This is a genomic window from Micromonospora halotolerans (genome assembly GCF_032108445.1).
Lineage (GTDB): Bacteria > Actinomycetota > Actinomycetes > Mycobacteriales > Micromonosporaceae > Micromonospora > Micromonospora halotolerans.
The window spans coordinates 3,282,483-3,508,633 of sequence record NZ_CP134876.1; the positions used below are offsets into that span (position 1 = coordinate 3,282,483).

Genomic DNA, 226,151 nt, shown 5'->3' on the forward strand with positions numbered 1-226,151 from the left:
TGGTCGAGGACGCCGTGCTGGCGCGCGATCTCCGCGCCGATCTCCCGTACCCGCTTCGACTGGCCCTTCTCGGCGGCCATCTGCCCGGCCGGCATCTCCCAGAGCCCGGCCAGCCGTACCCCGTTGAGCAGCGTCATGTCGGCGGCGTTGAGCTGCACGACGGGGTTGGGCGCGGCCTGTGCCGCGCCGGGAAGAACGCCGATCCCCGCGGTGAGCGCGACGAGCAGCAGGATCACCCGGTGCGCCAGCCGGCGGCGTGCGGATTCCAGCGGTGCCATCGTGGGGGTGCCTCCTCGGTCCGGACCGGTACGCGGATGTCGCGGGCGGGCCGCACCCGCCGGCCGCCCGTCCGCACACTGGTACGGATCACGAGCCCGATCAGTTCAGCCGACGTCGAGCGGGTCGGCGAGGAGGCGTTCGAAGGCCAGCTCGGCGGCGCCGATCAGCGCCGCGTCGTCACCGAGCTTCGGGGTGCGCAGCCGCACGTGCTCCAGGCAGGCGGGCAGCCCGTTGGAGTTGAGCCGGCTGCGGACCTGGGCGGCGGCAGCCAGGTAGAGGTCGCGCATGGTGCCGCCGAAGATGACCATCTCCGGGTTGAAGATGTTGACCAGGTTGGCCACGCCGAAGCCGAGCCAGTCGCCGGCCTGGCGCACGGCGGTCTGGGCCCGCGCGTCGCCCCGGTCGGCGGCGTCGAAGACCGCCAGCAGCGCCTCCCGGCCCCGGGCGTCGGAGCGGCCGGCGGCGCGGAGCAGCCCGTGCTCGCCGATCTCGGTCTCCCAGCAGCCGCGCCGCCCGCAGTCGCAGCGCATCCCGTCGCGGACCACCACCATGTGGCCGACCTCGCCGCTGTAGCCGCCGTGCCCGGTGAGCCGCCGGCCGCCGGCGATGATGCCGGCGCCGACGCCGACGTCCCCGTAGAGGTAGATGACGTTGTCGCAGCCGGCGGCGACGCCCCGGGCGTGCTCGGCGAAGGCGGCCACGTCGGCCACGTTGCCCACCGTGATGGGCACGTCGACACCCAGCTCGGCGGCGAGCGCCGCGCCGAGCGGCTCGTCCACCCAGCCGGTGGTCGGGCTGAGCCGGACCAGCCCGTCCTCGCGGCGGACCATGCCGCAGACCGCCACGCCGGCCCCGACGCAGATCGAGTCGGGCGGCACCGCCCGGTGCATCTCCCGGACCGCGTCGGCCAGCAGCGGCGCGGCGTCCCCGGCGACCAGGTTCCGCGGCCGGTCCAGCTCCCGGCGGTCGAGCACCTCACCGCCGAGCCCGACCCGCGCGGCCCGCAGCCGGTCCACCTCGACGCTGTACGCGTACGCGTAGACCCGGGCCGACTCGGGCCGGACGACCAGCGAGGGTCGTCCGGCCCGGCCGGTCTCCTTCGGCGTCCCCTCGCTGACCAGACCGGCGCCGGCCAGGTCGGCGGTCAGCGCGCCGATGGTGCTGCGGTTGAGGCCGAGCGCGGTGGTCAGTTCCGCGCGGCTGGTGGCGCCCCGGACGTGCACGTACCGGAGCAGTGCGCCCAGGTTCTGCCGACGGATCTCGTCCTGGCTCGGTCCCGCGCGCATCGCCACCGTCATGTTCCGTGCCGGGTTCAGCGGGTGCCGGTCGCGGCGGCCCGCCGGCGGGACAGCGCGTCGATGGTGGCGGCGGCGAGCAGGACCACGCCGGTGACCACGTACTTCACGCCCGAGCTGTAACCCATCAGTCCCATACCGTTGTCGATGACCGCGACCACCGCGCCACCGAGCACGGCGTCGAGGATCCGCCCCTTGCCGCCGAAGAGGCTGGTGCCGCCGATCACCGCCGCGCCGACGGCGTAGAGCAGTACGTTACTGCCACCGGTGTTGGGGTCCACGGAGTTGGCCCGGCTGGCCGCCACGATGCCGCCGATCGCCGCCATCGTGGAGCAGATGACGAAGACGGAGATGCGGATCCGGTCGACGTTGATGCCGGCCCGGCGGGCCGCCTCGGCGTTGCCGCCGACCGCGTAGACGTGCCGGCCGTAGCTGGTGCGCTGGAGCACGAACGTCCAGACGACCAGCAGCACCGCGATGATCGGCACCACGATCGGCACGCCCTTGAGCGAGACGACCAGCACGTTGCGGCTGCGCTCCAGGTTGAGCACGTAGACCGCCGCGCCGAGGATGACCGCGAGGCCGGCGATCCGGGCGGCCACCACGGCGATCGGGTCGGTGAGCAGGCCGCGGGCGGCCCGGTTGCGGTGGCGCAGCAGCTGCACGGCCGCGTACCCGGCGACGGCCACCGCGGCCAGCGCCCAGCCGAGCGTGGGGGAGAGGTTGCGGTTGGCGATGGCGAGGATGGTGTCGTCCCGCACCGAGATGTTGGAGCCCTCCTTCATGAGCATCAGCACGATGCCCTGGAAGGCGAGGAAGCCGGCGAGGGTGACCACGAAGGACGGAATGCCGACCTTCGCCACCAGCAGGCCGAGCATGGTGCCGATCACCACGCCGGTGATCACGGCGGCGAGCATCGCCACGTACCACGGGTAGCCGCGCTCGGTGACCGCGTTGGCCAGGATGGCGGCGCAGACGCCGCTGGCGAAGCCGGCGGAAAGGTCGATCTCGCCGAGCAGCAGGACGAAGATCAGACCCATCGCGATCAGCGTGGTCGCGGCGCCCTGGGTGAACAGGTTGGCGAAGTTGCCGGCCGTGAAGAAGGTCGGCCGGGCGATCGAGAAGCCGATCACCAGCGCGAAGAGCATGAACACGGCCGGCAGCGCGCCGATGTCGCCGCCGCGTACCCGGCGCCAGTAGTTGTTGACATGGGTGCCGAGGGTGGGCGCCGGTGTGACCGCGGCGGGGCCCTCCCTCTTGACGGCGGTGGTGGTCATCGGACGGCTCCTGGAGTCGTGTCGGCGGGCGCGGCGCCGGTGCCGTTGGTGCCCGAATCGGCGAGGCCGAGGTTGCCGGAGCGACCGGCGGTGATCAGCTCGACCACCTGCGCGTGCGTGATGTCGCTGGTCTTCACCTGGGCGACCATCTGGCCGAGGTAGAGCGCGGCGATGCGGTCGGAGACCGCGAAGACGTCGTTCATGTTGTGCGAGATGAGCACCACGGCCAGGCCGTTGTCGGCGAGCCGGCGGACCAGCTCCAGCACCTGCGCGGTCTGCGCGACGCCGAGGGCGGCGGTGGGCTCGTCCAGGATGACGAGCTTGCTGTTCCAGAGCACGGCCTTGGCGATGGCCACGGTCTGCCGCTGCCCGCCGGAGAGGCTGGACACGTGCTGGCGCAGCGACTTGACGGTCCGCACGCTCAGCCCGGCCAGGGTCTCGGCGGCCATCTGCTCCATGGTCGGCTCGTCGAGCACGATGCCGCTGCGCTTCTCCCGGCCGAGGAACATGTTCTGCACGATGTCGAGGTTGTCGCAGAGCGCGAGGTCCTGGTAGACGACCTCGATGCCCAGCGCGGCGGCGTCGCGGGGGCTGTTGATGCTCACCGGCCGGCCGTCGAAGCGGAACTCCCCGCCGTCGGTGGGGTGGATGCCGCTGATGCACTTGACCAGGGTCGACTTGCCGGCGCCGTTGTCGCCGACAAGCGCGGTCACCTCGCCGGGGTACGCGGTGAAGGCCACATCGCGCAGCACCTGGACGGGACCGAAGCTCTTGTCGATCCCGCGTAGCTCCAGCAGGGGGGTTGCGGACACGGGGGTTCTCCTTCGGAACGGAGGGGAGGTCTCGGATCCCGTCCGGCGCGGGCGCCGCCCGGCACGGGTGTCCGTGCCGGGCGGCGCCGCCTGGTGCGGGGGCTGGGGTCAGCTGATGCCGGCGTCGGTGCAGAGCTTGGCGAAGGTGCCGGTGCAGAGCTCGTCCTTGGTGACGTAGCCGTCCGTCACGACGTCCTTCACGTTGTCCTTGTAGATCGCCTTGGGCTCCAGCAGCACGGCCGGGACGTCCCGTCCGCCCTCGGGGTCCTTGACCGTCTGGCCGGTGTCCTTCTTCTGGCCCTTGGCCAGCCCGATGGCCAGCTCGGCGGCGGCGTCCGCCTCCTTCTTGACCGCCTTGTAGACCGTCATGCACTGGTCGCCGACGAGGATGTTCTGCAGGCCTTCCTTGGTGGCGTCCTGACCGGTCACCGGGACCTTGCCGTTGAGCTTGTTCTTCTTCAGCACGGAGATGGCCGCGTTGCCGAGGCCGTCGTTGGCGGCCAGCACCCCGTCGATCTTGCCGCGGGCCTTGGTGAGCTGCTGCTCGAAGATCGTGGCGGCCTGCGCGTTGTCCCAGGCGGGCACCGAGTCGTCGGCGACCTTGGTGTATTCCTTCGAGTCGAACTTCGGCTTGAGCACCGAGTCGTACCCGTTCTTGAACAGGGTCGCGTTGTTGTCGGTCGGCGAGCCGTTGAGGTAGGCGATCGACGGGTTCTTGACGCCCTTGTCGGTCAGGCACTTGCTCAGGCCCTCGCCCTGGAGCTTGCCGACCGCCTCGTTGTCGAAGCTGACGTAGTACTGGGCCGAGCCGCCCAGGGTCAGCCGGTCGTAGTCGATGGTGGCGACGCCCTGCGACTTGGCCTTGTCGAGCACGGCCTTGCCGGTGCCGGAGTCCAGGTTGACGATCATCAGCACGTTGACGCCGTTGGTGATCATCTGGTCGGCGATGGTCTGGAAGGCGTTCTTGTCGTTCTGGGCGTTCTGGATGTCCGACTCGACACCGGCCGCGTCGAACGCTTCCTTGAGGTACTTGCGGTCGGCGCCCTCCCAGCGGGCGGAGGACTTGCTGTCGGGGAGGATCACGCCGATCTTCGGCTTCTTGTCGGTCGAGCCGCCGGCCTGGTCGGAACCGCCGTTGTCACCGCAGGCGGCCATGCTGCCGGTCGCGAGAAGACCGACGGCCGCGAAGGTGAGGAAGCCCTTGCGCATATGCATGGGTCCTTTCGGGGGTTGGGGGAGTTGTGTCGGTGTTTTGTTGTGCCCGGCAACGTATTCCTCCCCCGAGGAGGCGCGCAAGGGAGCCGAGGTCAGAAGTTTGTTGGCGGCAGTAACAATTCAGCAACGCAAGTGAGACCCCGCCGTCACCCGCCGAGAGGGCTCCACCGGGGTGGCGTGCGGAAACGCTCCCAGGGCTTGCGCTCAGCGGGTGGCGATCGATGCCGTGACGGCCCCGGTCAGCGCGACCAGGTCGGCCGGGGCGAGCTGGAGTTGCAGGCCGCGGCGCCCCGCCGAGACGTAGACCGTCGGATGCTCCAGCGCCGAGGCGTCGACGACCGTGGGCAGCCGCTTGCGCTGGCCGAGCGGGCTGATCCCGCCGCGGACGTACCCGGTGGCGCGCTCGGCCACCGTCCGGTCCGCCATGGCCGCCCGCTTCCCGCCGGCCGCGGCGGCGAGGGCCTTGAGGTCCAGCTCGCCGGTGACCGGCACGACCGCAACGGTCAGCCCGCCGTCGACCTCGGTGACCAGCGACTTGAACACCCGGGCCGGGGGCACCCCGAGGGCCGCCGCGACCAGGGCGCCGTAGTTCGGCGCGTCCGGCGAGACGTCGTACGGGTGGGTGCTGTGCGCGATCTTCCGCTTGGTCAGCAGTGCCGTCGCCGGAGTGCCCTGTCCCGCCATGAGCGACAAGTTAACCCGGCTCCCGCAGGGTGGCCGAGCCGAAAACCGCCGGCCGGGAAGAGACCGGCTTGCTCCGGCCGTGCGCCGCGCCGAAGGGGCGCTCGTCAGGCCGACGCGGCCGACTGCCCGCTGCGGTTGCCCGGTCTCGTGTCGTGCCCGGGCCGACGGGTCAGCACCCGGGGGCCGGCCTCGGTGATCGCGACGGTGTGCTCGGAGTGGGCGGCGCGCGAGCCGTCGGCTGACCGGATCGTCCACCCGTCCCCGTCGAACCTGATCTTGTCGGTGCCCCGGCAGAGCCACGGTTCGATCGCGATCGTCAGGCCGGGCCTCAGCCGCATGCCCCGGCCGGGGCGGCCGCTGTTGGGCACGTGTGGGGCCTCGTGCATGGTGCGGCCGATGCCGTGCCCGCCGAACTCGTTGTTCACCTGGTACCCGTAGCGGCGGGCCACCTCGCCGATGGCGGCGGAGACGTCGCCGAGCTGACTGCCGACCCGCGCGGCGTCGATTCCGGCCTCCAGCGCGACCTCGGTGGCCTCGATCAGCTTCAGGTCGTCTGGCGCGGGGGTGCCGACCACGACGGACAGTGCGGAGTCGGCGACCCAGCCGTCGATCCCGAGCGCCATGTCGATGCTCAGCAGGTCACCGTCGCGCAGGACGTAGGGGTGCGGCAGGCCGTGCAGCACGGCGTCGTTGACCGAGAGGCACAGGACGTTGCGGAACGGGCCGCGGCCGAACGACGGCGAGTAGTCCCAGTAGCAGGACTCCGCGCCACGTTCCCGGATCCGGCGGCGGGCATGGTGCTCGAGGTCCATCAGGTTGACCCCGACGGCGGCGACCTCGCGCAGCTCCGCCAGCAGCTCGCCGACGAACTGGCCGGTCGCGGCCATCCGGTCGATCTCCTCGGCCGACTTCAGTTCGATCACGATCAACCCTTCCTCCCGTGCGGTATATTTATACCACCCCGGCCGGGGCGCCCGCCGCGTCGGCTTCGCCGATCCGAGAAGACGGATATCCTGCTGACATGGTTCGCCCACCGCTCACGCCGGAACAGATCGCCGCGGGGCAACGTCTCGGGGCGGCGCTCCGGGTCGCGCGAGGTGGCCGCAGCCTCGTCGAGGTGGCCCTGGCGGCCGGCATCTCGCCGGAGACGCTGCGCAAGATCGAGGTGGGCCGGCTTCCGGCACCCGCGTTCGGCACCGTGGTCTGCCTCAGCGAGGTCCTCGACATCGCGCTCAGCGACCTGGCCGAGGTGTGGCTGGCCGACCTGCGCGTCCGCGAAGCCTCCTGACCCCGCCGCGAGGTCCGCTCAGCCGAGCGCCGGGCGGCAGAGCAGCACGGTCGGCGCGCCGGCCACCCGGGTCAGCACCAAGCTGGCCGCCGCGTCGCCGGCCAGCTTCAGATCCCGGCGCAGCTTCTCCGGCTCCAGCGCGGAGCCGCGCTTGAGGATCTCCACCCGGCCGACCCGGCGCTCCCGGAGCAGGGCGCGCAGCCGCTTCAGCGAGAACGGCAGGACGTCGGTGACCTCCAGGCAGCGGGCGAACGGCGTCGGCCGGGCCTCGTCGCCGTACAGGTAGGCGATGCTCGGGTCGGCCAGCGTCGCGTCGAGGTCGCCGGCCAGCTCGGCGACCAGGTGCGCGCGCACCACCGCCGGGTCCGGGTCGTACAGGAAGCGGCGGGGCCGGTCCACCGGCGCCTCGGCGTCGCCGCCGCCGGTGAGCTGCTGGGCGTTGAGCTGTCCCTCCCTCTCCCGGAGCACGGTGGCGCGGCGGGGCACCCCGGCCAGCGCGCCGCACCAGAGCGCCGCCTCGACCAGGTCGCCGTCGACGCTCACCCACTCCGCCTCGGCGCCCGCCGGGATCAGCGCGTGGTCCAACCCCGGGGCCACCTTCACCACCGTGCGCGGCACCCGCTCGGCCAGCCCGGTGACGAAGTCCCAGGGCGGCGAGTAGGCGTTCGGGTCGAAGATCCGCCGGCCGGTGCCGGCCTTCCGGCGGGCCGGGTCGCAGAAGACCCCGTCGACCCGGCGCACGTCGAACGCCGTGGCATCACCACATTCCACGGTGAACCGGTCGGCCGGCCCGGCCGCCTCGGCGTTCGCGGCGGCCATCGCGGCGGTCACCGGATCGGCCTCCACGCCGTACACCCGGATGCCGGCGCGGGCCGCGGCGAGCGCGTCCGCACCGAGGCCGCACCCCAGGTCGGCCAGCGTGGCGACGCCCGCGGCGCGCAGGCGTTCCGCCCGGCGCCGCGCCACGACACCCCGGGTGGCCTGCTCCAGGCCCGCCCGGGTGAGGAACATGCCGTGCGCCGCCGGGCCGAACTTGCCCACCGCGCGCCGGCGCAGCTCGGCCTGGGTCAGCGCCGCCGCCGCGAGGCCGGCCGGCACCCCGGCGGTGCGGAGCGCCGCCGCCGCCGTCAGCGGGTCGCCGCCGGCCACCCGCGCCGCCGCGGCGAGCGCGGCCGACCCCTCGGGGGTACGCAGGGCGGCGAACTGTTCCAGGTCCACCCGGGCATTCTCCCGGCTCCGTGCAGGCGGCCGGCCCGGACCCCTGGCGCGCGCCGTCGTCGACCCCGGTACGGCCCGAGGCCGGCGACACGAGGCGCGGCTCGTTGGCACTCTCCTTGACGGAGTGCTAGCCGAGGAATAACCTGCGATTAGCACTCTCACCCTGAGGGTGCCAACGCCCGGGCCCTGGTGTCCGGGGGTTGAGCGCCAGGCGGACCGGCACCCGCGACGACGGCCCCGCCCGGTGGCATGTGGCAGATTGACGCCGGTCGGCGTGCCGACCGGCAACGACACCAAGTACCCCAGGAGGGTATGCCCGTGACTACCGCGACCAAGGTTGCGATCAAGCCGCTCGAGGACCGCATCGTGGTCCAGGCGAACGAGGCCGAGACCACCACCGCCTCGGGCATCGTGATCCCCGACACCGCCAAGGAGAAGCCGCAGGAGGGCACCGTCCTCGCTGTCGGCCCGGGCCGGATCGACGACAAGGGCAACCGCGTGCCGATCGACGTCAAGGTCGGCGACACCGTCCTCTACTCGAAGTACGGCGGCACCGAGGTCAAGTACGCCGGCGAGGAGTACCTGGTGCTCTCCGCCCGCGACGTCCTCGCGGTCATCGAGAAGTAAGCAACCGATCAGTGTCGTTGCCCCGGTCCGGCTCGCCGGGCCGGGGCAGCGTCGCTTCGAAGGGATACAGATGGCGAAGATCCTGAGTTTCTCGGACGACGCCCGGCACCTGCTGGAGCACGGTGTCAACGCCCTCGCGGACGCGGTCAAGGTCACTCTCGGCCCGCGCGGGCGCAACGTCGTCCTGGACAAGAAGTTCGGTGCGCCCACGATCACCAACGACGGCGTGACCATCGCCAAGGAGATCGAGCTCACCAACCCGTACGAGAACCTCGGCGCGCAGCTGGTCAAGGAGGTGGCGACCAAGACCAACGACGTCGCCGGCGACGGGACCACCACCGCGACCGTGCTGGCCCAGGCCATGGTTCGCGAGGGCCTGCGGAACGTGGCCGCCGGCACCAACCCGATCGGCCTCAAGCGGGGCGTCGACGCGGCGGCCGCCAAGGTCTCCGAGGCGCTGCTCGGCCGGGCCGTCGAGGTGGCCGACAAGGAGTCGATCGCGCACGTCGCGACGATCTCCGCGCAGGACGCCACGATCGGCGAGCTGATCGCCGAGGCGATGGAGCGGGTCGGCCGCGACGGTGTCATCACCGTCGAGGAGGGCTCCGCCCTCACCACCGAGCTGGAGGTCACCGAGGGCCTCCAGTTCGACAAGGGCTTCATCTCGCCGAACTTCGTGACCGACGTGGAGGGGCAGGAGGCGGTCCTCGAGGACCCGTACATCCTGATCACCACGCAGAAGATCTCGGCGATCGAGGAGCTGCTGCCGCTGCTGGAGAAGGTCCTCCAGAACAGCAAGCCGCTGCTCATCATCGCCGAGGACGTCGAGGGCCAGGCCCTGTCCACGCTGGTGGTCAACGCGATCCGCAAGACCATCAAGGTCTGCGCCGTGAAGGCCCCCGGCTTCGGTGACCGCCGCAAGGCGATGCTCCAGGACATGGCGATCCTGACCGGCGCCGAGCTGGTCGCCCCGGAGCTGGGCTACAAGCTCGACCAGGTCGGCCTGGAGGTGCTCGGCACCGCCCGGCGCGTCGTGGTCGACAAGGAGAACACCACCGTCGTCGACGGTGGCGGCCAGGCCGCCGAGGTCGCCGACCGGGTCGCCCAGATCCGCAAGGAGATCGAGGCCTCGGACTCCGAGTGGGACCGGGAGAAGCTGGCCGAGCGGCTGGCGAAGCTCTCCGGCGGCATCGCGGTGATCAAGGTCGGCGCGGCCACCGAGGTCGAGATGAAGGAGCGCAAGCACCGCATCGAGGACGCCATCGCCGCGACCAAGGCCGCGGTCGAGGAGGGCACGGTCCCGGGTGGCGGCGCCGCCCTGGTCCAGATCCTGCCGGTGCTCGACGACGACCTGGGCTTCACCGGTGACGAGAAGGTCGGCGTCTCGATCGTGCGCAAGGCGCTGGTCGAGCCGCTGCGCTGGATCGCCCAGAACGCCGGCCACGACGGCTACGTGGTGGTGCAGAAGGTCGCCGCCAAGGAGTGGGGCAACGGCCTCGACGCCGCCACCGGCGAGTACGTCGACCTGGTCAAGTCCGGCATCCTCGACCCGGTGAAGGTGACCCGCAACGCGGTCACCAACGCCGCGTCGATCGCCGGCCTGCTGCTCACCACCGAGAGCCTCGTGGTGGAGAAGCCGGAGAAGGCCGAGCCGGGCGACGCCGGTCACGGCCACGGCCACGGGCACGGCCACCAGCACGGCCCGGGCTTCTGATCCCGAGCCGTACGGCCTGACGTCAGGGCACACCGCCGGCCGGCGGTGTGCCCTGACCCGTATCTGCTTACGGAACGCTGACGAGGTTGGCGGTCGGCCGCTCCGACCGACGACACTGGTCGCCGTGAGCAACATGTCGCGCGGTCAGGCCGCGCTGGCCGGGGTCACGGCCGCGGCCGTCGCGATCGGCGTGGCCGAACCGGTGGCCGTCCTCACCGGCCCCCGGTCCGCCCCGATCATCGCGGTCGGCGGGCTGGTCGTCGACGTCGTGCCGGAGCCGCTCAAGCAGTTCGCCATCGCGGTCTTCGGCCGGTACGACAAGATCGCTCTCCTGGTCGGCACGGCGGTGCTGCTGGCGGCGATCGCGGCGCTGGTCGGCGTGCTGGCGGCCCGGCGGCTCCGGATCGGCCTGGCCGGCATCGCGGCGTTCGCCGCCCTCGGGGTGGCCGCCGCGGTGACCCGGGCCGGCGCGGACGCCTTCGACGCGCTGCCCTCCCTGGTCGGCGGCCTGCTGGGGGCGCTGACGCTCTGGGCCTTCGTGGCGGGTCCGCTGGGAGCGGACGCCGGGCCGCGGACGGCGCCGGCCACGCCGGAGCCGGACGGGACCACGCCGTCCACGGTCGCGCCGTCCGCGCCCGCCCCGCCGCCGGCCGTGGCCGCGCTCGCACGGGACGAGACTCCGGCCGGGTGGGAACCGCTCGACGGCGGCGACCAGGAGTCGCGCCGCCGGTTCCTGCGCGGTGTCGGCCTGCTCGCCGGCACGGCGGCGGTCGCCGGGCTCGGCGGGCACTGGCTGGCCGGGCGGCGGGGCGTCTCGGCGGCCCGCGAGGCGGTGCGGCTGCCCGCCCCGGCGGCGCCCGCCCCGCCGGTGCCGGCCGGCGCCGACCTGTCGGTGAGCCGGCTCGCCCCCTTCGTCACCCCGAACCGGGAGTTCTACCGGATCGACACCGCCCTGGTGGTGCCGCAGGTCGACCCGGCCACCTGGCGGCTGCGCATCCACGGCCGGGTGCGCAAACCGATCGAGCTGAGCTTCGACGAGCTGCTCGCCCGGCCGATGGTCGAGCGCTACGTCACCCTGGCCTGCGTCTCCAACGAGGTGGGCGGCGACCTCATCGGCAACGCCCGCTGGCTGGGCGTGCCGATCAGGGAGCTGCTGGACGAGGTCGAGCCGGAGGAGGGGGCGGACCAGGTGGTCGGCCGCTCGGTCGACGGCTGGACCTGCGGCACCCCCACGGCGGTCCTTCGGGACGGGCGGGACGCGCTGCTCGCGGTCGGGATGAACGGCGAGCCGCTGCCGGTCGAGCACGGCTTCCCGGTGCGGATGGTGGTGCCCGGCCTCTACGGGTACGTCTCGGCCTGCAAGTGGGTGACCGAGCTGGAGCTGACCAGCTTCGCGGACTTCGACGCGTACTGGGTGCCGCGCGGGTGGTCGGCGCAGGGGCCGATCAGGACGCAGTCCCGGATCGACACGCCGCGCCCGCGCAACCGGCTCACCGCCGGCCCGGTCACGGTGGCCGGCGTGGCCTGGGCCCAGCACCGGGGCATCCGCACGGTCGAGGTACGCGTCGACGGCGGCCCCTGGCAGGAGGCGACGCTGGCCCCGACGGTCTCGGTGGACACCTGGGTGCAGTGGTCGTGGCGCTGGGACGCCACCCCGGGCGACCACACCCTCCAGGTCCGCGCCACGGACTCCACCGGGGAGACGCAGCCCGAGCAGCGGCGCCCGGTCGCGCCCGACGGCGCGACCGGCTGGCACACCGTCAAGGTCACCGTCGGCTGACCCGGCCGCCTTTCGGGCAATCCGGAGATAGCGGTCCGATCCTCGCTAATCTCGTCCGGTGGAGGCGGGGAAGGGGCGCAGGCGCTCACTGATCCACGGCTACGGCGCGGCCCGGCGGGCGAGCTGGCTGGAACTCTTCTTCGACCTGGTCTTCGTGGTCGCGGTGTTCCGGCTCGGCCAGCGTCTGGTGAACGATCCGTCGGCGCGCGGAGTGCTGGTCTTCGCCGGCCTGATCGGCGCGGTCTGGTGGCTGTGGTTCAGCTTCTCCTACTTCGCCGACCTCTTCGACGACGACCGCCCGCCGAGCCGGCTGATGCAGATGACCGCGATGCTGGGGGTGCTGGCGCTGTCCGCCTCCCTGCCCGGCGCGAGCGCCGCCGACGCGAACCGCTTCGCGGTGACCTACGGGCTGCTGCTGGTGCTGCTCGCCGCCTCGTACGGCCTCGTGGGGTGGATCGACGTCGAGGCCAGGGACTTCTGCGCGTGGAACGCCGCCGGCTTCCTGATCGCCGCCGCGCTCTGGTCCGGCTCGCTGCTGCTCTCCCCACCGGGCCGGTACGGAGTCTGGGCGGTCGCGCTGGTCGTCAACGCCGCGATGTCCGGACCCCTCGCGTACGCCCTGGCAAGCTCGGCGCCTACCCAGACGTCGCACATGCCGGAGCGCTTCGGGCTGTTCACCATCGTCGTGCTCGGGGAGGCGGTTCTGGCGGTGGCGAACGGCATCGACGCCGGCGGCTGGCGACCGGTGTCGGTGGCGATCGGGGTGGCCGGGTTCGTCATCGCCTGCGGAGTGTGGTGGGTGTACTTCCTCGCCACGTACGACAGTGAGGCGGGCAACCGGGCGCTGCGGGCCGGGCGGCAGGCCATCGTGCGCAGCTACCTCTACGTCTACGGGCACCTGGTGGTCTACGCCGCCATCGTGACCGCGGGGGTCGCCGTCGAACTGGCCGCGGAGGCGGCGGCCGGTCACGGCCCGGGAGCGGTCGTGGCCGGTCGGCTGCTGGGCGGCAGTCAGGTCGCGATGATGGCGGGTTGCGTCGTCATCTACCGCGGTATCAGCCTGTCGGTCAGCCGTCCGGTGGGGCTGGCCCAGGGCGGGCTGGCCCTGGTGGCGCTGGTGATCGCGCTGGCGGGGCTGCCGCCGCTGGTGGCGGTCTCGCTCGGCGCGGCGGCCTGGGTGGTGCTGGCGATCGTCGAGCAGTGGTCCGCGCCGGATCGGCCGGGCTGAACCCGAAGGGGGCCGCGACCCGTGAAGCGGGCCGCGGCCCGCTCCGGGTGTGGAGCGGGCCGCGGCGGTGTGACCGACGGGCTCAGACCGCGATACGGCCACCGTCGACCGGCAGGACCGCGCCGTGCACGAAGCTCGCCCGGTCGCTGGCCAGGAAGGTGACCGCCTCGGCGATCTCCTCGGCCGAGCCGGGACGCCCGGCGGGGGACACGGCCGCCAGCTGGTCGAGGTCCTCGCCCATGCCGGCGGTGCCCTCGGTGCGGGTCGGGCCGGGGCTGACCGCGTTCACCCGTACCCCCTGCGGTCCGTACTCCGCCGCCCAGGACTTGGTGAGCAGCACGAGGGCGGCCTTGCTCGCCCCGTACAGGCTCATCCCCGCCATGCCGAACTCGGCGACCATGGTCGTCAGGTTGATGACGGCCCCGTGGCCCCGCTTCGCCATCTCCGGCGCCAGTTCGGCAACCAGGAAGTACGGCACCTTCACGTTCAGCGCGAACACCGCGTCGAAGGTCTGCTCGGTCGTCTGCTCGGTGGGCCCGAACGGGTAGATGCCCGCGTTGTTGACGAGAATGTCGACCGGACCGGCCAGCTCCCGGGCCCGGGCGGCGAGTTCCCGGGCCGACGCCTCGTCCCGCAGGTCGACGGCCACGAAGTCCGCCCGGCCGCCGCTCGCCCGGATGTCCCGGACCACCTGGTCGCCGCGCTCGGCGTCCCGACCGGAGATCACCACGTGCGCGCCGAGCCCGGCCAGCGCCCGGGCTGCCGCCCGGCCGATACCGCTGTTGCCGCCGGTCACCAGCGCCGACCTGCCCTGCAGTTCCCTGCTCATGCTTCACCCACTCCTGTTCCGCAACTCCGCGGCTCTGGTCGGGCCTGTCCCGACCAGTGGGTGCAAGTCGGTGGGCGGCCGGGATTTTCCCCACTTGCTGATCGAGGAACTTATGGCCGCCATAAGCCGCCGCGGGCTACTCCGGCCCGCGCAGCTCCAGGGCGGCGACCAACCGGCCGAGGTCGCGGCGGTGGGAACTGGCCGGCCACACCGCCCAGGTGCGCCGGACCAGCGGATGCCCGACCAGCGGCGCCCAGGTGACCGAGTCCGGAAGCGGCTGTGGCCAGCGGGGCGGCGCGAGCGCGAAGGCCGTGCCCGCGGCCACGGCGGCGAGCTTGACCTCGGCGATCAGCTCCTGCCCCTCGGGTGCGGCGGGCCCGAGATCCAGGCCGTGGCTGCGCAGGATCGCGGTGAGCTCGTCGTACCAGGCGGGGCTCCCGGAGCGGGGGAAGCCGACCCAGTCCAGTCCGGCGAGCGCGTCCAGCCGGATCCCGTCCGGCCCGGCGATCGCGGCGGCCTGAGCGGTGGCCAGCAGGACGCCCAGCCGTTCCTCGACGACCGGCACGGCGTCCAGGTCGGGGCCGATCGGATGTTCCCGCACCAGCCCCACGTCGAGCTCGTCGGCGCGCAACGCGGCGAACTGTGCCGCGGTGGACAGGTGGCGGACCTGGACCCGGGTGTCGGGACACGCCACGGCCAGCTCGGCGAGCGGTCGGGTCAGCAGGTCGGCGGGGAGCTCCAGCGGGACGCCGAGCCGGAGCGCGCCGCCGCCGGTCGCGCCGTGCCGGTTGACCGCGGCCACGGCCTGGTCGTACCGCGCGAGCACCGCCCGAGCCTCGGTCAGCAACGTCATGCCCGCCTCGGTGGCCCGCACGCCGGTGCTGCCGCGGACCAGCAGCGGCACGCCGAGCTGGCGCTCCAGCCCGTTCATGGTCTGGGTCAGCGCCGGCTGGCTCAGGTGCAGCCGGCGAGCGGCGGCGGAGAGGCTGCCCTCCTCGACGACCACCACGAACGCCCGCATCTCCCGCAGTTCCACCGGCCCATCCCACCACGCGCACCGGTGCCCTCGGCCGAGGAAGCCGGTCGTCGCGCGGTCTCGGCGGACCGGGTAACGAACGCCGACGCCGCGCCCGGGCGGGCGCGGCGTCGGATGGTCTCTGCGGATCCGGTCAGGCGATCTTGCGCTGGTCCGGGACGGCGGACTTGTGCGGCCGGCCGAGGCGGGCCTCCAGGCGGGCGACGTCCACCCGGGATTGCCGGCGGTCGGCCAGGTCCTCCCAGCCGAGGGCCAGCAGCCGCAGCCGCTCCGACTCGCTGAAGCCGCCCCACACCCCGTAGGGCTCGCGGACCGAGAGGGCGTGCGCGGCGCACTCGGCTCGCACCGGGCAGGCGCGGCAGACGGCCTTGGCGCCGGACTCGCGGCGCAGCCGCGAGGAGCCCCGCTCGCCGTCCGGGTGGAAGAACTGCGCACTGTCCCGCCCGCGGCAGGCACCGAGCCGCTGCCAGTCCCAGAGGTCGACAATGGGTCCGGGCAGCCTGCGTACGTTCGACATCAGCACCCCTCCTCCCGCGCGGCACCGCGGAGAATCATCGTGGCCAGCTCCTACCGGTGCGGTGGTCCGCGCGGGACACCGTTTCCGGAGTGACCCCTCGGTACCCGGGCTTTCCCGCCCTCACACATCTGTGATCGAAAACCTCGGACACTCGGCGGCATATGCCCCATCTGCCGGAAAAGTTCGGATGATTGCCCGGAACCTCCTCCCGAGCACACGCCGTCGTGGTCTGCTCTGAGGCGGAGAGGAGACCACTGTGCGTAGCGTTCTCGTGTGCGTTCGGACACCACTCGCAGCCCAGCACCTGACCTCCGCGGCGGCGCGGCTCGGGCTGTCGGGCGTGCTCCGCACGGCCGTCTCCGATCCCGAGGTGATGCTGCGGCTCGCCGAGCGTCAGGTCGACGTGGTGCTGGCCGACACCGCCCTCACCCGGCCGGACAGCGCCGGCTTCGTCCGTCGGGTGCTCGCCCGCGCCCCGCAGGCCGCCGTGCTGCTGCTCGGCGCCGAGGAGTCGGAGGCCGCGGCGGCCACCATCAGCGCCGGAGCGCGGGGCCTCATCCAGAACGCCGACCACGACCTGACCAGCGCGGTAGCCAAGGCACTGCTGCTGCTCTCCGCCCCCGGGCGCACGAACCGGCACCGGGTCAGCGACCCGGCCCGGGACGCCGCGGCGGTCGGGGGGCCGGCCCGGTCGGCCGCGCCGGGGCGTACCCCCGCCGGGGCCGCGTGGCCGGCGGGGTCGGCGGAGGGTCCCGGTGGGGGGCCCACGGTGGTCCCGGTGCAGCGTGGCGAGGACCCGGCCGACCCGGCGGCGGCCGAGGCGGAGGCCGCGCCGGCGGGTGGCCCGCAGCGGCCGGCGCGTACCCCGCGCAGCGCGATCGGCCTCACGGAGCGTGAGCTTCAGGTGCTGCTCGGCATGGCCGAGGGGAAGAGCAACGCGGAGATCGGGCGGGAGCTGTTCGTCTCGGAGGACACCGTCAAGACGCACGCCCGCCGGCTGTTCCGCAAGCTCGGCGCGCGCGACCGGGCGCACGCCGTGGCCGCCGGCTTCCGCGCCGGCCTGGTCGCCTGAGCCGGCCCCTCACTCCTCGGCGGAGTCGTCGGTGCCCTCGGTGAGGGTGTCGTGCACGCCGTCGGCGTAGCCGCGCGCGTAGTCCCAGCTCACGTAGTGGTCCGGATCCGGGTCGTAGGCCGGCTCGTGCACCCGGGGCCGCCCCGAGTCGAGCAGGTGGCGCAGGTTGCCGCGGAGGAGGTCCCAGTCGAAGTAGTGCGGCTCGCGGCAGTCCTCGCACTCGATGACCAGGCCGCGGACGCCGATCGGCTGCAGCAGGGCCTGGTAGATCTCCAGGTCGGCAAGATCCTCGAGGACGTCCTGCCGCTCGATCTCGGTCAGCGGGTCGAGCGCGTCGTCCTCGCGCGGGTCGTGCAGACCGGCAGCCGGATCGGCCGGGTCGCCGTTGAACGGGTCGATGGGCTCCTCGTGCACCCCCTCACCGTAGTCCCCGTCGCGCCGGAAAGTCCGCCCCGGCGACTCCCTGTGGCGCCGCCGACCCGGGCCCGCCGCTGCCGGGGGCCGCCCAGGTCAATGGGTACGATGAAGCGACGCGCCGTCTTGCCGGCGTGCGCCGGTGCCCGCGCGCGCCGCCTCGCTGCAGCCCGTCCGACCAGCTCAGGGGAGCAATCGTGGAGAATTCGCCCAGCACCGAGATCCCGGCCGGCCGCGACGGCGGTGAGCTGGGCGGCCATCTGCCGGAGCTGCCCGCCGGCTCGGCCCGGGTGGTGCCGCTCGGGCTGACCTTCGACGACGTGCTTCTCCAGCCGGGCGAGTCGGACGTGGTGCCGAGCCGGGTGAACACCCGCACCCAGCTCACGCGCAACGTCGAGCTGACCATCCCGCTGCTCTCCAGCGCGATGGACACCGTCACCGAGGCGCGGATGGCGATCGCCATGGCCCGCCAGGGCGGCATCGGCGTGCTGCACCGCAACCTCTCCGTCGAGGACCAGGCCCTCCAGGTCGACCTGGTCAAGCGCTCCGAGTCCGGCATGATCACCAACCCGGTGACCGCCAGCCCGGACGACACCCTCCGCGAGGTCGACGCGCTCTGCGGGCGCTACCGCATCTCGGGCGTCCCGGTGGTCGACGGGCAGGGCCAGCTGGTCGGCATCGTCACCAACCGCGACATGCGCTTCGTCTCCGACCCGGCCACCCCGGTCCGCGAGATCATGACCCGGACCCCGCTGATCACCGCCCGCGTCGGGGTCGGCAAGGACGAGGCGCTGGCCCTGTTGCGCCAGCACAAGGTCGAGAAGCTGCCGATCGTCGACGAGTCCGGGAAGCTGCGCGGGCTGATCACGGTCAAGGACTTCACCAAGAGCGAGCAGTACCCGGAGGCCACCAAGGACGAGGCCGGCCGGCTCCGGGTGGCCGCCGCCATCGGTGTGGGCGAGGACGCGTACAAGCGGGCCCGCACCCTCGTCGACGCGGGCGTCGACGTGGTGATCGTGGACACCGCGCACGGCCACCAGCGGGCCGTGCTGGAGATGGTCGCCCGGCTCAAGAAGGACGTCGCCATCGACATCGTCGGCGGCAACGTCGCCACCTACGCGGGCGCCAAGGCCCTGGTCGACGCGGGCGCGGACGGCGTCAAGGTGGGCGTCGGCCCGGGTGCCATCTGCACCACCCGGATCGTCGCCGGGGTCGGCGTACCGCAGATCACGGCGATCATGGAGGCCGCCCGGGCCGCCCGTCCGGCCGGCGTGCCGGTGATCGGCGACGGCGGCATCCAGTACTCCGGCGACATCGCCAAGGCCCTGGTGGCCGGCGCCGACACCGTGATGCTGGGCGGCCTGCTCGCCGGCTGCGAGGAGAGCCCGGGCGAGCTGCTCTTCATCAACGGCAAGCAGTACAAGGCCTACCGGGGGATGGGCTCGCTCGGCGCCATGCAGTCCCGCGGCCAGGCCAAGTCGTACTCCAAGGACCGCTACTTCCAGCAGGATGTGACCAGCGACGAGAAGCTGGTCCCCGAGGGCGTCGAGGGCCAGGTGCCGTACCGGGGTCCGCTCGCCCAGGTCGCCCACCAGCTCGTCGGCGGGTTGCGGCTGGCGATGGGATATTCCGGCGCCGAGAGCATCCCCGAGCTCCACCGGCGCGGCCAGCTCATCCGGATCACCGCGGCCGGGCTCAAGGAGAGCCACCCGCACGACATCCAGATGACCGTCGAGGCGCCCAACTACCACACCCGCTGACCCACCACCCCCAACCACCTGGAGTCCCCATGCGTGACGTGGTCGAGATCGGGCTGGGCAAGACCGCGCAGCGCGGCTACCACCTTGACGAGATCGCCATCGTGCCGAGCCGCCGCACCCGGGACGTCGACGACGTCTCCACGGCGTGGCAGCTCGACGCCTACCAGTTCGGCATCCCCTGCGTCGGGCACCCCTCCGACGCGACCATGAGTCCGGCCTCGGCGGTGCGGCTCGGCCAGCTCGGCGGCCTCGGCGTGCTCAACGTCGAGGGCCTCTGGACCCGCTACGAGAACCCGGCCAAGGTGCTGGAGGAGCTGGCCGGCCTGGACGAGGACGCCCGGGCCACCAAGCGGCTCCAGGAGGTCTACGCGGAGCCGATCCGCCCCGACCTGATCGCCGAGCGGGTCCGCGAGCTGCGCGACGGCGGCGGCACGGTGGCCGTCCGGGTCTCCCCGCAGCACACCCTGGCGCTCGCCCCGGTGATCCTCGACGCCGGCGTGGACATCCTGGTCATCCAGGGCACCATCGTCTCCGCCGAGCACGTCTCCACCACCGACGAGCCGCTGAACCTCAAGGAGTTCATCGCCGACCTCGACCTGCCGGTCATCGTGGGCGGCTGCACCGACTACAAGACGGCGCTGCACCTGATGCGCACCGGCGCGGCCGGCGTCATCGTCGGCATCGGCGGCGACGACTGGTCCACCACCGAGTCGGTGCTCGGCATCCGGGTGCCGATGGCCACCGCGATCGCCGACGCCGCCGCGGCCCGCCGCGACTACCTCGACGAGACCGGCGGCCGGTACGTGCACCTCATCGCCGACGGCGACATGCAGACCTCCGGCGACATCGCCAAGGCGCTCGGCTGCGGCGCGGACGCCGTGATGCTCGGCGAGCCGCTGTCGCTCTGCGAGGAGGCCCCGGCCGGCGGCGCCTGGTGGCACTCGGCCGCCAGCCACCCGTCCCTGCCGCGCGGCGCGTTCGAGGTGGCCGGCGAGCCGCTCGGCTCGATGGAGAAGCTGCTGTTCGGCCCGGCCGACGAGCCGGACGGCCAGCTCAACCTCTTCGGCGGGCTGCGCCGCGCGATGGCCAAGTGCGGCTACCGCGACCTCAAGGAGTTCCAGAAGGTCGGCCTGGTCCTCGACCGCTGACCCGGGTGGGCGACCGACGGCGCGGGTGCGGATTCCGGTCCCACCCGCGCCGTCGCGCATCTAGGCTCGGCGGATGACGCGCGGCCGGCGGTGGGGCGCGGCGGTGCTCGCCGCCGCCCTGCTGGCCGGCGGCTGCACGGGGGACGACGACGGGCGGTTCTGTCCGGGCGCGGCGGACGCGGGCGACCCGTACGTGCCGGGCTCCGGCAACGGCGGGTACGACGTCGGGCACTACGCGCTGAAGGTCCGCTACGACCCGGCCGACGACCGGCTCGCCGGCGAGGCCGTCCTGACCGCCACCGCCACCATGGCGCTGTCCCGGTTCCAGCTCGACCTGGCCGGCCTCACCGTCGACCGGGTACGCGTCGACGGCGCCCCGGCGAAGCACCGGCGCGACGGGGCCGAGCTGGTCGTCACCCCGCCGCACGGCCTGCCGGCCGGGCAGCGGTTCACCGTCGAGGTGACGTACGGCGGGGTGCCGGAGCCGCTGCCCAGCACGGAGCTGGGCGACGGCGGCTTCCAGGCCACCGGGGACGGGGCGATCGCGCTGGGCCAGCCGGAGTCGGCGAGCACCTGGTACCCGGTCAACGACCACCCCTCCGACAAGGCCACCTACGAGATCGAGGTGACCGTCCCGGCCGGGCTCGCCGCGCTGAGCAACGGGGTGCCGAAGGGGACGGCGAGCAGCGGCGGCTGGACCACCTGGCGCTGGTCCGAGGGCGCGCCGATGGCCAGTTACCTGTCCACCCTGGTGATCGGCGACTACCGGGTCCGGACCGGCACGCACGCCGGGAAGCCGATCGTCACCGCCGTCGCCGGCAAGCTGCCCGCCGACGGGCCGGCCGCCGCCTCGGTGGCCCGCACCGGCGAGATCGCCGACTTCCTGGCCGGCCGCTTCGGGCCGTACCCGTTCGACGCGTACGGCGGGATCGTGGTGGCCGACGACCGGATCCGGTACGCGCTGGAGACCCAGTCCCGGCCGGTCTACGGGCCCGGCTTCTTCCGGGGCGCCGGCCCGAACACCGAGGTCGTCGCGCACGAGCTGGCCCACCAGTGGTTCGGCGACAGCGTCTCGGTGGCCCGGTGGAGCGACCTCTGGCTCAACGAGGGCTTCGCCACGTACGCGGAATGGCTGTGGGCGGAGCACGACGGCGGGCGCACCGTCGAGCGGGCCTTCGCCGACCGCTACGCGGTCACCGACTGGAGCAGGCCCTCGGTGGACCCGGGCCGCGCCGCCATGTTCGGCGACGGGGTCTACCAGCGCGGCGCGCTGGCCGTGCACGCGCTGCGCCGCGCGGTCGGCGACGCCACGTTCTTCCGCGTCCTGCGCGGCTGGCTGGCCGAACGCCGCAACGGCACGGCCACCACCGCCGACTTCATCGGGTACGCCGAGCGGACCGCCGGGAAGCCCCTGCGGCCCCTCTTCGACGCCTGGCTGATCGGTGCGAGCCCGCCGGCCCTGCCGTGACGCGGACGTGATCGATCCTGGGTAGGCTGCCGCGGGCGGAGCGGCCCCGGGCAGGGCCGCGACGGTTCTGCTCCGGGAGGGATCGAGGCGATGGCGCGGCGCGGCGGACGACGACGGCTCGGGCTGCTGCTCTGTGGAGGGTTGCTGCTCGCCGGCTGCGGTGCGACCGAACCGGACCGGGCGGTGCCGGACCCCACCTCGCCCAGCCCGACGGCCGAGCGCAGCTTCGCGCCCGGCGCGCCGGGCGCCGGCGACCCCTACTTCCCGAGCTACGGCAACGGCGGCTACGACGTGGCCCACTACACCGTGCGGGTGCGCTACGACCCGGCGACCGACAAGCTCACCGGCACCACCACGCTGCGGGCCACGGCGACCGCCGACCTGTCGGCGTTCAACCTGGACCTGGCCGGGCTGACGGTGCGGTCGGTCACCGTGGACGGGGCGAAGGCCGGCCACAGCCGCACCGCCGACGAGCTGGTCGTCACCCCGGCCACCGGCCTCACCTCGGGCAACGGCTTCGTCGCCGAGGTCCGGTACGACGGCCAGCCGGCCGCGCTGGACAACGACGTGCTCGGCGAGGGCGGCTGGCTGCACACCGCCGACGGGGCGATCGCGCTCGGCCAGCCGGAGTCGGCGAGCACCTGGTACCCGGTCAACGACCACCCGTCCGACAAGGCCACCTACGACTTCGAGATCACCGTGCCGAAGGGGCTCACCGCGGTCAGCAACGGGGTCCCGAAGGGGCGGAGCACCACGGGCGACTGGACCACCTGGCGCTGGTCCGAGGGCGCCCCGATGGCCAGCTACCTGACCACGGTGGCGATCGGGAAGTTCCGGATCACCACCGGCGAGCACAAGGGACGGCCGGTGTACAGCGCGGTCACCAGGCAGGTGGCCGAGGGCGCGCCCGACCGGTCGATCGCGCGGACCGTCGAGGTGGCCGACTACCTGGAGAGCACCTTCGGGCCGTACCCGTTCGACGCGTACGGCGGGGTGGTGGTCGCCGACGACCGGATCCGGTACGCGCTGGAGACGCAGGGCCGGCCGGTCTACTCGGCCGGGTTCTTCCGGCAGGGCGACAACACCGGCGTGGTCGCGCACGAGCTGGCCCACCAGTGGTACGGCGACAGCGTCTCCGTCCAGCGCTGGCAGGACATCTGGCTCAACGAGGGCATGGCCACGTACGCCGAGTGGCTGTGGGCGGAGCACGCCGGGGAGTCCACCGTCCAGCACACCTTCGAACAGAAGTACGCGACCGCGTCGAGCCAGGTCTGGCGTACGCCGCCGGGCCGGCCGGGGGTGGCGAACCTGTTCGGCCGGTCGGTCTACGAGCGGGGCGGGATGGCCATGCACGCGCTGCGGGTGGCGATCGGCGACAGCGCCTTCTTCACCGTCCTGCGCACCTGGGCGGCGGAGAAGAAGCACGGCAACGCCACCACCGACGAGTTCGTGGCGCTCGCCGAGCGGGTCTCCGGCAAGAAGCTCGGCAAGCTCTTCGACGCCTGGCTCTACGGCACCGAGCGCCCGCCGGCCCCGAAGCCGCTCTGAGTCAGTTCTTCACCCGCAGCGAGGGGTGCGCGGCCAGGTAGGCGTCGGCGCTGCCGCCGCGCAGGGCGGTGAGGAACTGGCGGCCCACCGGGCGCAGCTGCTCGCCCCGGTAGGACGCGCCGCTGCCCACCCCTTCGCCGGGGAGGCCGACCAGGACGAACTTCTCCGCCGGCAGGCCACCCAGGGCGTACGCGAAGTCGACCAGCCGGCGGCCGCCGCCCACGTACACCAGGGTCTTGCCCAGCGCGGCGACCACCTGCTCGACCCGGTCCGGGTCGCGGGCCAGCCCCTGGTCGAGGATCTTCCGGGCCAGCGCCCGGATGAGCTGCTGCTGGTGCCGCTGCCGGGTGTAGTCGCCGCCGGCCGTGTAGCGCTGGCGCGCGTAGTCGAGCGCCTGCCAGCCGGTCAGGTGCCGGTTGCCCGGCTGGTAGACCATCTGCGGCCCGGTGTAGGTGCTGCCGGCCCGGTCCCGGTAGCGCCCGTCCGGCCGGCGGTGGATGGAGGCGACCCGCTGGTCGACGTAGAGGTCCACGCCGCCGAGGGTGTCGACCAGCTTGTCGAACCCGCCGAAGGTGATCACCGCGCCGGCGTCGATGCGCAGCCCGGTGTACCGGCTGACCGTGGTGCGCAGCAGCTCGTACCCCTGGGCCGTGCTCGGGTGCAACTTGTCGCCGGCGACCCGGCTGCCGTAGCTCATCGCGTGGGTGAGCTTGGTCCGGCCGCCCGGGTAGCCGGCCTTCGGGTAGGCCGGGATGTCGACCACCAGGTCGCGGGGGAGCGAGAAGAGGTACGCGCGGCCCAGCCCGGCCGGCACGTGCAGCACCAGCACGGCGTCGGCGTGCGGTTCCCAGCCCGGCACGCTGATCCGGGTGTCCACGCCGACCAGCAGCAGGTTGAGCGGCCCCTTGAGGTCGGCGCCGGGCGGCGGGGTGGGGCTGGAGGTCACCGGGGCCGGGGTGGCCGGGGCGGCGGTGGACGGGCTCGGCGTGCCCGGCCCGGCGACCGGGCCGGGCGACGGGCGGGAGACCAGCCGGGTGGTCACCACCGCGCCGGCGACGACCAGCACCACGGCCACCAGTGCGGCCAGCCCCAGCAGCAACCGTCGACGCGTCATCGTGGTCTCCTTCCCCCGTCTTCCACTCGACGCGCGACGGAGGGCCGTCGGTTGCCCGGGCGGGAATCCCGTGTAATCGGGCGCTCTGCATGATCTGCGAAAAACTCTCGCTGGCGCTATAGCTACCGGTCGGTAATGATGCGTGCATGCGGTACGACGTGGTCGTCATCGGGTCGGGATTCGGCGGCAGCGTCACCGCGCTGCGGCTGGCCGAGAAGGGTTACACCGTCGGGGTCCTGGAGGCCGGCCGGCGCTTCGCCGACGACGAGTTCCCCCGCACCTCCTGGCGGGCCAGCCGCTTCCTGTGGGCCCCCAAACTCGGCTGCTACGGCCTCCAGCGGATCACCCTGCTCCGCTCCGCCGACCGGAAGGCCGGCGGCGGGGTGCTGGTGCTCGCCGGCGCCGGCGTGGGTGGCGGCTCGCTGGTCTACGCGAACACGCTCTACGAGCCGCTCGACGCCTTCTACGCCGACCCGCAGTGGCGGGACATCACCGACTGGCGCGACGAACTGGCCCGCCACTACGACCAGGCGAAGCGGATGCTCGGCGTCACCACGTACCCGCTGCACACCGGGGCGGACCGGGCCATGCGGGCGGTGGCCGAGCGGATGGGGGTGGGGCACACGTTCCACTCGACGCCGGTGGGCGTGCACATCGGCCGCCCCGGCGAGCGCGTGCCCGACCCGTACTTCGGCGGGGTGGGGCCGGACCGGACGGGATGCAGCCACTGCGGCTCGTGCATGACCGGCTGTCGGCACGGCGCGAAGAACACCCTGGTCAAGAACTACCTCTGGCTGGCCGAGCGGCTCGGCGCGCAGGTCCACCCGCTGACCACCGTGACGGCGGTACGTCCCGCCGCGGAGGGCGGCTACACCGTGCACACCGAGCGCACCGGCGCCTGGGTGCGCAAGCGCCGCCAGGTGATCCACGCCGACCAGGTGGTCTTCGCGGCCGGCGCGCTGGGCACCCAGCGGCTGCTGCACGAGATGAAGGCGACCGGGGCGCTGCCCCACCTGTCACCCCGGCTCGGCGAGCTGACCCGCACCAACTCGGAGGCCATCCTCGGTGCGTCGGTCGGGCCCGGCCAGGCCCGGCGGCGCGGCCTCGACTTCACCGAGGGGGTGGCGATCACCAGCTCGTTCCACCCCGACCCGCAGACCCACATCGAGCCGGTCCGCTACGGCAAGGGCTCCAACGCCATGGGGCTGCTCCAGTCGCTGCTGGTCGACGGCGGCCCGCACCGGATCCGGCGCTGGCTGGGCAGCATCGTCCGGCAGCCCGGCCTGGCCGCCCGGATGCTCTCGGTGCGCGGCTGGTCCGAGCGCACCGTGATCGCCCTGGTCATGCGGTCGGCCGACAACTCGCTCACCACCCGCTACCGGCGCGGGTGGTTCGGCCGCCGGCTGGTCTCCGGCCCGGGGCACGGCGCGCCCAACCCGACCTGGATCCCCGCCGGCAACGAGGCGGTCCGGCTGCTCGCCGAGGAGATCGACGGGACGCCCGGCGGGGCGGTCACCGAGCCGTTCAACATCCCGATGACCGCGCACATCCTGGGCGGCGCGGTGATCGGCGACAGCCCGGAGCGCGGGGTGATCGACCCGTACCACCGGATGCACGGCCACCCGGGGCTGCACGTGGTGGACGGCGCGGCCGTCTCGGCGAATCTCGGCGTGAACCCGTCGCTGACCATCACGGCGCAGGCCGAGCGGGCCATGTCGTTCTGGCCCAACAAGGGGGACGAGGACCCCCGCCCGCCGCTCGGTGCGCCCTACCGCCGGCTCGCCCCGGTGGCCCCGAAGCAGCCCGCCGTCCCGGCGCACGCCCCCGCCGCGCTGCGTCCCTGAGCGACGCGGCGCGCGACACACCGGGGCGCGGCCCGCGCCGGGGGTGACTGTCGGTAGGGTTGCTGCACATGAGCACGCCTCGCCCCGTCCTCGTGGTGGACTTCGGAGCCCAGTACGCCCAGCTCATCGCGCGCCGCGTCCGCGAGGCGAAGGTCTACTCGGAGATCGTCCCGCACTCCATGCCGGTGTCCGAGATGCTGGCGAAGGATCCGGCCGCGATCATCCTGTCCGGCGGCCCGTCCAGCGTCTACGCGCCGGACGCCCCGCAGATCGACGCCGGGATGTTCGACGCCGGCGTCCCGGTGTTCGGCATCTGCTACGGCTTCCAGGCCATGGCGCAGGCGCTCGGCGGCACCGTGACGCGCACCGGCAACCGCGAGTACGGCGGCACCCCGCTGCACGCCCGCCCGGAGGCCGGCGTGCTGCTCCGCGACCTCCCCGACGACCTGCCGGTGTGGATGAGCCACGGCGACTGCGTCACCGAGGCCCCGGCCGGCTTCGCGGTCACCGCCGAGTCGGCGGGCGCGCCGGTCGCCGCGTTCGAGGACCTGGCCGGGCGCCGGGCCGGAGTGCAGTTCCACCCGGAGGTCGGGCACACCGCGCACGGCCAGGAGATGCTGGCCCGCTTCCTGCACGACATCGCCGGCATCGCGCCGACCTGGACGCCCGAGAACATCATCGACGAGCAGGTCGCCCGGATCCGGGCGCAGGTCGGCGACAAGGAGGTCATCTGCGGCCTGTCCGGCGGCGTCGACTCGGCGGTCGCCGCGGCGCTGGTGCACAAGGCCGTCGGCGACCAGCTCACCTGCGTCTTCGTCGACCACGGCCTGCTCCGCGCCGGCGAGGCCGAGCAGGTGGAGAAGGACTACGTGGCCGCTACCGGCATCAAGCTCAAGGTGGTCGACGCCCGCGAGCGGTTCCTCGGCGCCCTCGCCGGGGTGACCGACCCCGAGCAGAAGCGCAAGATCATCGGTCGGGAGTTCATCCGGGTCTTCGAGGCCGCCGCCCGGGAGATCGCCGCGCACGGCGACGTCGAGTTCCTGGTGCAGGGCACCCTCTACCCCGACGTGGTGGAGTCCGGCGGCGGCACCGGCACCGCCAACATCAAGAGCCACCACAACGTCGGCGGGCTGCCGGAGGACCTGAAGTTCGCCCTGGTCGAGCCGCTGCGCACGCTGTTCAAGGACGAGGTCCGGGCGCTCGGCCTGGAGTTGGGGCTGCCCGAGGCGATGGTCTGGCGGCACCCGTTCCCCGGCCCGGGTCTCGCCATCCGGATCATCGGCGCGGTCGACGAGGAGCGCCTCGCCGTGCTCCGCAAGGCCGACCTGATCGCCCGGCAGGAGCTCACCGCCGCCGGCCTGGACCGGGGCGTCTGGCAGTTCCCGGTGGTGCTCCTGGCCGACGTGCGCAGCGTCGGCGTCCAGGGCGACGGGCGCAGCTACGGGCATCCCGTGGTGCTGCGCCCGGTCTCCAGCGAGGACGCGATGACCGCCGACTGGTCCCGGCTGCCCTACGAGGTGGTGGCCCGGATCTCCACCCGGATCACCAACGAGGTCGCCGAGGTCAACCGGGTGGTCCTGGACGTGACCAGCAAGCCGCCGGGCACCATCGAGTGGGAGTGACGCCGGCTCAGGCCGCGGGCGGCGTCGGCGGCTGAGGCGCCGGCCGGGGCGCCGGCTCGGGCGTGGTCGGCGCCGCGTACGGGCCCGGGGTCGTCGGCGGGACCGGCGGCCAGCCGGGTGCGGTGCCCGGGGGGTGCGGCCAGGCGGGCGCGCCCGCCGGCTCCTCGGGCATCAGGAACCACATGATCGGGTACGCCAGCGCGGCGATCCCGCCGGTGAGCAGGGTGGCGACCGCGAAGGCCACCCGCACGAGGGTGGGGTCGACGGCGAAGTAGCGGCCGAGGCCGCTGGCCACGCCGGCGAGCATCCGGTCGGTGACCGGCCGGCGGAGCTGCTTGTACGGGGCCTGCGAGGGGTTCGTGGAGGTCATGTCTCCACGGTCCCCCGCGGTCCGGCGGGCGACCTCGGTGACCGCCCGGACTCCTACCCTGACGCGTCCCTGAGGCGCCAGCGAAGAGTCAGGAATCTGACTCTTTTCGATGCGGGTAACCGCAGCCGGGGAGAATTCGCTCCCGTGACCACCTTGCTGGAGCCGCTCCGCAGGATCGCGGCATACGCAGTTTGTGCAGATTCAGACGCCCGAGTGTTGCTGGTCCGCGCATCGGAGCGCTCCGGCACCCCCGGCACGTGGTCGCTGCCCGGCGGGGCGGTCGACCACGGTGAGGACCCCAAGCACACCGTCGTCCGCGAGACCGCCGCCGAGACCGGCCTCTCGGTCGCCGTCGCCGCCCTCCAGGACGTCCTCGCCGACATGCGGGCGCTGCCCGAGCGCGGCATCACGATCCACACCGACCGGCTGCTCTACACCGTCTCGGTGCGGGGCGGGACGCTCGCCGACCGGGTCGACCGCCCCACCGACCTGGCCCGCTGGTTCACCCTCGACGAGGCCCGCGGGCTGCCGCTGCGCTCGTTCGCGGCGCGCGCCCTGGGCCTGCCCACCTCCACCGACGACATCGTGCCGGAGGAGGTGCCCGAGTTCCCGTCGTTCTACGCCGTCCCCGGCCCCGACGGGCTGCACCGGGCGCAGCGCTTCGCCGCATACGCCGTGGTGACCGACCCGGAGGAGCGGGTGCTGCTCACCCGGGTCTCCGACGGCTACCCGGGCGCCGGCTGCTGGCACCTGCCCGGCGGCGGCACCGACTACGGCGAGCAGCCGGGCGCCGCGCTGATCCGGGAGCTGGTGGAGGAGACCGGGCAGACCGGTCGCCTGGTCGAGCTGCTCGGGGTTGCCAGCCACCGGGACGCCGCCTCGCTCGGCCCGGAGGGCTACCCGATCGACTGGCACGGCGTCCGCGCCTTCTACCGGGTGGTCGTCGACCAGCCCGCCCCGCCCACCGTGGCCGACGTCGGCGGCTCCACCTGCGAGGCCCGCTGGTTCCGCCGCGAGGAACTGGGCGCCCTCCCGACGGACCGCCTCACCGAGGTGACAGCCGAAGCAGTCCACGCCGCCCACCTGATCTGACCCCCTGCCCCAACCCACCCCACCCAGCACCGCCCGCCCGCACGCCCGCCCCGCGCCGCTGATCATGAGGTTGACGGTGTGAAATGTCCGTCCCGGTGCCGCTAACCTCATGATCGACGGAGTTGGCGGGTGGGAAGTGGGTGCGGAAGCGGTGGAGAAGCGGCGGCGGATCGGGGCGTACGGGGTGCTGCGGGACCCGGGCGGGCGGATATTGCTGGCGCGGGGGTCCGAGGCCTGTCCCTGTCCGGGGGTGTGGCAGCTGCCGGGGGGTGGGATCGAGCACGCCGAGCATCCGGCGCGGGCCGTCGAGCGCGAGTTCGCCGAGGAGACCGGGCTGATCGTCGCGGCGGACGCGGTCCGGGCCGCGGTCGCCGACGTGGCCGCCTTCCCGACCGACGGCATCGCCGTGCACACCGACCGGCTGATCTTCGACGTCGAGGCGCGCGGTGGTGAACTGCGCCCGGAGCCGGCCGGCGGCAGCGACGCGGTGGGCTGGTTCACCCCGGACGAGGCGGCGGCCGTGCCCCTGATGCCGTTCACCGCCGAGCTGCTCGGAGTGCCGGTGTCGCCCCTGCCGGCGGGCCTGCCCCGGGCCCTGCCACCCGCGCCGGCCGCCCCGGCCGCCGACCGGCGGCAGCGCTTCGCCGCGTACGGGCTGGTCACCGACCCGGCCGGGCGCGTGCTGCTCACCATGATCGCCGACGGCTACCCGGGCGCCGGGAGGTGGCACCTTCCCGGCGGCGGCACCGACCACGGCGAGCAGCCCGCCGCCGGCCTGCTCCGCGAACTGGTCGAGGAGGCCGGCCAGCTCGGCCGGGTGGTCGACCTGCTGGCCGTGGACAACATGCACAACCCGGCCGCGCTCGGCCCGGAGAGGCGGCCGTTGGACTGGCACGGCGTACGGGTCATCTACCGCGTCCGGGTGGACGCCCCGACCGAGGCCGTGGTGACCGAGCTCGCGGGAGGCTCCACCGCGCGCGCTGCCTGGTTCGCGCCGGACCAGGTCAGGGGCCTGCGGATGACCGAGGTGGCGGCCCGGGCAACCGGACAGCGGGGTAGCTGACGCCCGCTCACCGAGCCGCCATGGGTCTCCTCCGGTACAGTCGATGGCAGGGATTGGCCGACGAAACGGGCGATGAAGCCCGAGATGGGAATAACTGAGCGGTTCGTGCGGTTAAGAGAGTTATAAGTACCGCCGGCAGCTATCGCCAACCCCCTATCCCCTGTGCAATGGTGTACTCCGCAAATGGGCTGCCGGGCCCGAAAGGTCCGGCACGAGACAGCCGGACACCCGCCCGCGTGGCGGTCACCCGATCCGGTGATGGAGGAAACGTGCCGAGAGCCCCATGGCGCCGGCGTCGTACGACTGACAGTCCGCGCCCCGCAGGGCGTCGCTGGGCGGGCCGGTTGCGCCGCAGCAGCACGTTCGCCCGCCAGGTGCTGCTGGTCCGGGTGGGCCGCCGGGACGGCGCCGCCGTCACCGGGACCGACCTGGTCACCCCCGACCACCGCTGGTCCGACCGCCAGCGCCGCCGCTACGGGCGGTACGAAGCCGAGGTCGAGGCCGTGATGCCGGTCAGCCCGGCGCTCGGCCCGGCCACGCCGGTCGACGAGTCGCCGGCCATGTCGATCCCGCTGCTGCCGGGCGAGCGCACTGCCGCCCGGCGGGTGAAGTTCGCGCTGGTCAACGCCTGCACCCTGAGCAGCCTCGTGCTCGGCATGCTGGCGATCTTCCTGGCCATGCAGAACGAGGTCCGGGTCGCGGCGCTCTGCCTGATCGCCTGCGTGGCGTTCGACGGCCTCGACGGAGCGCTGGCCCGCAAGCTCAACGTGGCCAGCCCGTTCGGCGCGCAGATGGACTCGCTGGCCGACATGTGCTCGTTCGGCCTCGCCGCGCCGGTCGTGGTCTACGCCTCGCTGGCCGGCTCGGTGCCGCCGGCGGCCGCGGCGGTCGCCTGCGCCCTGGTCGCGGCCTGCGCCGCCATCCGGCTCGCCCGGTTCAACGTCTCGCCCAAGGACGGCCGCTTCTTCTGCGGCGTGCCGACCACCATGGCGGCCGCCGTGCTGGCCCTGACCGTGGCGATCGGGGTGCCGGTCTCCGGGCTGGTCATGGTCACCGGCGTGGCGCTGCTCGCCTTCGCCATGGTCTCCAGCTTCCCCTACGCGAAGCTCGCCCGGCTGGTGAAGCTGCCGCCGTGGCTCTGGCTGGCCCCGGTGGTCGGCGCGCTGGTCGACATCCGGCTCACCTTTGCCCTCGTGGTGGTGGGCTACCTGGTCAGCGGCCCGGTGCTCTGGCTGCGCCAGCGCCGCACCGCCTGACTCACAGCACGCAAAAGGGGCGCCGCTACCGCGGCGCCCCTTTTCGCGTTCCTGGGATCAGCTCCAGCGGGCGATGACCGTCGACCCGCCGACCACCTTGTCGCCCGGGCCGACCAGCGGCTCGGCGGCCTCGGCCGGCAGGTAGACGTCGGTGCGCGAGCCGAACCGGATCAGGCCGAAGCGCTCGCCCCGGGCCAGCAGCGCGCCGACCGGCGCCCGCTGCACGATCCGGCGGGCGATCAGCCCGGTCCGCTGCGCCACCACCACCGTGCCGTGGTCGGTGTCCAGCACCGTGTACGCGGCCACGTTGTGCTCGGCGTCCGGCTTCATGGCGTTGACGAAGCCGCCGTCGGCGACGAAGTAGTCCACCACCTTGCCGGCCACCGGCGAGCGGTTGACGTGCACGTCCAGCACGGACAGGAAGACCGCGATCCGCAGCCACTCGCCCTCGCCGAAGCGCTCGTCGTACAGCCGCTGCACCGAGAGGACCTGACCGTCCGCCGAGGCGACCACGGCCGACGGGTCCTCCGGCACGTCCCGCTCCGGGTCGCGGAAGAACGCGGCCACCGGGGCGGCGGCCAGTGCCGGCAGCAGCCAGAGCTTGGACTTCGGCCGGGCGGCCCGGGCCAGCGCGGCCAGACCGAGGGTGATGCCGGCCGCGGCCACGCCGTTGGAGTCGATGTGCATGCTCCGGGTCAGCGGCACGCTCGACGGCCGGTACGCCGGGGACAGCGACGCGGCCAGCGCGGCCGGCGCCGGGGTGGAGCGCAGGTGGTGCACGCGTACCGGCGGGGAGTTGCGCAGCACCAGGTCGGTGCGGACGCCGTGCAGCACCCCCTGCCGGTCCAGCTCGGCCCCGGCGCCCTCGGTGCGGAACAGGGGCGCGGCAACGCTCAGCACGGCCCCCTCGGCGAGGTACTTCGTCAGCCCGTCCACGGCGGTGCGGGCCTCCTCGGCCGTGCCGGTGAACGCCTCGGCCGCGATCACCACCGCGGCGGCGTCCGCCTCGGCGAGGGTGTCGACCACGCGTACCCGGTCGGCCACCCAGCGGCCCTGGGCCGTCACGTGCGCGCGGAGCGCCGCCGCGGAGGCGCCCTCCGCCGGCACGACCGTGAGCCGGTCGCCGGGGAGCAGCGCCTCGATCGCCGCGGCCAGCACCGCGGACTCCGGGGTCGCGCCGACCAGCAGGCCGGCCTTCGCGTCATTACGCCTGGCGAACTCACTGACGAGGGTGCGGGCGGCGCGCTCGCCGACGCGGACCGCACCGGCGGGACCGGTGACGCGCACGGCGGGGGACTGGGTCATCTCGGACGGGCTCCTGACGAGGTAGAGACGGAAGGCGGCGGCGCCGACCCGGGCGACCCGGCCGACCGGGCGCCCCGGCCGCTACCGGGGCGCCACGGGTGGGCCGGCCGGCGGAGGCGAGATCTCCACCAGCCAGCATAGGCGGCGCCGCCGGCCACCCGCACCGCCGCGGTCAGCCCGGCCCGTCCCCACCGGTACGCGGGCCGCCCCCCGGCCGGTCCGCCGCGTCGTCGACCGCCGGCAGTTCGCGGGTGGCCGGTCCGGCCGTGCCGTCCCGCTCGTCGCCGACGGCGGGTAGCTCGCGGGTGGCGGGCCCGGTCGTGCCGTCCGGCCCCTCGTCGACGGCCGGCAGTTCGCGGGTGGCCGGCCCGGTTCCGCCGTCCGGCTCGCCCCCGGCGGCCGGCAGCTCGCGGGTCACGGGCTCGGCCGGCTCGACCGGGGACAGTTCGCGGGTGGCCGGCTCGTCCGGAATCCCCGGCGTGGTCGGTGACCAGCGTGGTTCCTCGTCGAACGGGCGGTCCTCCCGGGCCGCGAGCGGCGCGTCGGTCACCGCGTCGGTGGCCCACTCGTCTGCCTCCGCACCGGCCGGAGTGGAGGCGGCCGGCGTGTCCGTCTCGTACGGGGCCGACAGGCTCGCCTCCGCCGGCGCCGGCTCGGTGTGCCGGCCCGAGCGCAGCGCGCCGACCAACCCGAGCAGTCCGATGAGGATCAGCGCGCCGGCCAGGAACCAGCCCACCGGCGGTAGCGCCAGCCCGAGGATCCGGGCCAGCAGCCACCAGGCGGACAGCCCGAGAAAGGCCAGCCCGAAGGCGAACGACACGATGTCGGTGCGGTGAGCCTTCACCGGGTCACCTCCAGGTTTCCGGCGTTCACGTGGACCAGCAGACGCAGCGTGCCGCCGCCGCGGCCGTCCGGCCCGAGGTCGGTGTTCTCCCACTGGCGGCCGTTCAGCCCGCCGGTCCGCCGGCCGAAGACGGTGGCGTCACCTGCGTTCACGTCGGCCACGGTGGTGACGTCGACGTTCGGCGGCACGACCACCGTCGCCTTGCCGAAGTTGACCTCGACGGTCACCTGGGTGTCCTTCTTGTCGAAGTCGACCGCCCGCAGGTCGAGGACGGCGTCGCCGAAGTTGTTCTCGTACCGGTCGGCCAGGTCCCGGTAGTCCGCCGGGGCCCAGGTGACGTTCCCGTCGATCCCGCGGACCCGGTCGTAGGAGTCGGCGACGGTGGCGATGCCCAGCGCCGCCGCGGTCACCAGACCGAGTGCGATCAGCCAGCGGGCCCGGCCGAACCAGGTGCCCACGAGCAGCCCGAGCCCGATGGTGGCCAGCACCGCGGCGAAGTAGCCGGCCGCACCGACCGGGAACACGTCGAGCAGGTCGAGCATCGCCACCACGCCCAGCGCCAGGAAGATCAGCGAGAACGTGACCGCGCCGAGCGCGGAGCGCTCCTTCGGCCGCTTCGGCGGCCGGGCCGGGCGGGCCGGCGCGGGCGGGGCGGGCGGGGCCGACCCGGCGTACGGGCCGTGCGGGGCGAACGGCGGCCGGTAGCCGCCGGGCGGCAGTGGCGCGCCCACCGGGGCGGGCGGCGGCACGGCGACGGGCTCGGCGTAGGGACGGCCGCTCGTCGGCGCGGCGGACCACGCCGCCGTCGCCTCCGTGCCGGGCCACGCCTCGCCGGCCCGGCTGACCGGGACGGCCGGCGGCCGCGCCACGGTGGGCTCCGGCTCCGACCAGGCGGGCTGGGCGACGCTCGGCGCCGGCCAGCCGGCGGCGGGCACCGGCGCGGGCGGGTATCCCGGCTCGGGCCGGGCGGCCGGCGGGGCGGTGACCGGCTGTTCGTCGGACCACGGTGCCGGCGCGGCCTCGGCCGGCTCGTTCGACCACGGCGGCGCGGCCGCGGCCGGCGTGCCGGGCCAGGGCGCCGACGGGGTGGCCGGCGGGACCGGTCCGGCGGCGGCCGAGACGTCGGGAGCGGGCGCGGCGGCCGGCGGCGCCGGCCAGGCCACCGGGGGCACCGGACCCGGCGGCGGGCCGGGGGGCGCGCCGGGCGCCGCCGTCCGGGTGGCCGGGCCGCGCTGGTCGCGGTTGAGCAGCAGCGCGCCGCCGATCAGGATCACCGCGCCGAGCAGGATCGCCCGGAAACCGTTGGTGACGACGTAGCCGAAGCCGACCGCGACCACGATGCTGAGCACGATCACGGTGATCGGGGACATGCTGGACCGGCCGCGGCCGAGCATCGACTCCACCGGCGAGGCGGTGTCTCCCTCGCCGGGGATGATCAGCCACGCGGTGACGTAGACCAGGAGGCCGATGCCGCCGAAGAAGCCCAGCACGGCCAGGAGCACCCGCCACAGCACCGGGTCGGTGTTGGTGGCCCGGCCGATCGCCGCGCAGACGCCGGCCAGGTAGCGGCCCTCCCGGGGGCGGACCAGCCCGTACCGGGAGGTGAAGCCGGCGGCGCCGGGCGGTGGGGCGTACCCGGTGGGCGGCGGGTCGGCGAACGGCGTGCCGCCGGCGGGCGGTGGGCCCGGCGGCGGGGTGGATCCGAACGGCGGGGGCGCCGTGGCGTCGGCGGCGGTGGGCGCCGCTCCCGGCGGGGGTGGCGGTGGCCCGTCCTGTGCTGCCGCCCCGGGGCGGGGCGGACGGGCAGCGTCCTCGGTCATGACTCCGATCCTGCTGCCCGGGCCGCCCGATCGTCCTCAGGACCCGACCCTGACCCCACCCTGAGATCCCGGGGCCGAGGATGTCCGGGGCGTCCCCGTGGTCCGGGGCGGTCCGGACGTGTGACGATCGGTTCGTCGGCCGCCGCCGGCACACCGTCCGCGACCCGGGAGCCTCCGATCAGCAGCACCGCGACCCCGCACCCACCGCGCCTCTACCGGGCCACCGAGCACCGGCTGGCCGCGGGGGTCGCCGCCGGTCTCGCCGAACACCTGGGCATCTCGGTGCTCCGGGTCCGGGTGGCGTTCATGGTGCTGCTCGGGCTGAGCGGGCTGGGGCTGCTGCTCTACGCGGCCTTCTGGGCGGTCGTCCCGCCCCGGCCCGGCGACACCGCCGTCCCGCCCCGCCGCGACGTCGCCCAGCTGCTGCCCTTCGTGGCGATCGGGCTGGGCGTGCTGCTGCTCCAGGTCGTCGCCTTCGACTCGGTCGGCGCGGCCGGCACCGCCGGCTGGCTGGTCGCCATCATCGCGGTCGGCGCCGGCGTGATCTGGCACCAGTCCGCGCCGGAGCGCCGCCGGCAGTGGGGCGGCTCGATGGCGGTGCCCTGGCTGGGCGCGGTGGTGGAGGAGAGCGACCGGCGCGCGTTCGTGCTGCGCTTCATCGGCGGCGGGGTGCTCGTCGCGGTCGGCATCATCGGCGTGGCGGCGGTCTACTCGCCGGCGCAGAACTTCGACGCGGTGCTCAACGGCATCATCTTCGCGCTCGTCGGGCTGGCCGGCGTGGGCGTGGTGACCGGCCCGGTGCTCTGGCGCACCTGGAACCAGCTCCGCTCGGAGCGCGAGGCGCGGATCCGGGAGCAGGAGCGGGCCGAGCTGGCCGCCATGGTGCACGACCAGGTGCTGCACACCCTCGCCCTGATCCAGCGCAACGCCGCCGACGTCAAGACGGTGCAGCGGCTGGCCCGGGGCCAGGAGCGGTCGCTGCGGAACTGGCTCTACAAGCCGGCCGCCTCGCCGACCGAGCGCTTCGCGGCCGCCCTGGAGCAGGCCGCCGCCGAGGTGGAGGACACCTTCGCGATCACGGTGGAGACTGTGGTGGTCGGCGACCGGGAGACCGACGAACGGGTCGGGGCGCTGGTCGCCGCGGCCCGGGAGGCGCTGGTCAACGCGGCGCGGCACGCCGAGGTCCGCACCGTCTCGCTCTACGCCGAGGTGGAGCCGGAGCAGGTGAGCGCCTTCATCCGGGACCGGGGCAAGGGCTTCGACCCGGATACCGTGGAGGATCACCGGCACGGGGTCCGGGGTTCGATCATCGGACGGATGAAGCGGCACGGCGGCCGGGCGGAGATCAGGTCCGAGCCGGGAGAGGGGACCGAGGTCCGGCTGATCCTGCCGATCAGCGGCTCGGGCTCCACGGCGGAAAGGGACAGATGACCATGGTCGAGCAGGGACCGGTCGAGGGCGCGGCGCCCCGGGACGGGCGGCTGCGGGTGTTCCTCGTGGACGACCACGCGATGTTCCGGGCCGGCGTCCGCGCCGAGCTCGGCGCGCGCGTCGAGGTGGTGGGCGAGGCCAGCACGGTGGCGGAGGCGGTCAGCCGGATCGCGGCGATGCAGCCGGACGTGGTGCTGCTCGACGTGCACATGCCCGACGGCGGCGGCCGGGCGGTGCTGGAGGCGATGCGGCGTACGCACCCGCAGGTGCGGTTCCTCGCGCTGAGCGTGTCCGACGCCGCCGAGGACGTGATCGGGCTGATCCGGGCGGGTGCCCGGGGCTACGTCACGAAGACCATCTCGCCGGAGGAGCTGACCGACGCCATCCGGCGGGTGGCCGACGGGGACGCGGTGTTCAGCCCCCGGCTGGCCGGGTTCGTGCTGGACGCCTTCGCGGCCCGGCCGGACGCGCCGGTGGCCGACCCCGAGCTGGACCAGCTGACCAACCGGGAGCGCGAGGTGCTCCGGCTGCTCGCCCGGGGATACGCGTACAAGGAGATCGCCCGGGAGCTGTACATCTCGATCAAGACGGTCGAGACGCACGTCTCCAACGTGCTGCGCAAGCTGCAGATGTCCAACCGGTACGAGCTGTCGCGCTGGGCCGCCGACCGCCGCCTGGTCTGACCGTTCCGCCGGGGCCGGCCCGGGGCGTCACTCCGTGCGCAGCACGGTGAACGCCTCGGCCAGCCGCCCGGACGGGAGGCCGGCGTTGTCGGCCACCGTGGTGAGCCGGTCCCGGATCCAGGTCGGCACGTCCAGGTGGGCGGTCTGCGACCGGTGCGCCTCCATCGCGGCGATCTTGCGGTCGATCTGGTCGGTCACGTCGACGGCGTGGTCCGGGCCGGGCCCGCCGGCGTACCAGATCTCCCGGACCACCCACGGCTCCAGCCCCTCGTCGAGCAGTTCGGGGAAGGCGAAGGGGTTGCGGGAGTCGGGGTAGACGGCGCAGGTGGCCGCCTCGCCGACGGCCAGGTGGTCGGGGTGGCTCGGGCCGGTCAGGTGCTCCCAGCGCCGCAAGCGGCGAGCTGGTGAGCACGCGATCGGGCCGGAACCGGCGGATCGCGACGCTGATCTGCCGGCGCAGCGCCAGGCTGGCGGTGAGGATGCCGTCGGTGTGGCCGTCGAGGAAGTCGACCCGGTGCACGCCGACCGCGGCGGCCGCGGCCCGCTGCTCCGCCTCCCGCCGGGCCGGCATCTCCGCGCGTGGTGTGTCATCGAAGCCGCCGGAGTCTCCCCGGGTGGCGATGAGGTAGGCCACCTCGATACCCTCATCCACCCAGCCGGCTATGGTGCCCGCACAGCCGAAGTCGACATCATCCGGATGGGCAAAAACTGCGAGGGCTCGACGGACGTCGGGCAGGGCTGGAGCGGACGCAGGGAAGCTCACAGCGCCGAGCCTACGCGGGTGACCTCGCCCCATCTGGCCGTGTCGTACCTGTTCAGAGCGGTCCGATCCACGCCTTTCATGATCTTTTCTCAAGTATCGGCAACGTGGCGACCAACTAACGTCTTGATAACGGCACCTTCACGCAAAGGGCCGGTGGGTGTCACAGTGGCAACACCTCACCCCCCGGTGTGAGGCACCCCGTCGGGCACGCCGACCACGTGACGCCGCCTCCGAGCGCCGGCGCGTGGCTGACGACCCTGCGCGGTGTCCTCGTCGAAGGGTGTGGCGCCCGGCGGATCGGTACCCCTGGGGGTGTCCCGAATTCCTCTGCGGTAACCGGCGACCTGTGGTTCGGGTCGTCGGCGGTGTCACCCCCCACACGTGCGTGAAACCCACGACGGAACCAGGTTAGAAAGAGGAGGCCCCTCGGAATGAGAGTCTCGAAGCGGGCGAGCGGCGCGCTCGCGGTGGGCGCGGCACTCGCGCTCATCGCGTCCGGCTGCTCCAGCGGCAACGACGACGGTGGCGACGCCGGCGCCAGCAAGGACGGCGCGATCGTCATCGACGGCACCCAGCCGGAGAACCCCCTGGTTCCGGCGAACACCACCGAGACCGGTGGCGGCAAGATCATCGACTGGGTCTGGAGCGGCCTGGTCGAGTACCCCAACAACGGTGGGGCGCCGCAGAACCTGCTGGCCGAGTCGATCGAGACGAGCGACTCGAAGGTGTTCAAGATCAAGATCAAGCAGAACACCAAGTTCCACGACGGCACCACCGTCAAGGCCGAGAGCTTCGTCAAGGCCTGGAACTGGGCGGCGTACGGCCCGAACGGCGCGCAGAACGCCTCGTTCTTCTCCGACATCCAGGGCTTCGCCGACACCTACACCGAGGACCCGGACGGCCCGGACGGCCCGAAGAAGGCTCCCGAGCCGAAGGCCAAGGAGCTCTCCGGCCTCAAGGTCATCGACGACTGGAACTTCGAGGTCACGCTCTCCGCGCCGACCGCCGTGTTCCCGACCAAGCTCGGCTACAGCGCCTTCATGCCGCTGCCGGACGCCTTCTTCTCCACCACCCCGGCGGAGTTCGGCAAGAAGCCGATCGGTAACGGCCCGGTCAAGCTCGTCTCCTGGCAGGACGATGTCGAGCTGAAGCTCACCCGCTTCGACGACTACAGCCTGCGCGACAAGATGAAGATCAAGGACGTCACCGTCAAGATCTACCAGGACGACACGGCGGCCTACAACGACCTGCTCGCCGGCAACCTGGACTTCCAGCAGCAGGTCCCGGTCTCGTCGCTGGCCGGTGACAAGTGGAAGACCGACCTGGGCGAGCGGGCCATCCAGACGACGATCCCGTCGAACGGCATCATCGCCTTCCCGATCTACGACAAGCGGTTCCAGAACAAGGACCTGCGTCGCGCCATCTCCCTGTCGATCAACCGGCAGGAGGTCACCGACAAGATCTTCTTCGGTAACCGCAAGCCGGCCGACAGCTGGGCCAACCCGCTGACCCCGGGCTCGACGCCGGGCGACTGCACCGCCTGCAAGTTCGACCCGACCGAGGCCAAGCGGCTGCTCCAGCAGGCCGGTGGCTTCCAGGGCAAGCTGACCCTGTCGTACAACGCGGACGCCAGCCACAAGGAGTGGATGGAGGCCGTCGCCCAGCAGATCAAGACCAACCTGAACATCGACGCGGTCGCCGTCGGTGTGCCGACCTTCGCGGTCTTCCGGGCCAACATCAACGCCTACAAGATGACCGGCATGTACCGCGCCGGCTGGCAGCAGGACTACCCGGACGTGGAGAACTGGATCAACCCGCTCTACGTCACCGGTGGTTCCTCGAACGACGGCAAGTACAGCAACCCGCAGGTGGACGCCCTCGCCAAGGAGGCCTCCGCGGCCCCCAGCCTCGAGGAGGCCCACAAGAAGTTCGCCGAGGCCGTCAAGCTGATCGACCAGGACGTCCCGGCAATTCCGATCTACTTCAGCGGCGAGCAGTCCGGCCACTCGGAGAAGATCAAGAAGATTGAGCTGACCAACGTCGGCGAGCTCGACATCACCTCGGTCGAGCTCTGATCCGAACGGTCTGACCCCGGGTCGGGCTCGCCTACCGGTGAGCCCGACCCGGGGCCGTTCCGCGAGGGGGTGTACAACAAACCCCTCGCACGTTGTCACCATCCGTGTCGGCCGTCCGACGCGCCCTCTTGTCAGGAGGACCACCCCATGGGCCGTTATCTGTTGAGACGGCTGCTGCAACTCGTGCCGGTGTTCATCGGCACGACGTTCCTGATCTACTGGCTCGTCTGGTCGGTGCCGGGCGACCCCTTCGCCGGCAAGTGCGGCGACCGCGGTTGCCCGCCGAACTACCGGGCCATGATGACCGAGAAGTACCATCTCGACGATTCGATCTGGGTGCAGTACGCCAGCTACATGAAGAACCTCTTCCAGGGCGACTTCGGTATCACGTTCGGCGGTCGCGAGATCAGCGACATCATCACCACGTCGTACCCGAACACCCTGAAGCTGGCGGTCGTCGCGCTCGCCATCGAGGCCGTCATCGGTCTCGGCGCGGGCGTCCTGACCGGTCTCCGGCGCAACGGCTTCCTGGACAACCTGGTCCTCGTCTCGTCGCTCTTCCTGATCGCGCTGCCGGTCTTCGTCATCGGCTTCGTGCTCCAGTGGTTCCTCGGCGTCAAGTGGGGCATCATCACCCCGACCGTGTCCAACGAGATGCGGTTCAGCGAGCTGATCGTGCCGGGCTTCGTGCTGGGCAGCGCCTCGACGGCGTACATCGCGCGGGTGGCGCGGACCAGCATCGCGGAGAACCGGCGCGCCGACTACGTCCGCACCGCCATCGCCAAGGGCCTGCCCATGCGCCGGGTCGTCGGCGTGCACCTGCTGCGCAACTCGCTCATCCCGGTGGTCACCCTGCTGGGCACCGACCTCGGCGCCCTCATGGGTGGCGCCATCATCACCGAGGGCATCTTCGGCATCAACGGCATCGGCCGGCAGGTGCTCCGGGCGATCGTCACCAAGGAAAGCGCTACCGTTGTCGGCATCGTGGTGGTGCTGGTGGTCGTCTATCTCGTGATGAACCTGCTGGTGGACCTGCTCTACGCCGCCCTGGACCCGAGGATCCGCTATGAGTGACCCGAGTACCGCGTCGATCGTCTCGACGCCGCCCGCGACCATGCCGACCGAGGCCGGTTCCGGCGCGCCCGCCAACGCCGGCCTCCCGGAGAGCGCGCAGAAGCAGCAGAAGCCGCGCGGCCTGCTCGGTGACGCCTGGCGGGACCTGCGCCGCAAGCCGCTGTTCTGGATCTCGGCGGCCTTCATCCTGCTGTTCGTCGTGATGGCCGCGTTCCCGCAGCTGTTCACCTCCGATGACCCGGTCAACGGCGCGCTGTCGCGCAGCCGGGTCGATCCGTCGGCCGACGCCTGGTTCGGCTACGACGTGCAGGGCCGGGACGTCTACGCCCGGACCATCTACGGCGCCCGCGCCTCCATCGTGGTGGCGCTGCTCTCCGTGATCGGCACGCTGCTGATCGGCGGCACCATGGGCATCATCGCCGGCTACCGCGGTGGTTGGGTGGACGCGCTGCTCTCCCGGATCGCGGACATCTTCTTCGGCCTGCCGTTCGTGCTCGGCGCGATCGTCATCCTGACCACGTTCAACGGGTCGGGCGCCGACAACGGTGAGTGGACGATCATGGGCCTGGTGATCATGTCGCTGACCGTGCTGAGCTGGCCGGTCGTGATGCGGCTGATGCGTTCCTCGGTGCTCGCCACCAAGGAGGCGGACTACATCGTGGCGGCTCGGGCGCTGGGTGCCGGCACCGGCCGGATCATCCTCAAGCACCTGCTGCCGAACTGCCTGGCTCCGCTGCTGGTCTACGGCACGATCATGGTCGGCTCGTTCATCGGCGCCGAGGCCACCCTGTCCTTCCTGGGCATCGGCCTGAAGAGCCCGGTGGTCTCCTGGGGCATCATGATCAGCGAGTCGCAGAACTACATCCGCGTCTCGCCGTTCCTGCTGTTCTTCCCCTCCGCGTTCCTCGTCGCCGCCGTGCTGAGCTTCGTCATGCTCGGCGAGGCGGTCCGCGAGGCCCTCGACCCGAAGCTCCGATAGGGGAACTGAGTTGTCCGACATTCTCGTGTCCGAGCAGTCCGCACCGGGCGCCGACGGATCCGGCCGCCCCTCGGGCCGCCTGCTCGAGGTCGACGGCCTGCGGGTGGAGTTCCGCACCCGGGACGGTGTCGCCAAGGTCATCAACGGGGTGACGTACCACGTCAACGCGGGGGAGACCCTCGCCGTGCTCGGCGAGTCCGGCTCCGGCAAGAGCGTCACCGCGCAGACCATCATGGGCATCCTCGATACCCCGCCCGGCTTCGTCACCGGGGGTGAGGTCCGCTTCCACGGCAAGGACATGCTCAAGATGTCCGCCGAGCAGCGGCGCCGGATCCGGGGCGAAGGCATTGCGATGATCTTCCAGGATTCGCTCTCCGCCCTCAACCCGGTTTTCACCGTCGGCTTCCAGATCGCCGAGCAGTTCCGCATCCGGCGCGGCATGAGCCGCTCGGATGCCAAGAAGCGCGCGATCGAGATGCTCGACCAGGTCAAGATTCCGAACGCCAAGGGCCGGTACAGCAACTACCCGCACCAGTTCTCGGGTGGTATGCGGCAGCGCGCCATGATCGCCATGTCGCTGGCGCTCGACCCCGAGGTGCTGATCGCCGACGAGCCCACCACCGCGCTGGACGTGACCGTGCAGGCCCAGATCATGGACCTGCTCGGCGAGCTCCAGCGGGAGCGGCAGATGGGCATGATCCTGATCACCCACGACCTCGGCGTGGTCGCCGACGTCGCGGACCGGATCGCGGTCATGTACGCCGGCCGGATCGTCGAGGAAGCCGACGTGTACGACCTGTACGCCAAGCCGGCGCACCCGTACACCCTCGGCCTGCTCAACTCGATCCCGCGGATGGACGAGAAGGGGCAGGAGCTCCGGACCATCAAGGGCCTCCCGCCGAACCTGATGAACATCCCGCCGGGCTGCGCCTTCAACCCGCGCTGCCCCATGGCGCAGCCGGTGTGCCGGGAGAAGGTTCCCCCGCTGCTGCAGTTGGGTCGAGGCCGGGCCAGCGCCTGCCACTTCGCCGAGGAGCTCGTGAACCGTGACTGAGAACATCATCGAGGTCCGTGACCTGGTCAAGCACTACCCGGTCACCCGGGGCGTCGTGTTCAAGAAGACCATCGGTCAGGTCAAGGCAGTCGACGGCGTCTCCTTCGACCTGAAGGCCGGCGAGACCCTCGGCGTGGTCGGCGAGTCCGGCTGCGGCAAGTCGACGCTGGCCCGGGTGCTCATGAACCTGGAGAAGCCGACCGCGGGTCAGGTGCTCTACAAGGGCCAGGACATCTCCAAGCTCTCCGGCGGCGCGCTGCGGCGCCTGCGCCGGCAGATCCAGCTGGTGATGCAGGACCCGTACACCTCGCTGAACCCGCGCATGACGGTCGGCGACCTGATCGGCGAGCCCTTCGAGATCCACCCCGAGGTGGCTCCGCGGCGGTCCCGCCGGGACAAGGTCAAGGAACTGCTCGACCTGGTCGGCCTCAACCCGGAGCACATCAACCGCTACCCGCACCAGTTCTCCGGCGGTCAGCGGCAGCGCATCGGCATCGCCCGGGCGCTCGCCCTGCGGCCCGAGGTCATCGTCTGCGACGAGCCGGTGTCGGCCCTGGACGTGTCGATCCAGGCGCAGGTCATGAACCTGCTGGAGAAGCTCCAGGCCGAGTTCGGCCTCTCGTACGTCTTCATCGCCCACGACCTGTCGGTCGTGCGTCACCTCTCCGACCGGGTCGCCGTGATGTACCTGGGCAAGATGGTGGAGGTCGGCACCGAGGACGAGATCTACGAGCGGCCCACCCACCCGTACACCCAGGCGCTGCTGTCGGCGGTGCCGGTGCCCGACCCGACCGTGCGGGAGAGCAAGGCGATCATCCGGCTCCAGGGTGACGTCCCCTCGCCGGTCAGCCCGCCCTCGGGCTGCCGGTTCCGCACCCGGTGCTGGAAGGCGCAGGACGTCTGCGCCCAGGAGGTGCCGCTGCTCCAGATCCGGCAGGGCTCGGACCACCCGAGCGCCTGCCACTTCGCGGAGAAGCGGGAGATCGTCGTCACCCACGAGGTGGCCTGATCCACCCCGGACCGCCTGCCGGCGTCAGCCCGACGCCGGCAGGCGGTTCGTCGTATCCGGCGACTTCGCGCCGCCGGGACCCCTCACAGCGGGCCGCGGCCGGCGCGCAGCAGGAGGAGCGCGAGCTGGGTGCCGTCCGCGCCGAGCGCCTCGCGGAACCGCTCCAGGATCTCCCGCTCGCGGGAGAGCACGAGCCGGGTGCCGCCGGAGGCCATCCGGGTGGCCCCGACCTCCTGGGAGAGCGCGGCCCGCTCCTGCCAGAGCGCGATGATGGTGCGGTCGATCTCGTCGATCCGCTTCCGGATCTCGCTGATCCGCTCGGCCGCCGCCGAGTCGTCGGTGCCGGTCCGGGCCGCCGCGGCCCCGGTCGGGTCACCGCCGGCGGGCCGGTCGTGCGGCGCCAGGCTGCCGCTGGACTCCACCACGTCAGTCATCATCGTCGTACCCCTCGGGGTCTCGGGCCCGGTACCCGGATCCCGGGACGGAAAAGCCCCGGGCTCCAGGAGCCCGGGGCTTTTCGTAGGTCTGTGATCAGGCGCGACCTACGGCTGCCGGACTCCCGGTGCCGTAGTAAAAGTAGAAGCGCTGACCGAACACGCCGTCGAGTATGCCGACCCGCGGGCCGCACGCGCAAGGAAACCCGCCAACAGGTGGGACGTGACGCCGCCGTCCCGTCGACGGCGCGCGGGCGGGAAGTGTCCGGCGGTCGGCATAGACTTCCCGTGCGATGCATCCTCTCTTCGACATCCCCGTGTCCCCGCCCGCGCCGGAGCCCGGCGCGACCCCGCCGCACCCCGGGTCCGACGACTCCAGTGCCGCGCGCCGGTCGCCGCGCCGCGACCTGAAGCCGTCGGTCCGGCCGGACCCGCAGGCCCTCCTCGCCGGCCTGAACGGGCCCCAGCGGGACGCGGTCACCCACGCGGGGTCCCCGCTGCTCATCGTGGCCGGTGCCGGCTCCGGCAAGACCCGGGTGCTGACCAACCGGATCGCCTACCTGCTCGCCGCGCGGGACGTGCACCCCGGCGAGATCATCGCGATCACCTTCACCAACAAGGCCGCCGGTGAGATGAAGGAGCGGGTGGCCGCGCTGGTCGGCCCGCGCGCCCGGTTGATGTGGGTGTCGACCTTCCACTCGGCCTGCGTCCGGATCCTCCGCGCCGAGCACGAGCACGCCGGCCTCAAGTCCACCTTCTCGATCTACGACGCCGACGACTCCCGCCGGCTCATGCAGATGGTCGCCCGCGAGCTGGACCTGGACCCGAAGCGCCACCCGGCGCGCGGCCTGGCCGCCCAGGTCTCCAACCTGAAGAACGAGCTGGTCGACCCGGAGGAGTTCGCCGGCCGGGCCAAGGGCCCCAACGAGCGGGCGCTGGCCGAGGCCTACACGCTCTACCAGCGGCGGCTGCGCGAGGCGCACGCGCTGGACTTCGACGATCTGATCATGACGACGGTGCACCTGCTCCAGTCGCACCCGCACGTCGCGGAGAGCTACCGGCGCCGGTTCCGGCACGTGCTGGTCGACGAGTACCAGGACACCAACCACGCCCAGTACGTGCTGATCAAGGAGCTGGTCTCCGGCACCGAGGGCATCCCGCCGGCCGAACTCTGCGTGGTCGGTGACGCCGACCAGTCGATCTACGCGTTCCGCGGCGCCACCATCCGCAACATCCTGGAGTTCGAGCGCGACTTCACCGACGCCCGCACGATCCTGCTGGAGCAGAACTACCGCTCCACCCAGACCATCCTCAACGCCGCCAACGCCGTGATCGACCGGAACACCTCCCGCAAGCCCAAGCGGCTGTGGAGCGACGCCGGGGCCGGCGAGCAGATCGTCGGCTACGTGGCCGACACCGAGCACGCCGAGGCCGACTGGGTGGCGCGGGAGATCGACCGGCTGGTCGACGCCGGCGACACCCGCCCGGGCGACGTGGCCGTCTTCTACCGCACCAACGCCATGTCCCGCGTCTTCGAGGAGGTGTTCATCCGGGTCGGCCTGCCCTACAAGGTGGTCGGCGGGGTGCGCTTCTACGAGCGCAAGGAGGTCCGCGACGCGCTGGCCTACCTGCGCGCGGTGGTCAACGACGACGACACGGTCAGCCTGCGCCGGATCCTGAACACCCCGCGGCGTGGCATCGGTGAGCGCGCCGAGGCGTGCGTGGAGGCGCTGGCCAGCCGGGACCGGATCTCCTTCGGCGCCGCGCTGCGCCGGGCCAAGGACGCGCCGGGTATCTCCACCCGGGCCGCCAACGGCATCGCCGAGTTCGTCGCGCTGCTCGACGAGGCACGTGAGCTGGCCGCCGCCGGCACCCCGGAGGAGGTGCTGGAGGCCCTGCTGACCCGCTCGGGCTACCTGGCCGAGCTGGAGGAGAGCCTCGACCCGCAGGACGCCGGCCGGGTGGACAACCTCCAGGAACTGGTCAGCGTCGCCCGGGAGTACACCGAGCGGATCGAGGCGCTGGGCGGGGAGGACGAGCGGGCCACCCTGGCCGGTTTCCTGGAGCAGGTGGCGCTCGTCGCCGACGCCGACCAGATCCCCTCCGACGACCCGGACCACCAGGGCGTGGTGACCCTGATGACGCTGCACACCGCCAAGGGGCTGGAGTTCCCGGTGGTGTTCCTGAGCGGCCTGGAGGACGGCGTCTTCCCGCACCTGCGCTCGCTGGGCGACACCCGCGAGCTGGAGGAGGAGCGGCGGCTGGCCTACGTGGGCATCACCCGCGCCCGGCAGCGCCTCTACCTGTCCCGGGCGGTCACCCGATCGGCCTGGGGCGCGCCCGCCTACAACCCGCCGTCGCGCTTCCTCGAGGAGCTGCCGACCGAGCTGGTCCGCTGGGAGCGCACCGAGGGGTCGTACACCTCGTGGGCCGGTGGGGGCGGCGGCGTGGGCGGCCGGGCGGACCGTGTGCCCGGCGGGCGGGGCGGCTTCACCGGTGGGACGCCCAAGGCCACCGAGCTCGCCAAGCGGCTCGGGGTGGACGCCACCCGGTTGGCCACCGCGAGCGAGCTGAAGCAGGCACCCAAGGTCTCGGTGGGCGACCGGGTCAACCACCAGCGCTACGGCCTCGGCCGGGTGCTGGCGGTGGAGGGACACGGTCCGGGCGCACGGGCGCAGATCGACTTCGGCGACCAGACCCTCTGGCTGGTCCTCCGGCACGCCCCCATCGACAAGCTCTGAGCCGAGTGGGGCCCGGCCCGGCGACGTGCCGGACCGGGCCCCTCCCTCGTGCCGTGGCCGTCAGCAGGCCACGTCGATGCCCCGGGCACGCAGGAACGGCGCCGGGTCGATCTGGTTCCACATGGCACCCTTGTGCACCTCGAAGTGCAGGTGCGGGCCGGTGGCGTCACCGGTGGCGCCCTCGTATCCGATGACCTGGCCGGCCTTCACCTTGTCGCCCACGCCGACGATCAGCCGGCTCTGGTGCGCGTAGTGGGTCAGGTAGCCGTTGGCGTGGTCGATGAAGACCGAGTTGCCGTAGCCGTCCCCGGCGTCGCCGGCCTTGACCACGGTGCCCGCCGCGGCAGCGTGGATCGGTGTGCCCGACGGCATGGCGAAGTCGATGCCGGCGTGCAGGGTGCCCCACCGCTGCCCGTAGCAGGAGGTGATCTCGGCGCCCTTCATGGGGATGACCCAGGCCGGCGTCGGCTTGGTGGTCTTCTTCGGCTTCGGCTTCGGCGTCGGCGTGGCCGGGGCGGGCTTCGTCGGCTGCGGGCTGGCCGCGCTCGCGCTGGGCGACGCGGTGGCGGAGGGGGTGACCGGCGCGGTGGACTCGCGGACCGAGCGATCGGCACGGGCGGCAGCCTCAGCGCGCGCCTGGGCGTCGAAGTCGACCGCCGCAGGGGTGGGGGCGCCGTGGCCGGAGGTGGCGACGGAGACACCCCCGACGCCGAGGCCCAGCAGGGCCACCGCGCCGACGACGAAATATGCGGTACGCCGGACCGGGCGCTGGCGCCGGTGCCGGGCGGGAGCGATGTCCGGGGTGTTCTCGTTCTGGATGGAGCTGTCTTCCTGCACGGAAACCTTCATCAGTCGAGGGGCACGTGACCTCGAAATACTGGTGTCGGCCGGGGTGGCGACGGGTACGGGGTTCCGGAGGGCCGGTGAGGCGGGTGTGACCACCTGCCCGGGTTTGCGCCAGACTGGGCGGTTTCCTGCCGAAGAGGATCATGCACCGCTGTGGTGCCGATCACATTCGTCGGTGTGATCCAGCAGACTTTGACACAGACGAAACCGCCCGGATCGGCTGATCCGGGCGGTCAACGGGCGATACGGAGCGTCAGGACGCGGCTACCTCGGCGTAGATTGCCTCGGTTTCGAGCTGGATGTTCACACCGCGCTCGTCGAGCCACGGCACCGGGTCCCGCGGCTGGCCGTTGACATGGATCTCGAGATGCAGGTGCGAACCGTAGGAGTGGCCGGTGTTGCCGACCAGACCGAGCTGGTCGCCCGCCTTCACCTGCTGGCCCTCCTTGACGGTCACCGCCGAGGAGTGACCGTAGATGGCCTCGCTGCCGTCCGCGTGCTTGACGATCACCGCGTAGCCGTAGCCGCCGAACCAGCCGGCCTTGGTGACCTGGCCGTCGTGGATCGCCCGGTAGGGCGTGCCCTCCGGCGCGACCAGGTCGATGCCGGTGTGCAGCTTGCCCCAGCGCATGCCGTAGGGCGACTGGAAGTCGTAGCCGTGCAGGGGGAGCAGCCAGGTGTCCTGCTCGGCGGCGGTCTTGCCGCCGCGGTCGTCACGGGTGGCGCGGTCCGCGCTGTCGGCCCGGGCCGCGGCGTCCTGGCTGGTGATCGAGGCCTGCTTGAGCTCGTCGAGGACCGACGGGCTGACGCTCTTGGCGTCGGGGAGGGCGTTCGCGCCGAGGGCGACGATGCCGGCTCCCACGAAGGCGGTGGTGACGACCGCGGCGTAGCGGCTCCGCGGGGGGGTGGGTACGCGGCGGCGGCCGCGATATCTATCGGGCTCAGACGACAGGCGCTGGCGCACGCACACCCTCCGTTGTCGGGGATCCGATGCGACCTCGGACCGTTCGGTGAAGCTCGGTCGAACCTCCGGTGTCGCGTCGTCACCCGTCCGTGGACTTGATGACAACCGTGGACACGTTAGCCAACTGCCACTCCTGTCACAAGCTGAAGCGCCGAACTGGCGTTTCGTTCTGTCCGTTTCCATCCCCTCTTGTCACAGCTCGTGCCGCCGGTCGGGTGGCCCGACAACCGCCCGTTCGTCGCGGACAGTGACCGTTCGGCGGAGGTGTCCGGCTTCCCGCGCGCGAGCCCGGGCGGTAAGGCGCAGCCCGGGTTTCCGGCCCCGGGCAGGGCGGGTTACCGTTCGTTCAGGTCAGGACTGCCGGAGCCGGTGAAAGGTGTGCGCTGATGAGCTCTCGTATCCGGGTCGTCGTCGCGAAGCCCGGCCTGGACGGCCACGACCGGGGCGCGAAGGTGGTCGCCCGTGCCCTGCGGGACGCGGGCATGGAGGTCATCTACACCGGCCTGCACCAGACCCCGGAGCAGATCGTCGAGACCGCGATCCAGGAGGACGCCGACGCGGTCGGCCTCTCGGTGCTCTCCGGCGCGCACATGACCCTCTTCAAGCGTGTCCTCGAACTGCTCGGCGAGCGCGACGCGGCCGACATCGTCGTCTTCGGCGGCGGCATCATCCCGGACGCCGACATCCCGGAGCTTCAGCGGCTCGGCGTCGCCAAGATCTTCACCCCCGGCGCCACCACCCAGTCGATCGTGGAGTGGGTCCGGGAGAACGTCGCCCAGCCGGTCGCCTGACCCTGTCCCGTGATGAGCGGGTCTGTGCTGGCCTCATCGGCTCAGCGCGGTCGACGGGCTCAGCCAACCGTGAGTCGTTCACGACATCAGGTCGGTAGCGGGGCGAGGAATTGATCCGGGGCCGCCGGGTCGGGGCCGCCGTTGTGCGGGCAGGGGGAGGGGCCGGACGCACCCCTCACACGCCCGGCCCCTCTATGCACGATGCCCCGCCGCCACCCCTCGACCGACAGGGCATCGGCCGCTCCCGCCGTCGCGCCTTACCAGCGCTCCGACATCAGACTCAACGACGCCCCCAACAGGGGGTTACGCCCCTTCCCCAACATCCCCCGGACGGCTGACGGCCCGCGTCCGGGCCCACCGGACGGGCCGGATCCCAGGGGCCCTCGCGGCGCGGGAGTCGGCCGTATGGTGTGCCTGCCGGACCGCGTCCCCGCGGTCGACGACCCCTGCCGGGAGCCCGCCGTGACCCAGCCGCCGTACCCGCAGCCCGACCCCGCGGGCGGCCAGCCCTCGCCGCCCCCGCCTCCCGGCGGGTGGCCGGCGCCGCAGCAGCACGGTCAGCCGGGACCGGGAGCGCCGGCGCCGCAGCAACCGGGTCCGGGCGGCTGGGGTACGCCGCACCAGCAGCCCGCGCCCGGCTGGCCCGCCCAGCACCAGCCGTACGGGGCGCCGCATCAGCAGCCCGCGCCGAGTTGGCCCGGCCCTCAGCAGCCGTACGGCGCGCCGCACCAGCAGCCCGCGCCCGGCTGGCCGGGTGCGCACCAGCAGTACGGCGCGCCGCACCAGCAGCCCGCGCCGGGCTGGCCGGGTGCGCAGCAGGCGTATCACCCGGGTGGCGTCGGTCCGGGGCAGCCGCCGGCCGTGCCGACCGCGAAGCGGATCCCGGAGGACCAGCCGTTCGTGGTCCGGCCGAGCCTGCGCAAGCGGGCGCTGACCCTCGGCCTGGTGACCCTGGCGATCGGCCTCGTGATCGCGTGCCCGATCGGGCTCGCCGCGTCGTCGGAGGGCGGCGGCGTCGGGCTGCTCGCCATCATTCCGGTGGTCATGCTCGTCTTCGCCGTGCCGGTCGGCCTCCAGCTCTGGCTGGTCTCCTCCGGCGGACCGGTGCTGGCGCTCGGGCCCGCCGGGCTGTGGATCAAGACGCGGCCGACCCGGGGGCAGGCGATCTGGCTGCCGTGGGAACTGGTCGAGCGGATCTACGTGCGGCGCTGGAGCCTGGAGAAGATGCTCTGCGTGAAGCCCCGGGACCCGCGGGTCGGCAGCGGCCTGGGCGCCTTCACCGCGCTCGACTCCGGGATGCAGCAGGCCTTCTTCGGCACCGGCTTCACCGCCACCGTCAACCACGCCGACCGGAGCGAGGACGAGATCATGCGAGCCGTGGTCGGGTACGCGGCCGGTCGCTGCCGGGTGGGCTGAACCGGGCGCGACGCAGAGGTGGCTGTGCATTACCGCACACCGTGCACCCGCTCGGTTGCCGCCGGTTCCCATCTCGTTAGGCTGCGGCAAATGGCCTGTCTCATCTGATGACAGGCGTCAAACTGATTTTCCAACGCTGGTGGCGGCGCGACGGCGCGCCGCGGAGACGGGACGGGACGCGCAATCGTGGACCTGTACGAGTACCAGGGGCGGGACCTGTTCGAGCGGCACGGGTTGCCCGTGCTCGCCGGCGGCGTCGCCACTACCCCGGAGGAGGCCCGCGCGATCGCCGAGCGCCTCGGCGGCCGGGTTGTCGTCAAGGCGCAGGTGAAGGTCGGCGGCCGCGGCAAGGCCGGCGGCGTGAAGCTGGCCGAGGGCGCGGAGGAGACGGTGGCCCGCGCCACCGACATCCTGGGCATGGACATCAAGGGTCACACGGTCCACAAGGTCATGATCACGGTGACCGCGGACGTGGCCGAGGAGTACTACTTCTCGTACCTGCTGGACCGGGCGAACCGCACCTTCCTCTGCATCGCCAGCGTGGCCGGCGGCATGGACATCGAGCAGGTCGCCGCCGAGACCCCCGAGAAGGTCGTCAAGGCCCCGATCGACGCCAACACCGGCGTGGACGAGGCCAAGGCGCGGGAGATCGTCAGCGCGGCCGGCTTCCCGGCCGAGGTCGCCGACCAGGTGGTCGAGGTCGCGGTCAAGCTGTGGCAGGCGTTCGTCGCCGAGGACGCCACGCTGGTCGAGGTGAACCCGCTGGCCACGACCAAGGACGGCAAGCTGCTGCTGCTGGACGCCAAGATCACCCTCGACGAGAACGCCGCGTTCCGGCACCCGGACCACGAGGCCCTGGTCGACCAGGCGTCGGTGGACCCGCTGGAGCAGGCCGCCAAGGCCAAGGACCTCAACTACGTCAAGCTCGACGGCGAGGTCGGCATCATCGGCAACGGCGCGGGCCTGGTCATGTCCACCCTCGACGTGGTCGCGTACGCCGGTGAGCGGCACGGCGGCGTCAAGCCGGCCAACTTCCTCGACATCGGCGGTGGCGCGAGCGCCGAGGTGATGGCGAACGGCCTGGAGATCGTCCTTTCCGACCCGTCGGTGAAGAGCGTCTTCGTCAACGTCTTCGGCGGCATCACCGCCTGCGACGCGGTCGCCAACGGCATCGTGCAGGCGCTGGCGCTGCTCGAGCAGCGCGGCGAGAAGGCCACCAAGCCGCTCGTCGTCCGCCTCGACGGCAACAACGCCGAGGCCGGCCGGGCGATTCTCGACGGCGCGAACAACCCGCTGATCCAGCGGGTCGACACCATGGACGGCGCGGCCGAGCGGGCCGCCGAGCTGGCAGCTGCGGGGGTCTGACAATGGCTATCTGGCTGACCAAGGACTCCAAGGTCATCGTGCAGGGGATGACCGGTTCCGAGGGTTCGAAGCACACCCGGCGGATGCTCGCCGCCGGCACCAACGTCGTCGGCGGCGTCAACCCGCGCAAGGCGGGCCAGAAGGTCGACTTCGACGGCACCGAGCTGCCGGTGTTCGCGTCCGTCGCGGACGCCATGAAGGAGACCGGGGCGGACGTCACGGTCATCTTCGTGCCGCCGCAGTTCACCAAGGCCGCGGTCGTCGAGGCGATCGACGCCGGCATCGACCTGGCCGTGGTGATCACCGAGGGCGTGCCGGTGCACGACACCGCCGCGTTCTGGGCGTACAACGTGGCCCAGGGTGAGCGGACCCGGATCATCGGGCCGAACTGCCCGGGCATCGCCTCGCCGGGCGCGTCCAACGCCGGCATCATCCCGGCCGACATCACCGGCTCCGGCCGGATCGGCCTGGTCAGCAAGAGCGGCACGCTGACCTACCAGATGATGTACGAGCTGCGGGACATCGGCTTCTCCACCTGCGTCGGCATCGGCGGTGACCCGATCATCGGCACCACCCACATCGACGCGCTGGCCGCCTTCGAGGCGGACCCGGAGACCGACGCGATCGTCATGATCGGCGAGATCGGCGGCGACGCCGAGGAGCGGGCGGCCGAGTTCATCAAGGCCAACGTGACCAAGCCGGTTGTCGGCTACATCGCCGGCTTCACCGCCCCGCCCGGCAAGACCATGGGCCACGCCGGCGCCATCATCTCCGGCTCGGCGGGCACCGCCGACGCCAAGAAGGCGGCGCTGGAGGCGGTCGGCGTGAAGGTCGGCAAGACCCCGACCGAGACCGCCAAGCTGATGCGGGAGATCATGTCCGGCCGCTGAGCGGTCCCGTGACGTGCCGAGGGGGTCGACCGGTTCCGGTCGGCCCCCTCGCCCGTCCTACCGGTACCAGTACGGGGAGTAGTAGTTGCCCCGGGACCGGATGATGGCGCTGGCGATGAGGTTGATGACGCCGAACGCGATGGCCAGCCAGCCGAGCACCGGGGACTTGCCGAAGCGCTTCGCGTCCCGGATCGACAGGTAGCCGAAGACGATGCCCAGGATGCCGCAGCAGAGCAGGCCGGTGATGATCCCCAGGACGCCCCAGAGGGTGGTCCGGTCCCGGCCGGCGGCCGGTGGCGGCGTGGGCGGCGGATACGGAGCGTTCACGGCTTCCTCCGAGCGGTCGGTGCCGCGACAGGAAAGGTCGCGTCCTGGGCCGAGGCTAAACCGGATCCGCGCCGCCGAGCCGATGGATCAGGGAACTCGCCGCGGTCCCGGGGCGGTATCGGACTGCCGTCGCCCGCGCGGCATGCCAGAGTAGAGCCGATGTCACGCGTCACCCCTGACCAGCCCCGCCACCCCGCGGCCGAGGCCGCCGCCGACGCCCGGCCGAGCGGCCGTGCCCGGCCGGCGCCGCGGGTGCCCGCGCCCCGGTCGGGGGAACCGCCGCGCGGCCGGGCCCCGCTGCCCGTCGCCGCCGGGGTGGCGGCCCTGTGGGCCGCCGTGACGTCGTGGCTGCCGGTCTCCGTGGTGCTCGGCCTGGCCCAGCTCAGCGAGGACGCCGGCTCGGTGCCCGGCGCGCTGCGCGCCGGCCTCGTCGGCTGGCTGCTCGGGCACGGCGTGCCGGTCGAGACCTCCGCCGGGCCGCTCGGCCTGACGCCGCTCGCCCTGACCGCGCTCGCCGTCTGGCGGCTCACCCGCGCCGGCGTGCACGTCAGCCGGGCCGTCGGCGCCCGGGGCAACCGCTCGCCCGGGCGGGCGCTCACCGCCGCGGTCGCGGTGGCCATCGCGTACGGGCTGCTCGGTTCCCTTGCGGCCCTCGCGGTCGGCGCGGGCGGGTTGCGGGTGTCCCCGGTCCGGGCCGGGCTGACCTTCGCGGTCCTCGGTGGGCTCGCCGCCCTGGTCGGCGCGCTGCGGACCACCGGCGTGTGGGTCCTGCTGGCCCGCCGTGCCCCGGCGGCGCTGCGCGACGGTGTGCGTACCGGGCTGGTCGCCGGCCTGCTGCTGTTCGGCGCGGGCGCCGGGGCGGCCGGGCTGGCCGTGGCCACCGGGGGCGGCGACGCGGCCGACATGATCGGGGCGTACCGGACCGGGGTGGCCGGTCAGGCGGGCATCACGCTGGTCAGCCTCGCCTATGCGCCCAATGCCACCGTCTGGTCCGTCAGTTACCTGCTCGGTCCCGGGTTCGCCGTCGGCACCGACACCGCGGTGCGGACCAGCGAGGTCTCCGTCGGCGCGCTGCCGGCCGTACCGTTGCTGGCCGGCCTGCCGCGCGGCCCGGTGGACGGGCTGGGCGCCGCGCTGCTCGCGGTGCCGGTGCTGGCCGCCATGGCGGCCGGCTGGCTGCTGGCCCGGCGGCTGCTGCGGCTCGCGGCCGAGGACCGCGCGCCGGTCGGGTGGTCCACCCTGCTGGTCCCGGCGGCGCTCGCCGGCCCGGTCGCCGGGCTGCTGCTCGGCCTGGCCGCGGCGGCCTCCGGCGGTCCGCTCGGCGGCGGCCGGCTGGCCGACATCGGCCCCGCTGCCTGGCCGGTGGCGGGCGTGGCCACCCTGGTGATCGCCGTCGGCGCGCTCCTCGGCGCCGCGGCCGGCCGCAGCCTCACCCGCACCCCGACCCGCTGACTCCGCACCGGGCCCGCAGACATGAAGGGGCGCCCCGCCGATCGCGGGACGCCCCTTTCCGCCAGCGGAGATGATCAGGGCTCGGTCGGCAGGTTCACGTTGGCGACGATGCCGAGGATGAGCACCAGGATGCCCAGACCGGCACCGACCGCGCCGCAGATGAGGCCGGCCTTGGCCTGGCCGGCGTTGCTGGCCAGCCCCTGGTCCGCCTTCTGCTTGGCCAGGTAACCGGTGATCACACCGGCGATGCCGATCGGGATCCCCAGGTAGAGGCAGCAGACCATCGGGATCGACACGATGCCGAGGATCATCGACACCAGGCCCAGCGTGTTGTTCTGGCCGCCCTGGCCGGTGGGGTAGCCGGCCTGCGGGTACTGCGGCGCGGCGCCGTACGGCTGCTGCTGCTGCGCGTACGGGTCCTGCCCGTAGGGCTGGCCGGAGGTGGGCTGCTGGCCGTAGGGCTGGCCGGAGGTGGGCTGCCCGTACTGGGGGGCCTGCGGCGGCTGCCCGTACTGCGGGGCCTGCGGCGGCTGCCCGTACTGCGGGGCCTGCGGCTGGCCGTACGGGTCGTACTGCGGGGAGGTCGGGTCCTGGTTCGGCTGCTGGCCGTGCGGGTCCTGACCGGGGTAACCGGGCTGCATGTGCGGGGCGCTCCTCAAACTGGGGGGTCAACGGTCCATGGTCGGGTTGTCGCCGCTCATCATTCCGCCCGGACACGGGACGCCGCGGCACACGGGCCCGGGACCCAGGTCAGTCACGATGCCGACGCCGGGGCCGGGCGTACGCATCGCCCCGGGCGACGGCAGCGTATCGTGCCGGCGCCACGGGGGAGATCACCAACGGCGGCGCGGCCCGAGCGTCGGACGCCCCCGCAGGCCCGATAGGGTTGCCGCGTGACCGAGCCCGCGTCCGTCGCCCGCCTCGTCGTCCTCGTCTCCGGCTCCGGCAGCAACCTCCAGGCTCTGCTGGACGCCGCCGCCGACCCCGCGTACGGGGCCCGGGTGGTGGCCGTGGGCGCGGACCGCGACGGGATCGCCGGCCTGGACCGGGCCGCCGCGGCCGGCGTGCCGACCTTCGTGGAGCGGGTGAAGGACCACCCGACGCGGGCGGACTGGGACAAGGCGCTGACCGCCCGGGTCGCCGAGCACCGGCCGGACCTGGTCATCAGCGCCGGTTTCCTCAAGCTCGTCGGCCCGCAGTTCCTGGCCGCGTTCGGGGACCGCTACCTGAACACGCACAACACCCTGCTGCCGGCGTTCCCCGGCATCCACGGCCCGCGGGACGCGCTCGCGTACGGGGTGAAGGTCACCGGGGCCACCCTGTTCTTCGTCGACGCCGGAATGGACACCGGGCCGATCGTCGCCCAGGTCGCCGTGCCGGTGCGGGACGACGACGACGAGGAGACGCTCACCGAGCGCATCAAGTCCGCCGAGCGGCGCCAGCTCGTCGAGCAGGTCGGTCGGCTGGTCCGTGAAGGTTGGACGATCACCGGCAGAAAGGTCACCGTTCCATGAGCGCCACTGGGGACGTCCGTCGCCCGATCAAGCGGGCGCTGGTCAGCGTCTACGACAAGACCGGGCTGGTCGAGCTGGCCCGGGCCCTGCACGAGGCGGGGGTGGAGATCGTCTCGACCGGCAGCACCGCCTCGACGATCTCCGGCGCGGGCGTGCCGGTGACCCCGGTCGAGCAGGTGACCGGTTTCCCGGAGATCCTCGACGGCCGGGTGAAGACGCTGCACCCGAAGATCCACGGCGGCCTCCTGGCCGACCTGCGCAAGGACGCGCACGCCGCCCAGCTCGACGAGCACGGCATCGCCGGCATCGACCTGCTGGTGTCCAACCTCTACCCGTTCCAGGCCACGGTCGCCTCCGGCGCCAGCCAGGACGAGTGCGTCGAGCAGATCGACATCGGCGGTCCGGCGATGGTCCGGGCCGCGGCCAAGAACCACGCCTCGGTGGCCGTGGTGACCGACCCGGCGGCGTACCCGGCGCTGCGGGACGCGCTCGCCGAGGGCGGCTTCACCCTGGCCCAGCGCCGGGCCCTCGCAGCCCGCGCGTTCGCGGACATCGCCGACTACGACGTGGCCGTCGCCGAGTGGTTCGCCGGGGAGCTGGCGCCGGCCGCCGACGGCTGGCCGGCGTTCGCCGGGCTGGCGTTGCGCCGCCAGGCGGTGCTGCGCTACGGCGAGAACCCGCACCAGGCGGCCGCCCTCTACGCCGACCCGGCCAGCCCGGCCGGCCTCGCGCAGGCCGAGCAGCTGCACGGCAAGGAGATGTCCTACAACAACTACGTCGACGCCGACGCCGCCTGGCGGGCCGCGAACGACTTCCCGGAGCAGCCGGCGGTCGCGATCATCAAGCACGCCAACCCGTGCGGCATCGCGGTGGGCGCGGACGTGGCCGAGGCGCACCGCCGGGCGCACGCCTGCGACCCGGTGTCCGCGTACGGCGGGGTGATCGCGGTCAACCGGCCGGTCTCGGTGGAGCTGGCCCGGCAGGTCGCGGAGATCTTCACCGAGGTGCTGGTGGCGCCCGGCTTCGACGAGGGCGCCCTGGAGGTCCTCCGGGCGAAGAAGAACATCCGCCTGCTGCGGGCCCCCGACTTCGACCCGCTGCCGGCCGAGTGGCGGCAGGTCACCGGCGGCGTGCTGGTGCAGCTGCGGGACCGGATCGACGCCGCCGGTGACGACCCGGCGAACTGGACGCTGGCCACCGGCGAGGCGGCTGACGAGGCCACCCTCCGCGACCTGGCGTTCGCCTGGCGGGCGGTCCGGGCGGTGAAGAGCAACGCGATCCTGCTGGCCCGGGAGGGCGCCACCGTCGGCGTCGGGATGGGCCAGGTCAACCGGGTCGACTCGGCGCAGCTCGCGGTGAGCCGGGCCGGCGCCGAGCGCGCCCGCGGCTCGGTCTGCGCCTCGGACGCGTTCTTCCCGTTCGCCGACGGCCCGAAGATCCTCATCGAGGCCGGCATCCGGGCGATCGTCCAGCCCGGCGGCTCGATCCGCGACGAGGAGACCATCGCCGCCTGCAAGGAGGCCGGGGTGACCATGTACCTCACCGGCACCCGGCACTTCTTCCACTGATCTCGACGAACCCGACAGGGGCGCGGCCGACCGGCCGCGCCCCTGTTTCATGTGTTGCCTGCCGCGGCCCGAGCGATGTCACGAGTGGACGGCTGACCAGCCGAAAGGACGACTGTCCACCATTGCCGGGTTGTGAAAGTTGTTGCTAGCGTTGTCCGGCAGCAAGCGATCGACCCTCCCCGTTCTCTGCTCGATTCGCTCCCGCCCCGCGGCCGTCGCGCCGCCCGCTCGAGCGGCCACCCCCTCGGACAGGTTTGCCCATGCGCGCAGTCGACCGGTTGAGCACCGTCGTCGCCGCGGTGGCGTTCGTCCTGGCCGGCCTGGGCGCGCCCGCCTGCACGGAGAACCATCAGCCCGGCGCGGCGGTCACCGCCGTACAGCGGTCGATCGACCACGGCGGCCACGCCGTCCTCCCACCGGACGGACGGGCGGCCGTCGATACACCGGTCCCTACGCCGGGCCGTGCCGCCCCGCCCTCCGGCGACCCCCGGGCCGCCGCCGCGCCTCGCGCGCCCGGCGACGCTCCGTCGGAGCTGCGGACCGAGTTCTCCGGCGGACCCTGCGGTGACCACCGCGCCGGCGTCACCGCCGGCGACGGACCGGACGACGTCCTCCCGGCCGCGTACCAGCAGGTCGGCGGCAGGCCCGAGTGGGTGGCCGCCGCGATCGCCCGCCCGCAGCCGGCCCTCCCGCTGCCGCCACGCGGCACCCTGGCCACCCGCGGCCCACCGGCCTCCGCCTGACCCGCCCGCCTCGCCGGACGTGACCCGAGGTCCGTCCGGGCGTTCCGCCGGCCCAGGGTCCCTCGCGGACGGTGACCGTCCGACAGCGGTAGGCGCCCCCGCGCGCCGTCCGTCCATCGTCTTCCATCCCGGGCCGCAGGCTCGGTACCCCCACGAATCCGGGAGGATTCACATGTCCCAGTCACGCTGGCGCAGGCCGGCGACAATAGCGGGCGCGCTGGTACTCACCGCCGCCCTCGGTGGCGTGGTCGCCACCAACCACGAGGTGCAGGAGAAACTGGGCCTGGCCGACGAGCCGGGCGCCAACATGCCCTGGCACCCCAGGGAATTCATGGAGATGGCCGCCGGCGAGTCGTCGGAGGAGGCCGGCGAGGAGGCCTTCGAGGCCCGCACCATCGCCGAGCAGTTCGCTCAGGCCCGCTACGCGCCGGGCATCGTCGCGCCGGGCGCGTATTCCCACGCGCTGAGCCAGCTCAACGCGTTGCCGGTGACGAAGGGCACCTGGCGCGAGGTCACGAAGATCAAGTACGACGGCGACGACCCGCGCTACCGCGACTACGCGTCCAACTCGTCCGGCGGCGCCGGCCTGGTCACCGGCCGGATCACGGGTCTCGCGTCGGACAACAGCGGCCACGTGTACGCGGCCGGCGCGGACGGCGGCGTGTGGCGTTCCTCGATCGGCGGCGGGAGCTGGACGCCGATCACGGATGCGCTGCCCACCCTGTCCAGCGGCGACGTCGTGCTGGCCGGCGACGGTTCGCTCTGGTACGCGACCGGCGAGGGCAACACGGGCGGCACCTCGTACGTCGGCGCCGGCGTCTACCGGCTGGCCAACCCGACGTCCGGCGCGTTCAAGACGACCGACCGGGTCGGCGGGACCGAGCTGGAGAGCACGGTCATCAACAAGCTGCGCTTCTTCGACGGCAAGGTCTGGGTCGCCACCAACCGGGGCCTGTTCTCGCACGCGATGGGCAGCACCACGGGCGCCTGGAAGCTGGAGTTCACGCCGAACCCGAGCTACCTGCCGGGCGGGGCGAACGCGGGTGACGCGAACGCCGCGTACAAGAACATCGTCAACGACGTGGCCCAGGACCCGCGCAACCCGAAGCACGTGGTGGTCGCCTCGGCCTGGCGCTCCGGCGACACCTACAACGGCTTCTACGAGACCGTCGACTACACGGCCGGCGGCTGGACGAAGGTCAACCCGACCGGCGCCATGCCGGCCGACGACATCGGCTACGTGACCTTCGCCTTCTCCGCCGACGGCGGCAAGCTGTACGCGATCAACCAGTCGCCACGACTGCTCAACAAGCCGGCCGGCAACGTGAACAGCTACCTGGACGGCATCTACGTCTCCAACACCGGCAACCCGGCCGGCCCCTGGAACAAGATCGCCGACTCGTCGAAGCTGGGCAACTCCGGCTCGGCGCTCAAGCAGACCGTGATGGGGAAGGGCTACGGTCCGGGCATCCAGGCCTGGTACAACCAGTTCCTGGCGGTGGACCCGGCCAACCCGAACCACGTCTGGGCGGGCCTGGAGGAGGTCTACGAGTCGACCGACGCCGGTGCCAACTGGAGGACCGTCGGCCCGTACTGGAACTTCAACTTCTCCTGCTGGAACATCCACGACGCTCAGAACACCTGCAACAAGACCACCCACTCCGACCAGCACTCGGTGGCCGTGGGCAACGGCTTCGTCTACGTCGGCAACGACGGCGGCGTCTACCGGCGGCCGATCAACGGAAAGACCGACAGGGACGGGCACGCCACCGACTGGCAGAGCCTCAACGACGGGACCATCGACGCGCTCCAGTACTACTCGGTGGCGCTGGGCCAGGACCCGGCCAGGGCCGGCACCGTCGTCTCCGGCGGTCTGCAGGACAACGGCACCTCGATCCTGCGCCCCGGCGACACCCGGATGGGCTCGCACTTCGGCGGTGACGGCGGCGACTCCCAGGCCGACCCGGCGAACGGCTGCCGGCAGGTCCAGGAGTACACCAACCTGGCCATGCGGGTGACCGAGAACTGCAACGCCAACACCGGCTCGGGCACCCAGGCGGACTCCACGTCGCGGGACATCCAGCCGTACACCGGCGCGCCCGGCGACGAGCTGGCCCGGTTCATCGCGCCGTTCGCGCCCGACGACCACGACGCGAACGTCTGGGTCGCCGGTGGCCAGCACGTCTGGGTCAACACGAAGGGCTACTCGATCCAGAACGGCAAGGGCTGGACCAACGTGTTCGACCTGGGCGCCGGTCGCACCGCCACCTCGGTGGCGGTCTCCGGTGGCACGGCGTACGTCGGCTGGTGCGGCCCGTGCAACAACGCCGGCTTCGCCCGGGGCCTCGCGGTCGGCAAGGTCACCGACCCGTCGAGCTGGCACCAGGTCGCCCTGCCGGGTGACTTCCCCAACCGGTTCCTCCAGGGCGTCGGGATCGACCCGGCGAACCCGTCGCACGCCTACCTCGCGGTCAACGGCTTCTCCCGCCGGTTCACCGAGGGGCCGGGCGCCGGCTTCGGTCACGTCTTCGAGACCAGCGACGCGGGCGCGACCTGGAAGGACGTCTCGGCGAACCTGCCGGACGTGCCGGCCAGCTCGATCAAGGAGCTGTCCAACGGCGGTCTGGTGCTCGCCACCGACCTGGCCACGTTCTACCGCGCCCCCGGCGCCACCGACTGGCAGCGGCTCGGCGCCGGCCTGCCGCTGACCGTCGGCATGGACGTCGAGTACAACGCGGCCGACAACTCGGTCTACGTCGCGACCCACGGCCGCGGCATCTGGGCGTTCAACCTCGCCCAGCTCTGACCGGCCACCCGTGTGGAGGCCCCGTCCCCCCTTCCTCCGGGGGACGGGGCCTCCGTCGTTGCTCGCGTCAGGCGCCGGGACGTACCTCGGCGAAGTGGCAGGCCGAGGGGTGCGGGTCGGCCGCGCGCAGCACCGTGAGCGGCTCCTGGGTGGCGCAGACCTCCTGCGCCTTCCAGCAGCGCGTGCGGAACCGGCAGCCCGAGGGCGGGTCGGCCGGGCTGGGCACGTCACCGGTGAGCCGGATGATGGTCCGATCCTCGCGGGCGTCCGGGTCGGGCACCGGCACCGCGGAGAGCAGCGCCTGGGTGTACGGGTGGGTGGCCCGCTCGTAGATCTCCTCCTCGGTGCCGACCTCCACGATCTTGCCGAGGTACATGACCGCCACGCGGTCCGAGATGTGCCGGACCACCGACAGGTCGTGCGCGATGAAGATGTACGACAGCCCGAACTCGTCCTGGAGCTGCTCCAGCAGGTTGATCACCTGGGCCTGGATGGAGACGTCCAGGGCGGACACCGGCTCGTCGCAGACGATGATCTCGGGGCGCAGGGCCAGCGCCCGGGCGATCCCGATGCGCTGCCGCTGGCCGCCGGAGAACTGGTGCGGGTAGCGGTTGATGTGCTCGGGGTTGAGCCCGACCACCTCCAGCAGCTCCTGCACGCGCCGCTGCCGGCTGCCCTTCGGCGCCGCCTCCGGGTGGATCTGGAACGGCTCCCCGATGATGTCGCCGACCGTCATCCGCGGGTTCAGCGAGGTGTACGGGTCCTGCATCACCATCTGCATGTTGCGGCGCAGCCGGCGCAGCTCCGAGCCGGACGCCTTGAACAGGTCCCGACCCTCCAGGGTGGCCCGGCCGGAGGTCGGCGTCTCCAGGCGCATGAGCAGCCGGGCGAGCGTCGACTTGCCGCAGCCGGACTCGCCGACCACGCCGAGGGTCTCGCCGCGGCGCAGCTCGAAGCTGACCCCGTCGACGGCCTTGACCGCGCCGATCTGCTTCTTGAACAGCACCCCCTGGCTGATCGGGAAGTGCTTGACCACGTTGTCGACGGAGAGGATGGTCTCGCCGCGGACCTTGGTCGAACTAGCGGGCGCTGTCATCACGGACCTCCTGCGCGAAGTGGCACGCGCTGGTCCGGCCGTCGCCGAGGACCAGGTCGTGCGGCACCACGTCCACGCAGACCTGCTGCACGTACGGGCACCGGGGGTGGAACGGGCAGCCGGACGGGATCCGCATGAGGTTCGGCGGCAACCCCTTGATCGTCGACAGCGCCTGGCCGCGGACGTCCAGGCGCGGGATCGACTCCAGCAACCCCTTGGTGTACGGGTGGGCCGGAGCCCGGTACAGCGAGCGCACGTCGGCGTGCTCGACGATCCGGCCGGCGTACATGACGGCGATGCGGTCCGCGACGCCGGCGACCACGCCGAGGTCGTGGGTGATCAGGATCATCGCCATGTTCAGGTCGCGGCGCAGGTCGGCCAGCAGGTCCATGATCTGGGCCTGCACGGTGACGTCGAGCGCCGTGGTCGGCTCGTCGGCGATGAGCACCTTCGGGTCCAGGGCGAGCGCCATGGCGATCATGACGCGCTGCCGCATGCCCCCGGAGAACTGGTGCGGGTAGTCGCCGAGCCGCTTCGCCGCGGCCGGGATCTTCACGAGGTCCATGAGCTCGACGGCCCGCCGGCGGGCGTCGCCCCGGGACATCCCCTCCCGCTGGCGCAGCGTCTCGCCGATCTGCCAGCCGACCGGGAAGACCGGGTTCAACGCGGAGAGCGCGTCCTGGAAGATCATCGCGATCTCCTTGCCGCGCACCTGCCGGCGCTGCTCCTCCGACTGGGTCAGCAGGTCCCGGCCCTGATAGAGGATCTGGCCGGAGCGGACGTGCGCCGGGGGCGTGTCCAGGATGCCCATGATGGCCTGGGCGGTGACCGACTTGCCGGAGCCGGACTCGCCGAGCACGGCCAGGGTCTCGCCCGCGTCGAGGTGGTAGGTCACCCCGTTGATCACCTTGGCCACGCCCTCGTTCGTGCGGAACTCGACGTGCAGGTCCCGTACCTCGAGCAGGTGGCCACCGGGCGGGGTGGGGGAGGCCGGCGTGGGCCGGACCGCGGACTGGGTCATGAGGTTCTCACCGCAGCTTCGGGTCGAAGGCGTCGCGGATCGCGTCGCCCAGCATGATGAAGGCGAGGACGGTCAGCGCCAGGAAGGCGGAGGGCGCGATCAGCGGGGTCGCCGCCTCGCGCATGTGGATCCGGCCCGTGTCGATGTCCTGGCCCCAGGAGATGGTCGGGGCCTTCAGGCCGATGCCGAGGAAGCTCAGCGTCGCCTCGGCGGCGATGAACGAGCCGAGCGCGATGGTGAGCACCACGATCGCCGGGGCGAGCGCGTTCGGCAGGATGTGCCGCCACATGATCCGGCCGTTGCGGGCGCCGAGCATCCGGGCCGCGGCGACGTAGTCCTGCTCCTTGGCGGTGATCACCGAGGAGCGGACCACCCGCGCCGCGGTGGTCCAGCCGAGCACCGCCAGCACGAAGATCACCGCGAACAGCCGGACGTTGTCGCTGCTGGTGCTCAGCCGCTTGAGCAGCACGATCGCGGCGAGCAGCAGCGGGATGCCGAGCACGATGTCGATCACGCGGGAGAGCACCGCGTCGACCCAGCCGCCGAAGTAGCCGGCGAGCATGCCGACGATCAGCGCGATCACGCCGGTGGCCAGCGCGGCGAGGGCACCCACCAGCAGCGAGGCGCGTGTGCCGTAGACCGCCCGGGCGTAGACGTCGCAGCCCTGGAAGTCGTACCCGAAGATGGCCCCGCCGGACGGCCCGGCGTGCTGCCGGGAGAGCAGGCAGTCACGCGGGTCGTTGGCGGTGAACAGCGACGGCACCGCGGCCATCGCGGTGATGAGCACGACCAGGCCCAGGCTGACCCAGAAGATCGGGTTGCGGCGCAGGTCCCGCCAGGCGTCGCCGGCCAGGCTGCGCGGCTTGTGCGCCTCGGCGACCTTGTTGGGCGCGCCCGGCTCGCCGGAGACACCCCGCCGCGCGGCCTGGTTCTCCGTGGCCGCCACGGTTTCGAAGTCACTCATAGCGGATCCTCGGGTCGAGTACGGCGTACAGGACGTCCACCACCAGGTTGGAGATCAGGTAGACCACGACGAGCACGCTGACGATGCCCACCACCAGGGGGCCGTCCTCGGTGCGGATGCCGCGGAACAGGTTGAAGCCGACACCGGGGATGTTGAACACGCCCTCGGTGATGATCGCGCCGCTCATCAGGTTGCCCAGCTCGACGCCGAGGAAGGTGACCACCGGGATGAGCGAGTTGCGCAGCACGTGCACGCTGACGATCCGGCGCTTGACCAGGCCCTTGGACCGGGCGGTCCGGACGTAGTCGGCGCGCAGGTTCTCCGCCACCGAGGTGCGGGTCAGCCGCAGGGCGGTGGCCAGCGACAGCGAGCCGAGCACGATGCCGGGCAGCAGCAGCGCGTAGAAGCTGGGTTGGGTGCCGGCGGTGGGCGGGAAGAGCTGCCACTTGACGCCGAGGAAGTACTGCGCGAGCGGCGCCAGGACGATGGTCGGGATGCCCAGCACCAGCAGGGTGAGCACCAGCGTCGAGTTGTCGAAGATGCCGGCCCGGCGGATGCCGGCGATCACGCCGGCGGTGACGCCGAAGACGATGGCCACGGCGAGCGCGATGAGCGCGAGCCGCACCGTGACCGGCCAGGCCTGCTGGAGGATGTCGCCGATCTGCCGGCCGGTGAGCGACTGGCCGAGGTCGCCCTGGAGCAGGTTCTTGACGTAGTCGAGGTAGCGGTAGAAGAAGCCGCCCACGCCGGTCTGGTCGAGGTGGTACTTCTGCGTCAGGTATGCCCGCTGGGCCGCCGTCACCGGCCGCTCCCCGGCGAGGGCCTGGATCGGGTCGCCCTGCCCGGCGAACATCAGCGCGTAGACGATCAGCGTGGTCCCGAAGAACGCGAGGACCATCTGCAGGAGGCGCCGCAGGATGAAGCGGAACATGCTTGCCAGTCTCTCCGGAAAAGCGCGAAAGGGGCGCGGGATGACATCTCTGGCGTACCGGAAGTTGGCCACCGGTGCCCTCCGGCCCGGTGGAGCCGGCGCCGGGACTACCGGCCCGCGGGGTGCCGGCGGCCTGGGCCGCCACGTGCGCCGGGCCACCCGGGTCGCCCCGGGTGGCCCGTCCCACGGTCAGCTCAGCTGGCCGCCTCGATCTTGACGAGGTTGACCCGCTGGAACAGGTCCATCTGGACGTTCTTGACCTTGCTGGAGTGCCCGTACACGTTCTCGCCGAAGCGGAGCGGGATCACCGGCATGTCCTTGGCCAGGATGTCCTCGGCCTGCTGGTACTTCTTGATCGCCTCTTCCTCGGTGGGCGCGGCCGAGCCCTCCTTGACCAGGCGGTCGAACTCCGGGTTGCTGTAGCCGTAGTAGTTCGACGAACCGTTGGTGCTGTACAGCGGGCCGAGGTAGTCCTCCATGGACGGGTAGTCCATGACCCAGCCCATGCGGAACAGGCCCACCGGCTGCTTCTTCTCGACCTTGGTCAGCAGGTCGGCGAACTTCGGCTCGGCCGAGCCGACGCAGTCGACGCCCAGGTTGGCCTTGAGCTGGTTGCAGGTCGCGTCGACCCAGTCCTTGTGACCGCCGTCCCCGTTGTAGGAGATGGTGATCTTCGACGGGCCGCCGGCGGCCTGGTAGAGCTTCTTGGCCTCGGCCGGGTTGAACTGACCCGCGGCACCCGTGGTGTTGTCCCGGTAGCCCGGCAGGACCGGCGAGACGAACGAGCGGGCCGACTGCTGCGAACCCTTGAAGATCGACTTGGTGATCTCGTCACGGTCGATCGCCATCGAGATCGCCTTGCGCACGTCCGGCTTGCTGTAGTCCTTCTCGAAGGTCGGGAAGGCCAGGAACTGGAACGACGACATCGGGCTGGTCTGGTAGTTGTCGCCCAGGTCGGTCGGCGCGGTGCTCAGGTTCTCGGTCGGGATGGTCGGCAGCACGTCGAGGTTGTCCGACTGCAGGTCCGAGTACGCCGCGGTGAGCTGCTGGTAGACGCGGAACTCGACGGCCTTCACCTTGGGCTTCTCGCCCGGGTACGCGTCGTAGCGCTCGACGTCGAGCTTGCTGTCGTGCTGCCAGGTGCCCTTCATCTTGAACGGGCCCTGGCCGATCGGCGCCTGCTCGTACGAGTCGTTGAGCACGCCCGGCGCGGAGAACGCGGCCTTCGGCAGCGGGTAGAACGCGGTGTAGCCGAGCATCGACTTGAAGTCGATGTACGGCTCGGAGAGCGTCACCTGGAAGGTCGAGTCGTCGACCTTCTTCAGGCCGGACATCGTCGTGGCCTTCGGCTTCTCGCCCTGCAGGTCCTGGTAGCCCGCGATCTTCTCGAAGAAGTAGCTGCCGCCCTGGCCGTTGGGCGCGTACGCGCCGTAGTTCCAGGCGTTGATGTAGTCGTCGGACGTGACCTTCTCACCGTTGTGGAAGGTGAACCCGTCCTTGAGCTGGATCGTCCAGACCTTGTTGCCCTCCGACGGCGTCACCGACTTGGCGGCGACCTCGTACGGCTTGTTCTGCGCGTCGTAGTCGACGAGCGGGCTGAACAGGCCGGCGAGCACCTGCGAGCCGGACGTTTCGGTGGTGTTGGTGGGAACCAGGTGCTGCGGCTCGGCGATCTGGATACTGACCGCCGCATCCTGGCCGCTGCCGCTCGATCCGCCGTTCCCCCCGCTGCCGCAGGCCGCCAGGCCCAGCGTCACCACGAGCGGGAGGGCGGTCCAGGCGGCGAGTCTACGAACTCGCATGAACTCTCCTCATCTCCTCACGCTGCGCAGTCGGGCCCGGCGCTGGGTGACACTGCGCAACGAGCGGTAACGGTAGGTCGCGCTCGACCCGATCGACAACGGAGCCGTTGCGAACCGATAACGGAACGTGCCGCCCGGGGTTGTCGTCGCCCGACCGGCCTGCTACGCGATACCTCGCAGATGGGTCAGCCAGGGATTTCGCGTCGCCCGGGCGCGCCGTGTGGTGCGCTCTCGACGTCCTTGGGCGGATGGGAAGACGCTGTCCGGGCCGTCCCGTCAGGTGCCGGGCGTCCGTTCCCGCGTGTGGTGCGATCCACAGTTAGTGACTGTCCGTGACTTAACCCACGTCACGGTTCGTCACCCTTTACCGACGTCGGCCGGCCGGGCGCGGGGCGTGAGACGATCCAGTCGTGACGGCGACGATCCTGGACGGCAAGGCGACCGCGGCGGAGATCAAGGACGAGCTGCGGACACGGGTCAAGGCGCTGGCGGAGCGCGGCATCACCCCGGGGCTCGGCACGGTCCTGGTGGGCGAGGACCCCGGCTCCCAGGCGTACGTCAACGGCAAGCACCGCGACTGCGCCGAGGTGGGCATCGCCTCGATCCGTCGCGAGCTGCCCGCCGAGGCCACCCAGGAGCAGCTCGACGCGGTGCTGACCGAGCTGAACGCCGACCCGGGCTGCCACGGCTACATCGTCCAGCTGCCGCTCCCGGCCCACCTGGACACCCAGCGGGCGCTGGAGATGATCGACCCGGACAAGGACGCCGACGGCCTGCACCCGGTCAACCTGGGCCGGCTCGTGCTCGGCTACGACGCCCCGCTGCCCTGCACCCCGCGCGGCATCGTCGAGCTGCTCCGCCGGCACGACGTGCCGCTGCGCGGCGCGAAGGTCGCGCTGGTCGGCCGGGGCAACACCGTGGGCCGGCCGCTCGGCCTGCTGCTCACCAGGCGCAGCGAGAACGCCACCGTGACCCTCTGCCACACCGGCACCCTGGACCTCGCGGCGCAGACCCGTGAGGCCGACATCGTCATCGTCGCGGCCGGCGTGCCGGGGCTGCTCACGGTCGACATGGTCAACCCGGGCGCGACCGTGGTCGACGTGGGTATCACCCGGGTGATCGGGACCGACGGCAAGGGCCGCTACACCGGCGACGTCGACCCGGAGGTGGCCCAGGTGGCCGGCAAGCTGGTGCCGATGCCCGGCGGGGTCGGTCCGATGACCCGGGCCATGCTGCTGACCAACGTCGTGGAGCGGGCGGAGCGGCCGGATTGAGCCGCCCAGGCATGTCATAACCGTCCGCCCCTGGCCCGATCGGTGCCAGGATGGCTGATACGGTCCGGAAAACCGACTGGTATCAGGGAGTGGGACGACCATGGGTAAGAAGGTCACTGTCGTCGGGGCCGGCTTCTACGGCTCCACCACCGCACAGCGCCTGGCCGAGTACGACGTCTTCGACACCGTCGTGATCACCGACATCGTGGAGGGCAAGCCGGCGGGTCTCGCGCTGGACCTCAACCAGTCGCGCGCCGTCGAGGGCTTCGAGACCAAGGTCGTCGGCGTCACCACCGGGCCGAACGGCGAGGGCTACGAGGCCATCGAGGGTTCCGACGTCGTCGTCATCACCGCCGGCCTGCCCCGTAAGCCGGGCATGAGCCGGATGGACCTGCTGGAGACCAACGCCAAGATCGTCCGGCAGGTCGCCGAGAACGTGGCCAAGTACGCCCCGAACGCCGTCGTCATCGTCGTCTCCAACCCGCTCGACGAGATGACCGCGCTGGCCCAGCTCGCCACCCAGTTCCCGAAGAACCGGGTGCTCGGCCAGGCCGGCATGCTGGACACCGCCCGGTTCACCAACTTCGTGGCCGAGGCGCTGAACGTACCGGTGAAGTCGGTGAAGACCCTGACCCTGGGCTCGCACGGCGACACCATGGTGCCGGTCCCGTCGAAGAGCACCGTGAACGGCAAGCCGCTGCGTGAGGCCATGCCGGCCGAGCAGATCGAGGAGCTGGTCGTCAAGACCCGCAACGGTGGCGCCGAGGTCGTCGCGCTGCTGAAGACCGGCTCGGCGTACTACGCCCCGTCGGCTGCCGCCGCCCGGATGGCCAAGGCCGTCGCCGAGGACTCCGGCGAGGTCATGCCGGTCTGCGCCTGGGTCGACGGGCAGTACGGCATCTCCGGCGTCTACCTGGGTGTCGAGGCCGAGATCGGCGCCGAGGGCGTCAAGCGGGTCGTCGAGACCGACCTGGACGCCGACGAGCTGGCCGCCCTCAAGGAAGCCGCCGAGGCCGTCCGCGCGAAGCAGGCCGACGTCGCCAACATGTGACCCGAGAACCACCGCCGAAGGGGCGGGCCGGCTTCGCCGGCCCGCCCCTTCACGCATCCCCACCCCGCGGCGCAGGCCGGGGGAGAGGGGTGAAGGGACGGCCCAGGTGGGGGGTGGCCAGGGTGGTCGGGCCTCGGTGGGCGAGGGAGGTCAGGAGGGCGGTGCGGGAGGTGGCCGCCGTCCTGGGGTCTTCCTCGTGGGCGTAGGGCAGGGTGGGGTCGACCAGTTGGAGGGGGTGGACCAGGAGGTCACCCGTCACCAGGAGCCGGTCGGCGCCGTCGTCGACCAGCACCGACTGGTGGCCGGGGGTGTGTCCGGGGGTGCTCAGCACGCGTACCCCGGGGGTGAGGTCGGTGTCGCCGTCGACCACCCGGAGCTGGCCGGCGGCGCGCAGCGGCCCCAGGAGCCGGGCCGGCAGCTCGGGGTGGAACAGCTTCAGCGCGGCCAGCTCGGCGCGCTGCACCAGGTGGTCCGCGTTCGGGAAGAGCGGGCCCGCCCAGCCGATGTGGTCGGTGTGCAGGTGGGTGAGCACCACGGTGCGGACGTCGGCCGGGTCGATGCCGGCGGCGGCCAGCTCGGCCGGCAGGTGGCCGGGCACCGGCGCCCAGCTCGCGGCGAGCGCGTCGGCCGGGCCGATCCCCGCGTCGACCAGGGTGACCGGCCCGTCCCCGGTACGCAGCGCGAACGCCCGGAACGGCAGCCACCAGCGACCGTCGGGGGTGACCGTGTCCGGGTCCCGCCGGTCGGCCTCCTCCCACTGCGCGGGGGTGGCGTCCGGGAACGCCTCGGCGCGCGGTTGGAAGAAGGGACCCGCTCCGTCGAGCAGGGCGGTGACCGTGATAGACCCGACCGTGTGAGTCAGCGGCATCCGGGAAGGATGCCACCGCGGCCCGTCCCGGGCGACCCCGTTCTCCGGCGGGGTGAGGCCGGCTGGGGAGCCCCGGTCAGTTTGCAGTACGCTCGTACTGCTTGAGCACGTGTCCCCCGAGAGGAGCGCCGGCCGATGGCGAAGATCAAGGTAAACAACCCGGTCGTGGAAATCGACGGCGATGAGATGACCCGGATCATCTGGAAGCAGATCCGGGAGCAGCTGATCCTGCCCTACCTCGACGTCGACCTGCACTACTACGACCTGTCGATCCAGCACCGCGACGAGACCGACGACCAGGTCACCGTCGACGCCGCCAACGCCATCAAGGAGCACGGCGTCGGCGTCAAGTGCGCCACCATCACCCCCGACGAGGCCCGGGTGGAGGAGTTCGGCCTCAAGAAGATGTGGCGGTCGCCGAACGGCACCATCCGCAACATCCTCGGCGGCGTGGTCTTCCGCGAGCCGATCATCATGTCGAACGTGCCGCGGCTCGTTCCCGGTTGGACCAAGCCGATCATCATCGGCCGGCACGCGCACGGCGACCAGTACAAGGCCACCGACTTCGTCGTCCCCGGCCCCGGCAAGGTGACCGTCACCTACACCCCGGCCGACGGCGGCGCGCCGATGGAGATGGAGGTCGCCAACTTCTCCGGCGGCGGCATCGCCATGGGCATGTACAACTTCGACGAGTCGATCCGGGACTTCGCCCGGGCCTCGTTCCGGTACGGCCTGGACCGCGGCTACCCGGTCTACCTGTCCACCAAGAACACCATCCTCAAGGCGTACGACGGCCGGTTCAAGGACATCTTCGCCGAGGTGTTCGAGAACGAGTTCAAGGCCGAGTTCGACGCCGCCGGCATCACCTACGAGCACCGGCTGATCGACGACATGGTCGCCGCCGCGCTCAAGTGGGAGGGTGGCTACGTCTGGGCCTGCAAGAACTACGACGGTGACGTCCAGTCCGACACCGTCGCGCAGGGCTTCGGCTCGCTGGGTCTGATGACCTCCGTCCTGCTCTCCCCGGACGGCCGCACCGTCGAGGCCGAGGCCGCGCACGGCACGGTCACCCGGCACTACCGGCAGTGGCAGAAGGGCGAGAAGACCTCGACCAACCCGATCGCCTCGATCTACGCCTGGACCCGGGGCCTGGCCCACCGGGGCAAGCTGGACGGCACCCCGGCGGTCACCGAGTTCGCCAACACCCTGGAGCAGGTCATCGTGGAGACCGTCGAGGGCGGCCAGATGACCAAGGACCTCGCGCTGCTCATCTCGCGGGACGCCCCGTGGCTGACCACCGACGAGTTCATGAACGCGCTCGACGAGAACCTGGCCCGCAAGCTGTCGGCCTGACCGTCACCGTTCGCCCCGGAGCCCGCCGGCCACTGGCCGGCGGGCTCCGGGGCGTCCGTGGGGCGTCACCCGTGGCGGGCGCGCCTCGTTGAGCAGGGTGGACGTGATGCCAGTCCCGTCCAAGGAAGGTTGACCGCGGTCGCCTCGCGGCTTGAGCGCCGATCAGCCAACCTTCCCGGCTGTCACGCACAGCCAGCCGTCCCTTCCCACGCGGGGGGCCCTGTCCCGGGCCCCCCGCGCCCTGTTTGGGTTCCCCGGTGTTAAGAGGGGGCCCCTCCTCTACCGCAGGAGTTAACAGGGGGCCCTTCCTTTCAGGCGGCCCGGAGCAGTTCCGCGGCCCGCTCGGGGGCGATGTCGTTGATGAACACGCCCATCCCCGACTCGGAGCCGGCCAGATACTTCAGCTTGTCCTTGGCGCGCCGGATGCTGAACAGCTGCAGGTGCAGGTGCCCCAGCTCCCGGTCGACGTGCACCGGGGCCTGGTGCCAGGCGGCGATGTAGGGCATCGGCAGGTCGAACAGCCCGTCGAAGCGGCGCAGCACGTCCAGGTAGAGCGGCCCGAAGGCGTCGCGCTCGGCGTCGTCCAGCGCCGGGATGTCGGGCACCGCGCGGTGCGGGGCCACGTGCACCTCGAACGGCCAGCGGGCCGCCGCCGGCACGTACGCCGTCCAGTGCTCGTTGCTCGCCACGACCCGGTCGCCGGCGGCGCGTTCGGCGGCGAGCACGTCGGCGTAGAGGTTGCCCCCGGTGCGGTCGGCGTGCCGCCGGGCGGCGGCCAGCATGGTCCGGGTCCGCGGCGTGACGAACGGGTAGGCGTAGATCTGGCCGTGCGGGTGGTGCAGGGTCACCCCGATCTCCACGCCCCGGTTCTCGAACGGGAAGACCTGCTCCACCCCGGGCAGCTCGCTCAGCGCGGTGGTGCGGTCGGCGAGGGCGTCGAGCACGGTCCGCACCCGGCCGGGGGAGAGGCTGGCGAACGAGGCGTTGTGGTCGTCGGTGAAGCAGACCACCTCGCACTTGCCGCGCCCGGGGCGGACCGGGGTGAACGGCGTGATCTCGGCCGGCTCCTCGGCGACCCGCTGGCTCAGCGACGGGAACCGGTTCTCGAAGACGACCACGTCGTAGTCGGGGGCGGGGATCTCGCTGAGCCGGTCGCCCCGGGAGGGGCAGAGCGGGCACTGGTCGGCCGGGGGGAGGAAGGTCCGGGTCTGCCGGTGCACCGCGACGGCCACCCACTCGTCGGTCAGCGGGTCGTAGCGAAGCTGCGACGCGTGCGGGGGCGGCGGCAGCTCCCGCCGGTCCGGCTGGTCGCGGACCGCGTCGTCCCGCTCGTCGAAGTAGATCAACTCGCGGCCGTCCGCCAGCTCGATCTGCGTACGCTTCACTCCGCCCCCTCCGGGCCCGGCACGATCACCAGTTCGCCAACCCTGTCCTCGAGTACCCGTCGCGCATCCGGCCCCAACCGTTCGTCGGTGACCAGCACGTCCGCCGCGTCCAAGCCGACGATCGACGAGATGCCGACCGTGCCCCACTTGGTGTGGTCGGCGAGCACCACCAGCCGGTCGGCGGCCGCCACCAGGGCCCGGTCCGTGTCCGCCTCCATGAGGTTGGGGGTGGTGAACCCGGCCCGCTCGCTGATGCCGTGCACGCCGAGGAAGAGCAGGTCCAGGTGGAGCGCGCCGATCGCGGCCACGGCCAGCGGGCCGACCAGCGCGTCCGAGGGGGTGCGCACCCCGCCGGTGAGCACCACGGTCTGGTCCGGCCGGCCGCCGACGTGCAGGATCTCGGCCACCGGCAGGGAGTTCGTCACCACGGTGAGGCCCGGCACATCGGTCAGGCGGCGGGCCAGCTCGGCGGTGGTGGTGCCGGCGGAGAGCGCGATCGCGGCGCCGGGGCGGACCAGCTGCGCGGCCCGGCCGGCGATGGCCGCCTTCTCGACGGACTGGCGGACCGACTTGGCGTGGAAGCCGGGCTCGTCGGTCGAGCCGGGCCCGGCCAGTGTCGCGCCGCCGTGCACCTTGGCGAGCAGGCCCTGGTCGTGCAGCGTCTCCAGGTCGCGCCGGATGGTCATGTCGGAGACGCCGAATTCGGTGGCCAGCTCGGTGACCCGGACGCCACCGGCGGCGCGGACCCGTTCCAGGATGACCGCCTGCCGCTGTCGCGCCAGCACCCCGCCGCCACCTCCCGACTGTCGACCCGTCTCCACGTGGTCGAACGTGTTCCAACAAAGATAAACACTACCGCGCAGCGGAGGGCAACGGAAGCGAACGCGGAACCGCCGCCGACCCCGGGGCGGGGCGGCGGCGGTCCGGACGTGCCGGGATCAGGCCGGCTGGAGGCGGGGCTCCACCCAACCGGTCTCGGTGAGGTGCTCCATGACCCGCTGGACCGCCTCCTCGACGGTCATGTCGGTGGTGTCCACCACCAGGTCGGCGTCGGTCGGCTCCTCGTACGGGTCGTCGATCCCGGTCATCCCGGTGATCAGGCCGGCCCGGGCCCGCGCGTACAGGCCCTTGCGGTCGCGCTGCTCGCAGACCTCCAGCGGGGTGGCCACGTGCACCAGCAGGAAGCCGGCCCCGGCGGCGTGCGCCATCTCCCGGGCGGTGGCCCGGGCGGCCGCGTACGGGGCGATCGGGCAGCAGATGCCCACACCCCGGTGCCGGGCGATCTCGGCGGCCACCCAGCCGATCCGGCGCACGTTGAGATCCCGGTCCGCCTTGCTGAAGCCCAGCCCCGCCGAGAGCTCCCGGCGCACGATGTCCCCGTCGAGCAGGGTGATGGTGCGGTCGCCGCCCTCGCGCAGATGGTCGGCCAGGCCACGGGCGATTGTCGACTTGCCGGAGCCGGAGAGACCGGTCAGGAAGATCACCAGACCGCGGTGCCGGCGCGGCGGGCGGGCCCGGGCCAGCTCCTTGGCCACCGCCGGCGGGGTGTGCCACTCGGGCAGCGGGAAGCCCCGGTCCAGCAGGTCGTCGATCTCCTCCTGGCTGAGCGCCAGCTTCCGGTTGCGGGGCGGGATGTCCTCCCGCCACCGCCACTGCCCGTCGCGGCTGTCGTAGGCCAGCTCGCGGGGCACCAGCACGCGCAGGCCCGCCCCGGAGAGCATGCCCTCGGTGGAGAGCAGGTGGGTGACCCCGTAGGCGGCGGCGACCCGGGCCCGGAGCAGCGCGTCACTGATCTCGTCGCGCCGCCTCGCCAGCGGCACCGCCACGAGGGTGGCCGGGGGCATCCGGTCCCGCGCGGCGAACACGCTGCGTACCAGCGCCTCGGCCGGCAGCCCGCCGGTCGCGTCCTCACCCACCGGGATCAGCACCAGCAGGTGCGCGCCGAGCGTCCGCGCGGCGTGCGCGATCTGCGCGAGCTGCGGCCGGTGCAGCGGACGGTCGGCGAACACGCCGAGCACCCGCCCCGGGGGCAGCAGCCCCCGCACCTCCTCCGGGCTGCGCCGCAGCCGCTGGAAGGGGCCGTGACCGCCGTCGCCCAACCGGCGCACCGGGCCACCCACGCCGGCCGTGCCGTCGCGGACCGGCCAGACGTCGGTGACGTCCATCGCGGCCACCGGGGCGCCCTCGCCGTCGGTCAGCACCAGCGCCCGGCGCAGCGGGTCGTCCAGCGCCAGCCCGTCGGCGAGCGCGGCCGGCACCTGCAGCGTCACCGGCACCGGCCACGGCGTGCCGTCGGCGAGCCGGCCGCGCCGGCTCAGCGAGGCCAGGTCGGCCCGGGTCATGAAGCCGGTCAGCGGGGCGTACGCCCCGGTCAGCAGCAATCCGAGATCGGCCAGCTCACCGGGCCTTGGCGCGTACGCCGGCGCATCCCGCAGAACGTCCTCGGGCAGCACCCACCCGTTGCTCATGAAACCCCCAACTCACCGGCCGGCACACAGTTTCTCAGTCCACCGGCGATCGGTCGAGAGCGCCACTCCACCTCCCGGTCACCGGCCGGCAAACCGGCCGTACCGGGGCGTCCCGGCCGCCGTCCTGGGAGGTTCGGCGGCCGGACGGACCGGTCGGACCGTCCGGTCGGTCAGCGTCCGGGCGGAATCAGGGGCAACCCCGAGCGTTTCCCGATACCCGGAGCGGCCCGGGCTCCCTACGCTTGCCGCGTGACACTGCTCGCGACCGAGTCGCTGACCAAGACGTACGGAGGCCGGGTCACCGCGTTGGCCGACCTCACCGTGTCGGTCGAGCCGGGGATCATCGGGCTGGTGGGCGCCAACGGCGCCGGCAAGTCCACCCTGATCAAGATCCTCCTGGGCCTGCTCGCCCCGACCAGCGGTCGGGTCTCCGTGCTCGGCCTCGACCCGACCACCGACCCGGCGGCCGTCCGCGCCCGGGTCGGCTACATGCCCGAGCACGACGCCCTCCCGCCCGACCTGTCCGCCGCCGAGCTGGTCACCCACCTCGGCCGGATCAGCGGGCTGCCCCGCACGGTCGCTCGGGAGCGGGCCTCCGAGGCGCTGCGCCACGTCGGCCTGCACGAGGAGCGGCACCGGGCCGTCGGTGGCTACTCCACCGGCATGAAGCAGCGGGTGAAACTCGCCCAGGCCCTGGTGCACGACCCGGACCTGCTGCTGCTCGACGAGCCGACGAACGGTCTCGACCCGGCCGGCCGGGACGCCATGCTCAACCTGATCCACCGGATCGGCACCGAGTTCGGCATCTCGGTGGTGGTCTGCTCGCACCTGCTCGGTGAGGTCGAGCGGATCTGCGACACCCTGGTCGCCATCGACGGCGGCAAGCTGCTGCGCGCCGATCGGATCTCCGCGATGACCTCCGCCATCGACGTGCTCGCCGTCGAGGTGAGCGAGGGTACGGACGACCTGGCGGCCCGGCTCGCCGCGCTCGACCTGCCGGTGTCCCGGGAGGGGCGGCTGCTTCTCGTCCCGCTCGCCGACGACGCCACCTACGACCAGATCATCGGCGCGGTCGCCGAGCTGGACCTGCCGCTGCACCGGCTCGACCAGCGGCGGCACCGGGTGGCCGAACTCTTCGCCACGAGGGAGCCCAGCCATGTCTGAGCCGACCGGCGTCATCCACGACATCGGCTATCAGCGCTACACCGGCCCGCGGCTCGGCCGCCGGCACGTCTTCGGCGCGCTCTACCTGCACGGCGTGCGCACCGCCTTCGGCCTGGGCCGGTCCGCCAAGGCGAAGATCTTCCCCTGGCTGGTGATGGGCATCGTGCTGATCGTCGCCGCCGGGCTGACCGCGGTACGCACCCAGACCGGCCAGGTCGTCATGACGTACGCCCAGTTCGCCGACGCGATGAGCTGGCTGGTCATCTTCTTCGTCGCGGTGGTCGGGCCGGAGCTGGTCTCCCGCGACCTGCACAGCGGCGTGCTGCCGCTCTACTTCTCCCGCCCGCTGCCGCGCGGCGACTACGCGCTGGCCAAGCTCGGGTCGCTGGGCACCGCGCTCTGGCTGCTGCTCGGGGCGCCGCAGCTGGTGATGTTCCTGGGTGCCGCGTTCACCACCGACGACGGCATGCACGGGGTCTGGAACGAGCTGCTCGACCTGCTGCCCGGCCTGCTCTACGCGGCGCTCTGGGCGGTGGTCTTCGCCTCGGTCGGGCTGCTCATCGCCTCGCTCACCGGCAAGCGGGCCTTCGCGGCCGGCGGCATCGTGGCGGTGTTCCTGATGACCGCCCCGATCGTCGGCATCCTGTCGATCATGCCGTCCCGCACGGTCAACGAGTTGGCGATGCTCGGCTCGCCCACCGCCCTGGTCCATGCTGTTGGCCAGTACACCCTCGGCGACCTGCTGGTACCCGGCGGGCAGACGGAGGACCAGATCGGCGGCTTCGGGCCGGTCTACGTGGCCGTCGCCGCGCTGCTGGTGGCCGGCTGCGTCGCCCTGCTGTTGCTGCGATACCGGAAGGTGGCCGCCCGATGACCACGATCAGCGCGGAGCCGGCGGCCCCGGCCACCCCCGCCTCCACCCTCGACCTGGCCGGCGTCTCCCGCTGGTACGGCAACGTGGTGGCGGTCAACGACGTCACCATGCGGCTGGGCCCGGGCGTGACCGGCCTGCTCGGCCCGAACGGCGCCGGCAAGACCACCCTGCTGCACATGATGGCCGGCTTCCTCTCCCCGTCCCGGGGCGAGGTCACCCTCGACGGCATGCCGACCTGGCGCCACCCCGACGTCTACCGGCGGCTGGGCCTGGTCAGCGAGCGGGAGGCCGTGCACACCTTCCTCAGCGCGTACGAGTTCGTGCTGGCCAGCGCCAAGCTGCACCGGCTGCCCGACCCGGAGGCGGCGGCCCGCCGGGCCATCGCCCTGGTGGAGATGGAGTCGGCGCAGGACCGCAAGATCGGCACCTACTCGAAGGGCATGCGGCAGCGCACCCGGGTGGCCGCCGCCCTGGTGCACGACCCGCAGGTGCTGCTGCTCGACGAGCCGTTCAACGGGATGGACCCGCGGCAGCGGCTGCACATGATGGCCCTGCTGCACCGGCTCGGCGACGCCGGCCGGACCATCCTGTTCAGCTCCCACATCCTGGAGGAGGTCGAGCAGGTCTCCGGCACCGTGCAGGTGATGGTCGCCGGCCGGCTGGCCGCCTCCGGCGACTACCGCACGATCCGCCGGCTGATGACCAACCGGCCGCACGTCTTCCGGGTCCGCTCCACCGACGACCGGGCCCTCGCCGTCGCGTTGATCGCCGAGGAGTCGGTGACCGGGGTGGAACTGGGCCGGGACGGGCTGACCGTGCGGGCCGGCGACTACGGCGCCTTCACCCGCGCGCTGCCGAAGATCGCGCTGGCCCGGCACCTCCGGGTCCGGTCGCTGACGCCCGAGGACGAATCGCTGGAGAGCGTCTTCTCCTACCTGGTGGGGAGCTGAACGATGTCGACCGTTTCCTGGATCACCGCGCGCGGCCTGTTCGGCCGGCGCCGGTTCCTGCTGCTGCTCCCGCTGCCCGTGCTGCTGCTGGTGCTGGCCATCCTCTCCCGCTCGCTGGGCGTCGACCCGGGCGAGTGGGGGCCGGCCGTGCTGGTCGGGCTCGGCCTGGCCGTCGTGCTGCCGGTGGTCGCGCTGATCGTCGGCACGGGCGTGCTCGGCGCGGAGATCGACGACGGCACGGTGGTGCACATCCTCACCAAGCCGCTGCCGCGCTGGCAGATCGTCCTGCCGAAGCTGGCCGTGGGCGCCGGCGTCACGGCGGTCACCGTCGCCGTGCCGCTCTACGTCGCGGGCGTGCTCGCCGACTCGGTACGCCTCGGCCTGGCGCTCGCCGCCGCCGCGTCGATCGGGGCGCTGGCGTACTGCGCGTTCTTCGTGGCGCTCAGCCTGCTCACCCGGCGGCCGGTCCTGCTCGGCCTCGTCTACGTGCTGATCTGGGAGGGGCTGCTCGGCAACTTCGTGAGCGGCACGAAGGTGCTCTCCATCCAGCAGTACGTGATCGCGATCGCCGACCGGATCGCGCCGACCGAACTGCTCGCCACGGACGTGTCGGTGCCGGTCGCCTCGGTGATGAGCGCGCTCATCGCGGTCGGCTTCACCGCCCTCGCGATCGACCGCCTCCGCTCGTTCAGCGTGGCCGGCGAAACCAGCTGACCCGGACCACGAGGCCCCGCCCGGCGCCGCCGACCAGGCGCGTCGAGCGGGGCCGGCCCGTGCCCGAGGAGGTGTCCCACGTGGAGCGGTGGGCCCCCCGCCGCCGGCCTCACCCACTCCGGACGACGCGCACCTCTGGTAGCTTCCGGCGGGCGACAGCACGAGACAACGGGGAGAAACGATGCGCTCAACTCGGCTCGCACTGCTGATTCCGGCCACCGTGGCGGTGCTCGTCATGGCCGGCTGTGACGACGGCGACAAGCCGGCCGCATCCGGTGGCACCGGCACGCCGACCACGACGCCGGCCGCCGTACCGAGCGCCACGGCGACCGCCGCCCCGGGCATGGACGCGGCCACGAAGTCCGCCTGCGCCACCATCGACAAGGACATCCAGACCGCGCTCAAGAAGGTCGCCTCGGCGGAGAAGATCGGGCCGCCGGCCGGGCACTCCGCGGTCAGCGCCCAGTACTCCGCCGGCGCCGCCTCGCTCTACGCGAACGCCTTCACCACCAGCACCGCCGTCAACGACGCCGTGAAGGACGTGGCGACGGAGATGTCGGAGCTGGCCGACACGTGGGCGACGGCGCCCAAGAAGGCGCCGAGCAAGACCGCGCTCACCAAGGCCGTGAAGCAGCTCGAAACCGCCTGCTCGGCCACCTGAGCCCGGATCGCGCCGAGAAGGAGTGGCTGTTCGCGAGGCGACAGCCACTCCTTCTCGTCGGGCCGGTCGGCGCGCGGCTCAGAACGCGCAGGCGATGACGAGTTCGGTGGTGCGGTCGGGGAGCAGGTCGAGCTTGGCGATCCGCCCCGCCGCCCGGACGTCGTCGGCCACCAGGGTGAGCCGGTCGAGCAGGGCGGCCGGCCCGAGCGCCTCGGCCAGCGGCACCTCCGCCTTCATCGACAGCTTCCGTTCCGACTTGGCCCGGCGCACCTGGCCCAGCGCGTCGGCGGCCAGCCGCAGCAGCTCGGGGTCACCCGGCCCCTGGACCGCCCGGCCCACCTCGTAGGTGGTCGGCCAGGGTGCCCGGTGCACCGACCCGTAGCGCCACCACGACCAGACCTCCTCGGTGACGAAGGGCAGCACCGGGGCGAACAGCCGCAACTGCACCGAGAGCGCGGTGGCCAGCGCCGCCCGGGCCGAGTCCGCCCCCGGGCCGGTGCCGTAGGCGCGCTCCTTCACCAGCTCGATGTAGTCGTCGCAGAACCGCCAGAAGAACGCCTCCGTGGCGATCAGCGCGGCCGTGTGGTCGTACCCGTCGAAGGCGGTGGTCGCGGTGGCGACCACGCCGGACAGTTCGGCGAGCATGGCGGTGTCCAGCGGCGCGGTCGCCGGGGCCCGCAGCGCGTCCGCGGCGCCCAGCCCGAGGGCGAACTTCGACGCGTTGAGCAGCTTCGTGGCGAGCCGGCGCCCCACCTTGATCTGCGCCGGGTCGAAGGCCAGGTCCATGCCGGGCTTGCCGCTGGCCGCCCAGTAGCGGACCGCGTCCGAACCGTGCTGCACCAGCAGGTCCAACGGGGTGACCACGTTCCCCTTGGACTTGGACATCTTCTTCCGGTCGGGGTCGAGGATCCAGCCGGAGAGCACCGCGTCCCGCCAGGGCAGCACGCCCTGCTCCAGGTGCGCCCGGATCACCGAGTCGAAGAGCCAGGTCCGGATGATCTCCTGCCCCTGCGGGCGCAGGTCCATGGGGAAGACCCGCCGGAACAGGTCCTCGTCGGTCTCCCAGCCACCGACGATCTGCGGCGTCAGCGACGACGTGGCCCAGGTGTCCAGCACGTCCGGGTCGCCGACGAAGCCGCCCGGCACCCCGCGCTGCGCCTCCTCGAAGCCCGGCGGCGCATCGCTGGACGGGTCGACCGGGAGCACCGACTCGTCCGGTATGAGAGGCTGGGACCAGTCCGGCTCGCCAGCGTCGTCGAGCCGGTACCACACCGGCACCGGCACGCCGAAGAAGCGCTGCCGACTGACCAGCCAGTCACCGGTCAGGCCGCTCACCCAGTTCTCGTAGCGGTGCCGCATGTGCTCCGGCACCCAGCGCAGCTCGCGGCCGCGGGCCAGCAACTCCTCACGCAGGTCGAGATCCCGGCCGCCGTTGCGCAGGTACCACTGCCGGGTCGAGACGATCTCCAACGGCCGGTCGCCGCGCTCGTAGAACTTCACCGGGTGGGTGATCGGGCGCGGTTCGCCCACCAGGTCACCCGCGTCGGCGAGCAGCTCGACGATCGTGCGCCGGGCGCCGTTCACGGTCTGCCCCGCCAGCGCCGCGTAGGGCTCGGCCGGCACGCCCGCCGGCGGCTCCGGCAGCAGCCGCCCGTCCCGGCCGATCACCACCCGCGTGTCCAGCTGGAGCTCCCGCCACCAGGTCACGTCGGCCAGGTCGCCGAAGGTGCAGACCATCGCGATGCCGGTGCCCTTGGCCGGGTCGGCCAGCGGATGCGCGCGCACCGGCACCTCGACCCCGAAGATCGGGCTACGCACAACGCTGCCCACCAGGCCCGCGTAGCGCTCGTCGTCCGGGTGGCAGACCAGCGCCACGCAGGCCGGCAGCAGCTCCGGCCGGGTGGTGTCGATCAGCACCTCGCGCCCGCCCGGCCCGTGGAAGCGCAGCCGGTGGTAGGCGCCGGGCCGCTCCCGGTCCTCCAGCTCGGCCTGGGCCACCGCGGTGGCGAAGCCGACGTCCCAGAGCGTCGGCGCCTCGGCCTGGTAGGCCTCGCCCCGGGCCAGGTTGCGCAGGAACGCCCGCTGGCTGGTCGCCCGGGCCACCCGCCCGATCGTCGTGTAGGTCAGCGACCAGTCCACCGACAGCCCGAGCCGCCGCCACAGCGCCTCGAAGACCTTCTCGTCCTCCGCGGTGAGGACCTCGCACAGCTCGATGAAGTTGCGCCGGGAGATCGTCGCCGGGTCCTTCCGGGCCGCCTCGCTCACCGGCGGGGTCGGCGGTCGCCAGCCCGGGTCGTAGGGCAGGGCCGGGTCGGGACGCACCCCGTAGACATTCTGCACCCGCCGCTCGGTGGGCAGGCCGTTGTCGTCCCAGCCCATCGGATAGAAGACGGTGCGGCCGCGCATCCGCTGGAACCGGGCCACCGTGTCGGTGTGCGTGTAGGAGAAGACGTGCCCCATGTGCAGCTCGCCCGATACGGTCGGCGGCGGGGTGTCGATCGCGTAGACGTCCGACCGCTCCTTGCTGCGGTCGAACGCGTACGTCCCGTCCTCCTGCCAGCGGCGCGCCCAGGTCTCCTCGATGCCGTCCAGGGTCGGACGCTCGGGGACGCCGGCGCGGGCCGTCCTCGCCGTATCGGTCATCAACCGATCGTAGGCACCCGACCCCTGCCACTCCACGACATTCGGCCTCGTGGCGGTATCGGGCGCCCCGCCCCGAGGGGACAGCGAGCCGGCGCGGCGTGTGACAGCATCTGCCCCGTCCACGGACGCGGGGGAGGCATCGCCATGGACGGCATCGCGCGCACACCGTCGGTCGCCCGGTCCACAGTGGCCGGCACGGTCGCGGCGGTCGCCGTAGGGGCCTTCTTCGGGGCACGCGGGCTCGCGGTGGCCCGGCAGACCGGCTTCGCCGACCTGACCCAGGGCTTTCCGTTCGGGCCGTCGCAGTTCACCGTCACGCTGGTCGCACTGACCGGCGGAGCGCTGCTCGCCGTCGTGCTGGCCGGCGTCCCCGCGTTCGGCCGGCTCCCCGGCTGGCCGGTCGCCGCGGTCGGCCTGGCGCTCAACTATTTGACCGGAGAGCTGGCCTCCGACCACGGCATCGGGGTCGTGCCCCGCCAGCCGCCCACCACCGGGCAGGTGCTCACCGTGCTGGCCAGCGCCCTCGGCGCGGGGCTGGTGCTGGGCGGAGCGCTGCTGGCGTTGTCCCGGTCCGCCCGGTCGCTGCGCTGGCCGCTCGCCGCCGGGCTGGCCACCGGACTGGTGCTGCACTCCGCCATCGAGGACCTGCTCCGCCTGGAAGCGGGGGCGGGCTACCCGGACGTCGGGCGCGCCTGGCCGGTCCAGGTCGGGGTCACCATGCTGGTCGTGGTCGTCGCCGCGGTCCTCGCCCACCTCGACCGGCCCGGCCCGGGCGCACCCGCCGCCCGGCCCCGGATCGGCCCGCTGGTGGCGACCGCTGTGGCGGCGCTGGTCACCCTCGGCGGGCTGGTGATCCGCTGGTGGGTGGTCGACGTGTTCCGGATCAGCCAGGACGGCCTCGTCGGGCCGCGCCGGGAGCGGTTCGTGGAAGCCTTCGCCTACTTCTCGCCGGTGGCCGTGGCCACCGTGGCCGCGCTGGTCCTGCTCGGCTACGCGTACCGGGCCGGTCGGGCGCCGGCCGCCCGCTGGGTGGTGCTCGGCTTCGCCGCGGGGCCGCTCCTGCTCTTCGGGCTGCGCCTCAGCTCCGTCGGCGACCGGGCGCAGGCCTACCTGGTCGTGCTGGTCGGCCTGGTGGCGGTCGCCGCGGGCGCGGCGCTGGCCCGCTTCACGCCGGGCCTGCTGCCCTGGGACGCGGCCGGCCTGCTGCTGGCCGCGCTGGCGATGCCGCTCGCCGCACCGGTCGTCCGTGCCGAACTGCCGGCCGCCGCGCAGGTGCCGTCGCTGCTCTCGGCGCTCGGGCTCGGCCTGGCCGTCGGCTTCGGCCTGGTGCTCGCCGCCACCGCACCGGCTGGAGGTGTGCCGTCCGACGTGCCGGCTGCTGGCCCGGCGGCCCGTGGCGCCGCGGCCGGTGGTTCTGAGGCCGGAGGCGTGGAGGCCGGTGGCGTGGAAGCCGGTGGTGTGGAGGAGTCGGGGCGGGTGGCAGGGGTGTTGGCGCTCGGGATGGCCGCGCTGGTGCTCTCCGCCCTGGCGCTGGCTCCCTCCCTGCTCCGCGGCCTGAGCACCGACCGGTTGGGCGAGCCGGCGCTGACCGTCCCGGTGCTCACCGGGGTGGCCGCGCTGGTCCTCGTGCTGCTCTTCGGCTTCGGTCGAGCGGTCGACCGCATCCGCCGCGACCTGCGCGCCGAGGCCGCCCTGGTCACCGCCCACGCCCCGCTTCCGCCGCCGGCTGCCCCGGCTCCGGCCGGCGCGCAGCTCTCGTCCGGCCCGGACGCCGCAGCTCCGGCGCGGCCAGGTGCCGACGCTGCCGGTCTTCCCACACCGGGTTCGGATGCTGCCCGACCCCCCGTCCCAGGTGCCGATGCCGGGGGCCAGGGCGCTCCGGGTACGGATGCTGTCGGACCGGACGCTCCGGGTACGGATGCCGTCGGGCCGTCCGCGCCGAGTTCGGGCACTGCCGGGCCGGACGCTCCGGGTTCGGGCGCCGTCGGACCGTCCGCGCCGAGTTCGGGCGCTGCGCGATCGGCGGAGCGGAAAGATCCCCGCACCGACTGACGCTCTGAACCGGACCCGTCAGCGAACCCGGCGGAACCCGTCGAGATCTTGGACGCAAGTGGCCCCTCCGGGCGCCCTTTGCTTCCAAGATCTCTCTGAACGGCGCGATCGGGGAGGCGGGGATTGCTCCCGCAGCGGACGCGGCGGGGCGGGCGGCCTTGCTTCATCGGGAGGTCCGTTGGTCAGATCAGGGAGTCGCGCCACTGGCGGTGCAGGGCGGCGTACCGGCCGCCGGCGGCCGCCAGTTCGGCCGGGGACCCGTCCTCCACGATCCGCCCGCCGTCGAGGACCAGCACCCGGTCGGCGATCTCCACGGTCGAGAGGCGGTGCGCGATCACCAGCGCGGTGCGGTCCCGCAGGACGCTGCGCAGCGCCCGCTGCACCAGGCGCTCGGTCGGCACGTCCAGCGACGAGGTGGCTTCGTCGAGGATCAGCACCCGGGGGTCGGCCAGGAACGCCCGGGCGAACGCGACGAGCTGTCGCTGCCCGGCGGAGAGCCGGCCGCCGCGCCGGTGCACGTCGGTGGCGTACCCGTCGGGGAGCGCGGCGATGAAGTCGTGCGCGCCGATGGCCCGGGCGGCGGCCTCCACGATCGCGTCGTCGGCGTCCGGGCGGCCGAGCCGGATGTTCTCGGCGACCGAGCCGCTGAACAGGTGGTTCTCCTGGGTGACCAGCACCACGGCCCGGCGCAGCTCGGCGTCGGCGAGGTTCCGCAGGTCCACCCCGTCCAGGCTGACGGTACCGGACGCCGGGTCGTGGAACCGCGCCAGCAGCTTCGCGACGGTGGACTTGCCGGCGCCGGTCGGCCCGATCAGCGCGACGGTCTGCCCGGCCGGCACGGTCAGCTCCAGCCCGGACAGGATCGGCGCGTCGGCCCGGTAGCCGAAGTGGACGTGGCGGAACACCACCGCCCCGCGTCCCGGGCCGGCGGGCAGCGGCACCGGCCGCTCCGGCTCGGCCACGGCCGGCCGCTCGTCGAGCACCCCGGCCAGCTTCTCCAGCGCGGCGGTGGCCGACTGCAACGCGTTGTAGAACTGGCTCAGCTCCTCCATCGGCTCGAAGAACCGGCGCAGGTAGAGAAGGAACGCGGCGAGCACCCCGACCTCGGTCCGCCCGCCCAGCACCCGCCAGCCGCCGTAGCCGAGCACCGCCGCGGCGGTCAGGTTGCCGATCAGCCGGATGCCCGGCGAGTAGACCGCGATGAGCCGGAACGCGCGGAGGCTGGCCTGCCGGTAGTCGTCGTTGACCGCCGCGAAGATGCGCTGGTTGCGGGGCTCCCGCCGGTAGGCCTGCACCGCCCGGATCCCGCGCAGCGACTCGACGAAGTGCACGATGACCAGCGCCACCGCCTCCCGGGTTCGCCGGTACGCCCCGGCGGACGCGCGGGCGAACCACCGGGACAGCCCGAACAGGAACGGGAACGCGAGCAGGGTGACCGCGGCCAGCGGCAGGTCCAGCCAGAGCAGGATGCCCGCCACCGACAGCACCGACAGCGCGGCCATCACCAGCTTGTCGATCCCGCCGTCGACCAGTTCGGCGATCGAGTCCAGGTCGCTGGTCAGCCGGGACACCATCCGGCCCGAGGTGTAGCGCTCGTGGAAGCCGACGTCGAGGTGGAGGAAGTGGCCGTACACCCGTTTGCGAAGGTCGAGCAGGACGGCCTGGCCGATCCGGGCGGCGAGGGCGAGGAAGGCGCGCCGGGTCGCGTACTCGGTGGCGGTGGCGACGACGAACGCGGCGGCGACGGCGACCAGTGGGCCGGAGTCGCCGGCCCGCAGCGGCCCGATGCCCCGGTCGATGCCGAGCATCACGAGGTACGGGCCGGCCATCGCGGCGGCGTTCTGGGCCAGCAGCAGGGACACCGCGAGGCCGAGTCGGGCCCGGTGCGGGCGGAGCAGGTCGCGGAGCAGGGCCCGGCTGCGGGCCCGGAGCCGGGCCATCGCCTCCGGCGACGAGTCCTCGGCCCGGCTGCGGTCCGCGTCGGGGTCGGTGGCCCGCCCGCGCCACCGGGACAGGTCGGGGTCGGGGTCGCCGCGCTGCCGGGGCGGGTCGGGATCGCCGCGTTGCTGGGAAGAGGGCTCCGGGTCGCCGCGCTGCCGGGGTATGCGGCCTCGCCCGGCGGCCCCGGTCACGACCGCACCAGGCCGACGCCGTCCGCCCGTCGATCCGGCTCGGCGGAGAGCACCGCCCGGTAGGCCGGGACCCCGGCCAGCAGCTCGCTGTGGGTGCCGACCGCGACGATCCGGCCGCCGTCGAGCAGCGCCACCCGGTCGGCGAGCGCCACCGTGGACGGCCGGTGCACCACCAGCAGCGCCGTGGTGTCCCGCAGCACCCGGCGCAGGGCCGCCTCGACCAGGGCCTCGGTGTGCACGTCGAGCGCGGAGAGCGGGTCGTCGAGCACGAGCAGCGGGGGCCGGCCGAGCACCGCCCGGGCCAGCGCCAGCCGCTGGCGTTGCCCGCCGGAGAGTGAGAGCCCCTGCTCGCCGACGCGGGTGCCCAGGCCCCAGGGCAGGTCGTACGCGAATTCGGCCTGGGCCAGCGCGAGCGCGGCCCGGACCTCCTCCTCGCCGGCCTCCGGCCGGCCGAGCGTCAGGTTCTCCCAGACCGACATGGAGAACAGGGTCGGCTCCTCGAAGGCCACCCCGACCAGCCGGCGCAGCGAGCCGAGCCGCAGGTCGCGCAGGTCGTGCCCGTCCAGGGTGACCCGGCCGCCGGTCGCGTCGTGCAGCCGGGGAACCAGGGACAACAGCGTGCTCTTGCCGCAGCCGGTCGCACCGACCAGGGCCAGCGTCTCGCCCGGCTCCACGGTCAGCTCGATCTCGCGGAGCACCGGCGCCGGGCTGCCGGGGTAGCGGAAGCTCACCCGCTCGAAGCGGAGCCGGCCGCGCATCTCGGTGCGGTCCAGCGCGCGGGCGTGCGGGGCGTCGACGATGGACGGCCGGGTGTCCAGCACCTCCTGGATCCGGTCGGCGGCGGTGGCCGCCTCCTGCGCGTTAGCGATGATCCAGCCGAGCGACTGCACCGGCCACACCAGCATGAGCTGGAGGCTGACGAACGCGACCAGCTCGCCGATGCTGAGCCCGCCCCGGGCGACGGCGGCGGCGCCGGCCACCAGCACCAGCGCGAGGGTCAGGTTGGGCACCAGGTCGAACAGGGCGGAGGTGCGGGCCAGCAGGCGGGCCTTGCCGATCCCGGTGTCGTGCAGCCGGCGCGCGCCGGTGGCGAACCGGGTGCCCAGTTCGGGGCCCCGCCCGTACGCCCGCATGGTGCGCAGGCCCTGCGCGGTCTCCTCGACCAGCGTGGCCACGTCGCCCTGCTGGTCCTGCATCCGCCGGGACGCCGCGTGGTAGTGCCGGGCGAAGCGGCGGCTGATCAGGAACAGCGGGACGGCACTGGCCCCCACCAGCAAACCGAGCCAGGGGTGCAGCCGGATCAGCAGCACCACCACGGCGGCGTAGGTGATCAGGTTGAGCACCAGGAACAGCAGGCCGAACGAGAGGAACCGGCGGATCACCGACAGGTCGCTGGTGATCCGGGACAGCAGCTGACCGGACTGCCACCGGTCGTGGAAGTCGGTCGGGAGGCGTTGCAGGTGGGCGTAGATGTCGGCCCGGATGGCCGCCTCCATGCCGACCGAGGAGGAGGACTGGGTCCACCGCCGGATGAAGATCAGCACCGCCTCGGCCAGGCCGAGCAGCAGGGCCAGGGCGCCGAGCCGGAGCAGCCCGGCCACGTCGTGCCGGGCCACCGGCCCGTCCACCACCCGCTGCACCACCAGCGGCACGGCGAGGCTCGCCGCCGTGGCGGTCAGCGCGGCGAGCAGCAGCCAGGCGAACTCGGCCGCATGGGGGCGCAGGTAGGGCCGCAGTCGCCAGAGGTTGTGCAGCGGGTGGGGGCGGGCGTCGGAACACGCCACGCGGTTGCCGTCGCTCTGCGCAGGCACTACCCGACGGTAGCGGCAGGGTGCGACAACATCGCTGTCAGCTAGCCGTCACCCGTCCCTCATGCCCGAGAAGCCACTTCTTCACGTCGAGCCCCCAGCGGTAGCCGCCGAGCGCGCCGTCGGTGCGCAGCACCCGGTGGCAGGGCACGAAGAGCGCGGCGGCGTTGCGGGCACAGGCCGCCGCGGCGGCGCGGACCGCCGCCGGCCGCCCGGCCAGCGCGGCGAAACCGGTGTACGTCACCGGGTCGCCCGGCTTCACGTCGCGCAGCACCTCCCAGGCGTGTGCCATGAAGGCGCCGCCGGTCCGCTGCTCGACCGGGACCCTGTCGATGGCGGTGAGGTCTCCGGCCAGGTAGGCGCGGACGGCCGCGGTCACCGGGCCGAGGTCGGCCCGCTCGCGCAGCGCGCCGCGCAGTCCGGAATGGACCAGGGGCACGAGGGTCGCCGGGTCGGCGGTGAAGCCGGCCGCGCGTACCGCCCCGTCGGGGCCGGCGAGCACGCTCAGCGGGCCGGCGGGGGTGCCGATGACGGTGCTGTCCAGTGTGGTCATGCCGCTCTCCAGAGTCGGATCACCGCGTAGGACCGCCAGGGGCGCCAGCGGTCCGCGTACGCGTTCAGGGTCTTCGGGTCGTCGGGCAGGCCGAGCGCGGCGGCGCCCCGGCGTACGCCCAGGTCGGTGGGAAGGAGGACGTCGGGGTCGCCGAGCGCGCGCATGGCCACGTAGCCCGCGGTCCACGGCCCGACCCCGGGCAGCGCGACCAGCCGCCGCACCGCCTCCTCCCGGTCCCCACCGGGTGCCAGGTCCAGCTCCCTGTCGGCGACGGCGCGCGCCACGGCCCGGATCGTCTCCCGCCGCGCCGCCGGCATCCGGAAAGCCGTGTCCCCCACGGCGAGCACCTCCTCCGCGGCCGGGAACGCCCGCAACCTCGGCGGTCGATCATGAAGTTGACCGCTGTTTTGGAGATCGGCTTCGCCGTCAACCTCATGATCGACGGGCGGGGTGGTGGTGGCCGCCAGGAGGTGGGTCAGGGTTGTTCTCGCCGATCGGAGGGAGATCTGCTGGGTGGTGATGGCGCGGACGGCCATCTCGAAGCCGTCCACGGCATGCGGGAGGCGGACGCCGGGTTCGGCGGCCACCGCGGGGGCCAGGACCGGGTCCGCCGCCAGGGTGGCGTCGACCGCGGCCGGGTCGGCGTCCAGGTCCAGCAGCCGCCGGCAGCGGGCCACCGCCGGTGCCAGGTCGCGCATGTCGGCCAGCCGCAGGGTGGCGGCCACGTGCCCGTCGGCCGGGGCCAGCGACACGGTGCCGGGCCCGTGCGGCAACCGCAACCCCCGGTGGTACGCCCCGTCGCGGACCTCCTCGACGCCGGGCAGCGCGCGCAGCGCCAGGAAGTCCAGCAGCGCTCCCGCGTGCAACGGCGGCCGGTACGCCAACCGCAGCGTGATGGTGCCCGCCCCGCCCGCCGCCCGCCGGCCGCCCCGGCTCACCCGCAGCTCGGACGGGGTGGTTCCGTACACCTCGCGGACGGTGTCGTTGAACTGCCGGACGCTGCCGAACCCGGCGGCGAACGCCACCTCGGCCAGGCCGAGCCCGGTGGTCTCGATGAGGATGCGGGCGGTCTGCGCCCGTTGCGCGCGGGCCAGCGCCAGCGGCCCCGCGCCCAGTTCGGCCCGGAGCATCCGGTGCAGGTGCCGCTCGGTGTAGCCGAGCCGGGCCGCCAACCCCGGTACGCCGTCGCGGTCGACCACCCCGTCGGCGATGAGCCGCATCGCCCGCCCGACCACGTCGGCCCGGACGTCCCACTGGGGCGAGCCCGGTGCGGCGTCGGGGCGGCAGCGGCGGCAGGCCCGCAGCCCGGCGCCCTGCGCGGCGGCGGCCGACGGGAAGAACCGGACGTTCTGCCGCTTCGGCGTCGTCGCCGGGCAGGACGGCCGGCAGTAGATCCCGGTCGACGTCACGCCGGTGTAGAACCAGCCGTCGAACCGCTGGTCGCGGCTGTCGACGGCCCGGTAGCACCGCTCGAAGTCGAGTTCCATGACACCGATCCTGCCTCGCAGGTGGGGCCCTCGGCTGGCGGGATTCGGACGCGGCCGTGCGCGAGCCCTACCGGCCCTCCGAACCGGGCCCGGAGAGCCCTGCCCGGCTGCCTCCCGCCGCGGCCGCAACCGTCGGCGGAACGCCATGGAGGTCACCGGGGCCGGGATACCTCCATGGCATTCCACTCACCGCCGGCAGGGCGCCGGACGGAGCCAGCGGGACCGTCCCCCCGAGACTTGTGACACGCGTCCGGCCGGTTCGTGGGTCAGCGGCTGGGGCTGGGGGACGGGGTGGGCCAGGGGCCGGGTACGCCCGGGCCGCCGCCGGGGCCGGAGGGAGAGGGGACCACGGTGGGTTCGCCCGGCCGGCTCGGGCTCGGCACGGGTCGACCCGGCGGCGAGGCGCTCGGCACGGGCCCGGCCGTCGGGTCGCCGGGCGGGCCCGGCACGGCCGTGGGCGGGCCGCTGGGCGACGGGACCGCCGTGGGCTCGGCGGGGGACGGGGACCCCGGGGGGCCTGCCGGGGTCGGGGGCGCCGACGGTGCGGCCGGGCGGGGAGCGTCCCCGCCGCCGGCCGCCAGCGCGATCGGTGCGCCGATCAGCACGGCGGCCACCACCCCCGCCGCGCCGAGCGTCACCGTGGTCCGCCGGCGGTTCCGGAACCGGCGCTCCGCCGGGGTCAACTGGTCCTGCACTCTGGGTGCCTCCTCGGCAAGGTCGGAGAGGGTGGCGCGGAGGAGGTCCTCGAAGGGCGTGGTCACCGCCGTACCTCCAGCAGTTCGACGTCCGGCATGAGCTGGCGCAGCCGGGTCACCGCACGGTGGGTCCGGCTGCGTACCGTGCCGACCGAGCAGCCCAGCGCTTCGGCGACCTGGGTCTCGGTGAGGTCCTCGTAGTAGCGCAGGACCAGCACCGTGCGCTGGGCCGGCGGCAGCAGCCGCAGCGCCGCGCGCATCGCCAGGCGTACGTCGGTGCCGCCGCTGGTGTCCGGCTGGACCGCCTCGTCGGCCCCGGTGAGCGCCGTCTCCCGGCGTCGCCGCCGCCGCCGCCACCAGCTCACCTGCTCCCGGTACATGACCGCGCGCAGGTAGCCCTCCGGGTCGGCGTGCCGCAGCGTCCGCCACTTCGGGATGGTCCTGGCCAGTGCCGACTGGAACAGGTCCTCGGCCGCGTGCCGGTCGCCGGTGAGCAGGTACGCGACCCGCATCAGCGCCGGCGTGCGGCTGGTCACGAACTCGGCCAGCCGGGCCCGGTCGTCCTCGTCCACCCACCCTCCCGCTCGTCGTCGTCACCAATACAGACGCCCCAGCTCACGCCGGCTATCCCTGCCGTGGCAACGGATTCCGGCGACGAAAGTGTCGGTAGTGGTCGGTACCGTCGCCCCACCAACTCAAGAAAAGGTGCGGGGCATGGCGAGCGTGGCCGGGCGGGGTGTCCGCTGATGCGGTCGGGGCGGGCACGGCTGGACGCGGCGGTGGTGCAGGGCTTCTACGACCGGATGCGGGTGGTGGCCCCGGCCGCGTACGGGGCGATCGAGCGGGACCGGGCCGACGACCCGGGGCAGGCCTTCGCCGACACCGCGTGCGGCCGGCTGGTCGGCTCCCTCGATGCGCCGGGGCTGCGTGCGCTCGGCATGTGGGCCCACCACTGGTGCATGCGCTTCTACGACGACGACACCCGGGTCGGCCTGCGGCTGGTCCGGGAGCTCGCCGGCCGGGCCGGGCTGGGCTGGACGGTCGACGAGGTGCGCTGGCTGCTCGACCAGTCGCACGCGGCCGCGCCGTCCGCGGCGCACCGGTTCACCCTGCCGCTCGCGGCGGCGGCGGACCTGCCGCCCGGCGCGCTGCCCGAGGGCGTGGCCGCCGACGTCCCGGTCGACGACTGGCGCCGGCTGCGTGCCGGCTGACGACCGCCGCCACCGGCTCCGGCTGCCCGGGGGAGCGGGCCGGCCAACGGCCCGGCTGCCGGGGCGAGCGGGCCGGCCAACGCCGGCTGACCGCTCCCAACGCCCGGCGCACTCCGTCCGGCCGGCTGGCCGCTCCCGACGCCCGGCGCACTCCGTTCGGCCAGCTGGCCGGTCGGCTTGCCCGGCGCGCTCCGTCCGGGCAGCTGGCCGAGGATCATGGCGGCGACCGCCACCGCGAAGCCGGCGAGCTGGATCGGGCTGAGGGCCTGGCCGAGCACCAGCCAGCCGAGGGTGGCGGCGGTCAGCGGGCTGAGCGCGCCGAGCACCGACACCCGGGTGACCGGCAGCCGGGCCGCGCCCCGGAACCACAGCGCGTACGCCAGCGCGGTGCCGACCAGCCCGAGCCACGCGTACCCGAGCAGGGCCGGCCCGTCGGGCGCGGGCGGCGCGCCCTCGACGGCGGCGGCGACCGGCACGATCAGCAGGCCGCCGGCGACGAGCTGCCAGCTGGTCGCGGCGAGGGTGCCGACGCCGGGCGGCCGGCCCCAGCGGCGGGTGAGCACCAGGCCGGCGGCCATCGCCGCGGTGCCGGCCAGGCCGGCCGCGACGCCCAGCGGGTCGAGGCCGGCGCCCGGCCGGAGCACCACGAGGGCGACCCCGGCCGGGGCGGCGAGCGCGGCGAGCAGCGCCGGCCGGCCGGGCCGGTCGCGGAGCAGGGCGACGGTGAGCGCGGCGACCAGCAGCGGCTGGGCGGCTCCGAGGACGGCCGCGGTGCCGCCGGGCAGCCGGTACGCGGCGACGAAGAGCAGCGGGAAGAACGCCCCGATGTTGAGCGCGCCGAGCAGGGCGGCCCGTCCCCACCAGACGCCGCGGGGCCGCCGGCGGGTCAGCGCGAGCAGCAGGAGGCCGGCCGGCAGGGCGCGGATCGCGCCGGACCAGAGCGGCCGGCCGGCGGGCAGCAGCTCGGCCGTGACCAGATAGGTGGTGCCCCAGACGGTGGGGGCGACGGCGGTGAGCGCGATGTCGGTCCAGCGACGGGCCACGACGACCTCTTTCCTCGATGCTAAGTAGCTTAGTACTAAGCTAATCAGTGCCGAGTGAAAGTGGAAGTGCGAGGTGGGGCACAATCGACAGCCGTGGCAACCGACGACGTGGACCTGATCGTCGAGCAGTGGCGCCGGGAGCGGGCCGGCATGCGACCCGAGCCGATGGCCGTCTTCGGCCGCATCTACCGGCTGGCCCGGCTCGTCGGTGACCGGCAGGAGAAGGTGTACGCCGGCTGGGGCATCGGCCGGGGCGACTTCGACGTGCTGGCCGCGCTGCGCCGGTCCGGCGCGCCGTACACCCTGGCGCCGAAGGCCCTCGCCGCCTCGCTGATGCTCACCTCCGGCGGGATGACCGGCCGGCTCGACCGGCTGGAGCGGGCCGGGCTGGTCCGGCGCTCACCCGATCCGGCCGACCGGCGGGCGCTGCGGGTCACCCTGACCGACGCCGGCCGGCGGGTGATCGAGGAGTCGGCCGAGGCCGGGCTGGAGGTGCAGCGGCGGATCCTCGACGCGCTGCCCCCCGCCGACCAGGACCGGCTGGCCGATCTGCTGCGCACGCTTCTGGCCGCGGTCGAGACGGAGCCGCCGGATCGGGCAGGATGATCTCCATCAGCACCGACCGGAAGGACGGCCATGCCCGCCAGTGAACCGACCATCGTCGCCACCAGCATGGGTTTCTTCAGCCGGCACCGGGGCCCGTGGGACGCCCGGCCCAGCCAGCTCTTCGACCTGATGGCCGAGCTGGCGCAGGCCGGCGACGCACCCCGCGTCTGCTACCTCAACCAGGCGGTCGGTGACCAGCCCACCTCGTTCACCGTCTTCTACGGTGCGTTCGCCGGCACCCGGTTCCGCCCCTCCCACCTGGCGCTCTACCCGATGCCCAACGTCGAGGACATCCGCGCCCACCTCCTCGCCCAGGACATCATCTGGGTGGGCGGCGGCAGCGTGGCGAATCTCTGCGCGGTTTGGCGGGTGCACGGCCTGCCGGACATCCTGCACGAGTGCTGGCAGGCCGGCGTGGTGCTCGGCGGGGTCTCCGCCGGCTCGATCTGCTGGCACCTCGGCGGCGCCACCGACAGCTACGGCCCCACCCTGCGCCCGTTCACCGACGGCCTGGGCTGGCTCCCGTACGGCAACGGCGTGCACTACGACAGCGAGGACCAGCGCCGGCCGCTCATGCACCGGCTGGTCGCCGACGGCACGCTGCCGACCAGCCACTGCACCGACGACGGGGTCGGGCTGATCTACCGGGGCACCCGGCTGGCCGAGGCCGTCGCCGACCGGGAGGGCGTGGCCGCGTACGAGCTGGCGCGCGCCGAGGACGGCACCGTGCGGGAGACCCGGATCGAACCCCGGCTGCTGCCCGCCCGGCCCGCCTGACCGGTCCCGGCGGCGAAGCGCGTAAGCTGGCTCGTCGTGAGTCTCACCATCGGCATCGTCGGCCTGCCCAACGTGGGCAAGAGCACCCTGTTCAACGCGTTGACCAAGAACGACGTGCTCGCGGCGAACTACCCGTTCGCCACCATCGAGCCGAACGTCGGCGTGGTCGGGCTCCCCGACGAGCGGCTGGCCAAGCTCGCCGAGATCTTCTCCTCGCAGAAGGTGCTGCCGGCGCCGGTCTCGTTCGTCGACATCGCCGGCCTGGTCCGGGGTGCCTCCAAGGGGCAGGGCCGGGGCAACGCGTTCCTGGCCAACATCCGGGACGCCTCCGCGATCTGCCAGGTGGTGCGGGCCTTCTCCGACCCGAACGTGGTGCACGTCGACGGCAAGGTCTCCCCGGCCGACGACATCGAGACGATCAACACCGAGCTGATCCTGGCCGACATCCAGACCCTGGAGAAGGCGCTGCCCCGGCTGGAGAAGGAGGCCAAGCTCCGCAAGGACCGGGCCGCCGCCGTCGAGGCGGCCAAGAAGGCCGTCGAGGTCCTCGACGGGGGCACCACCCTGTACGCGGGCGCCGCCGCCGCCAAGATCGAGCTGGAGCACCTGCGCGAGCTGCACCTGCTCACCACGAAGCCGTTCCTCTACGTCTTCAACGTCGACGAGGCCGAGCTGGGCAACGCCGAGTTCCTCGACGAACTGCGCGGCCTGGTCGCCCCGGCCGAGGCGGTCTTCATGGACGCCAAGATCGAATCCGAGCTGGTGGACCTGCCCGAGGAGGAGGCCCGCGAGCTGCTGGAGTCGATCGGGCAGTCCGAGCCGGGGCTGGACCAGCTCGTCCGGGTGGGCTTCCGCACGCTGGGGCTCCAGACGTACCTGACGGCCGGCCCCAAGGAGGCGCGGGCCTGGACCGTCCCGGTCGGCGCCACCGCGCCGGAGGCCGCCGGGGTCATCCACAGCGACTTCCAGCGCGGCTTCATCAAGGCCGAGGTGGTCTCCTACACCGACCTGGTCGAGGCCGGATCGATGGCGGCGGCGAAGGCCGCCGGCAAGGTCCGGATCGAGGGCAAGGAGTACGTCATGCAGGACGGCGACGTGGTGGAGTTCCGCTTCAACGTCTGAAACCGGCCGGTTTCCGCAGGTCAGGAGGGTGCGCCCGCACTCCGGGGCGCACCGGGGGCACAACCCCACGCCTCATCGACCGCGGAGTTTCAGGACGGCGCCGGCGCTCCGCCCGGCTGTCGACGCGTTCGTCCGACAAATTCGCTGTCCGGCGGCCGGAGCGCAGTGATACACAATCGCGGTGCAAAACACTCTGGAGTTCCCCGAGGTCCTGCGGCTGATCGAAGACCGCTCGGCCGCGTTCCGCGCCGCGATCGCGTCCGCCCCCGACCTCGACGTCCAGGTCCCGACCTGCCCGGACTGGACGCTGCGCGAACTGGCGCAGCACCTCGGCGACGGCCGCCGCCGCCAGGCCGCCATCATCGCGGCGGGCCCGGGCGCTGAGCCTCCGGCGCGGACGGACCCGAAGGGCGCCCCGACCGCGCCCCGCGACCGCGAAGCCCTGGACGCCTGGCTCGCCGAGTCGACCGAGCTCATGCTCGACGCGATGCGCGAGGCCGGCCCGGACCGCGGCTGCTGGACCTGGTGGGGCCGCTCGCAGGCCCCGGAGACCAGCGGAGCCGTGGCCCGGCACCAGATCCAGGAGTTCGCCGTCCACACCTACGACGCCCAGCTCACCCAGGGGGCCGCACAGCCGCTGCCGACGGACGTCGCGGTCGAGGGCGTCGACGAGTTCCTGACGACCGTCGCGGCGACGACCGTCCCCTGGCCGTTCAAGCCGGCGACCATCGACCTGCACACGACCGAGGGCCGCTCCTGGCGCCTGACCCTCAACGCCGATGGCGTCCGCTGCGACGACCTCGCCGCCGACGCGGAGCCGGGCGACATGGCGATGCGAGGCGCAGCGAGCGAACTGGTCCTCTACTTCTACGACCGGGTCCCGCTCGACGGCATGGAGACCACCGGCGACACCGAGCCGATGGAGCAGCTCGCAGACTGGGACCCGAACGCGTAAAACGCGCACTTGTGGCGCATCTGTCGATCGTCTGCGGGCGCCACTGGGCCCGGGGTTGGCGCAGGGCCTCGCGGCCGATGCGGATCACCCGGCGTTGCACCTTGCGCGCGCAGGTAGGCGAGCAGTTGCGGATGGACCAGCGGGTGAAGGGCTGGCTGAGCTTGGTCGGGCGGGTGCTGGCCGTCTGGACGACGAAGTCCTCGTCGTCAGGGCTGAGCAGGCGGGGACGGCCTCCTGGTCTTGGGAGGTGCGAGCGTCGGCTGGTCGAGTGCGCCGTTCAGCAGCTGTGGCAGCCCGGCTATGGAGCTACGTGTCGTACTCCGGCTCACACGTAACGGTAGAAGGCGCGCAGACCGCCACGTAGCTCGGAATAACCACCTTGTGTTGGGCACCTTCATATTCGTAAACAAGCTCTATGCCGCGGCGTGCGGAGCGACCCGACGCGACGACTTCGTACCCGATCTGGAGCTCGATCCAGCGAGACTCGCCTCGCTTCGGCGGTTGAACGATGAGGCCTTCGACGGGAACTGCGCCGGCCGCGTGGGTCAGCGTAGGCGGAAACCCCGGTGCCTCCTGGAACGATCCGACTTTGGAACCCGGTGGCAACATGGCGGGGTTGATTCGCGCCAGAATTCCAATCACACGTACGCTCCCGCCACCCTCCATGAGTGGCCTCGCCGAGATGAGGCGCAACGGCCCGCGCGCCTGTGGCGTCACTGTGATGAGGTTGAGCCCATCGGTGAATGTCGAACCGACGTCTTTAGAGGTCTGCCAGCCGTAAGGCGCTTGGTCCTTGAGTTCGTCACCCGGAGGCTTTGCTCCCGCGCCGTAGTACAACGAGGCGAGAATTGCGATCACACCAAGCACTACAAATGCGACAACGAGCCGGATTGTGTGGCGTGCCCGCCTCGATCGGGCATCAACGGTCGAAGTGCTCGTTTCGTTCAGGGGGTATACCAATCTGATCCCACGAAGGCCATCAGGGGCGGCTTCGTACGCAACGCATCATGGCTGAATCCTTGTGCTTCCAGAAGACTGTGAGGACGGCAAGGAGGAAGAGGAAGCTAGGGCCGGCGAAGACGACCAGACCAAACTCGACGACCGCGCCGCTATTCACCGGCCGAATGTAGATGACTCGCGAGTTCTGGTCCACAGCGTCGAGAGACGCCGGCCGCGTGGGGCACACGGGGGCACAAGACACGGTCAAAGGTTGTCGACCAGCGAGCAATGATGGCAGCCTCAGACGCCCTGTGACCAGCTATGAGACAACGTCTCCGCTGGTGGGCCGAGCGCGGCCCTTAAGTTCCGCTTCAACGTCTGAACGCACTCACGCTGCCGGAGCGGAATCGCGCGCGGTGGTGTCCGGTGTCGGGTCGCCCTCCGGCTTCCGCCGCTTCAACCGGGCCACGCCGACGATGTTCGGACCGACACCCCAGATCAGGAGCACGACGAGCCACTGGGCCCAGTTCGCCGCGCTCATCCGGCCCGAGAGCAGGTGCCGGACCGTGGCGTAGGGGGTGAAGGCCTGCGCGGGCTGGAGGACGTCGACCGCGCCCAGCACGGCCCACGTGCCCAGCGGCAGCACGATGGTGGCGAGGCACGCGACGACAGCGGGCCGCAGCAGCAGGCCCAGCCCGGTCCCCACCAGCTGGGCGACGATCTGCACGAGCACGCCGCCCAGCGTGATGGTGGCGGCGTGCCGCCAGGGGTCCGGGGCGGTGCCCGACGGCGCGAGCGCAAGAGCGGCGGCACACACCAGGACTCCGAAGAGCCCGACAGCGGCCGCCAGGAGCGTCGCCGCCAGCAGGGTCGGGGCGAACCGGCTGGTGCGGGATGCCCGGCGCAGGTCCTGGGCCAGCAGGACGCCGAGGAACGGCACCGTCACGGACATGAGGCTCTGCACCGGATCCGAGAGGGTGGCGAAGGTCAGATCGCCGGGCTGCTCCGCGGCGGCCATCGCCAGGGCGGCCAGCGGGCCCAGCAGCAGAGTGATCGCGATCAGCCACCGCCGGGGCCGCGTCCCGACCGAACGCCGGATCGCATGGAGCGTCGCCCCAGCCAGCTCGGCGGGTTGCTCGTCGATGTCCACGGTGTGCTTCGTCAAGTCCGTGCCCCCGTTCTGCCCTTTCCGTCAGGTTCCCCGGTCCGGACCGATCGGCGCTGTCCCGACCGCGGGATCGTGCTCGAACTGTGGCTGACCCTCGCGGCGTCAGGCCGCGCAGCCGGGGTCGGCGACGGTCTCGGCGATGCGGGTCAGCCAGTGCAGGTCGTTGGCGCGGGATTCCGGACTGGCGCCGGAGTGGAGGATGCTCCGCAGGAAGACGGCGGCGTCGTCGAGGTGCCGTTCGCTGCGGTAGTAGGCCAGCGTGGTCTGGTCCGGTTCCAGCGGCCCGTAGCCCCGGCGGAAGAGTTCGGCGCGACGCGCGTTGATCGGGTGGTCGCCGAAGTCCTGGCTGAAAACGAACATCAGGTCCCGCTCGCGGGGTGCGAGGATCGGCGCGTCCCAGTCCACGACGTGCAGTGGACCGTCGCCGTCGGCGATGAGGTTGCCGGGGTGGATGTCGGCGTGGCACACGACGTGCCGACCGTGCGTCACGCGGGAGGCGAGGTCGTCGACCGTTTCCGACAACCGGTGCAGCGCGGTGCCGTACCGGTCCCAGAAGGCGCCGAGAACCTCGCTCGCGGCGGCCTGCTCGCCGAGGGCACGCAGCCGCTCGCCGGCGCTCGACCGCCAGGCCTCGGCCGGCAGGACCGCGGCGATGTCGGCGCTCGGCGTGACCGCGTGCAGCCGGCCGAGGAACTCGCCGTACTCGATCCACTGGCGGTCGGTGAGGCCGCGGCCCCACAGGCTGCCGCCGTCGTGGAACGGGTAGAGCAGCAGCCGGTGTTCGCCGAACCCCCGACTGATCCCGCCGTCCGGCCGTTCGATCGGCGCGACGACCTGCCGGATGCCCTGGGCGCGGAGGAAACCGGGCAGCAGGACGGCGGCCCGCGTGTACTCGCCGCGGCGCATCTTCAGGAAGTAGCGTTCGCCGTCGGACGTGTCCACCCGGTACGCCCAGGCCTCCCCGTCGAGTCCGACGGGCATGAAGACGAGCTCGGCGATGTCCACGCCCCAGGCGGCGGCCACCTCGGCCGCCAGCAACCGCTCGTCGACATCCGGCTTGTCGATCACAGTCGGAGCGTCGCAGCCGGCCGACCGGCCGGCAAGGCCATTCCTCCGGGCGCCAAGTGTCGGGCGTCGCGGTTAGCCTGCCCGGGTGGCTGAATTCACCGCCGCCGATCTGCGCGGCTCCCGGTTCGAGCACGTCGACCTCAGCGGCTCCGAGCTTCGCGACGTCGACCTGTCCGGCGCCCGGTTCCGTGGCGTCGACCTGCGCGGGGCCACCATGCGCGGCGTCGAGCTGGTCGGCGTCGACATCCACGGTGAGATCGAGAACCTGACGATCAACGGCGTTGACGTCGGGCCGCTGGTCCAGGCCGAGCTGGACCGGCGGCACCCGGACCGGGCCCGGATGCGCCCGACCGACCCGGCCGGCTTCCGCGAGGCGTGGGACGTCCTGGAGCGGCTCTGGGGCGGGACCGTCGAACGCGCCGGCCGGCTGCGGCCCGAGCTGTTGCACGAGTCGGTCGACGGTGAGTGGTCCTTCATCGAGACGCTGCGGCACCTGGTCTTCGCCACCGACGCGTGGATCGGGCGGGCCGTGCTCGGCGACCCGTCGCCGTGGGATCCCCTCGACCTGCCGTGGGACGAGATGCCGGACACCCCGGGTGTGCCGCGCGACCGGGAGGCGCGGCCCGCGCTCGACGCGGTGCTCGCGCTGCGCCGCGACCGGATGTCCACGGTGCGCCAGGTCATCGAGGGGCTGACCCCCGAGTCGCTCGACGGCCACACCGAGCCGGTGGAGGGCCCCGGCTGGCCGCGACCTCGCAGCTACCCGATCCGGGAGTGCCTGCTGGTCGTCCTCAACGAGGAGTGGGAGCACCGGCTCTACGCGGAGCGCGATCTGGCCGTGCTGGAGGCACGCGGGGCGGGTTCAGGCTGAGCCGTTGACCAGCTTGCGGAGTGCGGCGACGGCGGCCCGGTCGCTGACCTCGGCGTAGATCTTCTTGTCCGGGCCGGCCAGGACGACGTACGGGCATGCCTGGTCGTCGCCCGTCATGGCCTTCTCGAGCAGCTTGCGGCCGGTCGACACCTCGTACACCCGAAGGCGCCAGCTCGCCCGCAGCAGCGTCAACGTCAGTGGCTTCGGGTCGTCGTACTTGCAGCGGCGGATCGTCGCGCCGCTGCTGACCCGGTCGAGGCAGGCGACCATCTGCACCCTCCTGGGCGACTCCGGCGCCCAGGTCTGCTCCACCTTCTTCGACAGGCCCTGGGAGAAGTAGTAGGTGCCGTTCTGGTAGCGCAGGCCGGAACCGTCCCCGATGAGCAGCACCAGCGGGTGCGGCGCCTTGCCGGCGCGTTTCGGCGACTGCCGGTAGAAGACGCCGTCGTCGCACACCCGGTTCAGGTCGGAGATCTCCTCGGCCGGGTACTCGCTGGCCTGCGGCCCCTGCTGCACGGGCTCCTCACTGGCCTCGGGTGCGGCGGTCGCGCCGGGGCTGTGACGGGTGGTGGGCGCCGGGGGCGCCTCCCGCGCCGGTGCGGATGCGGTGGTCGTCGCGGAGCGCAGCAGGAGCGCACCGCCGGTCAGGCCGAGGCAGCCCACCAGCAGCACCACGCCCACGATCACGGCGGCGACGACGAAGGTGCGGTTGCGCGGACCGGGCGGCGGCGTCCACGGCGCCGGCGGCTGCGGCCCGAACGGAACCGCCGACGGCGGGTACGGCGGTGGCCCGTGGCCCGAGGGCGGCGGCCCGAGCGGGTGAGCTGCGGAAGGATCGGCTGGTCCGGTGCCCGGCACCGGCTCCATCGCCGGTCCCGCGCCCGATTCGGCCCCCGTGCCGGTCATGCGCAGTTCCTCTTTCGATCGAGGCGAAGCGCGAATGTACCAGGACCGTCAGCCCGGGTGGGGGCGCGTGAGCGGCGCCCGGAGTGCGATCCAGTAACGCCGGGCGGCGCCCAGTTCGGTGTCCCGGATGGCCTCGAGGACCCCACCCTGGCGCTCGATGGTGCGCGCCGAGGCGGTGTTGCCCTCGGCGCAGACGAGCAGCACCCGCTCCAGGCCGAGCCCGCGCGCCTCGTCGAGCATCCGGCCCAGCGCCCAGGTGGCCAGGCCCCGCCGCCGCGCCGACGGCCGGATGCCGTAGCCGATGTGGCCGGCGACCCGCAGCAGGAAGTCGTCGAGTTCGTGCCGCAGCGCGATCCCGCCGAGCACCGTCTCACCTTCGACGATCCACCGGTACGTGCACCGCACCCCGCCCGGTTCCGGCGTCCGGTCCGCCTCGTCGGTCAACCGGCCGACCCAGGCCGCGAACCCGCCCGGGGTGACCACCTCGTCGGCCGGGCGCAGCCCGAAACCGTCCTCGTGGCGGCCGGGACCCCACTCCCGGTGAGCCGCCAGCCAGGCGGAGTGCAGGCGAACGGTGGGCGCGATCAGCGCGGGCATCCGGGAACGATAGCGCCGCCCCGCGACGACCGCCGTGAGCCTGACGCCCGTCTAGTCGGTCCCCTGTGGCGCGAGGATCCGGTCGTGCAGGACGTCCCGGCAGCGCAGCAGCCGCGCGGTGATCTCGTCGAACAGCGCCGGATCGCTCCGGCCCCCGCGCCACACGGCCCGCAGCGCGGCCTGGCCCACGGCCAGCTGGGTCGCGGCCCCCTCGACCAGACTGGCGTAGTCCGCGCGGATCGCCGGCGGGGCGGACCGCGCCGCCGCACGGGCCGCGAGCAGCGGCGCCCCGGCCCGCGCGAAGATCTCGTCGGGGTCCGCCTCACCCGCGCCGAGCCGGGACAGCACATGCTCCAGTTCGGTCGCCGCGACGGTCATCCGACCGACCGCCGCCAGCGTCTCCTCGGCCAGCTTCACCACGCCGCGACCCTACCCCCGACGGCCGGGCCGCGCCTCAGCCCGCGCGCAGGGCGTCGTCCACCCCGGTCTCCCGGCGCCCCAGGTGCACCGGATCCCGGCCGGAGAGGACGTCCACCGTGGCCTTGACGCAGGCCCCGTACTCCCGGGTGGCGCTGACCCGCCAGCGTTGCGCGTACCGCCGGGCGGTGTCGTCGCCCACGCCGTTGGCGGCCACACCGAGGTGCCGGCAGACCGACACGGCCCGGGCCAGGTGGAAGGACTGGGTCACCACGGTCGCCCGCTCCACGCCGAAGACGCGCCGGGCCCGGGCGCAGGAGTCGTAGGTGTCGAAGCCGGCGTGGTCGAGCACCACCTTCTCGGCCGGCACGCCCCGGTCGACGAGCCAGCGCCGCATGGCGTCGGGCTCGTCGTAGTCGTCGTTCATGTGGTCGCCGGAGACCAGGATGACCCGGACCTTACCGGCGGCGAGGAGCCGCTGCGCGATCTCCAGCCGGGCGGCGAGGAACGGCGACGGGGTGCCGTCGGCCTCCACCTTGGTGCCCAGGACCAGGGCGACCGGGGCTTCCGGCACGTCGGCCTCGGTGAACAGGTGGCCCTTCGCGCCGCTGCGGACCCACGCCACGCTGGCCGCGGTGCCGGCGGCCACCAGCGCCGCGCCCGCCACGACCACCACCACGGTACGGCGGATCCGGCGTACCGTCGGTCTGCGGTCGGTGCACCATCCCCTGACCCTCGCGAACAGCCCCCGCATGCGGGCGATTCTGTCAGGCGGCGGCGCCCACCGGGTTCCCGGCGGCAGGAGGAGGACGGCGATGGGGAAGCGGCATCCGGCGCTCGCGCGGCTCGACGTGCTGGTCGGCCGGTGGACGGTGCATCCGGAGGTCGAGGGTCTCGGCGCCGGCTGGACGGAGTTCAGCTGGGTGGAGGAGGGCCGGTTCCTCCGCCAGCACAGCGACGCCGGTCCGCTGCCGGAGACGGCGCCGCTCGCCTGGCGGGAGAACAACCCGCTCCCGACCACCCAGCTGATCGGCCTGGACGACTCGGACCAGGAGTTCGCGGTGCTGTACGCCGACGCCCGCGGCGTGCACCGGGTCTACCGGATGACGTTCGCCGACGGCGTCTGGCGGATGTGGCGGGAGGCGCCCGGCTTCCACCAGCGGTTCATCGGGACGCTGCGGGAGGACGGCACCGCCATCGACGGCCGCTGGGAGCGGTCCGCCGACGGCGCCGACTGGGCGCTCGACTTCAAGCTGTCGTACCGGCGCTGACCCCCCGGTCACCCGGCCGCGCGGGCGAGCACGATCAGCTCTCCGTCGTCGCCGGCGCCGACCGGCTCCCCGGCCCAGCCGCCGAGCACCCGCTCGACGGTGAAGCCGGCCCCGGCGAGGGCGGTCCGCAGCTCCGTCTCGGTGCGGAAGCGCAGCGTGCCCGGGTTGCGCAGCTCCGCGCCGTCGGGCAGCAGGTAGTGGTGCAGGAAGCTCACCAGGCCGTCGCGCACGGCGGTCAGCTCGGTCCAGGCGTCCACCGTCGTGCCGTCCGCCAGGGTGAGCCGGCGGAGCGAGTCGGTGGGGTTCCAGCGTTCCCAGCGCCGGGCGGCCGGGTCGCGGGAGTCGAACGCCAGCCGGCCGCCCTCGACCAGGGCCCGGCGCAGGTGGCGGAGGGTGTCCGCCCACGTCGCATCGTCACGGATCTCCTGCGCCACGTGGCTGGTCAGCACGGCCACGTCGTACGCCGCGTCGGGCAGGTCGGCGGCGGTGCCGGGGACCCAGGTGACCCGGTCGCCGCCGGGTCTGGCCCGGGCGGCGGCGAGCGACGCGACCTCCGGGTCGACGCCGGTGACGCGGTGGCCGGCGGCGGCCAGGGCCAGGGTGAGGCGTCCGGTGCCGCAGCCCAGGTCGAGGACCCGGGCCGGCGTCCGCCCGACGAAGCTCAGGAAGAACTCGTCGTCGCGCCCCCACGCGTTGTCCGCGTCGTAGAGCGCCGGCAGGTCGACGGGCACGTCAGGAGATGTGGTGGAGGATGACGTTGTGCACGTGGTGGCTCTTCTGCGCGCCCCGGAACTCCACCTCGTAGGTGTGCGTGCCGACGTGGATGGCGATGGCCCCGGTGGAGAAGAACGAGCCGCCCCAGGACTTGTTGCTCACCACGCTCACGCTGGTGATCTTCGCATACGGGATGCTGGTGATCGCGTACCGCTTCCCCACGAAGGAGCGGTCCTGGATGACGACCCGCCGGTCGGTCAGGCCGATGAACCCGGTGCCCGCGCCGACCGCGTCGTAGACGGCGATGATCTGCTCGCCGGGCAGGAGCCCGCTCTGGATCTGCTGGAACTGTTCCTTGCGGTCGTACGTCGGATCGGCCATGCCCTCGACGGTAGGTGGGGCTCGCCAGCCGGCCGGCGCTGCGGTGGCCGACGGCGGCAGCCCCCGTCCTCCTGGACGGGGCTGCCGGGGTTCGGGGTCAGTGGTCGACGCGGGGGTCGTGGTCGCGGCTGCGGCTGCCGGCCTTGGCCAGGCCCCGGCTGATCAGGTAACCGACGGTCAGCAGGGTGATGTACCACCAGGCCTTGTCGGCGGCGAAGTAGTCGCCGCCGTTGTTCGCGGCGCCGTCGCCGACGGCGTTCGAGGCGATCAGGACGCCGATGACGGCGAGCAGGTAGACCGCCAGCTCGGTGGTCTTCCACGCCGGCTTGGTCTCCTCACCGTGCCGGTGCGGGTGCCGGACGTCGCGTTCGACGTGGTCGGTGGCCCGGTTGGTGGCGGTGGGGGTCGTCATGGTCAGCTCCTCAAGAGGTTTGGCACGTTCCGTCGCATTCGGGAGCCTTTGCGGTTCCCTGGTGCCGGAAGTCCTACCCTGGAGGATTTAGTTGCTAACAAGAAACTTTCAGGGATCTTTCAGGAGGACGCTCAGAGATCGGTGACCGCGCGGACCGCGTCCTCGATGCGCGCGGCCAGCAGCACCTCGCCCTCGGTGAGCGGTTCGCCGTCGCCGTGACCCACCCTGATCTGGGTGCGGTCGGCCCGGCGGCTGATCTCCGGACGCAGGCGCAGCGCGTCGGCGACCACCGCGACGCGCTCGGTGAGCGCGGCGTGCTGCGTGTCGTCGATGACGAGCGTGCGGCGGATCTGTTCGCCCTCCCGGGTCCAGCCGGACAGCAGGGCGAGCGCGTCGCTGAGGTAGTCGTGCTTCGCCCGGCCGTTGAACAGCACGCGCATCACCGCACCTCCAGGGCGTCGTTCCCGGCTTGTGGCCAAATCGTCGCCATCCCGTGTCCCAGTCGACGCCCTCTAGTCTGTCGTCGCACAGATGGTGTGTCCACGCCCACACTTCCGTGTTCTGCTGACCTGACGGTCGACTCAGCTACCCAAACCGCCGATTGATCTGGCACGCTGGACGCCCGTGCGGACCGAACGGGTTAGCGGGAACGGGCAGGACCGGCGGGAGCCCAGGGTGGTCGTCGGGGCGGCGATCATCGCGGACGGCAGAGTCCTGGCCTGCGCGCGCTCCGCGCCACCGGAGGTGGCCGGGCGCTGGGAGTTCCCCGGCGGCAAGGTGGAGCCGGGGGAGACCGAGACCGAGGCGCTGGCCCGCGAGTGCGCCGAGGAACTCGGCGTCCGGGTGGAGATCGGCGCGCGGGTCGGCCGCGACGTGCGGATGGCCCACGGCCGGTCCGTCCTCCGGGTGTACGTGGCCCGCCTCCTCCACGACGACCAGCCGAAGGCCCTGGAGCACCTGGAGCTGCGCTGGCTCGCGGCCGGCGAGCTCGACACCGTCCCCTGGCTGCCGGCCGACGTGCCGATCGTGGCCGCCCTGCCCCCGCTGCTCGCCGACTCCTGATCGACAGACTCGGACACCGGGCCGGAAACGGGACGGGGGCCGGCGGCATGTGCCGCGGCCCCCGTCGTCGTTGTCAGCGTGCTGCTCAGTGCTTCGGCTCGTCCTGCTGCGGATGGGCGAAGTTCAGGTGCTCCGGGGGCAGCGGGAAGGTCACGTCGTCACCGAACGGCGACGGCGCGGCGGCCCGGTCGAAGGTCAGTTCGGTCAGCGGCAGCTTGCCGTTGACGTCGACCGCGGGAGCGGTCGGGTGCGGCACCTCGCGGTGCCAGTTGACACCCTGCTGCGCCTGCCGTTCGGCCGCCGTGTCGTGCGAGCCGCCCGCGTGCGAGTGCACCCCGCCGTGCGCCGCACCGGCGGTCACGGCGCCACTCGAATGCCCGCTGGTCACGCTGGTCTGAGGCACCTGACCCCTCCGGAAGATCTTGCTACCAAGCCACACAAGGGGATCGTACCTGCGGTCGACGACCCGCTCCTTCATGGGGATGATCCCGTTGTCAGTGATCTTGATGTGCTCGGGGCAGACCTCGGTGCAGCACTTGGTGATGTTGCAGAAGCCGAGGCCCATCTCGGACTGCGCGTACTTCTTGCGGTCGGTCTTCGCGTCGAGCGGGTGCATGTCCAGCTCGGCGGCCCGGATGAAGAACCGGGGACCGGAGAAGGCCGGCTTGTTCTCCTCGTGGTCGCGGATCACGTGGCAGACGTTCTGGCAGAGGAAGCACTCGATGCACTTGCGGAACTCCTGCGAGCGCTCGACGTCGACCTGCTGCATCCGGTAGTCGCCCGGAGCCACGTCGGCCGGCGGCGCGAACGCCGGGGTCTCCCGCGCCTTCTCGTAGTTGAACGAGACGTCGGTGACCAGGTCCCGGATGACCGGGAAGGTGCGCAGCGGGGTGACCGTGACGGTCTCCCCCTCCTCGAAGGTCGACATCCGGGTCATGCAGCTCAGCCGGGGCTTGCCGTTGATCTCCATGGAGCAGGAGCCGCACTTGCCCGCCTTGCAGTTCCACCGGCAGGCCAGGTCCGGCGCGTCGGTGGCCTGGAGGCGGTGGATCACGTCGAGGACGACCTCGCCCTCGTTCACCTCGACGGTGTAGTCGCGCAGTTCGCCGCCGTTCTCGTCGCCCCGCCAGATGCGGAAGGGCCGCTTCGTGCCCGACTTGCCGGTCGCCGGCGTGTTGTCAGTTCCCATTCCTCAGCGCTCCTCCTCGGTGAGGGCGTCGAACTCGGCGAGTTCCTCGTCGGTCAGGTACTTCTCCAGCTCGGCCCGGTCGAACAGGGAGATCAGCTCCGCCCGCATCTTCGGCAGCGGCTTCCGGGTCAGCCGGACCGCGTCGCCGTCCAGCGAGCAGACCAGGTTCACCCGCCGCCACTTCGGGTCCATGGCGGGGTGGTCCTCCCGGGTGTGCCCGCCGCGCGACTCCTGCCGCTCCAGGGCGGCCTTCGCGGTGCACTCCGAGACGACCAGCATGTTGCGCAGGTCGAGAGCCAGGTGCCAGCCCGGGTTGTAGCGCCGGCCGCCGGCCGCGCTCACCTTGGCCACCCGCTCCCGCAGCTCGGCCAGCCGGCTCAGCGCGTCGACCAGCTCACCCTCCCGGCGGATGATCCCGACCAGGTCGCCCATCACCGCCTGAAGGTCCTGCTGGAGGACGTACGGGCTCTCGCCGGTGTCCCGCTGGAGCGGGGCCAGCGCCGTCTCCACCGCGGCCTCCACCGCCGCCACCGCCACCGCGGGGCGGGAGGTGAGCTGGTCGGCGTACGAGGCGGCGTGGCCGCCCGCCCGCTTGCCGAAGACCAGCAGGTCCGACAGTGAGTTGCCGCCGAGCCGGTTGGAGCCGTGCATGCCGCCGGAGACCTCACCGGCGGCGAAGAGCCCGCGCACCGTGCCGTACGCCGCACCGGAGTCCGGGTCCACCTCGACGCCACCCATCACGTAGTGGCAGGTCGGGCCGACCTCCATGGGCTCCTTGGTGATGTCGACGTCGGCCAGCTCCTTGAACTGGTGGTACATCGAGGGCAGCCGGCGGCGGATCTCCTCGGCCGGCAGCCGGGAGGCGATGTCCAGGAAGACGCCCCCGGCCGGCGTGCCCCGACCGGCCTTGACCTCGCTGTTGATGGCGCGGGCGACCTCGTCGCGGGGGAGCAGCTCCGGCGGGCGCCGGTTGTTGTCCGGGTCCTTGTACCAGCGGTCCGCCTCGGCCTCGTTGTCCGCGTACTGCTTGCGGAACACGTCCGGGACGTAGTCGAACATGAACCGCTTGCCCTCGGAGTTCTTGAGGACGCCGCCGTCGCCGCGGACCGACTCGGTGACCAGGATGCCCTTCACCGAGGGCGGCCAGACCATGCCGGTCGGGTGGAACTGGAGGAACTCCATGTTGATCAGCGTCGCCCCGGCGCGCAGCGCGAGGGCGTGACCGTCCCCGGTGTACTCCCAGGAGTTCGAGGTGACCTTGTAGGAGCGACCGACGCCACCGGTGGCCAGGACCACGGCCGGGGCCTCGAAGAGGATGAACTCGCCGGACTCGCGGTAGTAGCCGAACGCGCCGGCGACCCGGTCGCCGTCGAGCAGCAGCTCGGTGATGGTGGTCTCGGAGAAGACCCGGATCCGGGCCTCGTAGTCGCCGTGCTCCCGCTTGTCCTCCTGCTGGAGGGACACGATCTTCTGCTGGAGGGTGCGGATCAGCTCCAGGCCGGTCCGGTCGCCGACGTGCGCCAACCGCGGGTACTCGTGGCCGCCGAAGTTGCGCTGGGAGATCTTCCCGTCCTTGGTCCGGTCGAAGAGCGCCCCGTACGTCTCCAGCTCCCAGATCCGCTGCGGCGACTCCTTCGCGTGCAGCTCGGCCATCCGGAAGTTGTTGAGGAACTTGCCGCCGCGCATGGTGTCCCGGAAGTGCACCTGCCAGTTGTCCCGGGAGTTCACGTTGCCCATGGCGGCCGCGGCGCCGCCCTCGGCCATCACCGTGTGCGCCTTGCCGAACAGCGACTTCGAGATGATCGCGGTCTTCTTGCCGGCCAGTCGGGCCTCGATCGCCGCGCGCAGGCCGGCGCCGCCGGCCCCGATCACGACGACGTCGTAGTGGTGTCGTTCGATTCGCGTCTCAGTCATGTCAGGGGCCTTCAGTTGATGAACCGCAGATCAGGGAACCACTCGGCCGCGACCGCCATGACGTAGAAGTCGGTCAGCGCCAGGGTGCCGAGGGTGATCCAGGCGAGCTGCATGTGCCGGACGTTCAGCCAGGACACCCCGGTCCACGCCCGGTAGCGCAGCGGGTGCTTGGAGAAGTGCTTGAGCCGCCCGCCGATGATGTGCCGGCAGGAGTGGCAGGAGATGGTGTACGCCCAGAGCATCACGACGTTGAGCAGCAGGACGATGTTCCCCAGGCCGAAGCCGAAGCCCTTGGGCGAGTGGAACGCGTAGATCGCGTCGTAGGTGTTGATCAGCGAGATGATCGCGGCGGCGTAGAAGAAGTAGCGGTGCAGGTTCTGGCCGAGCAGCGGGAACCGGGTCTCACCGCCGTACGCCTGGTGCCCGTCCGGCACGGCGCAGGCCGGCGGCGACAGCCAGAACGACCGGTAGTAGGCCTTGCGGTAGTAGTAGCAGGTGAGCCGGAACAGCAGCAGGAACGGCAGGGTCAGCGCCGCGTCCGGGATGATCCACCAGCCGGGCAGGAAGCTGCCGAAGTGCGAGGACCCCTCGACGCACCGCTCGGTGACGCAGGGGGAGTAGAACGGCGTCAGGTAGTGGTACTGGTCCACCCAGTACCACTTGTGCATGAAGACCCGGACCGTCGCGTAGATGACCCAGGCGCTGAGCCCGACGACGGTGATCAGTGGCGCGAGCCACCAGCGGTCCGTTCGCAACGTCTTCGCCGCGATGGCGGCGCGCGCCCGCGCTCCCCGCGGCCTCGTTGCCGTTGATGTCATTCGAGTCGTCTCCCTGACGGCGCCCTCGCGGGGGCGGCGGATCACACCTTCCGTACCGGTCAGCGGACCGGCGAGACCGCGTCCACTGCCACGTCTTGCGCACGCACAGACCGCACCGGCGAACCGGTGCAGCTAAATGACACACGTTACGCCGATCTTCGCGGCCCGGCCGCGCAACGCAGTGTCCCGTGTGTCCGGGAGGTTGGAAAGACCCGCACCAAGATCAATATCTTGGACCGTCAGCCGGACGCGCCGCCGGTGAAGTTCCAGGACGCCAGCCGCAGCGCCGGGGCCTCCCACCAGAAGCCGTCCATCCGGTCCGGCTGGCGGACCGGCACGCGGCCCAGGCCGAGCACCCGGCCCGGGCCCATCGCCCGCGGGTAGGACTCGGTGAACCGGAAGTCGCGCACGGCCCGGGTGGGCACTCCGTCCTCCACCAGCCAGACGCCGTTGCGGGTCAACCCGGTGACCACCAGTTGCTTCGGGTCGAGCACTCGCGTGTACCAGAAGTCGCTGACCAGCAGGCCCCGCGCCATCCCGGCGACCAGGCCGGCGGTGTCCGGGTCGGCCACCGCACCGGTCACCCCGGCGCTGAGCTGCCCGGCGGCCACCTCCGCCGCGCCGCCCGTGGGCAGCAGGCGGAGATTGCGCGGGAGCGGACCGAACGTGGACGCGCCGACCATCCCGTGCCCGGTGGACCCGGTGCCCGCCTCGGCGCCGCTGCGCCGGTCGTGCGCCACCGCCGCCGTGGTGCCCGCCTCGACCAGGGTCAGCGGCCGCCGGGGCGTGCCCTCCAGGTCGTACGGCAGCCCGGAGGCGTGCAGCGGATCGTCCACGAGGGTCACCGCCGGGTCGAACTGGGCCCTGCCCGGCTCGGCGAACGACTGCCGCTCGGCGTGCCGCTTGCCGTTGAAGCCGTACCAGGAGAGGTTCTGCAGGAGGTCGGCCACGGCGGCCGGTTCGAGCACCACCTCGTAGCGCCCCGGAGGCAGCTCGACGGGGTCCGCCGCGGCCCGCGCCTTCGCCGCCGCCCGTGCGCCCAGGGCCGCGCCGTCGAGGTCGGCCAGGCGGTCGGCGGCGTGCCGGGCCACCCCGTCGGCGCCGCCGGTGCGGGCGATGCCGTCCATGGCCGCCTCGACCGACCGCCCCACCGCCGACTGCCCGGCCGAGTTGGCGAACGCGCCGGACCGGTGCGCCGTCCGGCAGTAGCCGGCGGCCTCCAGCCCCTCGACCGCGTCCACGAAGGCGCGTACCCGGGCGGCCCGCTCGTCGGGTGACGCCGCCGCGGTGGCCTCGTCGACGGGCGCGCCGGACGGGACCGGCACCGGCGGGGTGAGCCCCGGCCAGGCCGGGTCGTGCGGCGCGAGCCGGGTCGCGGCCAGGGTCCGCTCGACCAGCGCGGTCAACCCGTCGGGGTCGACCAGACTGCCGCTGCCCGCGGCCGTCCGCCCGTCGGCGTGCAGCCGCAGCCGGACCGCGGTGGCCGACTCGGCGACGTTCTGGTGGATGAACGAGTTGGCGAACCGGGTCAGCGCCAGGTCGGCCCGGGTCACCACCACCTCGGCCTGGGCGTCCGGCCCGGCCAGCCGCCGGACCAGCTCCACGACCCGGCCGGCGAGGTCCAGCTCGCTCATGCCCGCACCCCCACCCGGACGTTGCGGAAGCGGGCCGGTGCGGCCGGATGGCCGGTGTGCCCGGTCTGGCCCGGCTGCCCCTTGCCGCAGTTCGGCGTGCCCCACGGCACGATCTCCGACGAGAGCATGTCCATCGACCGCCAGAAGACCGGCCCGATCCCGGTGTAGGTGGGGTTGCGCAGCATCCGCCCCCGGCGGCCCTTCTTCACCTCCCAGCCGACCTCGCAGCCGAACTGGAAGTTGAGCCGCTTGTCGTCGATGGACCAGGAGCGGTTGAGGTCCATGAGCACTCCGTCGTCGGTGGCCGCGATGATTTCGTCGAGCGTGTGCGGGCCCGGCTCCAGACCCACGTTGGTCATCCGCACCATCGGCAGCCGCGCCCAGCCGTCCGCCCGTACGCTGCCGCCGTAGTCCAGGCCCGCGACGGCGGCCGAGTCCCGGCCGGCGAGCACCCCCACCCAGCGCCCCTCACGGACCGCGTCGCGCTTGACCGCCGGGGAGCCCTCGTCGTCGAAGCCGAAGCTGCCCAACGCGCCGGGGATGGTCGGGTCGATGGTGACGTTCATGAGCTCGGAGCCGTATCGCAGCGCGCCCAGCCGGGTCAGGTCCAGCCAGGACGTGCCGGCGAAGGCGGCCTCCCAGCCGAGGATCCGGTCCAGCTCGATGGCGTGCCCGACCGACTCGTGGATCTGCAGGGCGAGCTGCTCGCCGCCGAGGATCAGGTCGGTCTCGCCGGACGGGCACTCCGGGGCGGTGAGCAGCTCCCGGGACTCCTCGGCGATCCGGGCGGCGTGCGCGGCCAGGTCCAGCGAGGTGACCAGCTCCCACCCCGTGGTGCCGTACTGGCCCCGGTAGCTCGGATAGGAACGACGCTGGGTCTCGCCGTCCCCGATCGAGGTGGCCGAGATGCCGCCGCCGCACTCGCGGATGCGCTGGTCGATGCGGTGCCCCTCGCTGGAGACGAACCACTTGGCGGTGTCCCAGATCTGGTAGAGCCCCTCGGCCAGGTCGGCGCCGTGCTCCCGCATCGTCGCGGTGGCGCGGGCCAGCAGGTCGCCCTTGTCGGACAGCGGCACGCCGAGCGGGTCGACGTCGCAGGCGGAGGCCCAGCTCGCCACCGTCGCCTCGACCGGGACCAGCTCGATGGGCGGCCCCGGGACCCGCGCGCTCGCGGTGGCGATCGCCGCGGCGCGCCGGCCGGCGTCGCGGGCCGCGGCGTCGGACAGCTCGGGTACGGCGTGGAAGCCCCAACTCGACCCGACCAGGGCGCGCACGCCCAGCCCGATGCTCTCGTCCTGGGTGAGCTCCTCGATGTCGCCGTTGCGGGCCGACATCGACTCGTAGCGGCGGTGCATCACCCGGGCGTCCGCGTACCGCGCTCCCGCGTCGAGGGCGGCCTGGACAGCGGCGGTGGCCGCGTCGAACTCGGTCATGCGCCCGACCCTAGGCGACCGGACAGACATCCGTCAGGGGACGAGATCCTCTGGCCGGATCGTCGCCCGGCGGTCATGGTCATCTCCACCTCGTGCCGGCGGGAATCTTCCCCTTGGTCGCCACGGCCATGGTCGCACCTCACGTGCGGCGACGAGGCGGCGTTGCCCAGTCGCAACCATGAATGTCCAGGTGAGGGCTGTTCAGGTTGGAAACTGAGTCGTTACGCTCGGGCCGCTGACAGGCCGCGTTCTGTAGCTTATTTTCGCCTCCAGAAGTTTGTTGTAAGTTCTCTTCGTCACAGAGGGAGGCGGTCATGGGCAGGTCGGAGACAATGCCGTCCGGGGAGCCGGACCGCCCCGAGGTGCCGGAGCAGCGCACCGGCGAGGGTCCCTACCTACAGGTCAAGGACCTGCGGGTGCGGTTCGAGACCGAGGACGGCGTGGTGAAGGCCGTCGACGGGGTCTCGTTCGCCGTCGAGCGCGGTCGCACGCTGGGCATCGTGGGCGAGTCCGGTTCGGGAAAGAGCGTCACGTCGCTGGCGGTCCTCGGCCTGCACAACGCGAAGCGGACCACCATCACCGGGGAGATCTCGGTCGGTGGTCGTCAGCTGGTCGGGCTGCCGGAGGAGGAGGTGCGGCGGCTCCGGGGCCGGGACATGGCGATGATCTTCCAGGACCCGCTGTCGGCGCTGCACCCCTACTACACGGTCGGCAGGCAGATCGCCGAGGCGTACCGGGTGCACCATCCGCGGGCCGGGAAGCGGGAGGCGCGCACCCGGGCCGTGGACATGCTGGGCCGGGTCGGCATCCCGCAGCCGGCGAAGCGGTTCGACCAGTACCCGCACGAGTTCTCCGGTGGCATGCGGCAGCGGGCGATGATCGCCATGGCCCTGGTCAACGACCCGGACCTGCTGATCGCCGACGAGCCCACCACCGCGCTGGACGTGACGGTGCAGGCACAGATCCTGGACCTGCTCAGCGACCTCCAGGACGAGTTCCGGTCGGCGATCATCCTGATCACCCACGACCTGGGCGTGGTCAGCCAGGTGGCCGACGACGTCCTCGTCATGTACGGGGGCCGGGCCGTCGAGCACGGCAGCGTGGAGCAGGTGCTGCGGCGGCCGCAGCATCCGTACACCTGGGGGTTGTTGTCGAGCGTGCCCTCGCTGCACGGTGACGCGGACGCGGACCTCGTGCCGATCAAGGGCAACCCGCCCTCGTTGATCAACCTGCCGTCGGGGTGCGCGTTCCACCCGCGCTGCCGTTACGCGGACCGCAACGGCGACCGCTCCCGCACGGAGGTGCCCGAGCTCCGGGCGGCCGGGGAGGCGGGCCACCTGGTCGCCTGCCACCTGCCGGCCGAGGAGCGCACCCGGCTCTACCAGCAGGACATCGCCCAGGTGGGAGTGGCCCGATGAGCACCGAGACCGAGCCGCTGCTGCGCGTGCGGGGGCTGACCAAGCACTTCCCGGTGCGCGAGGGCTTCCGCGCCAGGGGCGCCGTCCGGGCGGTCGACGGACTGGACTTCGACGTGCGGCCGGGGGAGACCCTGGGCCTGGTCGGGGAGTCCGGGTGCGGGAAGACCACGACCGGGCGGATGCTGGTGCGGCTGCTGGAGCCCACCTCCGGCACCATCGAGTTCGCGGGGCGGGACATCACCCACGCCCGTCGTGGCGCGCTGCGGCCGCTGCGGCAGGACCTCCAGATCATCTTCCAGGACCCCTACGCGTCGCTGAACCCCCGGCACACCGTCGGGCGGATCGTGGCCATGCCGTTGCAGGTCAACGGCATCAACCCGCCGGGCGGCATCCGGAAGCGCGTGCAGGAGCTGCTGGAACTGGTCGGGTTGAACCCGGAGCACTACAACCGCTACCCGCACGAGTTCTCCGGCGGGCAGCGCCAGCGCATCGGCATCGCCCGCGCCCTCGCGCTGCGCCCGAAGCTCATCGTCGCCGACGAACCCGTCTCGGCTCTGGACGTCTCGATCCAGGCCCAGGTCATCAACCTGCTGCGGGACCTGCAACGCGACCTGGACCTGGCGTTCGTCTTCATCGCCCACGACCTCGCCGTGGTGCGGCACTTCTGCCACCGGGTCGCCGTCATGTACCTCGGCAAGATCGTCGAGATCGGTGACCGGGACGAGATCTACCAACGGCCGCAGCACCCGTACACCCGGGCCCTGCTGTCGGCCATCCCCGACGTCACGGCGCTCGGGCCGGCCGGGCGGATCCGGCTCACCGGCGACGTGCCCACCCCGCTCAACCCGCCCTCGGGCTGCCGCTTCCGCACCCGCTGCTGGAAGGCGCAGGAGCGGTGCGCCACCGAGGAGCCGGCGCTGGTCCCCCGGGACGGCGGCAACCAGGCCACCGCCTGCCACTTCCCGGAGACGGGAACGATCAGCCAGGGCGCCGGACCGGCCGCCGTGACCGCCGAGGAGGTGTCGAAATGAGCCTGTCCCCGGTCGAGGGCGTGGCGCTTGCCGAGATCGAGTCCACCGGTGAGGGCCCCGAGGAGAAGGGTCTCGTCGGGCGCTCACCCGGCCAACTGGTCTGGAGCCGGCTGCGCCGGGACCGCACCGCCCTGGTCAGCGGCATCGTGCTGGCCGTGTTCATCGTGGCGGCGATCGCGGCGCCGCTGCTGCAGCGGCTCTACGGCATGTCGCCGAGCCAGCAGTTCGGTGACCTGCTGGACTCCACCGGCATGCCGCTCGGCTACGTGGGCGGGGTGAGCGGCGACCACTGGTTCGGGCTGGAACCCGGCCTGGGCCGGGACATCTTCATCCGGATGATCTACGGCATCCGCACCTCGCTGCTGATCGCGCTGGGAGCCGCGGTCGTCACCACGGCGATCGGGGTGGTCCTGGGCATCGTCGCGGGTTACCTGGGCGGCGTGGTCGACTCGGTGATCATGTGGGTCACCGACGTCGCGCTGGCCATGCCGTTCCTCATCTTCGCGCTGGCCGTGGTCCCGACGTTCTCCCTGCGGTTCTACGGCCCCCGGGACGCGGTGCCCACCTGGTTCGCGGTGACCACGTTGATCGTGGTGTTCGCCGCGTTCGGCTGGACCGGCACGGCGCGGCTCGTCCGTGGACAGGTGGTGTCGCTGCGCGAGCGGGAGTTCGTCGAGGCGGCCCGGGCCAGCGGCGCCGGACTCGGCCACATGCTCTTCCGGCAGCTGCTGCCGAACATCTGGGCGCCCATCCTGGTCGCGTTCTCCCTGGCGGTGCCGTCGTACGTCACCGGTGAGGCGGCGCTGTCCTTCCTCGGCGTCGGGCTGCCCGAGTCGGTCCCGAGCTTCGGCCGGATGATCTACCGCAGCATCGACTACCTGCAGACCGACCCGGCGTACGTCTTCTTCCCGGGCATCACCATCTTCGCGCTCGTGCTGGCGTTCAACCTCTTCGGTGACGCACTGCGCGACGCGCTCGATCCGAAGTCGTCACGGTAAGGGGTTCGGCGCCATGGTCCGGTTCCTGCTGAAGCGGTTGCTGCTGGCGGTCTCGGTGCTGCTCGCGGTGAGCATCGTCAGCTTCCTCATGTTCTTCGCGCTGCCCCGCGACCCGGTCACCGGCATGTGCCCGAAGAACTGCAACGCCGAGCGCCTGGAGCGGGTGCGGACGGAGCTGGGTCTCAACGACCCGAAGCCGACGCAGTACGCCAACTACATGAAGGGCATCTTCGTCGGCCGCGACCTGGGCAGCGCGCAGGGCGGCAAGTGCGAGGCGCCCTGCCTCGGCTACTCGTACGTCAACAGCGAGGCGGTGCGCGACACCTTCGCCCGGGTGCTGCCGGTGACGTTGAACATCGTGCTCCCGGCGGCGGTGCTCTGGCTCGCCCTCGGGGTGGGGCTCGGGATGATATCGGCGCTGCGGCGGGGCTCGCTGCTCGACCGCGTCTCGATCGGGCTCACGCTCACCTTCGCCTCGTTGCAGCTCTACTTCGTCGGCGCCGTGCTGTTGCTGATCTTCGTGTACTCGTTGAAGATCCTGCCGACGCCGCGGTACGTGCCCTTCCTCGACAACCCGGTCGAGTGGGCGCGCGGGCTGGTGCTGGCCTGGGTGACGCTGGCCCTGCTGTTCTCCGCGATCTACGCCCGGCTGTCCCGGGCGCAGATGCTGGAGACGCTCTCCGAGGACTTCGTCCGGACCGCCCGGGCCAAGGGCGTGGCGAAGCGGAAGGTCTACGGGCGGCACGCGTTGCGGGCGGCGATCACGCCGATCGTGACGATCGCCGGTCTGGACGTGGGCGCGGCGCTCGGTGGCACGGTCATCACCGAGACGACGTTCGGCATCCACGGGCTGGGGCGTACCGCCGTGGAGGCGGTCCGCCAGGGCGACCTGCCGACCATCATGGCCACCGTGCTGGTCTCCGCGCTCTTCGTGGTCGTCGCGAACATCGTGGTCGACCTGCTCTACGCGTTCATCGATCCGCGGGTGCGCCTCGGCTGAGCTCCGTGTCGCAGTCGATTCGTTATCTGCTCGAAATTTACCGCGGATGAAAGCTAAGCGAAGCTTTCCTTCATCGGACCCGGAGGAGTGAGTATGCGAGCAAGACTCGCCACCGCCATGGGCGGTGCGATGGCACTGGTGGTCGCACTCAGTGCATGCAGCAAGAACACCGGCGACAACAGCGACAGCGTGGACACCAACAAGCCGCGTAGCGGCGCCATCGCGACCGACCCCAAGGACTCGCTCGGCCCGGCGGCGGAGGTGCCCGGCGCGGCCAAGGGCGGGACCTTCTACATCCTGCGCGAGAACAAGATCTCCCACCTGGACCCGCAGCGGGTCTACTCGTTTGCCGGCCTCATGGGGAGCCAGCTCTACGCCCGCTTCCTCACCACCTTCAAGGACGACGGCAAGGGCAACGTGACCCTGGTCGGCGACCTGGCCGAGACCCCCGGCAAGAACGTCAACAACGACTGCAAGGTCTGGGAATTCAAGATCAAGCAGGGCGTCAAGTTCGAGGACGGCCGTCCGATCACCTCCAAGGAGATCGCGTACGGCATCGCCCGCTCGTTCGACCCCGACCTGACCGGTGGCCCGACCTACCTGCAGGAGTGGCTGGCCGACAGCCCGCAGTACGACACCAAGTGGAACTTCAAGGCCAACAAGACCTCGCTGCCGCCGGGCCTGAGCACCCCGGACGCGCAGACGCTGCGCTTCGAGTTCAACAAGCCGCGCTGTGACCTGCCGTTCGCCGTGTCGCTGCCGGCCACCGCGCCGCTGCCGCCGGACAAGGACACCGGCGTCAACCTGGACAACCAGCCGTTCTCGTCCGGGCCCTACAAGTTCACCAAGCACACGCCCGGCGTGGAGATGGTGCTCGAGCGCAACGAGAACTGGGACCCGACGACCGACCCGGTGCGGCACGCGTACCCGGACAAGTTCGTCTGGACCCTCGGCGCGGACAACGCCACCCAGACCAACCGGGTGCTCGCCGGCACCGGCAACGACGCCGCCGCGGTGGCGACCGGCGGCGTGCCGTCGGAGCTGATCGCGAAGGTCACCGGCGACGCCAAGCTCAAGGAGCGGATGATCGTCGCCGCCACGCCGAACGCCTACCGGCTGAGCATCAACACGACGCGGGTCACCGACCTGTCCGTGCGGCAGGCGATCAACTACGCGATCGACCGCAGCAGCATCACCAAGAACCTCGGCGGCCCCTACGGCGCCGTGCCGCTGACCACGCTGCTGCCGCCCACCACGCTCGGCTACAAGCAGTTCGACGCGTACCCGGCGGGCGAGAGCGGCAACCCGGACAAGGCGAAGGAGCTGCTCGCCGGCAAGTCGGTGAACCTGGTGCTCGGCACCTCCGACGACACCCCGTCGCAGGAGACCGCCACCCAGGTCAAGAACGCCCTGGAGAAGGCCGGCTTCACCGTCACCATCAAGCCGATCCCCGAGGACGGTTACCTCGACTTCGTGAAGAAGAAGAGCAACCCGTGGGACATCTGGGTCGACTCGTGGGCGGCGGACTGGCCCAGCGGGGCGTCGATCCTGCCGGTGCTCTTCGACGGCCGCAACATCAAGGCCGAGGGCAACAGCAACACCTCGCAGCTGAACAACCAGGCCATCAACGCCGAGTTCGACCGGGTGCTCGCCGAGGACCCGGCCAAGCAGGCCGAGGAGTGGAGCGCCCTGGACGAGAAGCTCATGAAGGAGTCGGCGCCGGCGGTGCCGCTGTACAACGAGGTCGTCTCCGTCGCGCACGGTGAGAAGGCCGGCGGCCTCTTCATCGGCAGCATCTTCGGCTGGCCCAGCTTCGTGAACGCCTACGTGAAGCAGTAACCCCAAGCTCGCAAGCAGGGGCCCCTTCTTAACGCCTGGCGTTAAGAAGGGGCCCCTGCTCTACCCCAGGCGTTAACAGGGGGCCCTTCCTTACAGGTGCCGGCGAAGGAAGTCCAGCTCCAGCCGGAGCAGGCGTTCGGCCACGCCGCCGGCGGCCATGTGGCTGGCCCCGGTGAGCGGCAGCACCGCGTGCGGCCGGCCGGCGCCCAGCAGCGCCGCCGAGAGCCGCAGCGTGTGCGCGGCCAGCACGTTGTCGTCGACCAGGCCGTGCACCAGCAGCATGGGCCGGGCCTGCGCCGGGTCGCCGACCGGCTCGGCGGCCAGCTCGACCAGCGAGTGGTGGGCGTAGACATCCATCCCGTCGTCCGGCATCCCCAGGTAGCGCTCGGTGTACGCGGTGTCGTACAGCGTCCAGTCGGTGACCGGGGCGCCGACGATCGCGCACCGGAACAGCTCCGGGTGGCGCAGCACCGCCAGCCCGGCCAGCCAGCCGCCGAACGACCAGCCACGCACCGCCACCCGTTCCAGGTCCAGGTCCGGGTGCTTGCCGGCCAGCGCGGTCAGCGCGTCCACCTGGTCGGTCAGGATCACGTCGGCCACCCGCCGGTGGATCGCCTTCTCGAAGGAGGGGGCGATGCCGGGCGTGCCCCGGTTGTCGATGGTCACCACGGCGAAGCCCTGCTCGGCCCACCACTGCCGTTCCAGCCAGGCCCCCCGCGCCGCGATCACCTCCTGGTGGCCCGGGCCGCCGTAGATGTCCAGCAGCACCGGCAGCTTCGTGCCCTTCACGTGCTCGCCCGGGTAGAGCACCGCGCTCGGCAGCCGCCGGTCGGTCACCCGGACCAGCGTCGGCCGCGGCGCGTACGGCGGGGTCGCGGCCCGCGACGCCAGCTCACCCACCTCGCGGTCGCCGTGCCAGACCCGCCAGCGGGTGCCCGGGTGTTCCAGCGAGGCCACCCCCACGGCCAGGGTGTTGCCGCCGATCGCGGCGGTGTGCCAGCCGGGGTCGCTGCCCATCCGGCGGGCGTCCACCCCACCCCCGATCGCCGTGCGCACGCGGTAGAGGTGGCGCTGGCTCGGCTCGCCCTCGCTCGCCTCGACCAGCAGGTCCGCCGCCGAGTTCGGCCCGGCCGGCAGCCGGCCCACCACCCGCCGCACGTAGAGCGAGGGCGGCGTGAGCAGGGTGCCGTCGGCGAACAGGCAGCGGGCGTCGTACCCGTCGTGGGCCAGCTCGCCGCCGACCAGCACCCGCCCGTCGGGCAGGTGCGCCGGGGTGCCCGGGATCGGCTCCACCCAGCGCGGGTCGGCCAGCTCGGCGTGCACCTGCGTCTCGCCGGTGCGCGGGTCGACCGCCAGCACCAGCCCGTGCTGCTGGGACCGGCGCAGCACGGTGATCAGCGGGCCGCCGTCCGCCCAGTCGACCGAGGTCAGGTACGGGTAGGTCTCCCGGTCCCAGTGCACGTCGACCCAGCCGCCGTCGAGGTCCAGCAGGTGCAGGCTGACCTCCGCGTTCGGCCCACCGGCCCGGGGGTACGCCACGGACGTCGGCGGGCTCGCCGGGTCGGACGGGTCGTGCAGGTGCCAGCGGTCCAGCCGGGACTCGTCGACCCGCGCGGCCAGCACCGAGCGCCCGTCCGGGGACCACCAGTAGCCCCGGAACCGGCCGAACTCCTCCGCCGCGATGTGCTCGGCCAGCCCCCAGGTCACCCCGCTGTCCTCGCCGGCCAGCAGGTTGTCGGTGCCGTCCGGCTCGACCACCCGCAACTGGCCGCGGCGCACCCCCTCGGCCGCGTCGGTGACGTAGGCCAGCCGTTCGCCGGTCGGGTCCGGACGCGGGTCGATCACCGGGCCGACGGCGGCCACCTCGACCACGTCGCCGTGCACCAGGTCGGCCCGGAACAGCCGGCCGGCCAGCGCGAACGCGGCCACCCGGCCGGCGCCGTCCAGGGCGTACGAGCCGATGCCGGCGGCGCTGAGGCGTAGCCGCTCGCGCAGTGCCCGTTCGCCCGGCGCCAGCGCGGCCGGTTCGCCGTCCGCGCCGAGCAGCACCGCCGGGTCGGCGACGAGGTGCTCCTCGCCGGTGGCGACGTCGAGCAGCCAGAGCGCGTCGGCCGGGTCCTCCGGTCCCGACGAGCGCAGGAAGACGACCCGGGAGCCGTCGTCGGCGACGGAAACGGAGCGCGGCGCCCCGTGGCTGAACCGACGGGTGCGGGCGGCCAGCTCGGGAAAGTCCACGCCTGTAGAGAGTAGGCGCGGGCCGGGCGTGATGTGGCCGACCTGGGCGGACGCGTAAGCCTCGGGCGGGCAGGACCGCCGGTTAGAGTGACGGGCGTGACGACGCTGCCCGACCGACGCCTGCTGCTGGTCCACGCGCACCCCGACGACGAGTCCATCGGCACCGGCGCGACGATGGCGCACTACGCCGCCGCCGGCGCCCACGTCACCCTGGTGACCTGCACGCTGGGCGAGGAGGGCGAGATCCACGTGCCGGCGCTGGCCCAGCTCGCCGCGAGCGAGGCCGACCAGCTCGGCGGCTACCGGATCGGCGAGCTGGCGGCCGCCTGCGCCGCGCTCGGCGTCACCGACCACCGCTTCCTCGGTGGCGCGGGCCGCTACCGCGACTCCGGGATGATGGGCCTGGCCACCAACGAGCACCCCCGCGCGTTCTGGCAGGCCGACCTCGACGAGGCCGCCGGGCACCTGCTGGAGATCATCCGGGAGGTCCGCCCGCAGGTGATGATCACGTACGACCCGAACGGCTTCTACGGCCACCCGGACCACATCCAGGCGCACCGGGTCGCCATGCGGGGTGTGGAGCTGGCCGCCGCCGAGGGGATCGCCCCGGCGAAGGTCTACTGGACGGCGATGCCGCGCGGTGTGCTGGAGGCCGGCCTGGACGCGTTCACCGAGTCGTCGGACAACCCCTTCGCCGGCATCGACAGCATCGACGAGCTGCCCTTCGGCACCCCCGACGAGGGGATCGCCGCGCGCATCGACGCCACCGACCAGCACGCCGCCAAGGAGGCGGCCATGCGGGCCCACGCCACCCAGATCCCGGCCACCTCCTGGCTCTACTCGATCGCCGGCAACTTCGGCGCCGAGTTCATGGGGGTCGAGTACTTCACGCTCGCGGTCGGCGAGAAGGGGCCGGGCAGCGGCCCGTACGGCTGGGAGGACGACCTGTTCGCCGGGTTGGCGCCGGATCGGCCGGACCGGTCCCCGGTCGCGGCGGCGGCCGGCCTCCGGTGACGCTGCCCGCCGCACCCATGTCGGTCGCCCCCGAGCAGGAGCCCGCCGCGCCGCCCGAGCCGTCGGGCCGGGCGGTCGACCTCGCGCTGCGCGTCGTCGGCGGGGTCGTGGCGGTCTGGGCCGGCGTGCTCGTCGCGGTGCTCGACCTGCTCTACGCCACGTGGGCCTGGGAGGTGGTCAAGGGGCGTCCCGGGGGTGCCGGCAAGGCCCTGGTCGGCACCGCGCTCGCGCTGGGCGGGGTCGCCGCGGCGGTGGTGCTGACGGTGCTGGTGAGCGGGTTCGCCCACCGGGCGGTGGGCACCCGCTGGGCGGCGGCGCTGGCCGCCCTGCCCTGGTTCGTGGTGATCGTCGCGGGCGGCTTCCGCACGGTCGAGGGCGATCTCGCGCTCAGCGGCGACAACGTGCTCGGCCTCGGGTTGATCGTCGCCGGCGCGATCACCTTCGCGGTGCTGGGCTTCCGGCAGCTCGTGGTGCCGCCGGCCGTCCGCTGAGGGTGCAGCCGCCGCACAGGTTGCGGTGGTAAGTATTCCTGCCAGGAGCCCACCCGGTGGGGGCGGGCGGTACGGCGGGAGGCGTGCGATGTTCCAGCGGTGGCGTGCGGTCGGCGTGCTGGCGGCCGCGCTGTTCGTGGTCAACGTGGCGGCCCGGGTGGTCATCAAGCTGGCCTACCCGGACGACGACACCGCCGCGGGCCGGGTCTCGCTGGTGATGTTCCTGGTCATCGGGCTGATCCTGGCCGCCACGGCGTTCCGCTGGGGCGCGGACCGGCCGGCCGGCCACTGGACCGGCGACCTGGCCGTCGCGGTGGTCGTGGCGTTGGCGCTGACCGTCTTCGTGGGCCCGCTGCTGGTCGGCGAGAACCCGTTCGAGGGCGGCGCCGGCCTCTTCTTCGCCCAGATCTGGCTCTACCTCGCGGCCACCGTGGCCGGCGCGCTGGCCGGCTACCTGGTCCTCACCGCGCTGGGCCGCGACCACCGCTCCCGCCAGCTCAAGCGCTACGCCGAGCTGAAGGCCGCGAAGCCCCGCAAGGTCGTCCGCCGCTGAGGCGGCTCGCCAGCCCGGGGCGTACCAAGGGCGGGTGATCCCGCCGGGGCGCCGTCCCTCGGGGAACGGCGCCCGGGCGGGGCCGGGGCCGCGCCCGCGGTGGGCGCGGCCCGTCGCGCTCAGTTCCGGCCGGCCGGCGAGCCGGGCCGCCCGGTGGCGGGCAGGGCCGGCGTGTCGACCGACTCGGCGAGCGAGCCGGCGCCTCCGGTGATCATGGTGCCCTCCGGGGTGACCACCTCGTCCACGGCGTCCACCTCGGGCGGCACCATGGCGGCCACCACCCGGTCCGCCCGGTCGATGGTCAGCGTCCTGCCCGCGCGGGGTTCGTCGGCGATCCGGACGGGCTGCGGGCTTCCGCCGCCCCGGGCACCGGCGTGGGCGCCGGACCGCTGCCGCGGGACCGTCCCGCCGTCCGCCTCGGCCCCCGACGCCGCCGGCAGGGCAGGCAACCTGGTCGCCTCCGTACCCGGCGCCTCCAGCTCGGCGGCCCGGCGCTCGACCTCCTCGACCTCCGGGGCCTGCGGTGCGACGTCGGCCAGTTCCGCGGCCCGTCGCTCCAGGTCCGCCAGCTCCGTCGCCGCGGGCCGCCGGCGCGTCGCCGATCGCGAGCCGCCGAGCCGACCACGCTCGTCGGAGCCGGAGCGCTTCGTGCCGTCGCGCAGCGCGCGGATCAGGGCGTCGACCAGTTCGGGCTTGCGCATGTCGGCGGTGCCGGTGACGCCGCGCCGGCGGAGCCGGTCGCGCAGCTGGTCGACCTTCAGGCGGGCGATCTCGCTCTCGTTGACGTCGGGGGTGTCCGGGGTCTGGTTGCCGGGCTGCTCCCCGCCATTGCCGCGACCGCGGGGCGCGGAACCGGCGCCCGAGCGACCGGCCGTGCCGCGCCGGCCGGGTCCGGAGCCGGACGAGCTCCGGTCGCGCCCGGAACCCGAGCCGCCCCGCGACCGAGTGGTCGTGCGCCCGTCGCGCAGGGCCTGGATGAGCGCGTCGACCAGTTCGGGCTTGCGCATCCCCGCCGTGCCGGTGACGCCGCGGCGGCGGAGCCGGCCGCGGAGCTGGTCGACCGTGAGGCGCGCGATCTCGCTCTCGTTGATGTCCGGGGTGTCCGGCGTCTGGTTGCCGGGCTCGTTCTTCGTGGCGCCGCTCCCGCGCCGCGCCGTCTTCTGCTTGGCCATCGAGCAGGTCCTTCCTCACCGGGGTACGCACCTCTCCGTACCCCGGACGACCTGCCGGAATCCTGCGATCACACCGGGGCGACCCGGGTCAGGTAGGTGTGGTGGGTGGTGAAGCCGAGCCGCTGGTAGAGGGCCACCGCGGGGGCGTTGTGCTGCTCGACCTGGAGGAAGGCGCGCGTGGCGCCCTCCGCCCGGCCCCAGTCGGCCAGCGCCCGGATGACCGCGCCGGCGAACCCGCGCCGGCGGGCCTCCGGCAGCACCTCGATGAGCGTGAGGCCGAGCCAGCGGCCCCCGCCGGTGACCGTGCCCCGGCCCACCGCGAGCAGCCGCCCGTCGACGGGCAGGTGGGCGAAGCGGATCCGGTCCACGGCGGTGAGCACGTGCCGGGCCGCGTCCGGCAGCCCGCCCTTGCGGCCGGCGGCCACCGCCAGCCACTCGGCCGAGGGCGTGGCCGAGAGGCCGACCGGGGGCAGGTCGGGGCGCTCCGCCGGCAACGCGGTGAGCGGTGCGGTCTGCACCAGCACCGGCGGCCGGGCGGTCCAGCCGCGCGCGTCCAGCTCGGCGCCCACCGGCGCGGCCAGCGGCAGCGGGGTGTTCACCATGGGGGGCTGGCCGCGCTCGGCGTACCAGCGTTCCACGGCGTCGAGCGCGGCGGGCAGCGGGCGGTCCGGGTCGCCGACCGGCAGCGCGCTGTTCGCCCGGCCGGTCCAGCCCTCGGCGCCGCGCAGCAGCCAGTCGCCCAGCCGCCCGCGTACCGGTGCGGGCCACGCCTCGTCGGCGGCCAGTTCCAGGGCGACCACGGCGGCGGCCGTCGGCCGGCGGGCCGGCGGCACCCGCTTCGCGCGGTGCACCTCGTCCACCGGGACCCGCAGCCGCCCCCGGTCGGTGGCCAGCGTGATGTGGGTCTCGCTGAGCTCGACCAGCTCGCCGAGCGCGTCGGAGAAGAGCGGCCGGCCTTCGCGAATCCCCACAATACGCCGGACCACGATCCGGTGTCCCACGTCCTGCTGTCGGAGCACGATCGACCCCCTCCCCGGCGAGATACTAGGCTCTTACCGTCGCGGATGATCGCGGCGAGTCTTGCGGAGGAGAAGACCGGTGACCTACATCATCGCCGAGCCGTGCGTGGATGTGCTCGACAAGGCATGCATCGAGGAGTGCCCGGTCGACTGCATCTACGAGGGCAATCGGATGCTCTACATCCACCCCGACGAGTGCGTCGACTGTGGTGCCTGTGAGCCGGTCTGCCCGGTCGAAGCGATCTTCTACGAGGACGACGTCCCGGAGCAGTGGAAGGACTACACCGGGGCGAACTACGAGTTCTTCGAGGACCTGGGCTCGCCGGGCGGCGCTTCCAAGATCGGCAAGGTGGAGAAGGACGCGACCTTCGTGGCCGCGCAGCCGCCGCGCGGAGAGGGCCACTGAACCGGTCCGCGCCGGTCTCGTCGCGGCTGCCCGAGTTCACCTGGGACTCCCTGGACGCCGCGGCCGCGACGGCCGCGGCGCACCCGGGCGGTCTCATCAACCTCTCGATGGGCACGCCGGTCGACCCGGTGCCGGCGCTGATCCGGCAGGCGCTGGCCGACGCGTCGGACGCGCCGGGCTACCCGCTGACCGCGGGCACGCCCTCGCTGCGGGCCGCCATCGCGGCCTGGGTGGCGCGCGCCTGCGGTGCGGGCGTCGACGGGCTCGGGGTGCTGCCGACCATCGGCTCCAAGGAACTGGTCGCCTGGCTTCCCGCCCTGCTCGGCATCGGTCCCGGTGACGTGGTCGTGGTGCCGTCCATCGCCTACCCGACGTACGAGGACGGGGCCCGGCTGGCCGGCGCCACCACGGTGCGCACCGACTCGCTGACCGCCCTGGGCCCCGACCCGCGGGTCCGGCTCGTGTGGGTGAACTCGCCCGGCAACCCGACCGGGCGGGTGTTGCCCGCCGGCCACCTGCGCAAGGTGGTCGACTGGGCGCGGGAGCGCGGCGCGGTGGTCGCCAGCGACGAGTGCTACCTGCCGCTGGGCTGGGACGCCGAGCCCGTCTCGGTCCTCTCGCCCGAGGTCTGCGGCGGGTCGTACGAGGGTGTGCTGGCGGTGCACTCGCTCTCCAAGCGCTCGAACCTGGCCGGCTACCGGGCCGGTTTCGTGGCCGGCGACCCGGCGCTGGTGGCCGAGCTGCTCAAGGTCCGTAAGCACGCCGGCATGATCGTGCCCGCCCCGGTGCAGGCCGCCATGGTGGCCGCCCTGGGCGACCAGGCGCACGCCGACGCGCAGCGGGAGCGCTACCGGGCCCGGCGGGAGAAGCTCCACGCCGCGTTCACCGGCGCCGGTTTCACCGTCGAGCACTCCGAGGCGGGGCTCTACCTCTGGATGACCCGGGACGAGGACTGCTGGGACACCGTCGACTGGCTGGCCCGGCGGGGCATCCTGGTCGCGGCCGGCGTCTTCTACGGCCCGGCCGGCGCCCGGCACGTCCGGGTGGCGCTGACCGAGTCCGACGAGCACGTCGACGCGGTCGCCGGCCGGCTCGCCGAGGTCTGACCGCGCGCCGCGGCGGCCGGCCCGAGCAGGGCCGGCCCCCGCGACCGGGTCACTCGTTGATCTGCTCGAACACCCGCAGCAGCGTGTCCCGGCTGTGCTTCTCCAGGAACTCGCTGGCCATCAGCTCCTGCACCTGCACGCTCCGGCCGTCGTGGAGGGTGATGACCGCCTTCAGCGGCACCCGCTTGGTCACCTCGACCGAGCGGATCTCCTCGTACGGCAGGAACGGGTTCCGGCTGGCCACCTCGGCGACCGGTGTCGCGCTCAGCACCTCCTTGAGCCGCTTCTCACCCTCGTGCGCCTTGCCCGGATCGGGGACCAGGACCAGGCCGTTGTCCAGCACGTACACGTCGTGCTCCCGGCCGTCGATCTTGATGTTCGCAAGCGCGGCGATCAGGTCGGCGTTCCGCGCCGAGGCCCGGGCCTGGACCACCGTCGACTGCCGCACGTCGACGCCCAGCTCGGCCAGCCGGGCGAGCGCCTCGTCCAGGGTCTCCGGGGCGACCGCCAGCTTGGCGATCTCCGCCAGGTCCCACGGCTCCCCCGAGCGACCGACCAGCCGGGCGGGATCGGACCAGGAGAGCTGCCAGTACGCCCGGCCCGAGCGGACCGCCGCGTTGTCGAGCAGCGTCTCCATCGGGCCGGCGAAGGCGGCCGCCGCCTCCCGGCGGGTGGTGTTGGTGAAGAACTGCTCGGCGAACTCACCGAGCCGGCCGGCGCGGACCAGCTCCAGGACGGTGGGCAGGCCCGGCTCCGGCGTGCCGGTGAACCGGCCGGCCGCGCGGTAGATCCGGTCCGCCCGCTGCTGCACCCCGGCGGCGATCGACTCGGCGATGAACTCCGGCCAGGGCAGCAGGCGGCGGGAGCCGTGCGCGACGATCAGGCTCTGCAGGGCCCGGCCGGCGCCCACCACGTCGGCGAGCAGGGTCCAGGCCGGCCGGTCGTCCGGCGTGACGTGCACCGGAGGGATCTGGTCCATCGCGGCGACGCGTGCACCGATCGGCGGGTGGGTGTCCCAGCGGGACGCCGGCCCCTCCGGGGCGTTCTCCCGCAGCTCGTCGATCTCGTTCCGACGCGCCTGCAGGAGATGGCCGAAGCCGCCGAAGAAGTCGTCCGGCGCCAGTCCGACCGACCAACCCGGGTCGACGTACCGGGTCTCGTAGAAGCGCCAGGCCGCGTCGAGGGCGGGCAGGGTCCGCAGCGCCGAGGACGCGGCCTGGTGCCCGGCGATCTGCACCGAGGCGCGGTCCGCCTCCAGCTCCTGTCGACGGGACGCGGCGTTGTCGACCAGCAGGTAGAGCTTCGCGTACTGCTTGAAGACCCAACCGATCGGGTTGCGCGGGCTGATCCGCTCGATGGTCTCGCCGATGGCGAGCCGTCCCCGGTAGGCGACGCCGCCCAGCCGGGTGTGCCGGCCGGAGTAGTGACCCAGCTCGTGCGCCAGCACCGAGCGGAGCTGGTCGATCCGCATGGCCTGGAGCAGTGGCAGTCCCACGTAGAGGGTCCGTCGCCCGCCGACCAGGCCGAGCAGGCGGCTCTGCTCGCCGACCGCCGCGTTCACCTCGGGCACCAGGCGGATCTCGTCGGGCGCGCGGGTGCCGACCGCGGCGGCCAGCTCCCGCACCGTGGCCCAGAGCCATGGGGCACCCCGCTCGTCCAGGATCAGGCCGGGCGCCGGCTCGTTCTTGGTGCGGATCGCCTTCCACAGCCCCACGCCGACGGCGCCGAGGGCGACGACCAGCGGCAGCAGCAGCTTGCCGGTGATCACACCGCTGGTGTGGCTGAACAGCCAGACGCCGAGCGCGGCCACGGCGGCGAGCTGGAGCAGCGCGACGACGTAGAAACCGATCAACATGACCACCGAGGCGAGCGCCCGGTACGTGGCGGACATGTGCTTCCTTTCCCCGTTGAGACCGGCCCGTCCGGTCGGGCCGCCGGGGGACCGTACGACGTGAGCGCGGCTCGGACAACCCCCTTCCGTGCCCATCCGGCCGCCCCTACGATCTCCGTCGACCGACACGGGGGAGGACGAGGACATGTGGCCGTTCCGGCGGAGGACGAAGCAGCAGAGTGGACCGGCGCTGCCGGTCGACCCGACGATGGGTGACCCGGCCGCCGGGGCGTTGTCCGAGGCGCTGGCCCGGCGGGACTGGCGGACCGCCCGGGACGTGCTGGTCACCGTCACCGACCCCGACCACCAGGCGTTCTGCCTCTCCGCGGCGGGCCGGGTGCCGGGCGTGCAGGAGTGGATCGGCGAATGGGCCGACGCCGAGCCGCGCGCCACCCTTCCGCTGCTGGTCCGGGGAACCCACGCCGTGCACTGGGCCTGGGAGGCCCGGGGCGGCGCCTCCTCCTCGCTGACCAGCCAGGAGCAGTTCCGCGAGTTCCGCAAGCGGCTGACCTTCGCCGAGAACCTGCTGGACGAGGTGGCCGCGCGGGACCCGGACGACACCACGGCCCGGGCCTTCCTGGTCACCTCGGCACGGGGTCGCCAGGTGGACCGGGAGGAGGCGGCGCGGCGCTTCGCCGACGTGGTCGCCCGGCACCCGTGGCACCGGCTGGCGCACGTCCAGATGCTTCAGTACCGGTGCGCCAAGTGGTTCGGCAGCGACGAGGAGATGTTCGACTTCGCCCGGTCCGCGGCGGCCAAGGCGCCGGCCGCCAGCGGCCTGGCCCACCTGGTCGCGGCGGCCCACCTGGAGATGTGGCTGAAGCTGCCCTCCGGGGAGGACGACGCCCACCTCCGCGATCCCGGGGTGCTCGCCGAGCTGCGCGCCGCGGCCGACCAGTCGGTGCGCCACCCGGAGCACGGCCGCTACCCGGGCTGGCCGCAGCCGCACAACAACTTCGCGATGTGCTTCGCGGTGGGCGGCGACCACGCCGCCGCCGCGGAGCGCTTCCAGGCGCTCGGCGACCAGGTGACCGAGCTGCCGTGGACGTACTTCGGCGACCCGGGCCGGGCGTACGCCCGGTGGCGGCGGACGGTGACGGAACGTCAGGCCTGAGCCGCGGACGGGTATCCTCGGCGGGACTTCCAGCGGGGCCGGGGCCGGCTCCGGACGACGGGACGCCGAGGTGGGCCGATGGTGGGCGGGGCCGGCGGGCAGGCGCGCGCGGCGGTGGTCGGCACCGGCCTGATCGGGGGGTCGGTGCTGCTCCGGCTGCGCGACGCCGGGCTCGACGTGGCCGGCTGGGACCCGGACCCGGCGACCCGGCGCCGGGTCCGCGAGCAGGGCGTCGCCGCGCCCGACACGGTCGAGGAGGCGGTCGCCGGCCGGGACGTCGTGTTCCTGTGCGGCCCGCTGCCCACCCTGCCCGCGACGGTGGCGTCGGTGGCCGCGGCCACCGACGACCGGTGCGTGCTCACCGACGTGGGCAGCACCAAGGCCGAGGTGGCCACGGCGGCCGTCGCGCAGGGGCTCGGGCACCGGTTCGTGCCCGGCCACCCGATGGCCGGCGCCGACCGGGCCGGCCTCGACGCCGCCAGCCCGGCGCTGCTCGACGGGGCCGCGTGGGTGCTCTGCCCGGGGCCGACCGGGATGCCCGCGTTCCGGTCGCTCGCCGCGCTGCTCATCGACGTCTTCCACGCCCGGGTGGTGCCGATGTCCGCCCCGGAGCACGACAGCGCCGCCGCGCTCGCCTCCCACCTGCCCCACCTGCTCGCCGGCGCGCTGGCCGGCACGGTGCAGCGCTCGGCGCTGCGCGACGCGGTGCTCGCGCTCGCCGCCGGCAGCTTCTCCGACGGCACCCGGGTGGCCGGCGGGCCGCCCGAGCGGACCGCGAACATGTTGCTCGGCAACCGGGAGCGCGTGCTGGCCGAGCTGGACGCGGTCCGGGCCTACCTCGACGAGCTGGCCGAGGCGCTGCGGGCCGGCGACCCCGGAAAGCTGGCCGGCCGGCTCGCCGAGGGCCGCACCGCCCGGGCCGCCCTGCGCGGCCGCGCGTTCACCGCCCACCGGCGCGAGTTCCCGGCCGCCGCCGACCACGCCGGGGAACTGGCCTACCTGCGCGAGCTGGGCGCGGCCGGCGGTCACCTGACCGGCTGCCGGCTGGCGGCGGGCGGGGTCACCTACACGGGCCACCTTCCGGCCACCCCGCCACTAGGCTGAGCCGCATGGCGGACGCACCGGTCGTGGCGGTACGCGGCGAGGCGTACCGGGAGGCGGCCCCCGAGCTGGCCCGGTTCACCGTGACCGCGACCGCGCGGGACCGCGACCGGGAGACCACGCTGGCCCGGTTGGCCGAGCGGACCGCCGCCGTGCGGGTGCTGCTCGACGCGGCCGAGCCGGCCGTGGAGCGGCGGGAGACCGGCCAGCTCCGGGTCTGGCCGGAGACGAAGCGCTCGGGTGAGCGGGTGGTGGCCTACCACGGCAGCGTGACCACCACGGTCACCGTCGTCGACTTCACCGCGCTCGGCGAGCTGATGCTGCGCCTGGCCGACCAGGAGCAGGTCGAGGTGGCCGGTCCGTGGTGGTCGCTGCGGCCGGACAGCCCGGCCTACCGGGAGGCCAGGCACGCCGCGATCGCGGACGCCCTGGCCCGCGCCCGGGAATACGCCGAAGCGCTCGGCGCCCGGGTGACCGCCCTGCGGGAGCTGGCCGACACCGGCCTGGCCACCGCCCCGCCGATGATGGCGAAGGCGGGCTTCGGCCGGGCCGGGGAGGCCGCCCCCGAGCTGGAGCTGGATCCGCAGCCGCAGCCGGTGCAGGCGGCGGTCGAGGCCCGGTTCACCATCAGCGAACCGGTGCTCGGCTGATGGCCCCCGCGCAGGTGCTGCCGCTCGGCGAGCTGGTGGCCCGGGCCCGGGCCCTCGCCGGGGACGGCCCGCGGCAGCTGCTCGGCATCGCCGGCGCGCCGGGAGCGGGCAAGTCCACGCTGGCCGAGCGGATCGTCGCCGAGGTGGGTCCGGCCGCCCGGCTGGTGCCCATGGACGGCTTCCACCTGGCCCAGTCGGAGCTGACCCGGCTGGGCCGGGACGCGCGCAAGGGCGCGCCGGACACGTTCGACGCCAACGGCTTCGTCTCCACCCTGCGCCGCCTGCGCCGGCTGGAGCCGACCTCGGTGTGGGCGCCGGCGTTCCGGCGCGACCTGGAGGAGCCGGTCGCCGGCGCGATCGAGGTGCCGCCCGAGGTGCGGCTCGTGGTGACCGAGGGCAACTACCTGCTGGTGCGCGACGAGCCGTGGGAGGAGGTGCGCACCCTGCTGCATGAGATCTGGTTCCTCGACCTCGACGCCGAGCTGCGGGTGCGCCGGCTCACCGCCCGGCACGAGGCGTACGGGAAGACGCCGGAGCAGGCCCGCGCCTGGGCGCTCGGCAGCGACGAGGCCAACGCCCGGCTCGTCACCGGCACGGCCGAGCACGCCGACCTGGTGGTCCGGCTAGCCGACCCCCTGCCGGGGTGACGGCACGGCCCGGCGCAGCAGCCGCGCCACCACGGCCCGCTCCCGGGTGAACTCGGCCGCCTCCGGATAGCCGCTGTGGTTGCGGATGGGCGGGTCGGCCACCTCGCCCCCGACGGGGTGCAGCGCCTCCGGGTCGGCCACCGGCACGTCCCGTTCCCCGGCGGTCACCGGCCAGCCCAGAGGATCGGTGTCGCGCCAGAAGTTGGTCCACGAGACGTGCCCGCCGGGCCAGGTGAGCGCCCGGGCCAGGGTGCGCAGCCGCTCGGGGCCGAAGTACGCGGGGAAGACCCGGCCGTAGAGGCGGGTGAGCTGGCATCCGTAGGAGAAGAACCAGGTCCGCCGTCGCCACCGGTGGGGCAGCTGCAGCAGCATGGCGGCGCAGATGACGGTGCCCTGGCTGTGCCCAGAGAGGATCACGCCGTCCATCCGGTCGGGGTGCAGCGGGGGGAGCGCGAGCAGCCCGGCGACCCGGGTCTGGAGTTCCGGCACGGCGCGCTCGGCGTAGCTGGGCGGGGCGAGCGGGTGCGCGGCCCGGGGCCAGAAGGTGCCGACGTCCCAGATGACGCCGACCGAGCGGCGCACCGTGTCGGTGCGGTAGACCAGCAGCCCGAGCGCGCTGATCACCACCGGCAGCCAGCCGAGCATGGTGTCGCCCCGGTTGGCGGTCCAGTGGATGACGGCCGGCCATCCGGAGGGGGAGAGCGGGCTGGGCCGGCTGCGGGAGAACGCGGCCGCGCAGCAGAGCGTCACCAGCACCACGGAGACGGCCGCGTAGCAGCCGACCAGCCGGATCGCGTGCTCGCCGACCAGCCGGTGCAGCGCCCGGAACGTGCTGACGTCGCGGCAGCGGCGCAGGTCGTGCGCGGAGAGGCCGGCGTTGTCGGCGGTGAGGACGGTGTACTCGACCCGGCGCAGGGACTGAAGCAGCACGGCGGCCCGGACCAGCATCGCGAGCAGGGCGAGCAGGGCGACCACGCAGGCCAGCCCGGCCCAGAAGACCGCCAGCGGGGGCACCACCCGGCTGTGGCCGCTCGGGTCGGCCCGGCTGTCGAGCCGGTCGCTGACCCAGTAGAGGAGCCCGGCGCAGTAGGCGACCGCCATCATCCACCCGAAGCCGGCGATGAGCGCCGGGCCGCGGCCGCCCCAGGCGAGGTCGGTGTGCGCGCCGAGCGGCTGCACCGGCACGGCCGGCCGGCTCCGCGGCAGGAGCAGCCCGGTCACGGCGATCGCGATGGCCGGCCCGGCGAGCGTCCAGTTGCTCAGGGCGTCCGGCGCGTCCGGGAGGCCGGGCAGGCCGCGCTCGGTCCAGGCCAGCCCGATCGGCAGCAGCAGGCCGCCGGCCACCGGCCCGAACAGGGCGCGCCGCCCGGAGCGGTTCACCGCGCCGATGGTGACCAGCAGCAGCGCCTGGTACGTGGCGAGCCAGGCGACCGCGGTGTCGTAGCCGGGCAGCGACCGGTCGGTGCGGCAGCCCGCGATGCCCGGGTCGGTGACGCACCCGATGGGCGGCCGGTACGTGGACAGCGGCCGGCCGGCGGGACCGTCGGGCAGCAGGAGCAGGGTGAACGTCCCGGCCAGGCCCAGCCCGGTGAGCAGCGCCAGGGTCGCGCTCCACCGGCCGAGTGGCGTGGCGCCCTGCCGCCGGGTCAGCCAGGGCCGGCCCAACGCCACCACGGCGATCGCCACCACGGCCGCGAGCAGGCCGACGGTCGGCCAGGCGACCGCGGCCCGCAGCCCGCGCGGCGGGTCCATGACCATCACCGCGGCCACCGGGACCGCCGCGGCGATCACCGCTCCGGTGCACAGGTGCAGGACGGCGGCCCGGCGCAGCTGCCCCTCGCCGTTCCAGAAGGTCGGGTCCTGGAGCGGGTTCTCCAGCGGCTCCGGCCGGTCCGGCGGGTCGGCGGGCGGGCCGTCCTGCCGCGCCGCGGGGCGGGGGTGCGGTTCGGCGGGCATCTCCGCCTCGTACTGGTAGGTGCGCCAGGCGACCCCGCCGAGCCCGGCCAGCAGGAGCAGCGGCACCAGCAGGCCGGCGGCGAGCGCGCGGGTGTCCTGGCGCCACCAGGCGTTGCCGAGGAACTCCATCGGGCCGGGGAGGTGGCCGAGGCAGTCCAGGCCGACGCACTGCCAGCCGATCAGGTCCACCCCGATCCCGGTCGCCGTGATCACGAGGGTGCCGGTGAGGCTCAGGCAGAACAGCCGGATGAGCCAGGCGGTGATCCCGGAGCGGCTGGCCCAGCGTTCCTGGTCCGGGTCCGGCGGGATTCCGGTGCGGGCGTAGAGCGCCACGTTGGCCAGGGTGAAGGGCAGCAGCAGCGTCCACAGGGCCCGCTCGACGTCGCGCCGGGTCCGCGCGCCGGAGGTCAACTGCCCCCAGCTGTACGCCTCGACGGTGATCGGGTCGTCCCGGCCGGCCGTGCTGGCGCGGTAGAAGCCGGTGACCGCGCCGCCGGCGACCAGGTCGGGCTGCGCGCCGTCGCCGCCGGGGGCGGGGCGCAGTCCGAGCAGCTGGTCGGGCGGGGTGTTCGACACCCCGTGTACGCGCAGTTCGAGCACCCGTTCCATGACGCCCCCTGGGTGAACCGTCCACTACTCAGAGTGCACCCTCGGGCCGGAATCCGCACCCCGCCGAAGCGTCGTTTCAGCAGGTCAGACGGTCTCTTCGAGGCTCCGAACCGGACGAGCGGGGTTACCCAAGGCCACCACATTGGGGGGTAGGTCCCGGGTCACCACCGCGCCCGCGCCGACCACGGTGTTGTCCCCGATGGTCACGCCGGCCAGCACGATGACCCCGCCGCCGAGCCAGACGTTGTCGCCGATGGTGATCGGCTGGGCCGCCTCCCACTTGGCCCGCCGGGCCGCCGGTTCGACCGGGTGGGTGGCGGTGAGGAGCTGCACGTTCGGCCCGATCTGGACGTCGGCGCCGATGGTGATCCGCGCGACGTCGAGGAAGACCGCGTTGAAGTTGACGAAGCTGCGCGGCCCGATGTGGGTCTGGTGGCCGTAGTCGCAGTAGAGCGGCGGGCGCACCCAGGTGCCCTCGCCGACCGAGCCGAGCAGCTCGCGGAGGGCGGCGAGGCGGCCTTCCGGGTCGTCGGCGGAGCTGCGGTTGAAGTGTTCGCTGAGCCGGGCGGCCCGGTCCAGATCGGCGGTGATCTCCGGGTCGTCGGCGATGTACGGCTCGCCGGCGAGCATGCGGTCCTTCATGGCGGTCACCGGGCGATCCTGCCCCGAAGGACGGCGGCTGCGGGACCGGTTCCGTCGGATAGACGACTTCCGATTACATACGCGGTATGCAATTCTGACCATCTGCGTCGATGCGTACCCATCGATGAAGACGCTTGACGAAGGAGGAACGTTGCGCCGAAATCGAAGAAGAATCGCCGGCCTCGGCCTCACCCTCGGGCTGGCGCTGGGCGTGCCCCTGCCGGCCTCCGCCGCCCCGGCGGCCACCACGGACCGCGCCCCGGCCCGCGCCGCGGCGGCGCGGCCCGGCGAGCCGGTCACCGTCACCCTCATCACCGGCGACCGGGTCACCGTCACCGCCGCCGGACAGGCGGCGGTCCGCCCCGGCGCCGGCCGCGCCGAAGTCGGCTTCCTGGTCACCCGGGAACGCGGCCACCTCACCGTGCTGCCGCAGGACGCGCTGCCCCTGGTCCGGGCCGGCCGGGTCGACCGGCGGCTGTTCGACGTCACCGGGCTGGTCGCGGCCGGCTACGACGACGCCCGGCGGGACACGCTTCCGCTGCTCGTGTCGTACCGGCCGGGTTCGGCCCGACGGGCGGCGGCCCCGGTGGCCGGCACCCGGGTGACCCGCGACCTGCCGGCGATCGGCGGCGCGGCGCTGGTCGCGACGAAGGCCGACACCGCCGCGGTCTGGGGCGCGGTCACGGCGGACCGGGCCGGCGCCCGGGTCGACGCGGCGGGGGATGTCGACCGGATCTGGCTGGACGGCCGGCGGCGCGTCACCCTGGACCACAGCGTGCCGCAGATCGGCGCCCCCACGGCCTGGGCCGCCGGTTTCACCGGCAAGGGGGTCAGCGTCGCGGTGCTCGACACCGGCGTCGACCTCAGCCACCCGGATCTGGCCGGCCGGGTCGCCGACTCGCGCAACTTCAGCGAGGCGGCCGAGTCGGACGACATGGTCGGGCACGGCACGCACGTGGCGTCGATCATCGCGGGCAGCGGGGCCGCCTCCGGCGGGAAGTACCGCGGCGTCGCCCCCGACGCCACCCTGCTCTCCGGCAAGGTCTGCGAGAACGAGGGCTGCACCGAGTCGGCGATCCTCGCCGGGATGCAGTGGGCCGCGGCCGAGAAGCACGCCAGCGTGGTCAACATGAGCCTCAGCGGCGCGGACTTCCCCGAGGTGGACCCGCTGGAGCAGGCCGTCGAGACGCTGACCGCGCAGACCGGCACGCTGTTCGTGGTGGCCGCCGGCAACGACGGCGCCGACGGGTCGGTCGGCTCGCCGGCCACCGCCGACGCCGCGCTGGCGGTCGGCGCGGTCGACCGGGACGACAAGCTGGCCGACTTCTCCAGCCGGGGGCCGCGGGTCGACGGCGGGCTCAAGCCGGACATCACCGCGCCCGGCGTCGAGATCGTGGCCGCCCGGGCCGCCAACGGCACCATCGGTGACCCGGTGGGGGACCGCTACGTCTCCCTCTCCGGCACCTCGATGGCCACGCCGCACGTGGCCGGCGCGGTGGCACTGCTCGCCCAGCAGCACCCCGGCTGGACCGCCGGGCGGTACAAGGCCACGCTGATGGCCTCGGCGAGGCCGCACCCCGACCAGACGGCGTTCCAGCAGGGCGCGGGACGGGTCGACGTGGCCCACGCGATCACCGAGCAGGTCACCAGCGACCCGCCCAGCGTCTCGTTCGGGCTGACGGCCTGGCCGCACGGTGACGACCAGCCGGTCGCCCGCACGGTCACCTACCGCAACGGCGGGACCGGCCCGCTCACCCTCGACCTCACCGTCGACGTCACCGGCCCGGACGGGCGCGCCGCACCGGCCGGCATGTTCACCCTCGGCGCGTCCCGGCTCACCGTGCCGGCCGGCGGGACCGCCCAGGTCACGGTCACCGCGGACACCCGGCTCGGCGGCCTGGACGGCTACTGGACCGGCCGGCTGGTCGCCCGCGCGGGCGACACGGTCACGGTCACGCCGCTGGCGGTCAACCGCGAGGTCGAGAGCTACGACCTGACCGTCGTGCACCGCGACCGGGCCGGCCAGCTCACCGGTGACTACTTCACCACCCTCGTCGGGCTGGACGGTGTCCTGTACCGGGACGTGTACGACGCCGACGGCGAGGCGCGGATCCGCCTCCCCAAGGGCCGGTACGGCCTGAACAGCCTGATCTACGTGCCGGGGGAGGAGAGCTGGACCGAGGTGTCCATGCTGGCCCAGCCGGAACTGGTGGTGAGCGGCGACCAGCGGCTCACCGTCGACGCCCGGCGGGCGAAGCCGGTCCGGTCCACCGTGCCGCAGCGCGGCGCGGCCCCACTGCTGATCGACCTCTCGGCCAACTGGTCCACCGAGGACGCCACCTACGGGTTCGGGCTCTGGACGTCCAGCTTCGACGGCCTCTACAGCGGCCAGCTCGGGCGCGGCGTCTCCGACTCCCTCTTCGTCGCCGCCCTGGCCAGCCAGTGGCTCGAACCGACGGCGCCGGAGCGCAGCCCCTACCTCTACGCCCTCAACGAGCTGTTCCCCGGGCGGATGCCGACCGGGTTCGTCCGGCACTACCGGCCGGCGGACCTGGCCACCGTCACCCACCGGTTCGCGGCCGGCTACGCGGGGCTGGAGAACGAGCGGATCGTCTTCCCGGAGTCCGACTACAACATCGGCGGCTCGGCGATCGTCGTGCCCGTTCCGGTGCCCGGGAAGCGGGTCGAGCACTACAGCACGGCCCGCACCGGCTGGAGTTCCGAGCTCGACTTCGGTACGCGGGGCGAGGACGGCTGGTTGGAGGTGCGGGCCGTGCTGGAGTCGGTGCCGACCCGCTACCGGGCCGGCCGGACCTACCGGGAGGACTGGAACAGCGCGCCGTACGGACCGTCGTTCCCGCAGCCGCGCTGGCCGGAGCAGGGCATCACCCGCAGCGGGGACACCCTCGTGGTCTCCCTGCCGGTGCACAGCGACGCCGCCGGCCACCCCGGCGGCTCGCTCAACGACACCGACCGGACCGCGCTCTACCGCAACGGGAAGCTCCTCGCGGAGCAGCCCGCCCCGGGGTACGGCGAGTTCCAGGTGCCGCCGGGCGCCGCGAGCTACCGGCTGGAGACCTCGGCCACCCGGGGCTTCACGGACCTGAGCACCGAGGTCTCGGCCGCCTGGACGTTCCGGTCCCAGCGGGTGCCCGGTGACGACTGGGTGCGGCTGCCGGCCATGGCCGTCCGCTTCGCCCCGCCGCTGGCCGTGGACAACAGCGCCCCGGCCGGCCGGACCTTCACCATCCCGGTGACAGTGCAGCGGCAGCCCGGCGCGCCGGCCACCCCGGTCGCGGCGCTCACCGTCGACGTCTCCTACGACGGTGGGAAGACCTGGCGCAGGGCGGCCCTGCACCGGCAGGGCGCGGGCTGGGCGGCCACGGTCCGGCACCCGGCCGGCCCCGGCTACGTCTCGTTGCGGGCCACCGCCCGGGACCGCGCCGGCAACACGGTCACCCAGCGGATCATCCAGGCGTACCGCCTGCGGTGAGCCGGTCGTCCGGGAACGCCGACAGGCCGCCCGGACGGCGGACGGGCCGGGGCGGAAAGCCCCGGCCCGTCCCGCGTCGTCGCTCAGTCGTTGGCGTGCAGCGCCGCGTTCAGCTCGATGCCCCGGCCGGTGCGCGGCTTCGCCTCCAGCGCGCCGGTCACCGAGTTGCGCCAGAACAGCAGGCCGTCCACGCCGGAGAGCTCGCGGGCCTTGACCACCCGCCCGTCCGGCAGGGTGATCTTCGAGGCGGCGGTGATGTAGCAGCCGGCCTCCACCACGCAGTCGTCGCCCAGGGTGATGCCCACGCCCGCGTTCGCGCCGACCAGGCTGCGCTCGCCGATGCGCACCTTCTCGGTGCCGCCGCCGGAGAGGGTGCCCATGATCGAGGCGCCCCCGCCGATGTCCGAGCCGTCGCCGACCACCACGCCCTGCACGATCCGCCCCTCGACCATCGAGGTGCCCAGCGTGCCGGCGTTGAAGTTGACGAAGCCCTCGTGCATCACGGTGGTGCCGGCGGCCAGGTGCGCCCCGAGCCGGACCCGGTCCGCGTCGGCGATGCGCACGCCGGCCGGGACCACGTAGTCGGTCATCCGGGGGAACTTGTCCACCCCGTGCACGGACAGGTGGCGGCCGGCGGCCCGCTCGATGACCCGCAGCTCGTCGACCCGCTCCGGCGGGCACGGCCCGGCCGAGGTCCAGGCCACGTTGGCCAGCTTGCCGAAGATGCCGTCGAGGTTGAGCTCGTTGGGCCGCACCAGGCGGTGGGAGAGCAGGTGCAAGCGGAGGTACGCGTCCGCGGCGTCCTTGATCGGGTCGTCCAGCGAGCCGATCACGGTGACCACCTGGACCGTGCGCAGGCCGGGCAGCGCCCGCTCGCCGACCGCGCCGGGCGGCAGGTCCAGCACGTCGGCCTCGTCCTCACCGGCGACCAGCGGCAGCTCGCCGAGCCCCAGCTTGCCGGTGGGATACCAGGTGTCCAGCACCTGGTCGTCAGCGGTGATCGTGGCCAGGCCGATGCCCCAGGCAGACTGTGCGGTCGTCACGGTGCTGACGGTACCGTGCGAGACATGCAGAACCCGTTGACCCCCGAGGTCTTGGCCGATCCGGTGGCGCTGACCCGCGCGCTGGTCGACATCGAGTCCGTGTCGCTCAACGAGAAGGCCATCGCCGACTGCGTCGAGGAGGTGCTGCGGGGCGTGCCGCACCTCACCACCTACCGGCACTCCAACACCGTGATGGCGCGCACCGACCTGGGCCGGGCACGGCGGGTGGTGCTCGCCGGCCACCTGGACACTGTGCCGCTCAACGACAACTTCCCGTCGACCATGCGCGGCGACCTGATGTACGGCTGCGGCACCTCCGACATGAAGTCGGGCGTGGCCTTCGCGCTGCACCTGGCCGTGACCCTGCCCGACCCGCGCTACGACGTGACCTACTTCTTCTACGAGGCCGAGGAGATCGAGTCGAGGTACAACGGCCTCACCCTCGTCTCCCAGGCGCACCCGGAGTGGCTGGCGGCCGACTTCGCGCTGCTGCTGGAGCCGACGTACGGGATCGTCGAGGCGGGTTGCCAGGGCACCATGCGGGCGATCGTCACCACGCACGGCGAGCGGGCCCACGCGGCCCGGTCCTGGCACGGGGTGAACGCCATCCACGGCGCCAATGAGGTGCTGCGCCGGCTGACCACGTACGAGGCGCGCCGGGTCACCATCGAGGGCTGCGACTTCCGCGAGGGCCTGAACGCGGTGCGGATCACCGGCGGGGTGGCGGGCAACGTCATCCCCGACCGCTGCGAGATCGAGATCAACTACCGGTACGCCCCGGACCGTGACCCGGCGGCGGCCGAGGCGCACCTGCGCGAGGTCTTCGCCGGCTTCGACCTGACGGTCACCGACGCGGCGGCCGGCGCGGCCCCGGGCCTGGACAACCCGCCGGCGCAGGAGTTCCTGGCCGCGGTCGGCGCGGCCCCGATCGGAAAGTTCGGCTGGACGGACGTGGCCCGGTTCGCGGCCATGGGCATCCCGGCGCTGAACTTCGGACCCGGCGACCCCAACCTGGCCCACCACAAGGACGAGCACGTCGAGCTGACGAAGATCCGCGACGGCGCGGCCACCCTGCACCGCTGGCTCGCCCCGTCCTGAGTACGCGACCGGGGGCCCGCGTCGGTGACGCGGGCCCCCGGCCGGACCATCAGAGCGTGGTCGTCAGCGGGCTGTCCGTCTCGGTGGTCTCGCCGGTGAGGTCGGTGTGGTGGGCTTCCATCATCCGGGCGCGGCGGCGCTCGGCCACCACGTCACGGATCCGCCGCTGCATCTGCCGGCGGATCCGGATCATCTCGCTGTTGCTGATCAACGCTGGCTCCTCCCCCGAAGGCGCGTCGCCGGGCATACCCGGTATGTGAATAGTAAGACGTACGAGCGAGCCATTTAGTTGCCCATGATCACGAAGAATTTCTCCGCGTCGCCCGCCTCCGCACCGCGCCGCCCCGGCTCCACTACGGTGGCCCCATGAGCCAGAGCAACGGGCGGCCATCCGGCCGCGGGCCGAGCGGAGTGCGACACCGGGGCGCCGTGACCCTGCGCAACCAGGCCATCCCGACCAGCACCGCCGACCAGCGGCTGCTCGACTCCCGGGGCCGGGGCGACTGGAAGACCAAGGACGCCTGGCGGGCGCTGCGCATCCTGTCCGAGTTCGTCGAGGGCTTCGACACCCTCGCCGACCTGCCGCCGGCGGTCAGCGTCTTCGGCTCGGCCCGGAGCAAGCCGGATAGCCCCGAGTGCCGGCTGGCCGAGGAGCTGGGCGGCGCGCTGGCCCGGGCGGGCTTCGCGGTGATCACCGGCGGCGGGCCGGGCGTGATGGAGGCGGCGAACCGGGGCGCCGGTCAGGCGGGCGGGCTCTCCGTGGGGCTGGGCATCGAGCTGCCGTTCGAGCAGGGCCTCAACGACTGGGTCGACCTGGCCATCGACTTCCGCTACTTCTTCGCCCGCAAGACCATGTTCGTCAAGTACGCCCAGGCCTTCGTGGTGCTGCCCGGCGGCTTCGGCACCATGGACGAGCTCTTCGAGGCGCTCACCCTGGTGCAGACCGGCAAGGTGACCCGCTTTCCCGTGGTGCTGATGGGCGTCGACTACTGGCGGGGCCTGCTCGACTGGCTGCGGGACACCATGGCCGCCGAGGGCAAGATCGGCCCGAACGACCTGGACCTGATCTGCCTCACCGACGACGTCAACGAGGCGGTCCGGCACATCGTGGAGGCCGAGGCGGTGCTCTCGGCCGAGCAGGAAGCCGTCCGCGAGGAGGCCGTCGCCCGCCTCGGCGCCGACCAGCAGGCCGCCGCCGAGGCCGCCCCCGACGGGCCGGCGGAGCAGGGCTGACCGTGGCCAACGTCTGCGTGTTCTGCGCGTCCTCGCGTACCCTCGACGCCCGCTGGCTGGACCTCGCCACGAAGACCGGCGCGGAGCTGGCCCGGCGCGGGCACACGCTGGTCAGCGGCGGCGGGTGCGTGGGGATGATGGGCGCGGTGGCCGACGGGGCGCGGGCGGCCGGCGGCCGGACCCTGGGCGTCATCCCGCAGGCCCTGGTCGACCTGGAGGTCGCCGACCTGGCGTCCGACGAGCTGCTGGTCACCGACGGGATGGCCAGCCGCAAGACCCTGATGATCGACAAGTCGGACGCGTTCGTGGCCCTGCCCGGCGGGCTCGGCACCCTGGACGAGCTGTTCGAGGTCTGGACCACCGCCACCCTGGCCATGCACGCCAAGCCCATGGTGCTGGTCGACGCCGACGGCTTCTACCGCCCGCTGCTCGACTGGCTGCAAACCCTGGCCAGGCAGCACTTCATCAAACCCGCCGGCCTGGACCTCCTGCTGGTGGCCGACACGATCCCCCAGGCCCTGGACCTCCTGGACGCCCGCCTGACCTGACCCGGCCCCGCGCCCCCGCCGCCGTCGATCATGAGGTTGACGGCGAAGTCGATCTCCCTACGTGCCGCCAACCTCATGATCGCCGTGGGGTGGGGGTGGGGTGGGCGTGCGGGGGAGGGCGGGGGCGGCGGGTTTTCTGGTGTCGTACCGGCGTGGTGGGATGTCGGGGATGCAGGCGTATCGGCTGGTGCGCCGGGCCGGTGGGGTGGGGGCGGGGGTCTCCCAGGTCGCCGGGGCGGGGCAGGGGGGTGGTCGGTCCGAGGGGCCGGCCGGGACGGAGCCGCGATCCGGGGGGTCCGCGGGCGATGCCGCGCACCCGCCGTCGCGCCGGCCGGATCCGGTGCAGGCCGAGGTCGTCGCCCACACCGACGGGCCGATGCTGGTCGTCGGCGGCCCGGGCACCGGCAAGACCGCCACCCTGGTCGAGGCGGTCGCCGCGCGGGTGGCCGAGGGCGTCGACCCCGAACACGTCCTGGTGCTCACCTTCGGCCGGCGGGGCGCCACCGAGCTGCGCCACCGGATCGAGGCACGGATCGCCGGCGACGGCCACCGCGTGGTCCGCGAGCCGCTGGTTCGCACCTTCCCGGCGTACGCCTTCGGGCTGCTCCGCCGGGCCGCCGCCGAGCGCGGCGAACCCTCGCCCCGGCTGCTCACCGGCCCCGAGCAGGATCTGATCATCCGCGAGCTGCTCGACATCGTGGGCGAGGAGCCGGACGACGACCCGGTCGGCTGGCCGGAGGACCTGCGCCCCGCGCTGCGCACCCGGGCCTTCGCCCAGCAGCTCCGCGACCTGCTGATGCGCGCCGCCGAGCGGGGCGTCGGCCCGGTCGAGCTGGCCCGGCTGGGCGAGAAGCTGGGCCGCGCCGACTGGCCGGCCGCCGCCCGCTTCCTCCGCGAGTACGTGGCCGTCCTCGCCCTGCGCGACGTGAGCAACCGGGGCTCGATCGCCTACGATCCGGCCGAGCTGGTCCGGGCCGCCACCGGCATGCTGCTGGACGACCCCGAGCTGCTGGCCGCCGAGCGCCGCCGGCTCGCCCACGTCTACGTCGACGAGCTGGCCGACACCGACCCCGCGCAGCTCGACCTGCTCGCCGTCGTGGCCGGCGGCGGCAAGCCCCTGGTCGCGTTCGCCGACCCGGACTCCTCCACATACGCCTTCCGCGGCGCCGACCCGGCCGGCGTGACCACCTTCCCGCACCGGTTCCGCACGGCCTCCGGCGCGCCGGCCGCCCAGGTCACGCTCACGACCTCCTACCGGGCCGGGCCGGAGCTGCTGGCGGCTACCGCCCGGCTGGCCCGCCGGCTGCGCGGCCCGGCGGCGCACCGGCGGCTGCGCCCGCTCACCGACGCCCCGCCCGGTGCGCTGGAGGTCCGCACCTTCCGCTCGGCCACCAGCGAGTCCGCCTGGCTGGCGCACGCGCTGCGCGAGGCGCACCTGCTCGACGGGGTGCCCTGGTCCCGGATGGCGGTGCTGGTCCGCTCCACCGGCCGGCAGCTGCCCTCGCTGCGGCGCGCCCTGCACACCGCCGGAGTGCCGACCGTGGTGCACGGCGAGGACCTGCCGCTGCACCTCCAGCCCGGCGTGGCCCCGCTGCTGCTCCTGCTCCGCTGCGCGCTCGACCCCGACCGGCTCGACGAGGAGTCGGCGGTCGCCCTGCTGCACTCGCCGCTGGGCGGCGCGGACCCGCTCGCCGAGCGGCGGCTGCGCCAGGGGCTGCGCGCGCTCGCGCTGGCCGCCGGCGACCGCCGCCCGTCCGGCGAGCTGATCGTCGAGGCCCTGCGCGACCCGGCCGAACTGGCCGCCGTCGAGCGGCGCTGGGCGGCGCCGGCGCAGACCGTGGCACACCTGCTGGACACCGCCCGGCGGGCCGCCGCCGCGCCCGGCGCGACCGCCGAGGACGTGCTCTGGGCGGTGTGGCGGGAGAGCGGCCTCGCCGAGCGCTGGGCCGGGGCGATCACCCGGGGCCGGGCCGCCACCGGCGAGCACGAGACCGCGCAGCGCTGGCGGGCCGAGGCCGCCGACCGCGACCTCGACGCGGTCATGGTGCTCTTCGACGCGGCGGCCCGGTTCACCGACCGGCTGCCCGGCGCGCGCGCCGAGGTCTTCCTCGACCACGTGCTCGGGCAGGAGCTGCCGGCCGACACCCTCGCCGCCAGCGCCGACCGGGGCGAGGCCGTCCGCCTGCTCACCGCGCACGCCGCCAAGGGCCTGGAGTGGGACCTGGTCGCGGTCGCCGGCGTGCAGGAGGGCGTCTGGCCCGACCTGCGGCTGCGCGGCAGCCTGCTCGGCTCGGAGCGGCTGGTCGACGTGCTCGCCGGCCGGGCCGACGGCGCCGGGCTGCGGGCCAGCCTGGTCGGGCAGACCTCGGCGCTGCTGGACGAGGAGCGCCGGCTGTTCCACGTGGCGATCAGCCGGGCGCGGCGGCGACTGCTGGTCACCGCGGTCGCCTCGGCGGCGGTCGGCGGCGACGACCACGAGGAGCAGCCCAGCCGGTTCCTGCACGAGCTGGCCGCCACCGACCCGCCCGCCGTCGGCGGGGGCGGCACGGCCCCACCCGGGCCGGACCCCAGCGGCCCCGACGGCGGCGGCCCGGCCGGTGGCACGACCGGGGACGCCGGCCCGGGGCGGGGTCGCCGGGACGGGCGTCCCGGCGACGGCGCCCGGGCGGCCGTCGACCGCACGGCGGGCGGCGCGGCCGGGCGGCGGCCCGGCGACGGTGCCGCGCTGACCGTCCCGCCCGTGTCGGACGGTCCGGTGCCGGCCGGAGACGAGGACCCGCAGGACGGGGTGCCCGGCGCGCTGCCGGTCACCCTGCCGCCGCGCGGGCTCACCCTGTCCGCGCTGGTGGCGGAGCTGCGTACCGCGATCACCGACCCGGCGGCGCCGGTCACCCGGCGGCGCGCGGCGGCCGCCGAGCTGGCCCGGCTGGCCGCCGCCGGGGTGCCCGGCGCGCACCCGGACGACTGGTGGGGGCTGCGTGGCCTCTCCGACGACCGGCCGCTGGTCGACGAGGGCGAGCCGGTGCGGGTCACCCCGTCGGCCATGGAGAGCGCGCTGCGGTGCAGCCTGCGCTGGCTGCTGGAACGGCACGGCGGCAGCGCCCCGGCCAGCGCCGCGCAGGGGGTCGGCAACCTGGTGCACGCCGCCGCCATGCTGGCCGAGGACGCCAGCGTCGACCGGACGGCCCTGCTGGAGTACGTGGCCGCCCGGTTCGACGCCATCGAGCTGGCCGCCCGCTGGATGGTCGGCCCGGAACGGTCCCGCGCCGAGGCCATGGTGGACAAGCTGCTGCGCTGGCTGGCCGGCAACCCGCGGCGGCTGCTCGCCATCGAGCACGAGTTCGCGGTCCGCCTCGACGACCCGCGCCGGCCCGTCGAGCTGACCGGCCGGGTCGACCGGCTGGAGGTCGACGCCGAGGGGCGGCTCGTGGTGATCGACCTGAAGACCGGCAAGTCCACCGCGGTCACCGAGCGGGAGGTGGCCGAGCACCCGCAGCTCGGCGCCTACCAGGCGGCCGTGGAGGCGGGGGCGTTCGCCGAGTTCGGCGAGGAGTCCGGGGGCGCCGCGCTCGTGCAGCTCGGCACCGGCGCGAAGGACGCCAGGGAGCAGGCCCAGGCGGCCGCCGGGGAGGGCCCCGAGGCCGGCTGGGCCACCGCGCTGGTCCGGCGTACCGCCGACACGATGGCCGCCGCCACCTTCGCCGCCGTCGCCAACTCGAAGTGCCGGGTCTGCCCGGTGCGCACGAGCTGCCCGGTCTCCGGGCAGGGCCGCCAGGTCGTCGAGCCGCCCACGGAGCACGCATGACGACGCAGCCGACGCTGTTCGGCACCACCGCCACCCCGACGCCCCGGACCGCCGACGCCGGCCCCCGCTACACCCCGGTCGAGCTGGCCAAACTGCTCCGGCTGCCGGCACCCACCCGGGAACAGGCGGCAATCATCGCCGCGCCGGTGGAGCCGCTGCTGGTGGTCGCGGGCGCCGGCTCGGGCAAGACGGAGACGATGGCCGCCCGGGTGGTCTGGCTGGTCGCCAACTCCTACGTCCGCCCCGAACAGATCCTCGGCCTCACCTTCACCCGCAAGGCGGCCGGCGAGCTGGCGCACCGCGTACGCACCCGGCTCGACCAGCTCATCCGCCGGCTCGGCCGGCAGGGCCGGGACCCGCACTCCGACCCGCTGGCGGGCGAGCCGACCGTGTCCACCTACCACTCGTACGCCGGCCGGATCGTCACCGAGCACGGGCTGCGCGCCGGCTACGAGCCGACCACCCGGCTGCTCACCGAGGCGTCCCGCTGGCAGCTCGTCGACCTGCTGGTCCGCAACTACGACGGCGACATGTCCGAGGTGGACCGGATGCCGTCGACCATCACCGACGCCGTGCTCGCCCTGGCCGGGGAGCTGGACGAGCACCTGGTCGATCCGGACGAGCTGGCCGCCTGGACCGGCCGGTTCTTCGCCGAGGTGCAGTCCCGCCCGGGGCGGGTCTACGCCGACGTGCGCAAGGCCCTCCAGCTCCAGCAGACCCGGCTGAAGCTGCTGCCGCTGGTCCGCGCGTACGGCCGGCGCAAGGACGACTTCGAGGCGATGGACTTCGCCGACCAGTTGGCCCGGGCCGCGCGGGTGGCCCGCGACCACCCCGGGGTCGGGGTGATCGAGCGCGACCGGTTCCGGGTGGTGCTGCTCGACGAGTACCAGGACACCAGCCACGCCCAGGTGGTGCTGCTCAACGCCCTGTTCGGCGGGGGCCACCCGGTCACCGCGGTGGGCGACCCCTGCCAGTCCATCTACGGCTGGCGCGGGGCCAGCGCCGGCACGCTGGACCGGTTCCCCACCGAGTTCGCCCGCACCGACGGCGCCCCCGCCGAGGTGCTCAGCCTCACCACGAGCTGGCGCAACCGCCCGGAGATCCTCGGCGTCGCCAACGCGCTGTCGGTGCCGCTGCGGGCGGCCGGCGCCCGGGTGCCCGAGCTGCACGCCGCGCTCAGCGTCCGGGACCCGATCCCGCACCGCAGCCCCGGCGGGCGGGCCGCCGGCACGGTGCACTGCGCGCTGCTGGAGACGTACGCCGACGAGGCCGACTGGATCGCCGACAGCGTGCTGGCCGCCTGGCGCGGCGCGGCCGGGATGCCGGACGCGCTGCCCGAGCACATCCCGGCGCACCGGCGCCCCACCACCGCCGTGCTGGTCCGGCTGCGCAGCCAGATCCCGGCTCTCGAAGCGGCGCTGCGTGCCCGCGGGCTGCCCGTCGACGTGGTCGGCCTGGGTGGGCTGCTGGACACCCCCGAGGTCCGGGACGTGGTCTGCACGCTGCGGGTGCTCGCCGACCCGACCGACGGGGCGGCGCTGCTGCGGCTGCTCACCGGCGCGCGCTGGCGGATCGGGCCGCGCGACCTGGTCGCTCTGCACCGGCGTGCCCGGGCCATCGCGCGGGCCCGCCGGGAGGTGACCGGCGACGACGGGCCGGAGATCACCGTGGACGCGCTGGACGAGGCCACCCTGGTCGAGGCGCTGGCCGACCTGGGGCCGGCGCAGGCGTACTCGGCGGAGGGCTTCGCGCGGCTGCGGTCGTACGGGATGGAGCTGGCGCTGCTGCGCTACCGGCTGGACCAGTCCCTGCCGGAGCTGATCGCGGACATCGAGCGGACCATCGGCCTGGACGTGGAGGTGGCGGTCCGGGCCGGCCGGGACGGCGCCGGCGACGCCGGCCTGGCCCGCGCCCACCTGGACGCGCTCGGCGACGTCGCGGCCCGGTTCAGCGGTGAGACGCCCGGCGCCACGCTGGCCGGTTTCCTCGCCTACCTGGCCGCCGCCGAGGACGAGGAGCGCGGCCTCACCCCGGGCGAGGTCGAGGTGGTGGAGGGCGCGGTGCAGATACTCACCGCGCACGCCGCCAAGGGTCTGGAATGGGACGTGGTGTCGGTGGCCGGGCTCACCCGGGGCGTCTGGCCCGGGCCGGTGCGCAACTCCGACCACTGGCTGGGCGGGCTCGGCGTGCTGCCGTTCCCGCTGCGCGGCGACGCGGACGGGCTCCCCGAGCTGGGCCTTGCCGGGGCGGAGGACCAGCGCGGCGTGGTCCGGGCGGTGGAGGACTTCACCGACGACTGGCGGGCGCACGACGAGCGGGAGGAGCGCCGGCTGGCGTACGTGGCGGTGACCCGCCCCCGCCGGCTGCTGCTCTGCTCCGGCTACTGGTGGGGGGAGGGGACGAAGAAGTTCCGCGGCCCCTCCGTCTTCCTCCGCGAGGTGCACGACGCATGCCTGGCCGGCGGGGACGGCCACCTGGTCGACGCCTGGGCGCCCGAGCCCGCCGGGGACGCGGTCAACCCGACCACGGAGACGGTCCTGCGGGCGGAGTGGCCGGCCGACCCGCTCGGCGCCCGCCGTCCGGCGCTGGCCGAGGCGGCCGCCCTGGTCCGCCGCTACCTGGCCGACCCCGAGGCGGCCCGCCGCGAGGAGGCCCTGCTGGCCGCGGGCGCCGGTGCCGCCGGGAACGCCGACGAGGCGCTACCGGCCGCCGGTGCCGAGCCGCCCGCCGAGGACGCCGAGGTGGCCCGCTGGCGGCGGGAGGCCGACCTGCTCCTCGCCGAACGGGCCGAGCTGGCCCGGCGGGCCGAGGCGGTCGAGGTGGAGTTGCCCGGGCACCTGTCGGTGACGCAGCTGGTGGCGCTGCGCCGCGACCCGGAGGCCCTGGCCCGGACGCTGCGCCGGCCGATGCCCACCGAGCCCAACCCGTACGCCCGGCGGGGCACCGCCTTCCACACCTGGCTGGAGCAGCGCTTCGGCGCCGACCGGCTGCTCGACGTGGACGAGCTGCCCGGCGCGGCCGACGAGGACGCCGCCCCGGACGACGCGCTCACCGAGCTCCAGGAGCGCTTCCTGGCCAGCGAGTGGGCCGACCGGGTGCCGGTGGAGGTGGAAGTGCCCTTCGCCACGGTGATCGCCGGCGTGGTGGTCCGGGGCCGGATGGACGCCGTCTTCGCGCGCCCCGGCGGCCGCTACGACGTGGTCGACTGGAAGACCGGCCGGCAGCCCACCGGGCGGGAGGCCGACGCCGCGGCCGTGCAGCTCGCCGTCTACCGGCTGGCCTGGGCCGAGCTGGCCGGGGTGCCGGTCGAGCGGGTCGGGGCCGCCTTCCACTACGTCCGGGACGGCGTGACCGTTCGCCCGGCCGACCTGCTGGACGCCTCCGGGCTGACCGCGCTCGTCGCCGCCGTGCCGGAATTTCCGACAGAGGGTGTGCCGTTGCGGAGATCGTGGTAGGTTAGCTCCGTTGCAGTTTTGGTTTCCAGAGACTCTGTGTGCGCCTGGCGGATTGTGGCCCCAGGCGCTCTTTGTTGTGTCCGGAGTTCTCCGGGCGGGGCGACCAGCAGCGACAGGCACGCCGCGCACTCGCGCGCGGTGGGCTCCTCTTCGGTCCGCAACAGGTGCGGGTCCGAACGTTCCGTCAAGGAGACGAAACACATGGCAATTGGCACCGTCAAGTGGTTCAACGCTGACAAGGGCTTCGGCTTCATCACCCCCGACGACGGCGGCGCCGACGTCTTCGCCCACTTCTCGGCGATCCAGACCTCCGGCTACCGGAGCCTGGACGAGAACCAGCGGGTCGAGTTCGAGGTGACCCAGGGCCAGAAGGGCCCGCAGGCGGAGAACATCCGTCCGCTCTGATCTTCGGATCACTCCGTAACACCCATCGCGCCCCCCGGGCGCGGTGACGGGCCGGTCCGCCGCGCAGCCCACCCGCTCTGCGGGACGTGGCGTGCTGCGGCGGGCCGGCCCGTACCTTTCGGTTCGTGCTTGTGACCACCGGTGACGCCGGTGACGCGCCGCTCATCGGCGCCTTTCCTCGACACGTGCCGCGTCGAGGAAAGGCTTTCCGCATGACCATGACCATTCCCACCTTCGCCGCCACCGGCCTGGCCCCGGCGCTGGTCAGTGAACTGACCGCGCAGGGCATCACCGAGCCGTTCCCGATCCAGGCGGCGACCCTGCCGGACTCGCTGGCCGGCCGCGACGTGCTCGGCCGCGGCCGCACCGGCTCGGGCAAGACGCTCGCCTTCGGGCTGCCGCTGCTGCACCGCACGGCCGGCCGCCGCGCCCGTCCCGGTCGCCCGCTGGCGCTCGTGCTGGTGCCCACCCGCGAGCTGGCCCAGCAGGTCACCGCGGCACTCACCCCGTACGCCCGGGCGCTCGGGCTGCGCTGCGCCACCGTGGTCGGCGGGCTCTCCCTCCAGCGGCAGGCGGACGCGCTGCGCGCCGGCGCCGAGGTGCTGGTGGCCACCCCGGGCCGGCTGCACGACCTGATCGACCGGCGTGAGGCCCGGCTCGACGAGGTGGCCGTCACCGTGCTCGACGAGGCCGACCAGATGGCCGACATGGGCTTCCTGCCGCAGGTCACGAAGCTGCTGGAGCAGGTCGCCCCGAACGGCCAGCGGATGCTCTTCTCGGCGACCCTCGACGGCGGCGTGGACAAGCTGGTCCGCCGCTTCCTGAGCCGCCCGGTCTCCCACTCCGTCGACCCGGGCACCGCCACGGTGACCGCCATGACGCACCACGTGCTGCACGTCGAGGCGGAGGACAAGCCGGCCGCGCTGGCCCACATCGCCGCCCGCGAGGGCCGCACCATCCTGTTCATGGCGACCAAGCACCGCGCCGACCGGGTCGCCCGCCAGCTGCTCGCCAAGGGCGTACGCGCCGCCGCGCTGCACGGCGGCAAGACCCAGCCGCAGCGCACCCGGATCCTGGAGCAGTTCCGCACCGGCCAGGTCACCGCCCTGGTGGCGACCGACGTGGCGGCCCGGGGCATCCACGTCGACGGGCTGGACATGGTGGTCAACGCCGACCCGCCCACCGAGGCGAAGGACTACCTGCACCGGGGCGGTCGGACCGCCCGGGCGGGGGAGTCCGGCACCGTGGTCACCCTGGTCCTGCCGGAGCAGCGCCGCGACGTCTCCCGGCTGATGACCATGGCCGGCATCACCCCGCAGACCGCCCGGGTACGGTCCGGCGACGAGGAACTGGCCCGGGTCACCGGCGCGCGTCAGCCCAGCGGCGTCCCGGTCACCGTCACCCCGCCGCCCGCACCCCACCCGGCGCAGGCCTCGCGGCCGGCCCGGTCCCGCCGCCCGCGTCGCCGCTGACCGGCCACCTCCCGCTCGGCGGGGTGGCGGCGCCCGGCCTGCCGGACACCGCCACCTCGCGAGGCTGAGGCCGCGCCGGTTCCGGGCCGCGTCGCACCCGCGGCCCGATACCGACCGGAGGGTCAGGGCGCCGCGGCGCGGTCCGCCAGCAGGTCGGCGAGGGTGGTCCGGTCGACCACCAGGGCGATGGCGCCGTCCACCGCGAGCCAGACGTCCCGCAGCCCGGCGGCCACCCCGTGGTAGCCGGCCCGGTCGGCGGGCATGCCCCGCACGCTGGTCAGCGCGCCGCCCACCGCCCGCAGCACGTCACCCACGCTGATCTCGGTGGGCGGGCGGGTGAGCGCGTACCCGCCCTCGGTGCCGCGGTGGCTGTGCAGCAGCCCGGCCCGGCGGAGGTCGAGCAGGATGCCCTGGAGGAAGCTGAGCGGTATGCCCTGCCGGTCGGCCAGGCTCGCCGCCTTGACCAGCTCGCCGCCACCGAGCCCCCCGTCGCCGGTGGAGCCGGCGGCGTCGGCGACGGCGAGCATGGCCCGGAGCGCGTAGTCGGCGCGCGCGGAGACGTACACGGCGTCAGTTGCCGGCCTGGTCCAGCACGCCCCATCGGCGGCGGATCGCCTTGTCGGCCGCACCGAACGCGGCGTCCACCAGCAGGCCGACCACCAGGATGACGATCATGATGGCCATCAGCCGGGGCGCCTCGTTCAGTTCCCGCGCGTAGGTCAGCTGCGCGCCGATCGACGTCCGGGTGGCGATGACCACCAGCAGCTCGCCCGCCATCAGGCTGCGCCAGGCGAACGCCCAGCCCTGCTTGAGCCCGGCCACGATGGCCGGCAGCGCGGCCGGCGCGATCACGTACCGGTAGAGGTTGAGCCCGCGGGCGCCGAGGTTGCGGCCCGCCCGGACCAGCAGCGGCGGCACGTAGTCGACGCCGTGGATGACCCCGTTGGCCACCGAGGGCGCCGCGCCGAGCACCACCACGAAGAAGATGGCCTGCTCGCTGAGCTGGAACAGCAGGATCGCGAGCGGGAACCAGGCGATCGACGGCATGGTCTGCAACGCGGTGATCATCGAGCCGAGCGCGGCGCGGAGCACCTTCACCCGGGCCACCGCGAGGCCGAGCAGCAGGCCGACGGCGACCGCGGCGGCGAAGCCCACAGCGGCCCGCCGGGCGGTCGTGGCCAGGCCGTCCCAGAGCGCGGAGCTGATCAGGTAGTGGCCCAGATCCTCGAAGACCACCACCGGGCCGGGCAGCGCCCACGGGTCCTTCCAACCGGTCCAGACCACCGCCTGCCAGAGGGCGACGGCCAGGGCCAGCGCGGCCAGCTTCGGCCAGGTGGCCGACCAGCCGCGGCGCAGCCGGGACGGCGCCTTCTCCCGGCCGGCGGTCTCCAGGGCGTCGAGGCCGGAGATCTCCGCGTCGGTGCGCGGGGTACCGGTGAGGGTGTCACTGGCCATGGCGGCCCACCTCCGTACGCAGCCGGTCGGTGACGTCGGCGGCGATGGCCGCGATCTCCGGCGAGTCGATCCGCCGGGGTCGCGGCACGTCGACCTCGGTGGAGTAGATGATCCGGCCGGGCCGGCTGGACAGCAGGATGATCCGGTCGGCGAGCCGGGCCGCCTCGCGGACGTTGTGCGTCACGAAGATCACGGTGAGCTTCCGCTCCGACCAGATCCGTTCCAGCTCGTCGTGCAGGATGTCCCGGGTCATCGCGTCGAGCGCGCCGAACGGCTCGTCCATCAGCAGCACCGGGGTGTCCAGGGCGAGGGTGCGGGCCAGCGCGACCCGCTGCCGCATCCCGCCGGAGAGCTGGTGCGGGCGCTTGCGGCCGCAGTCGGAGAGGTGGACGGTCCGCAGCAGTTCGGCGACCCGCGCCCTGCGCTCGTTGCGGCGGAGCCCGCGCAGCTTGAGCGGCACCTCGACGTTGCCCTCGACGGTCAGCCACGGGAAGAGCGCCGACTCCTGGAACATGAGGCCGGGGTTGACCCCCTCGCCCAGCTCGATCCGGCCCCCGCTGGTCCGGTCCAGCCCGGCGACCAGGTTGAGCAGCGTGCTCTTGCCGCAGCCGGACGCGCCGACCAGGCAGACGAACTCGCCGGGGGCGACGTCCAGCGACACCCCGTCCAGCGCCAGGACGGCGTGCTCGCCCTGGCCGTACACCTTGGTCACGCCGCGCAGCGCGACCGAGCCGGTCGCGCTGCGCGGGGTCGTCGTGGTCGACGTCACGGCTGGACGACCTCGGGCTTGCCCTCGGCCTTGAGCACCTCGTTGAGGTACTTCAGGTCGTAGAGGCCGTTGAGGTCCACCGGCTGGGTCAGCCCGACGGCGACGGCGTGGTCCAGGCCGGTCTTCAGCGAGGACGGGATCGGGTCGTTGGTGAACTCCAACGTCGGCCAGGCCTGCTTGATCAGCTTGAGGTCCAGCGGCTTACCGGTGATCTTGCCGATGTGGTCGGAGATGGCCTGCTGGGCCTCGTCCGGCTTGGCGTTGACGAACTCGTTCGCCGCGACCTGCCCCTCGACCAGCTTCCGCACGACGTCCGGGTGCGCCTTGAGGAACTTGGTGCTGACCAGCAGGTTGGTGATGACGAACTTCTTGTCCGGCCAGAGGTCCCGCTCGTCGACCAGCACCTTGCCGCCCGCGTTGACCAGCCGCGAGACGAAGGGCTCGGGCACCCACGCGCCGTCGATGGCGCCGCTGGTGAAGGTCTCCACGGTCTGCGCGTTCTCCTGGGGGACCACCTTGACGTCGCCGCCGCCCTCCTTGGTGGTCTGCAGGCCCTTCTCCTTGAGCCAGTAGCGCAGCGCGACGTCCTGGGTGTTTCCGAGCTGCGGGGTGGCGATCTTCTTGCCGCGCAGCTGCTCCACCGACGTGATCTCCGGCTTCACCACGAGCGCGACGCCGCCGGACGCGGCGCCGGACACCACCCGGACCGCCTCGCCCTTGGACTTCGAGAAGGCGTTCACGGTCGGGTTCGGACCGATGTACGTGGCGTCGAGCGCACCGGAGAAGACCGCCTCGATGGCCGCCGGCCCGGCGTTGAAGGTCTTGGTCTCCAGCGTGACGTCGCCCAGCTTCTCCTTGAAGATGCCCTTCTCCACGCCCACCACGGCGGGCGCGTGGGTGATGTTCGGGAAGTAGCCCAGGCGCAGGGTGACCGGACCGGAGCCGCCGGCCGCGTCGTCGCTGTCGTCGCCGCAGGCCGCGGTGGCGCCCAGGGTGGCCGCGCCGACCACGGCGAGGGTGGCCAGGGTGACCAGGCGGCGGAAGGGGAGCCGTCTCATCGTGTATCCAATCCGCAGTATTCCTACTTAGTTGGTAGGAAGACTGGGGCAGGCCGTGAGCGGCGTCAAGACCCGTCCGCGATCCGGGACGCGCGACCTGCGAGTTCTCGACAATTCCCACCTGTTCGGTGGAGATAGCCGCGCCGGTCGGCCACCGGCCGACACCGCCGTCCGGTGGGCCCGCGCACACCGCCGGTGCGGGCGCTGCCGACGCGTTAGGGTCGATCACGTGCCGACGCGGAGAGCGACAATTCCAGCGACGAAATACCCGGTCGAGCGGTTCACGCTCGACAACGGCCTGCGGGTGGTGCTCACCCCCGACCGCAGCGCCCCGGTCATCGGGGTGGCGGTGGTCTACGACGTCGGCATCCGCTCCGAGCCGGAGGGGCGCACAGGCTTCGCGCACCTCTTCGAGCACCTGATGTTCCAGGGCTCGGAGAACCTGGAGAAGCTGGCCCACTTCCGGCACGTCCAGGGCGCCGGCGGCACCTTCAACGGCTCCACCCACCTGGACTACACCGACTACTACGAGACCCTGCCCAGCAACGCGCTGGAGCGGGCGCTCTTCCTGGAGGCCGACCGGATGCGCGGCCCCCGCCTGACCGAGGAGAACCTGCGCAACCAGGTCGACGTGGTCAAGGAGGAGATCCGGGTCAACGTGCTCAACCGGCCGTACGGCGGGTTCCCCTGGCTCACGCTCCCCCCGGTCATGTTCGACACCTTCCCCAACGCGCACGACGGCTACGGCTCCTTCGACGACCTGGAGTCGGCCACCGTCGCCGACGCGGCCGACTTCTTCCGCCGCTACTACGCCAGCGGCAACGCCGTCCTGGCGGTGAGCGGGGACGTCGACGTGGTCGAGGCGACGGCGCTGATCGAGCGGCACTTCGGCGATGTGCCGGCCCGCCCCGCCCCGGATCGCCCCGACTTCACCGAGCCCGACCTCACGGCGGAGCGGCGCACCTCGTACACCGACAAGCTGGCCCCGCTGCCGGCGGTGGCCGGGGCCTGGCGCGTGCCCGACCCGCTGACCGACTTCGCCGGCTACCTGCCGTACGTGGTGCTGGCCGAGGTGCTCACCGACGGCGACGCCTCCCGGCTCGTCGAGCGGCTGGTCCAGCGGGACCGCTCGGTCACCAGCCTCGGCGGCTACCTCGGCTTCATGGGCGACCCGTTCGACGTGCGCGACCCCACCGCGCTGCTGCTCCAGGCGCACCTGCCGCCCGGCGGTGACGTCGACAAGGTGCTGCGGACCGTCGACGAGGAGCTGGACCGGCTGGCGACCGACGGGCTGACCGAGGGAGAGCTGGCCCGCACCCAGGCGCGGATGGCCACCCACCTGCTGCGGGACACCGACGCGGTGCTCGGCCGGGCGCTGGGAATGGCCGTCCTGGAACAGCAACGCGGCGAGCCGGGCCTGATCAACGAGCTGCCCCGGCTGGTCGGCGAGGTGACCGACGAGCAGGTCCGCGCCGCCGCCGCCACCCTGCGGCCGGAGCGCCGGGCGTCCATCGAGGTCATCCCCGGCGGTGCCCGGTGAGCGCGAGGAGTGAGCCGGGTTTGCGAGCCCCGCAGTCGCGAACGGAGGTGGCCCGGTGAGCGCGGCCGCGAACGGAGGAAGCCCGGTGACGGCAACCGTGGAGACGGGTACCCGGCCGCTGCCGGCGCTCGGTCCCAACCGCAAACTCAAGCTCCCCAAGCAGGCCGAGCGCACGCTCGGCAACGGCCTCACCGTGATCGCCGTGCGCCGCAGCGCGATCCCGCTGGTCGAGCTGCGGCTCTGGATGCCGTTCGGGCGTACCCACCTCGCCCGCGGCGGGATGCTCGCGCAGACCCTGCTCTCCGGCACGGAGACCCACACGGCGACCCAGCTCGCCGCGGAGTTGCAGAAGGTCGGCGGCGGGCTCTCCGCCGGCATCGACCCGGACCGGCTGATGCTCTCCGGGGCGGGCCTGGTCACCGGCCTGGACCGGATGCTGGAGCTGCTCGCCGACGTGCTCACCGGGGCCACCTACCCGACCGACTGGGTGGAGACCGAGCGGGAGCGGCTGGTCGACCGCATCCAGGTCGCCCAGAGCCAGCCCGCCCACCTGGCCCGCACCGCGCTGCTCAAGCGGATCTACGGCCGGCACCCGTACGCGGTGCAGACCCCCGAGCCGGACCAGGTGCGCGCGGTGCGGCCCCCGGTGCTGCGCCGGCTGCACGCCGAGCGGGTGCACCCGGCCGGGGCGGTCCTCGTGCTGGTCGGCGACGTGCAGCCGGAGAAGGCGCTGGACGCCGCCGAGCGGGCGCTGTCCGGCTGGAAGGGAGAGGGGCAGCCGGCCGAACTGCCGCCCGCGCCGCCGCTGGAGCCCGGCCCGGTGCTGCTGGTCGACCGTCCCGGCTCGGTGCAGTCGTCGTTGCGGATCGCGCTGCCCGCGGTGCCCCGCACCCACCCCGACCACGCCGCGCTGCAACTGGCCAACCTGCTCTTCGGCGGCTACTTCTCCTCCCGCTGGGTGGAGAACATCCGCGAGGACAAGGGCTACACGTACGGGCCGCACTCGCTGATCGAGCACTCGGTGGCCGGGTCGGTGCTGGTCGCCGCCGCCGAGGTGGCCACCGAGGTGACCGCGCCCGCCCTGCTGGAGACCATGTACGAGCTGGGCCGGCTGGCCGCCCTGCCGCCCAAGCCGGACGAGCTGGAGCAGGCCCGCCAGTACGCGCTCGGCACGCTCCAGCTCGGCATGTCCACGCAGGCCGGCCTGGCCTCGCTGACCAGCGCGTACGCGGGCAACGGGCTGCGGCTGGACTTCCTCGCCGAGCACGCCGCCCGGCTGGCCGCGGCGACCGTGGACGACGTGGCCGCGGCGGCGGCCCGCTACCTCGCGCCGGCGCAGGCGGTCACCGTGGTGCTCGGCGACGCCGAGCGGGTCGCCGACGGCCTGGCCGCGCTCGCCCCGATCCGCACGGAGTCCGCGTGAGCGCGAGGAGTGAGCCGGGTTTGCGAGCCCCGCAGTCGCGAACGAAGGAAGGCACCGCGTGAGCGCGAGGAGTGAGCCGGGTTTGCGAGCCCCGCAGTCGCGAACGAAGGAAGGCACCGCGTGAGCGCGAGGAGTGAGCCGGGTTTGCGAGCCCCGCAGTCGCGAACGAAGGAAGGCACCGCGTGAGCGCGAGGAGTGAGCCGGGTTTGCGAGCCCCGCAGTCGCGAACGGAAGAAGGCACCGCATGACCGGAGAGCCTGCCCCACCGCTGGCCCGGACCACCCTGGACCGGGCGGCGCACCGGCGGACCGACCCGGACTGGCTCGCCGAGGCGTGGGAGCACGCCCGGGTGCTCGTGCTGGACTCGACCGACGACGGCCGGGCGCTGGTCCGGGGCGTGGCGGCCCCGCCGGAGCTGGTGCTGGTCGGCTCCGGCGAGCTGCCCGAGGTGCCCCGGTCGGTGCCGATGTTCCTCGGCGTCGACGCGGACGGCGTGCCGGTCTTCGCGGTGGACGCGCCGCTGCCGGAGCTGGCCGGCACCCGCCGGGTCAACCTGCGCGAGGTCGGCCACCTGCTGACCGACCGCGACGCCGGCATCTTCACCACCGCGCTGGCGCTGCTCAACTGGCACGTCCGGCATGGCTACTCCTCGTCGACCGGCCAGCCGACCGAGGTGGACGAGGCCGGCTGGTCCCGGGTCGACCCGGGCGGCGGCCGAATCTGGCCGCGCACCGACCCGGCGATGATCGTGCTGGTGCACGACGGCGTGGACGGCCCGGACGGGCGCTGCCTGCTGGGCAACAACGCCACCTGGCCACGCACCCCGGGGGAGCGCCGCTACTCCTGCCTGGCCGGCTACGTGGAGCCGGGCGAGTCGGCCGAGGCCGCCGTGCTGCGCGAGGTCCGCGAGGAGGTCGGCGTCGCGGTCGAGGAGATCGGGTACGCCGGCAGCCAGTCCTGGCCGTTCCCCGGCTCGCTGATGCTCGGCTTCCTGGCCCGGGCGGACGCCGACGCGCCGATCCGGGTGGATCCGGCCGAGATCGCCCACGCCCGCTGGTTCACCCGGCGGGAGATCGGCGCCGCGCTGGCCGACCAGCCGGTCCGCGTGGACGGCGGCGACCGCCTGCTGCTTCCGCCACCCTCGTCGATCGCCCTCTTCCTGGTCCACCGCTGGCTCGACGGCCACTGCTGACCAGCGATCTGCCGACAGCCATCTGCTGAGGGCGACCTGTCGACGGGCGATCTGCTGACCGGCGATCTGTCGACGGGCGATCTGCCGAGCGCCGATCTGTCGACCGCGGATCTGTCGACCGGCGGTCTGCCGGCCGGCGGTCCGCTGATCGTCGGGCACGACGGTTCGGATGCGTCCGGGCGCCGACCGTCGTCGCCGAGGACGTCTGCTGGCCGCCCGGGAACACGCGCCCGCGGGATCCGTCGTCGCGGAGCCGGGCGCCACCGCGCACCACGCTATCGACTTGATGTCGTGGACGAATCCCTGCCGGCTCCCCGCAGCCCGCCAAGTCTCAAGCCCGCCCCAAGCAGATCTTGGAGACTTCCCGCTCCCACCGAACGGCAAGTCTCCAAGATCGCCAGACTGACCCCGGTGATCATGAAGTTAGCGCCGACAAATAGGGCGAATAGCGCCGCTAACTTCATGATCATCCGGGAGACCGGGAGACCGGGAGACCGGGAGACCGGGAGACCGGGAGACCGGGGGACCGGGAGGCCGGCGAGGTCGGGAGGCCGGAGAGGCCGGGGGTCGGGAGACCTGGAGGCCGGGGGGCAGCGAGGGCGTCCGGGAACGCGGGGCCGGACGTGGTCCCGGCCCGGACCGTCGTTGCCGCGGCGGTCGCGGGCCGGGAACACGGGCCGTCGTGACCGGTGAGGCGTGGAACGCGGCGGGGGAGCCGGTCCGGTCGCGACGGACGTCAGGGGCGGGTCAGCTGGCGCCCCACTGATAGGGGTGGCCCGGATGCATCTCCTCGATGGGCAGCACCTTGACCCGGTGCCGGCCGGCGCGGACGGCGCCCACGGTGGACAGCGCGCGGGCGAGCAGCAGGGCGGCGTCGCGGTCCTCCGCGTGGACGACCTGGCGGCGCGGTTCCGGCGCATTGGTCTCGTCCCGCAGTCGACCTCCACCGGCCCACGCGGCGGCGATGTCGGTGTCGGCGGCGGCACGGATTTCGGTGCGGACGATCAGGAACCGCATGGTGTCCCCCGGTGCGGACGGACGGATGCAGGCTGCAACTTCCACGTCACTCATGCGTCATGTTACGCCCGTGCGCCGTCCCAGCAAGTGAAACCCACCTATTGCTGGCGGCGTCGACCGATCGGGTGACCCCAGGTCAGCACGGTTGTCGGGGATGGACGCGCAAGGGGCCGCCGGCGCGACGCCGACGGCCCCGGAAGCTCACCGGATCAGTTCAGGTCGAACTGGCCGTTCTTCGCGCCGGTGATGAAGCCGAGCCAGCCGGCCCGGTTGAACAGCAGCACCGGACCGCGCGGGTCCTTGCTGTCCCGCAGGGCCACCGCCTCCGGCCCGGTGCGCAGCGGCGCGACCTCCACGCAGTTGGAGGTCTGGCTGCGGGTGCTCTTGCGCCAGGCGGCGCCGGCGAGCTGCTCGGACGAGCTGTTGCGGATCTCGTTCATGGTTCTGCTCCTGGTCTGGAGTGCTCCGATGGGGACGAGTGACGCCGCGGGCCGCCGGACCGTCCCCGTCGATCACCGGTCCGTCGTCAGGCGCCCCGAGTCGCGGCGGCGCTGGGTCGGCGCCGTTGCCGGCCCGGACGCCACTGTGGACTCGGCTGCCGTGCCGGTCAGCCGTCCCGTCGCCTCGATCAGCCAGGAGAGGGTGTCCGATGCGGAGAGCGCCGCCGAGCTCAGCCACTCGAACACCACTTTATAGCGATTTAGGGTGTTTGCCTCGGTCGACATGACGTCGGTGAACCCACCTTCGATGGCCAGCGTCTCCGGATCGAGCGGATCGGCGAACCGGTAGACCGAGAAGGCGGTCGGCGGGAGGTACCAGTCACCGACCCGGGTGTCCCGCAGCAGCAGCCGCAGCGTCACGTTCGGCAGCAGGGCCAGCTCGCAGAGCTGGGCGATCTGCTCGTGCAGCACCTCGGGCGGGCCGGCCCGGCCGCCGAGCGCCGCCTCCTCCAGCACGGCCGTGTAGCGCGGCGCGTCGGGGGAGCGGGTCAGCAGCGACTGGCGGGCCTGCCGGGCGCGTACCTCGGTCTCCGGGTCCTCGGTCTCCAGGTCGCCCGCCTCCTCGGCCACCTGGGCCGCGGACATGATCCGGTGCCGGGCGTACCCCGAGGTCTGCAACAGGCCGGGCACCAGGACCGGGTTGTACTCGGAGATCTCCGCGCAACCCGCCTCCAGCTCGGCGAAGGCGCGCTGCTGCTGGGTCATCACCGGGAAGTTGCGCAGCCAGCCCCGCATGTCGCCGGCCTCCTGGGTGATGCCCAGCAGTTCCTCGCGCAGCTCGTCCGGCGCGCCGTAGAGGGTCAGCAGGACGCCCACGTCGTCCGGGTCGGGACGGCTGCGGCCGTTCTCCAGCCGGGACAGCTTGGACGCGGAGGCCCAGCCGATCCGCTCGATGACCTGGTCGCCGGTGAGGCCGGCCTGTTCGCGGAGCCGGCGCAGCTCGATGCCGAGCCTGCGGCGGCGCAGGATCGGGCCTGGTGCGGCAGGAGGCACGGTGTCCTCTTTCCCGTCGACCGTCGCAGGACGCGACGGTAACTGTATGGAATTCGCCCCCCACGGTCAGTATGGACGGCGCGACCGGTGCCGGAGGGTCCGGCGGGGGCGTGTCACGCGACAAAAAGAGGACTGTGGAGGGGTGCCTTCACCGGCTCCCGCCCCGACGCGCCGGTTGGCGCACCCCCGCCGGAGGGAACCCGATGCGCACCGTCCTCCGCCGCCCCGACTTCCGCCTGCTCTTCGTCGCGCTGCTGGCGAGCATGGCCGCCGAGTCGATCCTGCTGCTGGCCCTGGCCGTCTGGGTCAAGGACCTGACCGGCTCGGACGGCATGGCCGGGGCGACCATCTTCGCGGTCATCGCCCCGATGGCGCTGGCCCCGCTGGTCGGGTGGGTGGTCGACCGGTGCCGCCGCCGGCCCTTCTTCGTGGCCGCCAACCTCGGCACGGCCGTGCTGCTCTGCCCGCTGTTCGCGGTCCACGACCGTGCCGACGTCTGGGTGATCTACGTGGTGGCGGCGCTCTACGGGCTGTCGTACATCACCCTGAGCGCGGTGCTCAGCGGGCTCATCCGACACCTGGTGCCGAGCGACCTGCTGGCCGACGCCAACGGGGTGCTGCAGACCGTCCGGCAGGGGTTGCGGCTGGTCGGCCCGCTGGCCGGGGCCGGGCTCTACGCCGCGGTCGGCGGCTGGCTGCTGGTCGCCCTGGCCATGTCCGGCTTCCTCACGGCCGCCGCGGTCGTCGGCGTGCTCCCGGTCACCGAGGCCGCACCGGCCCGGTCCGCGCCCCGCTGGCCGGCCGGGCTGGGCGCCGGGCTGCGCCACCTGGCCGGCGACCGCGCGCTGCGCCGGGCCCTGCTCGGGTACGGGCTGGGCTCGCTCATGATGGGCTTCACCGAGTCGCTGATCTTCGCGTACGTCGACCTGGGGCTGGGCCGGGACGCCGCGTTCGTCGGTGTGCTGGTCACCGTGCAGGGGGTCGGCGGGCTGGCCGGCGGGCTCGTCTCGGCCGCCGTGGTGCGCCGGGCCGGCGAGGTGGGGGCGCTCGCCGCCGGGGTGACGTTCTTCGGGCCGGCCGCGCTGGCGCTCGCGTACCCCCGGCTCTGGCTCGGTGTGGTGGCGCTGCTGCTGGCCGGGGTCTCCCTGCCGTTGACCATGGTCGGGCTGAACACGCTGATCCAGCGGCGGACCCCGCCGGGGCTGCTGGGCCGGGTCGCCGCCGCCGCGGAGGCGCTGGTCAGCGGCCCGCAGGCGGTCTCCATCGGTGCGGGCGCGCTGCTCGTCGGCGTCGTCGACTACCGCCTGCTGTTCGCCCTGGTCGGGGTGACCACGACGGCCGCCGGCCTCTACCTCTGGCGTGGCCGCCGGCTCACCGCGCCCCGGCCCGTCCTGGTCCACGTCCCGGCCCCGCGCCGCCCGCTCGACCACGAGGTGCTCGCCGCGCCGCGGCGGCGCCGGGCGCCCTGAGACGCGACAGCGGCCGCCCCCGGTACAGGGGCGGCCGCTGTGGCCGGGTGCGGCCGGGTCAGCCGGCGATGCTGGTCAGGTGCTGCTTGACCTGGACGATCGAGGGGTTGGTCAGGGCGCTTCCGTCGTCGAACCGCAGCGTCGGGACAGTCTGGTTGCCGCCGTTGACGCTCATCACGAACTCGGCAGCCTTCGTGTCCTGCTCGATGTCGACCACCTCGTACGCGATGCCCTCCCGGTCGAGCTGCGACTTCAGCCGGTGGCAGTAGCCGCACCACGAGGTGGAATACATCGTCAACATGGTCAGGTCCTCCAAGGGGTGACTCGCGCCCGGTCCGATCAGGCCAGGCTAATGGCTGCAACATCACCGGAGGCTGGAATGATTCCTCGCTGTGGTGGTTCACTCAGCGGCGGAACGGGTGCTCGCCGGCCTCGACCCGGAGCAGCGGTCCGCGGTGACCGCCCCGGCCGGCCCGGTCTGCATCCTGGCCGGCGCCGGGACCGGCAAGACCCGGGCGGTGACCTCCCGGATCGCGCACCGGGCGCTCACCGGCGACATCGCCGCCCGGCACGTGCTGGCCGTCACGTTCACCGCCCGCGCCGCCGCCGAGATGCGGGCCCGGCTCACCGGGCTGGGCGTCGGCGGCGTCCAGGCCCGCACGTTCCACGCGGCGGCGCTGCGCCAGGTCCGCTACTTCGCGCCCCGGCTGCTGGAGGGCCGGGCCATGCCCGAGTTGCTCGACAGCAAGGTCCGGGTGGTCACCCTGGCCGCCGCCAAGGTGGGCCTGCGGACCGACCGGGCCGCCGCCCGGGACCTGGCCGGGGAGATCGAGTGGGCCAAGTCGTCGCTGGTCGAGCCGGGTGAGTACGTGGTGGCCGCGGCCAAGGCGCTGCGCGAGACCCCGCATGAGCCGGCGAAGGTGGCCGAGGTCTTCGCCGCGTACGAGCGGCTCAAGCGCGGCAACGGGGTGATCGACTTCGAGGACATGCTGCGCGCCGCGGTCTGGGGGATCGAGGAGCACGCCGACGTCGCCGAGCAGGTCCGTGGCCAGTACCGGCACTTCGTGGTCGACGAGTACCAGGACGTCAACCCGCTCCAGCAGCGGCTGCTGGACGCCTGGCTCGGCGGCCGGGACGACCTCACCGTCGTCGGCGACGCCAGCCAGACCATCTACTCGTTCACCGGGGCGACCTCGTCCTACCTGATCGACTTCCCGCGCCGGCACCGCAACGCCACCGTGGTCCGGCTCGTCCGCGACTACCGCTCCACCCCGCAGGTGGTCGGGCTGGCCAACGCGGTGATCTCCCAGGCCCGGGGCGCGGAGGCCCGGCTCCGGCTGGAGCTGCAGGGCCAGCGCCCGCCCGGCCCCGAACCCGAGTTGCGCATCTTCACCGACGAGCCGGCCGAGGCCAACGCGGTCGCGGCCCGCTGCCGGGCGCTGGTCGACGGCGGCACCCCGGCCCGGGAGATCGCGGTGCTGTTCCGCACCAACGCCCAGTCCGAGGCGTACGAGAAGGCGCTCACCGAGGCCGCGGTGCCGTACGTCGTGCAGGGAGCGGAGCGCTTCTTCGAGCGCCCCGAGGTGCGCCAGGCCATGATCGCGCTGCGCGCCGCCACCCGGTCGATCCCGGGGGAGACCCCGCTGCCGACCGCCGTCGTGGAGGGGCTCGCCGCGGTCGGCTGGGCGCCCGACGCGCCCCCGCCCGGCGGGGCCGCGCGCGAACGGTGGGAGGCGCTCGCCGCGCTGGTCCAGCTCGCCGAGGAGTACGCGGCGACGCCCGAGGTGGTGCCGATCGGCGAGGCCGCCGCGATCGAGCGCCCGGTCACCCTGGGCGACTTCAACGAGGAACTGGCCCGGCGGGCCGCCCAGCAGCACGTGCCCACCGTGGAGGGCGTGACGCTCGCCTCACTGCACTCGGCCAAGGGTCTGGAGTGGGACGCCGTCTTCCTGGTCGGGCTGGCCGAGGGCACCCTGCCCACCACGTACGCGAAGACCCCCGAGCAGGTCGAGGAGGAGCGGCGGCTGCTGTACGTCGGGATCACCCGGGCGCGCGAGTGGCTCTGGCTGTCGTACGCGGCGGCCCGCTCGCCCGGCGGCCGGGCCCGGCGGCCGTCCCGGTTCCTGCCCCAGCTGGACCGCTCCGGCGGCGGCGAGCGGGCCGGCGCGGGCACAGGCGCGGCCCGGCGCACCGAGCGGCGGCGCGCCCAGGTGGTCTCCTGCCGGATCTGCGGCGCCACCCTGCTCGCCGGGGCGGACCGGAAGCTGGGCCGCTGCCCGACGTGTCCGTCCGATCTGGACGAGGAGCTGTACGAGCGGCTGCGCGAGTGGCGGCAGCGGGTCGCCGGGGCGCAGAAGGTGCCGGCGTACGTGGTCTTCACCGACGCCACGCTCACCGCGCTGGCCGAGCGGAAGCCGGGCCGCACCGAGGAGCTGATCGCGATCGCCGGGATCGGCCCCCGCAAACTGGGACTTTACGGCGAAACGGTGCTGGCCCTGGTGGCCGGTGCGGAGGTGGACGAGGTCTGCCCGCAGAAAAGTTTCGAAATCTAGCCGTAAATCGTTTGCCCTCGCCCCGAGGCGAGGAATAGCCTCAGGACACACCTCGCGAGCGGCGCCATTCTGGCTGCTCACGGGGGATGAGTCCAAGGTCGGCACGAGGAAAGACAGGGAGGTGGCACCCGTGGAGATCTTCACCTATGAGCGTTCGGCGGCGATGCCTGCTGCCTGCGCTCCGCTGTCGTCCGTCCGGGTGGCCCTTGCCGCTCGACCGTCGACTCCGCAGGTGCACCAGGCCCAGGTTCAGGCCGAGCTGAACCGGACCGTGGCGCCGCTGGCGGGGATCGAGGGGACCAGTGGCTTCACGGGCATGGGCATCGATGGCGCCAAGAAGCGCACGGATGTCCGCGGCGTTCCACCTCGAGGTAGACCGGTCTGATCCACCAGACCACCGGCTCACCTCGAGGCCGCGGAACCCGCATACCGGGATCCGCGGCCTCAGTTTTTTTGCACCGCCGTAGTGCCGTCAGAAATGCGATCCACGAGATCGAAGTGAGAGAGAGGTGACCGGAGGATGAGTCTGGCGTTGGCCCCACTCGACGTGAGCGTCGAGGTGGAGGCGAACCTGCCCTGCCGGAAGTTCGACCCCGACCTGTGGTTCTCCGACTCGCCTGCCGAGCTCGAGCTGGCCAAGTCGCTCTGCGGGGACTGCCCGCTGCGCGTCGAGTGCCTCGCCGGCGCGGTGGAGCGGTCCGAGCCGTGGGGCGTCTGGGGCGGCGAGATCTTCGAGCGTGGCGCGGTCGTCCCGCGCAAGCGGCCCCGTGGCCGTCCGCGCAAGGAGGACCTCGCCCGTGACGCCCAGCTCCGGGTCGAGGCGGAGGCGCGACTGGCGGCCAGTGGGCTGTCCGAGTCGCGGAACTCCGTCCGGCTGGCAGCCTGACACAACCCCGTTCCGCACGTCCCCGCCGGCGATCGTTACCGGCCCGAACGAGAAAGCCGAAACCCATGCTGCACCTGCCGAATGGAACCGAGATGCAACTACTCCACGAAGCGTTGTCCCGGGCTCGAATGCGCCGGCCTCAGGCCGGCACCACCACGAGCACTGAGGCAACCCGTTCCGCCCGTACCGTCGCCATGCGTGGCCGCAGCCAGTCGGCCCGCGACCTGGGCGCTCTCTAGATCCCTACACCACAGAAGGGGCGGTGACCGGATGGTCACCGCCCCTTCGGCGTGCGCGTCGGTCAGCTCACCGGGGCGAAGCCGGGCAGCCAGCGCTCCAGGATCGCCCGGTAGGGCGCCTTCGCCTCCAGCTGGCAGAGCACCCCGATCGAGCCCAGCGTCACCCGGTGGATCATCAGGTACGACGGCGGCAGGTTGAGCTGCCGGCTGAGCTGGTAGGTGGGGGAGCGCGGGCTGGCCAGCCGGGCCGCCTGAGCGCGCAGCCAGGCCCGGGTGAACCGGAACTCGTCCGCGGCGATCGGCTCCAGCATCGGGCGGAGGAAGTCCAGCACCCCCTCGGCGTCGATCGGCTCCGTGGTGCTGACGAAACCCTCCTCGCGCAGCCCGGCGACCACCGCGTCGGCGTCGTCGCGCAGCGCCAGCGCGGCGATCCGGCCGATCGGCTCGGGGGTCCCCTCCGGCATCCGGGCCACCGCGCCGAAGTCGATCACGCCGAGGCGGCCGTCGGGGAGCAGCCGGAAGTTGCCCGGGTGCGGGTCGGCGTGCAGCAGCCCGGCCCGCATCGGCGCGGAGAGGTGCAGCTCGGCCATGAGCCGCCCGGCCTGGTCGCGCTGCTCCTCGGTGCCCTCGCGGATGATCTGCGACAGCGGGGTGCCCTCGACCCATTCGGTGATCAGCACCCGGGGCGCGGCGTCGAGCACCTCGGGGATGTAGATGTCGGGATCGCCGGCGTACGCGGCCGCGAAGGCGCGCTGCGACTCGGCCTCCAGCTCGTAGTCCAGCTCCTCGGTGATCCGCTCACGCAGCTCGGTGAGGAGCGGCTTGACGTCCAGCCCGGGCTGGATCGCGCGGAACATGCCACCCAGCCGGGACAGCTGCTTCAGGTCCGCGAGCAGGGCGTCCCCGGCGCCCGGGTACTGGATCTTCACGGCCACGTCCCGGTGGCGCGGGCCGCCGTTCGGCCCGTACCCCGGGTCGCGCCAGACCGCGCGGTGCACCTGGCCGATGCTGGCGGCGGCGGCCGGGGTGTCGTTGAACTCCACGAACCGGTCCCGCCAGTCCGGCCCGAGCTGCTCGGCGAGCACCTTGTGCACGGTCGCCGCGGGCAGGGGCGGGGCGGCCTCCTGGAGCTTGGTGAGCGCCTGCCGGTAGGGTGCCGCGATCTCGTCCGGCAGCGCCGCCTCGAAGACCGACAGGGCCTGCCCGAACTTCATCGCCCCGCCCTTGAGCTGCCCGAGCACGCTGAACAGCTGCTCGGCGGTGCGCTGCTGGATCTCGGCGGAGATGACGTCGGACGCGAGCCCGGTGACCCGCTTGCCCATGCCGAGGACGGTCCGACCGGCGAAGCCGAGCGGCAGAGCGGCGAGCTTGGCGGTCCGGGACACGGCCCGGCGCGGGATGTCGGTCACCCGGTCATTGTTACCGACTCGGCGGGCCCGTTGCTGCTGTGCGGCCGGGAGCGGGTGCGGCAGACCGGATCGAGCGACGGCCGGAGCACCCGCAGGAGGGGTGCGGCGGCCACCGGCGATGCCGGAAGCGGCCGACCTGCCCGATTTCGACCGCGCAGCCGAGCGTTTCCGGGGTGCCCCCGTCGAGGTGGGTCAACGCCTCGGCCGCCGCGTAGGCCGCCGCGGCCAGCCGGGTGGTGGTCGCGCAGGCCCGGTCGCCGTCACCGGCCGCGAGCTGGGCGGCGAGGGCCGGCCAGTCCGGGTCGCGGTCGGTCCGGTGCAGGTCGAGGCAGCGCAGGCAGGGGCCCACCGGCGGGCGGACCAGCGGCCCGATCACCGGCACACCCCCGCGCAGGTCGACCAGGAGGTGAGGCTGGCGGCGGCGCGCGTAGCCGGTGGCGAGCAGGGCCGCCGGGCGGTCGACGCCGAGCTGGACCACCAGGTCGGCCCGGCCCGGCCGCAGGGGCGTGGTCGTGGTGCCCGGCGCGCACCGGGTCAGCGCCGCGCGCACCGCCGGCGCCAGCGGACGGCCCAGCTCGGCGCCGGTCAGCCCGGTGCCCACCAGGTCACCGGGGCGGACCGGGCCGGCCAGGTCGGGGACGACGTGTCCGACCCCGGCCTGCGCCAGCGCGACCGCGATCGCCGCGCCCAGCCGCCCGGCGCCGGTGACCAGCACGCGCGCCGCCCGGCGGCGGCGCAGCAGCCGGGCCGGCGTGCCGGGCAGGGCGGGCGCGGCCAGGGCCAGGGCGTCGGCCTCCCCGGCGAGCCGGGCCCGGACCGGCCCGGTGAGGTCGCGGGGGAGCAGGCTCTGCGCGGGTACGACGAGAGCGGCGGCCCGGAGCGTGTCGAGCAGCAGCCGGGCCTCGGCCGGCGGGACCCGCGCGGCGGTGGCGGCCGCGAGCACGGCGCGCTCGCTCCGGGTGCCGTCGAGCAGGTCGAGCAGGCGGGCGGCGCCCGGGCTGGTCAGCTCCAGCAGCACGGCCGGGCCGGGCTCCACCCCGAGCTGGAGGGTGTGCCGGTCCCGCCACAGCCGGGTGAGGCCGGGCAGCAGCGTCGGACGGGCGAGGGGAACCGGTTCGGTCACACCACGAATCGTGACCGTGCCCGCGCTCTCCGTCGATCGTTGTCCACAGGTGCGCCGGGCTGTGGCCAGCGTTGTCCACAGGAAAACCCGGGTTGTCCACAACCGGCCGGTAGTCGGTGTCGGGTAGACGACGGGGGAGGGGTGGCCGTTGCCACCCCTCCCCCGTGCGACCCGGACGGGTCAGACCTTGGCCTTGCCGAGGATGCGGTTCACTGTTGTGCCGCACACCGGGCACTTGCCCTTGGCCATGTTCATGCCGGTCTTCGAGACCTCCACGCGGCCCTCGAAGTCCCGCTTCTCCTTGCACTTCACGCAGTAACCGTTGTAGGTCTGGGCCTGGTCGGCCACGGTAGCCCTCCTCGTCTCGTCCACCGGACGCCTCCGGCGGGTTTCCCTGCGGCGGGCCACGGGTGGCGCCGGCGCCGGGGGGTTCTCCGCGATCACGCACGTGACCGCTGGTTGGCGGACCCTACCCAGGTCTGGGCGGTTCCATGTCAGCTGTGCGTCGACTCTGTGAGCAAGTTGACGTCGAGAGTGTGCATGCCGCGTTACGTCGGATAAGTCAGTTTCGCGGGGACACGCCGGGTGAATGCCCTCAGATCCCCCTTCGGGGCGGCCCCACCGCGACAGCTCGTCCGTAGATCACCTAACGTTGACAGGGGCCCGCAGGTGATGGTCAACTGCCGCCGCAAAGAAATTTTTCGGGACTCCTGACGACCAACCGCCATTTTCCGGGCGCGTGTCGCCGTGTTGACTCTTGCGGACTCCTGGTCAGTACGCATTAGCTTTCCCTCGTGACAGTCATCCGAGGCTGCGCGGACCAGTGATGGCCGGGACGCGGAAGCCCGTCGTCGAAGTACGGCGCAGCCAGCGCCGGCGACGCACGGTGTCCGCGTACCGCGACGGTGAGCGCGTCGTCGTGCTCATCCCGGACCAGTTCTCCCGTGCCGAGGAGAGCGAGTGGGTCGACCGGATGCTGGCCCGGCTCGCCGCCCGCGAGGGCCGGCTCGCCCGCTCCGACGCCGAGTTGCTGGCCCGGGCCGCCCGACTGATCAGCCTCTACCTGCCCGAGCACGCGCGGGCCGCCGCCCCGGCCAGCGTCCGCTGGGTGACCAACCAGAACGGCCGCTGGGGTTCCTGCACCCCCGCCGACCGCACCATCCGGATCTCCCACCGCATCCAGGACATGCCCGAGTGGGTGATCGACTACGTGCTGCTGCACGAGCTGGCCCACCTCATCGTGCCCAGCCACAACGCCCAGTTCTGGGCCCTGATCGCCCGCTACCCGAAGAGCGAACGGGCCCGCGGCTACCTGGAGGGCGTGGCCGCCACCTCCGGCGTCCCCCTGACCGACTGACCCCACCCGCCCCCGGGCCCCAGGGCCGCCCTTTGCGCTGTCGATCATGAGGTTAGCGGCGCGATTCGCCCCGTTTGCCGGGGCTAAACCTCATGATCGACGAGGCGCAACGAAGCGCGACGAGGCGGACCGGCGGTTCGGTGCGACGGGCGGCCGTGGGTGGCGGGTTAGGGTCGTCGGGTGGCTCGACGTGTGGTGGTGGCGCTGCTCGGCCCGGTCCGCTGGACGCCTCCGGGGATCGATCCGGCCCGGTGGCGGAGTGCGCTCGCCGAGGACGTGGTGGACCTGCTGGCCACGCTCAACGAGGTGGAGACCGCCGTGGCGGTGACGCCGGAGGACCGCTGGTTGGCCGACGCCGTGGTCTGGCCCGGCACGGCCGTGTACGAGGTGCCGGAGCCCACCGCCGGCGCGGTGTTCGCCGCGCTGGCCGGCTACGACCAGGCGGCCGTGGTGGTCGCCGACGCGCCCGACGTGCCGGGGCTCACCCTGGGCAAGCTGCTCCGGCCGCTGTCCAGCCGGCCGGTCGCGGTCGCACCGGTCGAGGGGAGCGGCGCGGGGCTGCTCGGGGTGGCGGCCCGGCTGCCCGTGCCGGACTGGCTGCCGGCGCTCGACCTGGACACCGCCGCGCCGGCCGAGGTGCGTGCCGCCGCACCGCGCCCGGGGGACGTGGCGGTCACCGCCGGCTGGCGGCGGCTGCGCGGCCCGGCCGACCTGGCCACCCTCGACCCGGCCTTCGAGGGCTGGGAGGCGACCCGGGCACTGCTCTCCGGCCGGCCCGGCTGACGGGCACCCGCAGAAACGCCGGGGCCCGCACGAGTGCTCGTGCGGGCCCCGGCGGACGTGCGACGTCAGGACTTGTCGTCGTCCTCGCCCCGGGCCTGCTCCTCCGGCGCACCGGGCGCGGTGAAGTCGAAGTTCGCCAGCTCCTCGTCCAGGTCGCTGGTGGTCGCGGCGAACGCCTCCGGGTTGGCGAAGTCCTCGTCCGACGGGAGCAGGTCGGGGTGGCCCCACACCGCGTCCCGGCCGGCGATCCCGCGGTGCTCGGTGAGCGCCGACCAGAGCACCGTCGCCTCGCGCAGCCGGCGCGGCCGCAGCTCCAGGCCCACCAGGGCGGCGAAGGTCTGCTCAGCCGGGCCACCGGCGGCCCGGCGGCGGCGGAACGCCTCGCCGAGGCGGACCACGTTCGGCAGCCGGTCGCCCGCGGCGCTGTCCACCACGTGGCACACCCAGCCCTCGACCAGGGCGAGCACGGTCTCCAGCCGGGCCAGCGACGCCTTCTGCGCCGGCGTGTCCTCGGGCGTGAAGATGCCCTCCAGGGCGATGGCCTGCATCGACTCCGGGTCGGTCGGGTCGACCCGGCCCATCGCCTCCTCGATCGCCTCCCGGTTGACCCGGATGCCCGCGGCGTAGTTCTCGACGGCGGCGAGCACGTGCCCGCGCAGCCACGGGACGTGCTGGAAGAGCCGCTGGTGGGCGGCCTCGCGCAGGGCCACGTAGAGGCGGACCTCGTCCTCGGGCAGCTCCAGGCCCTCGCCGTACGCCCGGATGTTGGCCGGGATGAGCGCGGCGGTGCCGGCGGGGCCGAGCGGCAGGCCGATGTCGCCGGCGGAGAGCACCTCGGCGGCGAGCGAGCCGAGTGCCTGGCCGAGCTGGCCGCCGAAGAGCGCGCCGCCCAGCGTGGCGACCATCGACTGCATCGGGCCGAGCTGGGCCCGGGCCTCCGGCGGCACCAGGTCGCCCATGGCGCCGACCATGCGGCTGGCCACCGGGTCGCAGAGCTTGCGCCACACGTCGAGGGTCTTGTAGATCCACTCGTTGCGGTTCCAGGCGACCGAGGTGCGGATGCCGGTGGGCCACGAGGTGGCCGGCTCCAGCCAGAGGTCGGCGATGCGCAGCGCCTCCTCCACCGTGTTGCGTTCGAACGGCGAGACCGCCGGGTCGCCGGCGGCGGCGAGCTGGCTCGCGGCGACCTGCCGGGCGAGGTCCCAGTTGACCGGTCCGCTGCCCGGCGCGGAGAGCAGGTGCTGCAACTGCGACATGAACTGCTGCATCTGCGCGGGATCGTTGGGGTCTGGTGGTTGCCCACCCGGGAGCGCGAAGCCGAACGGAATATCAGGCACGACGTCTACGGTACGCGGGCCGCGCCGCAGGTCGCGCGCGTCGGCGTTGCGCTGAGGGCGAAGTCCTGCGGTCACCGCGCCGGACGTTCCGGGCCGGATCGGTACGCTCTGGCGCATGAGACGTCGCGGCGTGACCGTACTCCTCGGTGCACTGCTCACCGCCCTGCTCAGCGTCGGCGTGCTGAGCGTGCCGATCCCGTACGTGGTGCTCGGTCCCGGCCCGACGGTCAACACCCTGGGCAGCGAGAACGGCAAGGAGATCATCCAGGTGACCGGCCGGGCGACGTCCACCTCCGCCGGGCAGCTCCGGCTGACCACGGTGGGTGTGCAGCCCACGGTCCGGCTGCGCTCGGCGCTGGCCGGGTGGTTCTCCTCCGACGAGGCGGTGGTGCCGCGCGAGCTGGTCTACCCGCCGGGGGAGTCGCAGGAGGAGGTCGAGCAGCGCAACGCCGAGGACTTCCAGAACTCGCAGACCAGCGCCGAGACGGCGGCCCTGCGCGAGCTGGGCTACCCGATCCGCGTGCTGGTGAAGACGGTCACCGCGGGCGGCCCGTCGGTCGACGTGCTCAAGCCCAACGACGTGATCACCTCGGTCGACGGGCAGCCGGTGTCCAGCGCGGCCCGGCTCACCGAGCTGATCCGCGCCAAGCCGGCCGGCACCGAGCTGAAGATCGGCTACACCCGGGCCGGTGCGCCGGCCACGGCCACGGTCCGAAGCCGTGAGCAGGACGGCCGGCCGCGAATCGGCATCGAGATCGACCAGCAGCAGCCGCACCCGTTCACCCTCAAGATCGACCTCGGCGACATCGGCGGCCCCAGCGCCGGGCTGATGTTCGCCCTGGGCATCGTCGACAAGCTGGAGCCGGCCGACCTGACCGGCGGGAAGGTGATCGCCGGCACCGGCACCATCGACGACGAGGGCCGGGTCGGCCCGATCGGCGGCATCGCGCAGAAGCTGGTCGGCGCCAAGCAGGCCGGGGCGAAGGTCTTCCTGGTGCCCGCCGACAACTGCGCCGAGGCGGTCCGCAACCCGCAGCCCGACCTGCCGCTGCTCAAGGTGGCGTCGCTGGACGACGCCTTGACGGCCCTGGAGAAGCTGCGCGCCGGGGGGCAGCCCACCCGCTGCTGACCGGGCGCGCAGGGCCGCCGGACGATCGTGACGTGACCTTGACCCGTCGTGTTCAGGAACACCCCGTACTCTGGGTGCCTGGTCGGAGCCGATCACATCGAGCGTGCGGAGCCAACAGTGGTCATGCGTAGCAGCCCCCTTCCGAGGATGAGCCGGCGCGGACGCGTCACCATCGGAGTTCTGATCGGGGTGTTCGTGCTCTTCACCCTGCTCGGGTGGGGGGTCAACGCGTGGACCGACTGGCTCTGGTTCGACGAGGTCCGCTACACCCAGGTCTTCACCGGCGTGCTCGCCACCCGGCTGCTGCTGTTCCTGGTGATCGGGCTCGGCATGGCGGTGATCATCGCCGGTAACCTCTGGCTGGCCCACCGGCTGCGGCCGCAACTGCGCCCGCACTCCGCCGAGCAGGCCACGCTCGAGCGCTACCGGATGCTGCTGAGCCCCCGGCTCGGCACCTGGATCGCCCTGGCCTCCGCGGTCATCGGGCTCTTCGCCGGCCTCTCCGCGCAGAGCCGGTGGGGCCAGTGGCTGCTGTTCCGCAACGGCGGCAGCTTCGGCGTGAAGGACCCGGAGTTCAACGTCGACATCGGGTTCTACGTGTTCCAGCTGCCGTTCTGGCGGTACCTGCTCGGCGTCGGCTTCACCGCGGTGGTGCTCGCCCTGCTCGGCGCGCTGGCCGTGCACTACATCTTCGGCGGGGTGCGGCTGCAGGGCGTCGGGGACCGGATGACCAACGCCGCCCGGGCCCACCTGAGCTCGCTGGTGGCCGTCTTCGTGCTGCTCAAGGCCATCGCGTACGTGCTGGACCAGCGGGCCATGCTGCTGGAGTACAACGAGGGCGCCAAGCTCTACGGCGCCGGCTACGCGGACATCAACGCGCTGCTCCCGGCGAAGGAGATCCTCGCCTGGATCGCCGTCGTGGTGGCCGTCGCGATCATCGTGTTCTCCAACGCGTGGATGCGGAACCTGGTCTGGCCCGGCATCGCGCTCGCCCTGCTCGGCGTCTCGGCCGTGGCGATCGGCGGCATCTACCCGTGGGCCGTGCAGACCTTCGAGGTCAAGCCGAGCGCCCGGGACAAGGAGGCGCCGTACATCGATCGCAGCATCAAGGCGACGAGGGCCGCCTTCGGGTTGACCGACACGAAGAACACCAACTACGCGGCGAACAACCTCGTCCCGCCCGCCAACCTGGCCACCGACACCTCGGTGGTGCAGAACGTCCGGCTGCTCGACCCGCAGCTGGTGTCCGAGACGTACACGCAGCTCCAGCAGGTCCGCGGCTTCTACGACTTCGGCCCGAAGCTGGACATCGACCGGTACGCGGCGGGCGGCAAGACCTCCGACTACGTGGTCGGCGTGCGGGAGATCAACTATGACGAGCTGACCCCGCAGCAGAGCAACTGGATCAACCGGCACACCGTCTACACCCACGGATACGGGCTGGTTGCGGCGCCGGCCAACCAGGTCTGCGGCAACGGCACGCCGTACTTCGTCTCCGGCTTCCTCGGTGGTGCCACCAAGGAGGAGGTGCAGGCGTGCACCTCGCCGACCGAGCAGATCCCGGCCCAGCAGCCGCGGATCTACTACGGCGAGCGCATGAAGGCCGACGACTACGCGATCGTCGGGCAGACCGGGGACCGCGACGTCGAGTTCGACAAGCCGACCTCCACCGGTGGTGAGCAGTACTACACCTACAGCGGCGAGGGGGGCGTCGAGATCGGCTCGTTCCCCCGCCGCCTGCTGTACGCGATCAAGGAGCAGGAGTCGAACTTCCTCCTCTCCGAGGCGGTCAACGACGACTCCAAGCTGCTCTACGTGCGTAACCCGCGGGACCGGGTGGAGAAGGTCGCGCCGTTCCTCACCCTGGACGGCGACCCGTACCCGGCGGTGGTGAACGGCCGGGTCCTGTGGATCGTGGACGGCTACACCACGGCCGCGACCTACCCCTACGCCGAGCGGGTGAACCTCCAGGCCGAGACGGCCGACGAGCTGACCGGCCGCGGCACGTTCCAGCTGGCCCGGGAGAACGTCAACTACATCCGCAACTCGGTGAAGGCGACGGTCGACGCGTACGACGGCACGGTGAAGCTGTACGCGTTCGACGACGCCGACCCGGTGCTCAAGGCGTGGAACAAGGCCTTCGGCGGTGACCTCGTGCTGCCCAAGGGCGACATCCCGCCGGAGCTGGCCGAGCACTTCCGCTACCCGGCCGACCTGTTCAAGGTGCAGCGCAACCTGCTCGCCCGGTTCCACGTCACCGACCCCGGCGACTTCTACTCCGGCCAGGACTTCTGGCAGGTCCCGAACGTGCCGGACGCCCCGGACAGCGGCGCGAAGCAGCCTCCGTACTACCTGTTCACCCAGTTCCCCGGGCAGGACGGGCCGCGCTTCCAGCTCACCTCGGCGGTCACCCCCAACCGCCGGGAGAACCTGGCCGCGCTGATCTCCGGGTCGTACGTGGACGGGCGACCCCAGTTGGAGGTGCTGGAGCTTCCGGACCAGACCCGGATCTCCGGGCCGGTCCAGGTGCACCAGCAGATGACGAACAACGGCGACATCCGGCAGCAGCTGAACCTGCTCTCCTCGGGGCAGTCCCAGGTGCAGTACGGCAACCTGCTGTCGCTGCCGTTCGGCGACGGGATGCTCTACGTCGAGCCCGTCTACGTGAAGAGCAACACCCAGAACGCGTTCCCACAGTTGCAGAGGGTCCTGCTCTCGTACGGCGACGGCGGCTCGTACGTGGTGCTGGCGAACAACCTCAGCGACGGCATCAAGCAGCTCGTCGAGCAGGGCAAACGGGCCCCCGGCGGCGCACCGCCGCCCACCTCGGGCGGCACGAGCCCGCCGACCAGCGGCACCACCCCACCGGTGCTCACCGGTGAGCTGGCCCAGGCGGCCGGCCGGGTGCAGAGCGCGATCACCGAGGTCAAGGCCGCGCAGGCGTCCGGCGACTTCGAGCGGTACGGGCGTGCGCTGAAGACGCTCGACGAGGCCATGGCCGCGTTCCAGGAGGCCCAGGCGGCGGCGAACTCGTCGCCCGGCCCGGGCCCCAGCGGCAGCCCACCGGCGTCGCCGCCGGCCGCACCCTCGTCGTCCCCGACACCGAACGGCTGACGCCGAGCCGACCACGCGAGCCCGTGGTCCGCGACCCCTGACGGGCGCGGGCCGCGGGCTCGTGTCGCAAACCGGACGGAACACCCGCAACCCCGTGCCCGCTTCCACCGTCATCAGAGCAGGTGGGCGTGAGGGGAGGCGGAGTCCAGATGCGCGATGTGAACACGTTCGACGACTTCTACCGCAGCACGTCGGGGCGGGCGCTCCGGTACGGCCGCGCAGTGGCTGACGACGCCGGTGACGCCCAGGACCTGGTCCAGGAGGCGTACGCCCGCGCGTGGCGGCAGTGGGGGAAGCTGGCCGACCATCCTGCGCCGGAGGCCTGGCTGCGTCTGGTGATCAGCCGGTTGGCCACGGACCGCTGGCGGCGGCTGCGCGGCTGGCGGCTCGCGGCCAGCCGTACCGGCCCGCCGGCCGACGTGGGGCCACCCGGCGAGGACACCGTGCTGCTGGTCGGGGCGCTGCGGCAGCTGCCGGCCCGACACCGGCAGGCCCTCGCCCTGCACTACCTGTTCGACCTGTCGGTGGAGGAGATCGCCCGGGAGGCGGGGGTCCCCACCGGCACCGTGAAGTCCTGGCTGTCCCGGGGCCGGGCCCGGCTGGCCGAGCTGCTGCCCGGCGTGGCGGCCGAGGAGCTGGAGGTCAACGATGTCGCGTGAACTGACCCGCCTCTACGGGGCGCTCGCCGTGGACACCGACGAGCGGGTGCTCCCGGCCCCGGACCGGGTGCGCCGGCGTGCCGACCGCCGGGCGCGGCAGCGGGCCGCCGTGGGCGCGCTGGCCGTCGCCGCTCTGGTAGCCGGCACCGTCGCCGGGGCGCAGCTGGTGCTCGCCGCCGGGCCGGACGCCGAACCGGCGCCGGCCACGACCACCGACAGCCCGTCGCCGTCGCCCACCCCGACCGCGCCGTCGCCGCCGCCGAGCCACACGTCTCCGGCGCCCTCCGCGCGTACCCCGGAGGCGCCGCCGAAGACGAGTGCCCGGCCGCCGGACCCCGGCCCGACGAGCATCCCGGACCGGGCCTTCTTCACCCTGGCCGCCGCGAACGACACGGGTATCGGCGACGAGTTCATCCCGGGACCGGTGCTGCCGGCGCTCTGCGGCGCCCGGCCCGGTGAGGCGGGGACGGTCACCCGCCGCGCCCGCAGCCTGGCGTTCAAGCTGACCGGCACCCCGAAGGGGTACGTCCCGGACGGAAGCTACCGGCACAGCATCACCGTCTACCGTCCGGGGCGGGCCGACGAGGCGCTGGCCGAACTGCGGGAGACCGTGCGTGACTGCCCCGAGCAGCCGGTCCCGGACGCGTCCGGGATGACGCAGCGCCAGCGCCTGCTCGGCGACAGCGGGTACGGCGACGAGTCGGTGCTGTTCGAGACCCGGACGCTGTCCCGGGACGTCAACGGGGACCCGACCGGCGGCGACGAGGTGCACCTGGTCCGCGCGATCCGCTCCGGCGACGTGGTCACCGTGGTCTGGGAGCAGGGTTGGGAGGGCACCTCGACCGAGCGCGCCCGGTTCGACGCGGACAGCCGCCGGGCGGTCGAGGCGATCCGGAGGTGGCTGGCCTGACGGCCCGTTTTGCGCCCCGTGGGCCCCGTGCGCTACGGTTAACGAGCCGACGCGGGGTGGAGCAGCTCGGTAGCTCGCTGGGCTCATAACCCAGAGGTCGCAGGTTCAAATCCTGTCCCCGCTACTCGTTCAACGAAGGGCCCCGGAGGGAACTCCGGGGCCCTTCGCCATGCCGGGTGCGGCCCGGCGTGGCGGATCGGGGAACCCGGCTGATCTCCACGGCGGGCATGAGATAGGCTGTACAAGCCGACGCGGGGTGGAGCAGCTCGGTAGCTCGCTGGGCTCATAACCCAGAGGTCGCAGGTTCAAATCCTGTCCCCGCTACTCGTTCACGAAAGGCCCCGGAGGGAACTCCGGGGCCTTTCGCTTTCTCCGGGCGACGTCATCCGGCCCGTCCGTCCTGCCGCTGTTGCGCTTCTCGGCAAGGATGGGTGCATGTCTGGTTGGAACAAGTGGTGGGGCCGCCTCAGCGCGGTCCTCGGTGCGGTCGTGCTCTCGGTGTTCGTGCCGGTCGCGGCCTGGGCCTCCACGGGCACGGGCGAGCTGGTGGTGGAGGCCGCCCGGCGGCGGTCCCGGGGTGGTTTCGGCTTCCTCGGGCTGCTCTGCTGCCTCGTGGTGGTCGTCGTGATCGTGCTGCTGGTGCTGCGCCTCATGCGGGGCCGGCGCGGCGGCCCGCCGCGCTGACGGGAACCGGTCCGCCCGCCGCGCCCCGGGCGCGGCGGGCGGCCCTCACTCGGCCAGGGCGGCGGTCGCCTGCGCCATGAACCGCGAGGTCGCCGTCCGGGCGCCCGAGCGCTTGGCGCGGATGCTCTCGGCCGCGTCGATGAGCAGGGTGCGCACCTTGGCGTGCCCCTTGGGCGGTGGCGCGGGCGCCGCCCCGGCCAGCTCGTCCAGGTCGGCGCCGAGCGCCACCACCCGCTTCTCGGTGCGGTCGGTGACGCCGTCGACGACGAACGTGCGGACCGGCACGGCGGCGTTCAGGCCGCGCTCGATGCCGAGGATCCGGCCGGCGGCCACGTTGGTGGTCAGGAAGTTGATCACGTCGACCACGACGCCCGGATGGCGGCTGCCGCGGTAGGCGGCCCAGTACATCGACGCCCGCGGCCACTGCGCCGCCGGCGTGCCCGGGAAGGCGGCCAGGCCCAGCTCGTCGTCGGTGAGCCGTTGCAGCTCCGGCAGCTGGTGCGACCAGGCGAACGACGCGGCCGCGTGCCCGGTGACCACGAGCTGGCGGGCCAGCTCGCCGCTGTCCGCCTGCTCGACCAGGGCGGCGCTCGGGGTGGCCCGGTCGTACCGGGCGACCTCCCAGAACTCGAACCAGTCGAGCAGCTCCCCGGAGCTGAAGCCGAGCTGCCGACCCTGGTACAGCTCGCTGCCCTGGCCGCGCAGCCAGAGCCACAGCGCGCGGTAGTCGCCGGACGGGTCCATGGTCCCGGCCACCCGGTTGCCGGAGGTGCGGGTGACGCGGGCGGCCCACCGCGCGTACTCCCGCCAGGACATGCGGGTGTGCGGCTCGGGCAGTCGCAGCCGGCGCAGCAGGTCACGGTTGTAGACCAGCGCCGCGCTGGTCTGCGCGGCGGGCACCGCCACGGTCCGCTCGTCCACCCGGCCGTACCGGGCCAGGTGCTCGGGCAGGCCGCGCAGGTCGAGCCGGTTGTCGGCGACCCAGGGGCTGAGGTCGAGGACGATCTGCCGGCGGGCGTACTCGGTGAGCAGGGTGTCGTCGATCTGGAACAGGTCGGGCACGTTGCCCCCGGTGGCCTGGGTCGCCAGCCGGTCGTAGTAGCCGGTCAGCCCCTGCCAGGTCACGCGGAAGCTCACCCGGGGGTTCTGCTGGGAGTAGAGGCGCAGCGCCTTCTCGGTGGCCTCGGCCCGGCGGGTCCCGCCCCACCAGAACACCGACAGCTCGATCGGGCCGTCCTCGACCGGAGTGTCCTCCTCCTCCGGGCCGCAGCCGGCCAGCCCACCGGCGAGCAGCGGCAGCCCGGTCAGCGCGCCGAGCAGCCGCCGCCGGCCGATGCCGGGACGGGGTACGGACTGCGGTGCGCGCACGGGTCTCTCCGGGGGTGCGGGCGGCTGCTGCGGACGGATCATTTACACAGGCCCCGGGCGCGGGTGTCAACGCCGGCCGTCCCGCACCGCCCGCGGCGCACCACGTCGGGTCCTGCGCCCGCTCGTCTCTCGGCAGGCCAGAATCCCCGTCCGTCGGGATGGCCGGTGGCCGGGCCGGGCGCCCCGTGCACGCATGGTGTACTAGCGCCGTGGAACTTCTGCACTCCGGCAAGGTTCGGGACGTCTACGCCGACGGCGAGGACCTCATCCTGGTCGCCTCCGACCGTGTCTCGATCTACGACGTGGCGCTGCCGACCCCGATCCCGGACAAGGGCCGCCTGCTCACCGCCCTGTCGCTGTGGTGGTTCGAGCAGCTGTCCGATCTGGTGCCGAACCACGTCATCTCGGCCACCGACGTGCCCGCGGAGTTCGCCGGCCGGGCGATCCGCTGCCGGCGGCTGGACATGGTCCCGGTCGAGTGCGTCGCCCGGGGCTACCTCACCGGGGGTGGCTTCGCCGAGTACCAGCGCACCGGCGCGGTGTCCGGCGTCGAGTTGCCGCGGGGCCTGGTGGAGGCGTCGATCCTGCCCGAGCCGATCTTCACCCCGTCGACCAAGGCGCCCAAGGGCGAGCACGACGAGCCGATCACCTACGCCGAGGTGGTCGACAAGGTGGGCGCCGAGACGGCCGAGCGGCTGCGGCAGATCACCATCGACGTCTACCGGCGGGGCGCGGAGATCGCCGCCGACCGGGGCATCCTGATCGCCGACACCAAGATCGAGCTGGGCTGGACGCCGGACGGCACCCTGATCCTCGCCGACGAACTGCTCACCTCCGACTCGTCCCGGTTCTGGCCGGCCGAGTCCTACCAGCCGGGCCGCACCCAGTTCTCCTTCGACAAGCAGTACCTGCGCGACTGGGCCACCGGCGGCGGCTGGGACCGGCAGCCGCCCGCCCCCGAGGTGCCCGCCGAGGTGGTCGAGGCGACCCGGGCCCGCTACGTCGAGGTCTACGAGAAGCTCACCGGCAACCGCTGGGCCTGAGGCACGCCGGAGGGTCCACCGCCGCGGCACGACCCACCCGTACGATCAACAGACGTGCGTGACATTGCCGTGTTCAGCGGGACCGCCCACCCGGACCTCGCCGCCGAGATCTGCGCCCACCTCGACGTTCCCCTGCACCCGGTGCGGGTGTCCCGGTTCGCCAACGACTGCCTCGAGGTGCAGTTGCAGGCGAACTGCCGGGAGCGCGACGTCTTCCTCATTCAGCCGCTGGTGCCGCCGGTGCAGGAGCACCTGGTCGAGCTCCTGCTCATGATCGACGCGGCCCGCGGCGCCTCCGCCGGCCGGATCACCGTGGTGCTGCCGCACTACGCGTACGCGCGGTCGGACAAGAAGGACGCCCCGCGGATCTCCATCGGCGGCCGGCTGGTCGCCGACCTGCTCACCTCGGCCGGCGCGCACCGGGTGCTCGCCATGACCCTGCACTCGCCGCAGGTGCACGGCTTCTTCAGCGTGCCGGTGGACCACCTGCACGCGCTGCGCGAGCTGGCCACCCACTTCCGGGGGCGGGACCTGAGCAACACCGTCGTGGTCTCGCCGGACCTGGGCAACGCCAAGGAGGCGGCGGCGTTCGCCCGGATGCTCGGCACCCCGGTGGCGGCCGGCGCGAAGCAGCGGTACAGCGACGACCGGGTGCAGATCAGCACGGTCATCGGTGACGTGGCGGACCGGGACGTGATCGTGCTGGACGACGAGATCGCCAAGGGCAGCACGGTCATCGAGCTGATGAGCCACCTCCGCGAGCGGCAGGTCCGGTCGATCCGGCTGGCCTGCACCCACGGCCTCTTCTCCAGCGGCGCGCTGAAGCGGCTGAGCGAGCAGGACGGGGTGCTGGAGGTCGTCTGCACGAACACGGTGCCGATCCCGGAGGAGAAGCGGGTGCCGAAGCTGGAGGTGCTGTCGGTGGCGCCGGCGCTGGCCGAGGCGATGCGGCGGATTCACAACGGCGAGTCGGTGAGCGCCCTCTTCGGCTGAGGCCGGGCACGGCCCCGCCCGGTCAGCTGTCGGCCGGGCGGGTGACGGGCTGGGCGGCCAGCGCCGCGGTGATCCGGACGATCGTGCCGGCCTCGCCGGTCTCCACCGCCATGGTGTCGCTCAGCTCCCGGGCCAGCCACAGCCCCCAGCCGCCGGCCGTGTCCGGGGCCGGCCGGGCACGCTCGCTGAGCCGCCGCACGCTGATCCCCTGGCCGTGGTCGGCGACCTCGCAGATCAGCTCGCCGGGACGGCGCCACAGCCGCAGCCGGCCCTGGCCGCCGCCGTGCCGGACGGCGTTGGTGATCAGCTCGTTGACCGCCAGCACGAAGTCGTCCAGCCGTTGCCCGGTCAACCCCGCCGCGTGCGAGCACGAGGTGACCGAGTGCCGTAGCGCGGTCACCTGGGCCTGGTTGAAGGCCTCGGCGATGAGGAGGGAAGGTTCGATGGGCACAACCGTACGCGGTGCGGGGGGTTCTGCGTTTGTCATGGCCCCGTCCCGGCGATGGCGTGCGGTGATTTTCGCGGCATTTCCACCGTACGTCAGGGTTTCTCGCACCGCACCTCGCGGCCCGCCCGTGCGCGGCTGTGGCAGGGTGTCCGGCATGCCGTCGTCCCCGGGTGGCCTGGAGGTCCCGCTCTGGCGGTCCATCGCGGTGTTCCGCTTCGCCTCGCTGGCGTACGTGGGTGTGCTGGTGCTCCGCGACGCCGACCGCTACGCGCATCCGGTCGCCGCCGGCGGCGTACTCCTGGGGATGCTGGCCTGGTCCGGGGCGACCACGGCCGGCTACGCGCGCCCGGCCGGACGGCGGTGGCCGCTGCTCCTGGCCGACCTCGGCGTGGTGCTGGCGATCATGCTGGCCACGCCGTGGGTGGTCGGCCGCGCGGCGCTCGCCGCCGGCGTGCCCACCCTGACCGTCGCCTGGCTGGCCGGCCCGGTGCTGGCCTGGGCGGTGTCCGGCGGCCGACGGCGCGGCGCGGTGGCCGCGCTGGTGCTCGGCGGGACCGACCTGGCCACCCGGGAGCGGATCAGCCAGTCCTCGCTCACCGGGGTGATCCTCATGCTGCTGGCCGGTGTGGTGGTGGGGCACGTGGCCCGGCTCGCCGTGGAGGCCGAGGCGCGGCTGCAGCGGGCGGTGGAGCTGGAGGCGGCCACCCGGGAGCGGGAGCGGCTGGCCCGGGACATCCACGACTCGGTGCTCCAGGTGCTGGCACTGGTCCGGCGGCGCGGGGCGGACCTGGACGGCGAGGCCGCCGAGCTGGCCCGGCTGGCCGGCGAGCAGGAAGCCGCGCTGCGCACGCTGATCGGCCGGGCGGGCGCCGCGCCGGACGGCGCGGGCGACGCCCGGGACCTGCGTGACCTGCTCGACCGCTACGCCTCGACGACGGTCCAGGTGGCCGCGCCGGCCACCCCCGTGCCGCTGCCCGCACGGGTGGCCGGCGAACTGGCCGCCGCCGTCGGTGCGACGCTGGACAACGTGGCCCGGCACGCCGGCGGGCGGGCCTGGGTGCTGATCGAGGACGAGGGGGAGACGGTGACCGTCTCGGTACGCGACGAGGGGCCGGGCATCCCGGAGGGGCGGCTGGCCCAGGCCGCCGCGCAGGGCCGGCTCGGGGTGGCGCAGTCGATCCGGGGCCGGGTCGCCGACCTCGGTGGCGAGGTGCGCATCGTCTCCGCCCCGGGCGCCGGCACGGAGATCGAGCTGACCGTCCCGCGGGACGCGCGGTGAGCATCCGGGTGATGGTGGTCGACGACCACCCGATGTGGCGCGAGGGCGTGGCCCGCGACCTCACCGAGGCCGGCCACCTGGTGGTGGCCACCAGCGGGGAGGGGCGGCAGGCGGTCCGGGTGGCCGCGGCCGCCCGCCCCGACGTGGTCGTGCTCGACCTGCAACTGCCGGACGTCTCCGGCGTCGAGGTGATCCAGGGGCTGCGCGCCGTGCTGCCCGAGGTGCGGGTGCTCATGCTGTCGGCGAGCGGCGAGCCGCAGAGCGTGCTGGACGCGGTCAAGGCCGGCGCCACCGGCTACCTGCTGAAGTCGGCCGCGCCGGCCGAGTTCCTGGACGCGGTGCGCCGCACGGCGGCCGGCGAGCCGGTCTTCACCCCGGGCCTGGCCGGGCTGGTGCTGGGGGAGTACCGGAGGCTGGCCGCGACGCCGGCCGCCCCGCACGACGAGGCACCCCGGCTCACCGAGCGGGAGACCGAGGTGCTGCGCCTGGTGGCGAAGGGCCTGTCGTACAAGCAGATCGCCGAGCGGCTCGGGCTGTCCCACCGGACGGTGCAGAACCACGTGCAGAACACCCTCGGCAAGCTCCAGCTGCACAACCGGGTCGAGCTGACCCGGTACGCGATCGAGCGGGGCCTGGACGGCTGAGGCTCAGGTCGCCTCGGGCGGCCGGGTCTCGTGAATGGCCAGCTCCTCCGCGGTCGCCCCGCCACCGGCCGCGCCGGCGTCGTACGCGACGTTGTCGGTCTCCTGGTCGGTGTGTGCGCCCTCGTCCGGCTCGACCAGCCGCCCCACCTCGTGGTCGGCGACGGTGCCGAGCTGGCCGTGGTCGTAGATGGAGACCGGGGAGTGCGGGTCGGAGGTCGGCCCCGGGTCGATCACGTCGGCGTCGAGCTGGGCCTGCGCGGCGGCCTCCTCGCTGTCCGCCTCGGCGGCGATGTCCGGGTCGACCGTCCCGGCCAGCGGGTCGTCGGCGGGCCGCTCGTACTGCTCGCGCTGGAGCTTGTAGTCCAGCGACTCGCCGTCGAGCTGCTCCTCCGCGGTGGTGCCGAAGCGGTCCACGGCGACGGGGGTGCGGTCGGCGGGCAGCTGGGCGGGATCCGGTCCGTCGGCCTCGCGCCCGGTCAGGACGTCGTCGTTGGCGGTCGAGTCGTCGTCGGCGGTGTCGGGCAGGCCGTTCGCCTCGGTGTCGGACACGGGGGTGGGGAACTCGTTGTCGCGCATGACGGGGAACTACCCACTGGGCTCGCCGCATTAACCGCCACCGGCGGGGTGGATCGGGAGGAACGGGGCGAAAAGGGCCTCAGTTCCGGAGCGTGGCCTCGTCCTCGGCGTGCAGGACGCACCAGACGACCTTGCCGTCCGGAAGTGGCGTGCTGCCCCAGCGCCGGGCCACCGTGTCGATGAGCAGCAGTCCCCGGCCGCCGGTGGAGGTGACCGGGGCCAGCCCGGCGTAGGCCGGCCGCCGCGCGGAGTGGTCCCGGACCGCCAGGTGCAGGGCGCTGTCCCGGGGGGCCACCCGGACCGTCATGGGAGTCCCGGCGTGCGCCACCACGTTGTTGACCATCTCGGTGACCGCGATGGAGGCCGGCTCGGCCAACTCCGGCACGCCCCACCGGGCGCAGCCCTCGGTGACCAGGGCCCGGGCCTCCCGGGCCGCCGCCACCACCGGGGGCAGGTCGGCGGCGAGCACCGCGGCCTGCGGCGCGTCGCCCAGCGCGGCCTGCGCCGCGTCGAGGGACCGGTGGACCGGCGCGCCACCCTCCGGCTGGCCGGTTGGATCACACACCAGCAGGTCGGCGGCCGGCCAGTCGACGGCGACGCGGTGCACCTCGTCGAGAAGCCCCCGGGCCGCCGGATCGGCGATCCGCACTCCGGACAGGTCGACGATCGCCGCGCCCGGTCGCTGCCAGAGCCGGGCGAGCAGCGCGTCCCGGACGGCGTCGAGCCCGGCCCGGTCCAGCACGCCGGTCAGCCGGACGACCGCCGAGGACTCGTCGGTCTCGACCAGGCAGCGCACGTCCGTCGGCATGATCGTCCCATTGTGCATGGCCGCCCCCCGTCGCGCATCAGTCCGGTCGGCGGGACTCATCAGCGTTCCGTCCGGGGACGCCGACTCATCGCCGCCATGGTGCCGACAGCGGTGCCGGCAGCCGCCAGCCCGAAGGCCGCCGTGAGCCGGATCAGCTGCGCCCGCCGGCCCTGCCAACCATCGGTCCGCTCGGCCGCCGCGTCGGCGTGGAACACGTTGCCGGTGGCGTCCAGGCGTACCCCCGGGCCGAACTGGGTGCGCGCCGTGTACCAGCCGAGCGCCCGCTCGGCCAGCGCCGGGGCGAGCCGCCACTGGAGGCCCATGAGCCGGGCCGCGCCCCCGGCGTACGCCTCGCGGCGCGGCCGGCGCAGCAGCCGGACGATCGTCTCGGCCACCAGGTCCGGCGGGTACACCGGTGGCGGCGGGGTCAGCTCCCGCCCGGTGTGGTTGGCGGCGTGCCGGAAGAACGGGGTGTCGATGCTGGCCGGCAGCACCGTGCAGAGCGAGATGTGGCCGCGGCCGGTGACCCGCAGCTCCTGCCGGACCGTGTCGGCCAGCCCCCGGATGGCGTGCTTCGTGGCGTTGTACGCCGACTGGTACGGCATGGCCACCTCCGCCAGCACCGAGGCGTTGTTGACCAGCACCCCGCCGCCCGCCGCGTCGAGCCAGGGCAGCGCGGCCCTGGTCCCGTGGACGGTGCCGAGCAGGTTCACCTCGACCACCCGGCGGAACTCGCTCACCGGGATCTCGTCGAAGAGCCCCACCGTGCCCACCGCCGCGTTGTTGACCCAGGCGTCGATCCGCCCGAACTCGCCGGCCGCCCGCGCCGCGAGCCGCTCCACCGCCTCCGGATCGGTCACGTCGGTCGGCACCACCAGCGCCCGCCCGCCCAGCTCCCGGCAGCGGTCGGCGACCCGGCGCAGCGCCTCCTCGGTCCGGGCGGCCAGCACCACGTCGGCGCCCCGCCGGGCCAGCGCGTACGCAGTGGCCGCGCCGATCCCGCTGGAGGCGCCGGTGATCACGACGGTGGCGTCGTCGAGGCTGCGGGTGAGAGGCATTCTTCGCCGGTACCCCCGGTCCGGCCCGGTCATGCCGCCGGAGTCGCCCGGATCACGGTTGCCGGCCGCCCGGCCGGGGCAGATTGTCACCAACCCGACCGGGCCGGACGCTGTCCCACCCGTGGAACGGTCCGCCGGTCCGCACCCGATCTGCCAGGTTTCGGCGCACCGGGGCCGGGTTAATGGGACCCTCTGACCGGAGGACCCACCGCTCGCGAAAACGCATGGAGGTGCACCATGCGCGTCGGCCTTGTGTGCGCGCACGCCGGCCCGTCCGTCGACGGTCCCACCGTCGGGACCCACCAGCACATCGCGCGGGTGGCGGCCGAACTCGCCGCGCGGGGCCACGACGTCCGGGTGTACGAGCGCCGCGACGCGCAGGGCCAGGAGTCCGTGGACGTGGACGGTTACCACCTGGAGCGGGTCCCCGTCGGCCCGCCCGCCCCGTTGCCCACCGCCGAACTGGTCCCGTACGTCACCGAGTTCGGCCGCTGGCTGGCACAGCGGTGGTCCGACGACTGGGCGCCCGAGGTGGTGCACGGGCACTACTGGGTCGGCGGTCTGGCCGCCGCCCACGCCGTCCGGGAGACCGACATCCCGGTGGTGCAGACCTTCCACTCCCTCGGCGTCGAGCAGCTGCGCCACCTCGGCGGCCGGTACGACGGGCCGGGGGAGCGGATCCCGCTGGAACGGGCGCTGACCCGGGCCGTCGACATCGCCGTGGCCCAGTGCAACGACGAGGTCGACGAGCTGACCCGGATGGGACTGCAGCGCACCTCGGTGGCCATGGTGCCGACCGGGGTCGACACCGCGCAGTTCCACCCGGACGGCGAGGCGGCCCCCCGCGACCAGCGGGCCCGCATCCTCTCCGTCGGCGGGCTCGCGGCCGGCCACGGCCAGGAGGACCTGATCCGGGCCATGCGGCTGGTCGGCGACGCCGAGCTGGTGATCGCCGGCGGCCCGCCGGCCGAGCAGCTCGCCGACCACGCCGAGGCGCGCCGGCTGCGCGAGCTGGCCGAGCGGACCGGGGTGGCCGACCAGGTGAAGCTGGTCGGCGCGGTCCCGCACGACCAGATGGCCACCTGGTACCGCTCCGCCGACGTGGTCGCCTGCACCCCGCACTACTCCTCGGCCGGCCGGGTGTCGCTGGAGGCGATGGCCTGCGGCGTCCCGGTGGTCGGCTACGCCATGGGCGGCATCGCCGACGCGGTGGTCGACGAGGTGACCGGCAAGCTGGTGCCGCCCGGGGACGTACGCACCCTCGGGGTCACCCTGCGCCGGATCCTCGCCGACAACGCCGGGCGGTTCGCGTACGGGCACGCCGCCGTGGACCGGGTCCGGTGCAGCTACACGTGGGAACGGACGGCCGGCGCGCTGGAGCGGCTCTACGAGCGGGTGATCGGGCGCCGCAAGCCGGCCGAGCCGCCGGTCGCGGTCACGCGCCCCGTCGAGGTCGCCGCCGACCGGCGCGGACCCGTCGAGGCGGCCTGAGTCAACGCCGGGCGCGGACGGCCGAGCCGGCGCCGATCATGGCACGCTCCCGGTTCCGGGCCACCGCGTGGTGGTGCTGCGGCTCGGCGTACCTGGTCAGGCCGACCACCGCGACCAGCGTGGCCAGGAAGCCGACCCCGGCCAGCCACTCCCGGCCCGGCCAGATCCGGTCGTTGAGCAGCAGCAGGCCGACGATCGCCGCGGGCACCGCCCCGGCGGCGTCCATGGCGGCCACGGCGGCCGTGGTCGAGCCGCGCTGCATGGCAAGCCCGAGCAGGAGCTGGCCGACCACCGAGTGGGCGATCAGCAGGTAGAGCAGCGGGTCGCGGACGAACGCCTCCGCCGAGTCGGCCGAGGCGAGCGGCCGGGCCGCCACCGCGGCGGCGGAGAACGCCATCCCGGCCAGCGCGCCCAGCGCCACCGAGCCGGGCGCGCCGTGCAAGCGGGCGGCGAAGAAGCCGAGCACGGCGATCACCCCGAGCGCCACCGCCAGGCCGACCAGCCCGGCCGTGCCGAGCTGCCGGGACGGCGCCGGCTCGGCGGCCAGCACCAGCGCGATGATCCCCCCGAACAGGAGCACCAGCAGCGCCACCTCGGCGGCCGGCAGGCGCCACTTGAGCACCAGCACGCCGAGCACGGCGGTCACGCCCAGCCCGGCCGCCACGCTGGCCTGGACCAGGAACAGCGGCAGGTCCCGGCGGGCCAGGAAGGCCAGCACGAAACCGACCACCTGGCAGGAGAGCCCGACCAGGTACGTCCGGTGGCCGGCCAGCCGGAGCAGCAGCCCCGGGTCGAAGGTGTGGTGCACGGTGGTCCGCGCCGCGGCCACCGACTGGAGGAGATTGGCGAAGCCGTACGCGACGATCATCGCCGCCAGGAAGCACCAACCGGAGGACACCACCTGGCGAGGATAGAGGTTGCCGGCGGGTCAGCGCTCGGCCGGCCGGCCGAGCCGGGCCAGGATGTCGTCGTGCAGCGCGCCGTTGCTGGCGACGGCGCTGTGCTCGCCGGAGCCCTCCCCGGCCGGGGCCGGTCGCCCGGCCAGGTCGGTGACCGTGCCGCCCGCCTCGGTGACGATCGGGACCAGCGCCGCGATGTCCCAGAGCGACAGTTCCGGCTCCACCATGACGTCCAGCGCCCCCTCGGCCAGCAGCATGTAGCCGTAGAAGTCGCCGTAGGCCCGGCTGCGCCAGGCGTCCCGCATGATCTGGAGCACCGCGTCCAGCCGGCCGGCCTCCTCCCACCCGGTCAGGGAGGAGTAGCAGAAGCTGGCGTCGGCCAGGGTGGTCACCCCGGAGACCCGGATCGGCGCGCCGGAGGCCGCGTCGGGGCCGGCGAAGGCGCCCGCACCGCGGGCCGCCCACCAGCGCCGTTGCAGCGCGGGGGCGGACACCAGGCCGAGCACCGGCCGGTCACCCTCCAGCAGCGCGATCAGGGTCGCCCACACGGGTACGCCCCGGACGAAGTTCTTGGTGCCGTCGATCGGGTCGACGACCCAGCGCCGCCCGTCGGGGCCGGTGGCGGGCTGCTCGCCGTACTCCTCGCCGAGCAGGCCGTCGCCGGGGCGGTGGGCGGCCAGCAGGGCGCGGATCTCCCGCTCCACGGCCGTGTCCGCGTCGGACACCGGGGTCAGGTCGGGCTTCGACTCGACCCGCAGGTCGAGGGCGCGGAACCGGGCCGTGGCGACCGCGTCGGCGGCGTCGGCGAGCCGGTGGGCGAGGGCGAGGTCGTCGGCGTACCCGGTCATGCCGGACACGCTAGCGACGCCCGTGCCGCCGCGACGCGCGGGTGGCCCGGTTTCCGCCGCTCAGGAACCGGCGAGCGGGTCGCCGGGGTTCCGCTCCGGCTCGCGCACGTCGCCCTCGCCGCTGCGGGAGGCCAGCAGCCGGCGGTACGAGGCCAGCCGGCGCGGGTCCGCCTTGCCGGCGGCCACCCAGGCGTCCAGCGCGCAGTCCGCCTCCTCGGCGGTGTGCTGGCAGTTGGCCGGGCAGTCGACGGTCGCCTCCACCAGGTCCGGGAAGCCGTGCAGCAGGCTCTCCGCGGAGACGTGCGCCAGCCCGAAGCTGCGCACGCCCGGGGTGTCGATGATCCAGCCCGGAGCGCCCTCGGAGTCGGCGTGCGGGTGCGGGGGCAGCCCGAGCGCCACGGCGCTGGTCGAGGTGTGCCGGCCCCGGCCGATCGCGCTGACCGTGCCGACCGCCCGGTCGGCCTCCGGCACGAGGCGGTTGACCAGCGTCGACTTGCCCACCCCGGAGTGCCCGACCATGACCGACACCCGCCCGGCGAGCAGCGCGCGCAGCGCGGCCAGGTCCGAGTCCGGCCGGATCAGCACGTACGGCAGCTCCAGCTCGGTGTAGTAGCCGAGCACCGCCTCCGGGCCGGCCAGGTCGGCCTTGGTGAGGCAGAGCAGCGGCTCGATGTCGGCGTCGTACGCGGCCACCAGGCAGCGGTCGATGAACCCGGTGCGCGGTGGCGGATCGGCCAGCGCGCTGACGATCACGAGCTGGTCGGCGTTCGCCACGACCACCCGCTCGAGCCGCCCCTCGGCGGTGGTGGCGTCGTCCTCCGCCGTCCGCCGCAGCACCGAGCGGCGCTCGGCGATGCGGACGATCCGGGCCAGCGCGCCGGGGGCGCCCGAGGTGTCGCCGACCAGGCCCACGCGGTCGCCCACCACCACCGACTTGCGGCCCAGCTCGCGGGCCCGCATGGCGGTCACGGTCGGGGAGTCGGGCCCGGCGTCGAGGAACACGCAGGTGTAGCGCCCCCGGTCGACGGCGATCACGAACCCGTCCACGGCGTCCTCGTGACGGGGCCGGGTGCGCGTGCGCGGGCGCGACGACCTGCCGGGCCGGACCCGGACGTCGTCCTCGTCGTACTCCCGCCGCTTCGTCGCCAGGTCGTCCCCCCGTCGTCAGTTCTTGCCGGTCACCATCCCTGACCATAGCGCCGGGAACTCCGGCATGGTCTTCGAGGTGCACGACACGTCGTCGACCTCGATGCCGGGGACCGCCAGCCCGGCCACCGCCGCGGCGTGCGCCATCCGGTGGTCGTCGTACGTCCGGAAGGTCCCGCCGCGCAGCGGGCGGGGCCGGATCTCCAGCCCGTCGGTGGTCTCGGTGAGGTCCGCGCCCAGCGCGGCGAACTCCTTGGCGAGGGCGGCGACCCGGTCGGTCTCGTGCCCCCGGATGTGGCCCACGCCGGTCAGCCGGGACGGGGAGTCGGCCAGCATGGCCAGCGCGGTCAGCACCGGGGTCAGCTCGCCGACGTCGGAGAGGTCGGCGTCCAGCCCGCGGACCGTGCCGGTGCCCCGCACGGTCAGCCCGTCGGTGCCCAGGATCACTTCGCCGCCCATCCGGTGCAGCAGCCCGCGCAGCTGCTCGACCGGCTGGAGACTGCTGCGCGGCCAGCCCTGGAGGGTCACCTCGCCGCCGGTGACCAGGGCGGCGGCGAAGAACGGCGCCGCTCCGGACAGGTCGGGCTCGATCTCCCAGCCGCGGCCGGTCAGCGGGCCGGGCTCGACCGCCCAGACGTCGGGCGTGGTGTCGTCGACCGCCGCCCCGGCGGCGCGCAGCATCTGCACGGTCATCCGCAGGTGCGGGGCGGACGGCACCGGCGGCCCCTCGTGCCGGACCACCACGCCCCGGTCGAAGCGCGGCCCGGCCAGCAGCAGCCCGGAGACGAGCTGGCTGGAGGCGGAGGCGTCGATGACCACCTCGCCGCCGGTGACCCGGCCGGCGCCGAGGACGACCAGCGGCAGGCTGCCGACCGGCGGGGCGTCGATGCGGACGCCGAGGGAGCGCAGCGCGCCGATCAGCGGGCCGAGCGGGCGGGTCCGGGCGTGCGGGTCGCCGTCGAAGGTGACCCGGCCCTCGGCCAGGCCGGCCACCGGCGGCAGGAACCGCATCACCGTGCCGGCCAGGCCGACGTCGACGTGCGCCGGGCCGACCAGCGGGTGCGGCCGGACCAGCCAGCGGTCGTCGTCGGAGACGGACATGTGCGCGCCCAGCTCGCGCAGGCCGCCGGCCATCAACTCGGTGTCCCGGGCGCGCAGCGGCCGGTCGAGCGTCGACGGCCCGCTGGCCAGCGCGCCGAGCACCAGGGCCCGGGCGGTCATCGACTTGGAGCCGGGCAGGCGCAGCGTCGCGGCGACCGGGTCGCTCGCGGTCGGCGCGGTCCACGGCTGCGGCGGCCGCGTCGCGGTTCGATTCCCCACGCTCACATTCTGCCAACTCCGCGGGCCGGTGGAACCGCCCGTCGCTCCTGCTCCCGGTTGGCGGGACAGCCGGAACGCCGCCGGCGGGTTAGCGTTGGCGCCATGTGCGGGAGGTACGCGACGACCCGGAGCGCGGGCGACCTGAGCGCGCTGTTCGAGTCGTCCGACGAGACCGGCGGGGTCGGCCCGGACTTCAACGTCGCCCCGACCGATCCCGTGCCGCTCGTCCGGCTGGCTCCGGAGGGGCACCGGCTGCTCTCCGTCGGCCGCTGGGGGCTGGTGCCGCACTGGTCCCGCACCGCCGCCAGCGCCGCCCGCATGATCAACGCGCGGGTGGAGACGATCGCCACCAGCCGGGCGTACGCCCCGTCGTTCGCCCGCCGGCGCTGCCTGGTCCCGGCCGACGGCTGGTACGAGTGGGTCCGGCAGGCCGACGGCCGGCGGCAGCCCTATTTCATGACCCCGCGTGACGGTTCGGTGCTGGCCTTCGCGGGGATCTGGTCGGTCTGGGAGCCGGCCGGCGAGGCCCGGCTCACGTTCAGCGTGCTGACCACCGCGGCGGTCGGCGAGCTGGCCGAGGTGCACGACCGGATGCCGCTGCTGCTGCCCCGGGAGCGCTGGGCGTCCTGGCTCGGCGCCGCCGCCGAGCCCGCCGAGCTGCTCGCGCCGCCCGCCCCGGCCTGGTTGGCGGGGCTGGAGATCCGCCCGGTCTCGCCGGCGGTCGGCGACGTCCGCAACGACGGCCCGGAGCTGACCGCCCGGGTCCCCCTGGCGCGTGCGGAGGCCGAGACGGAAATGACCCTGTTCTGATCACGCTCAGCACATTGTCGTGTGCTGATTTGCCGGGGTTGCGCCTGAAACGTCGCCCGGCCGTTTAGCCATGTTTACCGGAGACCCTTGTCCCCGCCTGCGCAAGTGCGATAGAACACAGCGCCGGCGTTGGGGTCTGTTCGCACGGGGCGGATGACACCCATCGATCTTTCACGATCTTTGCCGGTCCCACGGGGGAGGTGGGTGTATTGACACGGGCACGCATGCCCCGCCCGCACGAGGTGGCCGCCGCGCGGCGAGATCCGCGACTGCTGCGGGCCCTGCGCGAGCGGCGCCACGACGAGGCGTGGCGGACCAGAGGAACCTGCCAGAGCGTGGATCCGGAGACGTTCTTCCCGGCGCCCAACGAACCGGCCGACGCGGCCGTGGCGCTCTGCCGCAGTTGCGACGTCCAGGGGTCCTGCCTCGCCTGGGCCCTGGAGGTGGGTGACTGCCACGGCGTCTGGGGCGGCACCACACCGCGCGAGCGGCGGGCCATGCTGGTCGCCTGGCGCAGCGAGGTGCGGCCGGATCCGGACGCCCTCGATGAGGCCGGCCCACCGGTCCGCGACCGCCTGCTCACGCTGGTGCCGTCGAGCTGATGTCGTTCTGACGTCGCCCGCGTCTCCCCGCCGGGAGACGCGGGCGACGGCGTTTCCGCACCGGGCGACCGCCGCGTGCGGGGCCGGCCGCAGAATGGGCCCGTGCGGCACAGTGACGAGATCGGGACACCCCGCGGACCGGCCCGGGTCCACATCGACCCGCCGGTGGCCCGCGGCGCCACCGTGGTGGTGCTCGGTCACGGGGCCGGCGGCGACGTGGACGCCCCGGACCTGGTGGCGGTCCGGGACGCGCTGGTCGACGCCGGCGCGGGTGTGGTCCGGGTGACCCAGCCGTACCGGGTCACGGGCCGGCGCGCCCCCGCCCCGGCCGGGCACCTCGACGAGGCGTGGACGGCCGTGCTGGCCGCACTCCGCACCCGCCACCCGGAGGCGGCCCGCTGGGTGGTCGGCGGCCGGTCCAGCGGCGCCCGGGTCGCCTGCCGCACCGCCCAGGCGGTCGGCGCGGCCGGCATCGTCGCGCTGGCGTTCCCGCTGCACCCGCCCGGGCGGCCGGAACGCTCGCGGGCCGAGGAACTGCGCACCGGCCTGCCCACGCTGGTGGTCAACGGCGACCGGGACCCGTTCGGGGTGCCCGAGCCCGGGCCCGGCGTCGAGGTGGTGACCCGTCCGGGTGAGCGGCACGACCTCCGCGGCGACCCGGCGGCCACGGCAGCCGTCGTCCGCGACTGGCTCCGGGCCCGGGGCTGGCTTCCCGCCTGACCGACCCCGCGATGTCGCCGGCGGCTCAACTCCGCAGGCCCGGGGCGCCGAGCGGCGGAGGGGCGACACGCGGCGGCGGAGAGGCCGGCGTGACCGTCGGTGGCGGCGGGTCGTTGCTACGGATGGTGTCGGGCGCCCGGTTCGGGCGTCCGGGGCCACCCTCCCAGGCCCTTCCTGGTCCCAGCGTCGGTCGCGGCCGAGGCGGGGACCAGGAACGGGTGGGGCGGCGTGGAATGTCCGGCCCGGCGGCGAGCGTTACTACCCCCGGATGCGTTTTCCAGCCGAGGGGGGTGACCGGTGCCGACCGAGACACGGAGCCGGGAGCGGGACGAACGGGACGCGCGGCAGCTCAAGCGGCTGCTGGACGCGCCGGACTGGCCCGCGACGGCGTCGGCCGTGAGCACCAGCACACAGTCCGGAAGTGAATCTGCCGACAGGTGGGTACGCGTATCCTCGGCGGGAAAGCATCCGACGCGAGGGGACGTGCGGTTGACGACCGAGAAGACGGACGAGCGCAGGGCCCGCTTCGAGCGGGACGCGATGCCCTTCGTCGACCAGCTCTACGCTGCCGGGCTGCGGATGACCCGCAACCCGGCGGATGCCGAGGACCTGGTCCAGGAGACGTACCTGAAGGCGTACGCCGCCTTCCACCAGTTCGAGCAGGGCACGAACCTGAAGGCCTGGTTGTACCGGATCCTGACCAACACCTACATCAACTCCTACCGGAAGCGGCAGCGCCAGCCCGTCCAGGCGCCCACGGACGAGATCACCGACTGGCAGCTCGCCGAGGCGGAGTCGCACACGTCCAGCGGGTTGCGCTCGGCGGAGACCGAGGCGCTGGACCGGCTGCCGGACAGCGACGTCAAGGAGGCCCTCCAGCAGCTGCCGGAGGAGTTCCGCATGGCGGTCTACCTCACCGACGTCGAGGGCTTCTCCTACAAGGAGGTCGCCGACGTCATGGGGACGCCGATCGGCACCGTGATGTCGCGGCTGCACCGCGGCCGTCGTAATCTGCGCAAGCTGCTCGAGCAGTACGCGGCGGAGCGGGGTTTCACCTCCGCGCCGTCGAAGGGCTCGACCGCCGCCGCCAGCCGGGAGGTGTGACCGTGAGCTGTGGGAAGCCGCACGAGACGGACTGCCGCGAGGTGCTCGCCGAGGTCTACCTCTACCTGGACCTGGAGTGCGGTGAGGAGCGCCGCGTCCTCATCCGGGAGCACCTGGAGGAGTGCGGGCCCTGCCTGCACGAGTACGGCATCGAGCAGGAGGTGAAGGCGCTGGTCGCCCGCTGCTGCGGCAACGAGACCGCGCCGGAGCAGTTGCGCGAGCGGCTGCGGATCCGCCTGTCCGAGCTGGTGGTCTTCGAGACCACCGAGTCCCGTGAGCTGGCCGACTGACGGCAGCGGCAACGAGCTGAACACACCGGTGGCCCGGGTCCGTCTGGACCCGGGCCACCGTGTGTCCGGCCCGGGGGCCGGCATCGACTCCGATCCGGGATCAGGAGTTGGGGCGCTTGCCGTGGTTGGCGCCGCTCTTCTTACGGGCCTTCTTCTTGCGGGCCTTCTTCGCCATGCTCTGCCTCCTTGTAGCTGGTCACGGTCCGGCCGCGGACGAGCGCGGCGGAGGTCGCGTGCCGGTTCCCGGGCGCCGGGAGCCGACCGCGCTGATGCTAGTGCCGACGCGGGTCGCGGGGGACCGGCGGGGGCGGAACCGGCGTGCCGGGCGCGCTGTGCCGGAGCGTGAGCGGGCTCATGATTGGATACCGTTCGCAGCAACAGCGGTGGAGAGGGAGGGCCCGGAGATGGCCGAGGAGATCCGCGCCGAGATGGTGGCGAACGTCTGGAAGGTCGTCGCGTCGGCCGGGGACACCGTGTCCGAGGGGGACACGCTGGTGATCCTGGAGTCGATGAAGATGGAGATCCCGGTCGTCGCCGAGTCAGACGGCGTGGTGCAGCAGATCGCGGTCAACGAGGGCGACGTCGTGCAGGACGGTGACCTGATCGCGGTGATCGGTTGAGCGGGCTGCGCGTCCGACGGGCGGAGCCGGCCGACTTCCCGGCGGTGGCCCGCCTGACGGTCGCCGCGTACGAGGCCGACGGGCAGCTCAAGGGCGAGACGGGCTACGCGCCGGTGCTGGCCGACGTGGCCACCCGGGCGGAGACGGGTGAGGTGCTGGTCGCCGTCGACGAGGTGACCGGTGAGGTGGTGGGCGCCGTGACGTTCGTGCTGCCCGGCACCCCGTTCGCCGAACTCGCCGGCCCGGGTGAGGCCGAGTTCCGGATGCTGGCGGTCGACCCGGCCGCGCAGGGCCGGGGCGCCGGGGCGGTGCTGGTCGGGGCGTGCGTGGCGCGCGCCACCGAGCTGGGCTGCTCGGCGGTCGTGATCTGCGTACGCAGTGGGATGGCCGCCGTGGCGCGGCGGCTCTACGGGCGGCTGGGCTTCGTGCGGGCGCCGGAGAAGGACTGGACCCCGCTGCCCGGTGTGGAACTGCTCGGCCTGCGCCTGGACCTGACCCGCCCGGCCTAACCCGGCCCCGGCCCGCCGCCCGCCCCGGTCAGGAGGCGTCGGCGATCTTCGCGAGCAGCTCGTCGGCGACCTCGAGGGCGATCTTCTTGCGCTCTTCGTCGCTGATGCCGGGGGTGCGGACCGCGAACCAGCTGCTGTGCACGGCGAACAGGGTCAGCGTGGCGCGCAGCTGGGCGGCCGGGGAGTCGTCGCCCCGGCTCAGCTCGTGCGCCAGCCGCATCATCCGGTCGCGCATCTGCTGCCCGGCGGCGAGGCTCTTGAGCACCGTCTGGTTCTGTTCGAAGAACCGCATGACCCGGGGCAGTTCCCCGGCGAACATCGCGTCGGCGTACCGGCTCAGCAGCTCGCGCCGGGTCGCCAGGGTGGCCGGTTGGGTGTCGGCCCACTCGATCAGCTCGTCCATCCGGCGCAGCCGGTCGTCGACGAAGCTGCTGACGATCTCGTCCTTGCTCTTGAAGTGGTAGTAGAGGGCGGCCTTGGTCACGCCGAGTCGCTCGGCGATCTCCCGGAGCGAGGTCTTCTCGTAGCCCTGCTCGGTGAAGAGCTCCAGCGCGACGGCTTGAATGCGTTGCCGCGTGCCGCCTGTGCTCTCCCTCACCCTTACCTCACCCAATTCGCTTGACGGTTCCTACTGACCAACTTACCGTCCGGCTAGTAAGGTAACTAGCCGGACGGCAAGTAAGTAGGTCACAGATCTTCGGGGGAGCTTACCCATGAGTCAACCAGCCCAGGTGGCGACCAGACCCAATGTCCGGGTCGTCCTCTTCGGCCTGATGATCGCGATGATGCTCGCGATGCTCGACAACATGATCGTCAGCACCGCGCTGCCGCGGATCGTCTTCGAGTTCGGCGGGGCGGACCACTTCACCTGGGTGGTCACCGCGTATGTGCTGGGCACGACGGTCTCCACCCCGATCTGGGGCAAGCTCGGCGACCTCTACGGCCGCAAGACGGTCTTCCTGACCTCGGTGGTCGTCTTCCTGATCGGCTCCGCGCTGTGCGGCATGTCCGGATCCAGCATGTTCGGCGGCACGGACACCGGCATGATCGAGCTGATCGCCTTCCGGGCCGTCCAGGGCCTCGGCGCCGGCGGTCTGATGGTAGGTGTCATGGCGATCATCGGTGACCTGGTGCCGCCCCGCGAGCGGGGTCGCTACCAGGGCATGATCGCCGGCATCATGGCCATCGCCATGGTGGCCGGCCCGCTGGTCGGCGGCTTCATCACCGACCACCTCTCCTGGCGCTGGGCGTTCTACGTCAACCTGCCGCTCGGCGGCGTGGCCCTGCTGGTGCTCGCCACCACCATGCACCTGCCGAAGTACCGCACCGAGCACAAGATCGACTGGCTGGGCGCCGCGCTGCTCTCCGTCGGCATCACGGCGATCGTGCTCGTCACCACGTGGGGCGGCAACCAGTACGACTGGACGTCCCCGCAGATCCTCGGCCTCGCCGCGCTCGCGCTGGTCACCCTGGTGGCCTTCGGTCTGGTCGAGCGGCGCGCCCCGGAGCCGATCCTGCCGCTGAGCCTGTTCAGTAACCGGAACTTCGCCCTCATCTCGATCATCGGCTTCCTGCTCGGCTTCGCCATGTTCGGCGCGATGAACTTCCTGCCGCTCTACCAGCAGACCGTGCAGGGCGCCTCGGCCACCAACAGCGGCCTGCTGCTGCTCCCGCTGATGTTCGGCATGCTGGTGGTCTCGCTGGTCGTCGGCCGGGCCATCACGAAGACCGGGCGCTACCGGGCCTTCCCGATCATCGGCGGCGTGGTCATGACCGCCGGCATGGGCCTGCTGACCCAGCTCGACCTGGGCACCAGCAAGACCGTCTCCTCGCTCTACATGGTCGTGCTCGGCGTCGGCATGGGCTTCCTCATGCAGACCTCGATGCTGATCGCGCAGAACAGCGTGGAGCAGAAGGACCTGGGCGCGGCGAGCGGCGCGGCCACCTTCTTCCGGTCCATCGGCGGCTCGTTCGGCGTCTCGCTGTTCGGCGCGATCTTCGCCAACCGGCTCGCCGACTCCGCCGCCGGGCCGGCCTTCGCCGGCGGGGGCGGCGGCGAGGGCGGCGCCATGAACCTGGAGAAGCTCAAGGAGCTGTCCGGCCCGGTGCGGGAGGTCGTGCTCGGCGGGCTCTCCGACGCCATCTCGCACGTCTTCTTCTGGGCGGTCTTCTTCACCGTGGCGGTCCCGGTGCTCGCCTGGTTCATCAAGGAGGTCCCGCTGCGCACGGCGAACGAGGCCCCGCCCGCCGACACCACCCCGGAGGACCAGGCCGAGGCCGCCCTCGGCAGGTCTCCCGTCGCCTGACCCGTCCGCCGCGGCCACGCCGACCCGTCCCCGGGCCCGGCGTGGCCGCGTCGTTTCCGGGCTGCGCCCGAGGATCGGCCGAGGCGGTGGCGGGTCAGGGATGCCGGCGGAAGAGCCCGGCGAGGCGGCTCCAGAGGCGGCGCAGGGCGCCGGGCCGGGCGGCCGGAACCGGGCCGGTGGCCAGGGCGTCGGCGAGGGCACGGGTGGGTGGGTCCAGGTCCGGGGTGGCCAGCGCCAGGTGGGCCAGCGACACCGCGATCGGCACCCGGCGCTCGCGGGCCACGGCCGCCGCGTCGGCGAGCCGCTCGGCCACCACCCGGGCCACGTCGGCGCGGACCGCGGGATCCACCCAGGCGGCGGTGACCAGGGCGAACATCGCCGCCTCGGTGATCCAGTCCTCCACGCCCCAGAGCAGTTCCAGCAGCACCCGGCGCCGGGTGGACTCCGCCCACGGCTCGTCGGTGCGGTGGTGCAGCAGGCCGAGGCAGGCCCACACCTGCACGCAGCGCACCCAGAGCGACGGGTCCTGGCCGGCGAGCACCCGCCCGAGCGCGGTGGCCGGCGCGGCCGGCGGGTGCACCAGCACGCCCAGCAGGTCGGCGAGGTCCAGGGTGGCCAGTCCCACCGCGGCGTCGTACGCGGCCGGCGGGTGCGGCCAGGCCGGGTGTGCGAGCTGCCGGATCCGCTCCGCCGCCTCGGCCGACGGGGTGGGCAGGGTGGGCGCGGCCACGGTGCCGTCGTACCGCCAGAGCTGGCAGGTGGTGGCCCGCCGGGGTTCGCGCGGGTCCGGGTCGGCCACCTCGGTCACCTCGACGGCCAGCCCCGGCGCCGCCACGGCCGCGGTCCGCATGGCGCTCGGCGGTTCCAGCCCGTCCAGGCGTACGGCCACCGGGGCGTCGGCCGCGAGCGCCTGGCGCAGCGCTTCCAGCACCGGGCCGCCGGCCGGGGTCACCTGGCCCAGCCAGGGGCGGCCCCGGCAGCATTCGGCCAGGTCGCCGTGCTCGTGGGTGTCGTCGGGGTGGTCCCGCACGAAGTCGGCGAGGGCCACCAGGTGGGCCACGTCCCCGTCGCGCTGGAAGCGCAGCCGGTGGGCGGTGTGCACGGCGCAGTCGAAGGTCGGGTCCTTGGCCAGGGCCCGGTCGATCCAGTCGAGCGCCTCGTCGAGCCGGCCGTGGTCGGCCAGGGTGCCGGCGATGTCGGCGTAGACCGCCAGGTCGTCGGGGTCGAGGGCGACGGCCCGCTGCAGCGCGGCGAGCGCGTCCCGGGTCCGGCCGGCACTGCGGTACGCGTACCCGAGCCACACCTCGCCGAGTTTGGTGGGCTGTGCGCGTACCCCCCGAGAGGCCCAGGTGACGGCGAGGGCGACCTCGCCGAGGCGCCGGGCCAGCGCGGACGCCGCGCCCAGCAGCAGCGGGTGGGCCGGGTACACGGCGACCGCGTTGCGGGCCAGGGTGAGGTACGGGCGCAGCGGGTCGCGCAGCCGGCGGGGGACCGGGTCGGCCGCGGCCGCGCAGACCTGCATGAGGATCCTGGCGGTGCGCTCGGGGTCGAGCCGTTCGGGCAGGTCGGGCGCGGTCACCCAGGGCACGGCGGCCCACTCGGCGGCGGGGGCGTAACCGGTGGCCGCGGCCAGCAGGTCGAGCCCCTCGGCGGGGCGGCCGGCGGCGGCGAGCAGGTGGGCGCGGGCCACCACCGCGCCGACGAAGGCGTGGTGGCCGAGCGGGAAGAGGTCCAGGTCGCCGCCGCTGGCCGCGGCGAGCCGGGCGAGCGTCTCGTGCACCTCGGGCAGCGTGGGGGCCTGGACGAGGGCGGCGGCCACGTGTTCGGCGGCGTGCCGGAGGTCCCCCTCGGCCAACGCCAGTCGGGCCAGCGCGAGTTCCTCCTCCGCCGAGAGCACGGGGTCGTCCTCGGGCACGTCGTCCTCTCGGTGGTGGGTCCGCCAGCCGGGCAAGCCTAGGGGATCATGCGGCCAGATGGTGATCCACTGCGCACTCCTGTTCGTTCAATTGCTCACTGTCTCCGAAAGGTGCAAGACTGAGCACCGAACGCGCGGCAATCGCGCAGGAGGGGGTCTTCCGTGACGCGTCCAGGGGCCGGGATGGCCGCCGACATCGACGAGCAGCCGGCCGGTTACGACCGCCTGCTCTCCGCCGAGCACGCCGGGGCGATCGCCCGGGTCGCGGCGGTGATCGCCGAGCGTCGGCCCCGCCACGTGGTCTTCACCGCCCGGGGCACCTCCGACCACGCAGCGCTCTACGCGGCCTACCTCACCGAGATCCGGCTCGGCCTGCCCGCCGGGCTCGCCTCGCCCAGCGCCATCACCGTCTTCGGCGCCCGGCCCGACCTGTCCGACGCCCTGGTGGTCGGGGTCAGCCAGAGCGGCGGCTCACCCGACCTGGCCGAGGTGCTGCGGGTGGCCCGGGAATCGGGCGCGCTCACCCTGGCCGTGACCAACAACCCCGACTCGCGGCTGGTGGGCACCGCCGAGCTGAGCGTGGACATCGCCGCCGGGCACGAGCGGGCCGTCGCCGCCACCAAGACCTACACGGCCGAGCTGCTCGCGCTGCTCATGCTCGTCGAGGGCGTACGCGCCGGCGACGGCGTGCTCCCCGCCGAGGAGCGGGAGTGCCTGGCCCGCCTGCCCGAGCTGGCCGAGCGCACCCTCTCCGACGCCACACCGGCCCAGCTCGCCCCGCGCTACCGGTTCGCCGGCCAGCTCGTCACCACCGGCCGGGGCTACGCGTACCCGACGGCCCGCGAGGCCGCGCTGAAGCTGATGGAGACCTCCTACCTGCCGGCGCTCGCCTTCTCCGGCGCCGACCTGCTGCACGGCCCGCTCGCCATGACCGACCCGGACGTGCCGGTGCTCGCCGTGGTCGGGTCGGGTCCCGGCGGTCGGTCGATGCGCGAGGTGCTGCCCCGCCTCGGCGAGCGCCGCGCCGACGTCGTGGTGGTCGGCTCCGCCGACGTCGAGGCGACCGCCCGGATGGCCGTGCCCGAGGTCGACGAGCGGTACGCCCCGCTGCTCGACATCCTGCCGCTCCAGCGGCTCGCCCTGGCCCTGGCCCTGGCCCGGGGCGAGGACCCGGACGCCCCCCGCGGGTTGAAGAAGGTCACGGCGACGATGTGAGCCCCGGCGTGGCACGCTGTTCAGCGTGTCCACCCTCCGTGACCTCGCCGAGGAGCACACCTCGCTCCGGCCGGCCGACATCGACCACCTGCACCGGATCGCGGGCGACTGGCAGCTCCTCTCCGACCTGTCCTTCGCCGACCTGCTGCTCTGGGTGCCGGTCGACGGCGACGGCACATTCCTCTGCGTGGCCCAGGTCCGCCCGACGACCGCGCCGACCGCGTACCTGGACGACCAGGTCGGCCGGATCGTCGGCGGGCCCGAGGTGGCGCACCTGGAGGTCGCCCACCGGCAGGGCCGGATCTGGCGGGAGGGCGACCCGGTCTGGTACGGCGACGTGCCCGCGCGGCACGAGGCCATCCCGGTGCGGCTGCGCACCGCCGACGGGGAGTCCGGCGAGGTCATGGCGGTGGTGGGCCGGGACACCAACCTCTCCACCGCGCGCACGCCCAGCCAGCTCGAACTGAACTACCTGACCACCGCCGACGACCTGGCGCAGATGATCGCCGACGGCACCTTCCCGCCGCCCCGGCACCCGGGCGAGACCACCTCGGCGCCCCGGGTCGGCGACGGCCTGGTCCGGCTCGACGCCAACGGCAAGGTCACCTACGCCAGCCCCAACGCGCAGTCCGCGTACCGTCGGCTCGGCTTCGCCTCCCACCTCGTGGGGGAGGACCTGGCCAAGCTGCACCGCCGGCTCGCCGGTGATCCCCTCGAAGGCACCGACGCCGGCAACGCGGTGCTCGCCGCGCTGCGCGGCGAGGCCCCGCCCCGGCGGGAGATCGACGCCCGGGGCGCCACCATGCTCACCCGGGCGTTGCCCCTGATGCCCGCGGGCGTGCCGATCGGCGCGCTGGTGCTGGTCCGCGACATCACCGAGGTACGCCGCCGCGACCGCGCCCTCATCACCAAGGACGCCACCATCCGGGAGATCCACCACCGGGTGAAGAACAACCTGCAGACCGTGGCCGCGCTGCTGCGCCTCCAGGCCCGCCGGGTGTCCATGCCGGAGGCCCGGGTCGCCCTGGAGGAGTCGGTACGCCGGGTCGCCTCCATCGCACTGGTCCACGAGACGCTCTCGATGTCCAGCGACGAGGCGGTCGAGTTCGACGGCATCGTCGACCGGGTGGCCAGCGCGGCCACCGAGGTCGCCGCCACCGAGGTGACCGTCGGCATGCGCCGGCAGGGCAGGTTCGGCGTGCTGCCCGCCGAGATCGCCACCTCGCTGGTGATGGTCCTCAACGAACTGCTGCTCAACGCCGTCGAGCACGGCTTCCCGCCGGCCGGCGAGGAGGGCGCGCCCGGCCCCGAGGGCGCGCCGGAGCCGGTGGTGGTGGTCACGGCGCACCGGTTCCGCAAGCAGCTGCACGTCTCGGTCGCCGACAACGGCCGGGGCCTGCCCGCCCACTTCGACGCGGAGAAGGGCGGCAACCTCGGCCTCCAGATCGTGCGGGCCCTGGTCACCGGCGAGCTGCGCGGCACCATCGAGCTGCGCAACGGCGCCGAGGGCGGCACCGAGGCCATGCTGGTCGTACCCCTGGCCCGCGGCACCGCCGACCGGCTCGCCGGCTGACCGCCCCCTCGCCGCCGCGGCCGTCGAGGCTCAGCGGGTGAGCAGCGCGACGGTCAGGCCCGGGCGGGGCCACACCTGGCGGACCGTGAACGCGTCGCGCAGGGCGTCGCCCTTGGCGCCGGGCACCGCCGCCAGCGGGTCGGCGCGCCGGCCGGTGACCACCAGCCAGACCCGGTCCACGCCGGCCAGGCACTCCGCCGGTCGGTCGCACTCGGCCGCCCAGAGGTCCGCCCGCTGCCGCTGGTCGCGGACCACCAGCACGTCGCGTGGCCGGCGCGCCCCCAGGTGGTACGCCAGCCCCAGGTCCGGGAAGAGCCAGCTGTCCCGGGGCGAGTAGACGACCGCGTCGCCCGGCCGCTGCCCGTCGGCGACGATCCGGGCCACGCCCGCGTAGTCCACCGGGGCGGTCCGCGGCCACTCGTGGGTGCGCCGCAGCGCCGCCTGGTCGGGCAGCCCCAGCAGGCCGGCCAGGGTCACCACGGCCAGCGCCGGCACGAGCCGTACGCCGGCCAGCGCCGCCCCGGCCAGCAGGCAGGCGAACGGCACCGTGAAGATGAGGTACCGGGTCACCCAGAGCGGCACCGCCGTGCCGGCGGCGAACAGCAGCAGCACCGGCAGCACGACGGCGGCACCGGGCAGCAGCGCCCGCCGACCGAGCCGGGCCGCCCCCAGCGCGGCGAGACCGGCCAGCACGCCGCCGACCACCCCGCTCTGCGCCAGCGCGCCGGGCAGCGCGGCCAGGTCGTCGACGCGGACCAGACGTACCCAGTCGAGTTGACGGCCGCGCTGGCTCCCGGCCACCAGCACCAGCGGCACGACCAGCACGGCCGCCGGCGGCAGCGCCACCAGCCACCGCCAGAGCAGGCCGATGCCCCTCCCGCCGGCTCGCGGGGCGTCCTCGCGCGCACCGGTGCCCGGGCCGGCCTCGCGCGCCCGGGGATCCGGGGCCCGGCCCGCCGGGTCGGGCGGCGGCTCCACCCCTGCCGCCGGCCGGCCCCGCACGGCCGCCAGCACCACCACGAGGGCGTGTGCGGCGAGCAGGGTGAGGGCGATCAGGTGGAGCAGGCCGAGCGCGGCGACGGCCACCGCGTACCCGGCCCAGCGTCCCCGGGCCGGCCGGTGCAGCGCGCCGACGAGCAGCAGCGTGGCGAGCACGGCGAGCAGGGTGGCCGGCGCGTACGGGCGGGCCTCCTGGCCGTACCGGGAGGTGGCCGGCAGCACGGCGAGGAGCAGCCCGGCGAGCAGGCCGGCCCGGGCGCCGACCAGCCGGGCGCCGAGCCGGGCGGTGAGCGCGGCGGCTCCGGCCATGGCCAGCGCGGACGGCAGCCGCAACGCGGTCGGCGAGGTGCCGAACAGCGCGGTCCAGCCGTGCATGAGCAGGTAGTACGGCCCGGTGGCGGCGTCGATCGTGCCGGCCAGCCGGACCAGGTCGGGGACCGGGCGGGTGGCCGCGCTCCAGGTCGCCAGCTCGTCCCGCCACGGCTGCGCGTGCCCGATCCCGGCGAGCGTGACCACCAGGGTGAGCAGGCCGGGGGTCGCCCACACCGGCCAGTCCCGGCGGCCGTGGGGCGGCGTGGGCTCGGCGGGCGGGGTCACATTCCGCAGCGTCACACAACGGGACCGCCCGCCGGGCCGGTAAGCCGATCCGCGCGCTGCCCGTGATGTGGGATCACACACTCGGTCATTGGCCGGTCATCGACGGCTGTGGGAGCATGTGGGCTATGACCGCCGCTGTCATCCGCCGCTTCGTGGCCCGTCGCCACGTCGATTACGGCCGTGTCCGCAGCGCGATCTGTCCGGCCCACTGACGACGCCCGACCCATCCGTCTCGGGCGCGTTCCGCGCCGGCCGTCATCGACATCGCCGTCCTCGGCCCTCATCCAGGGCCGGCCGCCGCGTCCGCGCTTTCAGGCACAGCAGACAACGGAGGACGCCGCGATGGCGGTCAGCAGCACCACCACGACCCGGCCCGACACCCCGGCACCGGCCGCCCGGGCCCCCCGCCGGCCGCGTGGTGAAGGACAGTGGGCGCTCGGGCACCGCGAGCCGCTCAACCCCAACGAGCGGATCAAGAAGGACGACGACCCGCTGAACGTGCGGGCCCGGATCGAGAACATCTACGCGCACCGGGGCTTCGCCTCGATCGACCCGCAGGACCTGCGCGGCCGGTTCCGCTGGTGGGGCCTCTACACCCAGCGCAGGGCCGGCATCGACGGCGGGCGCACCGCCGTGCTGGAGCCGCACGAGCTGGAGGACGAGTTCTTCATGCTCCGGGTGCGGGTGGACGGCGGTGAGCTGAGCCTGGCCCAGCTCCGGGTCGTCGCGGACATCTCCCGGGAGTTCGCCCGGGACACGGCCGACATCACCGACCGGCAGAACATCCAGTACCACTGGATCCGGGTCGAGGACGTGCCGGAGATCTGGCGCCGGCTGGAGGCGGTCGGCCTGCAGACCACCGAGGCGTGCGGCGACTGCCCCCGCGTCGTGCTGGGCAGCCCGGTCGCCGGGGTGGCCCGGGACGAGGTGCTCGACCCGACGCCCGCGGTCGACGAGATCGTCCGCCGGTACGTCGGCGACAAGGCGTACTCCAACCTGCCCCGCAAGTTCAAGACCTCGATCTCCTGGCTGGTCGACACCCCGTACGAGGCGAACGACATCGCCTTCCTCGGCGTCGAGCACCCCGACCACGGTCCCGGCTTCGACGTCTGGGTGGGCGGCGGGCTGTCCACCAACCCGATGCTGGCCAAGCGCCTCGGCGTCTGGGTGCCGCTGGCCGAGGTGCCGGACGTCTGGGCCGGGGTGGTCGGCATCTTCCGCGACTACGGCTACCGCCGGCTGCGCAACCGGGCGCGCCTGAAGTTCCTGGTCGCCGACTGGGGCGTGGCGAAGTTCCGCGAGGTGCTGGAGAAGGAGTACCTGGGCCGGGCGCTGCTCGACGGCCCGGCCGCGGCGCTGCCGGCGAAGCCGGTCGACCACATCGGCGTGCACCCGCAGCGCGACGGCGCCAACTACGTGGGCGCCGCCCCGGTGGTCGGCCGGGTCTCCGGCACCCAGCTCGCCCGGCTGGCCGACGTCGCCGAGGCGCACGGCAGCGGCCGGGTGCGGCTCACCCCGTACCAGAAGCTGCTCGTGCTGGACGTGGCGCCGGAGCGGACCGACTCGCTGGTGGCGGAGCTGCGCGGGATCGGCCTGGAGGCCCGGCCCTCGGCCTGGCGGCGCGGCACCATGGCCTGCACCGGCATCGAGTTCTGCAAGCTCGCCATCGTCGAGACGAAGCGGCGCGGCGAGGAGCTGGTGGCCCGGCTGGAGGAGCGGCTGCGCGACTTCGACGCCGACATCTCCATCCACCTCAACGGCTGCCCGAACGCCTGCGCCCGCACCCAGGTGGCCGACATCGGCCTGAAGGGTCAGCTCGTGGTGGGCCCGGACGGCCGGCAGGTGGAGGGCTTCCAGGTGCACCTCGGTGGCGGCCTGGGCATGGCCGCGGGGCAGACCGCCGGATTCGGCCGCAAGCTGCGCGGCCTGAAGACCACCGCCGACGAGCTTCCGGAGTACGTGGAACGGCTGGCCCGCCGCTACCTGGCCGGCCGGAGCGAGGGCGAGAGCTTCGCCAACTGGGTGATCAGGGTCGACGAGGAGGAATTGCGATGAGCGATGCCCGATCTGCGCCTCTCTACTGCCCCTACTGCGGTGAGGAGGACCTGCGGCCACACGAGGCCGGGCACGGCGCCTGGGAGTGCCACGCCTGCGCCCGCGTCTTCACCGTGAAGTTCACCGGCCTGCTGAGCCGGGCGGTGACCCGGTGAGCGCCCTGCGGTCGGCCACCGGCCTGGGCCTGGTCGGGGTCGGCGGGCCGGCCCCGGCCGACCCGGCCCGGCGCGATCCGGAGGAGCTGCGCGCGCTGGCCGAGCGGGCCGGCCGGGAGCTGGAGGGCGCGCCCGCGCTGGAGATCGCCCGCTGGGCCGCGGAGACCTTCGGCGACCGGTTCTGCGTGACCAGCTCGATGGCCGACGGGGTGCTGGCCCACCTGGTCTCCCGGGTCGCCCCCGGGGTCGACGTGGTCTTCCTGGACACCGGCCTGCACTTCCCGGAGACGCTCAAGGTCCGCGACGAGGTGGCCCGGCGGCTCCCGGTGACCGTGCGCTCGATCCGCCCTCGGATGACGGTGGGGCAGCAGGACGGCCAGTACGGTCCCCGGCTGTTCAGCAAGTCCCCGGACGACTGCTGCCAGCTGCGCAAGGTGGAGCCGCTGGAGCGGGCGCTGACCGGGTACGACGCCTGGGCCGCCGGGCTGCGCCGGGACGAGTCGCCGACCCGTGCGAACACGCCGGTGGTGGGGTTCGACGCGCGGCGCGGCAAGGTCAAGGTCAACCCGATCGCGGCGTGGAGCCAGCGGGACGTGGACGCCTACGTGGCCCGCTACGACATCCCGGTGAACGAGCTGTTCGCCCGGGGCTACGGCTCGATCGGCTGCTGGCCGTGCACCCGCCGCACGAAGGCGGGCGAGGACCCGCGGGCGGGCCGCTGGGCCATGTTCGAGAAGACCGAGTGCGGCCTCCACACCTGACCGTCGAGCCGCCGGTGGTGCTGGTCGCGCACGGCAGCCGGGACCCGCGGGCGGCGGCGGCGACCCGGGCGCTGGCCCGGGCCGTGGCGGCCGCCCGTCCGGGCGTCCCGGTGCTGCCGAGCTGGCTGGACCACACCGACCCCGGTCCCGCCGCGGTGCTGCGGGACCTGGCGGCCGCCGGCCACGCCCGGGCGGTGCTGGTGCCGTTGCTGCTGACCGCCGCGTACCACCGGAAGGTCGACGTCCCGGCGGCGGTGGCGGCGGCCCGCGCGCAGGGCGCGGACCTCGAGGTGCGGGTGACCGACGTGCTGGGTCCGGCGGACGGGGTGGTGGACGCCCGGCTGCTGGCGGGGCTGCGCCGGCGGCTGGCCGAGGCGCAGCCGGGCCGGTTCGACGGCGTGGTGCTGGCGGCGGCGGGCACGCGGGATCCGCGGGCGCGGGGTTCGGTGGGGCGGGTGGCCGCCGCCCTCGGCGCCGAGCTGGGCGTGCCCTGCCAGGTGTCGTACGCCTCGGCGGCGCCCCCCGGGACCGGGGTCGCGGTGACCCGGCTGCGCGCGGCGGGCGCCCGCCGGGTGGCCGTGGCCGCCTACTTCCTGGCCCCGGGCCTGTTCCACGACGCGGTCCGCGCGTCGGCGGAGCGGGCCGGCGCGGTGGCGGTCGCCGATCCGTTGACCGACCTGCCCGAACTCGCCGATCTGGTGCTGCGTCGGGTCGACGCCGCGCCGGTCGGCAGCCCGGTGTGACGCGGGTCGCCATCATGATCAGTAAGGGCGCCGGCGGGGTAGCCGGCGATCATGTGTCCGGACAGCAGAACGCCCCGGCCGGAATCCCGGCCGGGGCGTGCGCGTGCGTGCGAATCAGGCGGAGTGAGCGCGCAGCACCCGGAGCCCGCCGCGGCGCTTCACCGCGCGGCGCTCCTCCTCGCTCATCCCACCCCAGACGCCGGCGTCCTGACCGGACTCCAGCGCCCACTGAAGGCAGTGGTCGGTCACCGGGCAGCGCCGGCAGACGGCCTTGGCCTGCTCCACCTGCAGGAGGGCCGGGCCGGACGTCCCGATCGGGAAGAACAGCTCCGGGTCCTCGTCGCGGCAGACGGCATCGTGGCGCCAGTCCATGGCGGCAACACTCCTCATTCTCAAATGGGTGGCCAGATTACGCTTCGTTGCTATTCCTATATGCGTCCGCATTGCCGATCGGTGACGGTCAGCATCCATCAATTCGGCGCTGCGTGAGCAGGCTTGCGACCCGTGGACCTGCTGGAACAGCTCAACCTGACGAGCATATCCAGGCAATGTCCCGGTAACACGCTTTCGCTTGTGAATACTTTCACGAACTGTCGCGATGTCAAGGGTGGCGCTCGGAAAAACTCCGAACAGTGAGCGGGCTCACCACCCTTTTGTCCGGGTTTCAGAGCGCTCTGGTTACCCGGCGTGCCACAGTCGAGGATCAATATAGTACGGTCTGCGTGACGTTGCTGACATTTCCGGCACCTTCCCTCGGTGTGGCGGCCCCCGCCCGAAGCGGTTGCGGTGGCCCGCGTCAACCGACGGCAGTACCCGAGACCTAGCAGATTACTCTCAGTGCGGCAGGGATGGATGCGAATCTGACTTTTTCCCGCTCGCCGAGGTAGTCGCCGTCCAGCTGGAAGGCCAGCGGACGGGCCGAGAGCAGGGTGAACTCGGCCACGTCGTGCAGCCGGAGCACCTGCCGGCCATGCGGATCGGGTTCCCGGGCGAAGAACTGGGTCACCGTGCGTGCGGTGCTGGCCACCTTGAGCTGCCGCATCGCGAGCACGTCGAGCCCCAGGTCGAACGAGGCCTCCGGATTCGGGTTGATCTCCCGGTCGCCCAGGTAGGTCCACGGGGCGGTGTTCTGGATGATGACCGTCCCGAGGTCGGTCTCGGCCGCCTCTCCCGGGCGCTCCAGCGAGATCGACGGGTGCCGCCGGTCCGAGGCGAGGAAGTACTGGCTCACCGTGGAGCGGAAGTAGAGCGCCGGCGTGGACACCCGGCCCCGCTTGCGGGCCCGCTCGACCCGCTGGATGACGGCCGCGTCGATGCCGAAGCCCGCGCAGAAGGTGAAGTAGCGGTCGTCGGCCCGGCCCAGGCCGATGGTGCGGGAGCGGCCCAGCCGCAGTCCCTCCAGGATCATGCTGGTCCCGTCCGGCCACTCCCGCGGCAGGCCCAGGGCACGGGCGAAGACGTTGGTCGACCCGCCCGGGACGGTGGCCAGCGCCGGCAGCCGCTCCGCCGTGGTCTGCCCGGTCCGGAAGGTCGGCGGCTCGGCGGCCATCAGGCCGTTCACCACCTCGTTGACGGTGCCGTCACCACCGAGCGTCACCACCAGGTCGACGCCCTCCTGCGCGGCCTCCCGCGCGAGGTCCATGGCGTGACCCCGCCGGCGGGTGTACCGCACCGACAGGTCGACTTCGCTGCGCAACGCCCGGACCAGCACGTCCCGGCTGCGCTCGCTGGTGGTGGTGGCCTTCGGATTGACCACCAGGACGGCCCGCATGGGCGGCACTGTACCGCGCCTACCCACGGGTATCGTGTCGCGCGTGACGATCGACTCCGGGCCGGTCCCCGGCACGCTCCGTTGGGCGGTGCTCCTGCTGCGCGCCGAGGCGGTGGCCCTCGGCCTGGTCGCGGCCTGGCTGGTCTGGTCCGACCTGACGGCGCACGCCACCGACCTGACCTCGGCGCTGCTGGTGACCGCGTTCGCGGTCGCCGGGGCGGTCGCGCTCTGGGCGCTCGGCGCCGCGCTGGCCCGCCGCCGGTCCGGGGCCCGCGCGCCGGCCATCGTGCTCCAGCTCATGCTGCTGCCGATCGGCTGGTACATGATCCAGGGCGGCCTGGGCTGGCTGGGCGTGCCGCTGATGGCGCTCGGCCTCGGTGTCACCGGCCTGCTGGTCAGCACGCCGACCAACCGGGCGCTCGGCTTCGACTGACGCCGCGCCGCCCGGGACGGTCAGTAGCCGGAGGCGCGGCGGGTGAGCAGGGAGATGGTGGCCCGCCCCTCGGCGGCCCGGGCGTTCGCCGCCGTGGTCAGCGCGGTGAGCACCTTCCAGGCGAAGGACGACTCCGAGGGGAGTGTCGCGCCCCGCACGGTCGGCACGGTCACCTCGACCGTGAGCGCGTCCTCGGTGACCGCGAAACGGCACTCCAGCTCGGCGTCGCGGGTGGCGATGGCGAGCAGCATGGCGCACGCCTCGTCGACGGCGATGCGCAGGTCCTCGATCTCGTCGAGGGCGAACTGGAGCCGGGCCGCGAGACCGGCGGTGGCGGTGCGCAGCACGCCCAGGTAGCCGCCGTCGGCGGGCACCGTGAGGTGCACGATGTCGTCGTCCGTCGTCGGCTGGCCGGTCAGTTGAGTCACGCCTCATCCCCCCGGTGCGGGACTCTACCCGGTCAGGCCTCCGCCCGCGTGGGGGCGGCCGTCGCCTGGGCCGCGAGATCGTGCAGCGCCGTCCCGGCCAGCCGGTACGGCACCCACTCGTCCATCGGGGTGGCGCCGATCGCGGCGTAGAAGCGGGCGGCCGGGTTCCAGTTGATCATCCACCACTCGAGCCGCCGGTAGCCGCGCTCGACGCAGATCGCGGCGAGGGTCGCGAGCAGCAGACGGCCCGCGCCGGTGCCGCGGGCGGAGGGCCGGACGTACAGGTCCTCCAGGTAGATGCCGTGCACGCCCTCCCAGGTGGAGAAGTTGAGGAACCAGAGGGCGAAGCCGATCGGCTGGTCGGCGGGATCCACCGCGACGTGCCCGAACAGCGCCGGGCTCGGGCTGAACAGGGCGGCGGTGAGCTGTTCCTCGGTGAGGTGGCACTGCTCGGGGGCGCGTTCGTACTCGGCGAGTTCGTGCACCATGGTGACGACGGCCGGCACGTCCTCGGGACGCGCCGGCCGGATCGTCGGTGCCTGGGCGGGCAGGCTCACGCCTGCTTGGTCTCCCAGAAGATCTTGGCGATCTCGTCGATCTTCTGCAGCAGATGGTCGGCGACGGCCGGGTCCATGCTGCCCTTGGCGCCGGCCGAGCCGGCGAGCTTGGTGGTCTCGTTGAAGAGCTGGTGCAGGTGCGGGTACTTCTCGAAGTGCTGCGGCTTGAAGTAGTCGGTCCAGAGCACCCACAGGTGGTGCTTGACCAGCTCCGCCCGCTGCTCCTTGATCAGGATGGCGCGCGTGCGGTACTCCGGGTCGGTGTTGGCCTGGTACTTCTCGCAGATCATTTTGACCGACTCGGCCTCGATCCGGGCCTGCGCCGGGTCGTAGACGCCGCACGGCAGGTCGCAGTGCGCGCTGGCGGTCACACGGGGCGTAAGGATGCGAGGAAGGCGCATCAGGGTCCTCCATGGGATGTTTGCGATGATCCAAGACGACACTACTCCTGGAGATGCTCCCCGGCGGGCGGGAGGTGAAACCCCGTGGGTGCTGTGGATCACCGGCTGCGCGGGCCGCTGGTGCCGGTCCTCGTCACCGGCCCGTCCATGGCCCCGACCCTGCGGCACGGCGACGCCGTGCTGGTGCGGACCGGGGGCCGCCCGGTACGCCCCGGCGACGTGGTGGTGGCGGTCTTCCGCAGTCGCCCCGACCTGCTCGTGGTCAAGCGCGCGGTCCGCCGGCAGGACGGCGGCTGGTGGCTGCGCGGCGACAACGACCTGGTCACCGACGACTCCCGGGCGTACGGGGTGGCCGACGTGCGGGGCCGGGTGGTCCTCCGGTACTGGCCGCGTCCGGGACGGGTCACCGGCGGGCCGCGTCGGATATGACCCCGATCACACCCCGGTGCGGCATGCCTGACTATGCTCGGAAAGTGCCCGGGTGACCCCCCGCACCGCCGCCCCGCTGGCCGCTGACCACGCGTGCCGAGCCGGCCGGTCCGTCTGCTCGACAGATCCTGGAGTCACCAATGTCTACGTCCACCCCGGACCCCGCTGATCCCGTTTTCCGGCTGCACCTCGGCGGCAAGATGGCCGTCGCCTCGACCGTGCCGCTCACCAGCCGGGAGGACCTCTCCCTCGCGTACACCCCGGGTGTGGCCCGGGTCTGCGAGGCGATCGCCGCCGACCCCGCCCTGGCCGACGACTACACCTGGGTGTCGCACACCGTCGCCGTGGTCACCGACGGTTCCGCCGTGCTCGGCCTGGGCAACATCGGCCCGCGCGCGGCCCTGCCCGTCATGGAGGGCAAGGCGGTGCTGTTCAAGCAGTTCGCGGGCGTCGACGCCGTCCCGGTCTGCCTGGACACCCAGGACGTGGACGAGATCGTGGCGGCGGTGCGGGCGATCGCGCCCTCGTTCGGTGGCATCAACCTGGAGGACATCAGCGCCCCGCGCTGCTTCGAGGTGGAGCGCCGGCTGGACGAGGCGCTTCCCATCCCGGTCTTCCACGACGACCAGCACGGCACCGCCATCGTGGTGCTGGCCGCCCTGCGCAACGCCGCCACCCTGCTCAACCGCAAGCTGGGCGACCTGCGGGTGGCGGTCAGCGGGGCCGGTGCCGCCGGCGTGGCCGTGACGAAGATGCTGGTCGCCGGCGGCGTCAATCCGGACCAGGTGGTGGTCTGCGACTCCAAGGGCATCATCGGCCGGCACCGCGAGCTGACCGGGACCAAGGCCGAGCTGGCCGAGACCACCAACGCCGACGGGCGGCAGGGCGACATCACCGAGGCGTTGCGCGGCGCGGACGTCCTGGTCGGCGTCTCCGGCGGGCAGATCCCCGAGGCGGCGGTGGCCGGCATGGCCCCGGGGGGCATCGTCTTCGCGCTGGCGAACCCCACCCCGGAGGTGCACCCCGAGGTGGCCGCCCGGCATGTGGCCGTGGTCGCCACCGGGCGCAGCGACTACCCCAACCAGATCAACAACGTGCTGGCCTTCCCCGGCGTGTTCCGGGGCGCGCTGGACGCGCGGGCCACCCGGATCACCGACGGGATGAAGGTGGCCGCCGCCGACGCCATCGCCAACGTGGTGGCCGAGTCGCTGACGGCGGAGGCCATCGTGCCCTCCCCGCTCGACCCGCGGGTCGCCCCCGCGGTCGCCGAGGCGGTCGCCGAGGCGGCCCGCCGCGACGGGGTCGCCCGCCGCTGAAACTCGCGGAAGGGGACCATCCGCACGGCTTTTGTGGGGAAGGTCCCCTTCTGAACGGGCGCTCAGCTTGTTACGGTGCCGATCATGCGTGCTGCCTTCGCCTCGGCCTTCGACGCCGACAACCCGCTCGCCGCGCTCACCGTCGGCGACCGCCCCGAGCCGACCCACCCCGAGGACGACTGGGTCACCGTGCAGGTCCGGGCCAGCTCGCTCAACCACCACGACCTGTGGTCGCTGCGCGGGGTGGGCCTCAGCGCCGACCAGCTCCCCATGATCCTCGGCTGCGACGCGGTCGGCACCGACCCGGACGGCAACGAGGTGGTCGTCTACCCCGTGGTGCCCACCCTGGGTGACCCGCGCGGGGTCTCGATCCTCTCCGAGTACTTTCCCGGCACCTTCGCCGAGCGGGTGGCCGTACCCCGGATGAACCTGCTGCCGCTGCCCGACGGCCTCTCGGCGGCCGACGCGGCCTGCCTGCCGACGGCCTGGCTCACCGCGTGGCGGATGCTCACCACCCGGGGCCGGGTCGGCGACGGCGAGTCCGTGCTGGTCCAGGGGGCCGGCGGGGGCGTGGCCACCGCGGCCGTCGCGCTCGGCGTCGCGCTCGGCAAGCGGGTGTACGCGACCAGCCGCGACGCCAGCAAGCGGGAGCGGATCACCGAGCTGGGCGCGACCGCCCTGGAGCCCGGCGCCCGGCTGCCCGAGCGGGTCGACGTGGTGATCGAGACGGTCGGCGCGGCCACCTTCGACCACTCGCTGAAGTCGGCCGCCCCGATGGCCCGGATCGTGGTCTCCGGCGCCACCGCCGGCCACGAGCCCAAGGTGAACCTGCGCCGGGTCTTCGCCATGCAGCTGGAGATCCTCGGCACTTCGATGGGCACCCCCGACGAGCTGACCCAGCTCCTGGCGTTCTGCGCCGAGCACGAGGTGCGCCCCGTGGTGGACAGCGTCGTGCCGTTCAGCCGGATCGAGGAGGCGTTCGCCCGCCTGCAGTCCGGTGACGCCTTCGGCAAGGTCGTCGTCGACCACACCGCCTGACCGGCCACGCCGCCCTGGGCGACCGGTCAGAGATGGTCGTCCAGGGTGGCCACGCCGCCGCGGGTGGCGTCGGCCGGGAGCCGCTTCTTCGCCGCCGCGTCGCCGTAGAGCGTCCAGCGCAGGAACTCGACGGTGGTGTCGGCGACCACCCGCAGTGCCCTGCCGTCGGCGAGCAGGGCTCGCCCGTGGTCGCCGTCGGGCAGGCTGAGCATCGCCTTCGGCCACGGCACCGCGTCGTAGACCGCCTTGCCGGCGGCGTAACCCACCACCTCGTCGGCCTCGCCGTGCACGAACAGCTGCGGCGCCGCCGCCCCGGCGAACGCGGTGCCGACGCCGAGCGCCGTGCCGGCGAAGACGATCCCGGCGTCCAGGCGCTCGTCCCGGCCCGCGGTGAACAGCCCGATCGTGGTCACCCCGCCCGCGCTGTGCCCGGTCGCGGCCACCCGCTCCGGGTCCAGCCGGCCGCGCAGCGGATCGCCCGCCTTCCCGTCGAGGGCGAGCACCTGGGTCAGCACGTACGACACGTCGGCCGGCTGGTTGAGCACGTCGAGCGGGTTGCCGTCGCCGCCGGCGCCGGTGTGCGGGAACTTCGGCGCGGCCACCACGAACCCGGCGGCCGCCCAGCGGGTCAGCAGCAGCTGGTAGTCCTCCGGCCGGCCGCCCAGCCCGTGGCTGAACAGCACCACGGGGAACCGCCCGGACGCCGCCGGCACGGACCGCTCCGGCGCGCCGCCGGCCTCACCCCGCGCCGGGTACCAGAGGGTCACCGGCAGCGGGCGGTCGCCGTCGCGGTTCAGCTTCAACTGGCGTACGCCCACCGCGAAGCTCTCGCTGGGTGCGTGCCCGGCGGGCACCCGCGGCGCGGGCGTGGTGGCCTTCGGCGGGGCGTCGGGGGCGGCGCGCCCGGCCGGGGCGGAACCGCCCGAGCAGCCGGCCAGACCCGTGCTGAGCAGGGCGGCAGCGGTGACGAGGGCGGCAGGACGACGGCGCATGAACACGATTGTGCCTCGCGCTCCCGGGTGACCGGCCGGCATCGCACCCAGCGTGACGCGATCGCCTCAACCGGTCGGCGGCCGCCCCGCCCGCAGCCGGGCCAGGTCGGCGGCGTCCTTCGCCCGGCGGGGCCGGTCGGGCATCCAGACCGGGTACATCTCCTTGAACTCGATCTGGGCGGCCACGCTGATCACCGGGGCGGTGTGTGGGCCGATCCGGCCCGGCGGGGCGTCCAGCATGCCCTCCGGCAGCGGGGTGCCGGCCCACGGCCCGGCCCCGACCACCACCCGTCCCTCCGGGTCCCGGTCCAGGTACGCGAAGCTCAGCTCGACGTCGCCCCGGAGGAGGTCGAGCTGCTTCTCGACCGGCATCCGGGGGTCGGGGGCCCAGCCCAGCCCGCCGAGCCGCGCCGCCAGCGGACCGGCGTCGCGCCGCCAGCAGTACCAGTCGACGTCCACGTGCGGCCGGCTCACCGCGCCGAGGTGGAAGTCCATCGCCCACCCGCCGCGCAGCCACACCGCGATCCCGGCCGCGCCGGTCAGCGCGACCACCTCGCGGATCGCGTCGAGTTGCCGCCCGGCCAGCCCGTCCATCCGGGGAAGGCTACCGAGGCGGGCGGGGCGCGCGCTCACCCGGAGAGGGCGCGGGTGGTGAGGGTGGTGACGCCGGGGAGGAGGGCGTCGGCGGGCAGCCGGTCTCGGGCGCGCCGGTCGTCGTAGAGGGTCCAGCGGAGGAAATCGGTGGTGGCGGCGAGGACCTGCGCGAACCCGGGGCAACCCGGGGTCAGGTACGCGCCGTGGCCCTGGCCGGGCAGGCTCAGGAAGGCGGCCGGGCCGAGGCTGCGGGCGTACGCGGCCCGGCCGACCGACTCGGGCACGACCGGGTCCGCGCCGCCGTGCACGAAGAGCAGGGGCGCCACCGGGCCGGCGAAGCTGCCGGCCAGCCCGCCACCGGCGATGACGATGCCGGCGCGCAGCCGGGCGGAGTGCCCCGACGTGAACATGCCGGCCGTGGTGAAGCCGCCCGCCGAGTGCCCGGCGGCGGCGAACCGGTCCACCGCGAGGTGCCCGGCCAGCGGGTCCCCGGGCCGGGCGTCGAGGCGGACCAGGTGGCGGATCAACCGCCAGCCGTCGGCGGGCTGGTTCCGCACGTCGGCCCGGGTGAAGTCGCGCGCCCGCAGGTTGGTCCGCGGGTAGGCCGGCGCGGCCACCACGAACCCGGCCGCCGCCCAGCGGGTCGTCAACGGGGCGTGCAGCTCGGGGAGACTGCCCAGGCCGTGGCTGTAGACGACCACCGGGAACCGCCCGGCAGCCACCGGGGCGCCGGGCCGGGGGACGGGCCCGGCCGTCACCGCGCCGCCGGCCGGGTCGGTGGTGGCCGCGCCGCCGCCCGGCTCGGCCGTGTGTGCGGTGGTCGGGGCGGTGGCGGGCAGGCGGGCGCCGGGCTCGGCCGGATACCAGACGGTGACCGGCAGCGGCCGGGGGCCGTCTGGGTCGACGACGAGGTGGCGCACGCCCACGGCGTACGGCTGCGGTGGCACCGGCCGGAAGGGCGGGACCCGGTCGGTGGCGGCGGCCGGGCCGCACCCGGCCGCCAGCGCCACCAGCAGCGCGGCGGCCAGCCGCTGCACCCTCACCCCCTCACGGTAGGCGGCCGGCCGGCCGGTCCGGCCCCGCCGACCGGGCCGACGCGCCTCCACCACCCGGACGGGCGTGGTCCGTCACCGGCCCGGCGGGATCATTCCGGTCGCCCCGCTTCGCTAGGGTCACGCCCATGGCTGAGAACTACACCGACCCGAGTGGCAACACCGCGCAGTTCCGCGCCTTCGTGGACTCGCCCGACAGCGCGCCGGCGGCCGCGGAGACACCGTCCCGGCTGCCGCTGTTCGCCGGCATCGGCGTGGCCGCCGTCGTGGTGGTCGCCGTCGTCGTCTGGCTGTCACTGGGCTGACCCGGGCCGCTGCCCCACCCACCCACGCGCGTTGATCATGAGGTTGGCGGCGCAAATTGCCCGATTCCCTGCCGTCAACCTCATGATCGACGGGGCAGGGCGGGTGGCGGGTGGCGGGTGGGTTAGAGCTTGAGGACCTCGCGGGTTTGTTGGGCGATCTCGCGTTCCTCGTCGGTGGCGATCACGCAGACCGTGACCTCGGCGCCGTCGGGGGAGATGACGCGGTCGCCGCTGCCGGCGTTGCGCGCCGGGTCCACGGCGATGCCGAGCCGCTCCAGGCCGGCCAGCGCCGCGGCGCGGACCGGCGCGGCGTGCTCGCCGACCCCGGCCGTGAAGGTGACGGCGTCCACCCGCCCGAGCAGGGCGTAGTACGCGCCCACGTACCCGGTGATCCGGCGGCGGTAGACGTCGAACGCGAGGGCGGCGGCCGGGTCGCCGGCGTCCCGGCGGGCCAGCACCTCCCGCATGTCGTTGACCCCGGTGAGCCCGAGCAGGCCGCTGCGGTGGTTGAGCAGGTCGTCGATGTCGTCCACGCCCATGCCGGCCTGCCGGCGCAGGTGGAAGATGATCGTCGGGTCGAGGTCGCCGCTGCGGGTGCCCATGACCAGGCCCTCCAGCGGCGACATGCCCATCGAGGTGGCCACGCTCCGCCCGCCCTCGACCGCGCAGGCGCTCGCCCCGTTGCCCAGGTGCAGGGTGATCGTGTTCAGCTCGCCGTACGGCCGGTCGAGCAGTTCCGCCGTGCGCCGCGAGACGTACGCGTGCGAGGTGCCGTGGAAGCCGTACCGGCGCACGCCGTACCGCTCGGCGACCTCCCGGTCGATGGCGTAGGTGGCGGCGGCCTCGGGCAGCGTGTGGTGGAACGCGGTGTCGAAGACGGCCACCTGCGGGGTGTCCGGCAGCGCCTCCCGGGCCACCCGGATGCCGGCCAGGTTCGCCGGGTTGTGCAGCGGCGCGAGCGGGACGAGGTCCTCGATGGCGGCGACCACCGCGTCGCCGATCCGCACCGGCGCGCTGAACGTGCGCCCGCCGTGCACCACCCGGTGTCCCACCCCGGCCAGCCCCGCCAGGTCGAGCCCCTCGATGATCTGCCGCACCGCGCTCTCGTGGTCGGCCGGCCCGCCGCCCGGCTCGCCGACCCGCTCGACGGTGCCCTTGTCGCGCACCTCGTCGCCGTCGTAGAGCCGGTACTTGACCGACGAGGACCCGCAGTTGAGGACCAGGATCCGGCTCATCGCGACTCCCCGGCGGCGGCCTGGATGGCGGTGATCGCCACCGTGTTGACGATGTCCGGCACGGTGGCGCCCCGGGACAGGTCGTTGACCGGCCGGCGCAGGCCCTGCATGACCGGGCCGACCGCCACCGCGCCGGCCGAGCGCTGCACCGCCTTGTAGGTGTTGTTGCCGGTGTTCAGGTCCGGGAAGATGAACACCGTGGCCCGCCCCGCCACCGGGCTGTCCGGCAGCTTGGTGGCCGCGACCTGCGGGTCGATCGCCGCGTCGTACTGGATCGGGCCCTCCACGAGCAGCTCCGGCCGGCGCTCCCGGACCAGCTTCGTGGCCGCCGCGACCTTCTCCACGTCGGCCCCGAAGCCGGAGTCACCGGTCGAGTAGGACAGCATGGCCACCCGGGGCTCGATGCCGAACCGGGCGGCCGTGTCGGCCGAGGAGACGGCGATGTCGGCGAGCTGGGCGGCGTCCGGGTCGGGGTTGACCGCGCAGTCGCCGTAGACCAGCACGCGGTCGGCGAGCAGCATGAAGAACACGCTGGAGGCGACGGAGACGCCCGGCACGGTCCGGATGATCTCGAAGGCCGGCCGGATGGTGGCCGCCGTGGTGTGGGTGGCCCCGGAGACCATGCCGTCGGCGCGGCCGGTCTGCACCATCATGGTGCCGAAATAGTTGGGCTGGGCCACGATGTCGTGCGCCAGCTCGGCGGTGACGCCACGGTGCGCGCGCAGCTCCGCGTAGACGGCGGCGAACTCGTCCCGCCACTCGCTCGTCACCGGGTCGACCACCCGCGCGTCACCGACGTCGATGCCCAGCTCGCGGGTGCGCCGCGCCACCTCGTCGGGTCGCCCGAGCAGGGTCAGGTCCGCGACGCCCCGGCGCAGCAGCACCTCCGCGGCGCGGAGGATGCGCTCCTCGGTGCCCTCGGGCAGCACCAGCCGCCGGCGCTGCGCCCGGGCCCGGTCGATGAGGTCGTTCTCGAACATCAGCGGGGTGACCCGCTCCGACCGGCTGACCCGCAGCCGGCGGGCCAGGTCGACGGTGTCCACGCAGCGTTCGAAGGCGCCCAGCGCCGCCTCCACCTTGCGGGGGTTCGCCACGCTGGGCCGGCCCTCGATCCGGCTGGACGCCGCCACCGTGTCGTAGCTGTCGCTGGTCACCGAGAGCACGGCCAGCCCGGTGTTCAGCCGCTCGACCAGCCGCATGGCGCGCGGGTCCGGCTGCTCGCCGAGCGTCAGCACCAGCCCGGCCAGGGAGACCTGCCCGGCCACGTGCGCCGCGCCGGCGGCCACCAGCAGGTCGGCCCGGTCGCCCGGGGTGATCACCAGCGCGCCGTCGGTGAGGTGGTCCAGCAGGGTGGGCACGTGCGCGGCGCCGACCACGTAGTCGAGCACGTCCCGGTCCAGCGCGGCCTGGTCGCCGGCGAGCAGGGTGGCGCCGAGCGCCGCCGCCACCTCCGCCACCGTCGGCGCCGACACGATCGGCACCTCCGGGATGGCGTACGCGGGGACGGGCAGTTCGGGCAGCGTCATCGGCTCGGGCACCCGGTTGGCGACCGCCGCCACCACCGTCGCGCCCAGGTCCTCCAGGTCGTGGTACGCCCCGCGCAGCGCCGCCGCGATCGCCTCGGGCGGCTGCCCGAACCCGTCCACCACGGGCACCACCACGCTGCTGAACTCGGTTGCCAGCCGGGCGTTGAACGCCAGCTCGCGGGCGCCGGCGCCGTCCCCGTCGGCGAAGTCGCTGCCGACCACGACCACCGCGGGGCAGTGCCGCTCGACCGCGCGGTAGCGGGCCACGATGCGGGCGATCAGCTCCTCCCGCTGGCCGTCCGCGACCAGGGCGGCGGCCTCGGCGTAGGTCGCGCCGTGCAGCTCGTCGAGGGGCAGCTCCACCCGGTAGCGCTCGGTGAGCAGGGCGAGGATCGGGTCGGGGCGCTGGCCGGAGACCAGCGGCCGGAAGGCGCCGATCCGTTCGACCTGCCGGGACAGCAGCTCGGCCAGCCCGAGTGCGACCGTCGACTTGCCCCCGCCGGACCCCACGCTGGTCAGGTACACGCTGCGCGCCACGACCCTCACGCTACAAGATCGCAGGGCCCCTCGCCCGGGTCCTTGTCCCCGGGCCCGATGGCCCGGGAGGAGGCGTGCGTGGGAAGCGCCGGGAGCGGGTCTTGACGCGGCTAACGTTGTTAGCCAATGATGGTGGCTAACAACGTTAGCCACGATTGAGGCGGTGCCGTGATGACCGGGACAACCACCATGCAGGCTCCGTCCGGGACGACCGACGGACGCCGGGTCCGCGACCGGGCCGGCCGGGTGCTGCTCTGGCTCGCGGCGGCGGGAGCGACGGCGGCGGCACTGGGCGCGTACGGTGCTGTCGCCGACGCCGAGCCGGCCGTCAAGGTGGTCGAGACGTGGCGGGCGTACGGCTTCGTGGTCTTCGTCGGGCTCTTCGCCCTGCTCGCCCTGCGCCCCCGGGGTTACCGGGGGGTCTGGCCGCTCGTCATCTTCCACAAGGTCGCCATGACGGCGACCGCGCTGGTCTACAGCCGGAACCCCGGGATCGAGGGGACCGACACCATCCTGACCTGGGACGGCGGCCTTTCGGTGCTGCTCGTCCTCGCGTTCGTGCTCTGCCGTGGGTGGGTGGCGGAGCCACGCCGGTGACCCGCCGGGAGGAGATCGTCGACGTGGCCGAACGCCTGTTGGAGCGCGTCGGCCCGGAGGCCGTCACGATGCGCCGGCTCGCCGA

Annotated in this window: 207 protein-coding genes, 2 tRNA genes and 4 pseudogenes (2 of these 213 cut by a window edge); 113 read left to right on the plus strand and 100 right to left on the minus strand. The window is 73.6% G+C overall.

What is annotated here, in order from left to right:
* The 7 genes from RMN56_RS15695 to map form a co-directional block, all read right to left on the minus strand.
* Positions 1 to 278: the beginning of a DUF4142 domain-containing protein gene (locus RMN56_RS15695; protein ID WP_313724471.1), read on the minus strand. It extends 460 nt beyond the left edge of the window; 278 of the gene's 738 nt are visible here — the first part of the coding sequence; the start codon lies at positions 276 to 278; the stop codon falls past the left edge of the window.
* Positions 279 to 383: 105 nt separating this feature from the next.
* Positions 384 to 1,565, minus strand: a complete 1,182-nt coding sequence (locus RMN56_RS15700) for an ROK family protein (RefSeq protein WP_313724472.1) — start codon at positions 1,563 to 1,565, stop codon at positions 384 to 386.
* A gap of 26 nt (positions 1,566 to 1,591) precedes the next feature.
* A complete protein-coding gene (locus RMN56_RS15705) occupies positions 1,592 to 2,851 on the minus strand; it encodes a sugar ABC transporter permease (protein WP_313724473.1) in 1,260 nt (419 codons plus the stop codon).
* On the minus strand, positions 2,848 to 3,663 hold the full coding sequence (locus RMN56_RS15710) for an ATP-binding cassette domain-containing protein (protein ID WP_313724474.1): 816 nt from the start codon (positions 3,661 to 3,663) through the stop codon (positions 2,848 to 2,850). Before RMN56_RS15710 ends, RMN56_RS15705 begins: the two co-directional genes overlap by 4 nt.
* A 108-nt stretch (positions 3,664 to 3,771) precedes the next feature.
* Positions 3,772 to 4,872 (minus strand): sugar ABC transporter substrate-binding protein, encoded by a 1,101-nt coding sequence (locus RMN56_RS15715; protein ID WP_313724748.1) that lies wholly within the window; start codon positions 4,870 to 4,872, stop codon positions 3,772 to 3,774.
* Positions 4,873 to 5,082: 210 nt separating this feature from the next.
* Complete coding sequence (gene ybaK, locus RMN56_RS15720; protein WP_313724475.1) at positions 5,083 to 5,562, minus strand: Cys-tRNA(Pro) deacylase; 480 nt, start codon at positions 5,560 to 5,562, stop codon at positions 5,083 to 5,085.
* Positions 5,563 to 5,666: 104 nt separating this feature from the next.
* Complete coding sequence (gene map, locus RMN56_RS15725) at positions 5,667 to 6,485, minus strand: type I methionyl aminopeptidase (protein WP_313724476.1); 819 nt, start codon at positions 6,483 to 6,485, stop codon at positions 5,667 to 5,669.
* Between the two features lie 98 nt (positions 6,486 to 6,583).
* Here map and RMN56_RS15730 point away from each other — a divergent pair, with 98 nt between their 5' ends.
* Complete coding sequence (locus tag RMN56_RS15730; RefSeq protein WP_262283106.1) at positions 6,584 to 6,850, plus strand: helix-turn-helix domain-containing protein; 267 nt, start codon at positions 6,584 to 6,586, stop codon at positions 6,848 to 6,850.
* Positions 6,851 to 6,868: 18 nt separating this feature from the next.
* Here RMN56_RS15730 and RMN56_RS15735 read toward each other — a convergent pair whose 3' ends face one another.
* Positions 6,869 to 8,068: a THUMP-like domain-containing protein gene (locus RMN56_RS15735; protein ID WP_313724477.1), complete on the minus strand. Its 1,200-nt coding sequence runs from the start codon at positions 8,066 to 8,068 to the stop codon at positions 6,869 to 6,871.
* 318 nt (positions 8,069 to 8,386) lie between these two features.
* Here RMN56_RS15735 and groES point away from each other — a divergent pair, with 318 nt between their 5' ends.
* The 4 genes from groES to RMN56_RS15755 all read left to right on the plus strand — a co-directional run bounded on the left by groES (position 8,387) and on the right by RMN56_RS15755 (position 13,417).
* Complete coding sequence (gene groES / locus RMN56_RS15740; protein WP_012015047.1) at positions 8,387 to 8,695, plus strand: co-chaperone GroES; 309 nt, start codon at positions 8,387 to 8,389, stop codon at positions 8,693 to 8,695.
* Positions 8,696 to 8,765: 70 nt separating this feature from the next.
* On the plus strand, positions 8,766 to 10,409 hold the full coding sequence (groL, locus tag RMN56_RS15745) for a chaperonin GroEL (RefSeq protein WP_313724478.1): 1,644 nt from the start codon (positions 8,766 to 8,768) through the stop codon (positions 10,407 to 10,409).
* Between the two features lie 133 nt (positions 10,410 to 10,542).
* Entirely contained in the window at positions 10,543 to 12,189 is a 1,647-nt protein-coding gene (locus tag RMN56_RS15750) for a molybdopterin-dependent oxidoreductase (protein ID WP_376787323.1), read from the plus strand.
* 58 nt (positions 12,190 to 12,247) lie between these two features.
* The gene (locus RMN56_RS15755; protein WP_313724480.1) at positions 12,248 to 13,417 is read left to right on the plus strand and encodes a low temperature requirement protein A; all 1,170 of its coding nucleotides are present in this window, start codon (positions 12,248 to 12,250) and stop codon (positions 13,415 to 13,417) included.
* A gap of 82 nt (positions 13,418 to 13,499) precedes the next feature.
* Here the strand turns inward: RMN56_RS15755 and RMN56_RS15760 are convergent, their stop codons facing one another.
* From RMN56_RS15760 to RMN56_RS15770, 3 genes are all read right to left on the minus strand, one after another.
* Complete coding sequence (locus tag RMN56_RS15760; RefSeq protein ID WP_313724481.1) at positions 13,500 to 14,246, minus strand: SDR family NAD(P)-dependent oxidoreductase; 747 nt, start codon at positions 14,244 to 14,246, stop codon at positions 13,500 to 13,502.
* Positions 14,247 to 14,382: 136 nt separating this feature from the next.
* Positions 14,383 to 15,282, minus strand: a complete 900-nt coding sequence (locus tag RMN56_RS15765; protein WP_313724482.1) for a LysR family transcriptional regulator — start codon at positions 15,280 to 15,282, stop codon at positions 14,383 to 14,385.
* A 133-nt stretch (positions 15,283 to 15,415) separates the two neighbouring features.
* The gene (locus tag RMN56_RS15770; RefSeq protein ID WP_091322257.1) at positions 15,416 to 15,799 is read right to left on the minus strand and encodes a WhiB family transcriptional regulator; all 384 of its coding nucleotides are present in this window, start codon (positions 15,797 to 15,799) and stop codon (positions 15,416 to 15,418) included.
* A gap of 256 nt (positions 15,800 to 16,055) precedes the next feature.
* On the opposite strand from RMN56_RS15770, the gene RMN56_RS15775 reads away from it, so the two are divergent.
* Complete coding sequence (locus RMN56_RS15775; protein WP_313724483.1) at positions 16,056 to 16,871, plus strand: helix-turn-helix transcriptional regulator; 816 nt, start codon at positions 16,056 to 16,058, stop codon at positions 16,869 to 16,871.
* A 9-nt stretch (positions 16,872 to 16,880) separates the two neighbouring features.
* Here the strand turns inward: RMN56_RS15775 and RMN56_RS15780 are convergent, their stop codons facing one another.
* On the minus strand, positions 16,881 to 17,285 hold the full coding sequence (locus RMN56_RS15780; protein WP_313724484.1) for a DUF5319 domain-containing protein: 405 nt from the start codon (positions 17,283 to 17,285) through the stop codon (positions 16,881 to 16,883).
* A 197-nt stretch (positions 17,286 to 17,482) separates the two neighbouring features.
* Here RMN56_RS15780 and guaB point away from each other — a divergent pair, with 197 nt between their 5' ends.
* The 4 genes from guaB to RMN56_RS15800 all read left to right on the plus strand — a co-directional run bounded on the left by guaB (position 17,483) and on the right by RMN56_RS15800 (position 23,209).
* Positions 17,483 to 19,045 carry an IMP dehydrogenase gene (guaB, locus tag RMN56_RS15785; protein ID WP_262283114.1) on the plus strand — a complete coding sequence of 521 codons (1,563 nt, stop codon included), beginning with the start codon at positions 17,483 to 17,485 and terminating at the stop codon, positions 19,043 to 19,045.
* Between the two features lie 29 nt (positions 19,046 to 19,074).
* Positions 19,075 to 20,193 (plus strand): GuaB3 family IMP dehydrogenase-related protein, encoded by a 1,119-nt coding sequence (locus RMN56_RS15790; RefSeq protein WP_313724485.1) that lies wholly within the window; start codon positions 19,075 to 19,077, stop codon positions 20,191 to 20,193.
* A gap of 73 nt (positions 20,194 to 20,266) precedes the next feature.
* Positions 20,267 to 21,661 (plus strand): M1 family metallopeptidase, encoded by a 1,395-nt coding sequence (locus RMN56_RS15795; protein ID WP_313724486.1) that lies wholly within the window; start codon positions 20,267 to 20,269, stop codon positions 21,659 to 21,661.
* Positions 21,662 to 21,751: 90 nt separating this feature from the next.
* A complete protein-coding gene (locus RMN56_RS15800; RefSeq protein ID WP_313724487.1) occupies positions 21,752 to 23,209 on the plus strand; it encodes a M1 family metallopeptidase in 1,458 nt (485 codons plus the stop codon).
* 1 nt (position 23,210) lies between these two features.
* On the opposite strand, the gene RMN56_RS15805 is transcribed toward RMN56_RS15800, so the two are convergent.
* On the minus strand, positions 23,211 to 24,323 hold the full coding sequence (locus RMN56_RS15805) for an LCP family protein (protein ID WP_313724488.1): 1,113 nt from the start codon (positions 24,321 to 24,323) through the stop codon (positions 23,211 to 23,213).
* 146 nt (positions 24,324 to 24,469) lie between these two features.
* Between RMN56_RS15805 and RMN56_RS15810 the strand changes: the two genes are divergently transcribed.
* Together RMN56_RS15810 and guaA are read left to right on the plus strand one after the other, a co-directional pair.
* The gene (locus tag RMN56_RS15810; protein WP_313724489.1) at positions 24,470 to 26,167 is read left to right on the plus strand and encodes an FAD-dependent oxidoreductase; all 1,698 of its coding nucleotides are present in this window, start codon (positions 24,470 to 24,472) and stop codon (positions 26,165 to 26,167) included.
* Positions 26,168 to 26,235: 68 nt separating this feature from the next.
* On the plus strand, positions 26,236 to 27,789 hold the full coding sequence (gene guaA / locus RMN56_RS15815; protein WP_313724490.1) for a glutamine-hydrolyzing GMP synthase: 1,554 nt from the start codon (positions 26,236 to 26,238) through the stop codon (positions 27,787 to 27,789).
* A 7-nt stretch (positions 27,790 to 27,796) separates the two neighbouring features.
* On the opposite strand, the gene RMN56_RS15820 is transcribed toward guaA, so the two are convergent.
* Positions 27,797 to 28,159, minus strand: coding sequence for a PspC domain-containing protein (locus RMN56_RS15820; protein ID WP_313724491.1), 363 nt, complete (start codon positions 28,157 to 28,159; stop codon positions 27,797 to 27,799).
* Between the two features lie 144 nt (positions 28,160 to 28,303).
* Here RMN56_RS15820 and RMN56_RS15825 point away from each other — a divergent pair, with 144 nt between their 5' ends.
* The 3 genes from RMN56_RS15825 (at position 28,304) to RMN56_RS15835 (ending at position 31,570) form a co-directional block, all read left to right on the plus strand.
* The gene (locus RMN56_RS15825; protein ID WP_313724492.1) at positions 28,304 to 29,251 is read left to right on the plus strand and encodes an NUDIX hydrolase; all 948 of its coding nucleotides are present in this window, start codon (positions 28,304 to 28,306) and stop codon (positions 29,249 to 29,251) included.
* Positions 29,252 to 29,402: 151 nt separating this feature from the next.
* Entirely contained in the window at positions 29,403 to 30,314 is a 912-nt protein-coding gene (locus tag RMN56_RS15830) for an NUDIX hydrolase (protein WP_313724749.1), read from the plus strand.
* Between the two features lie 344 nt (positions 30,315 to 30,658).
* Positions 30,659 to 31,570, plus strand: coding sequence for a CDP-alcohol phosphatidyltransferase family protein (locus tag RMN56_RS15835; RefSeq protein WP_313724493.1), 912 nt, complete (start codon positions 30,659 to 30,661; stop codon positions 31,568 to 31,570).
* 57 nt (positions 31,571 to 31,627) lie between these two features.
* Here RMN56_RS15835 and RMN56_RS15840 read toward each other — a convergent pair whose 3' ends face one another.
* From RMN56_RS15840 to RMN56_RS15850, 3 genes and pseudogenes are all read right to left on the minus strand, one after another.
* Entirely contained in the window at positions 31,628 to 32,875 is a 1,248-nt protein-coding gene (locus tag RMN56_RS15840; RefSeq protein WP_313724494.1) for a phosphatidylserine decarboxylase, read from the minus strand.
* A gap of 634 nt (positions 32,876 to 33,509) precedes the next feature.
* Positions 33,510 to 33,719 (minus strand): annotated as a pseudogene (locus RMN56_RS15845) (hypothetical protein); the annotation flags it as partial.
* Positions 33,716 to 35,539: a PspC domain-containing protein gene (locus RMN56_RS15850; protein WP_313724495.1), complete on the minus strand. Its 1,824-nt coding sequence runs from the start codon at positions 35,537 to 35,539 to the stop codon at positions 33,716 to 33,718. The gene RMN56_RS15850 and the pseudogene RMN56_RS15845, both read right to left, overlap by 4 nt.
* Positions 35,540 to 35,716: 177 nt before the next feature.
* Here RMN56_RS15850 and RMN56_RS15855 point away from each other — a divergent pair, with 177 nt between their 5' ends.
* Positions 35,717 to 36,970, plus strand: a complete 1,254-nt coding sequence (locus tag RMN56_RS15855; RefSeq protein ID WP_313724750.1) for a PspC domain-containing protein — start codon at positions 35,717 to 35,719, stop codon at positions 36,968 to 36,970.
* A 2-nt stretch (positions 36,971 to 36,972) separates the two neighbouring features.
* Positions 36,973 to 37,653, plus strand: a complete 681-nt coding sequence (locus tag RMN56_RS15860) for a response regulator (protein WP_262283177.1) — start codon at positions 36,973 to 36,975, stop codon at positions 37,651 to 37,653.
* 27 nt (positions 37,654 to 37,680) lie between these two features.
* On the opposite strand, the gene RMN56_RS15865 is transcribed toward RMN56_RS15860, so the two are convergent.
* Positions 37,681 to 38,046, minus strand: coding sequence for a PIG-L deacetylase family protein (locus tag RMN56_RS15865; RefSeq protein WP_313724496.1), 366 nt, complete (start codon positions 38,044 to 38,046; stop codon positions 37,681 to 37,683).
* 46 nt (positions 38,047 to 38,092) lie between these two features.
* Positions 38,093 to 38,449 (minus strand): annotated as a pseudogene (locus RMN56_RS32665) (PIG-L deacetylase family protein); the annotation flags it as partial.
* A 398-nt stretch (positions 38,450 to 38,847) separates the two neighbouring features.
* On the opposite strand from RMN56_RS32665, the gene RMN56_RS15870 reads away from it, so the two are divergent.
* The 5 genes from RMN56_RS15870 (at position 38,848) to RMN56_RS15890 (ending at position 44,607) form a co-directional block, all read left to right on the plus strand.
* A complete protein-coding gene (locus RMN56_RS15870) occupies positions 38,848 to 40,491 on the plus strand; it encodes a peptide ABC transporter substrate-binding protein (RefSeq protein WP_313724497.1) in 1,644 nt (547 codons plus the stop codon).
* A 147-nt stretch (positions 40,492 to 40,638) separates the two neighbouring features.
* Positions 40,639 to 41,565, plus strand: a complete 927-nt coding sequence (locus tag RMN56_RS15875; protein WP_313724498.1) for an ABC transporter permease — start codon at positions 40,639 to 40,641, stop codon at positions 41,563 to 41,565.
* Entirely contained in the window at positions 41,558 to 42,544 is a 987-nt protein-coding gene (locus tag RMN56_RS15880; RefSeq protein WP_313724499.1) for an ABC transporter permease, read from the plus strand. Before RMN56_RS15875 ends, RMN56_RS15880 begins: the two co-directional genes overlap by 8 nt.
* Positions 42,545 to 42,569: 25 nt before the next feature.
* A complete protein-coding gene (locus tag RMN56_RS15885) occupies positions 42,570 to 43,598 on the plus strand; it encodes an ABC transporter ATP-binding protein (protein ID WP_313724751.1) in 1,029 nt (342 codons plus the stop codon).
* The gene (locus RMN56_RS15890) at positions 43,591 to 44,607 is read left to right on the plus strand and encodes an ABC transporter ATP-binding protein (protein WP_313724500.1); all 1,017 of its coding nucleotides are present in this window, start codon (positions 43,591 to 43,593) and stop codon (positions 44,605 to 44,607) included. Before RMN56_RS15885 ends, RMN56_RS15890 begins: the two co-directional genes overlap by 8 nt.
* Positions 44,608 to 44,690: 83 nt before the next feature.
* Here the strand turns inward: RMN56_RS15890 and RMN56_RS15895 are convergent, their stop codons facing one another.
* Positions 44,691 to 45,044, minus strand: a complete 354-nt coding sequence (locus RMN56_RS15895; protein WP_313724501.1) for a chorismate mutase — start codon at positions 45,042 to 45,044, stop codon at positions 44,691 to 44,693.
* Between the two features lie 290 nt (positions 45,045 to 45,334).
* On the opposite strand from RMN56_RS15895, the gene pcrA reads away from it, so the two are divergent.
* Positions 45,335 to 47,782 (plus strand): DNA helicase PcrA, encoded by a 2,448-nt coding sequence (gene pcrA, locus RMN56_RS15900; protein ID WP_313724502.1) that lies wholly within the window; start codon positions 45,335 to 45,337, stop codon positions 47,780 to 47,782.
* Positions 47,783 to 47,842: 60 nt separating this feature from the next.
* Here the strand turns inward: pcrA and RMN56_RS15905 are convergent, their stop codons facing one another.
* Complete coding sequence (locus RMN56_RS15905) at positions 47,843 to 48,631, minus strand: M23 family metallopeptidase (RefSeq protein ID WP_313724503.1); 789 nt, start codon at positions 48,629 to 48,631, stop codon at positions 47,843 to 47,845.
* Positions 48,632 to 48,881: 250 nt separating this feature from the next.
* Positions 48,882 to 49,592, minus strand: coding sequence for a M23 family metallopeptidase (locus RMN56_RS15910; protein ID WP_313724504.1), 711 nt, complete (start codon positions 49,590 to 49,592; stop codon positions 48,882 to 48,884).
* 386 nt (positions 49,593 to 49,978) lie between these two features.
* On the opposite strand from RMN56_RS15910, the gene icmB reads away from it, so the two are divergent.
* The 4 genes from icmB to sucD all read left to right on the plus strand — a co-directional run bounded on the left by icmB (position 49,979) and on the right by sucD (position 54,054).
* Positions 49,979 to 50,383 carry a coenzyme B12-dependent isobutyryl CoA mutase small subunit gene (gene icmB, locus RMN56_RS15915; RefSeq protein WP_262283136.1) on the plus strand — a complete coding sequence of 135 codons (405 nt, stop codon included), beginning with the start codon at positions 49,979 to 49,981 and terminating at the stop codon, positions 50,381 to 50,383.
* A 462-nt stretch (positions 50,384 to 50,845) separates the two neighbouring features.
* The gene (locus tag RMN56_RS15920) at positions 50,846 to 51,799 is read left to right on the plus strand and encodes a hypothetical protein (RefSeq protein ID WP_313724505.1); all 954 of its coding nucleotides are present in this window, start codon (positions 50,846 to 50,848) and stop codon (positions 51,797 to 51,799) included.
* A 186-nt stretch (positions 51,800 to 51,985) separates the two neighbouring features.
* Positions 51,986 to 53,164, plus strand: a complete 1,179-nt coding sequence (gene sucC, locus RMN56_RS15925) for an ADP-forming succinate--CoA ligase subunit beta (protein ID WP_313724506.1) — start codon at positions 51,986 to 51,988, stop codon at positions 53,162 to 53,164.
* A 2-nt stretch (positions 53,165 to 53,166) separates the two neighbouring features.
* Positions 53,167 to 54,054: a succinate--CoA ligase subunit alpha gene (sucD, locus tag RMN56_RS15930; RefSeq protein ID WP_262283139.1), complete on the plus strand. Its 888-nt coding sequence runs from the start codon at positions 53,167 to 53,169 to the stop codon at positions 54,052 to 54,054.
* A 57-nt stretch (positions 54,055 to 54,111) separates the two neighbouring features.
* On the opposite strand, the gene RMN56_RS15935 is transcribed toward sucD, so the two are convergent.
* Positions 54,112 to 54,381 carry a DUF4190 domain-containing protein gene (locus RMN56_RS15935; protein WP_313724507.1) on the minus strand — a complete coding sequence of 90 codons (270 nt, stop codon included), beginning with the start codon at positions 54,379 to 54,381 and terminating at the stop codon, positions 54,112 to 54,114.
* Between the two features lie 159 nt (positions 54,382 to 54,540).
* Here RMN56_RS15935 and RMN56_RS15940 point away from each other — a divergent pair, with 159 nt between their 5' ends.
* Positions 54,541 to 55,833, plus strand: a complete 1,293-nt coding sequence (locus RMN56_RS15940) for a cell division protein PerM (RefSeq protein WP_313724508.1) — start codon at positions 54,541 to 54,543, stop codon at positions 55,831 to 55,833.
* Between the two features lie 74 nt (positions 55,834 to 55,907).
* On the opposite strand, the gene RMN56_RS15945 is transcribed toward RMN56_RS15940, so the two are convergent.
* Positions 55,908 to 56,474, minus strand: a complete 567-nt coding sequence (locus RMN56_RS15945) for a DUF4190 domain-containing protein (protein WP_313724509.1) — start codon at positions 56,472 to 56,474, stop codon at positions 55,908 to 55,910.
* Positions 56,475 to 56,726: 252 nt separating this feature from the next.
* Between RMN56_RS15945 and purN the strand changes: the two genes are divergently transcribed.
* The 4 genes from purN to RMN56_RS15965 all read left to right on the plus strand — a co-directional run bounded on the left by purN (position 56,727) and on the right by RMN56_RS15965 (position 62,464).
* Positions 56,727 to 57,347, plus strand: coding sequence for a phosphoribosylglycinamide formyltransferase (gene purN / locus RMN56_RS15950; protein ID WP_262283143.1), 621 nt, complete (start codon positions 56,727 to 56,729; stop codon positions 57,345 to 57,347).
* Entirely contained in the window at positions 57,344 to 58,915 is a 1,572-nt protein-coding gene (gene purH / locus RMN56_RS15955) for a bifunctional phosphoribosylaminoimidazolecarboxamide formyltransferase/IMP cyclohydrolase (RefSeq protein ID WP_313724510.1), read from the plus strand. The genes purN and purH overlap by 4 nt, the downstream gene beginning before the upstream one ends.
* A gap of 260 nt (positions 58,916 to 59,175) precedes the next feature.
* On the plus strand, positions 59,176 to 59,658 hold the full coding sequence (locus tag RMN56_RS15960) for a hypothetical protein (RefSeq protein WP_313724511.1): 483 nt from the start codon (positions 59,176 to 59,178) through the stop codon (positions 59,656 to 59,658).
* Between the two features lie 172 nt (positions 59,659 to 59,830).
* Entirely contained in the window at positions 59,831 to 62,464 is a 2,634-nt protein-coding gene (locus tag RMN56_RS15965) for a beta propeller repeat protein (protein ID WP_313724512.1), read from the plus strand.
* Positions 62,465 to 62,531: 67 nt separating this feature from the next.
* Here RMN56_RS15965 and RMN56_RS15970 read toward each other — a convergent pair whose 3' ends face one another.
* The 5 genes from RMN56_RS15970 to RMN56_RS15990 all read right to left on the minus strand — a co-directional run bounded on the left by RMN56_RS15970 (position 62,532) and on the right by RMN56_RS15990 (position 68,278).
* Positions 62,532 to 63,560 (minus strand): ABC transporter ATP-binding protein, encoded by a 1,029-nt coding sequence (locus tag RMN56_RS15970; RefSeq protein ID WP_313724513.1) that lies wholly within the window; start codon positions 63,558 to 63,560, stop codon positions 62,532 to 62,534.
* A complete protein-coding gene (locus RMN56_RS15975; RefSeq protein ID WP_313724514.1) occupies positions 63,544 to 64,581 on the minus strand; it encodes an ABC transporter ATP-binding protein in 1,038 nt (345 codons plus the stop codon). Before RMN56_RS15975 ends, RMN56_RS15970 begins: the two co-directional genes overlap by 17 nt.
* Positions 64,582 to 64,588: 7 nt before the next feature.
* Positions 64,589 to 65,545 carry an ABC transporter permease gene (locus tag RMN56_RS15980; protein WP_313724515.1) on the minus strand — a complete coding sequence of 319 codons (957 nt, stop codon included), beginning with the start codon at positions 65,543 to 65,545 and terminating at the stop codon, positions 64,589 to 64,591.
* Positions 65,538 to 66,476, minus strand: coding sequence for an ABC transporter permease (locus RMN56_RS15985; RefSeq protein ID WP_262283150.1), 939 nt, complete (start codon positions 66,474 to 66,476; stop codon positions 65,538 to 65,540). The genes RMN56_RS15980 and RMN56_RS15985 overlap by 8 nt, the downstream gene beginning before the upstream one ends.
* A gap of 194 nt (positions 66,477 to 66,670) precedes the next feature.
* Positions 66,671 to 68,278 carry a peptide ABC transporter substrate-binding protein gene (locus tag RMN56_RS15990; RefSeq protein ID WP_313724516.1) on the minus strand — a complete coding sequence of 536 codons (1,608 nt, stop codon included), beginning with the start codon at positions 68,276 to 68,278 and terminating at the stop codon, positions 66,671 to 66,673.
* 410 nt (positions 68,279 to 68,688) lie between these two features.
* On the opposite strand from RMN56_RS15990, the gene RMN56_RS15995 reads away from it, so the two are divergent.
* Together RMN56_RS15995 and mdh are read left to right on the plus strand one after the other, a co-directional pair.
* Complete coding sequence (locus RMN56_RS15995; protein ID WP_313724517.1) at positions 68,689 to 69,552, plus strand: bifunctional methylenetetrahydrofolate dehydrogenase/methenyltetrahydrofolate cyclohydrolase; 864 nt, start codon at positions 68,689 to 68,691, stop codon at positions 69,550 to 69,552.
* A 100-nt stretch (positions 69,553 to 69,652) separates the two neighbouring features.
* Entirely contained in the window at positions 69,653 to 70,603 is a 951-nt protein-coding gene (gene mdh, locus RMN56_RS16000; RefSeq protein ID WP_189195522.1) for a malate dehydrogenase, read from the plus strand.
* A gap of 49 nt (positions 70,604 to 70,652) precedes the next feature.
* Here mdh and RMN56_RS16005 read toward each other — a convergent pair whose 3' ends face one another.
* The gene (locus RMN56_RS16005; RefSeq protein ID WP_313724518.1) at positions 70,653 to 71,471 is read right to left on the minus strand and encodes an MBL fold metallo-hydrolase; all 819 of its coding nucleotides are present in this window, start codon (positions 71,469 to 71,471) and stop codon (positions 70,653 to 70,655) included.
* A gap of 135 nt (positions 71,472 to 71,606) precedes the next feature.
* Here RMN56_RS16005 and RMN56_RS16010 point away from each other — a divergent pair, with 135 nt between their 5' ends.
* Positions 71,607 to 72,824: an NADP-dependent isocitrate dehydrogenase gene (locus tag RMN56_RS16010; protein WP_151464737.1), complete on the plus strand. Its 1,218-nt coding sequence runs from the start codon at positions 71,607 to 71,609 to the stop codon at positions 72,822 to 72,824.
* A gap of 311 nt (positions 72,825 to 73,135) precedes the next feature.
* On the opposite strand, the gene galT is transcribed toward RMN56_RS16010, so the two are convergent.
* From galT to cysC, 3 genes are all read right to left on the minus strand, one after another.
* Positions 73,136 to 74,209 (minus strand): galactose-1-phosphate uridylyltransferase, encoded by a 1,074-nt coding sequence (gene galT / locus RMN56_RS16015; RefSeq protein WP_313724519.1) that lies wholly within the window; start codon positions 74,207 to 74,209, stop codon positions 73,136 to 73,138.
* Positions 74,206 to 74,994, minus strand: coding sequence for a DeoR/GlpR family DNA-binding transcription regulator (locus tag RMN56_RS16020; RefSeq protein ID WP_313724752.1), 789 nt, complete (start codon positions 74,992 to 74,994; stop codon positions 74,206 to 74,208). Before RMN56_RS16020 ends, galT begins: the two co-directional genes overlap by 4 nt.
* A gap of 153 nt (positions 74,995 to 75,147) precedes the next feature.
* The gene (gene cysC, locus RMN56_RS16025) at positions 75,148 to 76,677 is read right to left on the minus strand and encodes an adenylyl-sulfate kinase (protein WP_313724520.1); all 1,530 of its coding nucleotides are present in this window, start codon (positions 76,675 to 76,677) and stop codon (positions 75,148 to 75,150) included.
* A gap of 249 nt (positions 76,678 to 76,926) precedes the next feature.
* Here cysC and RMN56_RS16030 point away from each other — a divergent pair, with 249 nt between their 5' ends.
* The 5 genes from RMN56_RS16030 to RMN56_RS16050 all read left to right on the plus strand — a co-directional run bounded on the left by RMN56_RS16030 (position 76,927) and on the right by RMN56_RS16050 (position 81,040).
* Positions 76,927 to 77,841, plus strand: a complete 915-nt coding sequence (locus tag RMN56_RS16030) for an ABC transporter ATP-binding protein (RefSeq protein ID WP_313724521.1) — start codon at positions 76,927 to 76,929, stop codon at positions 77,839 to 77,841.
* Entirely contained in the window at positions 77,834 to 78,715 is an 882-nt protein-coding gene (locus RMN56_RS16035) for an ABC transporter permease (protein ID WP_313724522.1), read from the plus strand. Before RMN56_RS16030 ends, RMN56_RS16035 begins: the two co-directional genes overlap by 8 nt.
* A complete protein-coding gene (locus RMN56_RS16040) occupies positions 78,712 to 79,665 on the plus strand; it encodes an ABC transporter ATP-binding protein (RefSeq protein WP_262283919.1) in 954 nt (317 codons plus the stop codon). The genes RMN56_RS16035 and RMN56_RS16040 overlap by 4 nt, the downstream gene beginning before the upstream one ends.
* A 3-nt stretch (positions 79,666 to 79,668) precedes the next feature.
* Positions 79,669 to 80,379, plus strand: coding sequence for an ABC transporter permease subunit (locus tag RMN56_RS16045; RefSeq protein ID WP_313724523.1), 711 nt, complete (start codon positions 79,669 to 79,671; stop codon positions 80,377 to 80,379).
* A 181-nt stretch (positions 80,380 to 80,560) separates the two neighbouring features.
* Positions 80,561 to 81,040, plus strand: a complete 480-nt coding sequence (locus RMN56_RS16050; protein WP_313724524.1) for a hypothetical protein — start codon at positions 80,561 to 80,563, stop codon at positions 81,038 to 81,040.
* 78 nt (positions 81,041 to 81,118) lie between these two features.
* Here the strand turns inward: RMN56_RS16050 and valS are convergent, their stop codons facing one another.
* Entirely contained in the window at positions 81,119 to 83,683 is a 2,565-nt protein-coding gene (valS, locus tag RMN56_RS16055) for a valine--tRNA ligase (RefSeq protein ID WP_313724525.1), read from the minus strand.
* A gap of 144 nt (positions 83,684 to 83,827) precedes the next feature.
* Between valS and RMN56_RS16060 the strand changes: the two genes are divergently transcribed.
* Positions 83,828 to 85,735 carry a hypothetical protein gene (locus RMN56_RS16060; RefSeq protein WP_313724526.1) on the plus strand — a complete coding sequence of 636 codons (1,908 nt, stop codon included), beginning with the start codon at positions 83,828 to 83,830 and terminating at the stop codon, positions 85,733 to 85,735.
* Between the two features lie 182 nt (positions 85,736 to 85,917).
* Here the strand turns inward: RMN56_RS16060 and RMN56_RS16065 are convergent, their stop codons facing one another.
* From RMN56_RS16065 to RMN56_RS16090, 6 genes are all read right to left on the minus strand, one after another.
* Entirely contained in the window at positions 85,918 to 87,750 is a 1,833-nt protein-coding gene (locus RMN56_RS16065) for an ABC transporter ATP-binding protein (protein ID WP_313724753.1), read from the minus strand.
* Positions 87,751 to 87,863: 113 nt separating this feature from the next.
* Positions 87,864 to 89,678 carry an ABC transporter ATP-binding protein gene (locus RMN56_RS16070; protein ID WP_313724527.1) on the minus strand — a complete coding sequence of 605 codons (1,815 nt, stop codon included), beginning with the start codon at positions 89,676 to 89,678 and terminating at the stop codon, positions 87,864 to 87,866.
* A 37-nt stretch (positions 89,679 to 89,715) separates the two neighbouring features.
* On the minus strand, positions 89,716 to 90,228 hold the full coding sequence (locus RMN56_RS16075; protein ID WP_313724528.1) for a methylated-DNA--[protein]-cysteine S-methyltransferase: 513 nt from the start codon (positions 90,226 to 90,228) through the stop codon (positions 89,716 to 89,718).
* Complete coding sequence (locus tag RMN56_RS16080) at positions 90,225 to 91,715, minus strand: DNA-3-methyladenine glycosylase 2 family protein (RefSeq protein ID WP_313724529.1); 1,491 nt, start codon at positions 91,713 to 91,715, stop codon at positions 90,225 to 90,227. Before RMN56_RS16080 ends, RMN56_RS16075 begins: the two co-directional genes overlap by 4 nt.
* Before the next feature lie 266 nt (positions 91,716 to 91,981).
* The gene (locus tag RMN56_RS16085; RefSeq protein ID WP_313724530.1) at positions 91,982 to 92,476 is read right to left on the minus strand and encodes a hypothetical protein; all 495 of its coding nucleotides are present in this window, start codon (positions 92,474 to 92,476) and stop codon (positions 91,982 to 91,984) included.
* Positions 92,473 to 92,982: a SigE family RNA polymerase sigma factor gene (locus RMN56_RS16090; protein ID WP_313724531.1), complete on the minus strand. Its 510-nt coding sequence runs from the start codon at positions 92,980 to 92,982 to the stop codon at positions 92,473 to 92,475. Before RMN56_RS16090 ends, RMN56_RS16085 begins: the two co-directional genes overlap by 4 nt.
* A 174-nt stretch (positions 92,983 to 93,156) precedes the next feature.
* On the opposite strand from RMN56_RS16090, the gene RMN56_RS16095 reads away from it, so the two are divergent.
* Entirely contained in the window at positions 93,157 to 93,621 is a 465-nt protein-coding gene (locus RMN56_RS16095) for a hypothetical protein (RefSeq protein WP_313724532.1), read from the plus strand.
* Between the two features lie 269 nt (positions 93,622 to 93,890).
* On the opposite strand, the pseudogene RMN56_RS16100 reads toward RMN56_RS16095, so the two are convergent.
* A pseudogene (locus tag RMN56_RS16100) lies at positions 93,891 to 94,664 on the minus strand (EamA family transporter); the annotation flags it as partial.
* A 93-nt stretch (positions 94,665 to 94,757) separates the two neighbouring features.
* Here RMN56_RS16100 and RMN56_RS16105 point away from each other — a divergent pair.
* The 4 genes from RMN56_RS16105 (at position 94,758) to RMN56_RS16120 (ending at position 98,124) form a co-directional block, all read left to right on the plus strand.
* Entirely contained in the window at positions 94,758 to 95,270 is a 513-nt protein-coding gene (locus RMN56_RS16105; protein ID WP_313724533.1) for a MarR family winged helix-turn-helix transcriptional regulator, read from the plus strand.
* Between the two features lie 30 nt (positions 95,271 to 95,300).
* Positions 95,301 to 96,047 (plus strand): Type 1 glutamine amidotransferase-like domain-containing protein, encoded by a 747-nt coding sequence (locus RMN56_RS16110; protein ID WP_313724534.1) that lies wholly within the window; start codon positions 95,301 to 95,303, stop codon positions 96,045 to 96,047.
* A 36-nt stretch (positions 96,048 to 96,083) separates the two neighbouring features.
* The gene (gene ychF / locus RMN56_RS16115; protein ID WP_313724535.1) at positions 96,084 to 97,169 is read left to right on the plus strand and encodes a redox-regulated ATPase YchF; all 1,086 of its coding nucleotides are present in this window, start codon (positions 96,084 to 96,086) and stop codon (positions 97,167 to 97,169) included.
* Between the two features lie 181 nt (positions 97,170 to 97,350).
* Positions 97,351 to 98,124 carry a maleylpyruvate isomerase N-terminal domain-containing protein gene (locus RMN56_RS16120; RefSeq protein ID WP_313724536.1) on the plus strand — a complete coding sequence of 258 codons (774 nt, stop codon included), beginning with the start codon at positions 97,351 to 97,353 and terminating at the stop codon, positions 98,122 to 98,124.
* Positions 98,125 to 98,430: 306 nt separating this feature from the next.
* On the opposite strand, the gene RMN56_RS16125 is transcribed toward RMN56_RS16120, so the two are convergent.
* The 3 genes from RMN56_RS16125 to RMN56_RS16135 all read right to left on the minus strand — a co-directional run bounded on the left by RMN56_RS16125 (position 98,431) and on the right by RMN56_RS16135 (position 101,299).
* Positions 98,431 to 98,982: a hypothetical protein gene (locus RMN56_RS16125; RefSeq protein WP_313724537.1), complete on the minus strand. Its 552-nt coding sequence runs from the start codon at positions 98,980 to 98,982 to the stop codon at positions 98,431 to 98,433.
* A gap of 469 nt (positions 98,983 to 99,451) precedes the next feature.
* Positions 99,452 to 100,228, minus strand: a complete 777-nt coding sequence (locus RMN56_RS16130) for a hypothetical protein (RefSeq protein ID WP_313724538.1) — start codon at positions 100,226 to 100,228, stop codon at positions 99,452 to 99,454.
* Between the two features lie 105 nt (positions 100,229 to 100,333).
* Positions 100,334 to 101,299 (minus strand): phosphotransferase enzyme family protein, encoded by a 966-nt coding sequence (locus RMN56_RS16135; RefSeq protein WP_313724539.1) that lies wholly within the window; start codon positions 101,297 to 101,299, stop codon positions 100,334 to 100,336.
* A gap of 85 nt (positions 101,300 to 101,384) precedes the next feature.
* Between RMN56_RS16135 and RMN56_RS16140 the strand changes: the two genes are divergently transcribed.
* Positions 101,385 to 102,170: a pentapeptide repeat-containing protein gene (locus RMN56_RS16140; protein WP_313724540.1), complete on the plus strand. Its 786-nt coding sequence runs from the start codon at positions 101,385 to 101,387 to the stop codon at positions 102,168 to 102,170.
* On the opposite strand, the gene RMN56_RS16145 is transcribed toward RMN56_RS16140, so the two are convergent.
* From RMN56_RS16145 to RMN56_RS16160, 4 genes are read right to left on the minus strand one after another with little or no spacing between them, the layout of a single operon-like run.
* Positions 102,162 to 103,076, minus strand: coding sequence for a hypothetical protein (locus RMN56_RS16145; protein ID WP_313724541.1), 915 nt, complete (start codon positions 103,074 to 103,076; stop codon positions 102,162 to 102,164). The two genes, RMN56_RS16140 and RMN56_RS16145, sit on opposite strands and share 9 nt — an antisense overlap.
* 48 nt (positions 103,077 to 103,124) lie before the next feature.
* Complete coding sequence (locus RMN56_RS16150) at positions 103,125 to 103,673, minus strand: GNAT family N-acetyltransferase (protein WP_313724542.1); 549 nt, start codon at positions 103,671 to 103,673, stop codon at positions 103,125 to 103,127.
* Between the two features lie 51 nt (positions 103,674 to 103,724).
* Positions 103,725 to 104,093 carry a hypothetical protein gene (locus RMN56_RS16155; RefSeq protein WP_313724543.1) on the minus strand — a complete coding sequence of 123 codons (369 nt, stop codon included), beginning with the start codon at positions 104,091 to 104,093 and terminating at the stop codon, positions 103,725 to 103,727.
* Between the two features lie 34 nt (positions 104,094 to 104,127).
* Complete coding sequence (locus RMN56_RS16160) at positions 104,128 to 104,844, minus strand: SanA/YdcF family protein (RefSeq protein WP_313724544.1); 717 nt, start codon at positions 104,842 to 104,844, stop codon at positions 104,128 to 104,130.
* A gap of 61 nt (positions 104,845 to 104,905) precedes the next feature.
* Here RMN56_RS16160 and RMN56_RS16165 point away from each other — a divergent pair, with 61 nt between their 5' ends.
* Positions 104,906 to 105,361, plus strand: a complete 456-nt coding sequence (locus tag RMN56_RS16165) for a hypothetical protein (RefSeq protein ID WP_313724545.1) — start codon at positions 104,906 to 104,908, stop codon at positions 105,359 to 105,361.
* 8 nt (positions 105,362 to 105,369) lie between these two features.
* Here RMN56_RS16165 and RMN56_RS16170 read toward each other — a convergent pair whose 3' ends face one another.
* The 4 genes from RMN56_RS16170 to RMN56_RS16185 form a co-directional block, all read right to left on the minus strand.
* On the minus strand, positions 105,370 to 106,092 hold the full coding sequence (locus RMN56_RS16170; protein WP_313724546.1) for a class I SAM-dependent methyltransferase: 723 nt from the start codon (positions 106,090 to 106,092) through the stop codon (positions 105,370 to 105,372).
* Between the two features lies 1 nt (position 106,093).
* Positions 106,094 to 106,456, minus strand: a complete 363-nt coding sequence (locus RMN56_RS16175) for a PH domain-containing protein (RefSeq protein ID WP_313724547.1) — start codon at positions 106,454 to 106,456, stop codon at positions 106,094 to 106,096.
* Positions 106,457 to 106,553: 97 nt separating this feature from the next.
* Positions 106,554 to 106,868: a hypothetical protein gene (locus tag RMN56_RS16180; RefSeq protein WP_262283890.1), complete on the minus strand. Its 315-nt coding sequence runs from the start codon at positions 106,866 to 106,868 to the stop codon at positions 106,554 to 106,556.
* Positions 106,869 to 106,999: 131 nt separating this feature from the next.
* Positions 107,000 to 107,308, minus strand: coding sequence for a 4a-hydroxytetrahydrobiopterin dehydratase (locus RMN56_RS16185; RefSeq protein ID WP_151462084.1), 309 nt, complete (start codon positions 107,306 to 107,308; stop codon positions 107,000 to 107,002).
* A 184-nt stretch (positions 107,309 to 107,492) separates the two neighbouring features.
* Between RMN56_RS16185 and RMN56_RS16190 the strand changes: the two genes are divergently transcribed.
* Entirely contained in the window at positions 107,493 to 107,930 is a 438-nt protein-coding gene (locus RMN56_RS16190; protein WP_313724548.1) for a (deoxy)nucleoside triphosphate pyrophosphohydrolase, read from the plus strand.
* A gap of 85 nt (positions 107,931 to 108,015) precedes the next feature.
* Here RMN56_RS16190 and RMN56_RS16195 read toward each other — a convergent pair whose 3' ends face one another.
* The 5 genes from RMN56_RS16195 to RMN56_RS16215 all read right to left on the minus strand — a co-directional run bounded on the left by RMN56_RS16195 (position 108,016) and on the right by RMN56_RS16215 (position 114,918).
* The gene (locus RMN56_RS16195) at positions 108,016 to 109,119 is read right to left on the minus strand and encodes a succinate dehydrogenase/fumarate reductase iron-sulfur subunit (RefSeq protein WP_313724549.1); all 1,104 of its coding nucleotides are present in this window, start codon (positions 109,117 to 109,119) and stop codon (positions 108,016 to 108,018) included.
* Positions 109,120 to 109,122: 3 nt separating this feature from the next.
* Positions 109,123 to 111,033, minus strand: coding sequence for a fumarate reductase/succinate dehydrogenase flavoprotein subunit (locus tag RMN56_RS16200; RefSeq protein WP_313724550.1), 1,911 nt, complete (start codon positions 111,031 to 111,033; stop codon positions 109,123 to 109,125).
* An 11-nt stretch (positions 111,034 to 111,044) separates the two neighbouring features.
* Positions 111,045 to 111,851, minus strand: coding sequence for a succinate dehydrogenase subunit SdhC (gene sdhC, locus RMN56_RS16205; RefSeq protein WP_313724551.1), 807 nt, complete (start codon positions 111,849 to 111,851; stop codon positions 111,045 to 111,047).
* A 239-nt stretch (positions 111,852 to 112,090) separates the two neighbouring features.
* A complete protein-coding gene (locus RMN56_RS16210) occupies positions 112,091 to 113,485 on the minus strand; it encodes a TldD/PmbA family protein (RefSeq protein WP_313724552.1) in 1,395 nt (464 codons plus the stop codon).
* Complete coding sequence (locus RMN56_RS16215; protein WP_313724553.1) at positions 113,482 to 114,918, minus strand: TldD/PmbA family protein; 1,437 nt, start codon at positions 114,916 to 114,918, stop codon at positions 113,482 to 113,484. Before RMN56_RS16215 ends, RMN56_RS16210 begins: the two co-directional genes overlap by 4 nt.
* A gap of 314 nt (positions 114,919 to 115,232) precedes the next feature.
* On the opposite strand from RMN56_RS16215, the gene RMN56_RS16220 reads away from it, so the two are divergent.
* The 5 genes from RMN56_RS16220 to RMN56_RS16240 all read left to right on the plus strand — a co-directional run bounded on the left by RMN56_RS16220 (position 115,233) and on the right by RMN56_RS16240 (position 121,204).
* Positions 115,233 to 116,336: an ABC transporter ATP-binding protein gene (locus tag RMN56_RS16220; protein WP_313724554.1), complete on the plus strand. Its 1,104-nt coding sequence runs from the start codon at positions 115,233 to 115,235 to the stop codon at positions 116,334 to 116,336.
* On the plus strand, positions 116,333 to 117,367 hold the full coding sequence (locus RMN56_RS16225) for an ABC transporter ATP-binding protein (protein WP_313724555.1): 1,035 nt from the start codon (positions 116,333 to 116,335) through the stop codon (positions 117,365 to 117,367). The genes RMN56_RS16220 and RMN56_RS16225 overlap by 4 nt, the downstream gene beginning before the upstream one ends.
* Positions 117,364 to 118,365: an ABC transporter permease gene (locus RMN56_RS16230; protein WP_313724556.1), complete on the plus strand. Its 1,002-nt coding sequence runs from the start codon at positions 117,364 to 117,366 to the stop codon at positions 118,363 to 118,365. Before RMN56_RS16225 ends, RMN56_RS16230 begins: the two co-directional genes overlap by 4 nt.
* Before the next feature lie 13 nt (positions 118,366 to 118,378).
* On the plus strand, positions 118,379 to 119,365 hold the full coding sequence (locus RMN56_RS16235) for an ABC transporter permease (protein ID WP_313724557.1): 987 nt from the start codon (positions 118,379 to 118,381) through the stop codon (positions 119,363 to 119,365).
* 93 nt (positions 119,366 to 119,458) lie between these two features.
* Positions 119,459 to 121,204: an ABC transporter substrate-binding protein gene (locus RMN56_RS16240; protein WP_313724558.1), complete on the plus strand. Its 1,746-nt coding sequence runs from the start codon at positions 119,459 to 119,461 to the stop codon at positions 121,202 to 121,204.
* Positions 121,205 to 121,294: 90 nt separating this feature from the next.
* Here RMN56_RS16240 and RMN56_RS16245 read toward each other — a convergent pair whose 3' ends face one another.
* Positions 121,295 to 123,439 carry a prolyl oligopeptidase family serine peptidase gene (locus tag RMN56_RS16245; RefSeq protein WP_313724559.1) on the minus strand — a complete coding sequence of 715 codons (2,145 nt, stop codon included), beginning with the start codon at positions 123,437 to 123,439 and terminating at the stop codon, positions 121,295 to 121,297.
* A gap of 87 nt (positions 123,440 to 123,526) precedes the next feature.
* Between RMN56_RS16245 and mshB the strand changes: the two genes are divergently transcribed.
* The 3 genes from mshB (at position 123,527) to RMN56_RS16260 (ending at position 125,497) form a co-directional block, all read left to right on the plus strand.
* Positions 123,527 to 124,453: an N-acetyl-1-D-myo-inositol-2-amino-2-deoxy-alpha-D-glucopyranoside deacetylase gene (mshB, locus tag RMN56_RS16250; RefSeq protein ID WP_313724560.1), complete on the plus strand. Its 927-nt coding sequence runs from the start codon at positions 123,527 to 123,529 to the stop codon at positions 124,451 to 124,453.
* A gap of 17 nt (positions 124,454 to 124,470) precedes the next feature.
* Positions 124,471 to 124,944: a hypothetical protein gene (locus RMN56_RS16255; protein ID WP_313724561.1), complete on the plus strand. Its 474-nt coding sequence runs from the start codon at positions 124,471 to 124,473 to the stop codon at positions 124,942 to 124,944.
* A gap of 88 nt (positions 124,945 to 125,032) precedes the next feature.
* Positions 125,033 to 125,497: a hypothetical protein gene (locus RMN56_RS16260; RefSeq protein ID WP_313724562.1), complete on the plus strand. Its 465-nt coding sequence runs from the start codon at positions 125,033 to 125,035 to the stop codon at positions 125,495 to 125,497.
* Positions 125,498 to 125,616: 119 nt separating this feature from the next.
* Here RMN56_RS16260 and RMN56_RS16265 read toward each other — a convergent pair whose 3' ends face one another.
* A complete protein-coding gene (locus RMN56_RS16265) occupies positions 125,617 to 126,669 on the minus strand; it encodes a hypothetical protein (RefSeq protein ID WP_313724563.1) in 1,053 nt (350 codons plus the stop codon).
* Between the two features lie 68 nt (positions 126,670 to 126,737).
* Entirely contained in the window at positions 126,738 to 127,688 is a 951-nt protein-coding gene (locus RMN56_RS16270; protein WP_313724564.1) for a GNAT family N-acetyltransferase, read from the minus strand.
* A 79-nt stretch (positions 127,689 to 127,767) separates the two neighbouring features.
* Between RMN56_RS16270 and fdxA the strand changes: the two genes are divergently transcribed.
* Together fdxA and dapC are read left to right on the plus strand one after the other, a co-directional pair.
* The gene (gene fdxA / locus RMN56_RS16275; protein WP_007464872.1) at positions 127,768 to 128,094 is read left to right on the plus strand and encodes a ferredoxin; all 327 of its coding nucleotides are present in this window, start codon (positions 127,768 to 127,770) and stop codon (positions 128,092 to 128,094) included.
* Positions 128,091 to 129,200, plus strand: a complete 1,110-nt coding sequence (gene dapC, locus RMN56_RS16280) for a succinyldiaminopimelate transaminase (RefSeq protein WP_313724754.1) — start codon at positions 128,091 to 128,093, stop codon at positions 129,198 to 129,200. The genes fdxA and dapC overlap by 4 nt, the downstream gene beginning before the upstream one ends.
* Before the next feature lie 49 nt (positions 129,201 to 129,249).
* On the opposite strand, the gene RMN56_RS16285 is transcribed toward dapC, so the two are convergent.
* Positions 129,250 to 131,091, minus strand: a complete 1,842-nt coding sequence (locus tag RMN56_RS16285; protein ID WP_313724565.1) for a M48 family metallopeptidase — start codon at positions 131,089 to 131,091, stop codon at positions 129,250 to 129,252.
* 145 nt (positions 131,092 to 131,236) lie between these two features.
* Between RMN56_RS16285 and RMN56_RS16290 the strand changes: the two genes are divergently transcribed.
* From RMN56_RS16290 to RMN56_RS16305, 4 genes are all read left to right on the plus strand, one after another.
* Complete coding sequence (locus tag RMN56_RS16290; protein WP_313724566.1) at positions 131,237 to 132,205, plus strand: DUF4034 domain-containing protein; 969 nt, start codon at positions 131,237 to 131,239, stop codon at positions 132,203 to 132,205.
* 78 nt (positions 132,206 to 132,283) lie between these two features.
* The gene (locus RMN56_RS16295) at positions 132,284 to 133,309 is read left to right on the plus strand and encodes a prephenate dehydrogenase (protein ID WP_313724567.1); all 1,026 of its coding nucleotides are present in this window, start codon (positions 132,284 to 132,286) and stop codon (positions 133,307 to 133,309) included.
* Between the two features lie 5 nt (positions 133,310 to 133,314).
* Entirely contained in the window at positions 133,315 to 133,956 is a 642-nt protein-coding gene (locus RMN56_RS16300) for an SIMPL domain-containing protein (protein ID WP_313724568.1), read from the plus strand.
* Positions 133,956 to 134,603, plus strand: coding sequence for a nucleoside/nucleotide kinase family protein (locus RMN56_RS16305; protein ID WP_313724569.1), 648 nt, complete (start codon positions 133,956 to 133,958; stop codon positions 134,601 to 134,603). The genes RMN56_RS16300 and RMN56_RS16305 overlap by 1 nt, the downstream gene beginning before the upstream one ends.
* Here the strand turns inward: RMN56_RS16305 and RMN56_RS16310 are convergent.
* Complete coding sequence (locus tag RMN56_RS16310) at positions 134,580 to 137,168, minus strand: hypothetical protein (protein ID WP_313724570.1); 2,589 nt, start codon at positions 137,166 to 137,168, stop codon at positions 134,580 to 134,582. The two genes, RMN56_RS16305 and RMN56_RS16310, sit on opposite strands and share 24 nt — an antisense overlap.
* An 84-nt stretch (positions 137,169 to 137,252) precedes the next feature.
* A complete protein-coding gene (locus RMN56_RS16315; protein WP_313724571.1) occupies positions 137,253 to 137,819 on the minus strand; it encodes a sugar O-acetyltransferase in 567 nt (188 codons plus the stop codon).
* A 142-nt stretch (positions 137,820 to 137,961) separates the two neighbouring features.
* On the opposite strand from RMN56_RS16315, the gene RMN56_RS16320 reads away from it, so the two are divergent.
* The gene (locus RMN56_RS16320) at positions 137,962 to 141,303 is read left to right on the plus strand and encodes a S8 family serine peptidase (RefSeq protein WP_313724572.1); all 3,342 of its coding nucleotides are present in this window, start codon (positions 137,962 to 137,964) and stop codon (positions 141,301 to 141,303) included.
* A gap of 83 nt (positions 141,304 to 141,386) precedes the next feature.
* On the opposite strand, the gene dapD is transcribed toward RMN56_RS16320, so the two are convergent.
* Positions 141,387 to 142,346, minus strand: a complete 960-nt coding sequence (gene dapD, locus RMN56_RS16325; RefSeq protein ID WP_313724573.1) for a 2,3,4,5-tetrahydropyridine-2,6-dicarboxylate N-succinyltransferase — start codon at positions 142,344 to 142,346, stop codon at positions 141,387 to 141,389.
* Positions 142,347 to 142,370: 24 nt separating this feature from the next.
* Here dapD and dapE point away from each other — a divergent pair, with 24 nt between their 5' ends.
* Entirely contained in the window at positions 142,371 to 143,444 is a 1,074-nt protein-coding gene (gene dapE, locus RMN56_RS16330) for a succinyl-diaminopimelate desuccinylase (RefSeq protein WP_313724574.1), read from the plus strand.
* Between the two features lie 49 nt (positions 143,445 to 143,493).
* Here the strand turns inward: dapE and RMN56_RS16335 are convergent, their stop codons facing one another.
* Positions 143,494 to 143,655: a hypothetical protein gene (locus RMN56_RS16335; protein ID WP_313724575.1), complete on the minus strand. Its 162-nt coding sequence runs from the start codon at positions 143,653 to 143,655 to the stop codon at positions 143,494 to 143,496.
* A gap of 155 nt (positions 143,656 to 143,810) precedes the next feature.
* Between RMN56_RS16335 and RMN56_RS16340 the strand changes: the two genes are divergently transcribed.
* The 6 genes from RMN56_RS16340 to RMN56_RS16365 all read left to right on the plus strand — a co-directional run bounded on the left by RMN56_RS16340 (position 143,811) and on the right by RMN56_RS16365 (position 154,362).
* Positions 143,811 to 144,677, plus strand: a complete 867-nt coding sequence (locus tag RMN56_RS16340) for an LOG family protein (RefSeq protein WP_313724576.1) — start codon at positions 143,811 to 143,813, stop codon at positions 144,675 to 144,677.
* Between the two features lie 2 nt (positions 144,678 to 144,679).
* Positions 144,680 to 145,225, plus strand: coding sequence for an LOG family protein (locus RMN56_RS16345; protein WP_313724577.1), 546 nt, complete (start codon positions 144,680 to 144,682; stop codon positions 145,223 to 145,225).
* Between the two features lie 169 nt (positions 145,226 to 145,394).
* Positions 145,395 to 149,030, plus strand: a complete 3,636-nt coding sequence (locus RMN56_RS16350) for an ATP-dependent helicase (protein ID WP_313724578.1) — start codon at positions 145,395 to 145,397, stop codon at positions 149,028 to 149,030.
* Entirely contained in the window at positions 149,027 to 152,485 is a 3,459-nt protein-coding gene (locus tag RMN56_RS16355) for an ATP-dependent helicase (protein ID WP_313724579.1), read from the plus strand. The genes RMN56_RS16350 and RMN56_RS16355 overlap by 4 nt, the downstream gene beginning before the upstream one ends.
* Before the next feature lie 201 nt (positions 152,486 to 152,686).
* Positions 152,687 to 152,890, plus strand: a complete 204-nt coding sequence (cspE, locus tag RMN56_RS16360) for a transcription antiterminator/RNA stability regulator CspE (RefSeq protein WP_013288421.1) — start codon at positions 152,687 to 152,689, stop codon at positions 152,888 to 152,890.
* A gap of 212 nt (positions 152,891 to 153,102) precedes the next feature.
* A complete protein-coding gene (locus tag RMN56_RS16365) occupies positions 153,103 to 154,362 on the plus strand; it encodes a DEAD/DEAH box helicase (protein ID WP_313724580.1) in 1,260 nt (419 codons plus the stop codon).
* Between the two features lie 122 nt (positions 154,363 to 154,484).
* On the opposite strand, the gene RMN56_RS16370 is transcribed toward RMN56_RS16365, so the two are convergent.
* Genes RMN56_RS16370 through RMN56_RS16385 form a run of 4 tightly spaced genes read right to left on the minus strand, consistent with a single transcriptional unit; the run spans position 154,485 to position 157,644 of the window.
* On the minus strand, positions 154,485 to 154,928 hold the full coding sequence (locus RMN56_RS16370; protein WP_262284877.1) for an RrF2 family transcriptional regulator: 444 nt from the start codon (positions 154,926 to 154,928) through the stop codon (positions 154,485 to 154,487).
* A gap of 4 nt (positions 154,929 to 154,932) precedes the next feature.
* A complete protein-coding gene (locus RMN56_RS16375; RefSeq protein WP_313724581.1) occupies positions 154,933 to 155,817 on the minus strand; it encodes an ABC transporter permease in 885 nt (294 codons plus the stop codon).
* Positions 155,807 to 156,586 carry an ABC transporter ATP-binding protein gene (locus RMN56_RS16380; protein WP_313724582.1) on the minus strand — a complete coding sequence of 260 codons (780 nt, stop codon included), beginning with the start codon at positions 156,584 to 156,586 and terminating at the stop codon, positions 155,807 to 155,809. The genes RMN56_RS16375 and RMN56_RS16380 overlap by 11 nt, the downstream gene beginning before the upstream one ends.
* The gene (locus RMN56_RS16385) at positions 156,583 to 157,644 is read right to left on the minus strand and encodes an ABC transporter substrate-binding protein (protein ID WP_313724583.1); all 1,062 of its coding nucleotides are present in this window, start codon (positions 157,642 to 157,644) and stop codon (positions 156,583 to 156,585) included. Before RMN56_RS16385 ends, RMN56_RS16380 begins: the two co-directional genes overlap by 4 nt.
* A 229-nt stretch (positions 157,645 to 157,873) precedes the next feature.
* Here RMN56_RS16385 and RMN56_RS16390 point away from each other — a divergent pair, with 229 nt between their 5' ends.
* The 3 genes from RMN56_RS16390 (at position 157,874) to nudC (ending at position 161,799) form a co-directional block, all read left to right on the plus strand.
* Positions 157,874 to 159,184: a M16 family metallopeptidase gene (locus RMN56_RS16390; protein ID WP_313724584.1), complete on the plus strand. Its 1,311-nt coding sequence runs from the start codon at positions 157,874 to 157,876 to the stop codon at positions 159,182 to 159,184.
* Positions 159,185 to 159,269: 85 nt separating this feature from the next.
* Positions 159,270 to 160,607, plus strand: coding sequence for a M16 family metallopeptidase (locus RMN56_RS16395; RefSeq protein ID WP_313724585.1), 1,338 nt, complete (start codon positions 159,270 to 159,272; stop codon positions 160,605 to 160,607).
* A gap of 244 nt (positions 160,608 to 160,851) precedes the next feature.
* Complete coding sequence (gene nudC / locus RMN56_RS16400) at positions 160,852 to 161,799, plus strand: NAD(+) diphosphatase (protein ID WP_313724586.1); 948 nt, start codon at positions 160,852 to 160,854, stop codon at positions 161,797 to 161,799.
* A gap of 747 nt (positions 161,800 to 162,546) precedes the next feature.
* On the opposite strand, the gene RMN56_RS16405 is transcribed toward nudC, so the two are convergent.
* From RMN56_RS16405 to RMN56_RS16415, 3 genes are all read right to left on the minus strand, one after another.
* The gene (locus RMN56_RS16405) at positions 162,547 to 162,816 is read right to left on the minus strand and encodes a hypothetical protein (protein ID WP_313724755.1); all 270 of its coding nucleotides are present in this window, start codon (positions 162,814 to 162,816) and stop codon (positions 162,547 to 162,549) included.
* A gap of 209 nt (positions 162,817 to 163,025) precedes the next feature.
* The gene (locus tag RMN56_RS16410) at positions 163,026 to 163,256 is read right to left on the minus strand and encodes a DUF397 domain-containing protein (RefSeq protein ID WP_313724587.1); all 231 of its coding nucleotides are present in this window, start codon (positions 163,254 to 163,256) and stop codon (positions 163,026 to 163,028) included.
* Between the two features lie 72 nt (positions 163,257 to 163,328).
* Positions 163,329 to 164,309 (minus strand): helix-turn-helix domain-containing protein, encoded by a 981-nt coding sequence (locus tag RMN56_RS16415; protein WP_313724588.1) that lies wholly within the window; start codon positions 164,307 to 164,309, stop codon positions 163,329 to 163,331.
* Between the two features lie 203 nt (positions 164,310 to 164,512).
* Between RMN56_RS16415 and RMN56_RS16420 the strand changes: the two genes are divergently transcribed.
* On the plus strand, positions 164,513 to 165,778 hold the full coding sequence (locus RMN56_RS16420) for an MFS transporter (RefSeq protein ID WP_313724589.1): 1,266 nt from the start codon (positions 164,513 to 164,515) through the stop codon (positions 165,776 to 165,778).
* A gap of 58 nt (positions 165,779 to 165,836) precedes the next feature.
* On the opposite strand, the gene RMN56_RS16425 is transcribed toward RMN56_RS16420, so the two are convergent.
* Positions 165,837 to 166,079, minus strand: a complete 243-nt coding sequence (locus tag RMN56_RS16425) for a mycoredoxin (protein ID WP_254334953.1) — start codon at positions 166,077 to 166,079, stop codon at positions 165,837 to 165,839.
* A gap of 91 nt (positions 166,080 to 166,170) precedes the next feature.
* On the opposite strand from RMN56_RS16425, the gene RMN56_RS16430 reads away from it, so the two are divergent.
* The 3 genes from RMN56_RS16430 to RMN56_RS16440 all read left to right on the plus strand — a co-directional run bounded on the left by RMN56_RS16430 (position 166,171) and on the right by RMN56_RS16440 (position 169,216).
* The gene (locus RMN56_RS16430) at positions 166,171 to 168,330 is read left to right on the plus strand and encodes an ATP-dependent DNA helicase UvrD2 (RefSeq protein ID WP_313724590.1); all 2,160 of its coding nucleotides are present in this window, start codon (positions 166,171 to 166,173) and stop codon (positions 168,328 to 168,330) included.
* Between the two features lie 163 nt (positions 168,331 to 168,493).
* A complete protein-coding gene (locus RMN56_RS16435) occupies positions 168,494 to 168,715 on the plus strand; it encodes a hypothetical protein (RefSeq protein WP_376787324.1) in 222 nt (73 codons plus the stop codon).
* Between the two features lie 135 nt (positions 168,716 to 168,850).
* The gene (locus RMN56_RS16440) at positions 168,851 to 169,216 is read left to right on the plus strand and encodes a WhiB family transcriptional regulator (RefSeq protein ID WP_151462818.1); all 366 of its coding nucleotides are present in this window, start codon (positions 168,851 to 168,853) and stop codon (positions 169,214 to 169,216) included.
* Between the two features lie 301 nt (positions 169,217 to 169,517).
* Here the strand turns inward: RMN56_RS16440 and RMN56_RS16445 are convergent, their stop codons facing one another.
* The 3 genes from RMN56_RS16445 to RMN56_RS16455 all read right to left on the minus strand — a co-directional run bounded on the left by RMN56_RS16445 (position 169,518) and on the right by RMN56_RS16455 (position 172,335).
* Positions 169,518 to 170,864, minus strand: a complete 1,347-nt coding sequence (locus RMN56_RS16445; RefSeq protein WP_313724592.1) for an ABC1 kinase family protein — start codon at positions 170,862 to 170,864, stop codon at positions 169,518 to 169,520.
* Between the two features lie 10 nt (positions 170,865 to 170,874).
* Entirely contained in the window at positions 170,875 to 171,987 is a 1,113-nt protein-coding gene (locus tag RMN56_RS16450; RefSeq protein WP_313724593.1) for a TOMM precursor leader peptide-binding protein, read from the minus strand.
* A gap of 180 nt (positions 171,988 to 172,167) precedes the next feature.
* Positions 172,168 to 172,335, minus strand: coding sequence for a DUF5679 domain-containing protein (locus tag RMN56_RS16455; RefSeq protein ID WP_012014940.1), 168 nt, complete (start codon positions 172,333 to 172,335; stop codon positions 172,168 to 172,170).
* A 478-nt stretch (positions 172,336 to 172,813) separates the two neighbouring features.
* On the opposite strand from RMN56_RS16455, the gene RMN56_RS16460 reads away from it, so the two are divergent.
* Both RMN56_RS16460 and RMN56_RS16465 read left to right on the plus strand, forming a co-directional pair.
* Positions 172,814 to 173,344 (plus strand): M48 metallopeptidase family protein, encoded by a 531-nt coding sequence (locus tag RMN56_RS16460; RefSeq protein ID WP_313724594.1) that lies wholly within the window; start codon positions 172,814 to 172,816, stop codon positions 173,342 to 173,344.
* A gap of 180 nt (positions 173,345 to 173,524) precedes the next feature.
* Positions 173,525 to 174,127: a hypothetical protein gene (locus RMN56_RS16465; protein ID WP_313724595.1), complete on the plus strand. Its 603-nt coding sequence runs from the start codon at positions 173,525 to 173,527 to the stop codon at positions 174,125 to 174,127.
* 65 nt (positions 174,128 to 174,192) lie between these two features.
* Here the strand turns inward: RMN56_RS16465 and RMN56_RS16470 are convergent, their stop codons facing one another.
* The gene (locus RMN56_RS16470) at positions 174,193 to 175,395 is read right to left on the minus strand and encodes a zinc-dependent metalloprotease (RefSeq protein WP_313724756.1); all 1,203 of its coding nucleotides are present in this window, start codon (positions 175,393 to 175,395) and stop codon (positions 174,193 to 174,195) included.
* Between the two features lie 184 nt (positions 175,396 to 175,579).
* Here RMN56_RS16470 and RMN56_RS16475 point away from each other — a divergent pair, with 184 nt between their 5' ends.
* The 7 genes from RMN56_RS16475 to RMN56_RS16505 all read left to right on the plus strand — a co-directional run bounded on the left by RMN56_RS16475 (position 175,580) and on the right by RMN56_RS16505 (position 181,960).
* Complete coding sequence (locus tag RMN56_RS16475) at positions 175,580 to 176,593, plus strand: YlbL family protein (RefSeq protein WP_313724596.1); 1,014 nt, start codon at positions 175,580 to 175,582, stop codon at positions 176,591 to 176,593.
* A gap of 123 nt (positions 176,594 to 176,716) precedes the next feature.
* Positions 176,717 to 179,707, plus strand: a complete 2,991-nt coding sequence (locus tag RMN56_RS16480; protein ID WP_313724597.1) for a UPF0182 family membrane protein — start codon at positions 176,717 to 176,719, stop codon at positions 179,705 to 179,707.
* Between the two features lie 149 nt (positions 179,708 to 179,856).
* Positions 179,857 to 180,366, plus strand: a complete 510-nt coding sequence (locus tag RMN56_RS16485) for a SigE family RNA polymerase sigma factor (protein ID WP_313724598.1) — start codon at positions 179,857 to 179,859, stop codon at positions 180,364 to 180,366.
* Positions 180,356 to 181,276 carry a hypothetical protein gene (locus RMN56_RS16490; protein WP_313724599.1) on the plus strand — a complete coding sequence of 307 codons (921 nt, stop codon included), beginning with the start codon at positions 180,356 to 180,358 and terminating at the stop codon, positions 181,274 to 181,276. Before RMN56_RS16485 ends, RMN56_RS16490 begins: the two co-directional genes overlap by 11 nt.
* 50 nt (positions 181,277 to 181,326) lie before the next feature.
* Positions 181,327 to 181,400, plus strand: a tRNA-Met gene (locus RMN56_RS16495).
* A gap of 126 nt (positions 181,401 to 181,526) precedes the next feature.
* Positions 181,527 to 181,600, plus strand: a tRNA-Met gene (locus tag RMN56_RS16500).
* 111 nt (positions 181,601 to 181,711) lie between these two features.
* Positions 181,712 to 181,960 carry a hypothetical protein gene (locus tag RMN56_RS16505; protein WP_262284856.1) on the plus strand — a complete coding sequence of 83 codons (249 nt, stop codon included), beginning with the start codon at positions 181,712 to 181,714 and terminating at the stop codon, positions 181,958 to 181,960.
* A gap of 45 nt (positions 181,961 to 182,005) precedes the next feature.
* On the opposite strand, the gene RMN56_RS16510 is transcribed toward RMN56_RS16505, so the two are convergent.
* Entirely contained in the window at positions 182,006 to 183,328 is a 1,323-nt protein-coding gene (locus RMN56_RS16510) for an ABC transporter substrate-binding protein (protein ID WP_313724600.1), read from the minus strand.
* A 209-nt stretch (positions 183,329 to 183,537) separates the two neighbouring features.
* Here RMN56_RS16510 and RMN56_RS16515 point away from each other — a divergent pair, with 209 nt between their 5' ends.
* Positions 183,538 to 184,371 carry a phosphoribosylaminoimidazolesuccinocarboxamide synthase gene (locus tag RMN56_RS16515; RefSeq protein ID WP_313724601.1) on the plus strand — a complete coding sequence of 278 codons (834 nt, stop codon included), beginning with the start codon at positions 183,538 to 183,540 and terminating at the stop codon, positions 184,369 to 184,371.
* Between the two features lie 54 nt (positions 184,372 to 184,425).
* Positions 184,426 to 185,364, plus strand: coding sequence for a ribose-phosphate diphosphokinase (locus RMN56_RS16520; RefSeq protein WP_313724602.1), 939 nt, complete (start codon positions 184,426 to 184,428; stop codon positions 185,362 to 185,364).
* A 22-nt stretch (positions 185,365 to 185,386) separates the two neighbouring features.
* On the opposite strand, the gene RMN56_RS16525 is transcribed toward RMN56_RS16520, so the two are convergent.
* A complete protein-coding gene (locus RMN56_RS16525; protein WP_313724603.1) occupies positions 185,387 to 185,851 on the minus strand; it encodes an ATP-binding protein in 465 nt (154 codons plus the stop codon).
* 115 nt (positions 185,852 to 185,966) lie between these two features.
* Between RMN56_RS16525 and macS the strand changes: the two genes are divergently transcribed.
* Positions 185,967 to 187,091 carry a MacS family sensor histidine kinase gene (gene macS / locus RMN56_RS16530; RefSeq protein WP_313724604.1) on the plus strand — a complete coding sequence of 375 codons (1,125 nt, stop codon included), beginning with the start codon at positions 185,967 to 185,969 and terminating at the stop codon, positions 187,089 to 187,091.
* 11 nt (positions 187,092 to 187,102) lie between these two features.
* Complete coding sequence (locus RMN56_RS16535; protein ID WP_313724757.1) at positions 187,103 to 187,735, plus strand: response regulator; 633 nt, start codon at positions 187,103 to 187,105, stop codon at positions 187,733 to 187,735.
* 3 nt (positions 187,736 to 187,738) lie between these two features.
* On the opposite strand, the gene RMN56_RS16540 is transcribed toward RMN56_RS16535, so the two are convergent.
* The 3 genes from RMN56_RS16540 to RMN56_RS16550 all read right to left on the minus strand — a co-directional run bounded on the left by RMN56_RS16540 (position 187,739) and on the right by RMN56_RS16550 (position 190,177).
* Positions 187,739 to 188,311, minus strand: coding sequence for a DUF5709 domain-containing protein (locus tag RMN56_RS16540; protein ID WP_313724605.1), 573 nt, complete (start codon positions 188,309 to 188,311; stop codon positions 187,739 to 187,741).
* 79 nt (positions 188,312 to 188,390) lie between these two features.
* Positions 188,391 to 189,119, minus strand: coding sequence for an ATP-binding protein (locus tag RMN56_RS16545; RefSeq protein ID WP_313724606.1), 729 nt, complete (start codon positions 189,117 to 189,119; stop codon positions 188,391 to 188,393).
* A 59-nt stretch (positions 189,120 to 189,178) separates the two neighbouring features.
* Positions 189,179 to 190,177, minus strand: a complete 999-nt coding sequence (locus tag RMN56_RS16550) for an SDR family oxidoreductase (RefSeq protein WP_313724607.1) — start codon at positions 190,175 to 190,177, stop codon at positions 189,179 to 189,181.
* A 237-nt stretch (positions 190,178 to 190,414) separates the two neighbouring features.
* Between RMN56_RS16550 and RMN56_RS16555 the strand changes: the two genes are divergently transcribed.
* Positions 190,415 to 191,668, plus strand: coding sequence for a glycosyltransferase (locus RMN56_RS16555; RefSeq protein WP_313724608.1), 1,254 nt, complete (start codon positions 190,415 to 190,417; stop codon positions 191,666 to 191,668).
* Here RMN56_RS16555 and RMN56_RS16560 read toward each other — a convergent pair.
* The 4 genes and pseudogenes from RMN56_RS16560 to aroA all read right to left on the minus strand — a co-directional run bounded on the left by RMN56_RS16560 (position 191,563) and on the right by aroA (position 195,881).
* Positions 191,563 to 192,536 (minus strand): annotated as a pseudogene (locus RMN56_RS16560) (hypothetical protein). The gene RMN56_RS16555 and the pseudogene RMN56_RS16560 sit on opposite strands and share 106 nt — an antisense overlap.
* Positions 192,537 to 192,596: 60 nt before the next feature.
* Complete coding sequence (gene hisN / locus RMN56_RS16565; RefSeq protein ID WP_313724609.1) at positions 192,597 to 193,415, minus strand: histidinol-phosphatase; 819 nt, start codon at positions 193,413 to 193,415, stop codon at positions 192,597 to 192,599.
* A 60-nt stretch (positions 193,416 to 193,475) separates the two neighbouring features.
* Positions 193,476 to 194,417 carry a ribosome small subunit-dependent GTPase A gene (rsgA, locus tag RMN56_RS16570; RefSeq protein ID WP_313724759.1) on the minus strand — a complete coding sequence of 314 codons (942 nt, stop codon included), beginning with the start codon at positions 194,415 to 194,417 and terminating at the stop codon, positions 193,476 to 193,478.
* Between the two features lie 162 nt (positions 194,418 to 194,579).
* Positions 194,580 to 195,881: a 3-phosphoshikimate 1-carboxyvinyltransferase gene (gene aroA / locus RMN56_RS16575; RefSeq protein ID WP_313724610.1), complete on the minus strand. Its 1,302-nt coding sequence runs from the start codon at positions 195,879 to 195,881 to the stop codon at positions 194,580 to 194,582.
* Positions 195,882 to 195,983: 102 nt separating this feature from the next.
* Here aroA and RMN56_RS16580 point away from each other — a divergent pair, with 102 nt between their 5' ends.
* The 5 genes from RMN56_RS16580 (at position 195,984) to rsrA (ending at position 199,407) form a co-directional block, all read left to right on the plus strand.
* On the plus strand, positions 195,984 to 196,691 hold the full coding sequence (locus RMN56_RS16580) for an SOS response-associated peptidase (RefSeq protein ID WP_313718333.1): 708 nt from the start codon (positions 195,984 to 195,986) through the stop codon (positions 196,689 to 196,691).
* Positions 196,692 to 196,900: 209 nt separating this feature from the next.
* Positions 196,901 to 197,293, plus strand: coding sequence for a WhiB family transcriptional regulator (locus tag RMN56_RS16585; RefSeq protein ID WP_313718334.1), 393 nt, complete (start codon positions 196,901 to 196,903; stop codon positions 197,291 to 197,293).
* Between the two features lie 102 nt (positions 197,294 to 197,395).
* Positions 197,396 to 198,013, plus strand: coding sequence for an alpha/beta hydrolase family protein (locus RMN56_RS16590; RefSeq protein WP_313718335.1), 618 nt, complete (start codon positions 197,396 to 197,398; stop codon positions 198,011 to 198,013).
* Positions 198,014 to 198,310: 297 nt separating this feature from the next.
* A complete protein-coding gene (locus tag RMN56_RS16595) occupies positions 198,311 to 199,117 on the plus strand; it encodes a sigma-70 family RNA polymerase sigma factor (protein ID WP_313718336.1) in 807 nt (268 codons plus the stop codon).
* 2 nt (positions 199,118 to 199,119) lie between these two features.
* A complete protein-coding gene (gene rsrA, locus RMN56_RS16600; RefSeq protein ID WP_313718337.1) occupies positions 199,120 to 199,407 on the plus strand; it encodes a mycothiol system anti-sigma-R factor in 288 nt (95 codons plus the stop codon).
* Between the two features lie 100 nt (positions 199,408 to 199,507).
* Here the strand turns inward: rsrA and RMN56_RS32670 are convergent, their stop codons facing one another.
* Positions 199,508 to 199,582: a 50S ribosomal protein bL37 gene (locus tag RMN56_RS32670; protein ID WP_369700219.1), complete on the minus strand. Its 75-nt coding sequence runs from the start codon at positions 199,580 to 199,582 to the stop codon at positions 199,508 to 199,510.
* Positions 199,583 to 199,811: 229 nt separating this feature from the next.
* On the opposite strand from RMN56_RS32670, the gene RMN56_RS16605 reads away from it, so the two are divergent.
* Together RMN56_RS16605 and RMN56_RS16610 are read left to right on the plus strand one after the other, a co-directional pair.
* Positions 199,812 to 200,027, plus strand: a complete 216-nt coding sequence (locus tag RMN56_RS16605; RefSeq protein ID WP_073834949.1) for a biotin/lipoyl-binding carrier protein — start codon at positions 199,812 to 199,814, stop codon at positions 200,025 to 200,027.
* Positions 200,024 to 200,536 (plus strand): GNAT family N-acetyltransferase, encoded by a 513-nt coding sequence (locus RMN56_RS16610; protein ID WP_313718338.1) that lies wholly within the window; start codon positions 200,024 to 200,026, stop codon positions 200,534 to 200,536. The genes RMN56_RS16605 and RMN56_RS16610 overlap by 4 nt, the downstream gene beginning before the upstream one ends.
* Positions 200,537 to 200,564: 28 nt before the next feature.
* Here RMN56_RS16610 and RMN56_RS16615 read toward each other — a convergent pair whose 3' ends face one another.
* Complete coding sequence (locus RMN56_RS16615; RefSeq protein ID WP_313718339.1) at positions 200,565 to 201,134, minus strand: TetR/AcrR family transcriptional regulator; 570 nt, start codon at positions 201,132 to 201,134, stop codon at positions 200,565 to 200,567.
* Positions 201,135 to 201,249: 115 nt separating this feature from the next.
* On the opposite strand from RMN56_RS16615, the gene RMN56_RS16620 reads away from it, so the two are divergent.
* On the plus strand, positions 201,250 to 202,842 hold the full coding sequence (locus RMN56_RS16620; protein ID WP_313718340.1) for an MDR family MFS transporter: 1,593 nt from the start codon (positions 201,250 to 201,252) through the stop codon (positions 202,840 to 202,842).
* A gap of 94 nt (positions 202,843 to 202,936) precedes the next feature.
* On the opposite strand, the gene RMN56_RS16625 is transcribed toward RMN56_RS16620, so the two are convergent.
* On the minus strand, positions 202,937 to 204,757 hold the full coding sequence (locus RMN56_RS16625) for a tetratricopeptide repeat protein (protein ID WP_313718342.1): 1,821 nt from the start codon (positions 204,755 to 204,757) through the stop codon (positions 202,937 to 202,939).
* Between the two features lie 183 nt (positions 204,758 to 204,940).
* Between RMN56_RS16625 and RMN56_RS16630 the strand changes: the two genes are divergently transcribed.
* Together RMN56_RS16630 and RMN56_RS16635 are read left to right on the plus strand one after the other, a co-directional pair.
* Positions 204,941 to 205,972 carry an SIS domain-containing protein gene (locus RMN56_RS16630; protein WP_313724760.1) on the plus strand — a complete coding sequence of 344 codons (1,032 nt, stop codon included), beginning with the start codon at positions 204,941 to 204,943 and terminating at the stop codon, positions 205,970 to 205,972.
* 25 nt (positions 205,973 to 205,997) lie between these two features.
* A complete protein-coding gene (locus RMN56_RS16635; RefSeq protein WP_313718343.1) occupies positions 205,998 to 207,545 on the plus strand; it encodes a histidine kinase N-terminal domain-containing protein in 1,548 nt (515 codons plus the stop codon).
* A 30-nt stretch (positions 207,546 to 207,575) separates the two neighbouring features.
* Here RMN56_RS16635 and RMN56_RS16640 read toward each other — a convergent pair whose 3' ends face one another.
* The gene (locus tag RMN56_RS16640) at positions 207,576 to 209,141 is read right to left on the minus strand and encodes a glycosyltransferase family 39 protein (RefSeq protein WP_313718344.1); all 1,566 of its coding nucleotides are present in this window, start codon (positions 209,139 to 209,141) and stop codon (positions 207,576 to 207,578) included.
* 342 nt (positions 209,142 to 209,483) lie between these two features.
* Between RMN56_RS16640 and RMN56_RS16645 the strand changes: the two genes are divergently transcribed.
* From RMN56_RS16645 to RMN56_RS16660, 4 genes are read left to right on the plus strand one after another with little or no spacing between them, the layout of a single operon-like run.
* Positions 209,484 to 211,196 (plus strand): nitrite/sulfite reductase, encoded by a 1,713-nt coding sequence (locus tag RMN56_RS16645; RefSeq protein WP_313718345.1) that lies wholly within the window; start codon positions 209,484 to 209,486, stop codon positions 211,194 to 211,196.
* Positions 211,193 to 211,351: an IS1 family transposase gene (locus RMN56_RS16650; protein WP_139131928.1), complete on the plus strand. Its 159-nt coding sequence runs from the start codon at positions 211,193 to 211,195 to the stop codon at positions 211,349 to 211,351. Before RMN56_RS16645 ends, RMN56_RS16650 begins: the two co-directional genes overlap by 4 nt.
* Positions 211,348 to 212,112, plus strand: a complete 765-nt coding sequence (locus tag RMN56_RS16655; protein ID WP_313718346.1) for a phosphoadenylyl-sulfate reductase — start codon at positions 211,348 to 211,350, stop codon at positions 212,110 to 212,112. Before RMN56_RS16650 ends, RMN56_RS16655 begins: the two co-directional genes overlap by 4 nt.
* 14 nt (positions 212,113 to 212,126) lie before the next feature.
* Positions 212,127 to 212,855 (plus strand): sirohydrochlorin chelatase, encoded by a 729-nt coding sequence (locus RMN56_RS16660; RefSeq protein ID WP_313724761.1) that lies wholly within the window; start codon positions 212,127 to 212,129, stop codon positions 212,853 to 212,855.
* A 114-nt stretch (positions 212,856 to 212,969) separates the two neighbouring features.
* Here RMN56_RS16660 and RMN56_RS16665 read toward each other — a convergent pair whose 3' ends face one another.
* Together RMN56_RS16665 and RMN56_RS16670 are read right to left on the minus strand one after the other, a co-directional pair.
* Positions 212,970 to 213,227: a WhiB family transcriptional regulator gene (locus RMN56_RS16665; protein ID WP_088975879.1), complete on the minus strand. Its 258-nt coding sequence runs from the start codon at positions 213,225 to 213,227 to the stop codon at positions 212,970 to 212,972.
* 448 nt (positions 213,228 to 213,675) lie between these two features.
* Positions 213,676 to 214,626 carry a diacylglycerol/lipid kinase family protein gene (locus RMN56_RS16670; RefSeq protein WP_313718347.1) on the minus strand — a complete coding sequence of 317 codons (951 nt, stop codon included), beginning with the start codon at positions 214,624 to 214,626 and terminating at the stop codon, positions 213,676 to 213,678.
* 43 nt (positions 214,627 to 214,669) lie between these two features.
* Here RMN56_RS16670 and RMN56_RS16675 point away from each other — a divergent pair, with 43 nt between their 5' ends.
* On the plus strand, positions 214,670 to 215,059 hold the full coding sequence (locus RMN56_RS16675) for a hypothetical protein (RefSeq protein ID WP_313718348.1): 390 nt from the start codon (positions 214,670 to 214,672) through the stop codon (positions 215,057 to 215,059).
* Between the two features lie 20 nt (positions 215,060 to 215,079).
* On the opposite strand, the gene RMN56_RS16680 is transcribed toward RMN56_RS16675, so the two are convergent.
* The 3 genes from RMN56_RS16680 to sodN form a co-directional block, all read right to left on the minus strand.
* The gene (locus RMN56_RS16680; RefSeq protein ID WP_313718350.1) at positions 215,080 to 215,487 is read right to left on the minus strand and encodes an ATP-binding protein; all 408 of its coding nucleotides are present in this window, start codon (positions 215,485 to 215,487) and stop codon (positions 215,080 to 215,082) included.
* 32 nt (positions 215,488 to 215,519) lie between these two features.
* On the minus strand, positions 215,520 to 215,975 hold the full coding sequence (locus tag RMN56_RS16685; protein ID WP_313724762.1) for a GNAT family N-acetyltransferase: 456 nt from the start codon (positions 215,973 to 215,975) through the stop codon (positions 215,520 to 215,522).
* Positions 215,976 to 216,040: 65 nt separating this feature from the next.
* Positions 216,041 to 216,445 carry a superoxide dismutase, Ni gene (sodN, locus tag RMN56_RS16690; RefSeq protein WP_313718351.1) on the minus strand — a complete coding sequence of 135 codons (405 nt, stop codon included), beginning with the start codon at positions 216,443 to 216,445 and terminating at the stop codon, positions 216,041 to 216,043.
* A gap of 84 nt (positions 216,446 to 216,529) precedes the next feature.
* Here sodN and RMN56_RS16695 point away from each other — a divergent pair, with 84 nt between their 5' ends.
* From RMN56_RS16695 to RMN56_RS16705, 3 genes are all read left to right on the plus strand, one after another.
* On the plus strand, positions 216,530 to 216,874 hold the full coding sequence (locus RMN56_RS16695; RefSeq protein WP_313718352.1) for a S24 family peptidase: 345 nt from the start codon (positions 216,530 to 216,532) through the stop codon (positions 216,872 to 216,874).
* A 140-nt stretch (positions 216,875 to 217,014) separates the two neighbouring features.
* Positions 217,015 to 218,190, plus strand: a complete 1,176-nt coding sequence (locus RMN56_RS16700) for an NAD(P)-dependent malic enzyme (RefSeq protein WP_313718353.1) — start codon at positions 217,015 to 217,017, stop codon at positions 218,188 to 218,190.
* A 75-nt stretch (positions 218,191 to 218,265) separates the two neighbouring features.
* Entirely contained in the window at positions 218,266 to 219,228 is a 963-nt protein-coding gene (locus RMN56_RS16705) for a zinc-binding dehydrogenase (RefSeq protein ID WP_313718354.1), read from the plus strand.
* Between the two features lie 26 nt (positions 219,229 to 219,254).
* On the opposite strand, the gene RMN56_RS16710 is transcribed toward RMN56_RS16705, so the two are convergent.
* From RMN56_RS16710 to RMN56_RS16720, 3 genes are all read right to left on the minus strand, one after another.
* Positions 219,255 to 220,220, minus strand: coding sequence for an alpha/beta hydrolase family protein (locus RMN56_RS16710; protein WP_313718356.1), 966 nt, complete (start codon positions 220,218 to 220,220; stop codon positions 219,255 to 219,257).
* A 66-nt stretch (positions 220,221 to 220,286) separates the two neighbouring features.
* Positions 220,287 to 220,814, minus strand: coding sequence for a nucleotidyltransferase domain-containing protein (locus RMN56_RS16715; protein ID WP_313718358.1), 528 nt, complete (start codon positions 220,812 to 220,814; stop codon positions 220,287 to 220,289).
* A 35-nt stretch (positions 220,815 to 220,849) separates the two neighbouring features.
* Positions 220,850 to 221,857, minus strand: coding sequence for an alpha/beta hydrolase family protein (locus tag RMN56_RS16720; protein WP_313718359.1), 1,008 nt, complete (start codon positions 221,855 to 221,857; stop codon positions 220,850 to 220,852).
* A gap of 137 nt (positions 221,858 to 221,994) precedes the next feature.
* Here RMN56_RS16720 and RMN56_RS16725 point away from each other — a divergent pair, with 137 nt between their 5' ends.
* The gene (locus tag RMN56_RS16725) at positions 221,995 to 222,171 is read left to right on the plus strand and encodes a hypothetical protein (protein ID WP_313718361.1); all 177 of its coding nucleotides are present in this window, start codon (positions 221,995 to 221,997) and stop codon (positions 222,169 to 222,171) included.
* A gap of 122 nt (positions 222,172 to 222,293) precedes the next feature.
* On the opposite strand, the gene RMN56_RS16730 is transcribed toward RMN56_RS16725, so the two are convergent.
* Positions 222,294 to 223,406, minus strand: a complete 1,113-nt coding sequence (locus RMN56_RS16730; protein WP_313718362.1) for an acetate/propionate family kinase — start codon at positions 223,404 to 223,406, stop codon at positions 222,294 to 222,296.
* On the minus strand, positions 223,403 to 225,478 hold the full coding sequence (gene pta, locus RMN56_RS16735) for a phosphate acetyltransferase (protein WP_313718363.1): 2,076 nt from the start codon (positions 225,476 to 225,478) through the stop codon (positions 223,403 to 223,405). Before pta ends, RMN56_RS16730 begins: the two co-directional genes overlap by 4 nt.
* A 162-nt stretch (positions 225,479 to 225,640) precedes the next feature.
* On the opposite strand from pta, the gene RMN56_RS16740 reads away from it, so the two are divergent.
* Positions 225,641 to 226,066, plus strand: a complete 426-nt coding sequence (locus RMN56_RS16740) for a hypothetical protein (RefSeq protein WP_313718364.1) — start codon at positions 225,641 to 225,643, stop codon at positions 226,064 to 226,066.
* Positions 226,063 to 226,151, plus strand: the 5' portion of a protein-coding gene (locus tag RMN56_RS16745; RefSeq protein WP_313718365.1) for a TetR/AcrR family transcriptional regulator. It continues 397 nt past the right edge of the window; only the first 89 of its 486 coding nucleotides appear in the window; the start codon lies at positions 226,063 to 226,065; its stop codon lies beyond the right edge, outside the window. Before RMN56_RS16740 ends, RMN56_RS16745 begins: the two co-directional genes overlap by 4 nt.

Coding starts and splice junctions, on each gene's coding strand:
- RMN56_RS15700 (WP_313724472.1), bottom strand. CDS start 1,565: ATGCGCGCGGGACCGAGCCAGGACGAGATCCGTCGGCAGAACCTGGGC.
- RMN56_RS15705 (WP_313724473.1), bottom strand. CDS start 2,851: ATGACCACCACCGCCGTCAAGAGGGAGGGCCCCGCCGCGGTCACACCG.
- RMN56_RS15715 (WP_313724748.1), bottom strand. CDS start 4,872: ATGCGCAAGGGCTTCCTCACCTTCGCGGCCGTCGGTCTTCTCGCGACC.
- ybaK (WP_313724475.1), bottom strand. CDS start 5,562: ATGGCGGGACAGGGCACTCCGGCGACGGCACTGCTGACCAAGCGGAAG.
- RMN56_RS15730 (WP_262283106.1), top strand. CDS start 6,584: ATGGTTCGCCCACCGCTCACGCCGGAACAGATCGCCGCGGGGCAACGT.
- groL (WP_313724478.1), top strand. CDS start 8,766: ATGGCGAAGATCCTGAGTTTCTCGGACGACGCCCGGCACCTGCTGGAG.
- RMN56_RS15750 (WP_376787323.1), top strand. CDS start 10,543: ATGTCGCGCGGTCAGGCCGCGCTGGCCGGGGTCACGGCCGCGGCCGTC.
- RMN56_RS15760 (WP_313724481.1), bottom strand. CDS start 14,246: ATGAGCAGGGAACTGCAGGGCAGGTCGGCGCTGGTGACCGGCGGCAAC.
- RMN56_RS15770 (WP_091322257.1), bottom strand. CDS start 15,799: ATGTCGAACGTACGCAGGCTGCCCGGACCCATTGTCGACCTCTGGGAC.
- RMN56_RS15790 (WP_313724485.1), top strand. CDS start 19,075: ATGCGTGACGTGGTCGAGATCGGGCTGGGCAAGACCGCGCAGCGCGGC.
- RMN56_RS15795 (WP_313724486.1), top strand. CDS start 20,267: ATGACGCGCGGCCGGCGGTGGGGCGCGGCGGTGCTCGCCGCCGCCCTG.
- RMN56_RS15800 (WP_313724487.1), top strand. CDS start 21,752: ATGGCGCGGCGCGGCGGACGACGACGGCTCGGGCTGCTGCTCTGTGGA.
- RMN56_RS15805 (WP_313724488.1), bottom strand. CDS start 24,323: ATGACGCGTCGACGGTTGCTGCTGGGGCTGGCCGCACTGGTGGCCGTG.
- RMN56_RS15810 (WP_313724489.1), top strand. CDS start 24,470: ATGCGGTACGACGTGGTCGTCATCGGGTCGGGATTCGGCGGCAGCGTC.
- guaA (WP_313724490.1), top strand. CDS start 26,236: ATGAGCACGCCTCGCCCCGTCCTCGTGGTGGACTTCGGAGCCCAGTAC.
- RMN56_RS15820 (WP_313724491.1), bottom strand. CDS start 28,159: ATGACCTCCACGAACCCCTCGCAGGCCCCGTACAAGCAGCTCCGCCGG.
- RMN56_RS15840 (WP_313724494.1), bottom strand. CDS start 32,875: ATGACCCAGTCCCCCGCCGTGCGCGTCACCGGTCCCGCCGGTGCGGTC.
- RMN56_RS15850 (WP_313724495.1), bottom strand. CDS start 35,539: ATGACCGAGGACGCTGCCCGTCCGCCCCGCCCCGGGGCGGCAGCACAG.
- RMN56_RS15860 (WP_262283177.1), top strand. CDS start 36,973: ATGGTCGAGCAGGGACCGGTCGAGGGCGCGGCGCCCCGGGACGGGCGG.
- RMN56_RS15870 (WP_313724497.1), top strand. CDS start 38,848: ATGAGAGTCTCGAAGCGGGCGAGCGGCGCGCTCGCGGTGGGCGCGGCA.
- RMN56_RS15875 (WP_313724498.1), top strand. CDS start 40,639: ATGGGCCGTTATCTGTTGAGACGGCTGCTGCAACTCGTGCCGGTGTTC.
- RMN56_RS15880 (WP_313724499.1), top strand. CDS start 41,558: ATGAGTGACCCGAGTACCGCGTCGATCGTCTCGACGCCGCCCGCGACC.
- RMN56_RS15895 (WP_313724501.1), bottom strand. CDS start 45,044: ATGATGACTGACGTGGTGGAGTCCAGCGGCAGCCTGGCGCCGCACGAC.
- pcrA (WP_313724502.1), top strand. CDS start 45,335: ATGCATCCTCTCTTCGACATCCCCGTGTCCCCGCCCGCGCCGGAGCCC.
- RMN56_RS15905 (WP_313724503.1), bottom strand. CDS start 48,631: ATGAAGGTTTCCGTGCAGGAAGACAGCTCCATCCAGAACGAGAACACC.
- icmB (WP_262283136.1), top strand. CDS start 49,979: ATGAGCTCTCGTATCCGGGTCGTCGTCGCGAAGCCCGGCCTGGACGGC.
- sucD (WP_262283139.1), top strand. CDS start 53,167: ATGGCTATCTGGCTGACCAAGGACTCCAAGGTCATCGTGCAGGGGATG.
- RMN56_RS15940 (WP_313724508.1), top strand. CDS start 54,541: ATGTCACGCGTCACCCCTGACCAGCCCCGCCACCCCGCGGCCGAGGCC.
- RMN56_RS15945 (WP_313724509.1), bottom strand. CDS start 56,474: ATGCAGCCCGGTTACCCCGGTCAGGACCCGCACGGCCAGCAGCCGAAC.
- purH (WP_313724510.1), top strand. CDS start 57,344: ATGAGCGCCACTGGGGACGTCCGTCGCCCGATCAAGCGGGCGCTGGTC.
- RMN56_RS15960 (WP_313724511.1), top strand. CDS start 59,176: ATGCGCGCAGTCGACCGGTTGAGCACCGTCGTCGCCGCGGTGGCGTTC.
- RMN56_RS15965 (WP_313724512.1), top strand. CDS start 59,831: ATGTCCCAGTCACGCTGGCGCAGGCCGGCGACAATAGCGGGCGCGCTG.
- RMN56_RS15970 (WP_313724513.1), bottom strand. CDS start 63,560: ATGACAGCGCCCGCTAGTTCGACCAAGGTCCGCGGCGAGACCATCCTC.
- RMN56_RS15975 (WP_313724514.1), bottom strand. CDS start 64,581: ATGACCCAGTCCGCGGTCCGGCCCACGCCGGCCTCCCCCACCCCGCCC.
- RMN56_RS15980 (WP_313724515.1), bottom strand. CDS start 65,545: ATGAGTGACTTCGAAACCGTGGCGGCCACGGAGAACCAGGCCGCGCGG.
- RMN56_RS15985 (WP_262283150.1), bottom strand. CDS start 66,476: ATGTTCCGCTTCATCCTGCGGCGCCTCCTGCAGATGGTCCTCGCGTTC.
- RMN56_RS15990 (WP_313724516.1), bottom strand. CDS start 68,278: ATGCGAGTTCGTAGACTCGCCGCCTGGACCGCCCTCCCGCTCGTGGTG.
- mdh (WP_189195522.1), top strand. CDS start 69,653: ATGGGTAAGAAGGTCACTGTCGTCGGGGCCGGCTTCTACGGCTCCACC.
- RMN56_RS16005 (WP_313724518.1), bottom strand. CDS start 71,471: ATGCCGCTGACTCACACGGTCGGGTCTATCACGGTCACCGCCCTGCTC.
- RMN56_RS16010 (WP_151464737.1), top strand. CDS start 71,607: ATGGCGAAGATCAAGGTAAACAACCCGGTCGTGGAAATCGACGGCGAT.
- cysC (WP_313724520.1), bottom strand. CDS start 76,677: ATGAGCAACGGGTGGGTGCTGCCCGAGGACGTTCTGCGGGATGCGCCG.
- RMN56_RS16035 (WP_313724522.1), top strand. CDS start 77,834: ATGTCTGAGCCGACCGGCGTCATCCACGACATCGGCTATCAGCGCTAC.
- RMN56_RS16040 (WP_262283919.1), top strand. CDS start 78,712: ATGACCACGATCAGCGCGGAGCCGGCGGCCCCGGCCACCCCCGCCTCC.
- RMN56_RS16045 (WP_313724523.1), top strand. CDS start 79,669: ATGTCGACCGTTTCCTGGATCACCGCGCGCGGCCTGTTCGGCCGGCGC.
- RMN56_RS16050 (WP_313724524.1), top strand. CDS start 80,561: ATGCGCTCAACTCGGCTCGCACTGCTGATTCCGGCCACCGTGGCGGTG.
- valS (WP_313724525.1), bottom strand. CDS start 83,683: ATGACCGATACGGCGAGGACGGCCCGCGCCGGCGTCCCCGAGCGTCCG.
- RMN56_RS16060 (WP_313724526.1), top strand. CDS start 83,828: ATGGACGGCATCGCGCGCACACCGTCGGTCGCCCGGTCCACAGTGGCC.
- RMN56_RS16075 (WP_313724528.1), bottom strand. CDS start 90,228: ATGACCACACTGGACAGCACCGTCATCGGCACCCCCGCCGGCCCGCTG.
- RMN56_RS16080 (WP_313724529.1), bottom strand. CDS start 91,715: ATGGAACTCGACTTCGAGCGGTGCTACCGGGCCGTCGACAGCCGCGAC.
- RMN56_RS16095 (WP_313724532.1), top strand. CDS start 93,157: ATGCGGTCGGGGCGGGCACGGCTGGACGCGGCGGTGGTGCAGGGCTTC.
- RMN56_RS16110 (WP_313724534.1), top strand. CDS start 95,301: ATGCCCGCCAGTGAACCGACCATCGTCGCCACCAGCATGGGTTTCTTC.
- RMN56_RS16145 (WP_313724541.1), bottom strand. CDS start 103,076: ATGACCGGCACGGGGGCCGAATCGGGCGCGGGACCGGCGATGGAGCCG.
- RMN56_RS16150 (WP_313724542.1), bottom strand. CDS start 103,673: ATGCCCGCGCTGATCGCGCCCACCGTTCGCCTGCACTCCGCCTGGCTG.
- RMN56_RS16160 (WP_313724544.1), bottom strand. CDS start 104,844: ATGCGGGGGCTGTTCGCGAGGGTCAGGGGATGGTGCACCGACCGCAGA.
- RMN56_RS16165 (WP_313724545.1), top strand. CDS start 104,906: ATGGGGAAGCGGCATCCGGCGCTCGCGCGGCTCGACGTGCTGGTCGGC.
- RMN56_RS16175 (WP_313724547.1), bottom strand. CDS start 106,456: ATGGCCGATCCGACGTACGACCGCAAGGAACAGTTCCAGCAGATCCAG.
- RMN56_RS16180 (WP_262283890.1), bottom strand. CDS start 106,868: ATGACGACCCCCACCGCCACCAACCGGGCCACCGACCACGTCGAACGC.
- RMN56_RS16185 (WP_151462084.1), bottom strand. CDS start 107,308: ATGCGCGTGCTGTTCAACGGCCGGGCGAAGCACGACTACCTCAGCGAC.
- RMN56_RS16195 (WP_313724549.1), bottom strand. CDS start 109,119: ATGGGAACTGACAACACGCCGGCGACCGGCAAGTCGGGCACGAAGCGG.
- RMN56_RS16200 (WP_313724550.1), bottom strand. CDS start 111,033: ATGACTGAGACGCGAATCGAACGACACCACTACGACGTCGTCGTGATC.
- sdhC (WP_313724551.1), bottom strand. CDS start 111,851: ATGACATCAACGGCAACGAGGCCGCGGGGAGCGCGGGCGCGCGCCGCC.
- RMN56_RS16210 (WP_313724552.1), bottom strand. CDS start 113,485: ATGAGCGAGCTGGACCTCGCCGGCCGGGTCGTGGAGCTGGTCCGGCGG.
- RMN56_RS16215 (WP_313724553.1), bottom strand. CDS start 114,918: ATGACCGAGTTCGACGCGGCCACCGCCGCTGTCCAGGCCGCCCTCGAC.
- RMN56_RS16220 (WP_313724554.1), top strand. CDS start 115,233: ATGGGCAGGTCGGAGACAATGCCGTCCGGGGAGCCGGACCGCCCCGAG.
- RMN56_RS16225 (WP_313724555.1), top strand. CDS start 116,333: ATGAGCACCGAGACCGAGCCGCTGCTGCGCGTGCGGGGGCTGACCAAG.
- RMN56_RS16230 (WP_313724556.1), top strand. CDS start 117,364: ATGAGCCTGTCCCCGGTCGAGGGCGTGGCGCTTGCCGAGATCGAGTCC.
- RMN56_RS16235 (WP_313724557.1), top strand. CDS start 118,379: ATGGTCCGGTTCCTGCTGAAGCGGTTGCTGCTGGCGGTCTCGGTGCTG.
- RMN56_RS16240 (WP_313724558.1), top strand. CDS start 119,459: ATGCGAGCAAGACTCGCCACCGCCATGGGCGGTGCGATGGCACTGGTG.
- RMN56_RS16255 (WP_313724561.1), top strand. CDS start 124,471: ATGTCGGTCGCCCCCGAGCAGGAGCCCGCCGCGCCGCCCGAGCCGTCG.
- RMN56_RS16260 (WP_313724562.1), top strand. CDS start 125,033: ATGTTCCAGCGGTGGCGTGCGGTCGGCGTGCTGGCGGCCGCGCTGTTC.
- RMN56_RS16265 (WP_313724563.1), bottom strand. CDS start 126,669: ATGGCCAAGCAGAAGACGGCGCGGCGCGGGAGCGGCGCCACGAAGAAC.
- RMN56_RS16285 (WP_313724565.1), bottom strand. CDS start 131,091: ATGTCCGCCACGTACCGGGCGCTCGCCTCGGTGGTCATGTTGATCGGT.
- RMN56_RS16290 (WP_313724566.1), top strand. CDS start 131,237: ATGTGGCCGTTCCGGCGGAGGACGAAGCAGCAGAGTGGACCGGCGCTG.
- RMN56_RS16295 (WP_313724567.1), top strand. CDS start 132,284: ATGGTGGGCGGGGCCGGCGGGCAGGCGCGCGCGGCGGTGGTCGGCACC.
- RMN56_RS16300 (WP_313724568.1), top strand. CDS start 133,315: ATGGCGGACGCACCGGTCGTGGCGGTACGCGGCGAGGCGTACCGGGAG.
- RMN56_RS16305 (WP_313724569.1), top strand. CDS start 133,956: ATGGCCCCCGCGCAGGTGCTGCCGCTCGGCGAGCTGGTGGCCCGGGCC.
- RMN56_RS16310 (WP_313724570.1), bottom strand. CDS start 137,168: ATGGAACGGGTGCTCGAACTGCGCGTACACGGGGTGTCGAACACCCCG.
- dapE (WP_313724574.1), top strand. CDS start 142,371: ATGCAGAACCCGTTGACCCCCGAGGTCTTGGCCGATCCGGTGGCGCTG.
- RMN56_RS16340 (WP_313724576.1), top strand. CDS start 143,811: ATGAGCCAGAGCAACGGGCGGCCATCCGGCCGCGGGCCGAGCGGAGTG.
- RMN56_RS16350 (WP_313724578.1), top strand. CDS start 145,395: ATGCAGGCGTATCGGCTGGTGCGCCGGGCCGGTGGGGTGGGGGCGGGG.
- RMN56_RS16355 (WP_313724579.1), top strand. CDS start 149,027: ATGACGACGCAGCCGACGCTGTTCGGCACCACCGCCACCCCGACGCCC.
- cspE (WP_013288421.1), top strand. CDS start 152,687: ATGGCAATTGGCACCGTCAAGTGGTTCAACGCTGACAAGGGCTTCGGC.
- RMN56_RS16365 (WP_313724580.1), top strand. CDS start 153,103: ATGACCATGACCATTCCCACCTTCGCCGCCACCGGCCTGGCCCCGGCG.
- RMN56_RS16375 (WP_313724581.1), bottom strand. CDS start 155,817: ATGGCCAGTGACACCCTCACCGGTACCCCGCGCACCGACGCGGAGATC.
- RMN56_RS16385 (WP_313724583.1), bottom strand. CDS start 157,644: ATGAGACGGCTCCCCTTCCGCCGCCTGGTCACCCTGGCCACCCTCGCC.
- nudC (WP_313724586.1), top strand. CDS start 160,852: ATGACCGGAGAGCCTGCCCCACCGCTGGCCCGGACCACCCTGGACCGG.
- RMN56_RS16405 (WP_313724755.1), bottom strand. CDS start 162,816: ATGCGGTTCCTGATCGTCCGCACCGAAATCCGTGCCGCCGCCGACACC.
- RMN56_RS16410 (WP_313724587.1), bottom strand. CDS start 163,256: ATGAACGAGATCCGCAACAGCTCGTCCGAGCAGCTCGCCGGCGCCGCC.
- RMN56_RS16420 (WP_313724589.1), top strand. CDS start 164,513: ATGCGCACCGTCCTCCGCCGCCCCGACTTCCGCCTGCTCTTCGTCGCG.
- RMN56_RS16425 (WP_254334953.1), bottom strand. CDS start 166,079: ATGTTGACGATGTATTCCACCTCGTGGTGCGGCTACTGCCACCGGCTG.
- RMN56_RS16435 (WP_376787324.1), top strand. CDS start 168,494: ATGCCTGCTGCCTGCGCTCCGCTGTCGTCCGTCCGGGTGGCCCTTGCC.
- RMN56_RS16440 (WP_151462818.1), top strand. CDS start 168,851: ATGAGTCTGGCGTTGGCCCCACTCGACGTGAGCGTCGAGGTGGAGGCG.
- RMN56_RS16460 (WP_313724594.1), top strand. CDS start 172,814: ATGGCCGGGACGCGGAAGCCCGTCGTCGAAGTACGGCGCAGCCAGCGC.
- RMN56_RS16470 (WP_313724756.1), bottom strand. CDS start 175,395: ATGCAGCAGTTCATGTCGCAGTTGCAGCACCTGCTCTCCGCGCCGGGC.
- RMN56_RS16475 (WP_313724596.1), top strand. CDS start 175,580: ATGAGACGTCGCGGCGTGACCGTACTCCTCGGTGCACTGCTCACCGCC.
- RMN56_RS16480 (WP_313724597.1), top strand. CDS start 176,717: ATGCGTAGCAGCCCCCTTCCGAGGATGAGCCGGCGCGGACGCGTCACC.
- RMN56_RS16485 (WP_313724598.1), top strand. CDS start 179,857: ATGCGCGATGTGAACACGTTCGACGACTTCTACCGCAGCACGTCGGGG.
- RMN56_RS16490 (WP_313724599.1), top strand. CDS start 180,356: ATGTCGCGTGAACTGACCCGCCTCTACGGGGCGCTCGCCGTGGACACC.
- RMN56_RS16505 (WP_262284856.1), top strand. CDS start 181,712: ATGTCTGGTTGGAACAAGTGGTGGGGCCGCCTCAGCGCGGTCCTCGGT.
- RMN56_RS16525 (WP_313724603.1), bottom strand. CDS start 185,851: ATGACAAACGCAGAACCCCCCGCACCGCGTACGGTTGTGCCCATCGAA.
- macS (WP_313724604.1), top strand. CDS start 185,967: ATGCCGTCGTCCCCGGGTGGCCTGGAGGTCCCGCTCTGGCGGTCCATC.
- RMN56_RS16535 (WP_313724757.1), top strand. CDS start 187,103: ATGGTGGTCGACGACCACCCGATGTGGCGCGAGGGCGTGGCCCGCGAC.
- RMN56_RS16540 (WP_313724605.1), bottom strand. CDS start 188,311: ATGCGCGACAACGAGTTCCCCACCCCCGTGTCCGACACCGAGGCGAAC.
- RMN56_RS16545 (WP_313724606.1), bottom strand. CDS start 189,119: ATGCCGACGGACGTGCGCTGCCTGGTCGAGACCGACGAGTCCTCGGCG.
- RMN56_RS16550 (WP_313724607.1), bottom strand. CDS start 190,177: ATGCCTCTCACCCGCAGCCTCGACGACGCCACCGTCGTGATCACCGGC.
- RMN56_RS16555 (WP_313724608.1), top strand. CDS start 190,415: ATGCGCGTCGGCCTTGTGTGCGCGCACGCCGGCCCGTCCGTCGACGGT.
- hisN (WP_313724609.1), bottom strand. CDS start 193,415: ATGACCGGGTACGCCGACGACCTCGCCCTCGCCCACCGGCTCGCCGAC.
- RMN56_RS16580 (WP_313718333.1), top strand. CDS start 195,984: ATGTGCGGGAGGTACGCGACGACCCGGAGCGCGGGCGACCTGAGCGCG.
- RMN56_RS16605 (WP_073834949.1), top strand. CDS start 199,812: ATGGCCGAGGAGATCCGCGCCGAGATGGTGGCGAACGTCTGGAAGGTC.
- RMN56_RS16620 (WP_313718340.1), top strand. CDS start 201,250: ATGAGTCAACCAGCCCAGGTGGCGACCAGACCCAATGTCCGGGTCGTC.
- RMN56_RS16630 (WP_313724760.1), top strand. CDS start 204,941: ATGGCCGCCGACATCGACGAGCAGCCGGCCGGTTACGACCGCCTGCTC.
- RMN56_RS16645 (WP_313718345.1), top strand. CDS start 209,484: ATGGCGGTCAGCAGCACCACCACGACCCGGCCCGACACCCCGGCACCG.
- RMN56_RS16650 (WP_139131928.1), top strand. CDS start 211,193: ATGAGCGATGCCCGATCTGCGCCTCTCTACTGCCCCTACTGCGGTGAG.
- RMN56_RS16665 (WP_088975879.1), bottom strand. CDS start 213,227: ATGGACTGGCGCCACGATGCCGTCTGCCGCGACGAGGACCCGGAGCTG.
- RMN56_RS16670 (WP_313718347.1), bottom strand. CDS start 214,626: ATGCGGGCCGTCCTGGTGGTCAATCCGAAGGCCACCACCACCAGCGAG.
- RMN56_RS16685 (WP_313724762.1), bottom strand. CDS start 215,975: ATGGTGCACGAACTCGCCGAGTACGAACGCGCCCCCGAGCAGTGCCAC.
- sodN (WP_313718351.1), bottom strand. CDS start 216,445: ATGCGCCTTCCTCGCATCCTTACGCCCCGTGTGACCGCCAGCGCGCAC.
- RMN56_RS16700 (WP_313718353.1), top strand. CDS start 217,015: ATGTCTACGTCCACCCCGGACCCCGCTGATCCCGTTTTCCGGCTGCAC.
- RMN56_RS16710 (WP_313718356.1), bottom strand. CDS start 220,220: ATGCGCCGTCGTCCTGCCGCCCTCGTCACCGCTGCCGCCCTGCTCAGC.
- RMN56_RS16715 (WP_313718358.1), bottom strand. CDS start 220,814: ATGGACGGGCTGGCCGGGCGGCAACTCGACGCGATCCGCGAGGTGGTC.
- RMN56_RS16725 (WP_313718361.1), top strand. CDS start 221,995: ATGGCTGAGAACTACACCGACCCGAGTGGCAACACCGCGCAGTTCCGC.
- RMN56_RS16730 (WP_313718362.1), bottom strand. CDS start 223,406: ATGAGCCGGATCCTGGTCCTCAACTGCGGGTCCTCGTCGGTCAAGTAC.
- RMN56_RS16740 (WP_313718364.1), top strand. CDS start 225,641: ATGACCGGGACAACCACCATGCAGGCTCCGTCCGGGACGACCGACGGA.